At 67.6% G+C, this 163,463-nt stretch carries 183 protein-coding genes, 4 tRNA genes and 5 pseudogenes; 114 read left to right on the top strand and 78 right to left on the bottom strand.

Annotated elements, in window-relative coordinates:
• Positions 1 to 87: 87 nt before the first annotated feature.
• A complete protein-coding gene (gene pspA / locus AC5Y4T_RS14405) occupies positions 88 to 915 on the top strand; it encodes a phage shock protein PspA (RefSeq protein WP_499919332.1) in 828 nt (275 codons plus the stop codon).
• A complete protein-coding gene (gene pspM / locus AC5Y4T_RS14410) occupies positions 905 to 1,735 on the top strand; it encodes a phage shock envelope stress response protein PspM (RefSeq protein WP_499919333.1) in 831 nt (276 codons plus the stop codon). Before pspA ends, pspM begins: the two co-directional genes overlap by 11 nt.
• A gap of 21 nt (positions 1,736 to 1,756) precedes the next feature.
• Here the strand turns inward: pspM and AC5Y4T_RS14415 are convergent, their stop codons facing one another.
• Positions 1,757 to 2,188, bottom strand: a complete 432-nt coding sequence (locus AC5Y4T_RS14415) for a limonene-1,2-epoxide hydrolase family protein (RefSeq protein ID WP_499919334.1) — start codon at positions 2,186 to 2,188, stop codon at positions 1,757 to 1,759.
• A gap of 50 nt (positions 2,189 to 2,238) precedes the next feature.
• Between AC5Y4T_RS14415 and AC5Y4T_RS14420 the strand changes: the two genes are divergently transcribed.
• Genes AC5Y4T_RS14420 through AC5Y4T_RS14430 form a run of 3 tightly spaced genes read left to right on the top strand, consistent with a single transcriptional unit; the run spans position 2,239 to position 3,969 of the window.
• On the top strand, positions 2,239 to 3,405 hold the full coding sequence (locus AC5Y4T_RS14420) for a glycosyltransferase (RefSeq protein WP_499919335.1): 1,167 nt from the start codon (positions 2,239 to 2,241) through the stop codon (positions 3,403 to 3,405).
• Between the two features lie 49 nt (positions 3,406 to 3,454).
• Positions 3,455 to 3,727 (top strand): hypothetical protein, encoded by a 273-nt coding sequence (locus tag AC5Y4T_RS14425; protein WP_499919336.1) that lies wholly within the window; start codon positions 3,455 to 3,457, stop codon positions 3,725 to 3,727.
• A gap of 47 nt (positions 3,728 to 3,774) precedes the next feature.
• The gene (locus tag AC5Y4T_RS14430; RefSeq protein WP_431602678.1) at positions 3,775 to 3,969 is read left to right on the top strand and encodes a DUF3046 domain-containing protein; all 195 of its coding nucleotides are present in this window, start codon (positions 3,775 to 3,777) and stop codon (positions 3,967 to 3,969) included.
• 1 nt (position 3,970) lies between these two features.
• Here the strand turns inward: AC5Y4T_RS14430 and AC5Y4T_RS14435 are convergent, their stop codons facing one another.
• Positions 3,971 to 4,597 carry a flavodoxin family protein gene (locus tag AC5Y4T_RS14435; RefSeq protein ID WP_499919337.1) on the bottom strand — a complete coding sequence of 209 codons (627 nt, stop codon included), beginning with the start codon at positions 4,595 to 4,597 and terminating at the stop codon, positions 3,971 to 3,973.
• Positions 4,598 to 4,655: 58 nt separating this feature from the next.
• Positions 4,656 to 5,315: a (2Fe-2S)-binding protein gene (locus AC5Y4T_RS14440; RefSeq protein ID WP_499919339.1), complete on the bottom strand. Its 660-nt coding sequence runs from the start codon at positions 5,313 to 5,315 to the stop codon at positions 4,656 to 4,658.
• Between the two features lie 176 nt (positions 5,316 to 5,491).
• Between AC5Y4T_RS14440 and recA the strand changes: the two genes are divergently transcribed.
• The 4 genes from recA to AC5Y4T_RS14460 all read left to right on the top strand — a co-directional run bounded on the left by recA (position 5,492) and on the right by AC5Y4T_RS14460 (position 9,245).
• On the top strand, positions 5,492 to 6,532 hold the full coding sequence (recA, locus tag AC5Y4T_RS14445) for a recombinase RecA (protein ID WP_007774959.1): 1,041 nt from the start codon (positions 5,492 to 5,494) through the stop codon (positions 6,530 to 6,532).
• Entirely contained in the window at positions 6,498 to 7,019 is a 522-nt protein-coding gene (recX, locus tag AC5Y4T_RS14450; protein ID WP_499919341.1) for a recombination regulator RecX, read from the top strand. Before recA ends, recX begins: the two co-directional genes overlap by 35 nt.
• A gap of 61 nt (positions 7,020 to 7,080) precedes the next feature.
• On the top strand, positions 7,081 to 8,634 hold the full coding sequence (miaB, locus tag AC5Y4T_RS14455; RefSeq protein WP_499954117.1) for a tRNA (N6-isopentenyl adenosine(37)-C2)-methylthiotransferase MiaB: 1,554 nt from the start codon (positions 7,081 to 7,083) through the stop codon (positions 8,632 to 8,634).
• Entirely contained in the window at positions 8,631 to 9,245 is a 615-nt protein-coding gene (locus AC5Y4T_RS14460; protein ID WP_499919342.1) for an Rv2732c family membrane protein, read from the top strand. Before miaB ends, AC5Y4T_RS14460 begins: the two co-directional genes overlap by 4 nt.
• Positions 9,246 to 9,251: 6 nt before the next feature.
• Here AC5Y4T_RS14460 and AC5Y4T_RS14465 read toward each other — a convergent pair whose 3' ends face one another.
• The gene (locus tag AC5Y4T_RS14465) at positions 9,252 to 10,580 is read right to left on the bottom strand and encodes a DUF349 domain-containing protein (RefSeq protein ID WP_499919343.1); all 1,329 of its coding nucleotides are present in this window, start codon (positions 10,578 to 10,580) and stop codon (positions 9,252 to 9,254) included.
• 434 nt (positions 10,581 to 11,014) lie between these two features.
• Between AC5Y4T_RS14465 and AC5Y4T_RS14470 the strand changes: the two genes are divergently transcribed.
• The 7 genes from AC5Y4T_RS14470 to AC5Y4T_RS14500 all read left to right on the top strand — a co-directional run bounded on the left by AC5Y4T_RS14470 (position 11,015) and on the right by AC5Y4T_RS14500 (position 20,237).
• Positions 11,015 to 11,992 (top strand): DMT family transporter, encoded by a 978-nt coding sequence (locus AC5Y4T_RS14470; RefSeq protein WP_499919344.1) that lies wholly within the window; start codon positions 11,015 to 11,017, stop codon positions 11,990 to 11,992.
• 65 nt (positions 11,993 to 12,057) lie between these two features.
• Positions 12,058 to 12,750 (top strand): class III extradiol ring-cleavage dioxygenase family protein, encoded by a 693-nt coding sequence (locus AC5Y4T_RS14475; RefSeq protein WP_499919346.1) that lies wholly within the window; start codon positions 12,058 to 12,060, stop codon positions 12,748 to 12,750.
• Positions 12,751 to 12,758: 8 nt separating this feature from the next.
• Positions 12,759 to 13,691, top strand: coding sequence for a tRNA (adenosine(37)-N6)-dimethylallyltransferase MiaA (gene miaA / locus AC5Y4T_RS14480; protein ID WP_499919820.1), 933 nt, complete (start codon positions 12,759 to 12,761; stop codon positions 13,689 to 13,691).
• Between the two features lie 4 nt (positions 13,692 to 13,695).
• Positions 13,696 to 14,568 (top strand): diaminopimelate epimerase, encoded by an 873-nt coding sequence (gene dapF / locus AC5Y4T_RS14485; RefSeq protein ID WP_499919352.1) that lies wholly within the window; start codon positions 13,696 to 13,698, stop codon positions 14,566 to 14,568.
• Positions 14,569 to 14,614: 46 nt separating this feature from the next.
• On the top strand, positions 14,615 to 16,054 hold the full coding sequence (gene hflX, locus AC5Y4T_RS14490) for a GTPase HflX (RefSeq protein WP_499919357.1): 1,440 nt from the start codon (positions 14,615 to 14,617) through the stop codon (positions 16,052 to 16,054).
• 182 nt (positions 16,055 to 16,236) lie between these two features.
• The gene (locus tag AC5Y4T_RS14495) at positions 16,237 to 17,397 is read left to right on the top strand and encodes an acyl-CoA dehydrogenase family protein (protein ID WP_499919361.1); all 1,161 of its coding nucleotides are present in this window, start codon (positions 16,237 to 16,239) and stop codon (positions 17,395 to 17,397) included.
• Positions 17,398 to 18,029: 632 nt separating this feature from the next.
• Positions 18,030 to 20,237, top strand: coding sequence for an LGFP repeat-containing protein (locus tag AC5Y4T_RS14500; RefSeq protein WP_499919366.1), 2,208 nt, complete (start codon positions 18,030 to 18,032; stop codon positions 20,235 to 20,237).
• A gap of 17 nt (positions 20,238 to 20,254) precedes the next feature.
• On the opposite strand, the gene lexA is transcribed toward AC5Y4T_RS14500, so the two are convergent.
• Positions 20,255 to 20,953, bottom strand: a complete 699-nt coding sequence (gene lexA / locus AC5Y4T_RS14505; protein ID WP_499919370.1) for a transcriptional repressor LexA — start codon at positions 20,951 to 20,953, stop codon at positions 20,255 to 20,257.
• 293 nt (positions 20,954 to 21,246) lie between these two features.
• Here lexA and AC5Y4T_RS14510 point away from each other — a divergent pair, with 293 nt between their 5' ends.
• The 3 genes from AC5Y4T_RS14510 (at position 21,247) to AC5Y4T_RS14520 (ending at position 22,843) form a co-directional block, all read left to right on the top strand.
• Entirely contained in the window at positions 21,247 to 21,741 is a 495-nt protein-coding gene (locus AC5Y4T_RS14510; protein WP_499919373.1) for a LysM peptidoglycan-binding domain-containing protein, read from the top strand.
• A 98-nt stretch (positions 21,742 to 21,839) separates the two neighbouring features.
• Positions 21,840 to 22,304, top strand: coding sequence for a transcriptional regulator NrdR (nrdR, locus tag AC5Y4T_RS14515; RefSeq protein ID WP_499919375.1), 465 nt, complete (start codon positions 21,840 to 21,842; stop codon positions 22,302 to 22,304).
• A gap of 53 nt (positions 22,305 to 22,357) precedes the next feature.
• Complete coding sequence (locus AC5Y4T_RS14520; protein WP_499919377.1) at positions 22,358 to 22,843, top strand: peroxynitrite isomerase; 486 nt, start codon at positions 22,358 to 22,360, stop codon at positions 22,841 to 22,843.
• 19 nt (positions 22,844 to 22,862) lie between these two features.
• Here AC5Y4T_RS14520 and AC5Y4T_RS14525 read toward each other — a convergent pair whose 3' ends face one another.
• The 3 genes from AC5Y4T_RS14525 to AC5Y4T_RS14535 form a co-directional block, all read right to left on the bottom strand.
• Positions 22,863 to 23,549 (bottom strand): PhzF family phenazine biosynthesis protein, encoded by a 687-nt coding sequence (locus AC5Y4T_RS14525; RefSeq protein ID WP_499919378.1) that lies wholly within the window; start codon positions 23,547 to 23,549, stop codon positions 22,863 to 22,865.
• Positions 23,550 to 23,594: 45 nt separating this feature from the next.
• Positions 23,595 to 24,626: an alpha/beta fold hydrolase gene (locus tag AC5Y4T_RS14530; protein ID WP_499919379.1), complete on the bottom strand. Its 1,032-nt coding sequence runs from the start codon at positions 24,624 to 24,626 to the stop codon at positions 23,595 to 23,597.
• Positions 24,627 to 24,688: 62 nt separating this feature from the next.
• Positions 24,689 to 25,660 (bottom strand): proteasome assembly chaperone family protein, encoded by a 972-nt coding sequence (locus AC5Y4T_RS14535; RefSeq protein WP_499919380.1) that lies wholly within the window; start codon positions 25,658 to 25,660, stop codon positions 24,689 to 24,691.
• A gap of 218 nt (positions 25,661 to 25,878) precedes the next feature.
• Between AC5Y4T_RS14535 and AC5Y4T_RS14540 the strand changes: the two genes are divergently transcribed.
• Entirely contained in the window at positions 25,879 to 26,715 is an 837-nt protein-coding gene (locus AC5Y4T_RS14540) for a trypsin-like serine peptidase (protein ID WP_499919382.1), read from the top strand.
• A gap of 22 nt (positions 26,716 to 26,737) precedes the next feature.
• Here the strand turns inward: AC5Y4T_RS14540 and sthA are convergent, their stop codons facing one another.
• Positions 26,738 to 28,153, bottom strand: coding sequence for a Si-specific NAD(P)(+) transhydrogenase (sthA, locus tag AC5Y4T_RS14545; RefSeq protein ID WP_499953965.1), 1,416 nt, complete (start codon positions 28,151 to 28,153; stop codon positions 26,738 to 26,740).
• Positions 28,154 to 28,266: 113 nt separating this feature from the next.
• Here sthA and AC5Y4T_RS14550 point away from each other — a divergent pair, with 113 nt between their 5' ends.
• Positions 28,267 to 29,325 (top strand): DUF4192 domain-containing protein, encoded by a 1,059-nt coding sequence (locus AC5Y4T_RS14550; RefSeq protein WP_499919386.1) that lies wholly within the window; start codon positions 28,267 to 28,269, stop codon positions 29,323 to 29,325.
• Positions 29,326 to 29,344: 19 nt separating this feature from the next.
• Here the strand turns inward: AC5Y4T_RS14550 and AC5Y4T_RS14555 are convergent, their stop codons facing one another.
• From AC5Y4T_RS14555 to AC5Y4T_RS14565, 3 genes are all read right to left on the bottom strand, one after another.
• Positions 29,345 to 30,034 (bottom strand): iron-dependent transcriptional repressor DtxR, encoded by a 690-nt coding sequence (locus AC5Y4T_RS14555; protein WP_499919389.1) that lies wholly within the window; start codon positions 30,032 to 30,034, stop codon positions 29,345 to 29,347.
• 131 nt (positions 30,035 to 30,165) lie between these two features.
• Positions 30,166 to 31,125 carry a sigma-70 family RNA polymerase sigma factor SigB gene (sigB, locus tag AC5Y4T_RS14560; protein ID WP_067127016.1) on the bottom strand — a complete coding sequence of 320 codons (960 nt, stop codon included), beginning with the start codon at positions 31,123 to 31,125 and terminating at the stop codon, positions 30,166 to 30,168.
• Between the two features lie 168 nt (positions 31,126 to 31,293).
• Complete coding sequence (locus AC5Y4T_RS14565; RefSeq protein ID WP_499919821.1) at positions 31,294 to 31,728, bottom strand: DUF3099 domain-containing protein; 435 nt, start codon at positions 31,726 to 31,728, stop codon at positions 31,294 to 31,296.
• A gap of 58 nt (positions 31,729 to 31,786) precedes the next feature.
• Here AC5Y4T_RS14565 and AC5Y4T_RS14570 point away from each other — a divergent pair, with 58 nt between their 5' ends.
• The gene (locus AC5Y4T_RS14570; protein WP_499919390.1) at positions 31,787 to 32,026 is read left to right on the top strand and encodes a DUF3039 domain-containing protein; all 240 of its coding nucleotides are present in this window, start codon (positions 31,787 to 31,789) and stop codon (positions 32,024 to 32,026) included.
• On the opposite strand, the gene AC5Y4T_RS14575 is transcribed toward AC5Y4T_RS14570, so the two are convergent.
• Positions 32,027 to 33,031 carry a YihY/virulence factor BrkB family protein gene (locus AC5Y4T_RS14575; protein WP_499919393.1) on the bottom strand — a complete coding sequence of 335 codons (1,005 nt, stop codon included), beginning with the start codon at positions 33,029 to 33,031 and terminating at the stop codon, positions 32,027 to 32,029.
• A 66-nt stretch (positions 33,032 to 33,097) separates the two neighbouring features.
• Positions 33,098 to 33,283 (bottom strand): DUF7455 domain-containing protein, encoded by a 186-nt coding sequence (locus AC5Y4T_RS14580; RefSeq protein ID WP_067346704.1) that lies wholly within the window; start codon positions 33,281 to 33,283, stop codon positions 33,098 to 33,100.
• 132 nt (positions 33,284 to 33,415) lie between these two features.
• Here AC5Y4T_RS14580 and AC5Y4T_RS14585 point away from each other — a divergent pair, with 132 nt between their 5' ends.
• Positions 33,416 to 33,796 carry a DUF952 domain-containing protein gene (locus tag AC5Y4T_RS14585; protein WP_499919398.1) on the top strand — a complete coding sequence of 127 codons (381 nt, stop codon included), beginning with the start codon at positions 33,416 to 33,418 and terminating at the stop codon, positions 33,794 to 33,796.
• Here the strand turns inward: AC5Y4T_RS14585 and AC5Y4T_RS14590 are convergent.
• The 4 genes from AC5Y4T_RS14590 to ppgK all read right to left on the bottom strand — a co-directional run bounded on the left by AC5Y4T_RS14590 (position 33,730) and on the right by ppgK (position 37,853).
• Entirely contained in the window at positions 33,730 to 34,158 is a 429-nt protein-coding gene (locus tag AC5Y4T_RS14590) for a RidA family protein (protein WP_499919401.1), read from the bottom strand. The two genes, AC5Y4T_RS14585 and AC5Y4T_RS14590, sit on opposite strands and share 67 nt — an antisense overlap.
• Before the next feature lie 136 nt (positions 34,159 to 34,294).
• Entirely contained in the window at positions 34,295 to 35,278 is a 984-nt protein-coding gene (locus tag AC5Y4T_RS14595) for an alcohol dehydrogenase catalytic domain-containing protein (RefSeq protein ID WP_499919404.1), read from the bottom strand.
• A 61-nt stretch (positions 35,279 to 35,339) separates the two neighbouring features.
• On the bottom strand, positions 35,340 to 36,866 hold the full coding sequence (locus AC5Y4T_RS14600; protein WP_499919407.1) for an RNA polymerase sigma factor: 1,527 nt from the start codon (positions 36,864 to 36,866) through the stop codon (positions 35,340 to 35,342).
• A gap of 177 nt (positions 36,867 to 37,043) precedes the next feature.
• On the bottom strand, positions 37,044 to 37,853 hold the full coding sequence (ppgK, locus tag AC5Y4T_RS14605) for a polyphosphate--glucose phosphotransferase (protein WP_499919409.1): 810 nt from the start codon (positions 37,851 to 37,853) through the stop codon (positions 37,044 to 37,046).
• A 101-nt stretch (positions 37,854 to 37,954) separates the two neighbouring features.
• Between ppgK and AC5Y4T_RS14610 the strand changes: the two genes are divergently transcribed.
• Positions 37,955 to 38,824, top strand: coding sequence for an inositol monophosphatase family protein (locus AC5Y4T_RS14610; protein WP_499919412.1), 870 nt, complete (start codon positions 37,955 to 37,957; stop codon positions 38,822 to 38,824).
• 9 nt (positions 38,825 to 38,833) lie between these two features.
• On the opposite strand, the gene cei is transcribed toward AC5Y4T_RS14610, so the two are convergent.
• Positions 38,834 to 39,484 (bottom strand): envelope integrity protein Cei, encoded by a 651-nt coding sequence (gene cei, locus AC5Y4T_RS14615; protein WP_499919415.1) that lies wholly within the window; start codon positions 39,482 to 39,484, stop codon positions 38,834 to 38,836.
• A gap of 181 nt (positions 39,485 to 39,665) precedes the next feature.
• Here cei and AC5Y4T_RS14620 point away from each other — a divergent pair, with 181 nt between their 5' ends.
• A complete protein-coding gene (locus tag AC5Y4T_RS14620; protein WP_008258544.1) occupies positions 39,666 to 39,968 on the top strand; it encodes a DUF4193 domain-containing protein in 303 nt (100 codons plus the stop codon).
• A gap of 9 nt (positions 39,969 to 39,977) precedes the next feature.
• On the opposite strand, the gene AC5Y4T_RS14625 is transcribed toward AC5Y4T_RS14620, so the two are convergent.
• Positions 39,978 to 40,463, bottom strand: a complete 486-nt coding sequence (locus AC5Y4T_RS14625) for a DUF3093 domain-containing protein (RefSeq protein WP_499919416.1) — start codon at positions 40,461 to 40,463, stop codon at positions 39,978 to 39,980.
• Between the two features lie 25 nt (positions 40,464 to 40,488).
• Between AC5Y4T_RS14625 and dut the strand changes: the two genes are divergently transcribed.
• Together dut and AC5Y4T_RS14635 are read left to right on the top strand one after the other, a co-directional pair.
• Positions 40,489 to 40,953: a dUTP diphosphatase gene (gene dut / locus AC5Y4T_RS14630; protein WP_499919417.1), complete on the top strand. Its 465-nt coding sequence runs from the start codon at positions 40,489 to 40,491 to the stop codon at positions 40,951 to 40,953.
• Entirely contained in the window at positions 40,953 to 41,726 is a 774-nt protein-coding gene (locus AC5Y4T_RS14635; RefSeq protein WP_499919419.1) for a DUF3710 domain-containing protein, read from the top strand. Before dut ends, AC5Y4T_RS14635 begins: the two co-directional genes overlap by 1 nt.
• Positions 41,727 to 41,787: 61 nt before the next feature.
• Here the strand turns inward: AC5Y4T_RS14635 and AC5Y4T_RS14640 are convergent, their stop codons facing one another.
• Positions 41,788 to 42,486 carry an alpha/beta hydrolase gene (locus AC5Y4T_RS14640; RefSeq protein ID WP_499919420.1) on the bottom strand — a complete coding sequence of 233 codons (699 nt, stop codon included), beginning with the start codon at positions 42,484 to 42,486 and terminating at the stop codon, positions 41,788 to 41,790.
• 138 nt (positions 42,487 to 42,624) lie between these two features.
• Here AC5Y4T_RS14640 and AC5Y4T_RS14645 point away from each other — a divergent pair, with 138 nt between their 5' ends.
• On the top strand, positions 42,625 to 42,993 hold the full coding sequence (locus AC5Y4T_RS14645; protein WP_112710439.1) for an OB-fold nucleic acid binding domain-containing protein: 369 nt from the start codon (positions 42,625 to 42,627) through the stop codon (positions 42,991 to 42,993).
• A gap of 53 nt (positions 42,994 to 43,046) precedes the next feature.
• A complete protein-coding gene (locus AC5Y4T_RS14650) occupies positions 43,047 to 43,703 on the top strand; it encodes a DUF3159 domain-containing protein (protein WP_499919822.1) in 657 nt (218 codons plus the stop codon).
• Here the strand turns inward: AC5Y4T_RS14650 and AC5Y4T_RS14655 are convergent, their stop codons facing one another.
• Positions 43,704 to 44,381 (bottom strand): potassium channel family protein, encoded by a 678-nt coding sequence (locus AC5Y4T_RS14655; RefSeq protein WP_499919421.1) that lies wholly within the window; start codon positions 44,379 to 44,381, stop codon positions 43,704 to 43,706. It abuts the gene before it with no gap.
• A 34-nt stretch (positions 44,382 to 44,415) separates the two neighbouring features.
• Positions 44,416 to 45,081 (bottom strand): potassium channel family protein, encoded by a 666-nt coding sequence (locus AC5Y4T_RS14660; RefSeq protein WP_156656060.1) that lies wholly within the window; start codon positions 45,079 to 45,081, stop codon positions 44,416 to 44,418.
• 126 nt (positions 45,082 to 45,207) lie between these two features.
• On the opposite strand from AC5Y4T_RS14660, the gene AC5Y4T_RS14665 reads away from it, so the two are divergent.
• The 4 genes from AC5Y4T_RS14665 (at position 45,208) to dxs (ending at position 52,007) form a co-directional block, all read left to right on the top strand.
• Positions 45,208 to 47,202: an APC family permease gene (locus AC5Y4T_RS14665; RefSeq protein WP_499919423.1), complete on the top strand. Its 1,995-nt coding sequence runs from the start codon at positions 45,208 to 45,210 to the stop codon at positions 47,200 to 47,202.
• A gap of 41 nt (positions 47,203 to 47,243) precedes the next feature.
• Positions 47,244 to 48,419: a class I SAM-dependent RNA methyltransferase gene (locus AC5Y4T_RS14670; protein ID WP_499954119.1), complete on the top strand. Its 1,176-nt coding sequence runs from the start codon at positions 47,244 to 47,246 to the stop codon at positions 48,417 to 48,419.
• Between the two features lie 138 nt (positions 48,420 to 48,557).
• Positions 48,558 to 50,030 (top strand): cation:proton antiporter domain-containing protein, encoded by a 1,473-nt coding sequence (locus AC5Y4T_RS14675; protein WP_499919424.1) that lies wholly within the window; start codon positions 48,558 to 48,560, stop codon positions 50,028 to 50,030.
• Positions 50,031 to 50,081: 51 nt separating this feature from the next.
• On the top strand, positions 50,082 to 52,007 hold the full coding sequence (gene dxs, locus AC5Y4T_RS14680) for a 1-deoxy-D-xylulose-5-phosphate synthase (RefSeq protein WP_499949060.1): 1,926 nt from the start codon (positions 50,082 to 50,084) through the stop codon (positions 52,005 to 52,007).
• Here dxs and AC5Y4T_RS14685 read toward each other — a convergent pair.
• The 3 genes and pseudogenes from AC5Y4T_RS14685 to AC5Y4T_RS14695 form a co-directional block, all read right to left on the bottom strand.
• Positions 52,004 to 53,293, bottom strand: coding sequence for an HRDC domain-containing protein (locus AC5Y4T_RS14685; protein ID WP_499949058.1), 1,290 nt, complete (start codon positions 53,291 to 53,293; stop codon positions 52,004 to 52,006). The two genes, dxs and AC5Y4T_RS14685, sit on opposite strands and share 4 nt — an antisense overlap.
• Before the next feature lies 1 nt (position 53,294).
• Positions 53,295 to 53,961: pseudogene (locus tag AC5Y4T_RS14690) on the bottom strand (DUF3000 domain-containing protein).
• An 88-nt stretch (positions 53,962 to 54,049) separates the two neighbouring features.
• Positions 54,050 to 54,859: an enoyl-CoA hydratase/isomerase family protein gene (locus tag AC5Y4T_RS14695; protein ID WP_499949056.1), complete on the bottom strand. Its 810-nt coding sequence runs from the start codon at positions 54,857 to 54,859 to the stop codon at positions 54,050 to 54,052.
• An 87-nt stretch (positions 54,860 to 54,946) separates the two neighbouring features.
• On the opposite strand from AC5Y4T_RS14695, the gene hemE reads away from it, so the two are divergent.
• From hemE to AC5Y4T_RS14720, 5 genes are all read left to right on the top strand, one after another.
• A complete protein-coding gene (gene hemE, locus AC5Y4T_RS14700) occupies positions 54,947 to 55,996 on the top strand; it encodes a uroporphyrinogen decarboxylase (RefSeq protein WP_499949055.1) in 1,050 nt (349 codons plus the stop codon).
• Positions 55,993 to 57,369 carry a protoporphyrinogen oxidase gene (locus AC5Y4T_RS14705; RefSeq protein ID WP_499949053.1) on the top strand — a complete coding sequence of 459 codons (1,377 nt, stop codon included), beginning with the start codon at positions 55,993 to 55,995 and terminating at the stop codon, positions 57,367 to 57,369. The genes hemE and AC5Y4T_RS14705 overlap by 4 nt, the downstream gene beginning before the upstream one ends.
• Before the next feature lie 5 nt (positions 57,370 to 57,374).
• The gene (hemQ, locus tag AC5Y4T_RS14710) at positions 57,375 to 58,070 is read left to right on the top strand and encodes a hydrogen peroxide-dependent heme synthase (protein WP_499949051.1); all 696 of its coding nucleotides are present in this window, start codon (positions 57,375 to 57,377) and stop codon (positions 58,068 to 58,070) included.
• On the top strand, positions 58,067 to 58,819 hold the full coding sequence (locus AC5Y4T_RS14715; protein ID WP_499953968.1) for a class I SAM-dependent methyltransferase: 753 nt from the start codon (positions 58,067 to 58,069) through the stop codon (positions 58,817 to 58,819). The genes hemQ and AC5Y4T_RS14715 overlap by 4 nt, the downstream gene beginning before the upstream one ends.
• A 120-nt stretch (positions 58,820 to 58,939) precedes the next feature.
• Positions 58,940 to 59,788, top strand: a complete 849-nt coding sequence (locus AC5Y4T_RS14720) for an endonuclease domain-containing protein (protein ID WP_499953970.1) — start codon at positions 58,940 to 58,942, stop codon at positions 59,786 to 59,788.
• Between the two features lie 68 nt (positions 59,789 to 59,856).
• Here the strand turns inward: AC5Y4T_RS14720 and msrB are convergent, their stop codons facing one another.
• From msrB to AC5Y4T_RS14740, 4 genes are read right to left on the bottom strand one after another with little or no spacing between them, the layout of a single operon-like run.
• Positions 59,857 to 60,282, bottom strand: coding sequence for a peptide-methionine (R)-S-oxide reductase MsrB (gene msrB / locus AC5Y4T_RS14725; RefSeq protein ID WP_499953972.1), 426 nt, complete (start codon positions 60,280 to 60,282; stop codon positions 59,857 to 59,859).
• Positions 60,279 to 61,589 (bottom strand): arabinofuranan 3-O-arabinosyltransferase, encoded by a 1,311-nt coding sequence (gene aftC / locus AC5Y4T_RS14730; protein ID WP_499953974.1) that lies wholly within the window; start codon positions 61,587 to 61,589, stop codon positions 60,279 to 60,281. Before aftC ends, msrB begins: the two co-directional genes overlap by 4 nt.
• Positions 61,590 to 61,617: 28 nt before the next feature.
• Positions 61,618 to 63,183, bottom strand: coding sequence for an alpha/beta fold hydrolase (locus tag AC5Y4T_RS14735; protein WP_499953976.1), 1,566 nt, complete (start codon positions 63,181 to 63,183; stop codon positions 61,618 to 61,620).
• Positions 63,184 to 63,197: 14 nt separating this feature from the next.
• The gene (locus AC5Y4T_RS14740; protein ID WP_499953978.1) at positions 63,198 to 63,959 is read right to left on the bottom strand and encodes a pyrimidine reductase family protein; all 762 of its coding nucleotides are present in this window, start codon (positions 63,957 to 63,959) and stop codon (positions 63,198 to 63,200) included.
• Between AC5Y4T_RS14740 and zapE the strand changes: the two genes are divergently transcribed.
• Positions 63,958 to 65,079, top strand: coding sequence for a cell division protein ZapE (gene zapE, locus AC5Y4T_RS14745; protein WP_499953980.1), 1,122 nt, complete (start codon positions 63,958 to 63,960; stop codon positions 65,077 to 65,079). The two genes, AC5Y4T_RS14740 and zapE, sit on opposite strands and share 2 nt — an antisense overlap.
• Here the strand turns inward: zapE and AC5Y4T_RS14750 are convergent.
• From AC5Y4T_RS14750 to AC5Y4T_RS14760, 3 genes are all read right to left on the bottom strand, one after another.
• On the bottom strand, positions 65,045 to 65,572 hold the full coding sequence (locus AC5Y4T_RS14750) for a GNAT family N-acetyltransferase (RefSeq protein ID WP_499953982.1): 528 nt from the start codon (positions 65,570 to 65,572) through the stop codon (positions 65,045 to 65,047). The genes zapE and AC5Y4T_RS14750 overlap by 35 nt on opposite strands.
• Positions 65,560 to 66,090, bottom strand: a complete 531-nt coding sequence (locus AC5Y4T_RS14755) for a hypothetical protein (RefSeq protein ID WP_499954121.1) — start codon at positions 66,088 to 66,090, stop codon at positions 65,560 to 65,562. Before AC5Y4T_RS14755 ends, AC5Y4T_RS14750 begins: the two co-directional genes overlap by 13 nt.
• Before the next feature lie 93 nt (positions 66,091 to 66,183).
• On the bottom strand, positions 66,184 to 66,933 hold the full coding sequence (locus AC5Y4T_RS14760; RefSeq protein WP_499949042.1) for a Clp protease N-terminal domain-containing protein: 750 nt from the start codon (positions 66,931 to 66,933) through the stop codon (positions 66,184 to 66,186).
• Between the two features lie 117 nt (positions 66,934 to 67,050).
• On the opposite strand from AC5Y4T_RS14760, the gene AC5Y4T_RS14765 reads away from it, so the two are divergent.
• The 3 genes from AC5Y4T_RS14765 to AC5Y4T_RS14775 are packed head-to-tail and all read left to right on the top strand — an operon-like array spanning position 67,051 to position 68,752.
• Positions 67,051 to 67,371, top strand: coding sequence for a DUF732 domain-containing protein (locus tag AC5Y4T_RS14765; protein WP_499953984.1), 321 nt, complete (start codon positions 67,051 to 67,053; stop codon positions 67,369 to 67,371).
• A gap of 46 nt (positions 67,372 to 67,417) precedes the next feature.
• Positions 67,418 to 67,762: a DUF732 domain-containing protein gene (locus tag AC5Y4T_RS14770; RefSeq protein ID WP_499953986.1), complete on the top strand. Its 345-nt coding sequence runs from the start codon at positions 67,418 to 67,420 to the stop codon at positions 67,760 to 67,762.
• 30 nt (positions 67,763 to 67,792) lie between these two features.
• The gene (locus tag AC5Y4T_RS14775) at positions 67,793 to 68,752 is read left to right on the top strand and encodes a cytochrome c oxidase assembly protein (protein ID WP_499953989.1); all 960 of its coding nucleotides are present in this window, start codon (positions 67,793 to 67,795) and stop codon (positions 68,750 to 68,752) included.
• An 11-nt stretch (positions 68,753 to 68,763) separates the two neighbouring features.
• Here the strand turns inward: AC5Y4T_RS14775 and AC5Y4T_RS14780 are convergent, their stop codons facing one another.
• Genes AC5Y4T_RS14780 through AC5Y4T_RS14795 form a run of 4 tightly spaced genes read right to left on the bottom strand, consistent with a single transcriptional unit; the run spans position 68,764 to position 72,171 of the window.
• Complete coding sequence (locus AC5Y4T_RS14780; protein WP_499953991.1) at positions 68,764 to 69,684, bottom strand: cation diffusion facilitator family transporter; 921 nt, start codon at positions 69,682 to 69,684, stop codon at positions 68,764 to 68,766.
• Between the two features lie 25 nt (positions 69,685 to 69,709).
• Positions 69,710 to 70,528, bottom strand: a complete 819-nt coding sequence (locus tag AC5Y4T_RS14785) for a carboxymuconolactone decarboxylase family protein (protein ID WP_499953993.1) — start codon at positions 70,526 to 70,528, stop codon at positions 69,710 to 69,712.
• On the bottom strand, positions 70,512 to 71,333 hold the full coding sequence (locus AC5Y4T_RS14790) for a mycofactocin-coupled SDR family oxidoreductase (protein WP_499953995.1): 822 nt from the start codon (positions 71,331 to 71,333) through the stop codon (positions 70,512 to 70,514). Before AC5Y4T_RS14790 ends, AC5Y4T_RS14785 begins: the two co-directional genes overlap by 17 nt.
• Before the next feature lie 7 nt (positions 71,334 to 71,340).
• On the bottom strand, positions 71,341 to 72,171 hold the full coding sequence (locus AC5Y4T_RS14795) for a mycofactocin-coupled SDR family oxidoreductase (protein WP_499949033.1): 831 nt from the start codon (positions 72,169 to 72,171) through the stop codon (positions 71,341 to 71,343).
• A gap of 116 nt (positions 72,172 to 72,287) precedes the next feature.
• Here AC5Y4T_RS14795 and AC5Y4T_RS14800 point away from each other — a divergent pair, with 116 nt between their 5' ends.
• The gene (locus AC5Y4T_RS14800) at positions 72,288 to 72,881 is read left to right on the top strand and encodes a TetR/AcrR family transcriptional regulator (RefSeq protein ID WP_499954123.1); all 594 of its coding nucleotides are present in this window, start codon (positions 72,288 to 72,290) and stop codon (positions 72,879 to 72,881) included.
• 36 nt (positions 72,882 to 72,917) lie between these two features.
• Here the strand turns inward: AC5Y4T_RS14800 and AC5Y4T_RS14805 are convergent, their stop codons facing one another.
• Both AC5Y4T_RS14805 and AC5Y4T_RS14810 read right to left on the bottom strand, forming a co-directional pair.
• On the bottom strand, positions 72,918 to 73,283 hold the full coding sequence (locus AC5Y4T_RS14805; RefSeq protein ID WP_499953997.1) for a DUF732 domain-containing protein: 366 nt from the start codon (positions 73,281 to 73,283) through the stop codon (positions 72,918 to 72,920).
• Positions 73,284 to 73,449: 166 nt separating this feature from the next.
• A complete protein-coding gene (locus AC5Y4T_RS14810; RefSeq protein WP_499919481.1) occupies positions 73,450 to 73,656 on the bottom strand; it encodes a hypothetical protein in 207 nt (68 codons plus the stop codon).
• A gap of 388 nt (positions 73,657 to 74,044) precedes the next feature.
• Between AC5Y4T_RS14810 and AC5Y4T_RS14815 the strand changes: the two genes are divergently transcribed.
• Both AC5Y4T_RS14815 and AC5Y4T_RS14820 read left to right on the top strand, forming a co-directional pair.
• The gene (locus AC5Y4T_RS14815) at positions 74,045 to 74,236 is read left to right on the top strand and encodes a hypothetical protein (protein WP_499954000.1); all 192 of its coding nucleotides are present in this window, start codon (positions 74,045 to 74,047) and stop codon (positions 74,234 to 74,236) included.
• A gap of 92 nt (positions 74,237 to 74,328) precedes the next feature.
• Positions 74,329 to 74,829, top strand: coding sequence for an Rv2253 family sensor-like surface protein (locus AC5Y4T_RS14820; RefSeq protein ID WP_499954002.1), 501 nt, complete (start codon positions 74,329 to 74,331; stop codon positions 74,827 to 74,829).
• Positions 74,830 to 74,940: 111 nt separating this feature from the next.
• Here AC5Y4T_RS14820 and AC5Y4T_RS14825 read toward each other — a convergent pair whose 3' ends face one another.
• Positions 74,941 to 75,462 (bottom strand): hypothetical protein, encoded by a 522-nt coding sequence (locus AC5Y4T_RS14825; protein WP_499954125.1) that lies wholly within the window; start codon positions 75,460 to 75,462, stop codon positions 74,941 to 74,943.
• Positions 75,463 to 75,606: 144 nt separating this feature from the next.
• On the opposite strand from AC5Y4T_RS14825, the gene AC5Y4T_RS14830 reads away from it, so the two are divergent.
• The 3 genes from AC5Y4T_RS14830 to AC5Y4T_RS14840 all read left to right on the top strand — a co-directional run bounded on the left by AC5Y4T_RS14830 (position 75,607) and on the right by AC5Y4T_RS14840 (position 77,415).
• Positions 75,607 to 76,065 (top strand): universal stress protein, encoded by a 459-nt coding sequence (locus tag AC5Y4T_RS14830; protein ID WP_499954004.1) that lies wholly within the window; start codon positions 75,607 to 75,609, stop codon positions 76,063 to 76,065.
• 142 nt (positions 76,066 to 76,207) lie between these two features.
• Complete coding sequence (locus AC5Y4T_RS14835) at positions 76,208 to 77,014, top strand: hypothetical protein (protein WP_499954006.1); 807 nt, start codon at positions 76,208 to 76,210, stop codon at positions 77,012 to 77,014.
• 188 nt (positions 77,015 to 77,202) lie between these two features.
• Entirely contained in the window at positions 77,203 to 77,415 is a 213-nt protein-coding gene (locus AC5Y4T_RS14840) for a CsbD family protein (protein WP_499954008.1), read from the top strand.
• Positions 77,416 to 77,454: 39 nt separating this feature from the next.
• On the opposite strand, the gene AC5Y4T_RS14845 is transcribed toward AC5Y4T_RS14840, so the two are convergent.
• Positions 77,455 to 77,583 carry a hypothetical protein gene (locus AC5Y4T_RS14845; protein WP_499919499.1) on the bottom strand — a complete coding sequence of 43 codons (129 nt, stop codon included), beginning with the start codon at positions 77,581 to 77,583 and terminating at the stop codon, positions 77,455 to 77,457.
• A gap of 813 nt (positions 77,584 to 78,396) precedes the next feature.
• Here AC5Y4T_RS14845 and AC5Y4T_RS14850 point away from each other — a divergent pair.
• Together AC5Y4T_RS14850 and AC5Y4T_RS14855 are read left to right on the top strand one after the other, a co-directional pair.
• Positions 78,397 to 79,182 (top strand): oxidoreductase, encoded by a 786-nt coding sequence (locus AC5Y4T_RS14850; protein ID WP_499954010.1) that lies wholly within the window; start codon positions 78,397 to 78,399, stop codon positions 79,180 to 79,182.
• A gap of 506 nt (positions 79,183 to 79,688) precedes the next feature.
• A complete protein-coding gene (locus AC5Y4T_RS14855) occupies positions 79,689 to 80,360 on the top strand; it encodes a hypothetical protein (RefSeq protein ID WP_499954012.1) in 672 nt (223 codons plus the stop codon).
• Between the two features lie 259 nt (positions 80,361 to 80,619).
• Here the strand turns inward: AC5Y4T_RS14855 and AC5Y4T_RS14860 are convergent, their stop codons facing one another.
• Both AC5Y4T_RS14860 and AC5Y4T_RS14865 read right to left on the bottom strand, forming a co-directional pair.
• Positions 80,620 to 80,913, bottom strand: coding sequence for a DUF732 domain-containing protein (locus tag AC5Y4T_RS14860; protein WP_499954014.1), 294 nt, complete (start codon positions 80,911 to 80,913; stop codon positions 80,620 to 80,622).
• 261 nt (positions 80,914 to 81,174) lie between these two features.
• Complete coding sequence (locus AC5Y4T_RS14865) at positions 81,175 to 81,369, bottom strand: hypothetical protein (protein ID WP_499954016.1); 195 nt, start codon at positions 81,367 to 81,369, stop codon at positions 81,175 to 81,177.
• Positions 81,370 to 81,739: 370 nt separating this feature from the next.
• On the opposite strand from AC5Y4T_RS14865, the pseudogene AC5Y4T_RS14870 reads away from it, so the two are divergent.
• The 4 genes and pseudogenes from AC5Y4T_RS14870 to AC5Y4T_RS14885 form a co-directional block, all read left to right on the top strand.
• Positions 81,740 to 82,267: pseudogene (locus AC5Y4T_RS14870) on the top strand (phage major capsid protein); the annotation flags it as partial.
• 94 nt (positions 82,268 to 82,361) lie between these two features.
• Entirely contained in the window at positions 82,362 to 82,574 is a 213-nt protein-coding gene (locus AC5Y4T_RS14875) for a hypothetical protein (protein ID WP_499954135.1), read from the top strand.
• 300 nt (positions 82,575 to 82,874) lie between these two features.
• Positions 82,875 to 84,183 (top strand): annotated as a pseudogene (locus AC5Y4T_RS14880) (adenylate/guanylate cyclase domain-containing protein).
• A gap of 291 nt (positions 84,184 to 84,474) precedes the next feature.
• Positions 84,475 to 85,203 (top strand): hypothetical protein, encoded by a 729-nt coding sequence (locus tag AC5Y4T_RS14885; RefSeq protein ID WP_499954018.1) that lies wholly within the window; start codon positions 84,475 to 84,477, stop codon positions 85,201 to 85,203.
• Positions 85,204 to 85,469: 266 nt separating this feature from the next.
• On the opposite strand, the gene AC5Y4T_RS14890 is transcribed toward AC5Y4T_RS14885, so the two are convergent.
• Positions 85,470 to 85,985: a zinc ribbon domain-containing protein gene (locus tag AC5Y4T_RS14890; protein ID WP_499954020.1), complete on the bottom strand. Its 516-nt coding sequence runs from the start codon at positions 85,983 to 85,985 to the stop codon at positions 85,470 to 85,472.
• Positions 85,986 to 86,215: 230 nt separating this feature from the next.
• Here AC5Y4T_RS14890 and AC5Y4T_RS14895 point away from each other — a divergent pair, with 230 nt between their 5' ends.
• The 14 genes and pseudogenes from AC5Y4T_RS14895 to AC5Y4T_RS14960 all read left to right on the top strand — a co-directional run bounded on the left by AC5Y4T_RS14895 (position 86,216) and on the right by AC5Y4T_RS14960 (position 96,554).
• Entirely contained in the window at positions 86,216 to 87,157 is a 942-nt protein-coding gene (locus AC5Y4T_RS14895; RefSeq protein WP_499954023.1) for a hypothetical protein, read from the top strand.
• A 429-nt stretch (positions 87,158 to 87,586) separates the two neighbouring features.
• A complete protein-coding gene (locus AC5Y4T_RS14900) occupies positions 87,587 to 88,780 on the top strand; it encodes a tyrosine-type recombinase/integrase (protein ID WP_499954025.1) in 1,194 nt (397 codons plus the stop codon).
• Between the two features lie 279 nt (positions 88,781 to 89,059).
• Complete coding sequence (locus tag AC5Y4T_RS14905) at positions 89,060 to 89,272, top strand: excisionase family DNA-binding protein (protein WP_499954027.1); 213 nt, start codon at positions 89,060 to 89,062, stop codon at positions 89,270 to 89,272.
• A 400-nt stretch (positions 89,273 to 89,672) separates the two neighbouring features.
• Complete coding sequence (locus AC5Y4T_RS14910; RefSeq protein WP_499954029.1) at positions 89,673 to 91,091, top strand: DUF3631 domain-containing protein; 1,419 nt, start codon at positions 89,673 to 89,675, stop codon at positions 91,089 to 91,091.
• A 202-nt stretch (positions 91,092 to 91,293) separates the two neighbouring features.
• Complete coding sequence (locus AC5Y4T_RS14915; RefSeq protein ID WP_499954031.1) at positions 91,294 to 91,590, top strand: hypothetical protein; 297 nt, start codon at positions 91,294 to 91,296, stop codon at positions 91,588 to 91,590.
• 2 nt (positions 91,591 to 91,592) lie between these two features.
• The gene (locus tag AC5Y4T_RS14920) at positions 91,593 to 91,925 is read left to right on the top strand and encodes a hypothetical protein (protein ID WP_499954033.1); all 333 of its coding nucleotides are present in this window, start codon (positions 91,593 to 91,595) and stop codon (positions 91,923 to 91,925) included.
• The gene (locus tag AC5Y4T_RS14925; RefSeq protein ID WP_499954035.1) at positions 91,922 to 92,404 is read left to right on the top strand and encodes a hypothetical protein; all 483 of its coding nucleotides are present in this window, start codon (positions 91,922 to 91,924) and stop codon (positions 92,402 to 92,404) included. Before AC5Y4T_RS14920 ends, AC5Y4T_RS14925 begins: the two co-directional genes overlap by 4 nt.
• Before the next feature lie 39 nt (positions 92,405 to 92,443).
• Positions 92,444 to 93,394, top strand: a pseudogene (locus AC5Y4T_RS14930) (phage major capsid protein); the annotation flags it as partial.
• A 12-nt stretch (positions 93,395 to 93,406) separates the two neighbouring features.
• Positions 93,407 to 93,622 (top strand): hypothetical protein, encoded by a 216-nt coding sequence (locus tag AC5Y4T_RS14935; protein WP_499954037.1) that lies wholly within the window; start codon positions 93,407 to 93,409, stop codon positions 93,620 to 93,622.
• A gap of 138 nt (positions 93,623 to 93,760) precedes the next feature.
• On the top strand, positions 93,761 to 94,486 hold the full coding sequence (locus tag AC5Y4T_RS14940) for a hypothetical protein (RefSeq protein ID WP_499954039.1): 726 nt from the start codon (positions 93,761 to 93,763) through the stop codon (positions 94,484 to 94,486).
• 1 nt (position 94,487) lies between these two features.
• Entirely contained in the window at positions 94,488 to 94,844 is a 357-nt protein-coding gene (locus AC5Y4T_RS14945) for an HNH endonuclease (protein ID WP_499954041.1), read from the top strand.
• Between the two features lie 527 nt (positions 94,845 to 95,371).
• Entirely contained in the window at positions 95,372 to 95,731 is a 360-nt protein-coding gene (locus tag AC5Y4T_RS14950; RefSeq protein ID WP_499954044.1) for a hypothetical protein, read from the top strand.
• Complete coding sequence (locus tag AC5Y4T_RS14955; protein ID WP_499954047.1) at positions 95,728 to 96,060, top strand: hypothetical protein; 333 nt, start codon at positions 95,728 to 95,730, stop codon at positions 96,058 to 96,060. Before AC5Y4T_RS14950 ends, AC5Y4T_RS14955 begins: the two co-directional genes overlap by 4 nt.
• Complete coding sequence (locus AC5Y4T_RS14960) at positions 96,057 to 96,554, top strand: hypothetical protein (protein WP_499954049.1); 498 nt, start codon at positions 96,057 to 96,059, stop codon at positions 96,552 to 96,554. Before AC5Y4T_RS14955 ends, AC5Y4T_RS14960 begins: the two co-directional genes overlap by 4 nt.
• An 85-nt stretch (positions 96,555 to 96,639) precedes the next feature.
• On the opposite strand, the gene AC5Y4T_RS14965 is transcribed toward AC5Y4T_RS14960, so the two are convergent.
• The 4 genes from AC5Y4T_RS14965 to AC5Y4T_RS14980 all read right to left on the bottom strand — a co-directional run bounded on the left by AC5Y4T_RS14965 (position 96,640) and on the right by AC5Y4T_RS14980 (position 97,491).
• Positions 96,640 to 97,122, bottom strand: coding sequence for a hypothetical protein (locus tag AC5Y4T_RS14965; RefSeq protein ID WP_499954051.1), 483 nt, complete (start codon positions 97,120 to 97,122; stop codon positions 96,640 to 96,642).
• Between the two features lie 107 nt (positions 97,123 to 97,229).
• Positions 97,230 to 97,304: transfer RNA gene (locus AC5Y4T_RS14970), tRNA-Val, on the bottom strand.
• A 12-nt stretch (positions 97,305 to 97,316) separates the two neighbouring features.
• Positions 97,317 to 97,390 (bottom strand) — tRNA-Cys (locus AC5Y4T_RS14975).
• Positions 97,391 to 97,418: 28 nt separating this feature from the next.
• Positions 97,419 to 97,491: transfer RNA gene (locus AC5Y4T_RS14980), tRNA-Gly, on the bottom strand.
• A gap of 181 nt (positions 97,492 to 97,672) precedes the next feature.
• Between AC5Y4T_RS14980 and AC5Y4T_RS14985 the strand changes: the two genes are divergently transcribed.
• The 3 genes from AC5Y4T_RS14985 to AC5Y4T_RS14995 all read left to right on the top strand — a co-directional run bounded on the left by AC5Y4T_RS14985 (position 97,673) and on the right by AC5Y4T_RS14995 (position 99,354).
• Positions 97,673 to 97,744, top strand: a tRNA-Val gene (locus AC5Y4T_RS14985).
• Positions 97,745 to 97,858: 114 nt separating this feature from the next.
• Positions 97,859 to 98,305: an Rv1443c family protein gene (locus AC5Y4T_RS14990; RefSeq protein WP_499954053.1), complete on the top strand. Its 447-nt coding sequence runs from the start codon at positions 97,859 to 97,861 to the stop codon at positions 98,303 to 98,305.
• Positions 98,306 to 98,523: 218 nt separating this feature from the next.
• Complete coding sequence (locus tag AC5Y4T_RS14995; protein ID WP_499954055.1) at positions 98,524 to 99,354, top strand: enoyl-CoA hydratase/isomerase family protein; 831 nt, start codon at positions 98,524 to 98,526, stop codon at positions 99,352 to 99,354.
• Here AC5Y4T_RS14995 and AC5Y4T_RS15000 read toward each other — a convergent pair.
• From AC5Y4T_RS15000 to AC5Y4T_RS15010, 3 genes are all read right to left on the bottom strand, one after another.
• Positions 99,349 to 100,128: an MBL fold metallo-hydrolase gene (locus AC5Y4T_RS15000; protein WP_499954127.1), complete on the bottom strand. Its 780-nt coding sequence runs from the start codon at positions 100,126 to 100,128 to the stop codon at positions 99,349 to 99,351. The genes AC5Y4T_RS14995 and AC5Y4T_RS15000 overlap by 6 nt on opposite strands.
• A gap of 8 nt (positions 100,129 to 100,136) precedes the next feature.
• Entirely contained in the window at positions 100,137 to 101,696 is a 1,560-nt protein-coding gene (locus tag AC5Y4T_RS15005) for a long-chain-fatty-acid--CoA ligase (protein ID WP_499954057.1), read from the bottom strand.
• 93 nt (positions 101,697 to 101,789) lie between these two features.
• Entirely contained in the window at positions 101,790 to 102,263 is a 474-nt protein-coding gene (locus AC5Y4T_RS15010) for a hypothetical protein (protein ID WP_499954129.1), read from the bottom strand.
• Between the two features lie 299 nt (positions 102,264 to 102,562).
• Here AC5Y4T_RS15010 and AC5Y4T_RS15015 point away from each other — a divergent pair, with 299 nt between their 5' ends.
• From AC5Y4T_RS15015 to AC5Y4T_RS15025, 3 genes are read left to right on the top strand one after another with little or no spacing between them, the layout of a single operon-like run.
• Positions 102,563 to 103,354 carry an SDR family NAD(P)-dependent oxidoreductase gene (locus AC5Y4T_RS15015; protein WP_499919534.1) on the top strand — a complete coding sequence of 264 codons (792 nt, stop codon included), beginning with the start codon at positions 102,563 to 102,565 and terminating at the stop codon, positions 103,352 to 103,354.
• Positions 103,355 to 103,372: 18 nt separating this feature from the next.
• Positions 103,373 to 104,314 carry a catalase family peroxidase gene (locus AC5Y4T_RS15020; RefSeq protein WP_499954059.1) on the top strand — a complete coding sequence of 314 codons (942 nt, stop codon included), beginning with the start codon at positions 103,373 to 103,375 and terminating at the stop codon, positions 104,312 to 104,314.
• A 55-nt stretch (positions 104,315 to 104,369) separates the two neighbouring features.
• Positions 104,370 to 105,203, top strand: a complete 834-nt coding sequence (locus tag AC5Y4T_RS15025; RefSeq protein ID WP_499954061.1) for a sulfite exporter TauE/SafE family protein — start codon at positions 104,370 to 104,372, stop codon at positions 105,201 to 105,203.
• A gap of 46 nt (positions 105,204 to 105,249) precedes the next feature.
• On the opposite strand, the gene AC5Y4T_RS15030 is transcribed toward AC5Y4T_RS15025, so the two are convergent.
• A complete protein-coding gene (locus AC5Y4T_RS15030; protein ID WP_499954063.1) occupies positions 105,250 to 106,335 on the bottom strand; it encodes a glutamate--cysteine ligase 2 in 1,086 nt (361 codons plus the stop codon).
• A gap of 22 nt (positions 106,336 to 106,357) precedes the next feature.
• Complete coding sequence (locus tag AC5Y4T_RS15035) at positions 106,358 to 106,792, bottom strand: anti-sigma factor antagonist (protein ID WP_499954065.1); 435 nt, start codon at positions 106,790 to 106,792, stop codon at positions 106,358 to 106,360.
• A 155-nt stretch (positions 106,793 to 106,947) separates the two neighbouring features.
• Between AC5Y4T_RS15035 and AC5Y4T_RS15040 the strand changes: the two genes are divergently transcribed.
• Entirely contained in the window at positions 106,948 to 107,553 is a 606-nt protein-coding gene (locus AC5Y4T_RS15040) for a TetR/AcrR family transcriptional regulator (protein ID WP_499919538.1), read from the top strand.
• On the opposite strand, the gene AC5Y4T_RS15045 is transcribed toward AC5Y4T_RS15040, so the two are convergent.
• Together AC5Y4T_RS15045 and AC5Y4T_RS15050 are read right to left on the bottom strand one after the other, a co-directional pair.
• A complete protein-coding gene (locus tag AC5Y4T_RS15045) occupies positions 107,554 to 108,219 on the bottom strand; it encodes a DedA family protein (RefSeq protein ID WP_499919539.1) in 666 nt (221 codons plus the stop codon).
• Between the two features lie 36 nt (positions 108,220 to 108,255).
• Positions 108,256 to 109,065 carry an SGNH/GDSL hydrolase family protein gene (locus AC5Y4T_RS15050; protein ID WP_499954067.1) on the bottom strand — a complete coding sequence of 270 codons (810 nt, stop codon included), beginning with the start codon at positions 109,063 to 109,065 and terminating at the stop codon, positions 108,256 to 108,258.
• A gap of 49 nt (positions 109,066 to 109,114) precedes the next feature.
• On the opposite strand from AC5Y4T_RS15050, the gene AC5Y4T_RS15055 reads away from it, so the two are divergent.
• Positions 109,115 to 109,930, top strand: coding sequence for an IclR family transcriptional regulator (locus tag AC5Y4T_RS15055; protein WP_499954069.1), 816 nt, complete (start codon positions 109,115 to 109,117; stop codon positions 109,928 to 109,930).
• Here the strand turns inward: AC5Y4T_RS15055 and phtC are convergent.
• The 5 genes from phtC to AC5Y4T_RS15080 are packed head-to-tail and all read right to left on the bottom strand — an operon-like array spanning position 109,927 to position 113,573.
• The gene (phtC, locus tag AC5Y4T_RS15060; protein ID WP_499954071.1) at positions 109,927 to 110,649 is read right to left on the bottom strand and encodes a 3,4-dihydroxyphthalate decarboxylase; all 723 of its coding nucleotides are present in this window, start codon (positions 110,647 to 110,649) and stop codon (positions 109,927 to 109,929) included. The two genes, AC5Y4T_RS15055 and phtC, sit on opposite strands and share 4 nt — an antisense overlap.
• On the bottom strand, positions 110,646 to 111,440 hold the full coding sequence (gene hcaB / locus AC5Y4T_RS15065) for a 3-(cis-5,6-dihydroxycyclohexa-1,3-dien-1-yl)propanoate dehydrogenase (RefSeq protein WP_499954073.1): 795 nt from the start codon (positions 111,438 to 111,440) through the stop codon (positions 110,646 to 110,648). The genes phtC and hcaB overlap by 4 nt, the downstream gene beginning before the upstream one ends.
• Entirely contained in the window at positions 111,437 to 111,703 is a 267-nt protein-coding gene (locus AC5Y4T_RS15070; protein ID WP_499954075.1) for a dihydrodiol dehydrogenase, read from the bottom strand. Before AC5Y4T_RS15070 ends, hcaB begins: the two co-directional genes overlap by 4 nt.
• The gene (locus AC5Y4T_RS15075) at positions 111,700 to 112,227 is read right to left on the bottom strand and encodes a 3-phenylpropionate/cinnamic acid dioxygenase subunit beta (protein ID WP_499954077.1); all 528 of its coding nucleotides are present in this window, start codon (positions 112,225 to 112,227) and stop codon (positions 111,700 to 111,702) included. Before AC5Y4T_RS15075 ends, AC5Y4T_RS15070 begins: the two co-directional genes overlap by 4 nt.
• Positions 112,224 to 113,573 carry an aromatic ring-hydroxylating dioxygenase subunit alpha gene (locus AC5Y4T_RS15080; protein WP_499954079.1) on the bottom strand — a complete coding sequence of 450 codons (1,350 nt, stop codon included), beginning with the start codon at positions 113,571 to 113,573 and terminating at the stop codon, positions 112,224 to 112,226. Before AC5Y4T_RS15080 ends, AC5Y4T_RS15075 begins: the two co-directional genes overlap by 4 nt.
• Before the next feature lie 281 nt (positions 113,574 to 113,854).
• Between AC5Y4T_RS15080 and AC5Y4T_RS15085 the strand changes: the two genes are divergently transcribed.
• The 5 genes from AC5Y4T_RS15085 to AC5Y4T_RS15105 are packed head-to-tail and all read left to right on the top strand — an operon-like array spanning position 113,855 to position 117,914.
• Positions 113,855 to 114,826: a Rieske (2Fe-2S) protein gene (locus AC5Y4T_RS15085; protein WP_499954081.1), complete on the top strand. Its 972-nt coding sequence runs from the start codon at positions 113,855 to 113,857 to the stop codon at positions 114,824 to 114,826.
• Positions 114,823 to 115,308, top strand: a complete 486-nt coding sequence (locus AC5Y4T_RS15090; RefSeq protein ID WP_499949006.1) for a hemerythrin domain-containing protein — start codon at positions 114,823 to 114,825, stop codon at positions 115,306 to 115,308. The genes AC5Y4T_RS15085 and AC5Y4T_RS15090 overlap by 4 nt, the downstream gene beginning before the upstream one ends.
• A gap of 59 nt (positions 115,309 to 115,367) precedes the next feature.
• Positions 115,368 to 116,135: a protocatechuate 3,4-dioxygenase subunit beta gene (gene pcaH, locus AC5Y4T_RS15095; RefSeq protein WP_499954083.1), complete on the top strand. Its 768-nt coding sequence runs from the start codon at positions 115,368 to 115,370 to the stop codon at positions 116,133 to 116,135.
• A complete protein-coding gene (pcaG, locus tag AC5Y4T_RS15100; RefSeq protein WP_499954085.1) occupies positions 116,128 to 116,691 on the top strand; it encodes a protocatechuate 3,4-dioxygenase subunit alpha in 564 nt (187 codons plus the stop codon). The genes pcaH and pcaG overlap by 8 nt, the downstream gene beginning before the upstream one ends.
• Positions 116,688 to 117,914, top strand: coding sequence for a lyase family protein (locus tag AC5Y4T_RS15105; RefSeq protein WP_499954087.1), 1,227 nt, complete (start codon positions 116,688 to 116,690; stop codon positions 117,912 to 117,914). Before pcaG ends, AC5Y4T_RS15105 begins: the two co-directional genes overlap by 4 nt.
• Here AC5Y4T_RS15105 and AC5Y4T_RS15110 read toward each other — a convergent pair.
• The 4 genes from AC5Y4T_RS15110 to AC5Y4T_RS15125 all read right to left on the bottom strand — a co-directional run bounded on the left by AC5Y4T_RS15110 (position 117,905) and on the right by AC5Y4T_RS15125 (position 120,298).
• Positions 117,905 to 118,552 (bottom strand): TetR/AcrR family transcriptional regulator, encoded by a 648-nt coding sequence (locus tag AC5Y4T_RS15110; RefSeq protein WP_499954089.1) that lies wholly within the window; start codon positions 118,550 to 118,552, stop codon positions 117,905 to 117,907. The genes AC5Y4T_RS15105 and AC5Y4T_RS15110 overlap by 10 nt on opposite strands.
• A gap of 101 nt (positions 118,553 to 118,653) precedes the next feature.
• On the bottom strand, positions 118,654 to 118,920 hold the full coding sequence (locus AC5Y4T_RS15115) for an Rv2628 protein family (RefSeq protein ID WP_499919552.1): 267 nt from the start codon (positions 118,918 to 118,920) through the stop codon (positions 118,654 to 118,656).
• 158 nt (positions 118,921 to 119,078) lie between these two features.
• On the bottom strand, positions 119,079 to 119,303 hold the full coding sequence (locus AC5Y4T_RS15120; protein ID WP_499919831.1) for a hypothetical protein: 225 nt from the start codon (positions 119,301 to 119,303) through the stop codon (positions 119,079 to 119,081).
• 155 nt (positions 119,304 to 119,458) lie between these two features.
• The gene (locus AC5Y4T_RS15125; protein WP_499954091.1) at positions 119,459 to 120,298 is read right to left on the bottom strand and encodes a class I SAM-dependent methyltransferase; all 840 of its coding nucleotides are present in this window, start codon (positions 120,296 to 120,298) and stop codon (positions 119,459 to 119,461) included.
• A 136-nt stretch (positions 120,299 to 120,434) separates the two neighbouring features.
• Here AC5Y4T_RS15125 and fdxA point away from each other — a divergent pair, with 136 nt between their 5' ends.
• The 5 genes from fdxA to AC5Y4T_RS15150 all read left to right on the top strand — a co-directional run bounded on the left by fdxA (position 120,435) and on the right by AC5Y4T_RS15150 (position 123,270).
• Positions 120,435 to 120,791, top strand: coding sequence for a ferredoxin (fdxA, locus tag AC5Y4T_RS15130; protein ID WP_499948996.1), 357 nt, complete (start codon positions 120,435 to 120,437; stop codon positions 120,789 to 120,791).
• Positions 120,792 to 120,887: 96 nt separating this feature from the next.
• A complete protein-coding gene (locus AC5Y4T_RS15135) occupies positions 120,888 to 121,508 on the top strand; it encodes a helix-turn-helix transcriptional regulator (protein WP_499954131.1) in 621 nt (206 codons plus the stop codon).
• Positions 121,505 to 121,930, top strand: a complete 426-nt coding sequence (locus AC5Y4T_RS15140) for a hypothetical protein (RefSeq protein WP_499954093.1) — start codon at positions 121,505 to 121,507, stop codon at positions 121,928 to 121,930. Before AC5Y4T_RS15135 ends, AC5Y4T_RS15140 begins: the two co-directional genes overlap by 4 nt.
• 41 nt (positions 121,931 to 121,971) lie before the next feature.
• Positions 121,972 to 122,316, top strand: coding sequence for a cupin domain-containing protein (locus AC5Y4T_RS15145; protein WP_499919556.1), 345 nt, complete (start codon positions 121,972 to 121,974; stop codon positions 122,314 to 122,316).
• 6 nt (positions 122,317 to 122,322) lie between these two features.
• Positions 122,323 to 123,270: an NAD(P)H-dependent flavin oxidoreductase gene (locus tag AC5Y4T_RS15150; protein WP_499954095.1), complete on the top strand. Its 948-nt coding sequence runs from the start codon at positions 122,323 to 122,325 to the stop codon at positions 123,268 to 123,270.
• Positions 123,271 to 123,273: 3 nt separating this feature from the next.
• On the opposite strand, the gene AC5Y4T_RS15155 is transcribed toward AC5Y4T_RS15150, so the two are convergent.
• A complete protein-coding gene (locus AC5Y4T_RS15155; protein WP_499919559.1) occupies positions 123,274 to 123,774 on the bottom strand; it encodes a DUF1990 domain-containing protein in 501 nt (166 codons plus the stop codon).
• A 22-nt stretch (positions 123,775 to 123,796) separates the two neighbouring features.
• Between AC5Y4T_RS15155 and AC5Y4T_RS15160 the strand changes: the two genes are divergently transcribed.
• From AC5Y4T_RS15160 to AC5Y4T_RS15215, 12 genes are all read left to right on the top strand, one after another.
• On the top strand, positions 123,797 to 124,717 hold the full coding sequence (locus AC5Y4T_RS15160; RefSeq protein WP_499954097.1) for an aldo/keto reductase: 921 nt from the start codon (positions 123,797 to 123,799) through the stop codon (positions 124,715 to 124,717).
• Between the two features lie 36 nt (positions 124,718 to 124,753).
• Positions 124,754 to 125,380, top strand: a complete 627-nt coding sequence (locus tag AC5Y4T_RS15165; protein ID WP_499954099.1) for a PaaI family thioesterase — start codon at positions 124,754 to 124,756, stop codon at positions 125,378 to 125,380.
• A gap of 184 nt (positions 125,381 to 125,564) precedes the next feature.
• Entirely contained in the window at positions 125,565 to 127,628 is a 2,064-nt protein-coding gene (gene thrS, locus AC5Y4T_RS15170; protein ID WP_499954101.1) for a threonine--tRNA ligase, read from the top strand.
• Positions 127,621 to 128,196, top strand: a complete 576-nt coding sequence (locus AC5Y4T_RS15175) for an ATP adenylyltransferase (protein WP_499919563.1) — start codon at positions 127,621 to 127,623, stop codon at positions 128,194 to 128,196. Before thrS ends, AC5Y4T_RS15175 begins: the two co-directional genes overlap by 8 nt.
• On the top strand, positions 128,193 to 128,834 hold the full coding sequence (gene pgsA / locus AC5Y4T_RS15180) for a phosphatidylinositol phosphate synthase (protein ID WP_499919564.1): 642 nt from the start codon (positions 128,193 to 128,195) through the stop codon (positions 128,832 to 128,834). The genes AC5Y4T_RS15175 and pgsA overlap by 4 nt, the downstream gene beginning before the upstream one ends.
• Positions 128,831 to 129,805, top strand: coding sequence for a phosphatidylinositol mannoside acyltransferase (locus tag AC5Y4T_RS15185; RefSeq protein ID WP_499919565.1), 975 nt, complete (start codon positions 128,831 to 128,833; stop codon positions 129,803 to 129,805). The genes pgsA and AC5Y4T_RS15185 overlap by 4 nt, the downstream gene beginning before the upstream one ends.
• The gene (locus tag AC5Y4T_RS15190) at positions 129,805 to 130,929 is read left to right on the top strand and encodes a glycosyltransferase family 4 protein (protein ID WP_499919566.1); all 1,125 of its coding nucleotides are present in this window, start codon (positions 129,805 to 129,807) and stop codon (positions 130,927 to 130,929) included. The genes AC5Y4T_RS15185 and AC5Y4T_RS15190 overlap by 1 nt, the downstream gene beginning before the upstream one ends.
• The gene (locus tag AC5Y4T_RS15195) at positions 130,929 to 131,954 is read left to right on the top strand and encodes an NUDIX hydrolase (RefSeq protein WP_499919567.1); all 1,026 of its coding nucleotides are present in this window, start codon (positions 130,929 to 130,931) and stop codon (positions 131,952 to 131,954) included. The genes AC5Y4T_RS15190 and AC5Y4T_RS15195 overlap by 1 nt, the downstream gene beginning before the upstream one ends.
• Positions 131,955 to 132,025: 71 nt before the next feature.
• Positions 132,026 to 132,931 carry a pyridoxal 5'-phosphate synthase lyase subunit PdxS gene (pdxS, locus tag AC5Y4T_RS15200; RefSeq protein WP_499919568.1) on the top strand — a complete coding sequence of 302 codons (906 nt, stop codon included), beginning with the start codon at positions 132,026 to 132,028 and terminating at the stop codon, positions 132,929 to 132,931.
• Between the two features lie 10 nt (positions 132,932 to 132,941).
• Positions 132,942 to 133,787, top strand: coding sequence for an acyl-CoA thioesterase II (gene tesB / locus AC5Y4T_RS15205; RefSeq protein ID WP_499919569.1), 846 nt, complete (start codon positions 132,942 to 132,944; stop codon positions 133,785 to 133,787).
• On the top strand, positions 133,784 to 134,401 hold the full coding sequence (gene pdxT / locus AC5Y4T_RS15210) for a pyridoxal 5'-phosphate synthase glutaminase subunit PdxT (RefSeq protein ID WP_499919570.1): 618 nt from the start codon (positions 133,784 to 133,786) through the stop codon (positions 134,399 to 134,401). The genes tesB and pdxT overlap by 4 nt, the downstream gene beginning before the upstream one ends.
• A 103-nt stretch (positions 134,402 to 134,504) precedes the next feature.
• The gene (locus tag AC5Y4T_RS15215) at positions 134,505 to 135,260 is read left to right on the top strand and encodes a YebC/PmpR family DNA-binding transcriptional regulator (protein WP_463833598.1); all 756 of its coding nucleotides are present in this window, start codon (positions 134,505 to 134,507) and stop codon (positions 135,258 to 135,260) included.
• A 93-nt stretch (positions 135,261 to 135,353) separates the two neighbouring features.
• Here AC5Y4T_RS15215 and AC5Y4T_RS15220 read toward each other — a convergent pair whose 3' ends face one another.
• From AC5Y4T_RS15220 to AC5Y4T_RS15240, 5 genes are read right to left on the bottom strand one after another with little or no spacing between them, the layout of a single operon-like run.
• Positions 135,354 to 136,931 carry a polyamine aminopropyltransferase gene (locus AC5Y4T_RS15220; RefSeq protein ID WP_499954103.1) on the bottom strand — a complete coding sequence of 526 codons (1,578 nt, stop codon included), beginning with the start codon at positions 136,929 to 136,931 and terminating at the stop codon, positions 135,354 to 135,356.
• Positions 136,928 to 137,383: a DUF350 domain-containing protein gene (locus AC5Y4T_RS15225; RefSeq protein ID WP_499919572.1), complete on the bottom strand. Its 456-nt coding sequence runs from the start codon at positions 137,381 to 137,383 to the stop codon at positions 136,928 to 136,930. The genes AC5Y4T_RS15220 and AC5Y4T_RS15225 overlap by 4 nt, the downstream gene beginning before the upstream one ends.
• A gap of 17 nt (positions 137,384 to 137,400) precedes the next feature.
• Positions 137,401 to 137,832, bottom strand: coding sequence for a DUF4247 domain-containing protein (locus AC5Y4T_RS15230; protein WP_499954105.1), 432 nt, complete (start codon positions 137,830 to 137,832; stop codon positions 137,401 to 137,403).
• Positions 137,829 to 138,335, bottom strand: coding sequence for a DUF2617 family protein (locus tag AC5Y4T_RS15235; protein ID WP_499954107.1), 507 nt, complete (start codon positions 138,333 to 138,335; stop codon positions 137,829 to 137,831). The genes AC5Y4T_RS15230 and AC5Y4T_RS15235 overlap by 4 nt, the downstream gene beginning before the upstream one ends.
• 17 nt (positions 138,336 to 138,352) lie before the next feature.
• Positions 138,353 to 138,964, bottom strand: a complete 612-nt coding sequence (locus AC5Y4T_RS15240) for a DUF4178 domain-containing protein (protein WP_499919575.1) — start codon at positions 138,962 to 138,964, stop codon at positions 138,353 to 138,355.
• Positions 138,965 to 139,132: 168 nt separating this feature from the next.
• On the opposite strand from AC5Y4T_RS15240, the gene ruvC reads away from it, so the two are divergent.
• The 6 genes from ruvC (at position 139,133) to AC5Y4T_RS15270 (ending at position 143,666) form a co-directional block, all read left to right on the top strand.
• Complete coding sequence (gene ruvC, locus AC5Y4T_RS15245) at positions 139,133 to 139,699, top strand: crossover junction endodeoxyribonuclease RuvC (protein ID WP_499954109.1); 567 nt, start codon at positions 139,133 to 139,135, stop codon at positions 139,697 to 139,699.
• Complete coding sequence (gene ruvA / locus AC5Y4T_RS15250; RefSeq protein ID WP_499954111.1) at positions 139,696 to 140,298, top strand: Holliday junction branch migration protein RuvA; 603 nt, start codon at positions 139,696 to 139,698, stop codon at positions 140,296 to 140,298. Before ruvC ends, ruvA begins: the two co-directional genes overlap by 4 nt.
• A complete protein-coding gene (gene ruvB, locus AC5Y4T_RS15255) occupies positions 140,295 to 141,341 on the top strand; it encodes a Holliday junction branch migration DNA helicase RuvB (protein WP_499919578.1) in 1,047 nt (348 codons plus the stop codon). The genes ruvA and ruvB overlap by 4 nt, the downstream gene beginning before the upstream one ends.
• Positions 141,342 to 141,582: 241 nt before the next feature.
• A complete protein-coding gene (locus AC5Y4T_RS15260) occupies positions 141,583 to 142,305 on the top strand; it encodes a hypothetical protein (RefSeq protein WP_499919579.1) in 723 nt (240 codons plus the stop codon).
• Between the two features lie 153 nt (positions 142,306 to 142,458).
• Entirely contained in the window at positions 142,459 to 142,842 is a 384-nt protein-coding gene (locus tag AC5Y4T_RS15265) for a DUF1304 domain-containing protein (protein ID WP_499919580.1), read from the top strand.
• A 131-nt stretch (positions 142,843 to 142,973) separates the two neighbouring features.
• Positions 142,974 to 143,666 carry a hypothetical protein gene (locus tag AC5Y4T_RS15270; protein ID WP_499919582.1) on the top strand — a complete coding sequence of 231 codons (693 nt, stop codon included), beginning with the start codon at positions 142,974 to 142,976 and terminating at the stop codon, positions 143,664 to 143,666.
• Positions 143,667 to 143,729: 63 nt separating this feature from the next.
• On the opposite strand, the gene car is transcribed toward AC5Y4T_RS15270, so the two are convergent.
• Together car and gabT are read right to left on the bottom strand one after the other, a co-directional pair.
• Positions 143,730 to 147,242 (bottom strand): carboxylic acid reductase, encoded by a 3,513-nt coding sequence (car, locus tag AC5Y4T_RS15275; RefSeq protein WP_499954113.1) that lies wholly within the window; start codon positions 147,240 to 147,242, stop codon positions 143,730 to 143,732.
• Positions 147,243 to 147,387: 145 nt separating this feature from the next.
• A complete protein-coding gene (gene gabT / locus AC5Y4T_RS15280) occupies positions 147,388 to 148,728 on the bottom strand; it encodes a 4-aminobutyrate--2-oxoglutarate transaminase (protein ID WP_499954133.1) in 1,341 nt (446 codons plus the stop codon).
• Positions 148,729 to 148,929: 201 nt separating this feature from the next.
• Between gabT and yajC the strand changes: the two genes are divergently transcribed.
• The 6 genes from yajC (at position 148,930) to AC5Y4T_RS15310 (ending at position 157,112) form a co-directional block, all read left to right on the top strand.
• A complete protein-coding gene (yajC, locus tag AC5Y4T_RS15285; protein WP_499919585.1) occupies positions 148,930 to 149,256 on the top strand; it encodes a preprotein translocase subunit YajC in 327 nt (108 codons plus the stop codon).
• A gap of 116 nt (positions 149,257 to 149,372) precedes the next feature.
• On the top strand, positions 149,373 to 151,169 hold the full coding sequence (gene secD, locus AC5Y4T_RS15290) for a protein translocase subunit SecD (protein WP_499954115.1): 1,797 nt from the start codon (positions 149,373 to 149,375) through the stop codon (positions 151,167 to 151,169).
• A gap of 3 nt (positions 151,170 to 151,172) precedes the next feature.
• Positions 151,173 to 152,450, top strand: a complete 1,278-nt coding sequence (secF, locus tag AC5Y4T_RS15295; protein ID WP_499919589.1) for a protein translocase subunit SecF — start codon at positions 151,173 to 151,175, stop codon at positions 152,448 to 152,450.
• Between the two features lie 4 nt (positions 152,451 to 152,454).
• Positions 152,455 to 154,149, top strand: a complete 1,695-nt coding sequence (locus AC5Y4T_RS15300) for an ABC transporter substrate-binding protein (RefSeq protein WP_499919590.1) — start codon at positions 152,455 to 152,457, stop codon at positions 154,147 to 154,149.
• A gap of 7 nt (positions 154,150 to 154,156) precedes the next feature.
• Entirely contained in the window at positions 154,157 to 154,690 is a 534-nt protein-coding gene (locus tag AC5Y4T_RS15305) for an adenine phosphoribosyltransferase (protein ID WP_499919591.1), read from the top strand.
• Positions 154,691 to 154,733: 43 nt separating this feature from the next.
• The gene (locus AC5Y4T_RS15310) at positions 154,734 to 157,112 is read left to right on the top strand and encodes a RelA/SpoT family protein (protein ID WP_499919592.1); all 2,379 of its coding nucleotides are present in this window, start codon (positions 154,734 to 154,736) and stop codon (positions 157,110 to 157,112) included.
• A 13-nt stretch (positions 157,113 to 157,125) separates the two neighbouring features.
• On the opposite strand, the gene AC5Y4T_RS15315 is transcribed toward AC5Y4T_RS15310, so the two are convergent.
• Positions 157,126 to 157,578: a peptidylprolyl isomerase gene (locus AC5Y4T_RS15315; RefSeq protein WP_499919835.1), complete on the bottom strand. Its 453-nt coding sequence runs from the start codon at positions 157,576 to 157,578 to the stop codon at positions 157,126 to 157,128.
• A gap of 17 nt (positions 157,579 to 157,595) precedes the next feature.
• Between AC5Y4T_RS15315 and AC5Y4T_RS15320 the strand changes: the two genes are divergently transcribed.
• Together AC5Y4T_RS15320 and AC5Y4T_RS15325 are read left to right on the top strand one after the other, a co-directional pair.
• Positions 157,596 to 157,826, top strand: a complete 231-nt coding sequence (locus AC5Y4T_RS15320) for a hypothetical protein (RefSeq protein WP_499919853.1) — start codon at positions 157,596 to 157,598, stop codon at positions 157,824 to 157,826.
• Between the two features lie 48 nt (positions 157,827 to 157,874).
• Complete coding sequence (locus AC5Y4T_RS15325; protein ID WP_499954137.1) at positions 157,875 to 158,126, top strand: hypothetical protein; 252 nt, start codon at positions 157,875 to 157,877, stop codon at positions 158,124 to 158,126.
• Positions 158,127 to 158,185: 59 nt separating this feature from the next.
• Here AC5Y4T_RS15325 and AC5Y4T_RS15330 read toward each other — a convergent pair.
• Together AC5Y4T_RS15330 and AC5Y4T_RS15335 are read right to left on the bottom strand one after the other, a co-directional pair.
• A pseudogene (locus AC5Y4T_RS15330) lies at positions 158,186 to 158,833 on the bottom strand (serine/threonine-protein kinase); the annotation flags it as partial.
• Between the two features lie 133 nt (positions 158,834 to 158,966).
• Positions 158,967 to 159,863, bottom strand: coding sequence for a peptidylprolyl isomerase (locus AC5Y4T_RS15335; RefSeq protein ID WP_499919594.1), 897 nt, complete (start codon positions 159,861 to 159,863; stop codon positions 158,967 to 158,969).
• A 117-nt stretch (positions 159,864 to 159,980) separates the two neighbouring features.
• On the opposite strand from AC5Y4T_RS15335, the gene AC5Y4T_RS15340 reads away from it, so the two are divergent.
• On the top strand, positions 159,981 to 160,649 hold the full coding sequence (locus AC5Y4T_RS15340; RefSeq protein WP_499919595.1) for an MBL fold metallo-hydrolase: 669 nt from the start codon (positions 159,981 to 159,983) through the stop codon (positions 160,647 to 160,649).
• Between the two features lie 4 nt (positions 160,650 to 160,653).
• Positions 160,654 to 161,925 carry a histidine--tRNA ligase gene (hisS, locus tag AC5Y4T_RS15345; protein WP_499919596.1) on the top strand — a complete coding sequence of 424 codons (1,272 nt, stop codon included), beginning with the start codon at positions 160,654 to 160,656 and terminating at the stop codon, positions 161,923 to 161,925.
• Between the two features lie 9 nt (positions 161,926 to 161,934).
• On the opposite strand, the gene AC5Y4T_RS15350 is transcribed toward hisS, so the two are convergent.
• The 3 genes from AC5Y4T_RS15350 to AC5Y4T_RS15360 form a co-directional block, all read right to left on the bottom strand.
• The gene (locus AC5Y4T_RS15350; protein WP_499919597.1) at positions 161,935 to 162,234 is read right to left on the bottom strand and encodes a hypothetical protein; all 300 of its coding nucleotides are present in this window, start codon (positions 162,232 to 162,234) and stop codon (positions 161,935 to 161,937) included.
• A 93-nt stretch (positions 162,235 to 162,327) separates the two neighbouring features.
• Positions 162,328 to 162,555: a deoxyribodipyrimidine photolyase gene (locus AC5Y4T_RS15355; RefSeq protein WP_499919598.1), complete on the bottom strand. Its 228-nt coding sequence runs from the start codon at positions 162,553 to 162,555 to the stop codon at positions 162,328 to 162,330.
• Between the two features lie 128 nt (positions 162,556 to 162,683).
• On the bottom strand, positions 162,684 to 163,169 hold the full coding sequence (locus AC5Y4T_RS15360) for an SRPBCC family protein (protein ID WP_499919599.1): 486 nt from the start codon (positions 163,167 to 163,169) through the stop codon (positions 162,684 to 162,686).
• Positions 163,170 to 163,463 lie beyond the last annotated feature (294 nt).

The following is a 163,463-nucleotide window of genomic DNA, read 5'->3' on the forward strand; positions in this document are numbered from 1 at the left end:
CCGTTAAATTGAGCGACAGGCGCAGAGCCCGTTCAGGCCCATCCGGGGACCCTCCGGATCCTCAAGAAGCGAAGGTGGAGCTCACTCATGGCCAATCCGTTCGTCAAGGCGTGGAAGTACCTCGCGGCGCTGTTCAACGCCAAGATCGACGAGCACGCAGACCCCAAAGTCCAGATCCAGCAGGCCATCGAGGAAGCGCAACGCACGCATCAGGCGCTGACCCAGCAGGCCGCGCAGGTCATCGGCAACCAGCGGCAACTGGAGATGCGGCTGAACCGTCAGCTGGCGGATGTGGAGAAGCTGCAGGTCAACGTCCGTCAGGCGTTGACGCTGGCCGATCAGGCGACCGCGTCCGGTGACACCGCGAAGGCCACCGAGTACAACAACGCCGCCGAGGCGTTCGCCGCCCAGCTGGTGACCGCCGAGCAGAGCGTCGAAGACCTAAAAACGCTGCACGACCAGGCGCTGGGCGCGGCCGCGCAGGCCAAGAAGGCCGTCGAGCAGAACGCCATGGTGCTTCAGCAGAAGATCGCCGAGCGCACCAAGCTGCTCAGCCAGCTCGAGCAGGCCAAGATGCAGGAGCAGGTGAGCGCGTCGCTGCAGTCGATGAGCGACCTCGCCGCCCCCGGCAACGTTCCCAGCCTCGACGAGGTGCGCGATAAGATCGAGCGGCGGTATGCCAACGCGATCGGGGCGGCCGAGCTCGCGCAGGGTTCGGTGCAGGGCCGGATGCTCGAGGTCGAGCAGGCCGGCGTCCAAATGGCCGGCCATTCGCGGCTGGAGCAGATTCGCGCCTCGATGCGTGGCGAGGCCCTGCCGACCGGTGGCGCGCCGGCCGCTCCCACCACCCCCGCCACCCCAGCGCCCGCGGAAAGCGCGGGCGGCTCGGTCGCCGAGAAGCCGCTTGGCCAGTAGTCGAAGCGTCGTTGCGGTGAAAGCAGCACAGCCCGGGCCGTGGCGTGCGCTGCTGCACCGCGGGCTGGCCACCGCGGCCGACCTCTCCGACTTGGTGGCCCGCCGGATCAGCGCGGTCGCGGACCCGCGCGCACGCCAGCTGCGTCGCCGTCGCCGCGCGCTTCGCTGGGGACTGATCTTCAGTGCCGGGTGTGTGTTCTGGGCGGCGGTGACGATGCTGCTGGCGGCCTGGGGTTGGTTCGCACTGCTGCTGGAAATCACCGGGGGCGTCGCGGTTTTCATGGCCATCCCCGCGACGCTGTTGCTGCTTCGCTATCGCTGGCTGCGGTCCGAGTCGTTGCCGATACCCCGGGCCGCGGGCGCGCGCCGGCTGCCGCCGCCGGGTTCGGCGGCGCGCCCCGCGATGTACGCGTTGGGGGCCTCGGAGCGAGGGTTTACGTCATTGGTGGCCGTGATCGAGCGGGGCGCGATGTTGCCCGCGGCCGAGATCCGCGACCTGACCGCGGCCGCCACCAGGACCTCGGCGGCCATGGCGTCCACCGCGGCACAGGTGGTGTCGATGGAGCGGGCGGCGCAGGCCAGCGAGGAATCGCGGTCGTATCTGGTGCCCACCATCAACGCGTTCACCGCGCAGCTGTCCGCCGGCGTCCGCCAGTACAACGAAATGGTCACCGCGGCAGCGCAATTGGTGTCCTCGGCGAACGGCGATGGATCCGCGGCATCGCAGCAGTATCGCGTCGAGCTGGCCGGCGCGACCGATCGCCTGGTCGGCTGGGCGCAGGCGTTCGACGAACTCGGCGGATTGCGCGGGACGGGCTAGCGTGCCGCGCGGATCATATTGCTAGAACGACGCTTTGAGCGACGGCAGCAGCAGCGCCGCCAGACCGCGGGCGGTGGCCTTGAGCATGTCGAAGAAGTCGAAGTAGTCCCGCCACAACGTGATCCGCCCGTTGTGGACCTCGAACACGCCGCACACCCAGAACTGCAGCCGCAGCGGGCCGAAGATCAGCGCGTCGGTGCGTTCGGTGAGCACCGCGCCGCCGTCGGCCGCGATGCGATGGATCTTCACCTCGAAGGCGGCGCGGCCCTCCATCTGGCGAAACAACTTCATGGCCCTGGCCCGGCCACGGATGGTGGGCAGGCCGACGTTTTCGTAGACGAGGTCGTCGGCCAGCGCGGCGTCGGCGGCGTCGTAATCCGCGTCCTGCAGGGCGTACAGGAATCCTTCGACCGTACGGGTGTTCGCAACGGTTGTGCCAGTCAGCTCGGTCATCTTGCCAGCGTAGGCGCGGGGCGATCGGGCGCTGTGGCAGGGTGAGCACGATGCGCCTCGCCGTGGTCGCCGGGCCGGATCCCGGGCATTCGTTCCCGGCCATTGCGCTGTGCCGGCGCTTCGCCGCAGCCGGAGACGAGCCCACGCTGTTCACCGGCCCCGAATGGCTCGACACCGCGCGTGCCGCCGGCGTGAAGGCCGTCGAGCTGGACGGGTTGGTGGCCACCGACGAAGACGTCGACGCCGGGGCCCGCATCCACCGGCGCGCCGCGCGGATGGCCGTGCTCAACGTGCCCGCGCTGCGCGACCTGGCGCCCGACCTGGTGGTGTCGGACGTCATCACCGCCGGCGGCGGCATGGCCGCCGAACTGCTGGGCATCCCGTGGATCGAGCTCAACCCGCATCCGCTGTACCTGCCGTCGAAGGGCCTGCCGCCGATTGGCAGCGGGCTGGCGCCGGGCACCGGCATCCGGGGCCGGCTGCGCGACGCCACGATGCGCGCGCTGACGGCGCGATCCGTGCGCACCGGCCTGCAGCAGCGCGCGGACGCGCGCGTCGAGATCGGGCTGCCGGCGCGCGACCCGGGGCCGCTGCGGCGGCTGATTGCGACGCTGCCCGCGCTGGAAGTATCCCGCCCCGACTGGCCAGCCGAGGCCGTCGTGGTCGGGCCGCTGCATTTCGAGCCGACCGACCGGATCCTCGAGGTCCCGGCCGGCTCCGGGCCGGTCGTGGTCGTCGCGCCCTCGACCGCCGTGATCGGGACCGAGGGCCTCGCCGAGGTCGCGCTGGGGTGCTTGACGCCGGGGGAGACCCTGCCGGCGGGATCGCGCCTGCTGGTGTCGCGGTTGGACGGACCGGAGCTGACGGTGCCGCCGTGGGCGACGGTAGGGCTGGGACGTCAGGACGAGTTGTTGGCGCATGCCGACCTGGTGATCTGCGGTGGCGGCCACGGCATGGTGGCCAAGACGCTGCTGGCCGGCGTGCCGCTGGTGGTGGTGCCCGGCGGCGGCGACCAGTGGGAGATCGCCAACCGGGTGCTGCGCCAGGGCGGCGCGCGGCTGATCCGGCCGCTGACCGCCGACGCGCTGGTGGCCGCCGTGAACGAGGTGCTGTCATCGCCCCGCTACCGGGCGGCGGCGCGGACGGCGGCCGCCGGCATCGCCGACGTCGCCGATCCGGTCCGGGTGTGCCGCGACGCGCTCGCGGTGACCGGATGATCCGCCGCTCGCGGTCCCGGCCGACCTATGCTTCGGCGGGAGGCAGCCGATGAAGATCATCACGACAATCGCCGCCGGCGCCCTGCTGGCGGGGACGCTGGGCGGTGCAACCGTGGCGCACGCCGACAGCCCCGAGGAACAGCAGGCGTGCCAGTTGATGGACGATCCGGCCGCCGCCCAGCAGGGACTAGCGCCTGCCGAGTACGCCTTCATGCAATTGCGCGCCACCATGTCTGCTCAACGCGCGCGCGACGTGATGTCGATTGCGGTGCATGAGGACTGCCCGAATCACATCATCGACCTGCCGGCCAGCTGGAGGTAGCGGCCGCTCAGGTGTCCCATGTACGCGGGCTGGGTATGTTGACTGGCGTGCGGCTGACGGAGTTTCACGAGCGGGTAGTACTGCGCTTCGGCACCACCTATGGGTCCTCGGTGCTGGTGGATCACGTGCTGACCGGCTTCGACGGACGCACGGCCGCTCAGGCCATCGAGGCGGGCATCGAGCCCCGCGACGTCTGGCGGGCGTTGTGCGTGGACTTCGACGTGCCCCGGGATCAGTGGTGAGCTATTCGTATGCCGGGTAAGTGTTCTGCCGCAACACGGTGGCGAGGTGCACGGCGTTACGGACCGCATTGCCGGTAGCGGATGCGACGGCTTCCGGCACGTCGTCCAGGTCGGTGTAGTCCTTGCCCTGCATGGCCTCGCCGTTCCAATAGGTGCATCCCTGCGCGGCGATCGAGAATCCGATGTCATTGAGCGCCTGAAAGAGGTCGGCGACGATCTTGTGCGCGCCGTCCTCGTTGCCCACGACCGCGGCCAGGGCCACCTTGCCCACCATCCGTGGTCTTCCCTCGTCGTCCGTGTCGGACAGCTCGGCGTCGAGGCGCTCCAGCACCCGCTGCGCCACGCTGGACATATGACCCACCCAGGTCGGCGTCGACACGATCACGATGTCGGCCGCCTTGACCTTGTCCAACAGCGCCGGCCACTCATCGCCCGGCCCCATGTCGGCTTCGACGCCCGGCAGCAGGTTCAGGTCGACGCACCGCACCTTTTGGCCCTCGACGCCCGCGCTTCGCAGCTGATCGAGCAGCTGATCGGCGAGCAGCTCGCTGCTGGACGGCGCCGGGCTTTTCTTCAATGAGCAGACCAAGGCGATGGCGCGCAAGGATTGCGTTGCGGCTGAGGACATGCCGGTCAGATACCCGGACACGTCGACGCCAAACGGCGCCCGCGTCGTCCGACCGGCCCTATCGCCGCGTCCGGTGCAGCCCGCAGTCGCCGCATAACGAGCCCCCGGGCAGACGATAAAAAAGGCAGCAGCTGCGGCGCCTGAAGTCCAGGCCGGTGAGGACCCCGGATCCGGCCATCATGCCGGTGTCCAGTAGCGACCGGGTCGTCTGCACGATCGCCGGCCGCAGGTCGGGCCGCGCCACAAGCAGGGCCTGGGCGGCACCGACCAGCGCGGAGGCGACGTTGCCGGCCAGCAGGGCGGGCGCCAGCTTGACCGGAAGGCCGGCGGCGAGCGGCCGCATGTGTTCGGTCACGACGATGCGATACAGCTCCTCGGGCGCCGGCGAGGTGATGGATTCCCCGGCGGGATGGGGCAGCCGTAGCTGCGCGCCGCTATCGGCGCGTTGCAGATCGTCGAGGTCGGGCAGCACGCCGTGACCTACCGCGCACGCGAGCACCGGTGACCACAGCCGGGCGGCGTGGCCGAGGTGCACCAGCGAGGCGCCGATCCGCAGGTCGTTCGTGCGGTAGCGCCGGACGGTGGCGTCGATGAGGTCGGCGCAGCCGTCGGCGTAGGACCGCCTGACCGGATGCCATCCCGCCGCGTCACCACCCACGGTTAGCGCGAAGAATCCGCCATAAGACGAGATTTCGGACAACTCTGCCGAAATGTCCATCTGTTCTGGGGCCGGCCTTTCGCAATGTGGTGCGCGCGGCGTGTCGAACTTGAATCGAACACCTGTTCGGCTACTGTGGTGAACGTTCGGCCAGTCAACTTGTCGGTGGCTTTCTCTAATGTCACCGCCAACCGACCGATACCGGTCAGACGAACACCGACTATAGGAGAGACACCATGGCGCAAGCCCCCGACCGCGAGAAGGCTCTCGAACTGGCGATGGCCCAGATCGAAAAGAGCTACGGCAAAGGCTCAGTGATGCGTCTCGGCGACGAGACGCGTCAGCCGATCTCGATCATTCCGACCGGATCCATCGCACTGGACGTGGCCTTGGGCATCGGCGGGCTGCCCCGCGGCCGGGTCGTGGAGATCTACGGCCCGGAATCCTCGGGTAAGACCACCGTCGCCCTGCACGCGGTGGCCAACGCCCAGGCCGCCGGCGGCGTCGCCGCCTTCATCGACGCCGAGCACGCCCTGGACCCGGAGTACGCCAAGAAGCTCGGCGTGGACACCGATTCCCTGCTGGTCAGTCAGCCTGACACGGGGGAGCAGGCCCTCGAGATCGCCGACATGCTGATCCGCTCCGGCGCCCTGGACATCCTGGTCATCGACTCGGTGGCCGCGCTGGTGCCGCGCGCCGAGCTCGAAGGCGAGATGGGCGACAGTCACGTCGGACTGCAGGCCCGGCTGATGAGCCAGGCCCTGCGGAAAATGACTGGCGCGCTGAACAATTCGGGCACCACCGCGATCTTCATCAACCAGCTGCGCGAGAAGATCGGGGTGATGTTCGGCAGCCCCGAAACCACCACGGGTGGAAAGGCTTTGAAGTTCTACGCGTCGGTGCGCATGGACGTGCGCCGGATCGAGACGCTCAAGGACGGCACCAACGCGGTCGGTAACCGCACCCGGGTCAAGATCGTCAAGAACAAGGTGGCGCCACCCTTCAAGCAGGCCGAGTTCGACATCCTCTACGGCCAGGGGATCAGCCGGGAGGGCTCGCTGATCGACATGGGTGTGGAGCAGGGCTTCATCCGCAAGTCCGGTTCCTGGTTCACCTACGAGGGCGAGCAGCTCGGCCAGGGCAAGGAGAACGCCCGCACCTTCCTGAAGGAAAACGACGAAGTCGCCAACGAGATCGAGAAGATGATCAAGGAAAAGCTCGGCATTGGCGCGGTCGTGACCGATGACGACGTCTTGCCCGCCCCCGTCGACTTCTGAGCCCTCCCGCGAGGAGCAGGCGCGGGCGCTGTGCCTGCGCCTGCTCACCGCGAGAGCGCGCACCCGGGCCGAGCTGCACGGCCAGCTGACCAAACGTGGCTATCCCGACGACGTCAGCGGGCGCGTGCTCGACCGGTTGGCCTCCGTCGGCTTGATCGACGACGCCGACTTCGCCGAGCAGTGGGTGCATTCCCGCCGGGCGCACGCCGGCAAGAGCAAGCGCGCCTTGGCCGCCGAGTTGCACACCAAGGGCGTCGGCGACGACGTGATCACCTCGGTGCTGGCCGGGATCGATGCCGGTGCCGAACGGGACCGGGCGGAGCAGCTGGTGCGGTCCAAGCTGCGCCGGGAGACGCTGGACGGCGACGACGCGCGGGTGACTCGCAGGCTGGTGGGGATGCTGGCGCGCCGTGGTTACAGCCAGAACTTGGCATGCGAGGTCGTTTTCGCCGAGTTGGCCGCCGAGCGGGAGCGCCGCCGGGTCTAGGCCCTTGACGTGCGGTTTCTCCCGCGCCAACCCGTCGCCGTACCATGGCCGGGTGACTTCGATGGTGGCGCGGGACGCCGGGACCGCACACACGCCGGCCGATGCCGTGTCCGCGCGCACCTACCAAGTCCGCACCTATGGCTGCCAGATGAACGTCCACGACTCGGAGCGGTTGGCCGGCCTGCTGGAAGCGGCCGGCTATCGGCGCGCCGCCGAGGGCTCGGATTTTGGAGACGCCGACGTGGTGGTGTTCAACACCTGCGCGGTGCGGGAGAACGCCGACAACAAGCTGTACGGCAACCTCAGCCATCTGGCTCCGCGCAAGCGCGGCAATCCCGAGATGCAGATCGCCGTCGGCGGCTGCCTGGCCCAAAAAGACCGGGACGCGTTGCTGCGCAAGGCGCCCTGGGTCGACGTCATCTTCGGAACCCACAACATCGGGTCGCTGCCCACGCTGCTGGAACGCGCCCGACACAACAAGGTCGCCCAGGTCGAAATCGCCGAGGCGCTGCAGCAATTTCCGTCTTCCCTGCCCAGCGCGCGCGAATCCGCCTACGCCGCTTGGGTTTCCATCTCGGTTGGGTGCAACAACAGCTGCACGTTCTGCATCGTCCCGTCGTTGCGGGGCAAGGAGGTCGACCGCAGTCCGGACGACGTCCTGGCCGAGGTCGCCTCGCTGGTCGACGACGGCGTGCTCGAGGTCACGCTGCTGGGCCAGAACGTCAACGCCTACGGGGTGTCCTTCGCCGACCCGGCCCTGCCCCGCGACCGCGGCGCCTTCGCCCGCCTGCTGCGGGCCTGCGGCGACATCGACGGGCTGGAGCGGGTGCGGTTCACCTCGCCGCACCCGGCCGAATTCACCGACGACGTCATCGAGGCCATGGCGCAGACGCCGAATGTCTGCCCCGCCCTGCACATGCCGCTGCAGTCCGGATCCGATCGGGTGCTGCGCGCGATGCGACGGTCCTACCGTGCCGAGCGCTACCTGGGCATCATCGACCGGGTCCGGGCCGCCATGCCGCACGCCGCCATCACCACCGACCTGATCGTCGGCTTTCCCGGAGAGACCGAAGAGGACTTCGCCGCCACGCTCGACGTGGTGCGCCGGGCCCGGTTCTCGGCCGCGTTCACCTTCCAGTACTCCAAGCGGCCCGGCACCCCGGCCGCCGACCTGGACGGGCAGATCCCGAAAGCCGTTGTGCAGGAACGCTATGACCGGCTGATCGCGTTGCAGGAGGCGATCTCGCTGGAGGGTAACCAGGCCCTCATCGGGCAGACCGTCGAACTGCTGGTCGCCACGGGCGAAGGGCGCAAGGACAGCCGCACCGCGCGGATGACCGGGCGGGCCCGCGACGGCCGGTTGGTGCACTTTGCGGTCGGGGAAGCCGTCGGCGCGCCCGCCGACACCCCGGTGCGGCCCGGCGACATCATCACCACGGTGATCACCGACGCCGCACCGCACCACCTCATCGCCGACGCGGGCATCGTCACGCATCGCCGCACCCGGGCGAGTGATGCGCAGGCGGCCGGGCAGCGCCCGGGCGGCATCGGCCTCGGCATGCCCGCCGTCGGGCCGCCCGCCGGCCCGCCCGAACCCCTTGGATGTGCACTATGAGAAAAGAAATCAACAACGACGCACAGCTCGACGCCCTGCGGACCGAGATCGAGGCCGCCGAGCGCCGGGTGGCGCGCGGATTCGACCCGGGCCCTCGCGCCTTCTTCGTGTCGATCCTGGTGTTCGTGCTGTTGGCGTCCTTCATCCTGCCGCACACCGGTGACGTGCGCGGTTGGGATGTGCTGTTCGGTAGCCACCACGCCGGCGTGGCCGCCGTCGCCCTGCCGTCGCGCGTGTTCGCCTGGCTGGCCCTGGTGTTCGGCGTGGGCTTCTCGATGCTTGCCCTGGTGACGCGGCGTTGGGCGCTGGCCTGGGTTGCGTTGGCGGGCACCGCGATCGCGGGCGCCGCGGGCATGCTGGCGATCTGGTCGCGGCAGACCGTCTCCGCGGGGCACCCGGGGCCGGGCTGGGGCCTGATCGTCGCCTGGCTGACCGTGCTCGTGCTCATCTACCACTGGGCCCGCGTGGTCTGGTCGCGCACCATCGTGCAGCTGGCCGCCGAGGAGCAGCGGCGCCGCGTCGCGGCGGCGCAACAGTCGATCACCCTGCTGGACGGGCTGGACAACCCGGCGCCGCAGACCCGCGACGAGCCCGGCGACAAAGGGGACTGATCGCCACTAGGGCTTGCGGGTCAGCGCCTCGACGGCCGCCTGCGCCCACTGCCGCCACTGCTCGGCGTTGGCTTTGGCCTCTTCGGCCTCCTTGGTCCGCCCCGCCGCCGCGGCCTTCTGCGCCTGCTGTTCGTATTGCTCGGCGCGGGCCTGGAATTGCTCGGCGCGAGCCTGAGCTTGCGGGTCAGACCAGCCGACGTCGCCCGCGTCGCGCACCTTCTTCTCGACCGCGCGCAGCCGCCGCTCGAGCTCGGCGGACCGCTCGCGCGGCACTTTGCCGATCGCGTCCCACTTCTCGGTGATCGTGCGCAGCGCCGCGCGGGCGGCGTCGTGATTGCTGGTGTCCAGCTTCTCCGCCTCGGCCAGCAACGCCTCCTTGGCGGTCGCATTGGCGCGGAACTCGGCGTCCTTTTCCGCCGTCACCGCGTTGCGCGCGGTGAAGAACACGTCCTGGGCGGCCTTGAAACGCCGCCACAGGGCATCGTCGACCTCCCGGGTCGCCCGCCCGGCCGCCTTCCACTCGGTGAGCAGCTTGCGGAATTCGGCGCTGGTCGCGGTCCAGTCTGTCGAGTCGGACAGCGCTTCGGCCCGCTCACACAGCCGTTCCTTGGCCTGGCGGATTCCCGAGCGTTCCCGGTCCAGTTCGGCGAAGTGCGATCCCCGCCTCCGGTTGAAGGCCTCCCGGGCCGCGGAATAGCGCTTCCACAGCGCGTCGTCGACCTTGCGGTCCACCCCGCTGATCGTCTTCCATTCGTCGAGGATCGCGCGGAACCGATCGCCCGCGGCCTTCCACTGCGTCGCGTTGGCGGCCAACTCCTCGGCCTCTGCGGCCAGCGCCTCCTTGCGAGCGGTCTGGGTGGCCCGATGCTCCTCGCGCCGGGAGCGGTCCGCGGCGACGGCCGCCTCGGCGTGTTCGACGATGGCGCTCAGCCGGCCCGCCAGCGCGTCGACATCGCCCAGCACGGCCGCCGTCGGCAACGCCTCCGTCAGCTGGGCCGCGTGCGCCTTGATCTTGCGCGCGTCACCGCTCCCGGAGGCCAGGCGCTCCTCCATCAGGGTGACCTCGGTGGCCAGGTCATCGAAGCGCCGGCCGAAGTGGGCGAACGCCGCCTCCCGGTCGCCGGCCTGCCAGGAGCCGACGATGCGCTCGCCGGCAGAGCTGATCAGCCACACCGTGCCGTCGTCGTCCACGCGTCCGAACTGGTGCGGATTGCTGGGCGGCGGCATCACCAGCGGGTGAGCGGTGCTGGGTCGCGGAGTCGGCCGGGGACCGGGGCGCGGTCCCGGGCGGGGCACCGGCCTAGCTGAATCGTCGCGAGGCTCGTCAGCCGTCATGCGCTCGTCACTACCCTTTCGCAACCCTTCCGCGCGGTCCGCGTCCCGCGCGCCTGCCGCGCGTAGCGGCACCGTTTTCCTGCGTCTGCCGGATGCCCGTGGCCGGGGCCCCCAACAGGTTCTTAACAGTATTCAAGCAGCTTGCTCTGGCACGTGCCGCCACCTTGCCGTTCCCGACCGGCCCGACGAGGCAGGCCGACGGCGCGCTGCGAGGGGGCTCAGCCAGCGCTCACAGCTAGCTGTGTAGCTCTCTTAGAGTTATCCCACGGGTTACATAGATTGCTGAAGTATTAGTTGAACGGTTACCCGCGGCGTTATTAGCAACGTGTGCAACGTCATAGATTCGTAGTTGAACTGAACGCCAATTGTGCGTGTATTTGCTTGGGCCACGGGGAAAGCTGGGTCGGACGGCCGTCGGGCGGAGGGATCGATCAATGTCAAAAGTTGATGTCGCGGCGTTACTTGCCTTATGCGCGGCGCTGGCATCTGCGGTCGGCGACGTGATCCGTCAGCGCTCCGCGCACGAGATCACCGACAAGCCGGTCGGGCACCTCGAACTGTTCCGCATGTCGCTGCGCGACACCCGGTGGTGGCTGGGTGGCCTGGCCGCGATCACCAACTACAGCCTGCAGGCCGCGGCCCTGGCATGGGGGTCGGTCGTCTTGGTGACCGCCCTGCAGGTGACGGCCCTTCTGTTCGCACTGCCCATCTACGCGCGGCTCGCCCACCACCGGGTGCAGCCGCGGGAATGGATGTGGGCGCTGATCCTGGCCGCCGCATTGGCGGTCGTCATCATCGTCGGCGACCCGGCTGCCGGTGACCAGCGCGCGCCGCTGCGGATCTGGCTCATCGTCGCCCTGGTCATGGTGCCGCTGCTGGTGACCTGCGTGGTGGCCGCGCGGCTGCGGGCCGGCAGCCCGTTTGCGGCCATGCTGCTCGCGGTGGTGGCGGGTTCGTCGCTGGCGTTGTTCGCGGTCCTGACCAAGGGCATCGTCGAGATGTCCGAGCACGGCCTGCTGCGCGTGGTCACGTCGCCGGAGTTCGTGCCCTGGCTGTTGGTGGCGCTGGCCGGGATGATCTTCCAGCAGTCGGCGTTCCGCGCCGGCGCGCTGACCGCGTCGTTGCCGACGATGACGGTGGCCAAGCCGGTGGTCGCCGGCCTGCTCGGCGTGCTGGTGCTGAACGAGACGCTGCATGCCACCGGTCCCAAGGCCTTCGTGCTGGTCGGCGCAGTGGCGGTGGTCCTCATCGCCACGATCGCCCTGGCCCGCGGCGAAGCCGCCACCATCGACCGCGCCGAGCAAGGGTCAGGTGGTGCCCCGCGAGAAGTACCGGCCCGGGGGGTGACCGAAGACGACGACTTCGGCCCTCGCAGCGACCGTCTGGTAGTGGCGGACAGCTTTCGCCTCTGACGTCGGGAGCCCGGGCAAACCGAACTGATGCCGGACCGCGGCCGCGGTCACGTTAGTTTGGTGGCGTGCTGAGCGCGATCGCGATCGTCCCTTCGGCGCCTGTCCTCGTCCCCGAACTCGCCGGGGCGGCCGCCGCCGAAGTGGCCGACCTGGAGGCGGCGACGCTGGCTGCGGCCGCGCTGCTGCCCGACCGCTGGGTGGCGATAGGGGTGGGGCCCCAGGACGCCGTGCTGGGTCCCGACGCGGTGGGCACCTTCGCGGGTTTCGGCGCCGACGTACGCGTCCGGCTTTCCCCGCAGGCCGACGACACCGCCCCACCGGTCGCGTTTCCGGTCTGCGCGCTGCTGGCCGGCTGGGTGCGCGAACGGGCCCAGCCGCACGCCAGCGCGCAGGTCCGGATCTATCGCGCGGATCGCGAAGCCGACGCCGCACTGCGCCTCGGCGCGGCTCTGCGGGCCGAAATAGACCGGCTGGCCGAGCCGGTCGGGGCGCTGGTCGTCGCCGACGGCGCGAACACGCTGACTCCGGCGGCCCCCGGCGGATACGACCCGGACAACGCCGACGCGCAAGAGGCGCTGGACGATGCGCTGGCCGTCGGCGATATCGCCGCGCTGCGCCGGCTGCCGCGCCAGATCCTGGGGCGGGTCGCGTTTCAGGTGCTGGCCGGGCTGGCCGATCCCGGACCCCGATCGGCCAAGGAGCTGTACCGCGGAGCGCCCTATGGGGTGGGCTACTTCGCGGGCGCCTGGCAGCTGTGACGGCCGCCGTGCGCCCCGTCGCGATCATCGGCCCGACCGGCACCGGCAAGTCGCAGTTGGCCCTCGACTTCGCGGAACGGGTCGAGCGGCTCGGCGTCCGCGCCGAGATCGTCAACGCCGACGCGATGCAGCTCTACCGCGGCATGGACATCGGCACCGCCAAGCTGCCCGTCGCCGCCCGTCGCGGCATCCCGCATCACCAGCTCGACGTCCTCGACGTCGCCGAGACCGCGACGGTCGCCCGCTATCAGGGCGCCGCCGCCGACGACGTCGAAGCGATCGCGGCCCGGGGTGCGGTGCCGATCATCGTGGGCGGCTCCATGCTCTACGTCCAGTCGCTGCTCGACGATTGGTCGTTTCCCGCCACCGATCCCGCGGTGCGCGCGCGCTGGGAGCAGCGGCTCGCCGAGATCGGGGTAGGCGAGCTGCACGCCGAGCTGGCCCGCCGCGATCCCGCCGCGGCCGCGGCCATCCTGCCGACCGACGCTCGCCGCACGGTGCGGGCCCTGGAAGTGGTCGAACTGACCGGTGAGCCGTTCGCCGCGTCCGCGCCGCAGATCGGCGCGCCCAGGTGGGACACCGCCATCGTCGGGCTGGACTGCGACACATCACTTCTCGACGAGCGGCTGGCCCGGCGCACCGACGCGATGTTCGACCAGGGCCTGGTCGGCGAGGTGGTCGCGCTGCTGGACCGGGGATTGCGCGACGGGGTCACCGCCTCGCGCGCGCTGGGCTACGCGCAGGTGCTCGCGGCCCTCGACGCCGGAGGCGGTCCGGAGCGACTCGGCGAGGCCCGCGAGCAGACCTTCGTGGGCACCCGACGCTACGTGCGACGGCAGCGGTCGTGGTTTCGCCGGGACCATCGCGTGCAGTGGCTGGATGCCGCCGATCCCGCCCGGCTCGTCGACGCCGTCATGCGGGTGTGGCGCCACGTATCCTGAGCAGGTGAATTTCGCGAAGGGCCACGGCACCCAGAACGACTTCGTGGTGCTGCCGGACCCGCAGGCCGAGCTGAGCCTGACCGAGTCGCGGGTGGCCGCGCTCTGCGACCGGCGCCGCGGGCTCGGGGCCGACGGGGTGCTGCGGGTCACCACCGCGGGCGCGGCGCTGTCGGCCGGCGTGCTCGACCGGATGCCCGACGGGGTGGCCGCCGGTGACTGGTACATGGACTACCGCAACGCCGACGGGTCGGTCGCCCAGATGTGCGGCAACGGCGTGCGGGTCTTCGCGCACTACCTGCGCGCCAGCGGCATGGAGTCCCGCGACGAATTCGTGGTCGGGTCGCTGGCCGGCCCGCGGCCGGTCGCGGTGCATCGCGTCGATGCGACCACCGCCGATGTCAGCGTCGACATGGGCAAGGCCAATACGCTCGGCCCGGGCGAGGCGGTCGTCGGCGGCCGGCGGTTCTCGGGCCTGGCGGTCGATGTGGGCAACCCGCACCTGGCCTGCGTGGACCCGGAACTGACTCCCGAGGTGCTGGCGGTGCTGGACGTCGCCGCGCCGGTGAGTTTCGATCCCGCCCAATTCCCGGACGGGGTGAACGTCGAGATCCTGACCGCACCGGCCGATGGGGCCGTGCACATGCGGGTGCACGAGCGGGGCGTGGGCGAAACGCGCTCGTGCGGCACCGGAACGGTCGCGGCCGCTGTCGCCGCGCTGGCCGGTGCCGGCGCGGCCACCGGCGCCCTGACCGTTCGCGTGCCCGGCGGCGAGGTCGTCGTCACCGTCACCGACGCCACCAGCTTCCTGCGCGGACCGTCCGTACTGGTAGCCCAAGGAGAGCTCAGCGAGGAATGGTGGCGCGAACAGCAGCGTTAAATCAGGTGCGTGACACCGGTTTCGCGTGCATCATCGTGTATTGCCTATGACAGAACCTGAATTTCGCGATCACGCTTCGGTCGTCCCGGAGCCCAGCACGGGCGAACTCGCCCTCGAAGATCGGTCGGCGCTGCGCCGCGTCGCCGGCCTGTCGACCGAACTCACCGACGTCTCCGAAGTCGAATACCGCCAGCTTCGGCTCGAGCGGGTCGTCCTGGTGGGCGTGTGGACCGACGGCACCGCCGCGGACAGCGAGGCCAGCATGGCCGAGCTCGCCGCCCTGGCCGAAACCGCCGGCTCCGAGGTGCTCGAGGGGTTGATCCAGCGCCGGGACAAACCCGACCCGTCGACGTACATCGGTTCGGGCAAGGCCGCCGAACTGCGCGACGTGGTGCTGGCGACCGGCGCCGACACCGTCATCTGCGACGGTGAACTGTCCCCGGCGCAGCTGACCGCACTGGAAAAGGCCGTCAAGGTCAAGGTCATCGACCGCACCGCGTTGATCCTCGACATCTTCGCCCAGCACGCCACCAGCCGGGAAGGCAAGGCGCAGGTCTCGCTGGCCCAGATGGAATACATGCTGCCGCGGCTGCGCGGCTGGGGTGAATCGATGTCGCGGCAGGCCGGTGGCCGTGCCGGCGGCAGCGGGGGAGGCGTGGGCCTGCGCGGGCCCGGTGAAACCAAGATCGAGACCGACCGGCGGCGCATCCGCGAGCGCATGGCCAAGCTGCGCCGCGAGATCAAGGACATGAAGCAGGTCCGCGACACCCAGCGCAGCCGGCGGGTGCACAGCGACCTGCCCGCGATCGCCATCGTCGGCTACACCAACGCCGGCAAGTCGAGCCTGCTCAACGCGCTGACCGGTGCCGGAGTGCTGGTCCAGGACGCGTTGTTCGCCACCCTGGAGCCCACCACCCGGCGCGCCGAGTTCGATGACGGCCGGCCGTTCGTGCTCACCGACACCGTCGGATTCGTCCGGCATCTGCCCACCCAGCTGGTCGAAGCCTTTCGCTCCACGCTGGAAGAGGTCGTCGACGCCGATCTGTTGGTACACGTCGTCGACGGCTCCGACGTCAACCCGCTGGCACAGATCAACGCGGTCCGCCAGGTGGTCTCCGAAGTCGTCGCCGATTACGGGACCGACCACGACGGTGCCGTGCCGCAGGAGCTGGTGGTGGTGAACAAGGTTGACGCCGCAAGCGATTTGACGTTGGCCAAGCTCCGCCATGCGCTGCCCGGTGCCATGTTCGTGTCCGCACGCACCGGCGATGGTATCGACGCCCTGCGCCGCCGGATCGCCGAGCTCGCCGTTCCCGCCGACACCCCCGTCGACGTCGTGATCCCGTACCACCGCGGCGACCTGGTGGCTCGCCTGCACGCCGATGGGCGCGTCCAGCAGGAGGAGCACAACGCCGAGGGCACCCGCATCCGGGCCCGGGTTCCGCTGGCCCTGGCCGGCCGGCTGCGCGAGTTCGCCGCGCGCTGAACGCGTGCTAGTGCGTCGAGACTGCAACCACGCACCCTCGCATCGGCGTGTCTTGTGCCTAGTTGCAGTGTCGCGGCAGCTCGGGCCGCCGGCCAACGGCCGCTAGCGCCCCGCCGGCTGCCGACCAACCGTCCGGTTGGTATATCTTGGGCTGCAGTATTCCCAGTCGCCGGAGGTCTTCCATGAGCAGCGCCATCAAATATCAGCGCACTCTTTTCGAGTCAGAGCATGACCTGTTCCGTGAGTCCTACCGGGGCTTCCTCGAGCGCCACGTCGCGCCCTACCACGACGAGTGGGAGAAAGAGAAGATCGTCGACCGCGGGGTGTGGCTCGAGGCCGGCAAGCAGGGCTTCCTCGGCATGGCGGTGCCCGAAGAGTACGGCGGCGGCGGCAACCCCGACTTCCGGTACAACGCGATCATCACCGAGGAGACCACCGCCGGCCGCTACAGCGGCATCGGATTCGGCCTGCACAACGACATCGTCGCGCCATACCTGTTGGCGTTGGCCACCGAAGAGCAGAAGCAGCGCTGGCTGCCGAAATTCTGCACCGGAGAGCTGATTACGGCGATCGCGATGACCGAGCCGGGAACGGGTAGCGACCTGCAGGGCATCAAGACCCGTGCCGTCAAGCAGGGCGACCACTACGTGCTCAACGGCTCAAAGACGTTCATCACCAACGGAATCAACTCCGACCTGGTGCTCGTGGTCGCGCAGACCGACCCGGAAAAGGGCTCTCAGGGTTTCTCGCTGCTCGCCGTCGAGCGTGGCATGGAGGGCTTCGAGCGCGGGCGCCACTTGGACAAGATCGGGCTCGACGCCCAGGACACCGCCGAGCTGTCGTTCACCGACGTGCACGTGCCGGCCGAAAACCTGCTGGGCAAGGAGGGCATGGGATTCATCTACCTCATGCAGAATCTGCCGCAGGAACGCATCTCGATCGCCATCATGGCCGCCGCGGCCATGGAGCAGGTGCTCGAGCAGACCCTGCAATACACCAAGGAGCGCAAGGCATTTGGCAAGCCGATCGGCAGCTTCCAGAACAGCCGCTTCGTGCTGGCCGAGCTGGCGACGGAGGCGACCGTGGTCCGCATGATGGTCGACGAGTTCGTCCGCCTGCACCTGGATCACAAGCTGACGGCGGAGCAGGCCGCAATGGCCAAGTGGTACTGCACCGAAAAGCAGGTGCAGCTGATCGACCGCTGCCTGCAACTGCACGGCGGTTACGGCTACATGCGTGAATATCCGGTTGCCCGTGCCTTTTTGGACGCCCGGGTGCAAACGATCTACGGCGGCACGACCGAGATCATGAAGGAAATCATCGGACGCAGCCTCGGCGTCTAGCGTTTCGTTTTCTGGATAGCGGCCTCCCACCCGCGGGCGATATCGGGGCAGCAATATCCGCGAATCGCTGGACGCGACCGACATTCGGGAGTTGTCTCGCACGGTCCTATTGCCGTGAGCGACAAACCGACCGATGCGCGTGGTGCGGGTGTGGGGGGCGGACCGTGAATGCACCACCGGCTCACGTACCGTCGGCGCATGTGTTTCCGGTGCGCCGACCGCGGCATCGCGCATAGTCAGCCCCGCGATCGCGCCGTCGGCTCAGGCGCGCCGCGCAATTCTGGTGTGCGAGTCGGCAGTCCGGCGTCGTCGCTCGATCGTGCGTTCCCGCCGCCCTCCCGTGCGATATCCGCTACACCGCGCGAACGGTGGCACGGCGGATCGCGATTGGGCCATGGGCAGGCATCATTTCGACATCGGTGTGGTATCCGTTTTTGTAAAATTCGTGATTTGACTTCGCATTTCTTGTTGCTTGGAGCAAAGTTATGCGAGCCCGACGATAAGGCTGATCGTGCGCGGGTCCATTTCCGGCGCGAGTACCGCCCGCTCGCCGGTTATGCAGATAAGGGCATCGCCGCTAAAAGAGCCATGTCCGCCGGCTGGGAGGCTTGGTGAAGGTGCAGAGAGGTCACATGCGCAGGCTGATCGGAAGCGCGCTGGTCAGCTTGACGACCACGGCGCTGGCCGCGGTCTTGTTGGCCCCCACCGCGGTAGCGAGTCCGATAGGCGACGCCGAGGCGGCGATCATGGCCGCGTGGGACAAGGCCGGCGGCGACACCTCGCCATTGGGCGCCCGCAAGGGCGACGTGTACCCCGTCGGGGACGGTTTCGCCCTGGACTTCGACGGCGGCAAGATGTTCTTCACCCCGGCCACCGGGGCCAGATTCGCCTACGGGCCTGTCCTGGACAAGTACGAGTCGCTGGGCGGGCCGGCCGGCAGCGATCTGGGCTTCCCGGCGATCGACGAAGTTCCGGGTCTCGCCGGTCCGGACAGCCGGGTGATCACCTTCTCCGCCAGCGACAAGCCGGTGATCTTCTGGACGCCCGAGCACGGCGCACACGTGGTGCGCGGCGCCCTGAACGCCGCCTGGGACAAGCTGGGCAGCTCGGGCGGGGTGCTCGGTGTGCCGGTCGGCGACGAGACCTACAGCAGCGAGGTGTCCTCACAGAAATTCAGCGGCGGCCAGGTCTCGTGGAACAGGCAGACCAAGCAGTTCACCACCGAACCGCCGGCGCTGGCCGACCAACTCAAGGGCCTGCAGGTGGCGATCGATCCCACCGCGGCGATCAACACCGCCTGGCGCGCGGCGGGCGGTCCCACCGGACCCCTGGGCGCCAAGCAGGGCGGGCAGTATCCGATCGGCGGCGACGGAATCGCCCAGAACTTTGCCGGCGGCAAGGTGTTCTTCACCCCGGCCACCGGCGCGAATGCGGTCGAGAGCGACATCCTGGCCAAATACGAGTCGCTGGGGGGACCGGTCGGCAGCGACCTGGGATTCCCGACCGCCAACGAAACCGACGGCAACATCGGGCGTGCCAGCCGCGTCGCCACCTTCTCCGCTGCCGACAAGCCGGTCATCTTCTGGACGCCCGACCACGGCGCCTTCGTCGTGCGTGGGGCGATGAAGGTGGCGTGGGACAAACTGCGCGCTCCGGCGGGCAAGCTCGGCGCCCCGGTCGGCGACCAGGCCGTCAACGGCGACGTGATCTCCCAGCAGTTCACCGGCGGCAAGATTTCGTGGAACCGGGCGAAGAACACGTTCAGCACCGATCCGTCCAACCTGGCGCCGCTGCTGTCCGGGCTGCAGGTGTCGGGTCAGGACCAGCCGAGCAATTCGGCCCTGCCGGCGCACCCGAAGAAGTCCTCCTGGCACTGGTGGTGGCTGGTGGTCGCCATTCCGGTGCTGGCGCTGCTCGTGCTGATGGCGTGGGTGCTGTTCGGTGGGCGGCGCCGGCCTGCGCACGAGGAGGCGGCGGCCTACGCGCCCGGTCGCGGGGGGAACCTCGGCTACGACGCCGACGAGCGCTGGGGCCACGACGATGCCGACGTCGGCGCCGACCCGTTCGGGCTCGGCGCGACGCATCAACCGGAGCCGGAACCGGACGCCGGGCGGGTCAGCTGGCAACGTCAGGCTCCTGCCGATAGCGACTATCGGTTCCACGAGGAGGAAGACCCCGACGCCGTCGATACCGACTCGATCCCGGTCGTCTCCGCGGAGATGCTGTCGGAGGACGAGTATGCCGAGGCGGGGGCCGACTACGCCGACTACACCGACGGCGTCCCCGAGGTCGCCGAGCCCGAGGCGGCGGACGACGCCGCCTACGTCGACGCCGACGGCCCCGATGCGGGTTATCCGCAGGAGGCGTATCCGGAAGACGAGTACCCCGACGTCGCCGTTTCCGGCATCCCGCCGGAGGGCGACGCGGCGGAAGGCCTCCTGGAAACCGCTGAGCCAGAAGACGAATACCTCGACCTCGCGGCGCCGGAACCGGACGTCGAACCCGAAGCGGACACCGCGACGGAGGCCGACATGACGGACACGGCGGTGGGAGCCGCCGCGGTCGCCGATGCGGTCGCGGCCGGGCCTCCGGCGCGAAGCGGTCGGCACGCCGCCGATGACGCCTCGGAAAACGGCCTGGCGGCCCCGGACGGGCGACCCACGATCCACCTGCCGCTCGATGATCCGTACCAGGCGCCCGACGGATACCCCGTCAAGGCCAGCGCTCGCTACGGCTTGTACTACATGCCGGGTAGCGACCTGTATCAGGACACGCTCGCCGAGCTCTGGTTGTCGAGCGAAGAAGTCGCTCAGGCCAACGGCTTCACCCGGGCTGACTGACCGAGGCCGGGCGCGCGTCAGACCTTGCGGATGACGGTGACGACCTTGCCCAGCACGCTGGCGTCGTTGCCCGGGATGGGATCGAACGCCGGGTTGTGCGGCATCAGCCACACCTGACCGCCGGCGCGTTTGAACGTCTTGACCGTGGCCTCGCCGTCGAGCATCGCCGCGACGATGTCACCGTTGTCGGCGACGTTCTGCTGACGGACCACCACCCAGTCGCCGTCGCAGATCGCGGCATCGACCATCGAATCACCGACGACCTTGAGCAGGAAAAGCGTGCCCTCACCGACCAATTCGCGCGGCAGGGGAAAGACGTCTTCGACGGCCTCTTCGGCCAGGATGGGTCCGCCGGCCGCGATGCGCCCGAGCACCGGGACGAACGTGGGTTCCGGTAGGGCGTCCGAACCGGCCACTTCGGTGGTGGGGGCCGCCACGTCGTCGTCGGCCCCGCGGACGTCGACGGCCCGCGGGCGGTTGGGGTCGCGGCGCAGGTAACCCTTGCGCTCCAGGGTGCGAAGCTGGTGCGCCACCGATGACGTCGACGTCAGACCGACGGCATCGCCGATCTCCCGGATGCTCGGCGGGTAGCCGCGGCTGGTGACCGAGGCGCGGATGACATTCAGAATGGTGCGCTGCCGTTCGGTCAGCGAGGAATCCACGGAGTGCAGCCGACCCTCGGGACCGGCCGATGAAACGTCGTTGCTGTCGCCCATGGCACCGAATGTAGCCGCACCGAGGACAAGAATCAAACATGTGTTCGAGTGGCGTGTCGCGGCGGTTCGCGTCGGCGCAAAACAAGCGCGAAGCCGGACGAATTACAGATGTGTAACTCTTCGGGATATCGGGTATTTGAGTGCTCGTGACAGTGGTAGAGGCCGACGAACTTGTCGGTGGTGTGATCTAGCGTTTGCTCGTGCGACACGCTTCGCTCAAATGTTCGGTTTCGAACATACAAGCGATTAGTGTCGAACACACGAGCGAGAGCTAGTTGACCGGAGGAACGAAGATGACAGTCATCCACACGCCCGCGCCGCGTACCAGCAGTCTTCGGCGCCCGATCAATGGACCCGTCCTGGGGCCTCGCTACGGACGGGACGGGCTGGCCCGGTCCCGCCGGCCCGCGCCGTCGCGGCCCGCGGGCGCCGCCACGCGCTACTACGGCACCGGGGTGGCAATGTCCGTCGCTCCGCACCGCAGGCGCGCCACCACCTGGGCGTCGACCATCGGGCTGGCACTGGCCGCCGGCGCGGTCACGCTGTGGCTGGGTCTCGTCGCGAACGTCGGCCAGGTGCTCAACGGCGACTCCACGAACTCGGCGACCCAGGTTCCCGACCGGCTCGCCGTCGTCCGCGTGGACGCGGGGGAGTCGCTCCAGGATTTCGCGCACCGCGTGGCGCCCGGCGCGCCGGCACCCCAGGTCGCCGATCGCATCCGCGAGCTCAACGATCTACACTCGCCCAACCTGCTGGCGGGCCAGACCCTCATCGCTCCGGTCGGCTGAGTGGCGTTGCGCCGAAACGGATGTGTTAGCCGTGCAGGTCAGCGCGCGGGTACGCTCAAGGTCCTGCGGTATCTTGTCGGCGCGACGAAGGAGCGGTCATGCACTGTCCGTTCTGCCGCCATCCCGACTCGCGGGTGATCGACTCCCGCGAAACCGATGAAGGCCAGGCCATTCGGCGTCGCCGATCCTGTCCCGAGTGCGGACGGCGTTTCACCACGGTGGAGACCGCGGTCCTGGCGGTGGTCAAGCGCAGCGGCGTCACGGAGCCGTTCAGCAGGGAGAAGGTCGTCAGCGGCGTCCGTCGGGCCTGCCAGGGGCGACAGGTCGATGACGATGCGCTCAACCTGCTGGCCCAGCAGGTCGAAGACACCGTGCGCGCGGCGGGCTCACCGGAGATCCCCAGTCACGAGGTCGGGTTGGCCATTCTGGGGCCGCTACGCGACCTGGACGAGGTGGCCTACTTGCGGTTCGCCTCCGTCTATCGGTCGTTCGAGTCCGCGGACGATTTCGAACGCGAGATCCAGGCAATGCGGGATCACCGCAGAGTGGCAGCTCGGGGCTGACACCGGGGCCGGGCTCCGATTGCCCGCAACCTCGCCGGGCTAGGCTCGCTTTCATGCCCACGGACTTGCACCCCGACCTCGCGGCGCTTGCCCCGCTCCTTGGGACCTGGTCCGGCCAGGGTGCGGGTAAATACCCGACGATCCCGCCCTTCGACTATCTCGAAGAAGTCGTGTTCGCCCACGTCGGTAAGCCGTTTCTCGTCTACGGACAGAAAACCAGGGCGGTTGCCGACGGGAAGCCGTTGCACGCCGAAACCGGCTATATTCGGGTGCCGCAACCAGGTCACATCGAATTGGTGCTGGCGCATCCCAGCGGCATCACCGAAATCGAGGTCGGCACCTACTCGGTCACCGGTGACCTCATCGAAATGCAGATGTCGACCACGTCGGTGGGGCTGACACCCAGCGCCAAGGAGGTGACCGCGCTCGGCCGTTCATTCCGCATCGACGGCGACGAACTCTCCTACACGGTGCAGATGGGCGCGGTCGGGCAACCGCTGCAGGACCACCTCGGGGCGGTGTTACACCGGCAGCGCTGAGGTCCGAGTTAGGCCGTCGTCAATCGATCTGTCGCACACCGTCATTGACGACCCGCCCGGTCACCCGCACCCAGCCCTCGGCGCTCCACCTGGTGTCGATCACGGAGCCCTTGCCCTGGGTGATCCGCAGGCTCTGGCTCAGGTAGTCGGTGATCCGCATCGCCGCCGACCCGGTCGCCTCGTCCTCGGCCACACCGAGGTTGGCGGCGAACATGCGCGCCCGCAGCCATCCGGCCGCCCGGTCGGTCCAGGCCCACAGGTAGTGCGCGGTGTCGTCGGGATAGTCCGCCTCATCGGCCGCGAGAACCTGGTCGGCTGAGGGGAATTCGTGCAGGGCGAAGTCGGGCGCCCATTCCGCGCGGGCGTTGATGCTGGCGCGGTCGCCGTCGTAACCCACCTGCAAGATCCCGGCCCGCACCCGCAGGGTGTTGATCGGCGAACCGTTCTCGCGCAGCCACCATGTCGCGCCGACGGTCGGGTGGCCGGCGAACGGCAGTTCGGTTCGCGGCGTGTAGATGGTGGCGTGCGCGCTGGCGGAGCCGGGGGCCGGGATGTCCACGAAAACCGTCTCGCTGTAGCCCAATTGGGCTGCCAGCCGCTGTCGGTGCTCGGGCTCGACCTGGGCGGCGTCCACCACGCCCAGCGGATTACCGAAGTGGCCGTCCGCATCGGTGAACACCCGCAGCACCGTCACGCCGATCCCCATGAGCCGACTTTACGGCGCCGCGTCGGGCCGCACCGATCGAGGCGATCAGGTGGCGCTGCGTTCGTCGGAGCCCATGGCGTTCAGCACGGCGACACGCGTGGGAGCGGAACCGGAGACGGCCTGCTCGCCGCCGCCGGTGCGGAGCAGTTCGCGAAGACTGGCCTGGTCGTACTCGGCGGGATCGGTGGAATCGATGAAGCGCTCGACGACGTCGATGAAGCGGGCCGGGTCGTCGTGGAAGGGAAAATGCCCGGAGCCTTCGAAGATTTCGAGGCGGGAGCCCGGCATCGCGGCATGCGCCATCCAAGCGTGCCGAACGGGAACCACCACATCCCTTGTGCCCCAGATGATCTGCACCGGGATGGCTTCGGTCAAATAACATCGGTCCAGCATGGTGACGATCTGCCCGCGCCAATCCACCACCGCGCGCAGCGTCCGGCTGAAAGCCGCCGACGCCGTCGGCTCGGGCAGGTCGTCGAGGATGCGCAGCACGTTGGGCAGATCGCGGCCCAGCCCGGTGCTGCCCAGCGCCACACCCAGGACACGTCCCATCATCTGGACCGCCGGCAGCACCAGCGGCAAGCGCAGCAGGGCGATCGCCTCGCTGCCCATCGGCAGCGAGGCCCAGCGCAGCACGAAGTTGACGTCCTTGGTCACGCCTCCGGCGCCGACCAGGATCAGCCGTTCCACCAGATGCGGGAATTGGTAGGCGAATTGCATAGCCACACCGCCACCCAGCGAGTGACCGACGATGGTGACCCGCTCGATGTCGAGCACGCTGAGCAGGTCACGCATCCCGTTCGCATACGCCGCGATCGAGTAGTCGGCGCGCGGCTTGTCGGATTGCCCGTGGCCGAGCAGATCGGGCGCGATCACCGTGAAACGCTGGGCGAGCTTGGCCTGCACGGTATTCCAGGTGGTGGAATTGTCGCCGATGCCGTGGATCAGCAGTATCGCCGGCCCGGAACCGGCGATGCGGTAGGCCCGCTTGTAACCGTGGATGGTGCGGAACTCGAGTTTGGGTGCGGTCACTTCACGCACCGGGCGGAGCGTAGGTTTGCGCTTCCGCTCGGTCATATCGCCAACCTTGGTGTCGGGCCGGGCTGAGGGCGGTCCGGCTAGGGCGTCACGTGAGTGGGTCAGGGCTTGTCGTCGTCGTCGTACTTCTTCTCCGCCTGCTGGGCCAGAAATCGCTCGAACTCTGCGCCTAGCTCATCGCCGCTAGGCAGATCCTCGTCGCGAGCTAGTAACGATCTGTTCTCCTGAGCGTCGATGAAGGCATCGTACTGGCGCTCCAGCGCGGCCACCACTTGGGCGACCTCCGCGCTAGCTTCCACCTGCTCGTCGATCTTCGCCCGAATCACCTCGGCCGCTTCGGTTAACGCGGTCAGAGGCAGCTCCAGCGACGCGGTCTTGGCGACCTGCTCGAGCAAAGCCTGCGCGGCGGCCGGGTAGTCGGTCTGCGTGAGGTAGTGGGGGACATGCACGGTATAGCCGACGACCTCATGACCGTGCTGGCCCATCCGGTATTCCAGCAGGTTGGACGCGCTGCCCGGGACCTGGATCTCGGAGATCCACGGCTGGAAATTGGCGATCAACTCCGGGTTGTTCGAGTGTGCGGTCATCGTGGTGGGCCGGGTGTGCGGCACCGCCATCGGGACCGTGCCCAGGCCGATGGTCTGGCGCACGCCGAGGCGCTCGGCCAGCAGCCGCACCGCGGTGATGAACCGCTCCCACTTGAGATCCGGTTCCATGCCGGCCAGCAGCAGGAACGGCGTGCCGACCGTGTCGCGCATCGCGTACAGGCTCAGCTCGGGGTCCTCGTAGTGGGTGAAGTGATCGGTCTTGAAGGTCATCAATGGCCGCCGCGAGCGGTAGTCCAGCAGTTCATCGATCGCAAAGGATGCGACCAGCTCGGTGTCCAGCACCGCTTTCAGATGCGCGGCGGCGAGCTTGATGGCATGACCGGCGTCGGAAAAGCCCTCCAGGGCGTGCACCAGCACGGGGCCGCGGCCGTCGGACGTCGACAACTGCGGCGCCGGGAACTCGAGTTCGTACATTCCGGCCTGGCCTGGCTGGTACTGATCATCCGGCTCCTGATGGTGAGCCATCTCCGATCGCCTCCTCTCGAAGTTCTCTCCAGGGTGCCCTACCGAGTGTCCCCCGAATCGGGCGGCACCAACATCTATCAGCGAACTTCGCGTTCACGCTCTTAGCTGGAACGCGACAATTCTCACTCGTAATCCGCAAACCACATCCTGGGGGTCGCCCGCACGCCCGTTGGCGCACCGTCATGTGTGGGAGTCGGCCTGCCGCCGACCGGTCAGGCATGATGAAGGCGATGCGCATTCGGATCCTGATGCTCTGCTCGGTGGTGGGGGTGGCGACGTCGTTGACGTCGTGTCACCGTCCCGTCGAGCATGTTTCGGGTGCTCCGGTGTCCGCCCCGCGCGTCGGCGGGCCGGTGCAGCGGCTCAGCCAGCCCGAGCAGAAGGCCATCGCGGGTCCGGTCGAGCCGGATCGGCGCATCGGGGCGATTTTCATCGACGGTGGCCCGCTGCACGTGTGCACCGGTTCGGTGGTGCATTCGACGGGCGGCAACCTGATGATGACCGCCGCGCATTGCCTGGCCGGAGCCTCGCTGATCACCTTCGTTCCCGGTTTCGCCGGCGACGCCGCACCCGGTCCGGCCGATGTGTGGAAGGCCGACGCGGTCTACCTCGATCCACGCTGGACGGCGAGCAAGGACCCGCACGCCGACTACGCGATCGCGCGGGTCAGCAACGAGGCCGGCGCTCCCGTCGAGTCCCGGGCCGGCCTGGCGCTGACACTGGGAGTGACTCCTCCGCCGGGCAGCCGCGTCACCGTGCTGGGATACCCGGCAGGCGTGGGCGGCTCGCCCATCGGATGCCAGGCCAGCACGTCGGTCACCGACACCGGGTTCCCCTCCTTGGCGTGTGAGGGGCTGGTGGACGGCACCAGCGGTGCGCCCTGGGTCAGCGGCACCACACTCATCGGGGTGATCGGCGGTCTCGAGCGGGGCGGCTGCGCCGCGAACATGTCGTACTCGGCGCCGTTCGACGCACAAACCGCGGAACTCTTGGCCCGCGCCGAGGCCGGGGGGCCCGGCGATCCCGTCCCGAACGACCTTTCCGACGCCTGTTAGTGCCGATCGCCAGCCCGGCGGTTCAGTGCCGGAACTGGTTGAGCGCCCGAACCTTGTTCATCACGTCGAGCGCCGCCACCTTGTAGGCCTCGGAGAACGTCGGGTAGTTGAACACCGCGTCCACCAGGTATTCCACGGTGCCGCCGCAGCCCATCACGGCCTGCCCGATGTGCACCATCTCTGTGGCGCTGGTGCCGAAGATGTGCACGCCGAGCAGCTTGAGGTCCTCGGTGGACACCAGCAGTTTGAGCATCCCGTAGGAATCGCCGGCGATCTGCCCGCGGGCCAGCTCCCGGTACCGGGCCACGCCCACCTCGTAGGGGACGGAGTCCTTCGTCAGCTCCACCTCGGTGGCGCCGACGTAGGAGACCTCCGGAATCGAGTAGATGCCGATGGGTTGCAGCTCGGTGATGCCGTCGGACGCTTCGCCGAACGCGTGATAGGCGGCCAGGCGTCCCTGTTCCATCGACGTCGCGGCCAACGCGGGGAAGCCGATCACGTCGCCGACCGCATAGATATGCGGCACCTTGGTCTGGAAGTTGTCGTCGACGAAGATCCGCCCGCGGTTGTCGGACTCCAGCTCGGCGTTGTGCAGGTCGAGATGGTCGGTCTGGCCTTGCCGCCCGGCCGAATACATCACCGTCTCCGCCGGAATCTGTTTGCCGCTGGCCAGGGTGGTCACGGTGCCCGCCGATCCGACGTCGACCGCGGTCACCTCCTCGCCGAACCGGAACGTCACCGCCAGGTCGCGCAGGTGGAACTTCAGCGCCTCGACCACCTCAGGGTCGCAGAAGTCGAGCATGTCGGCGCGCTTCTCCACCACGGTGACCTTGGTGCCCAGTGCGGCGAACATCGAGGCGTACTCGATGCCGATGACGCCGGCGCCGACCACCACCATCGACGCGGGCAACGACTTGAGGTCGAGGATCCCGTCCGAGTCGAGCACCCGGTGTTCATCGAACTCGACGCCGGACGGCCGCGCCGGCCGGGTACCGGTGGCGATGACGACGTAATTGCCGGTGATCGTTATCTTTTCGCGCCGCGACGGGTCCTCGACCTCGATGGTGTGCGGGTCGACGAAACGCCCGTGGCCGATCAGCAGGTCGATGCGGTTGCGCATCAGCTGGTTGCGCACCACGTCGACTTCCTTGCCGATCACGTGCTGGGTGCGGGCCAGCAGGTCGGCCGGGGTGATCTTCTCCTTGACGCGATAGCTCGCGCCGTAGAGTTCGCGCTGGCTCATCCCGGTGAGGTACAGGACCGCCTCACGCAACGTCTTTGACGGGATGGTGCCGGTCTGGACGCACACACCGCCGAGCATTTGGCCGCGTTCGACGACGGCGACCGACTTACCGAGCTTGGCCGACGCGATGGCGGCCTTCTGTCCGCCGGGCCCGGACCCGATGACGACCATGTCGTACTCCTGCGCCGAACTCATGGCTTAAACAGTAAGGCAGCGCAACGCACAGTGCTGGGTTCATCCACAGGTCCGCTACCGGGCCCGTGGACGTGCGCACCGGTTGACGGTGGCGGCCGTCAGCGTGGGTGCTCATGACGACGCATCGAGAAGACTTCGAACTTTTACGCCCCGGCGCACTCATCGCCGCGCTGCCGGCCGTTCTCGGCTTCGTACCCGAAAACTCATTGATATTAGTGTCTTTGGGCGACGGGAAACTCGGCTCGGTGATGCGTGTGGACCTCTCCGAGGAACTTGCCGACCGGGTGGAGCACCTGGCGGAGGTCGCCGCCGCGGCGGCCCCCGAGGCCGTGATCGCGGTCATCGTCGACGCGGACGGGGCCTACTGCCCAAGCTGCAACGAGGAATACCGGCAGCTGTCGGTGGCGCTCGCAAAAGCCCTGTCGCAGCACAACGTCGAGCTGTGGGCCACGCATCTGGTCGACCAGGTGGCCCTCGGCGGCCACTGGCATTGCGCCGAGGGCTGCGGGTCGAGCGGCCTGGTCGACGATCCCGCGTCCTCGCCGCTGGCGGCCGCGGCGGTGCTCGAAGGCAGGCGGCTCTATCCGCGGCGTGCCGACCTGCAGGCGGTCGTCACGCCCGACGATCAGGCGCGCAGCGACGCGCTGGCCGGTGTAATCAGGCGCCAGGCCACCCGGCGCAGGGCGGCGCATCGTGCGCATCCGATTCGCTGCACCCGTGCCGACGTTGAGACGGCGATGTCCGTCGCCAGCCGGGTTGCGGCCGGGGAATCGCCGTCCGACACCGAATTGGCGACGCTGGGCTGCGCGCTCAGCGACGCGCAGGTGCGCGACATCCTGTATGCCCTCGCCGTCGGCGAGAGCGCCGGCGAAGTCGAGTCGTTGTGGGCGCTGCTGGCGCGCAGGTTGCCCTCGCCGTGGCGGGTCGAGGCGCTGGTCTTGATGGCGTTCAGCGCCTATGCGCGCGGCGACGGCCCGCTCGCCGGGGTGTCGCTGCAGGAGGCGCTGCGCTGCGAGCCCGACCATCGGATGGCCGGCATGCTGGACACCGCCTTGCAATCGGGCCTGCGGCCCGAGGACATCAGGGACCTGGCGCTCACCGGCTACCGCTTGGCCAAGCAGTTCGGCGTGCAGCTACCGCCGCGCCGGCCGTTCGGCCGCAGGGCCGGGTAGGGGGCACGGACAGCCCGGGTCAGACCTTCTCGACCTTGACCGCGTGCGCCATCTCGTGCGGCAGGGTGACGTTCTCGTGGCCGGGAATGACGATGGTCACCCCGGCGGTGCCGGTCTCGACGGTGACGCGGGCGTTGGGGACGACGCCGGCGTCCTTCAGGCGTGAGATCAGGTCGATGTCGCCCTGCACATGTTCGGTGAGCTGGCGCACCACCACGGCCACCGGCGCGCCGGGTGGCAACTCGGTCAGCCGGACCAGGGGACCGTCTTCGGACCAGGACTCGGGACCCACGCCGAGGTCCAGCAGCCCGGGGATCGGGTTGCCGAAGGGCGAGGTGGTCGGGTTGTTGAGGACCTTCACCAGGCGCCGCTCGACGTCCTCGCTCATCACGTGTTCCCAGCGGCACGCCTCGGCGTGGACCTCTTCCCACGGCAGGCCGATCACGTCGACCAGCAAGCGTTCGGCGAGGCGGTGCTTGCGCATCACGGAAATGGCCAGCGCGCGGCCCTTGTCGGTGAGCTCGAGGTGGCGGTCACCGGCCACGTGGAGTAAACCGTCCCGCTCCATGCGCGACACGGTTTGGCTGACAGTCGGCCCGCTCTGATCGAGGCGTTCGGCGATTCGGGCACGCAGCGGCGTCACGCCCTCTTCTTCGAGGTCGTAGATGGTCCGCAGGTACATCTCGGTGGTGTCAACCAGGTCGTTCATTCAGCACCCTCCGTCGACGCTGAGTCTACTTGCCCAGCTGCGCGAATGGTTGTAACGCGTCGGCGACAAGCAGTATGCCCGCCGCTGGCGCGGCGGGCATACTGTCTGCTACCTAGCTTGGGGGTGAGGCCTTAACTCGCGTACGACCGTAGCCTGTCGGCGCGCTCCCCGTTGCGCAGTTTCGACATTACGTCCCGCTCGATTTGGCGGACCCGCTCGCGGGACAGGCCGAACAGCTTGCCGATCTGGTCCAGCGTGCGCGGCTGGCCGTCGTCCAGGCCGAAGCGCAACCGGATCACCTGGTGCTCACGCTCGTCCAGGGTGGCCAGCACGCTGCGGATGTCGGTGTGCAGCAGCTCGGCGATCACCGCGTTCTCGGCCGACATCGCTTCGGCGTCCTCGATGAAATCGCCCAGCGGGGCTTCTTCCTCGGAGCCGACCGGCATGTCCAGGCTTACCGGGTCGCGGCTGTGCTCGAGCAGGTCGTTGATCTTTTCGACCGGAATGCCGGACTCGGCGGCCAGCTCCTCGTCGGTGGCCTCGCGTCCCAGGTTCTGGTGCATCTCGCGCTTGATCCGCGCCAGCTTGTTGACCTGCTCCACCAGATGGACCGGCAGCCGGATTGTGCGGCTCTGGTCGGCCATGCCGCGGGTGATGGCCTGACGGATCCACCACGTCGCGTAGGTCGAGAACTTGAATCCCTTTGTGTAATCGAACTTCTCCATCGCGCGGATCAATCCGAGGTTGCCCTCCTGGATGAGGTCCAGCAGCGGCATACCGCGACCGGTGTATCGCTTGGCCAGCGACACCACCAGGCGCAGGTTCGCCTCCAGCAGGTGACGGCGCGCCGCCTGACCATCGCGCACCACGGCCTGCAGATCGCGTTTACGGTTCTCCCCGAGGCGCTTACGCGTTGCGAGCAGGTGTTCGGCATAAAGCCCGGCTTCGATGCGCTTGGCGAGTTCGACCTCGCCGGCCGCATTGAGAAGTGCCGTCTTCCCGATTCCGTTCAGATATACGCGCACTAGGTCCGCTGCGGGGCTTTGAGCATCCAGATCGCCGTCAAATCTGCTCGTGCTGGCGTTCGCCATAGCGACCTCCCGTTCGGCTTTGTTCTGTCATCGAGTTCAACGACAGATCAGCTTTGAGAGTTCCCAACGACCCCGCATCTCACACGTCTTGACGTGCAGAAATGTGCCACAGACCTGAGAATGTCCTGAGAAGTCCGTCGGCCGCGGCACCTTCAGGAGAAACGGCGACTAGCCGTGATCGATTCCATCGCGAAACCCCGTCGGCCACTCCGGCTGCGGGTCTCGGGGGGCCTCCAGCGCCGGACGTTCCGCCCTGGGGAACAGGCGGTTGTGCTGGCGGGCAGCGTCGAAACGGCGGGGCTCGTCGGCGCTGCGCGGCGGCCGATCGTTGGCGATCAACACCGCCATCCAGGGCAGCGGGATTGACAGCGCCACGATCGCCAGGGAGATCAGCCCGTTGTGCCACGCGCCGTAGGCGACCGCGGCCAGGATCAGCGCGGGAATCCGGAAAGCCATCAGCGTCAGGTACTTACGGACCCGCGCACGGTGCTGCTCGTCGTACGAGGTCGCGGCGGCGGTGATGAGCACAGGGCGGCTTTTGCTGCCGTCAAAGTCATCGAACCCCGGATCGGAGCCGTGCTTCATTTCTCCACTGTCCCACAACTCGCCGTTTCCGGCTCGGCCGGTTTTCGGGGCCTGCCGGCGGTGCACAATGTCAGGTATGCAGACCCAAACGATCGAACGCACCGACACCGACGAACGCGTCGACGACGGGACCGGCAGCGACACCCCCAAGTACTTCCACTACGTCAAGAAGGACAAGATCGCCGAGAGCGCGGTGCTGGGCAACCACGTTGTGGCGCTGTGCGGCGAGGTGTTTCCCGTCACCAAGGCGGCCAAGCCGGGCTCACCGGTCTGCCCGGACTGCAAGCGGATCTACGACCGGATGAAGAAAGACTGATCAGCCCGGCGGCTCGGCCGGCGCGACGTCGCGTTGCGCGGTGATGGGATTCGTCGTCACCGGATTCGACAGCGTGTCAGCCGCCTTCGCCAGCCCGGGCGAGCGCGACAGCAGCCACCTGCGCAGCCGGTGCGCATGCGTTCGCGGCGCGGGGAACTCTTCCTGAATGGCGGCATTGAGTTCGGCGCCGATCATGATCGCGAAGCCGCCGAAGAACGAGAAGAGCAAGAACGCGATGGGCGTGGAGAGCGCGCCGTAGGTGTAACCGGTGCTGGTGATCCATTGCAGGTAGATGCGCAGGCCCAACGTGGCGATGACGAACACCGCGGTGGCCAGCGCCGCGCCGAAGATCAGGCGATGCGTCGGGAGCGGTTCCGGTAGCGATACCCGATACAAGATCACCACCCCGAACATCAGCACCAGGATCAATGCCGGGTAATAGCCGTAGCGCAGCACGTTCGCCAGGCTGACCGGAATGTGTTCACCGATCTTGCGCGGTCCCAAGACAATCAGTGGTGCGGTCATGACAACGCCGATCAACCCCACCACGTAGAGGAACAGCGCGAACAGGCGCTGGCGCACCGGATGGCGCAACGGCGTCTGGTCATGCGCCTCGACAACCGAGTCGACGAACGCCGAGATGGCCGACGACCCCGCCCACAACGAGATGATGAACCCCAGCGACACCACCTCGCCGCGCGCGTTGTTGGCGATATCGCGGACGGTCGGCTCGATGATCTCGTTCACCACGCTGGGGGAGAACACGCTGTGTGCCGTCGAAATCAGCTGACGCAGGATGCTGGGCAGCATGTCCGGGCCGAACAGCGGCGCCACGTAGGCCAAGGTGCCCAGCATCCCAAGCAGCAGCGGCGGCAATGACAACGCCGACCAAAAACCAGCCTGAGCCGACTCGGAGAAAATCGAGTCGTCCCAACTCTTGGAAAGAGTCCTCAGGGTGATCCGCCAAATATGGTGGCGCGACGGTTTTGCGACCTGCTCGCTCATACCCGTCCAGCATTACCGAAGATCGCTCGCACCGCCCACATTGGCGATGGGCGAGTTCGGTGCGGGCTAGCTTTCGCTGATCTCCAGCACGGCGTCCAGCTCGGTCAGCTTCGCCTCGTGCTCGTTGGCGTGGTGCTGGCAGAAGAGAAGCTCCAGTCCAGAAGGCAGCTTGGCGCGCACACGAGCCGCAGCACCGCAGCGGTCGCAGCGGTCGGCTCTGGTCAGTTCCGGACTCGTCAGAGTTGCATTCATGGCTTCTCCGTTCTCGTACATTCACTTTCTCAGACGTATGGCGTTTTCGCCTTGTTCCCCGATCGTTATCGGGTGTGTCGTTTCTCACGGCCTGGTCAGGTTTGGTTTGGGCGGTGTCTAGGGTGTCGGGTTGTGACGATCGCTGGTGACGTCCTGGTGCACCTGTGCGGAGACGAGCAGTGGGCGCGGGCCCGGCAGGTGGGACGGCTGAACCCGGACACCGCCGGTGGCGGCGAGTTCATCCATCTGTCGACGCCCGAGCAGGTGCACCTGCCGGCCAACCGTCTCTATCGCGGTCGCGGCGACCTGGTTCTGTTGCACATCGACCCCGCCCGGCTCGACGCGCCCGTGCGGTGGGAACAAGGAGTACCAACCGACCCGGACTCCATGTTGTTCCCGCACCTGTACGGCCCGTTGCCGGTGGCCGCCGTGGTCCGGGTCACCGCCTACCCGCCGGCCGACGACGGCACCTTCGCGCCGATCGACGGCGGCTCCGCCGGGCGGTCGACGTAGGCGTCGGCTTCGATCTCCACCAACAGGTCGGGCGCGATCAGCGCCGAGACTTCGACCATGGTGGCCGCGGGCCGTATCGCACCGAAGACCTGCTCGTGCACGGCCCCCACCTCGCGCCAGCGCGAGATGTCGGTGACATAGATGCGGGTGCGCACCACGTCGGCGAGTGCGGCGCCCGCTTGGTGCAAAGCGATCTCAATGCGGCGCAACGCATCTCGTGCCTGGGCGGCGATGTCCCCGGCGGGCCCGACACCGGTCGTTCCGGCCACCGCCACATGCGGGCCGACCCGCACCGCGCGCGAATAACCCACCACCGACTCGAAGGCGGATTCCCCGGAAACGACTTTGCGATTGGTCGACATGGGAGTCACCGTACGGCGGCGGCGCCATCGGCGCAGCCGAATTTCCCGGTGGCAGCGGCCCTTTGGCCAAAGCGCTCGCTGGGTGCCGAAACAGCCTGCGGGACAACGATTCTCGTCGTAAGGCTTGACCGAGACCTCAGTGCTCCAGGACGAGCTTGCCGACTTGCTCGCACTTGGCGAGCTTGGTCAGCGCATCGGGATAGGCGTCGAAGGGAAATACCTCGTCCACGACCACCGGCAGACCCCTGGCGATGTGATCGGTCACCTGGACGAACTCGAGGTGGGATCCCGTCGTCACACCGATCAGCTCCTGCTGCTTGAAGAACAGCCGGGGCAGCAACAGCGGCACCTCGACCCCGCCGGTCGCGCCGCAGGTCACGAAGCGACCGCCGTTGTCGAGTGCCCGCAGCGCCGGTTCCCAGGTCGCGGCGCCGACGCTGTCGACGACGACCTCGACCTTGACCGGATATGGCCCGGCGGAATCGAACGCCTCGACTGCGCCGAGCTCCTTGGCGCGTTTGCGCTTGGCCTCGTCCCGCGACGTCGCGTACACCTCGGCGCCCAGGTAGTTGGCGATCAGCAGCGATGCGACGGCCACGCCCCCGCCGCCGCCGACGACGAGCACCTTCGTGCCGGCCTGCACGCGGGCCTTGCGCAACATTCGCCACGCCGTCACGTGACATACCGGATACGCCGCGCACTCGACCCACGACAGGTGCTTGGGTTTGCGGACCGGATGCCACGCCGGGACGACGACATAGTCGGCATGACCACCCCACTGATGCTCACCGAGCAGGTGCGTCCCCGGGTCGACGATGCTGTCGATGCCGCGGGTGAGGATCGCCTGGTGGGAGGTGATGCCCGCTTCCATCACGACCTCATCGCCCGGCTGCCAATCGCCCACACCCGGACCGACCTTGTCGATCACACCGGCGACGTCGGAGCCCGACACGTGCGGAAACGATCGCGGCTTGGGCATGCCCCGCGTCAGCCAGAGATCAATGTGGTTGAGGGCGGATGCTCGGACCTCGATGCGGACCTCGCCCGGTCCCGGCTCTGGAGTCGGGACCTCGCCCCAGCGGTACTCGCCCGGTGATTCCTCGAGGATCCATCCACGCATGGATCAGTACGGTACCGACGTTTGTTGCGCCGGGGAGCGGGTTGGGCCGCTGGTGTGTCGCTCAGTCCAGGTAGTCGCGCAACACCTGGGAGCGGCTGGGGTGCCGCAGTTTCGACATCGTCTTGGACTCGATCTGGCGAATGCGCTCGCGGGTCACGCCGTAAACCTGCCCGATCTCGTCCAGGGTGCGGGGCTGGCCGTCGGTGAGACCGAAGCGCAGCCGTACTACGCCCGCCTCGCGCTCCGACAGCGTCTCCAGCACCGACTGCAGCTGGTCTTGGAGCAGCGTGAACGAGACCGCGTCGACGGCCACCACGGCCTCGCTGTCCTCGATGAAATCGCCCAGCTGACTGTCGCCCTCGTCGCCGATCGTCTGGTCAAGCGAGATCGGTTCGCGGGCGTATTGCTGAATCTCCAGCACTTTTTCGGGCGTGATGTCCATTTCTTTGGCGAGCTCTTCGGGAGTGGGCTCGCGGCCCAGGTCCTGCAGCAGCTCGCGCTGGATGCGGCCTAGCTTGTTGATCACCTCGACCATGTGCACCGGGATGCGGATGGTGCGGGCCTGGTCGGCCATGGCACGGGTGATGGCCTGACGGATCCACCAGGTCGCGTAGGTGGAGAACTTGTAACCCTTGGTGTAGTCGAACTTCTCGACCGCGCGGATCAGACCCAGGTTGCCCTCCTGGATGAGGTCCAAAAACGCCATGCCTCGGCCCGTGTAGCGCTTGGCCAGCGAGACCACCAATCGCAGGTTGGCTTCCAGCAGGTGGTTCTTCGCGCGGTCGCCGTCGCGGCAGATCCACACCATGTCGCGACGCTGCGCGGCGGGCAGTTTGTCGCCGCGCTCGGTCATCTCGGTCATCAGCTGGGTCGCGTAGAGCCCGGCCTCGATCCGCTTGGCGAGCTCGACCTCTTCCTCGGCGTTGAGCAGCGCGACCTTACCGATCTGCTTGAGGTAGGCGCGAACCGAGTCGGCCGACGCCGTCAGCTCGGCGTCCTTGCGTGCCTGCCGCAACGCCTCGGACTCGTCCTCGTCCCACACGAAATCGCCGGAGGCCTTGTCCTTTTCGCTGGGTTCGGCGATCTCCTCGTCGTCCTCTGCCGCGGCCTCGCCACCCGTGGCCGGCTTCGCGACGACCTCTTCCTCGCCCTCGGCGGCTTCGGTTTCGCTCTCGTCGGCGTCCTGGCCGTCGGCCGCCACGTCGTCCTCGAGGTCGTCGAGGTTCAGGTCGGTGTCGATGTCGAGGTCTTCACCGGGCTCGCCCTCGAGATCGGGTTCGTTGTCGAGATCCTCGACGGCGCCGTCGGAATCGAGGGCGTCGGGATCCGCCGGCGCGGCCTTGGCGGCTTTGGTTCCGCGCGCCGACGGCGCCTTGGCGTCGCCCTTGGCCGCGGCGCGGGTCTTGGAGTCGGCGGCCGCTTCGGCCTTGGATTTGGTGGACGGCGACGCTGATTTGGCGGCCCGCTTGGCGGGCGCCGAGCCGTTGGCAGCCTTGGCCGCCGGTCGCTTGGCGGGGGACGACGGAGACTTCGTGGCGGTGCGTTTCACCGGCCCGTCCGTCGCCGGGCTTGCTTTCGTCGCTGCCACTTACACCCCTTCGTTTGGGCTCACCTTCGGTGGGTATTGGGCATGGTTAACCGAAAGTGTCTGCTATGTCGATGTCGGCGTTGGTATCAGCGTGAGTAGTCGCACGCTATTCGGTTGGGCGTTCGCCGAGCACCATTGTAACGACAGTGCGCGGTACTGCGGCTCTGCCGGGCGAAATCAGTGGGTGACGTCCGAGGTGGCGGCCATCGCCGCGCCGACGATCCCGGCGGTGTTGAGCAGGGCCGCGGCCACCACCGGGGTGCGGTTGGTCAGCAGCGGCACCCATTTGTCGGCCTTGCGGCTGATTCCGCCGCCCGCGATGAACAGATCCGGCCACACCGCGTTCTCGATGCTCACCAGCACTTTGGTGACCTGCTTGGCCCACTTTTTGTAGGACCAGTCGTTCTTCTCCTTCACCGAAGACGCCGCCCGCTGTTCGGCCTCCTTGCCGCCGACCTCGAGATGGCCGAACTCGGTGTTGGGGATCAGCGTCCCGTTATGAATCACCGCGGAGCCGATCCCGGTGCCGAAGGTGAGCAGTACCACGAGGCCCGACTGCCCTTTGCCCGCACCGTAATGCTCCTCGGCCAGCCCGGCCGCGTCGGCGTCGTTGAGGACGACGACGTCCTGACCGTTCAGCTCCGCGCTGATGATGTCGCGCGCGTTGCTGCCGATCCATGCCTTGTCCACGTTGGCCGCCGTCTGCACGATGCCGTGTGTGACGACTCCGGGATAGGTCACGCCCAGGGGGCCGGTCCACCCGAAAGCGTTGACCACCTCGGCGATCGTCTTGGCCACCGCCGAGGGTGTGGCGGGCTGCGGGGTCAGCAGCTTGACCCGCTCGCCGATCAACTGCCCGGTGTCCATGTCGACGACGCCGCCCTTGATGCCGCTGCCGCCGACGTCGATACCGAATCCGCGACGCTGTGGCCTGCCGTCGCCGGCGGCGGCGCCGGGCGTATCCGTGATCGAGTCGGTGCTGGTCATCGAATCTCCTCGGCGTCACTGGGCTGTCCGCTCACCTTAACGCCGCGACGGCGCGGCCCGTGGCGTCTGCGCGAGTGGGGCGACTGTGATCCGATAGACCGGTGACCCCTTCCGATGACGAGCTCGCGAGGCTGCGGTCGGTCGCCGAAACGTTGGCCGCGGAGGCCGCCGCGTTCGTGAGGCGTCGGCGGGCAGAGGTTTTCGGCGCCGATGCGGGCAGTGACGGCAGCGGCGCCGTGCGGTCGAAGAGCACCCCGACCGATCCGGTGACCGTCGTCGACACGGAAACCGAACGGCTGTTGCGCGAGCGGCTGGCCGAATTGCGGCCCGGAGACCCCATTCTCGGCGAGGAGGGCGGCGGTCCTGCTGATCCGGCGGGCGCGCCGGCCGGTTCGGTCACCTGGGTCCTCGATCCCATCGATGGCACAGTGAATTTCGTCTACGGCATCCCCGCCTACGCCGTGTCGGTCGGCGCACAGGTCGACGGCGAGTCGGTGGCCGGGGCGGTCGCCGACGTCGTCGGGCACCGGGTGTACTCGGCGGCGGTGGGCCTGGGTGCGCACGTCACCGACGGCGAGGGGACGCAGGCGCTGCGGTGCTCGGCCGTCGACGATTTGTCAATGGCGTTGCTGGGCACCGGTTTCGGCTATTCGCGGCAGCGCCGCGCGGCGCAGGCCGCGCTGTTGGCGCGCATGCTGCCGGTGGTCCGCGATGTTCGCCGGATCGGCTCGGCGGCACTGGATCTGTGCATGGTCGCGTCGGGCCGGCTCGACGCTTTCTACGAGCACGGTCTGCAGGTGTGGGATCGCGCGGCGGGTGCGCTGATCGCGGCGGAGGCGGGGGCCCGGGTGGTGCTGCCCGCGCCCGGCGTAGCCGGGGCCGGCCTGGCGCTGGCCGCCGCGCCCGGAATCGCCGAGGAACTGCTGTCCGTGCTCCGGCGCTTCGACGGCCTGGATCCGATCTTGGATTGACCGCCCGCGTCAGCAGCTGTTGGCGTGAATCTTGGCCAGCAGCGCGGGATCTGAGGGCTCGGTGGCGCCGGGACGCAGGGTGGCGAGCACCGCGTCGATGTCGTCGTTGTGGGCCAACGCGGAGAAGTCGGTGCCCAGGGACAGGTCGACCGAGTCGTCGGCGCGGTTGTCGTTGAACAGTTCGGTGCACGGCGCCACCAGCCACACGGCGGCCGCGGTGGCCTGTCCGGCGGTGCCGAAACGGATTTGGCCCTGACAGGTGAGTCTGGTGCCCGCATAGAGGGGGTCGTTGGCGGCGGTCGGTTGCGCGAAGCCGAGGTCCTTCATGGCGCCCGCGACGTCGCCGGCCTGGCCGCCGCGGCCGCTGGCGTTGAGGACGCGAACCTTGGTGTCCGCGAGCTTGGCGGGAGTGACGTCCATCATCGCGCTGCGCGACACCTGCTCACCGAGCTGCGCCGGCGCCGACCCGGCCGACTGGGGTGGCGGGTTGCACACCGCGGCCTCGTGCACCTTGGCGGGTCGCGTCAGCGCGATCGTCCAGATCACGGCGGTGGCCACTGCGAGAACTATGGTCGCGACGATGGCCGGCCGGGGGTTGCGGCGCCGGAAGGGCCGACCGTGCTTGTCAAACGCTGTACCCTCGGTGATTTGCGTGACCACAGCTGCACTCTAACCGCACGCTAAACCCACTGTTCAGAGACGAGCGCAAGGGTAAAAATGGCTGTGTGACGTAAATCACACCTTAATGGGTCGCGATACGGGCACGAATCATTTGGTGGATGCGTTCGACGCTGGTACAAAGCGATGCTTGGACAACGAGGGCATGTGAGGGGACAGGGCAATGCCTACCGACTATGACGCTCCACGGCGCACCGAGACCGACGACGTTTCGGAGGATTCGCTGGAGGAGCTCAAAGCGCGACGGAACGAGGCGGCTTCGGCCGTCGTCGATGTCGACGAATCTGAATCAGCTGAGAACTTCGAACTGCCGGGTGCCGACCTTTCCGGGGAAGAACTGTCGGTGCGCGTCGTTCCCAAGCAGGCGGACGAGTTCACCTGCTCGAGTTGCTTCCTGGTGCAACACCGCAGTCGGCTGGCCAGCGAGAAGAACGGCGTGATGATCTGTACCGACTGCGCGGCCTGATCGCTGCGCTCACCGTGTCAGGGCCGACAGCACCCGTTCCGGGTGACGGCAACTCACCAGCCAGTACGGCGTCGGATCGTCCGGATCGTCGAGTACCGCCAGGATCATCGGCCCCACCCATGCCCTGTGTAGGACGTACGCCGCCGGGTCGAGCTGGCGGCCCAACGCGGCGGACTTGGCCGACGGCGCTATCTCGGCGGATCGGGAGATCACGGTGACCGGCAGATGCGCCGGGCCGGCCCACAGCTGCACTTCGCCAGGCGCCGCCGGGTCTTCGGTCACCCGGATCTCGATGCGGCCCAGCCACAGCAGTGCCGCGGCCGCCACCGCGAACAACGCCGCGTACGGCCACCAGACCGACTGGCGGGTGACGCCCATGTTGAACTCGAAAGCGACGATGCCCGCCAGCGCGAAGGCCGGCGGCCACCACCACCAGGGAACCCACAATCGTTCGCGATACCGCACGTTGTGCGGCGCGACGCGCGTCTCGGACACGCAGTCAAGGGTAGTCTTTGGCCCCGTGTCGACCAGTCTGGCCATCGTCCGTCTTGACCGAGAGCTTCCGCTGCCCGTCCGCGCCCACGAGGGCGACGCCGGCATCGATCTCTACAGCGCCGAAGACGTCAAACTGGAGCCCGGGCGGCGCGCCCTGGTGCGCACGGGGGTCGCGGTGGCCATCCCGTTCGGCATGGTCGGCTTGGTGCACCCACGGTCGGGACTGGCTGCGCGAGTTGGACTTTCGATCGTCAACAGCCCCGGCACCATCGACGCGGGCTATCGCGGCGAGGTCAAGGTTGCGCTGATCAACTTGGACCCGAGCGAGCCGATCGTGGTGCACCGCGGCGACCGCATCGCCCAGTTGTTGGTGCAGCGGGTCGAATTAGTGGAGCTGGTCGAGGTCTCGTCGTTCGACGAGGCCGGGCTGGCCGAAACATCCCGTGGCGACGGTGGTCACGGTTCCTCCGGCGGACATGCGAGTTTGTGATGGCATTCGGTAAACGCACACCCAAAGACGAGGACGCCTCCGGCGCCGACACACCGGTGGCGGACCACGTCGCTGCCGGCGACGCCGACGAACCGTCCCCCGAAGAGCTCGAGGGCCCGTTCGACATCGAGGACTTCGACGATCCCGCGGTCGCCGAGCTGGCCCGGCTCGACCTGGGCTCGGTGCTGATCCCCATGCCGGAGGCCGGCCAGCTGCAGGTCGAGCTGACCGAAACCGGTGTGCCGAGCGCGGTCTGGGTCGTCACGGCGAACGGGCGTTTCACCATCGCCGCCTACGCCGCGCCCAAGACCGCTGGCCTGTGGCGTGAAGTGGCCGGCGAGCTCGCCGAATCGCTGCGCAACGACTCGGCCCAAGTCAGCATCAAGGACGGGCCGTGGGGACGCGAAGTCGTGGGCACCGCAGCCGGCGTGGTGCGCTTCATCGGCGTCGACGGCTACCGCTGGATGATCCGCTGCGTCATCAACGGCTCCCAGGAGACGATGGAAGCCCTGGAGCAGGAGGCGCGAGCGGCCTTGGCGGACACCGTGGTTCGGCGCGGTGATACGCCGCTGCCGGTGCGGACACCGCTGGCCGTGCAGCTGCCCGAGCCGATGGCCCAGCAGCTGCGCGAAGCGGCCGCTGCGCAACAGGCTGCACAGCAGGTCGACGCCCAACAGGCGCAAGGGCAGCAGGCACCGCCCACCGACCCGGCCGCACGCCGCAGCGTCGACGGGTCCGCTATGCAACAGCTGCGCACCACCACCGGGGGCTGAGCCGGCTACGTGGCGATCGCGAGCGCGGCTTAGCCGGGCGCTGCGGGTCGCCACCATCGGGCTAGAGCTCGGCCAGCGCGGCCAGACACGCCGCGCCCAGGGCGGCGGGATCGACCCCGATCTGATCCAGCGTCACCGTCCGCAGCGCGGCGCGCGGGGCCGCCGCGACCCAGTCGAGTCCGGCCTGCAGCGGGTGGATCGGATCGTCGACCGCGGCGGCCACACCCAGCGGCACGGCCAGCGCGGCCAGCTCGTCACAGCTCGGCGCGACGTACGCCGCCGCCTCTTCCATGGCGTCGGGCAAATGCGGCCACTGCGCGCCCCACGACCGGGTCAGCTCGTCGGCCAGCCACGGGGGGCTGGACGCCCGCATCTGGGTCGTGGTCGCCGCCAGCCCGTCGGCGCGCAACCGCGACGCCGAATACCGCGCCGCAAGGGCCGCCGGCGCGGACCCGGGCGCGCCGGCCCAGGCCGGCAGCGCGGCCAGCACCGCGACCGACCGATCGGCATGCGCCAGCGCCCAGGCGGCCGCCACCGCGGCGCCGATGGAGACCCCACCCACAGCGATCGGCCCTGTGCGAGCGGCGTCGTCCAGCGCCATCAGGTAGCCCTCGATCAACCGGTCCGGCCGCGGCGCCGGGGTTACCAACAGCGCGCCGACCTGGGACAAGGGGCGGAAAAAAGCCCGGTGAACGTAGTCGTCGTCGGAGCCGGTGCCGGGCAACAACACCGTCGTGACACCGCGCAGATCGACCACCACCTTTAGATAGTGCCCCGCCGTTCAACCGCCCTCCAACACGACGTTTGAGTCAGTTGGCGCTGGGGAACCAAGAGGTCTACGGTGTCCGTTGGCATAAATGGAAGCGTCGAGGCTTATCAGCATTTGTCAGGAGTGGCCATGGGGGCCCAAGGGTATCTGCGCCGGCTCACCCGTCGGTTGACGGAGGATCCGGAACAACTCGACTCGGAGGAACTCTCCGACGAGGTCGCAAGCACCGGCGCGCAACGCGCGATCGACTGTCAGCGTGGCCAGGAGGTCACGATGGTGGGCACCCTGCGTAGCGTCGAGTGCAACGGCAGGGCCTGCTCCGGCGGGGTACGCGCCGAACTGTTCGACGGCAGCGACACCGTCACGCTGGTATGGCTGGGACAGCGTCGCATACCGGGCATCGACTCGGGCCGCACGCTGCGAGTGCGTGGTCGCCTCGGCAAGCTGGAGAACGGAACGAAGGCGATCTACAACCCGCACTACGAAATTCAGCGGTGACCGACCCCGAAGATCTGGGGACGACCCCGCCGGAGCCGGCCGCGTCGGAAAGCATGACCAGTAACCGCATCGACCCGGAACGCCTGCTGGCTCAGGCAGGCGGGATCAGCGGCGTCATCTATTCGTCGCTGCCGGTGGTGGTGTTCGTCATCGTCTCGAGCGTTTCCGGTTTGGTTCCCGCGATCGTGGCCGCGCTGGGGGTGGCCGCATTGATTCTGATGTGGCGGCTCATTCGCCGCGAATCCGCACAGCCGGCCTTGTCCGGTTTCTTCGGCGTCGCGCTGTGCGCGCTGATCGCCTACGTGCTGGGGGAGTCCAAGGGCTACTTCCTGCTGGGCATCTGGATGTCGTTGGTGTGGGCGGTGGTCGTCGCGGCGTCGGTGCTGATCCGCCGGCCCGCGGTCGGCTACGCGTGGAGTTGGGCCACCGGGCGGGGCGACGGCTGGCGCGACGTGCCCCGGGCCGTCTATGCGTTCGACATCGCCTCGGTGGGCTGGGTGCTGGTGTTCGCCGCCCGGTTCGTCGTTCAGGGTCTGCTCTACGACGCCGATCGGACCGGCTGGCTGGCGGTGGCGCGGATCGCGATGGGCTGGCCGCTGACCGTGCTGGCCGCGTTGGCCACCTATGCCGCGATCAAGTCGGCGCAGCGGGCGATCGCCGCTGCCGGTGTTCCCGCGGTCGACATCGAACCCGGCGCCGTCACCGACTGACTACTCGCCGGCCGGGCTGTGGCTGCCCAGTAGCAGCTTCTGCAGGTCTTCTTCGGCCTCGGCGACGGCCACGAACAGCAGCTCGTCACCGCCCTCCAGCGGCTCGTCCTCCTCGGGAACGATCACCCGGGGGCCGCGCAGGATGGTCACCAGCGAGGTGTCCCGCGGCAGCTGCAGTTTGCGCACGGGCTTGCCGCCCCACGGCGTGTCGTCGGGCAGCGTGATCTCGACGAGGTTGGCCTGGCCCCTGCGGAATTCCATCAGCCGCACCAGATCACCGACGGCGACGGCCTCTTCGATCAGCGAGGCCAGCATGCGCGGCGTCGACACGGCCACGTCGACCCCCCAGGCGTCGGTGAACAACCATTCGTTGCGGGGATCGTTGACCCGGGCCACCACCCGCGGTACCGCGAACTCGGTTTTAGCCAACAGGCTCAGCACCACGTTGGCCTTGTCGTCGCCGGTCGCGGCGACCACCACGTCGAACTCGTGCAGGCGCACCGACTCGAGCAGGCTCAGTTCGCAGGCGTCACCCAGGCGCCAGTGCGCGGCCGGGATGGCGTCGACGTCGACGTGATCGGGATTACGTTCGATCAGCGTCACATCGTGGCCGTTGCCGATGAGTTCGCGGGTGACCGAGCGGCCGACCGCGCCGGCGCCGGCGACAGCTACCTTCATGTGCGCCGCTCCTCAAGCCGCTCGTTGGAATCCATCACAAGTCTTCGCTGGGTGGTAGCGCGGCGATGGCGACCGCCTCGGCGGCGCGACCGGAGATCGCGGCGACGTACACCTGGTCGCCGGATTGGATAACCGATTTGGGCTCCGGCAACACCCCGGCCCCGAAGCGGATCAGGAACGCGACCCGGGCGCCGGTGGCCTGCTCGAGATCGGTGACGCGATGCCCGATCCAGTCCTCGTGCAGGACGACCTCGGACACGGCGACCGTGCCGGTGGGGTCGCGCCACTTGGCCGTCTCGGACTCACGCAGCAACGCGTTGAGCAGGCGGTCGGTGGTCCAGGGCACGGTCGCGATGGTGGGAATTCCCAGCCGCTCGTAGACCTCGGCGCGCTTGGCGTCGTAGATGCGCGCGACGACCCGCTTGACGCCGAACGTCTCGCGGGCCAGCCGCGCCGAGATGATGTTGGAGTTGTCGCCGGACGACACCGCGGCGAACGCGTCCGCTTCCTCGATACGTGCCCTCAGCAGGACATCGCGGTCGAATCCCTGTCCCAGCACCCGCTCGCCGGCGTATTCGGGGCTGAGCCGGTTGAAGGCGGTGCTGTCACGGTCGATGACGGCGACGTCGTGACCGATCCGCGAGAGCCCGTCGGCGACCGAGGAGCCGACCCGCCCGCAGCCCATCACCACTACTCGCAACTTGAAGTCCTCTCGACCGCGTCCTGCGCCCCTCATCGGCAACCCACGTCGGCCAGCCGTTTCGGTCGGCAAACATTCTCCTACGAACGCTACCGCCAAACCCGCCGGGGCTTACCCTTGGCTCTCGTGTCCAAATTTTCAACCGCCACCCGTCGGTTGCTTATCGGTCGGCCGTTTCGCAGCGACCGGCTGAGTCACACGCTGCTGCCCAAGCGGATCGCCTTGCCGGTGTTCGCCTCCGACGCGCTGTCCTCGGTCGCGTATGCGCCCGAGGAGGTCTTCCTGATGCTGTCGGTGGCCGGAGTGACGGCGTACGCGCTGACGCCGTGGATCGGGCTCGCGGTGGCCGCGGTGATGCTGGTGGTGGTGGCCAGCTACCGGCAGAACGTCCATGCCTACCCGTCCGGCGGCGGCGACTACGAGGTGGTCACCACCAACCTCGGCGACACCGCCGGCCTCGTGGTCGCCAGCGCGCTGATGGTGGATTACGTTCTGACCGTTGCGGTCTCGACGGCGTCCGCGATGGCGAACATCGGGTCGGCCATCCCGATCGTGGCTCAGCACAAGGTGTTCTTCTGCGTGGTCTCCATCCTGTTGGTGATGGCGCTGAACCTGCGTGGCGTGCGCGAGTCCGGGCTCGCGTTCGCCATCCCGACGTACGCGTTCATCGTCGGAGTCCTCGTCATGATCGGCTGGGGCCTGTTCCGGATCTTCGTGCTGGGCAATCCGCTACGCGCCGAGTCGGCCGGTTTCGAAATGCATGCCGAGCACGGCCAGGTCGTCGGCTTCGCGTTGGCGTTCCTGGTGGCGCGGTCGTTCTCGTCGGGCTGCGCGGCGCTGACCGGTGTCGAGGCGATCAGCAACGGGGTGCCGGCGTTTCAGAAACCCAAGTCGCGCAACGCCGCGACGACGCTGCTGATGCTTGGGGGCATCGCGGTGACCCTGCTGATGGGCATCATCGTGCTGGCCGAGAAGATCGGGGTCAAGCTCGTCGAGGATCCCGCGAGACAGCTCACCGGCGCGCCTGCGGACTATTATCAGAAGACCCTGGTCACTCAGCTGGCGCAAGCGGTGTTCGGTAGCTTCCACATCGGCTTCCTGCTGATCGCGACGGTGACCGCCCTCATCCTGGTGTTGGCGGCCAACACGGCGTTCAACGGCTTTCCCGTGCTTGGCTCGATCCTGGCGCAGCACAGCTACCTGCCACGCCAATTGCACACCCGCGGAGACCGATTGGCGTTCTCCAACGGAATCCTGTTCCTGTCCGGTGCGGCGCTGCTGGCGATCATCGCGTTCCGCGGTGAGGTCACCGCGTTGATCCAGCTGTACATCGTCGGCGTGTTCATTTCGTTCACGCTGAGCCAGATCGGCATGGTACGGCACTGGACCCGGCTGCTGCGCACCGAAACCGATCCGCGGGCGCGGCGCAAGATGATGCGCTCGCGGGTGGTCAACACGGTCGGCTTGCTGTCCACCGGCACGGTGCTGCTGGTGGTTCTGGTGACCAAGTTCGCGGCCGGGGCGTGGATCGCCCTGTTCGCGATGAGCTTGCTGTTCGGGATCATGAAAATGATTCACCGGCACTACAACACGGTGAACCGCGAATTGGCGGAGCAGGCCGCCGCCCAGGAGGACGTGGTGCTGCCCAGTCGTAACCACGCCGTGGTGCTGGTGTCAAAGCTGCATCTGCCGACGTTGCGGGCGCTGGCCTACGCGAGGGCCACCCGGCCCGATGTGCTGGAGGCAGTGACGGTCAGCGTCGACGACGCGGAAACCCGCGATCTTGTCTACAAGTGGGAGGAAAGCGATATCAGCGTCCCGCTCAAGGTCATCGCCTCGCCGTATCGCGAAGTCACCCGTCCCGTCCTGGAGTACGTCAAGCGGGCCAGGGAAGAGTCGCCGCGCACGGTGGTGACGGTATTCATTCCCGAGTACGTGGTGGGCCATTGGTGGGAGCAGGTTCTGCACAACCAGAGCGCCCTTCGACTCAAGGGCCGCCTGCTGTTCATGCCGGGCGTCATGGTGACTTCGGTTCCGTGGCAGTTGAGTTCGTCCGAGCGGCGGAAAACCTTGCAGCCGCACGTGGCGCCGGGTGACGCTCGTCGGGGAATCTTCGATTGACCCGCGAATCGACTCGCGCGCCGCGCGCGGGGCCGCCCCCGATCGGGGAGCTGACCCTGACCACCGATGCCCCGGCCAACGGCGGCAGTTGCGTCGCGCACCATGAGGGCCGGGTGGTGTTCGTCCGCTATGCCTTGCCCGGTGAGCGGGTTCGCGTCCGGGTCACCGCGGATCGCGGATCTTATTGGCACGCAGAGGTTGTCGAGGTCGTCGACCCGGCGGCCGGCCGCGTCACCTCGCTGTGCCCCATCGCCGGCGTTGGCGGCGCCGGCTGTTGCGACCTGGCGTTCGCCGCTCCCGAGGTGGCCCGCCGACTCAAGGGCGAAGTCGTGGCCAATCAGCTCGAGCGCCTCGGCGGGCATGTGTGGAATGGGGAGGCCGAGCCGCTGGATTCCGCGCCGACCGGGTGGCGCACCCGCGTCCGGCTCGGCGTGGGCCCCGACCGTCGCGCGGGTTTCCACCGGTACCACAGCGAGGAATTGGTGACCGACTTGCGTTGCGCCCAGCTGCCCGCGGGCATGCTCGACGGGATCGCCGACACCAGGTGGCCGCCGGGAGCCCAGCTGCACGTTGCCGTCGACGACGACGGCGTGCGCCACGTGGTGCGCACCATCAGGCAGGGCAGGCAGACCGCGACCAAAGTGGTCGAGGGTCGCTACGAGGCGGTGCAACGCGTGGCCGGGCGAAGCTGGCAGGTGCCGGTGACCGCCTTTTGGCAGGCGCACCGCGCCGCGGCGGACGTCTACAGCCGGCTGGTCGCCGACTGGGCGCAGCTGAGCAGCGGGATGCGCGCGTGGGATCTGTACGGCGGCGCAGGCGTTTTCGCCGCGGTGCTCGGCGACGCCGTCGGGCACTCCGGACGCGTGCTCAGCGTCGACACCTCGCGCGCGTCGACACGGGCCGCCCGCGTCACCCTGGCCGGTCTGACCCAGGTGCACATCGTCACCGACTCGGTGCGCCGCGCGCTGCTGGCGCAGCGGGGGCGCGCCCACGTGGCGGTGCTGGATCCGCCACGGGCGGGCGCCGGGCGCGAGGTCATCGATCTGCTGGCCGCCGCGGACGTCCCTCGGGTGGTGCACATCGGTTGTGAGGAAGCATCTTTCGCGCGCGACATCGGAATCTACCGCGGCCACGGCTACTCCGTCGAGAAGATCAGAGTGTTCGACGCGTTCCCGCTGACCCATCACACCGAATGCGTCGCGCTGCTGACGCGCTAGGGATGTTCGACGGCCGCTCGGGCCGTCACCGCAATACGGCGCGGGCGGATCTGATCACCGGCTAGACTGCGTCGCGGTGTGCCGGGAAGTCTGGTCGGCGGTGTCTTAAACATTGTCGACCGACCGAAAGGTGCGCGTGTGAACGAGACCGTTCGTTACGCGCTGTTGGTTTTGTTCTCCAGCGCAGTCGGTTTGGCCGCGGTGCTGGCGAATCGACTGACCGAGCGGGTCAAGATCCCCGTCGCGCTGCTCGTGCTCGTCGGAGCTGCCGTCGCGGTGCACGCTGTGCCCGCGGTGCAGCCCCCCTCCGAGCGAATCGTGGAACGGGTGATCACCATCGCGTTGGTGTTGGTGTTGTTCGACGGCGGCATGCACATCGGGCCTTCGCGCTTCCGCGCAGCGGCCGTCCCCATCCTGTCGGTCGGCGTCGTGGGCACCGCCCTCACCGCGGCGGGCGCGGCACTGGTGCTGCACTACGTATGTGGAATCGGCTGGTTTCCCGCGGTTCTCGTGGCCACAGCCGTGGCTCCGACCGATCCGGCCGTGGTCTTCTCTGTGCTGGGCAAACGCGAGATCAGGGGCCGCAGCGGCACCATCCTGGAGGGCGAGTCGGGCGCCAACGATCCGGTCGGCATCTCCCTGATGTCCAGCCTGATCGCCGCCGGCGGTCTCAGCGCTGCCGGATTCGCCGGCGTGGGAACGCAATTCGTTCTGCAAATGGCGGTCGGCCTGGCCGTCGGGGTGCTCGGCGGTCGTGTCCTACTCGTCTTCATGCGCCGCGTCGCGTTGCCGAGTGAAGGTCTCTACTCGCTGCGAACGCTGGCATCGTGTCTGATGTTGTACGGCATTGCCACGCTCGCGCACGGCTCCGGATTTCTGGCCGTGTTCGTCGCCGGCATCGTGATCGGCGACGCCCGCGCCCCCTACAAGCCGGAGATCCAGCGATTCCACGCCGCCCTGGCCGGTCTGGCGGAAATCGTCGCGTTCGCCGTCCTGGGGTTGACCGTCGACCTCGATGTCCTCGGCCATCCCGAGGTATGGGTGCCGGGGCTCGTCCTCGCTGTGGCCCTGACCGTGCTGATTCGGCCGTTGGCGGTGGGCGCCTGCCTGGTTGGAGTCCGATTGCGCCGAAACGAGCGCAGCTTCGTTCTTTTCGCCGGGCTCAAGGGGGCGGTGCCCATCCTGCTGGGCGAGTTCCTGCGGGCCGCTCACCTCGCCGACGCCGAACGCCTGTACGGCATCGTGATCATCGTCGTCGTCTTCTCGGTGCTGGTGCAGGGCAGCTCCGTGCCTGGCGTCGCCAGACTGTTGCACCTGCCCATGCGCACCGTGGAGACCCGGCCCTGGCAGATAGGTGTGCGACTCGCCGACGAACCGCGGGGTGTCCATCGCTTCAGCGTCGCGACCGGTTCTGTCGCCGAGCGTTCCACCGTCGAGGGTCTCGGTGACCAGGTCGGTGACATCTGGGTGAGCATCGTGGTGCGCACCACCGGCCTCGTGCCGGTGCGGGGCGACACCGAACTCGAGGCCGGGGACGAGGTCGTCATCCTGGCCGATCCCGAACTTCATGACGCCCTGGCCGAACTGTTCGGACCCGCGCAGAAGTGGTGAGCGCCCGCCACGTCGCCTGTTGTTGTCGCGGGCGCTGCGTAGACTGACTGGATGCTGGAACAGATCCGCGGGCCCGCTGATCTGCAGCACCTTTCCCAACACGAACTTCGCGAACTGGCCGCCGAGATTCGCGAGTTCCTGATTCACAAGGTTGCTGCGACAGGGGGGCATCTGGGCCCCAATCTGGGCGTGGTCGAGCTGACGCTCGCCCTGCACCGGGTGTTCGATTCGCCCCACGATCCGATCATCTTCGACACCGGCCACCAGGCCTATGTCCACAAGATGCTGACGGGCCGCTCGCTCGAGTTCGAGAGCCTGCGCAAGAAGGGCGGGCTGTCGGGATATCCGTCGCGCGCCGAAAGCGAGCACGACTGGGTCGAGTCCAGCCACGCCAGCGCGTCGTTGTCCTACGCCGACGGCCTGGCCAAGGCGTTCGAACTCAGCGGGCACCGCAATCGCCATGTGGTCGCGGTGGTCGGCGACGGCGCGCTCACCGGCGGCATGTGCTGGGAGGCGCTGAACAACATCGCCGCCTCCGGTCGCCCGGTCATCATCGTGGTCAACGACAACGGCCGCAGCTATGCCCCGACGATCGGCGGGGTCGCCGACCATCTCGCCTCGCTGCGGCTGCAGCCGGCCTACGAGCAGGCCATGGAGAAGGGCCGCGACGCCCTGCGCGCGCTGCCGCTGGTCGGCAAGATCGCCTACCGCGTCATGCACAGCGTCAAGGCCGGCATCAAGGACTCGTTGTCACCGCAGCTGATGTTCACCGATCTCGGTCTGAAGTACGTGGGGCCGGTCGACGGGCACGACGAACGCGCGGTGGAGGCCGCGCTGCGACACGCCCGCGGCTTCGGCCGCCCGGTGATCGTGCACGTGGTGACCCGCAAGGGGATGGGTTTCGCCCCGGCCGAGGACGACGAAGCCGAACAGATGCATTCCTGCGGCGTCATCGACCCGGTCACCGGGCGGGCGACCAAGGTCGCCGGGCCCGGCTGGACGGCGGCGTTCTCCGACGCCCTCATCGGCTACGCCAGGAGGCGCCGCGACATCGTGGCCATCACTGCCGCCATGCCCGGCCCGACCGGGCTGACCCCGTTCGGGCAGCAGTTCCCGGACCGCTTGTTCGACGTCGGCATCGCCGAACAACACGCGATGACGTCGGCCGCCGGCCTGGCCATGGGGGGCATGCACCCGGTGGTGGCCATCTATTCGACGTTCCTCAACCGGGCCTTCGACCAGATCATGATGGACGTGGCGCTGCACAAGCTGCCGGTCACCATGGTGCTCGACCGGGCCGGCATCACCGGTGCGGACGGCGCCAGCCACAACGGCATGTGGGACATGTCGATGCTGGGCATCGTGCCCGGTATGCGGGTGGCCGCACCCCGGGACGCCACCCGGCTGCGCGAGGAACTCGGTGAGGCACTCGACGTCGACGACGGCCCCACCGCGCTGCGCTTCCCCAAAGGCGATGTGGGCGAGGACATCCCGGCGGTCGAGCGCCGCGGATCGGGCATTTCGGGTGTCGACGTGCTCGCGGTCCCGGCCGGCGGGTGCAACCACGACGTGCTGCTGATCGGTGTCGGCGCCTTCGCGCCGATGGCGCTGGCGGTGGCCGGGCGACTGCAGGACCAGGGGATCGGCGTCACGGTCATCGACCCGCGTTGGGTGCTGCCGGTCTCGGACAGCGTGCTGGAGCTGGCGGCCCAACACAAGCTCGTCGTCACCTGCGAGGACAACGGGGTCAACGGCGGGGTGGGTTCGGCGGTGTCGGCCGCCCTGCGCCGCGCCGAGATCGACGTTCCGTGCCGCGACGTCGGACTGCCGCAGCGGTTCTACGAGCACGCCTCCCGCGGGGAGTTGCTCTCGGAGCTGGCGCTGACCGATCAGGACGTGGCCCGTCGCATCACCGGCTGGGTAGCGGCGCTGGGCAGCGGCGTCACCGAGGCCGAGATCCGCGAGCACCTCGACTAGTTGTCGGTGCCTTCCGACGCCTGCAGTGCCCGGGCCAGCACCGGGTCCACCAATTCCCGTTGCCAGGGCCGGGCCTGGCCGGCGCGCAGGAACGTCTCGACGGCGTCGAACGGGTCGGGCGCGGGCGTCCAGTCCCAGCACAGCCGTCGCACCAGGTCCGGCGACACCAGATTCTCGGTGGGGACGTGGACCCGCTCGGAGACCTCCGACAGCGCCGAGCGGGCGGCCTCCAACCGGGCGGCGGCCTCCGGCTTGCGCCTGCTCCACCGCGCCGGCGGCGGCGGCCCATTGGGCGGTTCGCTTTCGGCCGGGGGGTTCTTGGTTCGCCGGGCCTCGTCCAGCGCCGCCAGCCACGTCGCGGCGCTGCGCCGCTGGTTGCGCCCACCGAACACGGGCAAGGCGACGAGCTCCTCGATGGTCGTCGGGTTGGCCAGGGCGGCATCGATGATGGCCGAGTCGGGCAGGATGCGGCGCGGCGCGATGTCGCGGCGCTGCGCGATCCGGTCGCGGGTCAACCACAATTCTCGGACGGCGGCCAGGCCACGCTGATCGCGCACCCGATGGATGCCCGACGTTCGCCGCCACCGATCCGGTCGCACCGTAGCACCCGGATCCTTCAGACCCGCGTCGCGCAGGTAGTCGAATTCCTGTGCGGCCCAATCGGTTTTGCCCTGCTCGGCCAGGACGCCGGCCATCGCCGCGCGCAGCTCGATCAGCAGTTCCACGTCCAGGGCGGCGTAGTTGAGCCATTCGGCGGGCAGGGGACGCTTGGACCAGTCGGCCGCGCCGTGGCCCTTGGCCAGCCCGACGCCCAGCAGCCGCTCGACCATGGTCGCCAGGTTCACCCGTTCGAACCCGGCCAGCCGGCCGGCCAGTTCGGTGTCGTACAGCGCCGGCGGCCGCATGCCCACCTCCGCCAGACACGGCAGGTCCTGATCGGCGGAGTGCAGGATCCACTCGTCGGTGCCCAGCACCTCGGCCACCGGCCGCAAGGCCTGCAGTGGGTCGGCGCCGTGGCTCACCGGATCGATCAGCACCGTTCCGGAACCGGCCCGCCGGATCTGGATCAGGTAGGCGCGGTTGGAGTAGCGAAAGCCCGAGGCCCGCTCGGCGTCCACCGCGAAGGGGCCGTGCCCGCGATCCAGTCGCTGCGCGGCGGCCTCGATCTCGCGGACGCTCACCGAGACGGGCGGGACGCCTTCGGCCGGATGTGGCAGCGGGGCGGGGTCGGCGCCCACGTCGCCGGGCGCGCTGCTGCCCGGCCCGTCGGCCGACGGTTCGGCCATGCTAGGCGCGTGACCGCGAGCTCAGGTCGGTGACTCCCGCGGGTGGCAGGCCCGCCGCGTGTTCCAATACCTCGCAGAACGCCTCGACATGCCCTCCGACCGCGGGCGACGTCGCGGTCCAGGACGCGCGCAGCTCGAGCTGGTGGGCGCGCGGCGGCCCGGAGATGTCTCCGTAGCGCACCGATGTGGTGGCGGTGACGGTGCCGCCCAGGGCGACGACTTGTTCCATGCGTGACTCCAGTGCCTCGACTAGCCAGCTCCACGCTACTTCGGGCAGCAGCGGGTCGACCGCCTCACTGGGGTCAAGGTCGGCCTGGATGTAGGCGACCATGCGAATGGTGCCGTCCCACGCATCGGCCCCTTCGGGGTCGTACAGCAGGATCAGCCGTCCGAAGGCATCGCCGTCGGACCGCTCCGGAATGATGTCGCGATCGGGATGTTTGACCTCGGCGCCCAGGGCGTAGCTGTGGGGCGCCAAGCGTTGCGGCGGCCGGATGGGACCCAACTCGATCTCCGGCCGCACGACCACGGCGTTCATCGCCGCTACCGCTTCGCGGAATGGGGCCGGTTCGGATGAGGTCACTTGGCGCCGCTCCTGTTCATCCCGACCGTTCTGCGTCGTCACGGCACGGGTCACAGGGATCGACGGTAGACCTACTGGCCGACACGCCGCGACAGGCGCGCCGGGTTTCAAACCCGCCGCGACCAAGCCGTTACCAGGTCTCCACCAAAGCTATATGTGCAGCTCAGGCGCGGTCAGCGGGTGAAACGCGCCTGGCGTTTCTCGCGGTGGGCGGCCAGGCCTTCCTGCACGTCCGGACCGCTGAAACTGAGGAATTCCAGGCCCACCGAGGTCTCGAAGGTGGGGCCCATCATGCGGTACCAGTGGTTGAGGCTGCGCTTGGTCCACCGGATCGCGTTCTGCGCGCCCTGCGCCAGGTTTTCGGCGATGCGGGTGGCGGTGGTCAGCACGTCGTCATCGTCGACGCAGACCGACACCAGCCCGATCCGCTCGGCTTCCTCGCCCAGCAGCGTCTCGCAGGTCAGCAGGTAGTACTTGGCCTTGGCCATGCCGACCAGCAGCGGCCAGCAGATCGCCGCGTGGTCGCCGGCCGCCACGCCGAGCTTGGTGTGCCCGTCGATCAGCTTCGCGGTCCGGCCCGCCACCGAGATGTCGGCGAGCAGGGCCACCACCAGACCCGCGCCCACCGCCGGTCCGCGGATCGCCGACACGACGGGGGTGTCGCAGTTGATCAGGTTGTGCACCAGGTCGCGGGCTTCGCGCATGATGCGGAGCCGGCCCTCGTAGTCGTTGATGGTCTCGTCGATCAGGTCGAAACTGCCGCCGGAGGAGAAGGCCTTGCCTTCACCGCGCACCAGGACGGCGCGCACGGCGGGATCGCGGTCGATCACCGGCCAGATGTCGGCGAGGTCGCGGTGCATCTGCGGCCCCACCGAATTCAGCCCTGGGGAGTCGAGAACCAGCGTCAGCACGCCGTTCTCGCCGAGCTCGCAGCGCAGGCTGGGGAACTCGGCGTAACTCGCTGGGGGCTGACTCACTGGCATCCGATGCTCCTGACGTTCAAACGGTTGCGGTCGTTGATAGTACGCAGCGGCGTCCGGTGTCCTTCGGCCATGGCAGCATTGAGGCTGATGAGTACTCGCCGCGACCTTCCCGAGTCGCCGTATCTCGCGGCCGTGACCGGCCGCAAACCCAACCGGGTGCCGGTGTGGTTCATGCGCCAGGCCGGCCGTTCGCTGCCCGAATACCGGGCGCTGCGGGCCCAGACCGACATGCTGTCGGCCTGCTTCGACGCCGAGTTGGTCTGCGAGATCACCCTGCAGCCGGTGCGCCGCCACGACGTCGATGCGGCGATCTTGTTCTCCGACATCGTGGTGCCGCTGCTCGGTGCGGGCATCGACCTGGACATCGTCGCCGGGGTCGGGCCGGTCATCGAGTCGCCGGTGCGCACCGCCGCCGCCGTGACTGCAATCAAACCCCTTGAGCGGCAACGTGTTCAGCCGATTTCCGACGCGGTGTCGCTGCTGGTGTCCGCGCTTGGCGACGTGCCGCTGATCGGCTTCGCGGGTGCGCCGTTCACCTTGGCGTCCTATCTGATCGAGGGCGGCCCCAGTCGCCACCACGCACGCACCAAGGCGATGATGCTTTCCGAGCCCGACACCTGGCATGCGCTGATGGAGAAGCTGACCGCCATCACCGTGGGCTTCCTGCGAGTGCAGCTGGAGGCCGGGGTGGACGCCATCCAGGTCTTCGACTCGTGGGCCGGGGCGCTGTCCCTGGCGAATTACCGCACCTACGTTCAGCCGCACAGCGCCCGGGTTTTCGCCGCGCTCGCCGACTACGGCGTGCCGATGACCCACTTCGGGGTCGGCACCGCCGAACTGCTGGGCGCCATGTCGTCGGTCGGTGCGAACGTGGTGGGCGTGGATTGGCGAACGTCGCTGGCCGACGCGGCCGCCCGCGTGCAACCTGGTACGGCGTTGCAGGGCAACCTCGATCCGGTGGTGGTGTTGGCGGGCTGGCCGGTGGTGGAACGTGCCGCACGCGCCGTCGTGGACGACGGCCGCCGCGCGATCGACGCGGGAGCTGCCGGTCATGTTTTCAACCTCGGCCACGGCGTGTTGCCCGAAACGGATCCCGGCGTGCTGACCGATCTGGTGTCGCTGGTCCACTCCCTATGAGTCCCCTCTCGTATTGTGTTGTGGGGGGCGGAGTTTCGGGCCTGACAGCGGCCTATCGGCTCCGCATGGCCGCCGGCGACGGCGCGACGATCACGCTGGTCGATCCGGGAGACAGGCTCGGCGGGGTCCTGCGCACCGAGCTGGTCGGCGGGGTGCCGATGGATCTGGGCGCCGAGGCTTTTGTGCTGCGTCGCCCCGAGCTGCCGGCCCTGCTGGCCGAGCTGAATCTGTCCGAGCGCCAGCGGGTTTCGACCGGCGCGCGCCCGCTGGTCTACAGCGGGCAAGGGTTGCGCCCGCTGCCGGCGGGCACCGTGGTCGGGATCCCGTCGTCGGCGGCGTCGGTGGCGGGACTGGTCGACGCGGCCACGGTGGCCCGCATCGAGGCCGAACCCGCCCGTCCGATGGTGTGGGAACCGGGCAGCGACCCCGCGGTCGCCGACCTGGTGGGTGAGCGATTCGGCGACCAGGTGGTGTCCCGTTCGGTGGATCCCCTGCTGAGCGGGGTGTATGCGGGCTCGGCGGCCACCATCGGCCTGCGTGCGGCCGCCCCGACGGTGGCGGCCGCACTGGACCGCGGCGCCACCAGCCTGACCGACGCCGTCCGGCAGGCGCTGCCGCCGGCCTCCGGCGCGCCCGTGTTCGGGTCGCTGGAGGGCGGCTACCGGCTGCTGATCGACGAGCTGGCCGCGCGCGCTCGGCCGCGCTGGGTGCGTGCCGCGGTGTCGCGGCTCGAGCGCGCCGGCGCCGGCTGGTCGGTGGTCGACGACACCGGCGCTCGCTGGGCCGCCGATGCGGTGATCCTGGCCGCGCCGGCGGGGGAGTGTGCCCGCCTGCTGGCCGGGATCGCCCCGCGCAGCGCCGCCGCGGCCAGGCGCATCACCAGCGCCTCGTCGGTGGTGATGGCGCTGGCCGTGCCGGGCGATACCGCGTTCCCGGAGTGTTCGGGCGTGCTGGTGGCCACCGGTGAGCGGTTGCGGGCCAAGGCCATCACGCTGTCGTCGCGCAAGTGGGGCGTCCGAGGCGATGCGCAGCTGCTGCGGCTGTCGTTCGGCCGGTTCGGCGACCGCGTAGCGGCCGACACGTCCGACGACGAGCTGCTGACGTGGGCATTGGGCGACCTGACCACGGTGTTCGGGCTGACCATCGACCCCGTCGACGTCCGCATCCAGCGCTGGATCGACGCGATGCCGCAATATGGGCCCGGCCACGGCGACCTGGTCGCCGAGGTGCGCGCCGGCCTGCCGCCGACGCTCGAGGTGGCCGGCAGTTACCTCGACGGCATCGGCGTCCCGGCCTGCGTCGGCGCGGCCGGGCGAGCGGTCGATCGTGTGATCAGGGCCATCGGAGACTTGGACGCGCAGGTGGCACGATAGGTTCCATGGCCAAGCTCGACTACGACTCGCTCAACTCCACGATCCGCTACCTGATGTTCTCGGTGTTCTCCGTTGAGCCGGGTGAGCTCGGTGACCAGCGCGACGACGTCATCGATGAGGCGTCGACGTTCTTCAAGCAGCAGGAGGAGCGCGGCGTCGTGGTGCGCGGCCTCTACGACGTCGCGGGCCTGCGCGCCGACGCCGACTTCATGATCTGGACCCACGCCGAACGCGTCGAGGCGCTGCAGGCCACCTACGCCGATTTCCGGCGCACCACCGCGCTGGGGCGGGTTAGTTCGCCGGTGTGGAGCAGCGTGGCGTTGCATCGGCCGGCCGAGTTCAACAAGAGCCACATCCCGGCGTTCCTGGCCGGCGAGGAACCCGGCGCCTACATCTGCGTGTATCCCTTTGTGCGGTCCTACGAGTGGTATCTGCTGCCCGACGAGGAACGCCGCCGCATGCTCGCCGAACACGGCATGGCCGCGCGTGAGTACAAGGACGTCCGCGCCAACACTGTCCCGGCGTTCGCGCTCGGCGACTACGAATGGCTGCTGGCCTTCGAGGCTCCCGAACTGCACCGCATCGTCGACCTGATGCGCGAACTGCGTGCCACCGACGCCCGCCGGCACACCCGCGAGGAGACGCCGTTCTTCACCGGCCCCCGGGTTGCGGTCGAGCAGCTGGTGAATGCCCTGCCATGACAACGCCTTTCGATCCGACCGATCCCACCCGCTTCGAGGAGATGTACCGCGACCAGCGGACGCGGCACGGCCTGCCGGCCGCCACACCGTGGGACATCGGCGGCCCGCAGCCGGTGGTTCAGCAGCTCGTCGCGCTGGGCGCGATCAAGGGCGAGGTGCTCGACCCGGGCACCGGTCCGGGCCACCACGCGATCTACTACGCGTCCAAGGGATATTCGTCGACCGGCATCGACGGGTCGGCGGGAGCCATCGAGCGGGCCCGGCAGAACGCCGAAAAAGCCGGTGTGTCGGTCAATTTCGAGCTGGCCGACGCGACGAAGCTGGACGGTTTCGACGGCCGGTTCGATACGGTGGTCGATTGCGCGTTTTACCACACCTTCAGCACCGAAGCCGAGCTGCGCAGGTCCTATGTGCAGGCACTGCACCGCGCCACCAAGCCGGGCGCCCGCTTGTACATGTTCGAGTTCGGCGAACACAACGTCAACGGCTTCAAGATGCTGAGGTCGTTGTCGGAGAACGACTTTCGCGACGTGCTTCCGGACGGCGGCTGGGAGATCACCTATCTGGGCACGACCACCTACCGGGTCAACGTCAGCGTCGAGTCCATCGAGGCGATGGCCCAGCGCAACCCGGACCTGGCCGATCAGGCGGAGAAATTGCTGGAGCGTTTCCGGGTGATCGAGCCGTGGCTCGAGGGCGGCCGGGCGCACGCCCCGTTCTGGGAAGTGCACGCCATCCGGGTGGACTGACGGGCGCCCGGCGCCCCACTGCTTGTCACGACACCTACACCGCTGCGCCGACACGCCGACGGGTGTCGCGCTGGCTTAAGTCTGGTGGATCCCCGCAGCGGGCAAGCGCGTCTTCATTGCGTGGAAGACGTGTTCAGAGGCAGCGAGGCTGTGCGCCGGGGAAGCCTGAGCCCGTATCAGCTGCGAACCCAGCACCGTGCGATCTATCCCGACGTCTATCTGTCGGGCGACGCCGCACCGCCATTGCGAACGCGATGTGTTGCGGCATGGCTGTGGTCGGGCCGGCGCGCCGTGATCGCCGGACTGGCCGCGGCGAAGTTGCACGGCTCGAGTTGGATCGACGACGACGAACCCATCGAGTTGATCTGGCGTAACCCGCATGCTCCGGCCGGCGTGATCACCCGCAATCAGCGAGTTGAGCCGGACGAGATCACCCGCATCGCGGGATTGCCGGTGACCACTTTGGCGAGAACGGCCTACGACCTGGCCAGGCGGCTGCCCAGGGGCGAGGCGGTGGCACGGCTCGACGCGCTGATGCGCGCGACGCCGTTTGACGTCGAGCAGGTGTCGCTGCTGGCCAAGCGGCACCCGCGCGCGCGGGGCCTGCGACGCCTACGCGCGGCGCTCCCGCTCATCGATCCCGGCGCCGCGTCACCCAAGGAGACCTGGCTGCGCCTGCTGCTGGTCGATGCCGGGCTGCCCGCACCCGAGACGCAGATACCCGTGAACGAGAACTGGCGAACGGTTGGTGTGCTCGATATGGCTTGGGAGAGATACAAAGTGGCCGCCGAGTATGACGGTGATCATCACCGCGCCGACCGTCGCCAGTACGCCCGAGACCAGTGGCGGGTCCGCAAGCTTGAAGAGCTCGGCTGGATCGTCGTCCGGGTGATCGCCGAGGACAAACCCGAAGACGTCGTGCGACGCGTGCGCGACGCACTCATCCGTCGAGGTTGCCGCGAGATGTAAAGCGTTGCGATCGACTTCGGCGTGTCGTCGCAACTGGTTAAGTGTCGCGGACGAAAAACCAGCCGGCCTCAGCCGCCCGCCGGCACCAGCCGCAGCGACACCGAGTTGATGCAGTAACGCTGATCCGTCGGCGTCGGATAGCCCTCACCGGCGAATACGTGCCCCAGGTGGCTGTGGCAGTTTGCGCACAGCACCTCGGTGCGCGTCGTGCCCATTGAATGGTCGGGCCGCAGAATCACGGCGTCGGATCTGGCCGGGTCGAAGAACGACGGCCAACCGCAATGCGATTCGAATTTCTCGGTGCTGCGGAACAATTCGGCGCCGCAGGCCCGGCACTGGTACACGCCTTCGGTCTTGGTGTCGGTGTATTCACCGACGAAGGGCCGCTCGGTGCCGGCTCGGCGCAGCACGTGAAATTCTTCGGGGCTGAGCTTCTTGCGCCACTCGTCTTCGCTCAGTTGCACCTTGGGCTGCGACACGTCGGGAGAGGTCATGCCTCCACGCTAGCTCGCTCGCGCTCGGGCGTCAGCCACGCGGGATCGAGGCCGTCGTCCAGCCGGTTCTCGGCCCTGGCGTCCAGGTAGCGGAAGAGCAGCACGGTGAACACGACGATCAGCAGCAGCGACCAGCCGTAGGTGATCTTCAGGTAATGCAAGGCGCGGCCGTATCTCATGTACTTGTAGATCAGCCAGTCGTCCAGCGCCATGAAGCCATAGATCCCGAGCCACGCCGGCCAGTTGCGGATAAGCGAATTCCGCAGCACCACCGTCATCAGGAACGGGAATAGCATCATCGAGTAGTAGCCCTGGGCCAGCGACGACACCAGGAACGACCACAGCAGCAACACACCCGAGGAGCTGGTGAACCAGAACAACGGGTCTCGGGTGCGGTAGTAGCGGTACAACAGCCACATCGCACCGATCATCAGCAGCGTGAACAGGATTCGCATGAACACGATCAGCCAGGTGGGCAGGCCGAAGTACACGCCGTTGCCCTCGACGGAGCTGTTGAAATAGTCCCGGGTGCCCAGGAAGTAGGGCACCGTTTTCGTGACGAAGTCCATGGGATCGCTCACCAACGGCCATGCGGCCACATTGACGACGACGGGGACCGCGATGGCCGGCACCAGCGTCCGCCACTGCCGATTCAGCAGCGGCAGCAACAGCAGCGGGCCCAGCACGGGTTTGAGCGTGAGCGTCAGCCCGATCACCAAGCCGGCCCACCACTGGCGCCCAACCCTCCCGTCCAGCAGCCAGCGAAAGAACAGGACCTCCGCCAGGAGCACACAGCCGTTGATGTTCGTGAACACCAGGGTGCTGGTCACGCTTTCGGTGCAGAACATGGCCAGCAGCAGGGCGGGCGCGGCCACCGAAGCCAGCGTGAATTTGAACATCCGCAGCAGCAGGTACCAGGCGATCAAGATGGCCACGGTGTTGATCAGGATGAACAGGTAGCGCGACGGAGTGAAGGGCAGGTATCCGAACGGCGCCATCAGCAGCGTGCCGCCGGGCGGATACAGGTAGTGCGGGTCGACGTAGTCGAAGTGCTCGTTGTAGATGTCCCAGCCGTGCCGGAAGTTGAGGACCGCGCGGTACACCGGTTTGAAGTCGTCGGTGATATTGCCGTTGAGGGTGAGGATGATGCTGCGGTGCAACACCGACATGATGGCCACCGGCCAGAGCGCCATCCGCAGGACGGTCGGTGTGCTCAGCGGGCCGGTGCGGGGACCAAAGGCGGCCAGGGTCCGCTCACGCAAGCCGGTTCGGGTCGATTCAGCTGCCGTCACCAGCGCACCGTACACCGGCGCACACGGACGCCGGAAAGCAGCGTCAGGCCGGGCAGTACGTGTCGGTGTTGGGCAATTTGCCGCTGTTGAGGTAGCCGATCAGCGGCGGAACGGCGCAGCCGGAGAAGATGCTGGCGCCGTGGCCGATGCCCTGCCACATGACCCGCTTGCTGGCGGCGCTGGCGTTGATGATGCTGGCCGCGGTCGCCGCGACGCCGTCGGTCCCGACGATCGGATCGCTCTGCACACCGAGCAGCAGCACGTCGACCTTGAGTGTCTTCGGTGTGGGCGGCGGCGAGCCGGTGGGCCAGTGCACGCACTTGACCATGCTGAGCGCGGCGACGGTGCCGAAGTCGGGGTAGAGCTTGCCCCAGGCGACGACGAGTTCGCGCACCCGGTCCGGCGTCGGGCGATTAACCGCGTCGCTGCACACGTTGACGAACTGGCCGTCGGAGTCCTGGATGGCGTTGGCATGGTTGATCAAACTGTTCAGCGCGTTGGCGTCGCCGGAGCGGGCGGCCGCGAGCGCGTTGGCCAGGTTGGTGGTGGCGTTGACGCGGCCGCCGGCGGGATAGCCGAGCGCGACGGTGATGGCGTTGGCCACCTGGGCAACCGACGCGCCGCCGGGCCCCTTGCCCGCGCGGGCGTCGGCCAGCAGTGCGCTGACGGCGCCCTTCGGGTCCGCACCGAGCGCGCAGTTCACCGCGATGCACTGCGCGGCGAAGGCGTCGAGGGCGGCCTGCTGGCCCTTGACGCGTTGCTCGGCGGCGGCCTCGGCGTTGGTGCCCAACGCAACCGGTGAGTCGAGGATCAAGCGGGCCACCTTGTCCGGCCGCGAGCCCGCGTACGCCAGCGCCACCTGCGCGCCGTTGCCGATGCCGATCAGCGCTAGGGCCGGCACGTCCCACACGGTGCGCAACCGCTCGATGTCGGACGCGGCGTGCGCGTCGTCGTAGGAGGACGCGTTCGGCCCGATCCCGACGGCGTCGCCACAGTTGGTGGTGGCGGTGTTGGAGACCTCGGAGAGGTTGGCCACCGGGTCGTCGCCGCTCTGGAACTGCGACTGGTCGCGCATCTGCTGCCGGTCGAATTTGTCGCGGCAGTCGATGGGGCTCGACATCCCGATGCCCCGGCGGTCGACGGACACGATGGGGTGGGTGGCGAGCACGTCGGCGCCCGCCCGTGACAGCCAGACGGGCAATTGCGTCGAGGACGGCAGATCGGAGCCGGTGGTGAACACCAGCGGCCCGGCGTCCTGGGGTGTCTGGTTGGAGCGGGCGCGCACCACGCCGATGCTGAGGCTGCCGCCCCCTCCGTTGACCGGATCCAGGTCGGCGTCGTAGGTCGCGCAATCCAGCTGGACGCCCGCGGCGGCGGGGACCGCCGCGTCGGCGAACACCCGTGAGGTGCAGTCGTGCCACGCCAGGTCGTTCTTCGGTGCGGCGATCGCGGGCGGGCCGCTGGGCGCCGGCTTCGAGGTCGCCGCCCCCTGCGGCCGCGCACCGGAATTGGTGGCGAACCGCGGATCGGCGGCCAGGCCCGGGACGCAGCCGGCCAGCAACGCGGTCACCGCAACCAGGATCGTGGCGCACGTGGACGGCCGACTCATGCCGACCACAGTAGCTAGGCCCTGACGTAGCGGGTGTAAAGGTAGCCGGCGTCGTCGGTCAGGACGTGGGCGCACCGCATCCGGGTGAGCAGCTGGCCCGGGCCGGTCGCGATGCGCGGCGCCTGGCCCCCGACCAGGCAGGGCGCGATCGTCAGGCACAGCTCGTCGAGCATGTCGCGCTGCATCAGCGAGTCCAGCAGCGTCGGTCCGCCCTCGGTGAGGATGCGCCGCATGCCCCGCGCGCCGAGGGCCGCCAGCAGGGCGGCCTGGTCGATCTTCTCGGGATCGCGGCCGGAGCAGTCGAGCACCTCGCACAGGCCGCTGAGCGCGCGGCGCGTCTGCTCCGCGGCCGCCGCGCAGGTGAGCACCAGCGGCTGCACCTCGGTGCGGGTGAACACCGCCATGTCGCGGTTGAGGTGGCCCGATCCGGTCACGATCGCCAGCTGCGGGACCTCGCTTTGACCGCGGGCCTGCCGCCGCTGGCGCCGGGCGACGCCGACCTGCGCGCCGGAGTAACCCTCGATCCGCACGGTGCCCGCCCCCACCACGATGACGTCGGCAAGCTCACGCAGGAGGTTGAAGACGAACCGGTCGCCCGCGCCGCCCATCGCGCCGCTGCTGCCGCCCGAGGTGGCCCCACCGTCGACGCTGGTGATGAAGTTCGCCCGCACCCACGTCCCGTCGTGCTCGGGGTAGCCGTAGAGCGCGGCGAGGTCGTCGTCGCCGAGTCCGCGTACCGAAGCGAGCAGCGACAGTGCGGCGCCGGAGTCGGGCATGGGTCTGATTGCAGCACGCCGTTACAGTTCCTGCATGCACGGGTCCACCTCTGCGGGCGCTTCGGCCACGCCTGCTCACCTGGTGGATCGGCATCCGACGGTGTCGCCGGAACGGCTGATCGCCCAATTGCGGCCGCCGCCGACCTTCGCCGAAGTGAGCTTCGCGACCTATCGGCCCGATCCGGCGGAGCCGACGCAGGCCGCCGCGGTGCTGGCGTGTGAGGACTTCTGCCGGCAAGCCGTCGAGCGGCGCGCCGGACGGCGAAAGCTGTTGGGCCGGCGGGAGATTCTGCCCGGCGTCGGGTTGTACCTGGACGGCGGGTTCGGCGTGGGCAAGACGCACCTGCTGGCGTCGGCCTACTACCAGCTGCCGGGCCAGGGGCCGGGTGGGCCACCGGATGGCCCGGCTCCCAAGGCGTTTGCGACCTTCGGCGAGCTGACTCAGCTGGCCGGCGTGTTCGGCTTCGTCGAGTGCGTCGACCTGCTGGCCAACTACACGGCGGTCTGCATCGACGAATTCGAACTCGACGACCCGGGCAACACCACGCTGATCTCGCGGCTGCTCTCGTCGCTGGTCGAGCGCGGCGTGTCGGTGGCCGCCACTTCCAACACGCTGCCCGAGCAGCTCGGCGAGGGACGCTTCGCCGCGCAGGATTTTCTGCGTGAAATCAGCACGCTGGCAAGCATTTTCACGACCGTGCGGATCGAGGGGCCCGACTATCGGCACCGCGGCCTGCCACCGGCGCCGCGGCCGCTGTCCGACGACGAGGTGGTTGCGCGCGCCGCGCGTGTCGACGGCGCGACGCTCGACGATTTCGACGCACTGTGTGCGCACCTGGCCACCATGCACCCGTCGCGGTATCTGACGCTGATCGAGGGGGTCAGCGCGGTGTTTTTGACCGGAGTGCACGGCATCGACGATCAGAACGTCGCCCTGCGGCTGGTGTCGCTGACCGATCGGCTTTATGACGCGGGGATCCCGGTGGTGGCCTCGGGCACCAAGCTGGACACCATCTTCAGCGAGGAGATGCTGGCCGGGGGATACCGAAAGAAGTACCTGCGGGCCACTTCCCGGCTCCTGGCGCTCACCGCCGCGGCGGACCCAGTTCGCGGATCATGACGTAGTCGCTCTCGACGTCGGTGCCCAGCTGAAACGTCCTGTTGCCCGCGATGGTGAAGCCGCTCTTGAGGTAAAAGCGTTGTGCGCGTTGGTTTTCTTGGTTGACGCCCAACCACACGCGCCGCGCGCCCCAGTCGCCGGCGGTGGCCAGCGCGAGGCCCATCAGCGCGGTCGACGCCCCGCCGCCGTGATACTCGGGCAGCACGTAGATCTTGGACAGCTCGGCGGCATCGGCGCCAGCGCCACGAACCAGCATGGCGTAACCGATGATTCGGCCGTCGTGGCGGGCGGTGAGCAGGGCGCGATCCGGATCCTTGAGATACTCGTCGAATCGGTCGGCCGACAGGTTGGCCTCGATGAACGACGCGATGTTGTCCGGGCTCGCGGCGGGCGGACATGCCAGCGGAAAGGTCTGTGCCGCAACGGCGGCCAGCTCTACGGCGTCACCGGAATCGGCCGACGCAACCTCAAACGCCCCTGTCAGAGGTTCCACTGCGCGAGGTGGTAACCCGTCTTCTTGTCCAGCAGGACGACGGCGGAGACGGGATCGCGGTAGGCGTCCCAGTACACGCCGCCGCGCACGATCGCCCCGTTCGGGGCGTTGACGAGCACGTTGTCCAGCGCGTCGGGTGCGTCGGAGGCTCGCGGCTTATAGGCGTCGGCGGTCGGGGTCACTCCGTTGAAACTCAGGACGGTCGCCATGATGTACGGATTGGGCACGCGGATCGCGCGGACCGTCACGTCCGCGCGGTCGACGGTGCTGCCCGGGAAGCCTCTGAAGGTGCCTTCGCGGGTGTAGCCGAATCCCGGCGGCGGGTCGCAGGGCGCCACGCCACTCACGGTGACGTCGGCGATGAACGTGCCGTTGTCCACCCGAAGCGTGTCACCGATGTGGCCGATCGGCGCGTCACCGGCCCATGCGCGCGGCATCGGAATCGCGGCGATGCCGGCAGCGGTGACGCCGGCGACGGCAACCAGGAAGGCGCACACCACCAGCAGCCCGCGGTGCATCTTCGCCATGTCGTGCCTCCTTGACGCCGTTGTGGGGGACCTTCGCATGATCGCACACGCGCGGACGCGGAAGGGAGCGGTCGGTCACACTGATCAGCCCTCGCGGGCGGCGCTTTCGCCGCCGGCGAGGGATTGCAGCGCCGTGAGCAGATCCGCCTCGACCCGGTCTTTGTCGACTCCGCCAAGGTGCAGCGGGCCGTCCCCGCCCTCGAGCTCCAGCAGCGCCAGCAGTTGGTGCTCGGTGCCGACGTAGTTGTGGCCCAGCCGAAGTGCCTCGCGCACGGCCAGTTCTAGCGCCTTGCGCGCCGGCCCGCTGAATGGAATGAGCTGTGGCGGTTCGGCATTCACGCGTAGCGCGGCGATCGACTCGGTCGCGGCGGCGCGCAGCGCCTCGGTGTCGACGTTCTGCAGACGCAGTAGCACCGTCGCAAGGGCGGCCGCGTCGCTGAGCACGCCGAGCAGCAGATGGTCGGGGGTGATCTCGCTGTTGCCCGCTTCGTGCGCGGCGTTCTGGGCGGCCACGACCGCGCCGCGGGCCCGCGGGGTGAAGCGCGCGAAGCCCTGTTCGAGATCAAGGGCGGCGGGCTCGGCGCGGGGCACGAATCGCTTCTGGGCGGCCTGCTTGGTGACGCCCATGCTCTTCCCGATGTCGGTCCAGGACGCTCCGGAGCGGCGGGCCTGGTCCACGAAGTGGCCGATCAAATGGTCGGCGATCTCGCCGAGATGCTCGGCGGCCAGGACGGCGTCGGCGAGTTGATCCAGTACGTCCGGGCGGGTCGCCTTGATGGCGTTGATCAACTCGTCGAGGCGGATCGGATAGGCGATGCGGACAGGCTCGGACATGTCGTCAACCCTAAGTTGACGCACCCGTTGGAGTCAACCATGGGTTGACGTCGTTGCCCATATCCGCCGCTCAAAACGGTGCGGGCAAGTGGACCGCTCTGGGAGAATTCGTCAGTCATGAAGCCACTGCTGACGCTGTGTGGTCTGGCCGTCGCGATCGGCGTGGCCGCACCGGCGCATGCCGACAGCACCGACGACTCGTTCATCGCTTCGCTGAAGGCGGCAGGCATCACGTTCGCCGACCCGGGCAAGGCCGTGGGTGCGGGCAGATGGGTGTGCGACACCGTCGGGCAGGGCACGCCGATGCCCGACGTGGTCAAGACGCTGTTGTCCAAGAACACTGCGCTGAGCCAGGACAAGGCCAACCAGTTCGCGGCGATTGCCGCCACCACGTACTGCCCGAGCGTCATCACGCCGAGCGCGCCGAACGGCTCGTAGCGCCCGAGATGCCGATTCCGGGCGGCTTTGCGACAATCACTGCGTTATGCGATTTCTCCTCGGGCTGACCGGCCTCGCAACCATGATCGTCGTGGCCGTGCCCGCGCACGCGGACGTCGACAACGATCAGGACTTCCTCAAAGACCTCCGCGACGCCGGTATCACGTATCAGGACGGCGGCAACGCGATCACCGTCGGCAAGTCGGTGTGCGAAATGCTCGACGACGGCCAGTCCGACGCGAAGATCGTGACGGATCTGCGCAACCAGAATCCGGCCTTCCAGGGCGCCGCCGCGGCCAAGTTCACCTACCTCTCGGCCGCCCATTACTGCCCGAAGTACGTCACCGGCGAGGACCGCGGTCCGAAGCCGGACGGCGCCGCAGGCAACTGAATCAATCCGGGCCGCAATAGGCTGGTGGCCGTGCGCGTCGATCCCGGACCGCTGACATGGGACGCGGCCGTTCAGACCTGGCATTTCGACCTCGTCTCCGCGGCTTTTGTCGCGGTGCTCACCGCGGGATACGCCTGGTGCTACCGGCGCGGTCGCGACACCCAAAGTGCGGTGCGTGCCGCGAACCCCGCGTGCTTCGGTGTCGGCATGCTGGTGTGGCTGCTGGCCACGATCAGCGCCCTCGGTGCCTATGCCTACGTCCTGTTCTGGGTGCGCGCGCTGCAGGTGTTGTTACTGCTCTACGTCGTGCCGTTCTTCATCGCACAGGCCAAGCCGGTCACCGTTTTTCGCGACGCCCTTGGGCCGGCGGGCCGCGACCGCATCGATCGGCTGTTGGCCACCCGGTTCGCGCGCGTGCTCGCGCATCCGGCCACCACCTCGATGGCGATGCTCGCCACGCCCTGGTTGCTGTACCTGACGCCGTGGTACACCGCGGCCCTGCGGGACGAATGGGTCGGTGCGCCCACGCGAATCGTGTTGGTGGCTATAGGCTTTGGCTACTTCTATGCCCGGCTGCAGGAAGACCCCGTGCCGCGCAGGTATCCCCAGTCGATCTCGCTGCTGATCACCGTGGCCGAGGCGCTCGGTGACGGCGTTCTGGGACTGGTCGTCTGGCAGGGCTCGTTGATCGGTGCGGCGTATTATGCAGGGCTACAACGGTCTTGGGGTCCCGACCCGCGACTCGACCAGACGATCGGCGCCGGCGTCCTGTGGATCCTCGGGGATCTGGTGGGGTGGCCGTTTGTGCTGCTGCTGATGCGCGCGATGTCCCGCGACGAGAGGGCACACGCGGTCGCCGTCGACGCCGAGTTGGACGAGGCCGAGGCGAAGGCGCACAGCGCCGAGGACGCCGAGACTGAAGGCGCTGCGCCCTCGGCGCTCTGGTGGGAGAACGACCCGCAGCTGCGGGAGCGGTTCCGTCGCGGCTGACGTCCGGCCACCTAGGCGGCCCGCGCCGTCCAGGTGAAGCTCTGCATTTCCGGAATCCGAGGCGCCAGCGCCGCGGCGACGCTGCGGCCGATCTGGTCGGCGGCCGCCAGCGGAGTGTCGGCGTTCAAGAAGCCTTCGACCTCGACGCGCAGGGTCCGCCCGGTCCACCTGGCCCGCGCGTGCGCGTGCGTCACGCCGGGGACTGAGGCGGCGACGGCCTCGGCGGTGGTGATGACGTCGGGGTCCACGCCGTCGAGCAGGCGATGCGCGATATCGGCGGTCACCTCCCAGCCGACATGGCAGATGAACCCGGTGACGACGATCCCGGCGACCGCGTCGGCCCAGCCCCAGCCCAGCGCCACGCCCACCAGTCCGAGCACCGCGCCTGCCGACGACAACGCGTCCAGCCAGGAATGCTTGGCGTCGGCCACCATGGTCGCCGAGCGAATTCGCCTGCCCACCACCAGTTTGTAGCGGGCCACCAGCTGGTTGCCGACCACGCCCACGACCGCCGCGCCGATGCCCCAGCCCACGTAACCGGTGCCGCCGTGTCGAAGCAGCTTGGTGACGCTCTCGAAGCCGGCGACAACGGCGCTGCCCCAGATCACCAGGGCCACACCGATTCCGGCGAGGTCTTCGGCGCGTTCGTAGCCGTAGGGGTACCGCTCGGTGGGCAGCTTGCGCGAGGTGCGGAAGCCGATGAACACCAGGGCGCTGGTGGAGACGTCCGACAGGTTGTGCAGCGCATCGCCCAGCAGCGCCACCGAGCCGGACAGCAGCGCGATGACCAACTCGACCAGTCCGGTCAGCGCCAGCCCGACGGCGCTGACGGCGACGGCGCGGTTGGCCTGCCGGCGCTCGCCGGCGTCGTCGGCTGCGGTGTCCAGGGGAAAGCTTGCAGCCGGGTCACGAACTCCATTGATGACATGCATACCGCCAGCATGCCGCACTCGCGGTTCAGGCGCCCTTGATCAGCTCGGCCGTTACCCGTTGTTTCTGTTCGGCGATCATCTGGTTGAGGTAGTCGGCCTTGGCGCAGCCGTAGTACGCGGCGAACTGCAGGGCGAGTTCGTCCATCTCCTCGAACGAGACGTCGCCACTCTTGAGTGCCGCGTAAACATGGGACGCGATCGGGATTTCGGCATCCTGGAAGGCGACGCAGGCGACGGTGATGAGACGGCGTTCCTTCATTCCCAAGCCGGGTCGCAGCCACATCTCGCCGAAGACGAAGTTCAAAATGCCCGCTCCCGAATACGGGTTGTCGCGCGTCGGCGCGAACGGTAGGCAGTTGATCTCCTTGAATGACTCCTCGCCGCCTTTGAGCCGTTGCTCGGGATCGCTGGCGGTGGGCAGCGGTAGCAACGGCTCCGGGGGAGGGGGCGGCTCGCCGCGCGCCTCGGCGATCTTGGCCCATTCCACATCCACCGCGATATTGAACCGCGACGCCTTCGGCCAGCCCGCGTAGACGGCGAAATGCAAGACGGTTTCCCGCATTTCGGTGATGGTGAGGTCACCGCTGTTGAGTGCGGCGTAGACGTGCTGCTCGAGGGGCGCCTGCGCGTCGGCGGCCGCGACGCAGGCCAGGGTCACGAACCGTCGGTCGCGGCGGCTGAGCCCCGGGCGCGGCCACACCTCACCGAAGACGAAATCGATCAGCCCGCCCGCGCACGGAGTGTCGCCATCCGGCGGGTCGATCGTCATCACCTCGGCGAAGGTGCGCAGCCCGCGTTCACGTCGCGCGCTGTCGCGCGTTGGAGCCTTATCTGATGGTGACACCGGCGTCGACCTTCAGTTCGAGTCCTGTGACGTAACGAGATTCATCGGAGATCAGGTACAGCACCGCGTTGCTGACGTCGGACGCTTCGATCAACGGTGCGGGCAGGGCGTTGAGGAAGATGGGCACCAGGTCGGGTCGCTGCTCGGCGATCAGCGTGTGCATGTTCGGCGGAGCCATTCCGGTGGCCACCCCGGTGGGGTGCACGGTGTTGACGCGAATGTTCTGCGCGGCAAGCTCATTGGCCAGGGCCAGCGTCATGCCGACGATACCGTGCTTGGATGCCGTATAGGGCACATGCAGCGGTGTGCCCTTGATGCCGGCCGAGGAGCTGATGTTGACCAGGCTCCCGCCGCCCTGCGCGACCAGGTGGGGCAGCGCGGCCGCGCAGGTGTTCCAGGCGCCGATGAGGTTGACGTCGAGGACCAGCCGCCACTGCTCGGCGGTGGTGGTGTCCCACGTGCCGACGGTGAGCACGCCGGCGTTGGCGACCGCTCCGTCGAGCCCGCCGAGTTCGGCGGCGGCCGCGTCGACCGCCGCCTTCATGGCGGCCTCGTCACGCACGTCGACGATGCGGGTGATCGCGCGGCGGCCGTGTTTCTCGACCAGTTGCGCGGTCTCGTGCAGGTCGTCTTCGGTGGCCAGTGGATACTCCAAACCCTCTGGCGTGGAGCAGATATCGATCAGGACGCAGTCGGCGCCTTCCTCGGCGAGGCGCACCGCGTGCGACCGTCCCATGCCGCGTGCGGCCCCGGTGATCAAGACCCGCTTGCCCGCGACGCGGCCCGCTGCGTTGTTGGTCGTCATCGCTGTGTCAGACCTTGTTGCAGAAGCCGGCGTCGACGGGGAAGGTCACGCCGGTGACGTACTTCGCCTCGTCGGAGACGAGGTAGGCGATGGCGGCGCTGACGTCTTCGGGTTCCAGCATGCCGACGGGCATCGGGTTTTGCAGGTGGGGACCCGCACCAGGGTTGTGTTCCAGGAATTCAGTCATGTCGTCGTTGGTCGCCATCATCGTGTTGACGGCGGTCGGATGCACCGTATTCACCCGAATGCTCAGCGGTGCAAGGGCATTGGCCAGGGTGCGCATCAACCCGACGATCCCGTGTTTCGATGCCGCGTAGCCCAGGCCGCCGCCCTGCAGACCTCCGAAGCCCTTGATGCCGGCGGTCGAGCTGGTGAAGATGATGACCCCGCCGCGGTTACCGGACAGCAGATGCGGGACCGCCGCCCACGCCGTGTGATACGCCCCGTCGAGATTGACGCCGGTGACCGCCCGCCACTGGGCGAGTTCCTCCTCGATGCTCAACTGCCGAAACGCCAGCGGTGCGATTCCCGCGTTGGCCAGCACGATGTCGAGGCGCCCGAAGTGCTCCACGCCGGCATCCACTGCGGCTTTGACTTGCTCGAAGTCGCGGACGTCGGCCACCGTGCCCAGCATCTTGCCGCCCGCCTCTTCGACCAGCGCAACGGTCTCGTCCAACTCCTGATGCGAGGCCATCGGATAGCCGTTGGCGGGGATGTCCGCGCAGATGTCGATGCCGATGATGTTGGCGCCTTCCCGCGCGAGTCGCACCGCATGGCTGCGGCCCTGGCCGCGCGCCACTCCGGTGATGAAGGCGACTTTGCCGTCTAGTGAACCCACGGAGCGGTCCTCGTTCCTTCGTTTCGTCCGCGCAGATCGCGCCCGAGTAACGCCGTTACTCGCCACCGCACAGTAACATGGTTACCGTGACGGCAAAAGGGGCACGCGTGGTTGCGCTGGGCGACGCTTCCGGGCGGCGAGCCGATCCGATCCTGGAGATCGTGGTCGAGATGCTCGACAGCGAGGGCTATGAGGCGGTGCAGCTGCGCGAGGTTGCCCGACGGGCCCGGGTCTCTCTGGCGACCATCTACAAGCGATACCCCACTCGTGACGAGCTCATTGTCGCCGCCCTGGACGGGTGGATGGATGCCAAACGCTATGCGCGCCTGCCGGCGCTGATCGACGATTTGCCCGGCGAGTCGATCTACGTGGACCTGATGCACGTGATGCGGACCATCTTCGAGCCGTGGGAGCAACATCCGTTGATGCTGCGCTCCTATTTCCAGGCACGATCCGGCCCCGGCGGAAGGCGCCTCATTCAGCGTGGCGTCGACGCGGTCGTTCCCGTCGTCAAAGCCGTACTGGCACAAGCGGAGCCGGGCTTCGCCAAGGATCTCGAGCTCATCCTCACCGGCGTGGTCTACGGGTTCCTTACCCGATTCACGCAGGGGGAGATCGACGTCACCGAGATCGTGCCGGGTATCGAACGCGCGGTGTTCTGGTTGACCAGCGCGTATGAGAACGGTCCCGCACGGGCGGTGCAGCGCTGAGCACCGCGAAACCCATTGTGCTGCAACGGCCCCCGATCACATGAGCGGCGGCAACGGCAGCAGCCAGGTCACGGAGGGATCGATATCGTCCTTGTATTCCGGGCAATAGGTCGCTATCGACAGGCCGACGAAGTAGGCGGACTGCTTGACGGAAAGGTCCGTTTGCCTGGCCAGCTGAATCGCCGGCACCGATGCGTTCGGGTTGTTGGCGATGCTGGTGCACACCGTGTGGGCTATCGCAATAGCATCATCGTTGTCGGGCATGATGATTCCGCCCCTCGACAGGCCCGCGATGAACGCGTCGTCGGTATCATCCGCTGCCGCCGGCGCCGCGGAGGCCAGCGCGGCGGTGGACAGGACGATCGCGCAGACGGTCGGCCACTTCCCGGAACCAACCTTCATCGGACTCGGGGCCTCCGTTCTCTGCGCGGCCGATCGGCGTTCGGTCAAGGACGACGTGAATCGACAATAGTCGAATCGCCTGTCCTCTTGTCGGACGCTGAGTGCCGGCCTGAGGGGTCAGCCCGACGACAACGCCAATGGTTGACCGCACCGCTGCTCCTGCGGGCTACCCTTCCGGGTCTTCGGCCAGGTAGGTGACTTCATACCAGCGTCGGCGCGCGTCGAAAGCTTCGGTCGCGGTGGCCCGCTCGAGCCGAACATCCGTCAGATGCGGATTGCCCACGCGGATGCCGTCTTCGAGCTCGGCATGCAGCGCGTCGCCGTCCAGGGTGTCATCTGCGAGCGCTCTGCCCGTATACCTCGTCCAACTCACGTCTCACATCTTGCTCCGGCCGCCGCGCCACGCGACACGGCCGGTCCACGTGCCTGGGCGCGGCGGCCCAGCGCGCCCGTCGGGACCCATTGGTAACCTTCCCCGGGCGCACTACATCTGACGGCGCCTCGGCGTTCTTACCCCCGAGAGGGTCGCGGTGAAAGATAATGACCTGGCGATGAAGAGAGTCATCTGCGATCATTCCGGCACTGGCGGCCACCTCAGCCCGATGCCGCTATGCCGCTGACTGCTCGACCGTGAGCTCCCCGACTTTGATCGGCGAACCGCCGAAAACCACCAACGACACCGCGCAAGGTGCCGTGAGAGTCACTGCCCTCCAACGTTTTTGCGGGGGACCGCGGCGCCGCAACGCACTGATGGATTGAGCGTGGCCCTCAAACGTGTTGACGAGTTGAAGCCGGGAGACCGGATCCGCATGAAGGTCGGGCACGCTACCGTCATCGCGACCGAACCCCTTGACGACGACCGCACCCTGCTCACCTTCACCTACGGGACGAAGGGGCCCGCCGACAACGCTTTGACCGTGGATGTCCTCGAAGACGACGAGTGGGGCTGGTAAGACGGCCTTTCGATCTCTCGGTCGCAATCGGCAAAGACCTTGTCGGCGACGGTCCCGCATACGACAATCGGATCGGCCCCGGAGGAGGAATCATGACCCCACACCGCCTGAAGGGCTTCGCAGGTTTATCCGCCGCGGCGCTCGCGATTGCCCTGTCGCTTCCCCCGGCTGCCTTCGCCGACAATCCGTCCTGGAACGGGCAGTACGCAATCACGTTCATGGTCGGCCCCAAGGCCGGGACGAGCATGGCGGTCGGCGACCCGGAAACCCAGCACACCGAGACCTACGGTTTCCGCTCGAGCTGCAGCGACGGGAAGTGCGTCGCCACCATCGTCAGTGGCCCTCCGCCCACTAACCCGACGGTTCCGCAGCCCGTTCAGTTCACCTGGGACGGAAAGTCTTGGTCGCAGGTCAACGATTTTCAATGGGACTGCATGATGCCCGATACCACGATCCAATGGAATCCCGCCCGGGCCGCGGTGCGCTACACGCCCCAACCCGACGGGTCGCTCGCCGGCATCATGCACACCGACATCCTCAGCGGCGCGTGCCAAGGGACGATCGACATGGAGATGAGGGCCGAGCGCGTGTGAGTCGGCCCCTTCGGGAACGCGGCTCACGGGGTTGGCAACCAGTCTCGACGTGTTCCCTTGCAGCGCAACGTGTCTGATGTCAGGGAATCGCGCTCGCGATCGTGGCTGCGCTCAGGTGTGGACTTTCCAGCCCGCTAATGGGGTGGGTGCCGCCGGTGCATCGGGATCGTTGAACTCGATGTAAACGTCGCCCTGGTTGATGCTGCCTGCGTAGGCGATGAACCCGTGGGCGGTTTGGCCGTTGGTGACGCTGCCGGTGCGCAGCGGTGGCATCTTGTTGATCTGCTGGTAATCGATCAGGGACGAGCCGCCCTCGGTATCCCGGTTCGGGTCCTGCCGCCACGGAGAGGAGGCAGCGGTCACGGTGGTCTGGGCGTACCGGAACGGGGTGTCGGACTTGCCGGCGATGGTGAGTTCGATGACGTTGCAACCCCCGCCGCCGTAACAGCCGGACGAGACCCACGTCGCGTTGTTGAGCGTGACGTCGGCGGTCGCGGTGCTGTACTCCGTGACGTGGATGGTGGTACCGGCTTTTCCGGTGGGGAAAGGCGCCTGTTGAGGCGTGGGGTCGGCGGTTCCGTGGGGCGCGGTCAAACACGCTGTCACCGCCAGCGTTGCTGCGAGGGCGCCCATGTGCGCAGGCCTGGTCACTGCGCGAAGATAGCGCATCTGGGAAGGCGGGCGGATCGGGCACGGGCTGTTTCGGTTCATGCGACGGCCGCGAACAATTCGGTTTTGCCTCTCAGGTGCGGCTGTGGCCTTTACACTGGGCGGGAAATGAGCGCCTATCAGACCGTGGTGGTCGGCACCGATGGCTCGGACTCGTCGCTGCGCGCGGTGGACCGCGCAGGCGCTATCGCGGCGGATCACGGCGCGAAATTGGTCGTTGTCACCGCGCATCTACCCGTCCCCGAGGAGAAGGGCCGCTACGCCATCCCGCCGGGAAGCGACCACGGCCAGGACTACCGGACGGTGGGGGAGGCGCCCTTCTACACGATCCTGCAGAACGCCAGGGAGCGGGCGCACCAAGCCGGGGCCAAGGACGTGGAGGAGAAGTCGGTCGTCGGTGCCCCCGTCCACGCGCTGGTGCAGCTGGTCAACGAGGTCGATGCCGACCTGCTGGTCATCGGCAATGTCGGACTCAGTAGCGTCGCCGGGCGACTGCTTGGCTCGGTTCCTTCCGAAGTCTCCCGCAAGGTCAAGACCGACGTGTTGATCGTCCACACCACCGACTGAAACCTTGGCCCGGATTTCTCAGTGAATCCGCGTTTCGCGGCTAGGGACAAACACGGCTGAAGTAGTCCGTCCGCCGGGTTAAAGCGATAATATCTGGGCCATAGCTATAAGTGCCGACACCTGCAAGTGAAGGGCATGGCCGATGAACGCGACTGGCGCCAAGCGGCGCGCATTAGGCGCGGGGGACTACATAAAAGCCGACGTGAACTTGTCCTGGCATTTAGTTTGGCTATTCGCAATTCTCGAAGGCATCACGGTTCCGCTGTTATCTGTGTTCTCACAGGGCGGGCCCAGGGTGGGCCGAGCTTCTCGCACTGCGACGGTTGCCGAGCAGTTCGTGGCCTTCGCCAACAAAATGCTTATCATCGGTATCTACGGGTTGGTCATAGGGTTCGTCGGAGCCTCGGTAGTTTGTTTGTTATTGAACTGGATCGTCTTTCCCCGAGTGAGGATCCGGCTCGATGACGCGGTTGTAGTGCGCGTGCTCCACCCGTTCATTGTTGGGATCTGGGGTGGCGTTCTACTAGCGATCATCTTCTGGATACAGCTGTGCATCGCTGGGTTTCTGACCTTCCCGATGGTCGTGAATCTGATACTTTTTGGGTTCGTTTCGGCGGCGGGCAGCATCCTGCTGACGGGTGCTGCTTATTCATCGTCGATAAAAGCTTTGCCGAAGCTAGGCATCCAACTGATCACCGCGCAGCAACGGTTGCTGTTGTTCAAAATGCCGGTCGTATCGTTCGCAATATTGGTCGGGATCTACGAAGGATTGGCAGCACCAATTCTCCAACGATGGGAACTCGCCCCCCATCATAAAGTGTTGATGGCACTGCTCATGGGGGTTTTGGGTGGTGCATCGAGTAGTTTGGTCGTCGTTGCGTTAGCTCACATACGCGCGGTGAAGAAGCACCTGTGGCTGAAATTTGCCGTCATAGACCAATCAGGCTGATTGGCTTAGACGCCTTCTGCGATCAAGCCAGTGCATGCAGCGCGCCCGCTTTATGTGGGACGGCGGCGGCCAGCTCGACGCTGGGCTTCCGGTCTCGTCCACAGTTGCCTGGCGGAGTGGATCGCGACGAAAAGGGGTAGCCGCTTTCTTGGCGCAAAATTCGGAAACCGGAAGAGAAGGTAACGCTGGTGAGCGGTGCGAATAAGGCCCGGAACAAGGTAAACCAGGTCACGGGAAAGCTGAAGGCGGCGTTCGGCCGGGCGATCAACGACCCGAGGTTGGAGGCCGAGGGGAGAGCCGATCAGCGGGCTGCTCACCTCAGAGACGCGGGTGAAAAGGTCAAGGACGCGTTCCGCCCGCGACCGCGCCGACAAATGCCTCGACGGCGTCGTCGGATATAGCTCGTTAACTCGCGAGCCGCAGCCGCTTGGTCGGCCGGGTTATTTCTCCATGGCCGAGGTTGGTGCTCCGAGGTCGATCGTTATGCAACCTGACGCCCCCAGCATCACACCCGTCAGCACCGCGACGGCTGCGGCAGCTTTCAGCATCTTCTTCTTGCTTGCGCTCATCGGTTCGCCTTTCTGCGGGTAGGAACAACCGTGGCAATAAATACCGTCGGCCAGCTGATGCTATCGCGGTCTTTGGACACGTGTGCAATATTGACCAAACCGCCGAAAGGGGCTTTTGCCGGCGGCTCGAGAGCCGAGATTCGCGCGCCGTTATGACGTGGGGTTGCATCGCCTATTCGTCAGTGGCACAAAGGCTTTGACTCGCCTCCGCGCGGTCGGGTGTCATCGAAACTGTCACCGTCCCCGAGGAGTCTCGCTGCGGGGGTGCAGATCTGCCGGCCCGGTGGCACCATGAGCGGGTGAACGGGCAAATCTGCACGGGTTGCGGCCTAAAGACCCATCGCTCGTACGGTAGGTGGTCGGACCAGCATCCATGGGCCGCTGCGACCTTCGCGGCCCTCGTGCGGATCGCGCGGAGCGTCGATCGGCGCGATCAGGGTCCGACGACCGTGATGTTGTCGGTGGTGCCGGCCACGCTCGTCGGCTTAGCCGTGGTCTCCGCGTACCCACTGGTGTTCGTGCCCCTGCTGGTGCTCTTCGGGGTGGCCTTAGTGGTGTTGGTCCGCAACGAGGAAATCAGACGCAACCCAGCCTGTTGGCGCGGCGACTGCCCCGCCGTTCGCACCGGACGATAAGGCGGCCGCCGTCGAAGGGCTCACGGCGGAAGATCTGAATTCGGCCGGCCTGTGTCGAACAAAGCCGTTTCTGGACTCGGCTCGTCGAACCGCCGCCAGCGTGCGCGCGGCAAAGTGCCGCCACCAGCGGTAACTGCGGAGTAGCGTCTTGCGCGGCACGGCGGATGAAGGAGCGCACATGGAGCTGCATCTGTCGGGCAAGATCGCCGTCGTCACCGGGGCCAGCAAGGGGATCGGACTCGCGGTCACCAAAGCCCTCGTCGACGCTGGCGCGCATGTGGTAGCCGGGTCACGCACGCCTGGCAAGCAGCTGCCCCTGCTCGAGGAGAGCGGGCAGGTGTCGTATGTGTCGGTGGACCTTACTCAGCCCGGTGCCGCCGAAGAATTGATCGCCGCCGCTGCCTGCCGCGGCGGGATCGACGTGTTGATCAACAACGTCGGCGGCGCCACGGTTCGCCCCGGCGGACTCGCCGGCATTTCCGACGACGAATGGCGGAAGTCCTGGGAGCTGAACCTGATGGGCGTGGTGCGCCCGACGCGCGCGGCGCTGCCTGAGATCGAGCGGCGTGGCGGAGGTTCCATCGTCATCGTCAGCTCGATCAGCGCCTATGCCCCCGGCCCCAACACCTACGACTACTGCGCCGCCAAGGCGGCCGTCGCCAATTTCGCCAAGGCATTGTCAAAAGACTTGGCACCAAAGAACATTCGCGTCAATTCGGTCAGTCCGGGTGCAGTGTCGACCGGCAAGTGGACGCAGCGGGGCGGGATGGCCGATGAGTTCGCCGCGATGAAAGGTCAGACGGCCGACGAGATCAGGTCGGAACTCGCCAGCAGCGCACCGACGGGACGGTTCACCTCTCCCGAAGAAGTCGCAGACCTCGTGTTGTTCCTGGCGAGCGGCCGCGCCGGGAATATCACCGGATCCGACTACCGGATCGACGGCGGGTACGTCGCCACCATCTGATTACGGCGACACATGACGGAGCCGTCATGCGCTGGCCGATCATTTCGACAAAACGCGACATACCTTGTGGCCTGCCGAATAGCCTCGATCTAGGTTTGGGCCCACCCCACTGCCACACGGAATTCCGGCTCCGCCCTGTGCGATGCGCGGAAAGCGTTGCCGGAGAACTGTCCGATCGGCGGGACGGTCCTACCTGCCGGGCGGCCCACCGGGGGCTGCCTCCACAAAAAGGAACATCATGAGCCCGACCGATCACCTCGACCGCAACACCGAGTCCAAACTGATGAAATTGGCCGCCAGAACCGTTCTCGCATCTGGGTTGGGAATGGCGGTCATGATGCTCGCCGCGGTCACCGCCAACGCAGACCCCGCCCCGCCAAATCCCACGGGACCAAACCCCACCGCGGCCCAACATCCACACTCGGAGTCAGGGCTGTGTAATCAGGACAGCGCACCGCGTGGCGCCCCGGCGCCGCCTCCTGGGTACTGCGGGTAAGGGCCGACAGATGAACTGGACGACGTTAGTGGCCAATGCGCTCGTACCTCTCGCCTCGGTGATCTCGAGCGCCGCCGTCGCGATCTGGACCAAGCGCATCGACGCCAGGAACAAGGCGGAGGACCGCCGCCACGAACGTGTCCTCGACTTCGAGAAGCGGGCGGCCGATGACAAGAAGGCCGTGTTGAAGTCGCTGATCTCGGCGACCATTTACGTCAAGCGCGCAGCCCAGTACGAGGGTGCCGGCACCGCCGAGGAGATCGCCAGCCAGCGGCGCGCCGAGGCCATCCGGGAACTCTATGACTTCCGCATGCGGCTGGGCCTCGACGACGGCGTAGCCGAGCTGATGGTCTATGCCGCGCCGCCGGTGCGCGACATGGTGAGTCTCCTGCTCGACGAGTGGGACCGTCAGTTCCGCGAACACGGCTATTCGCTGACCCAATTGGATTCGTGCAAGCGACAATTGGCGCAGACCACCGCGTGCCCCGCCCCACAGGAAGACGTCACCGTGTACTACGAGGGCGAACTGAAGTGGTCCGAGCTGAGGAAAGTGGAGACGGTGTGGCTGGACAGGTTGGGCAGGGAATCGGATCTGGACCTCGACGCACTCGTGGGCCTATGCGACCGCACCCTAGAGGCCGCGCACAAGGACTTGCGCGGCGGCTACGGCCTCGAGTACTGACGCACGGAAAGCATCTCGTTGCTCGCAGGACTGCCGCCTGACCGGCGCTGAAGGTGGAGCGCCCTCGGCGGCCGCTTTATTGACCACCGAGAGCTAGCATCGCCACAGTGCTAGCCCCGCCGCGTTGCCTGAACACTGCCTACCCGCCGCGCAGCTTTGCGGAAACATCCCCACAGAGATTTCTCGTCTCCGGACGCTCGCGCCGCGAGATTCATTCACCCTCAGCGGATTTGAGCGTGAATGATCATCGCGCCGCCGGTCATGACGGGTACTGCGGGCAGTAGTACTCGATTGCCAGGTCCACGAACGCGGCGGCATTAGTAAATTGCGCGACGCGGTCTGTCCGGGCAATCGCGTCGGTTGGCTGCCCATTCTTCCGGTCCGTGCAGACGGTCTGCGCAGTCTGAATCGGGTCTACGGACAGCGGAACCACGACGTTGTTGTCACGCAGGGCGACGAGGAAGCTGTCATCGTTCGGTGACGCGCTTGCGTGGCCAGGTATGCCGACGGCGACCGCACAGCAGGCGATGGGGGCGATTACGTACTTCCTCATGGGCGGTTCCCTTCGTCTCGGCACTAATGGTCACCAGCGGTGGCCGTGTCGTGCAACCGGCTCTGCTTTTCGGTTTCGCTGCCAGCCGCCCGCGTGCATGTCTACGTCCGCACGCGTCCGAGGAAGATGCGCTGAAGCGCAGCCTCGATGTTTCCGCGTCTGGAGTGCCTCGCAATTGCAAACGAGATAACTGGTGCCGCCGCAATCTGATTCGGCCGCTGACACCGGTGGCCGCGAGCAGATTGTTCCGCGACATGACAGTCAGCCCTGTTCGGGGCAGATATGGCGGCCGATGTCGAGTAGCCCGCATTTAGGACATCGCTGGGGGCTGGTCTGCTGCTCGTGATAGAGGGTGTGGAGGCCTTCGTTCTTGACAATGGCGCCGCACGTCAGGCATTCACGAAAGTACATGCCCCCGATGGAACAGGACTTGTAGTAGATCAGCGGGCCGGTCATAAACCGCACAGTACGCAACTGAGCGCCCGCGCCGGAGGGTTCTCACAGCTTCTTTGCGTCTGGGTTGTGCACTGGTGCCCAAGATGTTCGACCGGTCGGCCCCTGAGGATGCCTTTGACGCCGCCTGTGAGCGGCAAAGGACATCCCCAGTGCCGAGGCGAGCCGACTAAAGTGTTCTGACCGGGGCTGGTGCGAGGTCGATCGTTATGCAACCCGACGATCCCAACATCACACCGGTCAGCACTGCAGCCGCTGCAACAGCTTTCAGTATTTTCTTGGTGTTCATGGATCACGCCTTTCCGACTGGTAGTGATTACCCTCCCGAAATTGCCGCCCGATTATCGGATGTTATCGCCGTCACTGGACGCGTGTGCAATATTTCCTAAACTGCTTCGCGAAGGAAGCTGGCGGAGGACAAGTCGAAAGGCATTGGAGTCACAGGACTGATCTGCTGGAGATCAGCCGGGTGGTCACCACCTACACCGACGCCTGGCATGGGGTCTCGTCCGCTGGCGTCCAAGCTTCGTGGGCCGCGGAGGCCAGCGAAGTATCGGACGACAGTCCGGCGTTGGGCGAGCCGGAGGTTCCTTGCTTTAAATTGCAGGTATTCGCGCCATTTTCGGTTGAGCTGCAGGGCAATGCGGTCGCACTTGTCAGTGAGATCGGCAAGCTTCTGGCTGATGGCGCGCTTCAGCTCCTGAACACGTCGTTGACCACAGGTAGCGGTACGGGCGAGCCCACCGGCATCGTCACCGCGCTGGCCGGCGGCAGTTCAGTGGTCTCGACGGGAGCGGCGGGAACCCTTACGGCGTCCGACGTGTACGCGCTGCAAAATGCGCTCGGCCCTCGCGGGCAGGCCAACGCACGCTGGATCGGCAACCTGGCGACTTGGAATACGTTGCGCCAGATGGAACTGGTAACGGTAGCTTGCTCTTTCCGGAGCTGCGCGCTGCGCACCCCAGCCTGTGGGGCCGGTCCACGAAGCCTCCGTCATGGACAACACCGTGGCGGCCGGCAAAAACCTGCTGGTCTACGGCGACTTCAGCAACTACCTGATTTCCAAGCGTGTGGGAAGCAGCGTCGAGCTGGTGCCGCATCTGTTCGGCAGCAACCGGCGACCCACGGGCCAGCGCGGGATGCTGCTCTGGGCGCGCTGGGGAGCCGACAGCATCAACGACTCCGGCTTTCGGATGCTCCAGGCCTAGAAGAACTCCCGCGCGGGGCTTAACGGAAAAAAGTCGGGTGTAGCTCTCGGTGCCCCGCGCGGGCCAAACTTCCGTTGGACGGGGGACAGTGTTGCGGCGCGTAAAACCGAATGCTGGGGCGTGCCAATACATTCAGGGCTGTTTCCCGTCCAACGGGACCACCCAACAGACTCCCGTGGCCGGGGTATTGGTCGTGGCCACCATTGGCCTCCCCCGGTCACGGGCGATCAGACGGGAAGACGACCGCGCGGTTTGCCCGTGACGGGTCTACCGACCCGCTCCTCGGCTTACACTTTCGCAATGTTCTCGGAGACGCGCTACGCGATGAACGGGGACTTGCGCGTCGCTTACCGCGCCTCGCCCCCTGGCGCTCGCGACATCGTGTTCGTCCCGCACTGGTTCACGTGCTGCGAACTCTTCCCTGAGCTGCCGTCGCTTCAAGGGTGGGTTGAGGCGATGACCTCGCTTGGACGGCTGATCTTCTTCGACCAGCCGGGCTCGGGAGCGTCAGATCCCGTCGAACCGGGCGCGCTACCGACGTTGGAGCAATGGGCCGACAGCATCACCGCGGCGCTTGACGATCTCGGAAGTCACGAAGCCATCCTCCTCGCGATTCCTGGCGCGCTCTCGGCAGCGGCACTGTTCGCCGCGACGCATCCGTGCCGCACAGCCGCGCTGGTCGTGCTTGAAGGCAGTGCAAATCCGTCGGGGATTGCCGATCTCGAAGACGTGCTCGCTACCTGGGTCGCCTTGTGGGGGGACGGGTGAGATGCAGCATGTCTTGAATCCGGACATGCCGTGGAACGAGGAGATCCGGGCGACCTTGGCGCGACACGAACGCCTGGCGGCGAGCCCACGGACCCTCGCTGTGACGTTGCCTCTCGCAGCTCGACAGGACGTGCGGCCGGTCCTGCCGACAGTCCGAGTGCCGACCCTGGTCGTCCACCACGCCGACGACCCGTTCGTCGTGCCCGCGAGCGGCAAGTACGTCGCAGACCACATTCCGGACGCGAAGTACGTTGAGCTGTCGGGTCGCAACACCTGGCACTTCGTGGAGCCGTGGCGCGATTCGTTCCAGGTGATCGCCGAGTTCCTCACCGGCGAGCAACCCGACGTGGCCGATGATCGGGTCCTCGCCACGGTGCTGTTCACCGACATCGTGGACTCAACACGGCGGGCGGCGGAGATCGGTGACCGCGACTGGCACGCCTTGCTCGACGCACACGACGCCATCGTCCGCTCGCAGCTGGCCCGTTTTCGGGGCCGCGAGGTCAACACTTCAGGCGACGGCTTCCTGGCGATGTTCGACGGCCCGCAGCGGGCAATTCGCTGCGCGATGGCGATCCGAGACGCGGTGCAAGCGTTGAGCATCCAGGTGCGGGCGGGTTTGCACACCGGCGAGTGCGAGGTCCGCGGCGACGACATCGGCGGCATCGGCGTACACATCGGAGCGCGGGTGAGCGCCCTGGCAGGGCCGAACGACGTGCTGGTGTCCAGCACGCTGCACGACCTGGTGATCGGCTCAGGACTGGAGTTCGAGGAGCGCGGCGCACACCAACTTAAAGGCGTACCAGGCGAGTGGCACCTCTTCGCCGTCGCTTCTCCATAGCGCTGAGTTCGGCGAACCCGGGGGGTGGGGTGGCCGCGCGAAACGGACGCCAGGCCACACTTCCCACCAGCTGGGTACGCACCCCCCTAAAGTTTTCCGAAAAATTTTTGCCCTGAATTGTCGCTGGCAGCAATGGATCTCACGTGTTCACGCTGGTCAGCGTCGTGCTGCAGCAGCTCTCGGGGTTAGCGGCAAAACCGAAGACGTTCGGTTTTGCGGTCTACGGCATAGCGACGAACTGAGGATGAGCTTGCTCGGCTCCGCGCCAAGCGTTCGGCGTAGTGTGCGGCCATGCCGCTCAAGTTCATAATGCAACTCCCCAACGGGGATATGGAGGAACACGAAGTAACCCCAGGCGGTGACCTCCGGCTTGCGGTAGGTGAGCGTGACGGGCCACATGGGGCAGTATGGAGAGTATTCGCCGGCAAGAACGAGCCCAGCTTCTACATCGCGCTGAGGGCTATCGCCAGCCTGCAAAAGTGGAGCATCCACGGGACGGGAGACTGGCGCTACCAGTGGCTTGATACTCCGCAAGCTGAGCACCGCGCAAGAGAGCTTGGACACGAGGGCGGTCGGGTGCTTGACCGTTGGCCGCAACCTCCGGAGATTGGCGAGACCGGATGGACTTCAGCATTTTCGATTTGCATACGGCATCAAGATCTGGAATGCCAGGACGACTCTGCCTTGCCGCAGGACATTTACTGGATTCCCGCGCCGCCCGAAGGCGCTGCTCTACAGCTCCATTTCGCAATCTTGCGGCCGACGGAAACAGTAATTGACATCAAAGGCATGGTGCCACTTTGCGGATTCGGTCTCGCCGACAATCGGCATGTCCTCGTCCTCGGCAGTACATTTAAGGTCAGCGACGAGTTGAACGCCAAGATCGCCGAATGGACCGACACGGGCCATCAACACCTGGCGAGTCGCCACATTGATCCGGGTGAGTCGATAAGGATGGCTATCCACTCAAGCCGCGAAGACGGCCACAGAGTGGCGTGGGATCTAGCCTTGAGGGGTTAGCTGACGCCTGCCCAGAGGGCGAGTCCATCCGGCACGCTATTGAACCGCGTCCCCGGCCGCTCGGTCAGCGCGCAGACACCACCGCGCTATGCATCGACTCAGCGGTATCCCCGAAATGCGTGCGTGAAATCGACGGCGAACCATATCTTTTGCAGTCAGGGAACCTGACAGCCTGCCGCAGCGTCTATTCATTGTCGGCCCGGTTTCCGACTGGTCTCTCCTGCCCGGTCGAGACCGGGCTGACGCATTTGGCCGAGCTCGGGCCGCTAATTTTCTGCTGGAGATGCGGTGTGGCGCTTCAGACGATGACCGCATTGCTCGCATGCAAACGCCGTTTGGGTTGTCAGCACCGCCTGGACATGCTGGCACTTAAAGCATCTGACGTTCTTGGTGGTAAAGCGGTACCCGCAGTACCTGCATAGCTTCGCATCTGCGAGGACGGTTTCCGCGCAGTCCGGGCACTTCTTGGTTTGGGTTTGCAGCGCGGCCGGCCCGCCGATCGCTTGAGGGCCGTCGCCCTCCCCAGGGCGCGGCGGCAGGTCACTCCACTCCCTGCCATTCCAATATCTTTGGCTCCCAGTCCCAGCTGGGTTCGGGTACCAGCCAGCTGCCGGCATGCCAGGGGCTTGACTGCGCATGAAAAGCTCAATGATGACGCCGAGCACGCCCAGCAACCCGCCAAGTAGTAAGCCTTCGGTCCAGTTGCGATTTTTCGACTTCGCGATTGCCGCACCGATGGCGGCGCAAAACAGCCAGAGCAGTATCGCGGTCTCAAAGTTCACAAACGTTGAGGCTAGGTGGCGACGCTCGCGCAATGAGGCGTTTTCAGCGAAATGGAGGTCGGGCGGGGGCAACTATGAGAACGCTTTGGTATTTCCCCAGCCCAGTCATAGGTGTTTCGAGGACGCTGGCGGCGGTGTTGAGTGCCCTCACTGTGCTATGACAGTCCTGCGCTGCGGTCGCCTGACCCAACTGGACCATGTGAGCCGTCGCGTCGTGTCAAGATTGCCTCATGCCTGACGATGCCAGCCGGTATTCGATCCCTGCAAAGGCCGTAGCAGTGATGTCGTCGCTTGTAGCGCTTGGAAGCCTTGCAACCTTGGTGGTCGTGGCCAGCGTCAAAAACGCGGACATCTTGAGTGTGGTCGCGCTCGCCCTGGCCATCCTTGCATTCGTGGTGCAGCTAATCGTTTACATTGTCCAGTCCTCCTCCGCGGCAGAGCAATTGGCGGACGCCAGGACACTGCAAGGAGAAATGATGTCTGTGCTGGCGAAAATCGAGACAAGGAGCGTTGGCACGCAAAAATCGATTGACTTCCTTCAAGAGCAGACGATCGCCGAACTTCGGATCAAGGCGGGTTACAGGTCGCGCGATGGGGAGATCGAGGCTGCCTCAGTAGGACAAATAGCTACTGACCGGGAACAGATCAACCTTGACAGAACTATCGGGTACTCCGGGTCTGGCGACGCTCCACCAACACAGGTTGCAGCACGGGTAGCGCGAGACAAGTATCCACCGGCATTGCCTCAATCCGTGCGTGAAGCAATTCACGCAGAGCTATTGACTTGGCCTGTTGCCGAGGACGCCGATGAATTGCGATCTCTGTTCCAGGAGCGACCGAGAGGATTTTTGCTCAGTCTGGCGCTATTAGTAAGCGATTCCCTGAAATTCACTCGGCCGGATACGATCTACGGACCCGGCGTGACGATTGACGATCAGGACGACGAAGATCTAATAGAAGAAGGGTTTGCCGAGAAGATACCGGGCTGGAGATTGATGGTTCCAACGCCAAAAGGACGGCGGATTGGCAGAGTATTTACGGCGCAGGGTGACCCCCCAGAGTGGGTGCCGAGCGAAGCCATAGGGTTTCGGAGGAGCGTCGAGGAAGCACGCCTTAGGTGGCTTGAAGAACGAGATGAAGAGCGAATGAGGTCAAATCGCGACGTCGACTAACACTCAGGTCTGAGCAGGACACCTCCTAACTTCCTTAGGTACGTTCATTAGGTCCGCGAAATTAATGTTCACGCGGTCCCGAGCGTGCGGTCATAGCTGGCCGACATCCGTCGCGGCGATTGAGTGCCCGCGCCCTGGAATCACGGCGGTTATTGGCACGTAGCTGGCACGCGGGTCGTATAGCTCCGCTAGATACCGCCATTGAGCTGCTAAAACTCTGGTGCGCGATACTGGGATTGAACCAGTTAAATTGGTTTGCTAGCGTGGGTGTGGTGACCAGCGCAAATACCCGATCTATCTGCTCTGATGCTGGTCAGTGTAACAGATGACTTCTACTAAGTTGTCAAGAGTTGGTATGGTTTGTTAGCCCAAAGCTGGCCCACGTTGGCCCACGCCAGTACTCAACGGTCTATCGCAGGGGAGTCACCCATGGCACGCAAGAAACGGCAGCCCGGCACCTTCGGGGCAGTCGAGACGCTCCCAAGCGGCCGCCACCGCGCGCGTTACCGCGGACCTGACGGCCGCCGCTACACCGCGCCAACCCTGTTCCTCACACACAAGGACGCTCGGAGCTGGCTGGCGCTTCGCCAGGTGGACATCATCAAGGGCAAATGGATGCCGCCCGACGCCGACGAGATGCCAGTGCCGCGTCTGACGTTCAAGTCCTACGCCGACACCTGGATGGAACAGCGCGACCTCAAGGACCGCACTCGTGAGCACTACTCGAAGCTGCTCGAGCATCACATCGTCCCCACCTTCGGGGCGTTGCCGATAGCGTCAATCACCGCCGACGATGTACGGGCATGGCACGCCAATATGGGAGCGAAAGCCCCGACGTTGCGCGCCCACGCCTACGGGCTGTTGCGCACCATCATGGGCACCGCACTGTCGGACGGCAAGATCAAGGTCAATCCGTGCGTGATCCGCGGCGCCGGCAGTGCCCGCCGCGTCCACAAGATCCGCCCGGCGTCACTTGACGAAATAGGGGTGATAGCCCAAGAGATGCCCGAGCAGTATCAGGCGATGGTTCTGCTCGGCGCGTGGTGCGCACTGCGGTTCGGGGAGCTGACCGAGCTGCGCCGCAAGGACATCGTCATCGTCGAGCCGACCGAAGACGAATTGGCGAACGCGGCGGCCAGTGGAGCCGAGGCACCCGAGCCTTACGGCATCGTCCGCGTCGAGCGCGCGGTGGTGCGCACCGATGAAGGCTTTCAGATCACGACCCCGAAATCCGACGCCGGCCGCCGCGACGTCGAGATCCCGCCGCATCTGCTGACCGCGATCAAGGACCACCTTGAGCGCCTGGTTGAGCCGGGCAAGGATGAGTTGTTGTTCCCGGCGCAACAGGGTGGTCACCTCGCGCCGGCCAGCCTGTACAGGCACTTCTACCGAGCGCGGTCAGCCGCGAAACGGGATGACTTGCGCTGGCACGATCTCCGCCACTCCGGTGCTGTCCTCGCGGCAGCGACCGGCGCCACGTTGGCCGAATTGATGGCGCGCCTTGGACATTCGACACCGCAGGCCGCGATGCGCTACCAACACGCCGCACAGGGCCGCGACCGCCAGATCGCCAAGCTGCTGTCCAAACTCGCTGCGCCCGAACCGTTGCCATCGTCGCACTGACACGCCGACGAATGCGAAGTTCTTGCGCGTTGCAATGACTTGTGGTGTATTTGACGCGCTAGAGGTGAAAGCAGCCCGGCAAGTCCCGGCATGGGACTTGAGCCTGAAATAGGCGTTTCGGGTGAGGATTAGCCCCGTAACGGACCACCTGACATAGGGAATGGTCGAGCAACGCAAGAAGCCGAACGGCTTCGACCGGAGCTTGACCCGCAGTGGTTCCGAACTCTCCGGTAGAAGCGCCTTCGGCTTAAAGCCGAGCTACTTGGAGAGTCAATTCCCATGGCAGTCAAGCCAACTCAAAGAACAGCTTTACCCGCTCGCCGCTGGGCCTCGCTGAAACAGGGCGCCCAGCACATCGGTGTGACCGTCCAAACTATCCGACAGATGATCGCCGATGGAAAGATCACCGGCTACCGCGTCAACAAGCGGCTCTACCGCATCGACCTCAATGAACTCGACGCCGCTTTGCAGCCCTTCGGCGGTGCGGCGTGAACGGACCCCCGGAACGAGAAAGGCTGGCCCCGCCACAGAGCCAGCCGATTCCTCACCACACGGATAACGACAGCGTACCGTCCGGTCGGCGGGTCTGCTGGGTGCCATGCACGTGGAGCCACCCACAAGACTTGCCTTCCCAGCTCGGCCGGCGCCGAGACCATGTGAGGCGAAGCGTCCCGCTCGATTGCGGCTGCCGCGACCCTTGGCCGTGCCGCTGCACCGAACCGCCGCTGTCCGACAACGCTATTGACGGCTGGCGTGACGCTGCCGAGCATGTTCTGGCGATTGGCCGCACACCGTTGTTGCCGTTGGAAGTCAGACGTGCGCTGTGGCGTCGCGGCGGCCGTGACCGTGAGCTTGCCGAGCTGTTGCACAAAGCGTGCGGCGAGGTGATCGCATGACGGTATCCGACGGTGCCCAGCTACTCGATGAGCTGCTCTGCACCATCAAGCGGTACGTGGTGTTCCCCGACGATTACGCAGCAGTCTCCTTCGCGCTCTGGATCGCGACGACGCACGCTTTACCGGCTTTCGAGTGCGCTCCTCGCCTGGTGATCACAAGCCCCGACAAGCGTTGTGGCAAAAGCAGATCACTCGACATCATCAGCGGTACCTGTCACAAGCCGTTGGCGACCGTAAATGCCACCGTGGCCGCCATATTCCGGTCGATTGGCGACCAGCACCCGCCGACTCTGATCATCGATGAAGCTGACACGCTGTTCGGCTCGAGGCGAGTCGCTGAGCAGAACGAAGACTTGCGGGCATTGCTCAACGCTGGCCACCAGCGCGGCCGCCCTGCGCTGCGCTGCGTCGGGCCGAGCCAGATCCCCACGGAGTTCCCTACGTTCGCGATGGCCGTCCTGGCAGGCATCGGCACGATGCCCGACACGATCAGCGACCGCGGCGTCAACATCACCATGCGTCGGCGCACCAAGGACGAGACGGTGTCGCAGTTCCGGGCACGTCGCGACGGCCCCATCCTTGAGCACCTCCGCCAACGTCTCGGCGCGTGGGCCAACGAACAGTTGGGCAGCTTGGGGAAGGCAGAGCCGGACATGCCTGTCGAGGACCGCGCGGCTGACACCTGGGAGCCGCTGGTGGCTGTGGCAGACGCTGCCGGCGGTCACTGGCCAGTAACCGCACGCGCTGCGTGCCGTGCGCTGGTGTGCCGGGCCGGGGAAGCGGATGAAGATCAGTCGCTCGGTGTTCGATTGCTTCTGGACATTCGCACCGTGTTCGCCGATCGTGGCGCTTCGTTCTTGCCATCCGGCGATCTGGTCACCGAGCTACGGCGCATCGAAGAAGCGCCTTGGAGCGATTTCGAGTTCAGCCCCCGCAAACTCGCGTTCCGGCTGAAAGACTTCGGCATCAAGCCGCAAAGAAACACCCTCGGCAGCGTTCGCGGCTACAGCCTCGAAGCCATGGAAGACGCGTTTCAGCGGTACCTCCGTCAAGACCCGTCAGACCCGTCAGAAACCACCGATATGCAGCGAGAACCTGTCGACGGATCAATTCCGCCTGACACATCGATCCGTCAGACAGAATTACCCGTCAGCAGCGAAAGCCCAGCTCAGGCACCAAATCTGACACTTCTGACGGATTCTGACGCCCCTAGCGCCGAAAACGGCTTCACGACACAAGAAGGTCGGTCACCAATGCCGCACACCCGCGAACACACCCACACTCGACCGGCAGCCAAACGGAAGCACCCCAGCAAATTTCAGGGACCGGCAGGGCAGGGCCGCTGCCCCATCTGCCGGTGGCACATTGAATCGATGGGCCACGCCGACGATTGCGCCGCACAGGACGCCGGATGACCGCCCAAGCAGAGGCGCGCCGACACCGGCCGACCACTGGCGTCTGCTTGAAAAATGCGCAGAAGACTGAGTGCATCAGAGGCCACGCCTTCGACGCCAAAAACACGCACCGATGGACAGACGGGCGCGGATACACCCACCGCCAATGCAAGAAATGCAACCGAGACCGCGACCGACAACGACACAGATAGGAACAAAGCGCATGACCGAAACCAAGATCGAGCCCTACGACGAGCAATCCGACTTCAATCGCGAAACCGCCTCTGTGGCACTGGAACTGATCGAGATGGCCCGGCGAGCCCACAACGAAGGCGGCCTGGACATGGCCGAAGCTTGGGAGATGCTTTCCAGCGACAACCCGCTCGTCGTACTCGGGGCTTGCGGACGCGTCATCGAAGTCGCGATCTCGCTCAGCGCCAACGGGACCAGCCCCGAAGCCTTCAACGGCCGCCTGGGCGTCATCCGCAGTGTGTTCGTCGATCTGCTCGGAAGGGGCTAGGAATGTCTGATCTGCCGCCCCAAGTGCCGCAGCCCGACCCACGCGGCTGGCTGGCGTTCGCCGCACCACTACCCGACGAGCTGCAGCGCGCCGAAGATTCCACCCAACATGCGGACTTCTGCGCCCAAGGCGTCCAGTGGCGATACGAGTGGGACCCGGAAACCGGCTACAGCTGCGACTATTTCGAGCGACCGGCCACCGACACCGAAAAGACACTGCTGGCCCAACTCGGCTATACCGTGCCCGGCGACCTCACCACCAAAGTGAGCTTCCCCTCTGATCTGGTGCGCCGCCGCCGGTGGCCCGCCCTCGAACCCCAGGAGCGACTGCCATGACTCAGCCGAATGACCCCTCGACGACCCCGACCGCGGAAACCACCCCAATCGACAGCGATGTCGATCCGCAGAACGATCCCGCCGCCGAAACGGACTCGCCCGAGGATGACTCGCCCGACGCCTCACCGAACTCCGAGGCCGCGCGGTGGCGCCGCCAGCTCCGCGACGTCGAGGCCGAACGCGACGCCCTGGCCAAACGCGTCCAGGGATACATGCGGCGCGAGTGCGAGTCTATGGTCGCCGATCTGCTCGACGTCCCCGCCGACCTCTTCGAGATCGGGCAAGTCGACGTGAACGCGTTCTACGACGAAGACGGCACCCTCAACGAGGGCGAGCTGCGTGCGGCCGCCGGCGCGCTCCTCGACATGCGACCCCGACTCGGCAAGCCGCGCCCAGAAGGCCCGCGGTGGCAGAACTTCGGGCAACACTCACCGCCCCCGCCGCGTGGTTCCTCCTGGGGTGACGTACTGAAGGGCTAGAATCGCAGGTGACGTTCGGAGCGTCGGCAGGACCGGGCCGAACGTCACCGCGAGGGCCAGGAGCCCAACCGGAACTCCAGGCGAGTGACCGGATCATCCCGTCAATTCTGTTGCGCAACAGCGCATACCGCCTCGGAGGTCCTCATGGCTTCAACCACAGCATCGTTTTCCCCTATCCTGACGCCCGCCCAGGTAGGCGACCTGGTCATCCAACCGCTCATCCAGCAATCGGTGGCTGGCCAGGTGTCGACCGTCATACCCATCTCCACCCACAGCTACCGCGTGCCACTCGTGACCGCCGACCCCACGGCGAGCTGGACACCGGAAGGCGCCGAAATCGCGGCGTCCGACGCCACTCTCGACGAACTCGACATCACGCCCAGTAAGCTCGCGGCGCTGAGCGTCATCTCGTCCGAGCTGGCGAACGACAGCACCCCAGCCGCAGCCGAAGCCGTCGGACAGGGCATCGTCCGCGACCTGTCGCGCAAGGTTGACGCGGCATTCTTCGCAGCGACCACCACCAACGGTCCCGGCGGACTCGCTGGCCTGTCCGGCGTCACCGCCGTCTCGGCAGGCGCGTCGTACGCCAACGTCGATGCGTTCAGCGACGCGTTGTACGCCGCTGCCCTGCACAACGCCGAAATCGGCGCATGGGTGACCAATCCAGCCACCGCGCAGGCACTAGCCAAGGTGAAGCAATACGGCACGGCTGGCAGCAACGTCCCGCTGCTCGGTGTGGATCCCACCATGCCCGGACAGCGCCAGATCCTCGGCGTTCCGCTGATCGTGTCTCCGTATGTCTCCACCACCAACAACGTCGTGTGGGGAATCCCGAAGGCGTACAGCTACTTTGTGCTGCGCCAAGACGGACAAGTCGAATCCGACCGCTCGGTTTTCTTCACCAGCGACCGGGTCGCCGTGCGCGCCACCATGCGCGTCGGCTTCGGCTGGCCGAACCCCGCCGCCATCGTCAAGATCACCACCAGCTAAACGGAGGACACAATGACCATGACCACCAAGCGCGCACGACGCGCACCCGCGCATGACGGCACCACTGTCACCGTGACCGTCGTCGAACCGCACCTCGTGTTCCACGACGGGGAACAACGCGGCGGCACCCTGACCGGCGTCCCCGCCGACGTCGCCGAGCACTGGCAACGCCACGGCTGGGCCACCATCGTCGAGGACAAACCGAAGACACCGGCCAAGACCGACTAGAGAAGACCGGCGGCGGCACGGGCGTCCAAACCCGCACTGCCAACCGGGCAAAGGGCCGGCCAAGACGGTTGAGTTTCAGCTCCTTTCGGTGCCCGAGCCGACACCTGCGCCCTGCCGCCGCCACACCGGAGAGCCATCATGCACATACCACCGTCACCGCCCTGGCTGACCGACATGCCCGGCATCGACCACCCCGCCAAGGCATTCAGCGGGCTACCGTCACACGCCGCGAGCGAATGGAAATCAGGGCAACCCCACTTCACCGTCGACCAGCGAAGAGCACGAATACTCGCCGTCCGCGACCGCTGCTGGCAATGCGGATACCCCGTCAACGGGGAGGGTTATGTGATTGTCACCGAAGACGACGCAGAGTATTACCGGGACTCGCTCATGCCGGCCATCCTTGGTCCGCTGCACCGCTCCTGCAGCTTGTACGCCTGCGCCGGTGCCTGCCCGTACCTGCGGTATCCGACATCACGCCGTCGCCTCCGCGGCCCCGGCCTGCGAAAGACGGCATCCATCCACGGATTTCGCCGCTGCGCGATCCTCTGGCTGCCCGGCCCAACGCCAGGCATCGACGACATGGGCTTTGGCCACTTCTCGCCAACCGAAATAATCGCACTCGCAGGCCCAACACGGATCGCCGAACTGTACGAGCAAGCCGTAACCACTGACGCCGCAACCAACTTCACCTCGACACCACGCCTTACCTGGACGGACACACCCGACGACGTGCGACGCCTCGAGGCCGACTGGGCGGAAGCCAAAGAGGCCATCCTCGCGGCGAAGACGTCGACCGTCACCATCGACGGCCGCACCTACACCGGACAGGCAATCGACGAGTCCTTCTTGAGCGCTGCCTGAGATGCCACGCGCAGCACGCCACTGCCCCGGCGACAACGGAACCTGCCCCAACCTCATCGCCAGCACACAGCGGTACTGTCCCGAACACGCACCGGAGCCATGGCAAGGGCCGCGCACCGCCTCCTCGAAGATCAGCGGAACACGCGCCTGGAAGAAGTTGCGGATCAACATCTTGCGCCGCGACCGCTACCAGTGCCAGATCCGCTACGCCGGAATCTGCATCGGCCACGCCTCGGTGGTCGACAAGAAGCAGCCAGCCGCCCGCCGGCCAGACCTGGCCATGGACCCGGCCAACTGCCGAGCAGCCTGCAAACCCTGCAACGACCACAAAGCACGCACCACAGACCGACAGCCCTGAGATTGGGTGGCGGCCCAACACCGCCTTACCTCGATTCGCGAATGAGCCTCACACCAGCGCAAATGAGGGGGGCGGGGGACCCCGGTGCCGGGCACATCCCGCGCCGATATGGCACTGCAGAAAATGGTTTGTACGCTTCCTGAAACTTTCGCCGGGCGGGGTAGCTGGTGTCCAGAGTGCCGAAATCCGTTGCGGCGCAATGCCTTCAGTGCCACGTAGTGCCGCACTATCATTCCCCAACGCAATGGGCGCGTGAAAGTTCAACCCTGAAAACCCCAGACCCGTAGCCAGCCCGAGAGTCAGTGCCGTATCGGTGTCCGCCTGGCCCCGGGGGAGGGTTCCCTGCCTCGTCATTTGCGCTGCTGTGAGGCTCATTCGCGGCGGCCGTTGCGGTCACCGCCACCCAATCCGCGAAATTAATCGACGCGAATCGCAGTATCACGCCTTCGTCTCATTCCGGCTGACTAATGTGGCGGAACGTGCCAAACGCCCCAGATCCCGGAGCTGTGGTATTACGTTTTACCCCTATGAGCCCGGAAGGTGTGCTGCATCGCTCCGAGCTGGACGCCCGTCGCAGCGACGGCAAGGGGCACCACACCGCCTCAGTGTGGGCGGCCGCCGCCCTACCTGGCGAAACACGGGAACAAGTCATTGCGCGGCTCCTCGCCGTCACACAGCTTCACGGCCTCGATCCGATGCGCAACACACACTTTTGGTGGTGCTCTTCAGCCCAACTGTTGCTGGACGAGGGATTTGACTTCGAGAAAGACGAGGAAGACGGCGAGCCGGAAGAGCACTATTCTGTCGTTCTTGGGTACCCGCCTACGCTAGAGGACACCAAACGGTTCGTGGCAGCGTTTACCAAGGAGAGGAGGCCAGAGGAATGACGGAAATCATGATCGACCCGAACGTGCGGGTTTCGGGCGGCCTAACGTTCTCCGGGTTTGAAGACGTGCGTGGTCCTATGCCGATTGCGGGGCAAGAGGTCCTTGTGCGGGAGCCAGAGGCCAATCTCGTGACGGTAGGAGTTGTCGAACGCGTAGATGAGAACGACCGACTCGTCTACGTCGCGGTGAAGTGGGCGCAGCTCGCTCCCGACAACCTACCCAGACCGGAAGAATTTGTCGGTACTCTCAGGCGCATTCAGGCGCCGTCAGCCTCTCACCCAATTGGTCGCGCAGCCAGTAATGGCGCTGTTGCGGTGCGGATTGCATGAGCGACGTTGCCGACGCCGCTATCGTCGCCGTAATGCTCGCTGATTTTGCGAACATTGATGCGGGTAACAAAGCAAACATTATTGGCGCCGGCATCACGATGATGAGCTTCGACCCGAACACCAAGGCTACGATGCCCCACGCTGTAATCGCTCGAATCTCGTTTCCGCCCAAGTATGTTGGCGAATCGCCAGCAGTTGAATTGGCTTTAGAGCGTGAAGACGGCACCTTGGTTTCAGTGCCAGGGCCAATGGGTCCTCAGATTCTGCGCGTCGGAACCGCTGACGCCTTGAAGCCAGCGGTGGCGCCAGGTGCAAATGTGCCGCCAAATACATTGCGTCCCTCCTGCCAATTCGTGATGCATTTCGCTAACGGGCTCCCGCTGGAACCAAATAACAGCTACACCTGGCGCATTAAGGTCGATCACGACACTCGCGACGAGTGGACCGAGACCTTTTATGTCTTTACTGCCGATCCGGGCGCGGTTTTCGGCTAGTCGCCGCGCACGTCGCGCTCCGGCCGCGCTGTCCAGCCGTGTCCAGGCGGCACACGCCCTTCGGCATGGGGATTGGCGTGTCTGGTCATTGGTTCCTCCCGTGCAGTTCGTTGGCTGCGGCGCTGAGAGCGCCGGCGACGTCGCGCGCTTGCTGTCCGGACATCGTTCCTTCGCTGTATGGGCGATCCCACCTCAGCACGATGTCGCGCTGGACTGTGCCGTTTAGGTGCTGCACGCCCGTGATGGCTACAGTGAAGGCGTCGAAGTCGCGGTCGCGCGCGATGTACCACTGCTTGCCTTCAAAGGGACGCTCGGCGTGCGCGGTGCCGGCGTCCTGCCAGTCGCCAACTGTGACGGCGTCGGCGGGCGTTGGCACGTCGGACAGCAGGATGTGTCCCACGTTGGCGCTTGCATAGGAGCGGGCCATTGATAGCTGAGTGCGGTCGAGTTCGGCTGGGCTGTTGTCCCATTCGTGAGCGAGACGTTCAACGCTGGCGATCTGTTCGGCGGTCAGTTGGTCTGCCAGGTCGCGCCAACTCTGGGCGTCCTCGGGTGTCGTGTTGTTCATGCGCAGCTACCTCTCGGATGGGTTGCTAGCTCCGCACTGGTTAGCCCATATCTGGCCCATGTGGCCGAATTTCGATCTATCACGCGGGGGTTGAACTGCAATAATGCTGGTGCGCGATACTGGGATTGAACCAGTGACCTCTTCCGTGTCAGGGAAGCGCTCTCCCGCTGAGCTAATCGCGCCGGGAAATCAACTGGAGGTGGAGACGGGAATCGAACCCGTGTGCACGGCTTTGCAGGCCGTTGCCTCACCACTCGGCCACTCCACCGTTGGGGTCCACGCCACTTGCACCTTCGAGCGGATGACGGGATTCGAACCCGCGACCCTCACCTTGGCAAGGTGATGCGCTACCAACTGCGCTACATCCGCGCGCCTCGGACGAGATCGTCGCCCGGTGCGAAGCACGACGATAGTCCACGTGAGCGGGCACATACAAATTTCTTGCTACGAGCCGTGTCCAGGCTATCGCGCCGACCTGCCACGCGATGCGGCCGGTATTGTCGGGGGCTGGCGCGTGCTAGTCTTCGACGTCGTTCGCCGTCTCGGCGCCGGTCCCGTGGCTCAGTGGGAGAGCGTCCGCTTCACACGCGGAAGGTCGCTGGTTCGATCCCAGCCGGGACCACAATCGTTGGCCGGCCCACATAGGCCACTTCACCGTCCTTGCCGGCCCAGGCCGCCCGCGCCAACCCACCCACTGACCACGGTGCCCTTGCCTAATCGCGCGCCTTAAGCCACCATGAGCTGCGTGAGTAAGGTAACCCTAACTACGGAGTTGCCGATTCCGGTCGAGACTGCCTCCGCTCTGGCGCGCAAGCCCGAGCTGATGCGGCATGTCCTCAGCCCGGTGTTGCGGGCTTACCGCCTCGACGTCCCCGAGCGCATCGAGGTCGGCACCCACGGATCGGCGCGATTCTGGTGGTTCGGCGTGATCCCGGGCTGGACCCACCACCTCACCATTAAGCGGCTCGAGCCGACCGAGATCTACACCAACGAGCACGGTGGCCCGGTCCGGACGTGGAACCACCGCCTGACGTTCGAACCCATCGACGAGCGCAGTTGCCGCTACACCGACGAGATCGAGACGGACGACGGCGTCCACGGCCTCCTGACCCGGGCCTTCGTGCGAGTCATGTTTCGCCACCGACACCGGCGATGGCGCAAGCTCGCGCAGATCCTCCACTGACACGCACCCGAGAGACGGTGAAGGATGTCCGGCAACCGCGAGGGCGTCGGCATGCTGAAACCCGAATGCCCGCAGACGCACCCCGACTTCTACTGCGACCGCGAAGACGACCACGCTGCCATCCGTGTAGTCGCTCAGCCCCGCCGATACCGTAAGAGCTACAGTAGCCGCGTCGCGGCGTGGCGCATTCGCGGCGACGCCGACCTGAAGGGAGTCCCGTGGCGCAGACACCGCAGAGCAGCCCGCGTCCACCCGAAGGCGATTGGCTGGGTACGCCGTACCTGCGCTTCGAACGCCAGGGCCCGATTGCGGTCTGCACCATCGACCGACCAGACGCACGCAACGCGTTGAGCCCGGCGATGTATTTCGGAATCCGTTATGCGGTAGGACGTCTCAACGAAGACCCGGACTTGGCTGGGCTGGTGCTCACCGGAACCGGCGACGTCTTCGCGCCCGGCGGTGACATGGGCGGCGGGGGAGGCGAGGACAACTGGATCACCTTCGGTTCCGCGCTGGGCATGGACGTGACTCCGTTCGACGCGGTCCGCACCTCGGGCAAGCCCATCGTCTCGGCGGTCAACGGGTTATGCCAGGGCGGCGGCTTCCAGATCGCGCTGTGCAGCGACCTGTCGGTGGTGAGCGATCGGGCGACCTTCCGGGTGCCCGAACTGTTCCGCGGCTACGCCGACACCTACTACAGCCAGATGCTCGCCCGGGTGATCGGACCGGTGCGCACCCGCGACCTCATGTTCACCGGCCGGGTGCTCACCGCGGTCGAAGCCCTCGACTGGGGCCTGGTCACCAGGGTGGTTCCGCATGAGGGTCTGTTGGATGCGGCGAAAGACCTACTCGCGCAATGCTGTCGGACCGCCCCGCGCGCCCGCGGCGTGATCAAGTCCAGCATCGACAGCTATCTCGGCCTGTATGACCGGATCGGCATGACGGCCAGCCTGTCCGACGCCGAGGCCATCGAGGGGTTCCGCTCGTTCAAGGAACGTCGCTCACCCGACTGGGTGCACCCCGAATTGCGCGTCGAGGGGCGCCTATAAGTCGATCCACTCGCCGTGGGACGCAACCTTCAGCACGTTGCTGATGCCGGCCTGATCGAACGCCGCGATGAATTCGTCGACGCCCTCGGTGAAATGGGCCCAGCCGTCGACGTGGGCGGGAATCACCGTGTCGGCGCCCAGCAGTTCGGCCGCGGCGGCCGCGCGCGCCGCGGTCAGCGTCAGCGGCCGCCCGCGTTCCTTGCTCGGCACGCTCGCGGCGCCGGCGAACAGCACGGCGACGTCGACCCTTCCGACGCGATCGGCGACGTCTTGGACCGCGGCCATCGAGGCGTTGTCCCCACTGAGGTACACCGTCGGCAGCCCGGGCCCGGACAGCACGAAACCCGTCACCTCGCAGTTGACGTGGCCGCCGGCGTCGCGCTGCCCGTCGGCCGGACCGTGCACTGCCGGAACCGCTTGCACGGCAAGCGATCCGCCGTCGAATTCGTAAGACCGCCACGGCGCCAATCCGATTGCCGGCGGTCCGAGACGCCCCGCGGCACCGGGATGGGTGAGCAGCAGCGGCGCGGCCAGCGCCATCCGGCGGCCGTCGTCATCGAAATTGTCGGGATGCTGGTCGTGGCTGACCAGCACCGCGTCCACCGGCCCCAGCGCCGCGGCGATCACCGCGGGACCGGTGACCTTGGTCAGGTAGTCGTGCACCCCAGGCGGATCGAACGTCGGGTCCATGACGATCCTGCGACCCGCGATGTCGATCACCGTGGTCGGTCCGCCCAGCACGCTGACCGCACAGTCGCGGCGTGCCGCACCCACGCGAGTGCTCATATGCCGCGCGCCCGGTCGCGCCAGAACGGCTCCCGCAGCTGAGTTTTCAAGATCTTTCCGCTCGCGTTGCGGGGCAGCTCCGGCACGAAGTCCACGGTGCGCGGGCACTTGAAGCCGGCCAGATGCTGTCGGCAGAATTCGATGATCTGCTTCGCGTCGGTTCCGCCGTCGCTTACCACGATCGCCTTGACGGATTCGCCCCAGAAGTCGTCGGGCACCCCGATCACCGCGGCGTCCAAGACGGCGGGATGCTCGATGAGCACGCTTTCCACCTCGGGGCCGTACACGTTCTCGCCGCCAGTGATGATCATGTCCTTGATGCGGTCTTCGATGTAGACGTAGCCGTCGCTGTCCAGGCGCCCGATGTCGCCCGTGCGAACCCAGTCGTCGGCGGTGATCGTTTCGGCCGTCGCCTCCGGCCGGTTGAGGTAACCGGTCATGTTCTGGTTGCTGCGCACCCACACCTCGCCGGATTCTCCGGTCGGCAACGGTTCTCCGGATTCGGGATCGACGACGCGAATCTCGCAGCCCAACACCGCCTTTCCGGCCGCCAGCTGCAGCTCGGGCCTCGCGGCATCGCGGTGATCGTCGTCGGACAGCGCGGTGACCGCGCCGCACAGTTCCGTCTGCCCATACACCTGCACGAACTTCGTCTCGGGCCAGGTGGACAACGCTCGATGCAGCAACGGCAGCGGCATCGGCGCGGCGCCGTACACGATGTAACGCAGGCCGGCGATGGCCGCGGTCGCCGCCTCACCGGCGTCCAGGAACCGGGCGATCACCGGCGGGACGAAGAACGCGTGGGTGGCTCCGGCCCGCACCGCGCCGATCAGCGTGGCGGCATCGGGTTCGCGAGTCATGAATGTCGGTGCACCGGAACGGATTCCAAACAGCGCATAGCCGATTCCGCCGACGTGGAACAACGGCATGGCCACCAGGTTCGCGTCGCCCTCGGCGAATGGAAACGCCGGGGCCAGGTTCGACGCATGATTGACCAGCGCACGCTGACTGAGCAGCACGCCCTTGGGGCGTCCGGTGGTGCCGGAGCTGTAGATCACCAACGCCGTCTCGTTCTCGTCGACGGTCGGGTCGGGGCGCGTCGGTGCCGCCGCGGCGAGCAGCGATTCGTACTCGTCGCCGATCTCGATGATGCGGTTGACGCCCGGTACCCGCCCGGCGGCCGCCTCGGCCGCGCCGCGCAACTCGGCGCCGACCAGCAGCACGCGGGCGCCGCTGTCGGCCAGCACGTGGACGAGTTCGTCGCCGATCACCCGCCAGTTGACGACGGTGGTGACGACGCCGATGGAGGCGCCGGCAATGAGCACTTCGAGGCAGGCGGGGTGGTTCTTGTCCAGGAAGGCCACGCAGTGGCCCCGCTCGAGACCCGCGGCGCGCAGCGCCCCGGCCGTGCGGCGAATCCGCGAACTCCACTCGGCCCAGGACCACTGGCGTTCGCCGAAGCGAATGGCGATCGCGTCGGGACTGTGCTGTGCGTGGCTTTCGACGACGCCGGCGAGCGTCTCCGCCGTGTCCGTCCCCGTGTCGCCTGGTGGCATGAACCCCTCCGCGTTCGATGTGTTTCCGTCTGTAATACGTGGTCGGTCCCGCGGCCGCGACGCCGACCCTCGCAAGCGCGGATGGTCAGCGCCTCACTCCATGGAGCCGATCATCATTCCACCGTCGCCGGCGGCCTGGGTGGTGGCGCTGCTGTCCTGCCGGAAGTCGATGAACGCCGATCGGCCGTTCGAGGTGTTCAACAGCTCGGTGAACGTGCCGATCACCGGAATCGTGCCCTGCGGGTTCACCACCGTCGCGGTGTAGTTGACGGAGACTTCCTGCTGAAAGTTGGGGCCGGGCAGCGCCTTGACGTCGGGCGGCGCCAGGCGGTTCACATCGGTCAGGATGGCCGAGGCGCTGCCGGTGAATTGGTCGATGTCGGCCTGCAGGAGCCCCGCGGCATCGGTGCCGCCGGCGGGCTTGACGGTGATCCGCAGTTGCGCGCTGGTGTCGGCGTTGTTCAGCGCCACCCAGTTCGGGCCGCGATGCCCCAGCGTCCAGCCGGGCGCGGGGGTGACGGAGACGCCCTGCGCGATGGCGATCGCGTCGTCGGACGTCAGCGTTATCGCGACGGTGCGTTCGGCCCGGTTGGGGGTGAAGGTAAGGGCCGCGATCACCGCGACCGCGCTCGCCGTTCTCAGTCGCCATCGGGACCGGCGGGCGAGCGCCCGAGGCTGAGTGATTGACATCGTTGTTCCTAACGCCGTCGTCGCTGCGAAATTCGCCGGTGGAAACATCGTCCTCCAGCGGCCCCGGCAATGTCCAAGGCGGGCATGCCGATCGAGCCAATTTGTAAAGCCAACGGCGCGAACGTGTGTCACCATGACGGGGCCGACCGGCCCGACGACCCAGACAAGGATTCGACATGGTGAACCCCGAGCGCGCCCGTTCCCGCACCTTCGTCGTGACCGGCGCCGCGTCGGGAATCGGGCTGGCCACCGCGCGGCGACTCTTGGCCGAGGGCGGCACCGTGGTCGGGGCCGACCTGGCCGCCCCACCCGACGACCTGGGCCCGCGGTTCACCTTCGTGTCCGCCGACGTGACCGACGAAGCCGCCATCGCCGCGGTGCTGGCCGCGGTGCCGGGCCGCCTCGACGGCCTCTTCCACGCCGCCGGTGTCGCCGGGGGAGGCCCGGTGCACCTGCTGGACCGCGCCGAATGGGACCGCGTGATCGGCATCAACCTCACCGGCACCTTCCTGGTGGCCAAGGCCGCCCTGGCCAGGATGATCGACCAACCCCGGGCCGACGGCGAACGCGGCTCGATCGTGACCGTCGCCAGCGTCGAAGGTCTGGAGGGCACCGCCGGTGGCAGTTCGTACAACGCGGCCAAGGGCGGCGTCGTGCTGCTCACCAAGAACATCGCGCTCGACTACGGGCCCAGCGGCATCCGGGCCAACACCATCTGTCCCGGTTTCATCGAAACGCCCATGGCGCACAGCGTTTTCAGCATCCCCGGGATGGAGGGCCCGCTGGCCTCCATCACCAAGGAGCACGCCCTGCAGCGGCTGGGGCGGCCGGAGGAGATCGCCGCCATGGCCGCCTTCCTGCTTTCTCCCGATGCCTCGTTCGTCAGCGGCCAGGCCCTTGCCGTCGACGGCGGCTACACCGCCGGTCGCGATCACGGTGTCGTCGAACTCTTCGGCTTTCCCGACTGATCCAACTAAGATTCGTCCATGAGCGGTGGACTTACTCCTGACAAGGCGATCGAGGCGATCCGGGGCGCCGGGGGAGCCCAGCCCGGCTGTCGCGCATTGCACGCCAAAGGGACCCTGTATCGCGGCACGTTCACCGCCACCCCCGACGCGCTGATGCTCTCGCGCGCACAACATCTCGATGGTTCGACCGTCCCGGCGCTGATTCGCTTCTCCAATGGGTCGGGCAATCCCGAGCAGCGCGACGGCGCGTCCGGCGTGCGCGGGATGGCGGTGAAGTTCACCCTGCCCGACGGCTCCACCACCGATGTCTCGACCCAGACCGCCCGGCTGTTCGTCTCCAGCACTCCCGACGGCTTCATCGATCTGCTCAAGGCGATGCGGCCCGGCCTCACGACGCCGCTGCGCATGGCCAAACACCTGCTTTACCATCCGAAACTGCTCGGCGCGCTGCCCATCCTGCGCGAGGCGAGCCGGGTCCCGGCCAGCTACGCCACCACCGAATACCACGGGTTGCACGCCTTCCGCTGGATCGCCGCCGACGGAAGCGCCAGATTCGTTCGCTACCACCTGGTTCCGAATGCATCCGAGGAATACCTGTCCGGATCCGACGCCCATGACAAGGATCGAGACTTCCTGACCGACGAGCTGAAGGAGCGGCTGGACGGCGGGCCCGTGCGGTTCGACTTCCGGGTGCAGATCGCCGGGCCCACCGACTCGACGGTGGACCCGTCGGCGGCCTGGCAGAGCACGCAGATCGTCACCGTCGGCACGCTGACGATCACCGGGCTGGACACCGAGCGTGAGCACGGCGGCGACATCGTGGTGTTCGACCCGATGCGCGTGACCGATGGCATCGAACCCTCCGACGATCCGGTGCTGCACTTTCGGACTCTCGCGTATTCGGCCTCGGTCAAGCTGCGCACCGGTGTCGAACGCGGCGCAGAAGCTCCGCCGGCCTGACCGGGGCGATGGTCGCCTCGCGCCGAAATCGGTGGCGAGTTAAGGTTTTTCTTCGGTGTCGCCATTTCAGATGTTCCTCATATGCCTGGCCGGGCTGGGTGCTGGTGCGATCAACGCCCTGGTCGGGTCCGGCACCCTGATCACCTTCCCCACCCTGGTCGCGCTCGGCTTTCCGCCGGTTACGGCCACGATGTCGAACGCGACGGGTCTGGTCGCCGGCAGCGCGTCGGGCACCTGGGGATATCGCGCCGAGCTGCGTGGCCAGTGGGATCGGCTGCGATGGCAGCTTCCGGCGTCGCTGGCGGGCGCGGTAGTGGGCGCCTACCTGTTGCTGCATCTGCCCGAGAAGGTGTTCGCCCAGATTGTGCCGGTGTTGCTGGTACTGGCGCTGGTGCTGGTGGTGATCGGGCCGCGGATCCAGGCGTGGACGGCCCGCCGCGCCGTGGGGGCACGCCCCCACGCGTGGGAGGGACCCCCAGCCGCTTGCGGGGGAGAGTCGGAACGCTCGCCCGAGCACGTCAGCGCCCGCCGGATGGCGACACTGGTGTTCGGCACCTTCGCCGTCGGCGTCTACGGCGGCTACTTCACCGCCGCGCAAGGGATCCTGCTGGTCGGCCTGATGGGCGCCCTGCTGCCGGAGTCGGTGCAGCGCCTGAACGCGGCCAAGAACCTGTTGGCCCTGGTGGTGAATGTGGTTGCCGCCGTTGCGTATACGTTGGTGGCATTCGACCGGATCAGCTGGCCGGCCGCCGGCCTGATCGCGGCGGGCTCACTGGTCGGCGGCCTGCTCGGGGCGCGTTATGGACGCCGGTTGTCGGGCAACGCGCTGCGCGCCGTCATCGTGGTCGTGGGCCTGATCGGCCTGTATCGCTTGCTCGCCGTGGCCTGACGAGAGGCCCGGTGCGGCAACGGAATTGATCCGCCGAAGATGCGCCTCAACTGAGCGTGGCCGTGGCGGCCTCGGCGATGACGTCGCGAACCTCGCCGCGTTTGCGCCACGCCCGCAGCTGACGCATCGCCCCGTTACCGCCGGAGATCACGCGATCGAGTTCCTTGATGACGCGGTCATATTCGCCCAGCGCCTCCAGCGCGGGCCGCACTCGCCGCACCAGCACACGCAATTGCTCACTCGCCGGCACCGCACCGCGGCCGTCAATCAAATCCAAGGTGCGGCCGGACAATCCGTCGTGTGCTGCCTTCCAGTACGCCGCGCGTAGCGCACCGGGCGGGAGTCGCCGGGCGTCATCGGGTGAGTCGAGCGCGGTCATCACCGCCGCCCTGATCAGGGTGGCAAGCAGCACGGTCTCGGCGACGGTGGCCGGCACGTCGGCCACCCGGACCTCCACCGTCGGGAAATCCGCCGAAGGGCGTACGTCCCAATAGATCATGTCCTTGTCCAGGATCACCCCAGTGTCGACCAACATGCGCACCGTTTCGTCGTACTCGTCGGGCGAGGCGAAGAACGGCGGCGCTCCCGCCGCGGGCCAGCGCCGCCACAACACGCTGCGCCAGCTGGCGTAGCCGCTGTCCGCGCTGCGGTACACCCGCGAATTCGCCGACAGCGCAAGCAAAGACGGCAGCCACGGCCGCAGCCAATTGCTGACGTGAATTGCTGCGGCACGGTCGGGCACCTGCACGTGCACGTGGCATCCGCAGATGCCCTGCTCGTGCGCGACCATTCCGAACTCTTCACCCATCTTGCGGTAGCGCGGGGTGTCGGTGACGGGGAACTCGTGCGGCGTGGTCGGCGGGAGCCCGCACGCCAGCAGCCGGACGCCGGCGTCTGCGGCGGCCTGCGCCGCGGTGCGCCGCAACCGGGTCAGCTCCGCACCGAGTTCGGCGCTGGTCGACGCCACCTGCGAGGTGGTCTCCACCTGGCAACTGCTCAGTTCGAGCTGAAGCTTGATGCCCCGCCGCTCGGCTTCCACGGCGACCGCGGCGTTGCGCGCGGCGGGCTCGCCGGTTTGTGGGTCGACGAGGAGGAATTCTTCCTCGGCACCAAAAGTGGGATGCTCGCCCATGAGCCGATTACGGCTCGGGGCGCTACCAGCGGGCGGCCGCCGACAGGGCGGAGTCGACGGTCGGGTAGATCGGCAGCACGCCGCTGAGACCGCAGGCGTCGACGATGCGCGCGACGGTCGGCGCGCAGCTCACCACGCGCAGGTCGATGCCGCGTTTCTGGCAGCTCTTCGCCGCTTCGGCCAGCACCTCGAACGCGCAGCAGCCCATGAAGTCGAGTCCGGTGACGTCGACGACGAAGGGACCGGGCGCGGTGACGCCGCTGGCCGCCTCGGACACCAGGTGGCGCCAGGTCTCCTCGTTGCAGGCATCGATCTCGCCGCCGGCATAGATCACGACCGACGGGCCCCTGCGATCCGCGGTCGCCCGCAGCGTGGAGTTGGGGTCGCCCAGCTCGTAGACGAGTTTTGTGCTCAGCGTCAAATGACTGGTGGGCATCGCTTCAATGACAGAATTCATGGTGGTGGACCCCCTGATCGACAGGCGCAGAGACGCCTCGATGGATGCCCGTCCTAATGTCTGAAGACAGACTGTTGCCTACGTGAATCTCTTTTCTATAACGAGACAGGACGGTCTGTCTACCGGCGGGGGCCTAAGAGTACGTTAAGTCCGGTATGACAACACCCGATGTCGAAACTCCCACCGCGTCGCCTCGCGAACGCGTTCTGACTGCCGCATATGAGCTGTTCAGCCGGCGTGGCATCCGCGCGGTGGGCACCGATGAGGTGATCGCACGGGCCGGTGTCGCCAGGGCGACGCTGTATCGCCATTTCGCGACCAAGAATGCCCTGGTGCTGGCCGTGCTGGAGCGCCGAGAGGAGGTCTGGACCCGCGGTTTGATCGAGGAACAGTCGCGACGGCGCGGCGACACCCCCGAGCAGCAGTTGCTGGCGATCTTCGACGTCATGCACGACTGGTTTCAGCTCCGCGACGGCTACGAGGGCTGCTCGTTCATCAACGTGCTGCTCGAGCTCGGACCCGATCACCCGGCCGGTCAGGCCTGCATCGTCCACATCGACCACGTCCGCGACATCGTGCGGCGCCGCGCCGTGGCGGCCGGTTTGACCCACGTCGAGGACTTCGCCTCGTCCTGGCACATCCTGATGAAGGGCGCGATCATTCTGGCCGCCGTCGGAGATTTGGACGCCGCGCTGCGCGCCCGCAAGATGGCTCTCGCTTTGATCGACGAACACCGGCCGCCCTCGGGGGCGGCCGTCTAGTCAGACGGGGTCGGACGCGGTTGTGCCGGCCTTGCGGTGATGTTCGGCCTCCAATTCCGCGATCATCCGGGATGTGCGTTCCCGCAACAGGATCGCGGCAGTCAGCCCCGCCACGACGGCGATCACCAGGCCGATCCAGGAGAATCGTTCCAGCCAGCGTTCGGCCGCGATTCCGGCGTAGTACACCAGCGCGGTCGTGCCACCCGCCCAGCAGATCGCGCCCGACACGTTGGCCGCCAGGAACCGGGGATAGTGCATCTTCAGCGCCCCCGCCAGCGGGCCGGCCAAAATCCGTAGCAGCGCGATGAACCGGCCGAGGAAGACGGCGCGAACACCCCAGCGGTTGAACAGCTTTTCGGCAAGCGCGACGTGCCCGGGACCGAAATGTTTCGGAAACCGTCGGCCGAGCCGGTCGAAAAGCGGCATGCCGAATCGGCGTCCGATCGCGTAGCCGATCGAATCGCCGATCACCGCGCCGATCACCGCGGCGACGCCGACCCCGAGTGGGTTGACGGCCAGGTCATGGTGCGACGACATCAGCGCGGCGGTGACCAGCACGATCTCGCCCGGCAGGGGGATGCCCAGGCTCTCGATCCCGACCACACCGCCGACCACCAGGTAGACCGTGATCGGCGGAATCGAGTGCAGCAGGGGCTCCAGATTCATGCGTCAAGGATGCCTGACCGGTCGCGGATCCGTGGCTTAAGGTGTGCGCTTGAGTTCGCTCGGGGTGCGCAACCCCTCCAGCCGCGGGCGTTTGGGTTCGAGCCCGTCGTACGACGACATGCCGCGCAGGCGCCGCCAGATCCACGGGACGAAGCTTTCCCGCGTCCAGCGCAACTGCTCGTACGTGCCGGCCGCGAAGGATCGCTGAGTGGGATTGAGGCCGCCGAGTGCCCAATCATGGTTGGTGTCAGGCAAATTCAGCGCCTCGGCGGCCGCGGCGGCAAAAAGCATGTGCCCCTTGGTCGATGCGTGCACCCGGTCGATGGCCCAGGTGTCCAGCTCGCGCATCGAGGGCGCGTTGTACAGGTCGACGAGCCGGAAGCCGTAGCGCTGGGCGGCGGCGGTGATGGCCCCGTTGATGCGGGTCAGCCGCCCCGCCACCAGCCGTCCGAGCGGGAGGAACTGGGCGACGTTCGGAAAGGTCGTCGTCACCACCGTCGCGCCCGATTCGGCCAGTGCGGCGTAGATGTGCTCCAGGTCGGCCAGCGCGGGAGCGAAGGAGCGTCCGGGCTGGATGACGTCGTTCATCCCTGCGCAGACGGTGATCAGATCGGGCTGCATCGCCAGAGCCTGCGGAACCTGCTCGGTGAGCACGTGGCTGATCCGCTTTCCGCGGATCGCGAGGTTGGCGTATTGCAGGCCGGGATAGAGCGAATCGATCATCACCGCGAGCCGGTCGGCGAAGCCCAGCAGGCCGACGGTGTCGTCGCCGTCCCACAGGCCTTCGGTCTGGCTGTCACCGATGGCGACGAAACGGTGGTATCCATCGTGAGTAGCCCCGCTCACGATGCCGAGAATAACCGAAACCGCACCCAGAACTGGTTACCGTGGACCCATGCCGCACAAGCGTGAGCCGGACGACGAGGGCGCCGCCGCGGTGCCCGGCGCCGATTCGCTTGCGCCGCAGTATCCGATCGAGTCGGTCGACAACGCGCTCAAGCTGTTGCTGCTGCTGGGTGAGCAGCCACAGATCCGGTTGAGCGAGGCGACCCGCTTTCTGGGTGTGGCGTCGTCGACCGCGCATCGGTTGCTGGCGATGCTGGCCTATCGCGGGTTCGTCCGGCAGGACCCGGTGTCCAAGGCGTACCTACCCGGCCCCTCGTTGACCGGGGTGGCGTTCGCGATCTTCGGCCGCATCGACATCGCACGGGTCGCCGCGCCCGTCATGCGGGATCTCAGCGAGCAACTGCGCGAAACGGTGCACGTCGGCATGCTGGACGGGCCCAGCGTCCGCTTCGTCGCCGCCGTCGAGGGGCCGGCGGCCGTGCGGGTGGCGTCGCGGCTGGGCCGCGCCATGCCGGCCCATTGCACCTCGACGGGCAAGGTCATGCTGGCCCAGTTGCCGCAATTGGAACTGCGTGCGCTGCTGCCGCGCGAGCAGCTCAAGCGCATCACCTCGCAGTCGATCGGCACTCGCACCGAGTTGGAAGCCGAGCTCGCCGGCATCCGCGAGCGCGGCTACGCCACCAACGCTGAAGAGAGTGAGGAAGGCGTCGCCTCGGTCGCCGTGCCGATCCCGACGCGCGCGCCCGGGCTGCGGCTCGCGCTCAACGCCGCCGCGCCGCAAAGCCGGCTGGAACCATCCCGGTATCCCGCGGTGGCCGCCGCACTTGTGGCGGCCGCCAAGGAGATTGGCGATCAGCTCGGCTAGCCACCGCCAAGCCGTGCCACCTCGTGGCGCCAGGCCGCCTCGGCGGTGAACGCAGATCCCAAGTCCGGCAGGTCATCCCAGTCGGCGTCGTCGATGTCACGCGGCGTGCCACCGGCCGCGGCCACCCGCAACGACATTCGCGCCAGCGCGTCGAGGCTGATCACCTGCAGCACCGCCTGCGGCACGGTGGTGGCGGCGCTGGTGATGCCGTGGCCGCGGCAGATCACCACCGGCCGCCCGCGCATCGCCGCCACCATTTCCTTGCCCAGGCGCGAATTCCGGATCAGCACAGCACGTTCGTAGACGGGCACACCGCCGCGCGCCAGCCAGGCGCCGGGAATGTCGTGGGCGCCGTAGATCGGCCGGATCGTGATGCCGGCCAGGTCGGCGGCGACCACGTCCGGGGGATGCAGGTGCGCGACGGCGACATGGCCGGGATCGGCCCGCATCGTCTCGACATGGATCGGCAGCTCGTTGGGCACCCGATACCCGTCGAGTTCCCCTGGGGCACCGGCGGATCCGTCGAAGGCGATCAGCCGGATGTCGCTGGGCCGGGTGAACGCCACCCCGGTGTCGTCGTCGCTTCGGCAGCGGACCAGCAGGCGCTCGTCGTCGACGCGCAGGCTCAGGTGGCCGAGGATGCCGTCGACCAGGCCGCGGGCCGCCGCGACGCGGCATCCCTGCGCCACCAGAGCGCGCTGCTGATCCAGGTTCGTCATCGCGGTGCGCCCAACCCGAATCCGCCGTCGGGCCGGACGGTTTCGCCGGTGATCCCGTGCGACCGCTGGGAGGCCAGGAACACATAACTCCAGGCGTGGTCCGCACCCGTGAGCGCGACGTGCAGGGGAGTGCGCGCGGCAACGTCGCGCGCCCGGTCGGGGCTGTCGTCCAGGCGGGTCCCGTCGAGCCCCAGGCTGGACAGGCCGCGCAGGTCGGTGTTGAGCGTGCCGCCGGGCGCCACGGCGTTGACCCGGATGTCCGGCGCCAGTTCGTGCGCCAGCGCCGACACCAGCCCGCGCACCGCGAATTTCGACGACACGTAGAGCACGCCACCGCGTCCGGGATAGAACGACGACGCGGACCCGGTCAGCACGATCGAGGAACCGTTCGCGCTTCGCAACGCCGGCAGCGCGGCCTTCACCGACTGCAGGTGGCTGAGCACGTTGGTGCGAAACATCTCGTCGAACGCGCGCGGCAGCGCGTCGGCGTCGATGTCGCCGACACCCCGGTAGAAGTCGAAGACCCCGACGCAGTTGACCAGGGTGTCCAATCCGCCGAAGGCATCCACCGCCGCGGCGACGGCGCGGTCGTTGGCCTCGCGGGTGGTGGCGTCGCCCTCGACCACCGGCACGTCAGGAAGCTGTTGTCGCAGCGCAGCGCATTTGGATGGAACACGTTCCAGCACAGCAACATTCGCACCCTCTGCGCCGAAGGCCGCCACCACGGCCCGGCCGATCCCGGAACCGGCGCCGAGCACCAGCGCGCGCTTACCCTCCAGCCAGCCGGTCATGGTTGAGGGTCGTTCTCGTCGGGCAGCAGAGGCGCGTGGGAGTTGCCGACCATGGCGGCCAGCGTACGGGGGTTCTGCCAGGTCAACGCCTCGACCTCGAGCGCGTCCAGGGTGATCCACTGCCCGGATCTGGGCGCGCTGATCAGCAGGCGCGATCCGTTGCGTGTGTCGACCCGGCGCACCACGACCTCGGTGAATTCGTTTGCGACGCTGATCGGTTCGCCGACCGCACCGTCGAGCAGCAGCCGCAGTTCGTCGTTCACAGGAACACCGCCAGGTTCTGCATCCGTAGCACCGATTCGTCGGCAATGATGGTGCGGCGGGCCAGCTTCCAGCGATCGTCGCACCAGCGCAACACGTCCTCGCGTCCGCACGACATCAGGGCGCTGTCGTTGACGTCGCCGCGGCTGCGGAACAGCAGCTCGGCCGATTCGACCCGCAGGTGGGCCGGGTCCTCGGGGTCGTCGCCGGGAAACGTGCGCACATTGGTGATGAAATGGCGCAGCCGCGACGGCGGGTCTTCGGCCCACGCGTGCTCGGTGCCCATTCGCGCGACCCGCTGGGACAGCGAGTATTTGTCCTCGTCGAAATGGTCCATGCCCGGCGAGGTGTCGAATCCGGCGCCGCGCGCGGTCGTGACGCGCACCGGCATGGCGTAGCGGACGTCGTCGGTCAGCGTGTCCAGCCACGCCTCGTACTGCTGGGCGTCCAGCAGGTACGCCTCGTCCACCAGGAACTGATGTGCCTCGAGGTGTCGGGTGTCGCTGAACGGCAAAGGCTTTCTCATGCGGGCACCCGCTGCAGGTAGTCGGCCCACATGGTCAGCAGCGCGCGCTGGTTGTGCTCGTTGTAGCCGACCTGGGCGCGCCCCGGCCCGTGGAAAGCGCTGGGCGGCAACGCATCGATGACGGGACGGTCGTCGGAAAGCAGGCCCATCCGGCTGTTCAGCAGCAGCCTTCGCGCCATCGAACCGCCCGCGGTGGTGGTCAGCGACACCCAATTCTCCACGTCGTCTTGTTCGAACATGCCGGTCGAACCAAAGCACATCAGATACGCCTTGTACGAATCTTGTTTGTACTGCGCGGGAGCGGCGGAGTCCACCGCGAACCACGAGCACACCTCGGTTTCGTTCTCGCTGATCGGCTGCCACAGCCGAATGGAGATGAACGGCAGCACTTCGTCGTCGCGACCGTCGCGCACCTTGGGCCAGTTGTGCACGAAACTCAGGTTCGGAAAACACGTCGCGGCCGAGATCATGAATCCGTCCTCGCCGACCACCCGCTGCTGTTGCGGCGTCCAGGAGTCTTTGATCCGGCCGATCATCTCGTCGGGGTAGCCGACGTAGCGCATCCGCTCCTCGAAATCGCCCGGCGGAAGTTTGTAGGTCGTTCCACCGCCGCGGTGCGCCCAATAGGTGGCGCCATCCTTGCGCTTCTGGGCCTTCGGCTCGCGGAACAGCCCGATGTCGACGATCGACGCATGGGTGTGCGGCGTGTGATACATGTCCCCGGCGAAATTCTCCGCGCCGATCTTCCAGTTCGCCTTGATCCGCCAGCGCTGCGGCCCCCGCACCTCGACACCGCCGGCGCTCTGCTTGGTGTAGTAGTCCAGGTAGAACGTGAAGTCACCGAGGAAGTCTTCCAGCGGTTCGGCATCTCGATCCAAACTGATGAACAGCAGGCCGTTGTAGCTCGCGAAATTCGGTGCCGGCAAAAGGGTTTGGTCCTTCGCGAACCCCTCGTCGCCGCCGTAGGCCTCGCGGTGAAAGGGCAACCCGGTGAGCCGGCCGTCGTTGCGGTAGGTCCAGCCGTGGTAGGGGCAGCGGAAATTCGAGGCGTTTCCCATCTCCGCGCGACACACCTGCATGCCGCGATGCAGGCACATATTGAACAGGGCCCGCACGGCGCCCTGCGAGTCGCGGGTGATGATGAACGAGTCGTCGAGCACGCGACGCACCACATAGTCGCCGTCCTGCGGAATCTCGGACTCGTGCCCCACGAAGGTCCAGGCCCGGCTGAACAGGCGCTGCTTCTCCAATGCGAACAGCTCTCGGTCGTTGTAGATGTGCGCGGGGATCATCCCCCGGCGCACATTCTCGAAGACCTCGACCAATTCGCCGCGATGGTCTGCCATGGCCTATGCGATCTCTCTGTTCTACAGAAAAACTCTCCGCTCAGTAGAATCTCGCACTCTGGGGCGCCGGTCAATCACCTGGCAGGCGCGTCCGCAGGTGCCTCAAAGGATGCTTGGTGCTGATTCACAGGTTCCACGCGATCGAATGGCGCAGGCCCGCGGTTACGGTGGGTCGGGGCGGCCGCCCTGGTACCGTGAGAGCGGAGTAAACAAGGGGTAAACATCCGGTTTTACGGTAATTAATCGTGGTTTTCCACTGATCTGAGGAAGGAACTGGTGCCATGGTGGGTCGGCCACGAGGGGGTCGATTGCAGCAGGTCGGATCGAAGGTTCTGGCCGTCATCGGGCGCCAGGAATGGCTTGATCGGCCGAGCTATCGGTTCGAACACCTGCTCAGCTTCGCCTACAACGGGCTCGGCGGCGCGCGGAACACCGTCGCGAACGCGCTCAACGGTGTCTGGCTGGGTCACCCGGTGCACCCGCCCCTGGCGTCCCTGACCAGTGGCGCGCTGGGGACGACGGTGGCGCTCGACGCGCTCAGCCTGCTGCCCGGTCAGCCCGCATCCGAGGTCGTCGACGCCTCACGATTCGCTTCCCGCTCCCTCGGGGTGGGCATCCTGGCGAGCCTCGGCTCGGCGGTCACCGGTGTCACCGACTGGCAGCACACCCACGAGGAGGACCGCCGGATCGGCGCGGTGCACGGCCTGGTGAACGTGGCCGCCACCGGGCTGTACCTGCAGTCCTGGTGGGACCGGCGCAAGGGGCGCCACGGGCGGGGCATCCTGCTGACCGCTCTCGGCTACGGGATCACGGTCGCCGGCAGCTACCTCGGTGGTGCGCTCGTCTTCGAGTCGGGCATCGGCATCGACCAATCGGGCCCGCGCCTGCGCACCTCCAGCTGGACGCCGGTGCTGCCCGCGAGTTCGTTGAACGGCAAGCCGGTACGCGTCGAGGTCGACGGAGTGGGCCTGGTGGTCTGCCAGACCAAGCCCGGTGAGGTCGCGGCGTACGGGGAATTCTGCCCGCACCTGGCCGCGCCGATGGCCGACGGCTGGCTGGACCGGGGCCGGCTGGTGTGCCCATGGCACGGTTCCTGGTTCGCCGCCGACTCCGGCGAAGTCGTGCGCGGCCCGGCAGCAGCGCCGCTGCCGTGCTACGAGGCCCGGTTGGTCGACGGAGTGGTCGAAGTCCGTGGCGAGCGGCAGCACGCCCCCGGCGGCGCGGCAGGAATCGCAAAAGGAGGAGCCAAGTGAACGCCTACGACGTGCTCAAGGAACACCACATCGTGATCAAGGGCCTGGGCCGCAAGATCAGTGATGCACCGGTGAATTCCGAAGAGCGGCACGAGCTTTTCGACGAGCTGCTGATCGAGCTCGACATCCACTTCCGCATCGAGGACGACCTGTACTACCCGGCGCTCAAAGATGCCAGCAAGCTGATCGCGATCGCCCATGCCGAGCATCGCCAGGTGGTCGACCAGCTTTCGGTGCTGTTGCGGACCCCGCAGAGCTCGCCCGGCTATGAGGACGAGTGGAACTCCTTCAAGACGGTGCTGGAAGCCCACGCCGATGAAGAGGAACGCGACATGATTCCGGCACCGCCGGAGGTGAAGATCACCGACGAGGAGCTCGAAGCGCTGGGCAACAAGATGGCCGCGAGGATGGAGCAATACCGCGGCTCGGCAACCTATAAGATGCGCACCAAGGGGCGCGCGGCGCTGGTGCGCTCCCTCTAGCCCGAAAACATGGTCCGCTTACGGGATGCGGTGGGCCACCGGGAGTAGCCTCACGGCACATGAACCCCGAGCGTGTCGCCACTCAGGGTGACATCACGGCGGAGATCGCCCGCATCGCAGCGCAATACCAGGCTGGGGGAGTCGCGCAACGCGAGCGGCCGCGGCTCGACTATCCGCCGTACCGCAGCTCGATCCTGCGCCATCCACAGCGGCCGCTGGTCGTCGTCGACCCCGAGGGCGTCGAACGCTGGGCGCCGTGCTTCGGCCACCGGGACGTCGACCCACTCGATGCCGACCTGACGGCCGGTCATCCGGGCGAGCCGATCGGAGAGCGCGTCGTCGTGGCAGGGCGGGTGGTCGACGAATACGGCCGCCCGGTCGCGGGCCAGCTGGTGGAGATCTGGCAAGCCAACGCCGCCGGGCGCTACCGTCACCAGCGCGACCAGCATCGCGCGCCGCTCGACCCGAACTTCACCGGCGCGGGCCGCTGCCTGACCGGGCCGGACGGCGGCTACCGCTTCCTGACCATCAAGCCCGGCCCCTACCCGTGGCGCAACCACCACAACGCGTGGCGGCCGGCGCACATCCACTTCTCCGTCTTCGGAACCGCTTTCCCGCAGCGACTGGTCACCCAGATGTACTTTCCGGGTGATCCGATGTTCGAGCTGGACCCGATCGTTCAGTCGATCCTCGATCCCGCCGCGCGCAGCCGGCTGATCGCTCGCTACGACCACGACCTGACCGAGCCGGACTACGCGACCGGCTACCGGTGGGACATCGTGCTGGCCGGCGGCGCGCGAACTCCGACCGAGTGTGAACATGACTGAATCGGCTTGCACGCCAGGGCAAACCGTCGGGCCTTTCCTCGACCTGGGGCTGCCGTTTGCCGGTGACAGCGTGATTGTCGACCCGCGGCATCCGCAGGCGATCCGGCTGCACGGCACGGTGTTCGACGGCGCCGGGGTCGGGGTCGAGGACGCGCTGGTGGAACTCTGGCAACCCGACAGCGCGGGTGACGTTGTGCGCCAAGCCGGTTCGCTGCGCCGCGACCCCACGGTGTTCACCGGTTGGGGGCGCTGCGCGACCGACGCCGCCGGACGCTACTCGTTCACCACCCTGGCGCCCGGATCGGCGGCCGCGGGGCGGCCACCGTTCTTCGCGTTGACGGTGTTCGCCCGGGGACTGCTGGACCGGCTGTTCACCCGGGCGTACCTGCCCGGCGCCGAGCCGCACTCCGATCCGCTGCTGGCGGCGGTCGTCCACGAGCGCCGGGCCGCCTTGCTGTGCTCCGCCGAAAATGCCGGCGCCGCTTACCGTTTCGACATCCGCCTGCAGGGCCCGGCCGAAACCGTGTTCCTGGCGTACTCAGAAGGCCCGCGATGAGCAACATGTTGTGGCCCGGAGATCATCGGGCCGGCGAGCACATGACCGACGAGGCGCTGCTGGGATCGATGATCGCGGTGGAGTGCGCGTGGCTGGACGCGCTGGCGGCCGCCGGTCTGGCGCCCGCCGACTGCGCCGAAACGGGGCTGTGGAATCTGGTCACGCACAACGACTGCGAGTTGATCGCGGTCGCCGCCGAGGGCGGCGGTAACCCGGTGATTCCCCTGGTGCAGCTGCTGCGGCAGCGGGCCGAGTCGCGCGTCGCGCCCTGGATCCACCGGGGGCTCACCAGCCAGGACGTCCTGGACACGAGCCTGATGCTGGCGGTGCGCGCGGTCGCCGACGACCTGACAACCGAGCTGAGGCAACAGATCTCCATCCTGTCCGCACTCGCGACCGAACACCGGGCCACGCCGATGGTGGCCCGCACCCTCACCCAGCACGCCGCGCCCAGCACCTTCGGCGTCAAGGCCGCCGGCTGGCTCAACGGCGTCGTCGACGCGTTCGAGCGGGTGGCGGCGCTGAGCATACCGGTCCAAATCGGCGGCGCCGCCGGCACATTGGCCGCTACCGCGGAGCTGGCGACGTTGCTCACCGACACGACCGACGCGGCCGGCGTCGCGCTGCGGCTCGTGCACAACGCCGCAACCGCATTGGGCCTGCATGACCGGCCCGCGTGGCATACCGCCCGCGCGCCCACCACCGCGGCCGCCGACGCCTTCGTCGGCTGCACCGACGCATGGGGCCGCATCGCCTCCGACGTCGTCACCCTGGCGCGCCCGGAGATCGCCGAGCTCGGCGAGCCGGTAACCGCCGACCGCGGCGGCTCGTCGTCGATGCCGCACAAGCGAAACCCGGTGTTGTCCATCTTGATCCGCCGGGCCGCCATCGCGGCGCCGCCATTGGCCGCGACGCTGCACACGGCGGCGGCGCTGGCCAACGACGAGCGGCCCGACGGGGCCTGGCACGCCGAATGGGACACGCTGCGCACGCTGGCCCGCCGCACCGTCGTCGCGGGATCGGAAAGTGGCGAGCTGCTGGCCGGGTTGAGAGTGCACGGGCAGCGGATGGCCGAAAACCTGGCCGCCGCAGAGGTTTCCGGAGAGCAGCGCGCGATCGCCGAGCTGGTCGGCAAACAGCCGTCGTCCGCCTACCTCGGTGCCGCCGACAAGCTGATCGACGCGAGCCTGAGCCGCGGGGCGCGGGCGCTCGCTCAGCGCTGATAGATGCTCGCCAGCCAGATGTGCAGCAGCGTATCGATCGCCCGGTCTTCCGGCATCGCGTGATCGTCGGCGGTGAACGTCGCGGTCATCATCCGCTCGCTCAGCATGTTCAGCGCCACCGATAACTCCGCGGCCGGGATCGTGTCGGGGGCGGCGCCACGACCGCGCTCGGCCTTGATCGCGATGGTGGTGTAGGAGATCCAGTTGCTCATCAGCGCGGACCACAGCTGCCGCACCTCCGGGTTGGTCGCTTTCGCCGCCGCACCCGCGACGGCGACCGCCGGGTGCGACCCGGACACCGCGAAGAACGACTCGATGCGCGCCCGCCAGATCGCCTCGGGGTCACCGGCGGACAGGACGTCGAGCGCCCCCAGCGCCGCCTGCGCCGTGCTGTTCATCTGGTCGAGCAGCGACAGCACGACCGCGTTCTTCGACCGGAAATAGAAGTAGAAGGTGGGCCGCGAGATCCCGGCGCCTTTTGCTAGGTCGTCGACCGAAAAGTCGCCCAGCGGCCTTTCCTGCAACAGCCGCTCGGCCGTGGCGAGGATGGCCTTCTCCCGGTCGTCACCGGAGTAGTGCGACGCGCGCCGGCCGCGCGAGGCCTGCAGGTATTTGGTTTGTGTCGGAAGGTCGGACACGCCCGTTACTGTTGGGCACGTCGATATACGTCAACAAAACTGTTGATGAAAACCAGCAAGAATGCCGATGAAGAACGACGCTTTGCTGGACGGCGACTTCGTCAGTCGGCCACCGCGATCTCGATGGACAAGCACTCGCCCAGCGCGTGCGCGGCGGCCCAGTCGCCGCCACAAACGGCGCGCTCGAGTTCGTCGACCAGCGGGCTGTCGGCGGCGCCCAGGTCGGCCAGCCAGGACGCTACCGTCGCCGTGATCTGGTGCGCGGGAACGCGGGCCATGTGCCCTTTGTGAAGCCGGTCGGTCAACTGATAGATCGTGGCCGTCGGTCTGCGCTGCGGCCAATGAACCGTCCATTTCGGTGAATTCATCGTCCCCTCCCCGCTAGCCTCAACGACTCATCCGGCCCCGGCGGCGCGTACAACTTCAAGGCACAATCGTACGTCCGTACCAATGCCATGGCCGGTATTTCCGCTGTGCGAAATGCCGGTTTTTCGAGATCTTTGGTCATCCGATCGCTCACCTGGTGCTATGGAACAAACGGCCCGATCAGCGCCGCGCCGGCGCGGCCGCGGGACATGATGCGTTCCAGGACGTTGTGGGACAGGTCGCCGTCGTTGGCCACCCGGACGAGACCGCGCCGCCGCAGGAACGTGTCGAGCCGTCGATCCGGTGACCAGTCGGCGTAGCGGGAACCGAGGTAGTGCGACTGCAGGAAATCCGACGCCAACGCATCGAGGTCGGACTCCGTCAACGACGGTGGCATTGCACCCATAACCGGCAAGCTCCTTTGTTCTCCCGCGACTGCCGCAGCCAAGTTTTGCCAGGGGGCATCACTAAACCGTCACACCCAGATTGCGGAACGGGCCCAAAGTCGGCGACGGGGCGAAGGCGAAGGTCAAAGCGCTGTCAGGCGGTGCCGGATGCCGCCGGTTTGTGGGCGACGATGGCGACGGCGGCCAGCCGCTTGCGATGCCTGCGGAACGTGCGGCGCATGGTCAGCACCCGCTTGCGGGCGTCGCGGTGCACGAGCACGTTGCCGGCGAAGCGCAGCGCACCGGCGAACCCTTCGTCGGACACGAGCCGGCGCGGCTGCAACAGGGCCATGGGCGCTGTCGCCACGTGATCGACCAGCAGTCCGTGCTCGGCGAGCAGTTTCGACCACTCCGCAACCGTTAATGGACGCGCGTTCACCTTGATCGCCCGGGCGAGCGCCTGCCGGATGTCGGTGCTGATCTCTTCCGGCACGTCGTCCGGCGTGAGGGCCAGTTCGTGGATCGCGTAGCGTCCGCCCGGCCGCAGCACCCGCGCCGCCTCGGCGACGATGGCCCCCTTGGCCGCGTCGCCCTGCATGCTCAGCATCGCCTCTCCGATGACGACGTCGCTGCTGGCGTCGGGCAATCCGGTGGCGGCCGCGTCGGCGACCCGGACGGCCGCGTTTTGCGCACCGAGATCGGTGAGCACGCCGCGCACCACGTTGGCCGCGTCGGGGTCGCCCTCGGCGCCGACGTACGACCGCGGCCCCTGGGCCACGATCTCGGCGGCGGTGCGGCCCAGGCCCGGGGCCAGCTCGACGACGTCGGCTCCGCTCAGCTTCGCGTGGGACAGCAGGGTGCGGGTCATCTCGACACCGCCGGGGCGCAGCACGCGCTTGCCCAGCCGGGCCAGCAGCCAATGGCCGGCGACCGCGTCGTCGGCGCGGCTGGAGGACGGTAGCGGAAGTTCGGATCCCGCTCGATGTCCCTGCATCAGATCCCCTGCTGCACAGGGGTTTTCGGGTGTTTGTCCGGCTTGCGCCGTTGGCTGACGTCAAGTCCGTTGGCGGGCATGGGTTCTCCGGCCTCCGCTCTAGTTTTCACAAGTGGTGTTGTGTAAACTCTAGCGCATGACCTATGTGATCGGGAAGCCGTGCGTCGATGTGATGGACCGCGCTTGTGTCGATGAATGCCCGGTGGATTGCATCTACGAAGGCGGCCGGGCGCTCTACATTCATCCCGACGAATGCGTCGATTGCGGCGCGTGTGAACCGGTTTGTCCGGTGGAAGCGATTTACTACGAAGATGACCTGCCCGAGGAGTTCAAACCCCACCTGGCCGACAATGAGGCATTCTTCGCTGAAACGCTCCCGGGTCGCGATGCCCCGCTGGGTTCCCCTGGTGGCGCGGGAAAGGTCGGTCCGCTCGGTGTCGACACACCTTTGGTGGCGGGCCAGCCCAGTGCCGCCAATGCAGACGGGGCGTGAAAGACAAGGAGCGGGAGGGCCCCTGTGAAATCCGAGAATTCGCAGAAGTCTCGCGACTCGTCGACCGGGGAATCTGCCGGCCGGCGGCGCGCTGTGATGCGGCTGCTGCGGGCCGCGCCGGATCCGATGAGCATCGCCGGGATCGCCGACGCACTGGGTGTGCACCCCAACACCGTCCGCTTCCACCTCGACAGCCTGGTCGCCGGCGGCCAGGTGGAGCATGTCGAGCTGGATAGGAAGGGCCCGGGGCGTCCACCGCTGATGTTCCGCGCGGTCCGGCAGATGGACCGCGGCGGAACGCGGCACTATCGGCTGCTGGCCGAGATCCTGGCCATGGGTTTCGCCGCGGAGCGCGATCCCGGCCCCAAAGCCCTGGCCGCGGGCCGCGCCTGGGGGCAGAAGATGGATGCCGACTTGCACCCGGTGTCTGAGGACCCCGACGGCGCCGAAGAGGCGATCGCCCGCCTGCTCGATGTGCTCGACGAGCTCGGCTTCGCCCCCGAGCGTCGGATCAGCAACGGAGAGCACCAGGTCGGCTTGCGGCACTGCCCCTTCCTGGAGTTGGCCGAAAACTCCTCGAGTGTCGTCTGTCCGGTGCATCTGGGCCTCATGCAGGGAGCGATGGAAACCTGGGGTGCGCCGGTCTCGGTGGACCGGCTGGACCCGTTCGTCGAGCCGGACCTATGCCTGGCTCACCTGACGCTGGCGGTCAAATGAGCACCGGCACAGCTATTGCCATTGCGCTGACCTTCGTCTGGCTCGGCATGGTGCTGGCCATCTCCTTCCTGGAAACCCCACTGAAATTCCGGGCTCCCGACGTGACGTTGCAGATCGGGCTCGGCATCGGCCGGCTGGTCTTTCGCGCGCTCAACACCGTCGAAGTGGCGTTCGCCCTCGTCATCGGCGCTATCGTGGTCGCCGGTCCGACCCGGGCCGGCATCGCGGTGGCGATCGCCGTCGCCGTGGCCGCACTGGCGATCCAGCTGGTCGCGGTGCGCCCGGCGCTGACCCGTCGCGCCGACCGGGTGCTCGCGGGGTCGGAGGGCCCGCGCTCCCGCGCCCACTACGCCTACGTCGCGCTGGAGGCGGTCAAGGTCATCGCACTCATCGCGGCGGGGATACTGCTACTGAGCGGTTAAATCCTCAAGGCCGTGCGGCCTTGCAACTTCGAAGGACCACTATGGATTCCATCTCGCTGACCGACCTCTCGTCCGAAAAGATCGCCGAGGCCAAGCAATCGCACAGCGGACGTGCCGCCCACACCATCCACGGCGGCCACACCCACGAGCTTCGCCAGACCGTGCTGGCCCTGCTGGCCGGTCACGACCTGTCCGAACACGACAGCCCCGGTGAGGCGACGCTGCAGGTGCTGCAGGGTCGCGTCCGCCTGACCACCAGCGGCGACGCCTGGGACGGCAAGGCCGGGGAGTACGTCGCGATCCCCGCCGAACGGCACGCCCTGCACGCGGTCGAGGATTCCGTGGTTTTGCTGACCGTGCTGAAGACCATCCCCTCGGCGCACTAGCCGCCGATGTTGTCGACGCCCTGGTCCAAGAGTTTCGGTCTGCGGGTCCCCGTCGTCAACGCGCCGATGGGCGGGGTCGCCGGCGGCCGGCTGGCCGCGGCCGTGACGGCGGCCGGCGGGCTCGGCATGGTCGGCATGGGCAGCGTCGCGACCAGGCAGCTGCTCGCCGAGCAGCTGCAGCACGTCGACGGGCGGTTCGGCATCGGCATGGTCGACTGGGTGATGCGCAACGAGTCCGGACTGCTCGAGGATGCGCTGGCCGCGAGGCCCGCCCTGTTGTCGGTCAGTTTCGGCACCGAGTTTTCGTGGGTCGCCAAGGCGCATGACGCCGGAATCCCCACGGTCACACAGGTTTACGACAGCGCCGGGGCCCGGCGGGCCGTCGACGCCGGCGTCGACATCCTGGTCGCGCGCGGGTCCGAGGGCGGCGGCCACGGCGAGGACAAGCTCGGGCTGCTGCCGCTGCTGGACGCCGTTTTGGACGCCGTCTCGGTGCCGGTGCTGGCCGGCGGCGGGGTCGCCTCGGCGCGCAGCCTGGCCGCGGTGCTGGCCGCAGGGGCCAGCGGGGCGTGGGTGGGCACCCGCTTGTCGGCGTGTCCGGAAGCGCTGACCGGCGACACCGGCCGTCGGGCCCTGGTCACCGCCACCGAAACCGACACCGCCGTCACCCGGGTCTTCGACGTCGCCAAGGGGCTGCCCTGGCCGGCGCGGTTCCCGTCGCGGGTGTTGGCCAACGACTTCGTCGAGCACTGGACGGGTCACGAGGAGGCACTCGACGCGGGCGCCTGCGACCAGCTGGCCGCCGCGATCGCCGCCGGGGACTGCCGAATCGCGCCCGTGGATGCCGGCCAGGGCGTCGGGATGATCCACAACGACGCATCGGTGGCCGACGTCATCGACGAGATGTGCACGGGCGCCGAGGCGTTGCTGTCCCGCTGGGGTGGATCGCGCTAGCGCTCAGACCGCGCGCAGGTAGCGCCTGGCGATGAGGCGCTGACCCACCTTCACCACCGGCCCGCCGGCCTTGCTCCACCAGGTCGCGGGCCGGGAGAAGGCGGATACCTCCGCGTAGACCGCGTCGGACACCGGGTCGCGACGCACCACGAAGCGTTCCTCGCCGGACTCCGGATGGCCCGGCAGGGTGCCGTAGCCGAAGCCACGGATGTCGGGCTCGTCGACGACGTAGACGACGCGACACGGCGCCGGCAGAAAACCCATCTTCACCACGACGACCGCGTCGACGACGGCGACCTCGGAGCTGGCCTGCACCCGCAGCCCGGATCCGCGCTGCATGCCCCAGCGCATGACGGCCGCCGCGGCTTGCTCGAAACGCTGCCGGCCCGTGCCGATTTGGCGCTCTGCGTGCTGATGGTCGTATCCGGCGGGCAGATCGCCGGAAGCCGTCGCACCCACTTCCGCGTAGGTCAGGGGGAGTTCCTCGAGCGTGCGCAGGTCCACGTCCTCAGCTTGCCACGCCGAGATGCGCCGCCGCATTCGGCGCGTACGGTCGGTAGATGTGACCGCAGAAAACTCGAAAACTGTTGCAGGGGCATCCGGGACATTCACCATCGGCGGCGACCTGACCGTCAACCGACTCGGCTTCGGCGCCATGCGCCTGACGGCGAAGGGCGTATGGGGTCCGCCCGACGACCGCGACGAATGCGTCCGGGTGCTGCGCCGGGCCGTCGAACTCGGGGTGAACTTCATCGACACCGCCGACTCCTACGGCCCCTACGTCTCCGAGGAGATCATTCGCGAGGCGCTGCACCCCTACGACGGTCTGGTGATCGCGACCAAGGCGGGCCTGCTGCGCACCGGCCCGGACGTCTGGATTCCGTTGGGCAACCCGAGCTACCTGCGCCAGGAATGCGAGATGAGCCTGCGCCGGCTGGGCGTGGACACCATCGACCTGTTCCAGCTGCACCGCATCGACAAGAACTTCCCGCTGGAAGATCAGGTGGGCGAGCTGCTTACGCTGAAAAGCGAGGGCAAGATCCGCCACATCGGCCTGTCCGAGATCGACGTCGAGCAGCTGAACGCGGCCCGGCGTATCACCGACATCGTGTCGGTGCAGAACATGTACAACCTGACGGCCCGTGGCGCCGAGCCGCTCCTGGACGCCGCGACCAAGCAGGGCATCGGGTTCATCCCGTGGTTCCCGCTGGCCGCCGGGCCGCTGGCCGCTCCCGACGGCCCGCTGCAGCGCATCGCCGCCGACCACGACGCGTCGCCCTCACAGCTGGCGCTGGCGTGGTTGCTGAAACGCTCGCCGGTGATGATGCCGATCCCGGGTACGTCCAAGGTTGCGCACCTGGAGGAGAACGTCGCTGCCGCTGCGATCGAGCTGTCCGACGACGAGTTCGAGACGTTGTCGGCCGCCGGGGCGCAGCAGCCGGCCTGACCACCGCGCGAAAGCGCGCCCGCCGGGCAATACGGTGTGGTGGTGGCCGAACACCAGCGACACCCCGGCGGCGGATTCAACCCGCCGGAGCCGACGACCAAGGGCGGGCCCGACTACGGCAGGTTCATCGACGCCGTGCGCTCGTTGCAGGACCACGCCCGGGCCGCCGACGCGCCCGACGAAGTCATCAGCGAGGCCGCTGACTTGGTGGAGAAGGTGTCGGCGCTGCTGGCTCCGTTCGACGCCGACGAATGGGCGTCGCCGTCGGGCCGGCGGATGGACCTGCCAATGCGCGGCAACATCCTGACGATCCCGATGTCGGCGCGCAAGGGTGAGGACGGCCGAATCCACGGCCAGGCCCGCTTCGCCCGGTTCCACCTGGGCCGCAACGGCGCCGTGCACGGCGGCGCGCTCGGCATGCTGTTCGACTCCATCCTCGGGTTGTCGGCCTCGGTTCTCACCGGCAACCCGCGGCAGCGCACCGCATACCTCAAGATCGACTACCGCCACATCGTTCCGGTGGAAAAGGAACTGCAGTTCGACGCGGGCATCGACCGGGTGGACGGACGCAAGATCTTCGTGTCAGGCCGGTTGACCGACGGCGATCAGTTGCTGACCGAGGCCGACGCGCTGTTCGTACGGCTCAAACCCGGGCAGCCGTAAGCGCGGTCTTTCAGGACGCGCCGAGACATAAACCATGCACACCGGCAGCGGCGTGTCGTGTTCGTGGTTTATGTGTCGCGATAGCGGCGGCGCCCCGCGGCCCTAATGCCTTGGGTTCTTTCGAGGTCCGCCCCGATAGCATGGCAACGATCATCGAGAACTCGACCCTTGGAGACCCAGCCAGATGAGCGTCGCCGCACAGCCCGCCCCGGCAGCCCCGATCAGGGTGCCTGCCGGGACCACCGCGGCCGCCGCGGTGGGCGAGGCCGGTCTGCCGCGCCGGGGCACGCCGGACGCGATCGTGGTGGTGCGCGACGCTGACGGCAAGCTGCGCGACCTGAGTTGGACGCCCGACGCCGACGCCGACGTCGTCCCCGTGGCCGCCAACACCGACGAGGGCCGAAGCGTGATCCGGCATTCGGCCGCACACGTGTTGGCCCAGGCCGTCCAGGAGCTGTTCCCACAAGCCAAACTGGGCATCGGCCCGCCGATCGCCGACGGCTTCTACTACGACTTCGACGTGAAGGAGCCGTTCACGCCCGAAGACCTGACGGCGCTGGAAAAGCGGATGCGCCAGATCGTCAAAGAGGGCCAGCTGTTCGAGCGGCGCGTGTACGAGTCCAAAGACCAGGCGCGCACCGAACTGGCCAACGAGCCCTACAAGCTCGAACTCGTCGACGACAAGTCCGGCGACCCGGACATCATGGAGGTCGGCGGCGACCAGCTCACCGCTTACGACAACCTCAATCCACGTACCAGGCAACGGGTTTGGGGTGATCTGTGCCGCGGGCCGCACATCCCGACCACCAAGCACATCCCGGCGTTCAAGCTCACCCGTAGCTCGGCGGCCTACTGGCGCGGCGACCAGAGCAACGCCAGCCTGCAACGCATCTACGGCACCGCCTGGGAGTCGCAGGAGGCGCTGGATGCCTACCTCGAGCTGATCGAGGAGGCGCAGCGCCGCGACCATCGCAGGCTGGGCAGCGAGCTCGACCTGTTCAGCTTCCCGGACGAGATCGGTTCCGGCCTGGCGGTTTTCCATCCCAAGGGCGGCATCATCCGTCGCGAGCTCGAGGAGTACTCGCGGCGCAAGCACATCGAGGCCGGCTACGAGTTCGTCAACACCCCACACATCACCAAGGAGCAGCTCTACATCACCTCCGGCCACCTCGAGTGGTACGCCGACGGCATGTACCCGCCGATGCACCTCGACGCGGAGTACAACGCGGACGGGACGGTGCGCAAGCCCGGGCAGGACTACTACCTCAAGCCGATGAACTGCCCGATGCACCACCTGATCTATCGATCACGCGGTCGCTCGTATCGAGAGCTTCCCTTGCGCCTCTTCGAGTTCGGCAGCGTGTACCGCTACGAGAAGTCGGGCGTGGTGCACGGGCTGACCCGGGTGCGCGGCATGACCCAGGACGACGCCCACATCTATTGCACGCGAGAGCAGATGCGCGACGAGCTGACCTCGCTGCTGCGCTTCGTGCTCGATCTGCTGGCCGACTACGGGCTCAACGACTTCTACCTGGAGCTGTCCACCAAAGACCCCGAGAAGTACTCGGGCTCCGACGAGATGTGGGACGAGGCCACCGATGTCCTGCGGGGGGTCGCCGAGGCTTCAGGGTTGCATTTCGTTCCCGACCCCGGTGGCGCGGCGTTCTATGGGCCGAAGATTTCGGTGCAGGTCAAGGACGCGTTGGGCCGCAGCTGGCAGATGTCGACCATCCAGCTCGACTTCAACATGCCGGACCGATTCGAGCTGGAATACACCGCGTCGGACGGGTCGCGGCAGCGGCCGGTGCTGATTCACCGGGCGCTGTTCGGCTCGATCGAGCGGTTCTTCGGTATCCTCACCGAGCACTACGCGGGGGCCTTCCCGGCGTGGCTGGCGCCGGTGCAGGCGGTGGGCATTCCGGTCGCCGACGAACACGTCGGATACCTGGAAAGCATTGCGGCACAGCTGAAGTCACACGGAGTTCGGGTCGAGGTCGACGCCAGCGATGACCGGATGGCCAAGAAGATCGTTCATCACACCGCCCAGCGGGTGCCGTTCATGCTGCTGGCCGGTGACCGCGATGTGCAGGCCGGCGCGGTCAGCTTCCGCTTCGGTGACCGCAGCCAGATCAACGGCGTTCCGGTCGACCGCGCGGTCGATGCGATCGTGAACTGGGTCGCCGACCGCGAAAACTCGGTTCCCACAGCCGAACTCGTGAAAGCGTCAGTGGTGAGTGACCGTGACTGACCGCGAACCGGCCGAGCAGGCTGCCGACGACACCATCCTGGACAGGGGGGTCGGCGAGCAAGACCACCTGCAGCGGTTGTGGACGCCGTACCGGATGACCTACCTGGCCGAAGCGCCGACGAAGCGCGACAACGGCAAAACCGAGCAGCCGTTCACCGACATTCCGCACCTCACCGACGAAGACGGCTTGGTGGTCGCCCGTGGCGAGCTCGTCTACGCCGTGCTCAACCTCTACCCCTACAACCCCGGACACCTGATGGTGGTCCCGTACCGGCGGGTCTCCGAGCTCGAGGACCTGACCGACCCGGAAAGCGCCGAGCTGATGTCCTTCGTCCAGAAGGCAATTCGTGTCATCAAGAACGTCTCGCGGCCGCACGGTTTCAACGTCGGCCTGAACCTGGGGACATCGGCCGGCGGGTCGCTGGCCGAACATCTGCACGTGCACGTGGTGCCGCGCTGGGGCGGCGATGCGAACTTCATCACCATCATCGGCGGGTCGAAGGTGATCCCGCAGTTGCTGCGCGAGACGCGCCAGCTGCTCGCCACGGAGTGGACGAAACAACCATGAGCAGAGTGCCGTTCCTGTCGCGGGCGGCGTTCGCGCGGCTGACCACTCCGACCGCGAGGGCGTGCCTGCGGCTGGGATTGACCCCCGACGTCGTCACGATCCTGGGCACCATCGTCGCGGTCGCCGGAGCGCTGACCCTGTTCCCGATGGGCAAGTTGTTCGCCGGCACGCTGGTGGTCTGGTTTTTCGTCCTCTTCGACATGCTCGATGGGGCGATGGCCCGGGAACGCGGCGGCGGCACCCGGTTCGGCGCCGTGCTGGACGCCACCTGTGACCGGGTCAGCGACGGCGCGGTGTTCTGCGGGCTGCTGTGGTGGATCGTCTTCGGCCTGCACGACAAGCTGCTGGCGGTCGCCACGCTGATCTGCCTGGTCACCTCGCAGGTGATCTCCTACATCAAGGCCCGCGCCGAGGCCAGCGGACTGCGCGGCGACGGCGGGCTGATCGAACGGCCGGAACGGCTGATCATCGTGCTCGTCGGCGCCGGCCTGTCAGACCTTCCGGTGTATCCGCTGCCGTGGGCGCTGCCCGTGGCGATGTGGCTGCTGGCGGTGGCCAGCCTCGTCACCTGCGCGCAGCGGTTGCGCGCGGTGCGCACCTCCCCGGGCGCGACCGATCGAATGGTGAGCGAGCCGTGATTCCCACTCCGCCGGGCATGAAAATGATTGGGGCGCAACGGCGGCTGGCCCGCCGGACACTGGGCCGCCTGACCGGCGGTGTGGGCACCGACTGGGCGTACGCGTCGGGCTGGATGGCGGTGCGGGCGATGCCGGAGTTCGCCGCGCGCAACGCCTTTGAGGCCGGGGCCCGGTACGCGGCCCGCGGCGGCGGCCCCGACCAGCTGCGCAAGAACCTGGCCCGCGTCCTGCGCGTGCCACCCGAGGACGTGCCCGACTCGCTGATGCGGGCCTCGCTGGCCTCCTATGCCCGCTACTGGCGCGAGGCGTTCCGCCTGCCGGGCATGGACCTGGGCGCGCTGGGCCGCGAGCTGCACGACTCGGTCCTGGGGCAAGATCACATCGAGGCGGCGCTGTCCAGCGGCCGCGGCGCGGTGATCGCCTTGCCGCACAGCGGCAACTGGGACATGGCCGGGGTATGGCTGGCGCAGACGCACGGCACGTTCACCACCGTCGCCGAGCGCCTCAAACCCGAATCGCTGTACCGGCGCTTCATCGCCTACCGCGAGCGCCTCGGCTTCGAGGTGCTGCCCCTGTCCGGGGGAGAACGGTCGCCGTTCGACGTGTTGTGCGATCGGCTGCGGGCCAACCGGGTGGTGTGCCTGATGGCCGAACGCGACCTCACCCGCACCGGCGTGCAGGTCGACTTCTTCGCCGAGCCCACCCGGCTGCCCGCCGGCCCGGCGAAGCTCGCCATCGCGACCGGGGCGGCCCTGCTGCCCGCGCACTGCTGGTTCGAGGGCCGGGGCTGGGGCGTGGACATCGGCCCGCCACTCGATTGCACCAGCGGCGACGTCGGCGCCATCACCCAGGCGATGGCCGATCAATTCGAGAAGAACATCGCCGCCCACCCCGAGGACTGGCACATGATGCAGCCGCAGTGGCTGTCCGACCTTCCCGATGCCAAGCAGGCCCGGCTGAAGGAAACCTGATGCGGATCGGGATGATCTGTCCCTACTCGTTCGACGTTCCGGGCGGGGTGCAGTCGCACGTCCTGCAGCTGGCCGAGGTGATGCGCGCCCGGGGTCATGACGTCAGCGTCCTCGCGCCGGCCTCGCCGCACGCCGAGCTGCCCGATTACGTCGTCTCGGCGGGCAAGGCCGTCCCGATTCCCTACAACGGTTCGGTGGCCCGGCTGCGGTTCGGGCCGGCCACCCACCGCAAGGTGAAAAAGTGGCTCGCCGAAGGCGATTTCGACGTGCTGCACCTGCACGAGCCCAACGCGCCGAGTCTGTCCATGTTGGCCCTCAACATCGCCGAGGGCCCGATCGTCGCCACGTTTCACACCTCCACCACCAAATCGCTGACGCTGACGGTGTTTCAGGGCATCCTGCGCCCGATGCACGAGAAGATCGTCGGCCGGATCGCGGTCTCCGATCTGGCCCGGCGCTGGCAGATGGAGGCGCTGGGCACCGACGCGGTGGAGATCCCCAACGGCGTCGACGTCGCATCGTTCGCCTCGGCCCCGCACCTGGACGGCTACCCGCGCCCCGGCAAGACGGTGCTGTTCCTGGGCCGCTACGACGAGCCGCGCAAGGGCATCTCGGTGCTGCTCGACGCGCTGCCGGCGCTGGTCGCGCGTTTTCCCGACGTGCAACTCCTGGTCGTCGGGCGCGGCGATGAAGACCAATTGCGCTCCCAGGCAGGGGAATTGGTGGATCACCTCCGTTTTCTCGGGCAGGTCGACGACGCCGGCAAGGCGTCGGCCATGCGCAGCGCCGACGTGTACTGCGCGCCCAACCTCGGCGGGGAGAGTTTCGGCATCGTCCTGGTCGAGGCGCTGGCCGCCGGCACCCCGGTGGTGGCGAGCGATCTGGACGCCTTCCGCCGCGTGCTGGGCAACGGTGACGTCGGATGCCTGGTACCCGTCGGCGACGGTGACGCGCTTGCCGATGCGCTGATCGCGGTGCTGGAGGATGATGTGCTGCGGGAACGTTATGTGACGGCGGGTTCGGCAGCCGTCCAGCGCTACGACTGGTCGGTGGTGGCCAGCCAGATCATGCGGGTGTACGAGACGGTCGCCGCGTCAGGCGCCAAGGTTGAGGTGGCCAGTTGATGACGTGGCTGATTGTCGCCATCGCGGTGTTCGTCGCGGTGCTGGCGGTCTTCGGGGTCTGGGCGTACCGGACGGCGAACAGGCTGGACCGCCTGCACGTCCGCTACGACCTGTCGTGGCAGGCGCTCGACGGGGCGCTGGCACGGCGCGCGGTGGTGTCGCGCGCCGTCGCCATCGACGCCTACGGCGGTGCGTCCGAAGGGCGGCGGCTGGCGGCGCTGGCCGACGCCGCGGAAGGGGCGCCCCGGCCCGCGCGGGAAAACGCCGAGAACGCGTTGTCGGCCGCGCTGGCCGTCGTCGATCCTGCGTCGCTGCCGGCCGGTCTGATCGCCGAGCTGGCCGACGCCGAGGCCCGGGTGGTGCTGGCCCGTCGTTTCCACAACGACGCGGTCCGCGACACCCTGGCCCTGGCCGAGCGGCCCCTGGTGCGGCTGTTCCACCTCGGCGGAAAGGCCGCTGTGCCCAGCTATTTCGAGATCGTCGAACGTCCGCACGCGCTGGCCCACGGCGATCACGGCGTCCTCAACCACCGCACCTCGGCGCGCATCGTGCTGCTCGACGACACCGGCGCGGTGCTGCTGCTGTGCGGGTCGGACCCCGCGCTCGCCGACCGGCATGCCCCGAAGTGGTGGTTCACCGTGGGTGGCGAGGTGCAGCAAGGGGAGCGGCTGGCCGAAGCCGCCGCGCGGGAACTGGCCGAGGAAACCGGTCTGCGGGTCGCGCCGGCGGAGATGGTCGGGCCGGTCTGGCGGCGTGACGAGGTCTTCGAGTTCAACGGCTCGCTGATCGACAGCGAGGAGTTCTACTTCGTCTACCGCACCCGGCGGTTCGAGCCGTCGCGCGCGGGCCGCACCGAGCTGGAACGCAGCTACATCCACGGCCACCGGTGGTGTGACGCTGCCGACATCGCCGCGCTGGTCGCAGCGGGGGAGACCGTGTACCCCATGCAACTGTCCGGACTGCTCACCGACGCGGCGGCGCTCGCCGGCGGCCGCACCCCCGGGCCGCTGTTGTCCATCCGCTGACTCCGCCGGTGTCAACGCGGGCCAAAACGCCTCATTAGACTGGGTCGACAACGTTTGAAGGAGATCATGCAGTGAGTACGGCCCACCCACCGAACGGGCGAACCGGAACGGCGCGCGTCAAACGCGGCATGGCCGAGATGCTCAAGGGCGGCGTCATCATGGACGTCGTCACCCCCGAGCAGGCCAAGATCGCCGAGGCCGCCGGCGCGGTCGCCGTCATGGCGCTGGAACGGGTGCCCGCCGACATCCGCGCGCAAGGTGGTGTGTCGCGGATGAGCGACCCCGACATGATCGAGGGCATCATCGCCGCCGTGACCATCCCGGTGATGGCCAAGGCCCGCATCGGCCACTTCGTCGAGGCTCAGATCCTGCAGAGCCTCGGCGTGGACTACGTCGACGAGTCTGAGGTGCTCACCCCGGCGGACTACACCCACCACATCGACAAGTGGAAGTTCACCGTGCCGTTCGTGTGCGGGGCGACCAACCTCGGTGAGGCGCTGCGCCGCATCAGCGAGGGCGCGGCGATGATCCGCTCCAAGGGCGAAGCCGGCACCGGTGACGTCTCCAACGCGACCACGCACATGCGGGCGATCGGCGGCGAGATCCGCCGCCTGACGTCGTTGTCGGAGGACGAATTGTACGTCGCCGCAAAGGAATTGCGGGCGCCCTACGACCTGGTTGTCGAGGTGGCCAGGGCGGGCAAGCTGCCGGTGACGCTGTTCACCGCGGGCGGCATCGCCACCCCGGCGGATGCGGCGATGATGATGCAGCTCGGCGCCGAGGGCGTATTCGTCGGTTCGGGGATCTTCAAGTCCGGCGATCCCGCCGCGCGCGCGGCCGCGATCGTCAAGGCGACCACCTTCTACGACGATCCCGACGTGCTCGCCAAGGTGTCGCGCGGGCTGGGCGACGCGATGGTCGGCATCAACGTCGAGCAGATCGCGGAGCCCCACCGGCTGGCCGAACGCGGCTGGTAAGAACTTCTCCGTGGCGATCGAAGAGATCCTCGATCTCGAGCAACTCGAGGTCAACATCTACCGTGGTCGGGTTTTCAGCCCGGAGTCGGGATATTTCCAGCGCACGTTCGGCGGTCACGTGGCGGGGCAGTCGCTCGTCTCGGCGGTTCGCACCGTGGACCCGCACTACCAGGTCCACTCGCTGCACGGTTACTTCCTGCGGCCCGGCGACGCCAACGAGCCCACGGTGTTCATCGTCGAGCGCACCCGCGACGGCGGGTCATTCGCTACCCGGCGCGTCAATGCCATCCAGCACGGCGAAATCATCTTTTCCATGGGGGCGTCGTTCCAGACCGACCAGGAGGGCATCCACCACCAGGACGTCATGCCCGCCGCCGCGCCGCCGGACGGCCTGCCCGGTCTGGACTCGATCAAGGTGTTCGACGACGCCGGGTTCAAACAGTTCGAGGAGTGGGACGTCTGCATCGTGCCCCGAGAGAAGCTGCACCTCTCGCCGGTCAAGGCCTCCCAACAGCAGGTGTGGTTCCGCCACCGTGATCCGCTGCCCGACGACCCGGTGCTGCACATCTGCGCGCTGGCCTACATGAGCGACCTGACGCTGCTGGGATCGGCGCAGGTCAACCACCTCGATGTGCGCGAGCACCTGCAGGTGGCGTCGCTGGACCACGCCATGTGGTTCATGCGGGCGTTCCGGGCCGACGAGTGGCTGCTCTACGACCAGAGCTCGCCGTCGGCCAGCGGCGGCCGCTCGCTGTGCCAGGGCAAGATCTTCACCCAGTCCGGTGAGATGGTTGCGGCGGTCATGCAGGAGGGGCTGACCCGCTTCAAGCGTGGGTACCAGCCGACCAACCAGTGAGCGCCCCGCGGATCGGGGTCCTGGCACTGCAGGGCGACACCCGCGAGCACCTGGCGGCCCTGCGGGAGGCGGGAGCCGAGTCGATGCCGGTGCGCCGGCGCAGCGAGCTGGAGGCGGTGGACGGGCTGGTCATCCCCGGCGGGGAATCGACCACCATGAGCCACCTGCTGCTCGATCTCGGGCTGCTCGAGCCGTTGCGGGGCTTGCTGGCCGACGGGCTGCCCGCCTACGGCGCGTGCGCCGGGATGATCCTGCTGGCCAGCGAGATCCTGGACGCCGGCGCGGGCGGGCGCGAGGCGCTGCCGCTGCGTGCAATCGATATGACGGTGCGGCGCAACGCCTTTGGACGACAGGTCGATTCTTTCGAGGGGGACATCCCGTTCGCGGGGCTGAGCGATCCGGTGCGCGCGGTATTCATCCGGGCCCCCTGGGTCGAGCGAGCCGGCGACGACGTCGAGGTGCTGGCCAGCGCGGCCGGCCACGTCGTCGCAGTGAAGCAGGGCTTGGTGCTGGCGACGGCGTTTCACCCCGAGATGACCGGCGACCGCCGCATCCACCACCTGTTCGTCGACCTGGTGACCGGTGCCGGCACGCCGAACGTCACGCAGGAGTGACGCTCGGCGGCGACTGCCGCGCTGGCGTGACGTTCGGTGCATCGACCGTCCACGTAGACTCGTCTGGCGAACTTTCCAGAGATAGAAGAGGTACGAGACACCGATGAGCGGCCATTCCAAGTGGGCGACCACCAAGCACCAGAAGGCCGTCAAAGACGCGCGTCGTGGCAAGGAATTCGCCCGGCTGATCAAAAACATCGAGGTCGCCGCCCGTACCGGCGGTGGTGACCCGGCCGGCAACCCGACGCTGTACGACGCCATTCAGAAGGCGAAGAAGACCTCGGTGCCCAACGACAACATCGAACGCGCCCGCAAGCGCGGCGCGGGCGAGGAAGCCGGCGGCGCCGACTACCAGACCATCATGTACGAGGGTTACGGCCCCAACGGCGTGGCGGTGCTGATCGAGTGCCTCACCGACAACCGCAACCGCGCGGCCGGCGAGGTCCGGGTGGCGGTGACCCGCAACGGCGGCAACATGGCCGACCCCGGATCGGTGTCCTATCTGTTCACCCGCAAGGGCGTCGTCACGCTCGAGAAGAACGGGCTCACCGAAGACGATGTGCTGACCGCCGTGCTGGACGCCGGTGCCGAGGACGTCAACGACCTCGGCGAGAGCTTCGAGGTCATCTCCGAGCCGACCGATCTCGTCGCGGTGCGCACGGCGCTGCAGGACGCCGGCATCGACTACGAATCGGCCGAGGCCAGCTTCCAGCCCTCGGTCAGCGTGCCGGTCGACGTCGAGGGCGCGCGCAAGGTGTTCAAGCTGGTCGACGCGCTGGAGGACAGCGACGACGTGCAGAACGTCTGGACCAATGTCGACCTGTCCGACGAGGTGCTCGCCGCCCTCGACGAGGACTAGTTCGGCTCTCGCCGAGCGTGCCTGCAGGGCGAGATTCAGGCCGATTTGTCGCCATCAGTGCACGCTCGGCGGGACCAAGGCCGCCAGCAATGGCTAGTCGTATCCGTGCCGCATGTCCTCGACGATGCGCGGGTTGTCCAGGGTCGACGGGTCCACCGGGCGCGGCCCGATGTCGCCGGAGAAGACGCCCGCGGCGTCGAGCACCTGCTGGTTGAGGTAGCGCAGCGGCGGCGCATTGGTGGGCACCTTCGGCACGGGTGCGGCGTCGGCGCGCTGCGCAAGGGCGAATCCCCAGTCACCGAACGTGGGCACGTGCACGTGATACGGCGTGACCGCGTAGCCGGCCGCCCGGATCGTCGATACCGTGCGCCAATACGCCGTCGGGGTGGAGAACGGACTGCCCGCCTGCACCACCATCAGCCCACCGGGTGCGAGCGCGCGGGCGGCCAGCGCGTAGAACTCCGTGGAGTACAGCCGGCCCAGCACGGGTGTGTCGGGGTCGGGAAGGTCGACGATCACCGCGTCGAAGCGGTCCACGTTCGGCCCGCGCAACCAGTTCATCGCGTCCTCGATCAGCACGGCCACCCGGGGGTTGTCCAGCGAGCCGCCATTGGCGGCGCGCAGCGTGGTGCGGGCGACGTCGATCACCGCGGGGTCGAGCTCGACCTGTACGATCTTGGAAACGCCTGGCTGGCGCAGTAATTCGCGCGCCGCCAGGCCGTCTCCGCCGCCCAGCACCAGCACCGAATGGGCGCCTTGGGAAACCCCGCCGAGGGCGGGGTAGACGAGGCTCTCGGTGTAGCGGTACTCGTCGCGGGTGGAGAACTGCAGCCCCCCATTGAGATACAGCCGGGTGTCGTTGCCGCGGCGGGTCACCACGATCTCCTGATAGGCCGTGTGCCGGTAGGCGATGATCGGGTCGGCGTAAAGCCTTTGCCTGCTTGTTGTTTCGATGTCGGCCGAACGCAGCAGCAGGGTGGCGAGCAGCCCAACGGCGGCGGCCAGCGCGCACATCGCCAGCATCAGCTTCCGCGTCGAAACCACTTGCCGCAACAGGAAAATCGCTACGACGGCGGCGGCCGCCAGGTTGATCATGCCGGTGGCGGCCGCACCGCGGATCATCCCCAACTGCGGCAGCAACAGGAACGGCCAGACCAGCCCGCCCAGCAGCGCGCCCAGGTAGTCGGCGGCGTTGAGGTTGGCCAGCGTCCGCCCGGCATCGGCGGCACCGGCTGTCCGGCCACCTTGCAGCAGCGTCATCAGCAGCGGCACCTCGGCGCCCACCAGAGCACCGATAAGCGCCGTGCTCAACGCGAGCACCCACGTCGACCCGTCCACGAACGCGAACACCACGTACAGCGCCGCCGCCGACAGGCCGCCGATGATGCCCAGCAGCGCCTCGACGGCGATGAAGGTGATCGCGGCGTGCGCCAGCAGGGGTTTGACCAGCAGGGCGCCCACGCCCAGCGCGGCGATGTAGCCCGCGACGATCAGGGAGGTGGCGACGATCCCGCCGCCGTCGAGGCTGGCCGACAGCGTCAGCAGCGCGAGTTCGTACACGATGCCGCAGGCCGCGCACGCCGCCACCGCGGCCAGCAGCAGCGCCCGCCATCGACCCGACGGCCCCGCGGCCGGCGCCGCCCCGGGCGGCCGCACATCGACAGCGCTCATGACACCGCCGCGGCGGTCACCCCTCCCACGGCGAGCAGTATCAGCGCCACGGCGAACGATCCCGGATGCAGCTCCGGCTCGTCGATGTGCTCGTGGAAGCTGCCCGGTATCAGCAGGTGCATCGCCAGCAGCGCTATCCCCAGCAGGATCACGCCCATCAGCCCGTACACCGCCACGCCCAGGAGTCCCTGGCCCAGCTGGCTATAGCTGTTGGCGATGGCGGTGATGATGACGACGGTCAGGGCGATGTACATCGCGCCCGCGACCACCACGGCGTTGGGGCGGCGGTCGATGAACACCAGCTGGCGCAACTTCCCCGGGGTCAGCAGGTCGACCGCGTAGAACCCGATGAGAAGCACGGCCATGCCGACGACGAAGTACAGGATCGTCGCGACCGCGCCCTTCAGCACGGGATTGATGTCGACGGTGCCGATCTCGACGGCGAGGTACATGGTGCTCTCCTTTGCGTTCACTTGATTCCGCCGGGGCCGCCGGGGGTGCCTCCGGCGCCGCCCGAGGGGGATCCAGGGGAAAATCCGGGGCCCAGGAAGATGAAGGCGCCGTGGCTGTATCCGGCGCTCAGCGGTTCGACGCGGATGCTGCACTGATAACCGCCGTCGGGGCCGACGATCACGATGTTGTTGCTGTAACGCAGGTACTCGGTCTTGCCGTTGTCGGCCCGCGCGTCGGGTTGGGCGTAGTCGGCCAGCGCGTCGGCGACCTGTTCGGGCGAACCGGTGCACTGGTAGCGGGTCCCGTTCGCGTCGCGGGCGTACTCGTGATAATGACCGGCCACGTACGAGCCAATGTTCTTCTGGAGCAAGATGATTCCGAAGATCAGGCACGCCACGGCGGCCGCGCCCAGCACTCCGGCGATCACGAAAAGGCGGTTGCGGCTCACGGGCGCCACCGGCTGGCCGTGTGAACCACCGTTCCGCCGCCGCCCGCGAGGCGAGCCGGGTAGAGGTGCCAGGTCTGCCAGCGCCAGCCGGTGCCGTCGGGCTCGGCGGCCAGCACGGTCAGCGCGGCGTCATCGCCGGGGAAGGTGCCGCCGAGCCAGCCGTCCAGCCGCGCGCAACGGTCGCGCAGGTCCTGCGCGAGCCGGCGAAAGCTCGCCTCGTCGTGGGTGTCGGTACGCGACTGCAGGCGGTAACCGGGTGCGTCGGTGCGCTCGGGCAGGTCGGCCCCGAGATTGCGTGCCGTGCAGGAGATTTCCTCGGAGAACGCGTGCCCGACCGCGACGACATGTGACGCGCCGAGCACACCCAGCAAGAGCGTGGCGCCGCCGGCCGGGTGGTCCAGGCGGCAGCTGGCCAGGGGAGCGGGCACGGGCGCGTTGAGCGCGAGTCCCAGCCTTTCCCCGGATACGTCCGCCGGAGTCACGGCGAGCTGATGAAGGGGCACCGGCGTGACCTCTAGCCCTACGCCGAGCTGGGTGGGGGTGCCGAATACACGGTGATTTCGCCGGGCGAGACGGACTTGCCCGTCGAAACCTCCCAGGGCATGTCCGGGGCCCAGCGCTCGAACGAGAGCAGCGCCGACTCGTCGGCGTTGGCGCAGTCGACGAACTCCATGTCTCCGCCGGCCGGCAGGCCGGTGGCGCCTTCGGTCGTGTAGGAGGCGCGGCCGCGTTCGGACTCATGGAACGTGACGCCGTCGACGACGTATTGGTCGCCGGGCCGCAGGGACACATCCTTGCGTTTGACCCACATCGCCAGTTCCAGGCGTCCCTCGTCCTCCTCGACGCTGAACCAGAGTGGTTGATCGCCGCCCTCCAGCAGGTGCTCCCACCACACGAAGGGCCCTTCGCGGTAGGTGACCGATCCGCGCACGATGTAGTCGATGCCGCCGTAGCTCACGATGGCGCCGGGCCCGAGTTGGCGCGGCCCGAACTGCGGCATTGCGTCGGCGGAGAGCGGGTCCTGGCGCCCGCCCCGCTGGGCCGGCTGCTTGGGCCGTCGCAAAGCCACCACCAGCACCACGATGGACGCGATGAAGAGCGCCACGGCGATCATGACCAGCAGAGATCCCACGCCAATCCCTCCGTTGCCGCATTGCTCGAGCGAACGTGGGCTAAAGCTAACAGCTTTTTCATGCGTCGGCGTCCCAACGTTGCCCCGGGAAGCGCCGCGTGTCCTACCCAGACCTGTCGCCGGTGGCCGTAAGGTATCGAACAGCTGTTCTACTAGATGGGAGCGGGAATGCGGGTGATGGGCGTCGATCCCGGCCTGACCCGATGCGGTCTGTCGGTCGTCGAAACCGGGCGGGGGCGCGCGGTGGTCGCGCTCGATGTCGACGTGGTGCGCACGCCCTCGGACGCGCCGCTCGCCGAGCGGCTCCTGACGATCAGCGATGCCGTCGAGCATTGGCTGGCGACCCACCAGCCGGACGTCGTGGCGATCGAGCGGGTGTTCTCCCAACTCAACGTGTCGACCGTGATGGGGACCGCCCAGGCCGGCGGCGTCGTCGCGCTGGCCGCGGCCAAACGCGGCGTCGACGTGCACTTCCACACCCCCAGCGAGGTCAAGGCCGCGGTCACCGGAAACGGCGCCGCCGATAAGGCCCAAGTCACCGCGATGGTCACCAGAATCCTTGCGCTGCAAGCCAAACCGACACCGGCGGACGCCGCGGACGCGCTGGCGCTGGCGATTTGCCATTGCTGGCGGGCGCCGATGATCGCCCGGATGGCCGCGGCGGAGGCGATGGCCGCCGAGCAGCGGCGAAAATACAAGGCCACGCTGGACGCCAAGCTGAAGGCGGCGCGATGATCGCCTCGGTGCGCGGCGAGGTTCTCGAGGTGGCGCTCGATCACGTGGTGATCGAGGCCGCCGGCGTCGGCTATCGGGTGAACGCGACGCCGTCGACGTTGTCCACGCTGCGGGCCGGGACCGAGGCACGGCTGATCACCGCGATGATCGTCCGCGAGGACTCGATGACGCTCTACGGTTTCGCCGACGCCGACGCCCGCGACCTGTTCCTGACGCTGCTGTCGGTGTCGGGGGTGGGGCCGCGGCTGGCGATGGCGACCCTGGCCGTACACGACGCCGGGGCGCTGCGACAGGCGCTGCACGACGGCGACGTCACCGCGCTGACCCGGGTGCCCGGGATAGGCAAGCGCAGCGCCGAACGGATGGTCCTGGAATTGCGCGACAAGGTCGGCGCCGGCTTCGCGGCCGGCGGGGCGTCCCCGGCGGCGGGCCTCAACGGCCACGCGATCCGCGGGCCGGTGGTGGAGGCCCTGGTCGGGCTCGGTTTCGCCGTCAAGCAGGCCGAGGAAGCCACCGACAAGGTGCTGGCCGCCGACCACGGCGCCACCACGACGGCCGCGCTGCGCGCCGCCCTGTCGATGCTGGGCAAGTCCCGATGACCGACGACTACGAGGAACGAGAGGTCTCCCCGGCGCTGACCGTGGGCGAGGGCGACATCGACGTCAGCCTGCGTCCGCGCTCGCTGCGCGAGTTCATCGGCCAGCCGCGGGTGCGCGAGCAGCTGCAGCTCGTCCTTGAGGGCGCCAAAAACCGCGGCGGCACGCCCGACCACATCCTGTTGTCCGGTCCGCCGGGGCTGGGCAAGACGTCACTGGCGATGATCATCGCGGCCGAGCTCGGGTCCTCGCTGCGGATGACGTCGGGCCCCGCGCTGGAACGCGCCGGTGACCTGGCGGCGATGCTGTCCAACCTGGTCGAGCACGACGTGCTGTTCATCGACGAGATCCACCGCATCGCCCGGCCCGCCGAGGAGATGCTCTACCTGGCCATGGAGGACTTCCGGGTCGATGTGGTGGTCGGCAAGGGTCCTGGGGCGACGTCGATTCCGCTGGAGCTGGCGCCGTTCACCCTGGTCGGCGCGACCACCCGGTCGGGCGCGCTGACCGGTCCGCTGCGGGATCGGTTCGGTTTCACCGCGCATATGGACTTCTACGAGCCCTCCGAGCTGGAGCGGGTGCTGGCCCGCTCCGCCGGGATCCTGGGCATCGAACTCGGCGGCGACGCGGCCGAGGAGATCGCCCGGCGCTCGCGGGGGACACCGCGGATCGCCAACCGGTTGTTGCGCCGGGTCCGCGACTTCGCCGAGGTGCGCGCCGACGGCGTGATCACCCGCGACGTCGCCAAGGCCGCGCTGGCGGTCTACGACGTCGACGAGCTGGGCCTGGACCGGCTGGACCGGGCCGTGCTTTCGGCGCTGACCCGCAGCTTCGGCGGCGGACCGGTCGGGGTGTCGACGCTGGCGGTGGCGGTGGGAGAGGAGGCCGCCACCGTGGAGGAGGTGTGCGAGCCGTTCCTGGTGCGTGCCGGCATGGTCGCGCGGACGCCGCGAGGCCGGGTGGCGACCGCCCAGGCCTGGACGCACCTCGGCATGACCCCTCCGGCCGGCGTCACCGGCTTCGGACAGGCCGGTCTGTTCGATTAGCGGGCCGCCCAATCGCGGCCAAATCGTGACCTTTGCGCCCAGCCTGTCCCGGGTGACCGTCCGATGGTGCCTCCGGCCTGCTCAGACCCGCCCGCATCGTCGATCGCGCGGCCTCGGCCACGCCGGGCGAGCCTCGCCCCAGCGGCCTCAGCAAACACATGGGCACCGCGGGAGCGGTTACACCCCAGGACCCTCGGGTAACCAGCCTCACAGCAGTCATACCTGTCTGAAGGAGGTTCCGATGAGGACCAGAAGCCACGACTACGATCGCCCTCGCGCGTTGTACATGCCACGGACCCGCGGCGCGCTAACCGGGTTACTTCTCATTCTTCTGGGTGCGTGGGGCGCATTGGTGCCCTTCTTCGGGCCCAACATCGACTGGGCGTACATGGCGGATCCGGCATGGACGTGGACCACGGCCAAAGGCTGGCTGGAGGTGCTCCCCGGGGCAGCGGCCGCGCTCGGCGGTTTGCTGGTGCTCATGTCCGGGAACCGCGCCAGCGCCGTGTTCGGCGGCTGGCTCGCGGTCGCGGGCGGCGCCTGGTTCGTCGTCGGCCGGGCGTTCGCGTCGACGCTCGGAATCGGTGACCTCGGTCAACCGATGGCCTCGACGGACCTCAAGCGGGCCCTGCTCGAGGTCACCTACTTCTCCGGCCTGGGCGCCCTGATCGTGTTCCTGGGCGGGGCCGCGGTTGCGCGGCTGGCCGTTCGCCACGCCCGAGACGTCGTCGTTGCAGAGCCGGCGCCGGTGGCAGGCCAAACCGTGCCGGCCGCTGAACCGGCGATGTACGACGAGGGTCGCGTCCCGGCGGGAGCACCTTCGGACGCCATGGCCGGTGAGCCGGCGCCCCGCGGGCGCACCGGTGGTGGCCTGTTACGTCGGCGGTCCGGCGAGGGCGGCCTGTTCCGCCGGCGCACCGAAGGTGGCGGCTTATTCCACCGGCACCACCACGCGGGCGCCTAGTCGGAGGTAGGGCGGAAGGCACCGGTAGCGCCGGCTACCGGTGCCTGTTCGCGCGTCAGCCTGGTCCCGGTGAGCGCCGGTCGGTAAAGTTCACCGGCGCCCCGCCGTGCGGAACCGGACCGCGTAGCGGGCCCGAATCGGCGAGGAGGAGCGATGATCGCCACCGCCCTGGTGTTCGCCGCACTGGCGGCGTTGCTGCACGTCTACATCTTTGTAATGGAATCGTTGACCTGGACCTCGCCGCGCACCCGCGCGACCTTCGGAACCACCGAAGCCGAAGCCGAAACCACCAAGCTGCTCGCCTTCAACCAAGGGTTCTACAACCTTTTCCTGGCCGTCGTCACCGGTGTGGGCATCATCGCAGTTGCCCTGGGCCACACAGGTATTGGAGCGTCGCTCGTCTTCGCCGGGGTCGGATCGATGGCCGCCGCCGCGCTGGTTCTGATCGCGTCCGACCGCGACAAGGCGCGCGCCGCCGCGACGCAGGGCACGCTCCCGGCGATCGCAATCGTGCTCCTGCTGCTCGGCCTGCAGTAGTAACACCAGTCTCATCAGCCTCAATGGTCACGGCGAGCGGTCGCTTTCGGCCGCCCCATGGGTTAGTAGTGGAAGGCGCTGGGTAACCACCCCAGGCCGGAAAACGACCCGGTATTCAACGAGGGGATGTCATGAAATACGCAGAAGACGGCCACACCCGCGGGCTGGGTATCCCGCGCTCGCGCGGCGCGGTCAGCGGATTGCTCCTGGTCATCTTGGGAGCGTGGGGGGCGTTAATACCGTTTGTTGGTCCGCACTTCAACTTCGCCTACACACCGGACCGGGACTGGGCATGGAGCACGGCCCGGGGCTGGCTCGAGGTCGCCCCAGGCGCGGCGGCCGTACTGGGCGGCCTGCTGCTGATCGTCGCCGGGAACCGTGTCGCCGCCATGCTGGGCGGTTGGCTGGCCGTGCTGGCCGGCGCCTGGTTTGTCGTGGGCGGCCAGGTCGCCCCTCTGTTGGGAATCGGCTCCGCCGGTGACCCGATTGCCGCGACCGATCGCAAGCGCGCGGTGCTCGAGGTCACGTACTTCTCGGGCCTGGGCGTGCTGATCGTGTTCCTGGGCGGGGTCGCGCTCGCCCGCACCGCCGCGCGCCTGGCGCGCGACGTCCATCCGGTGGCCGCCGAACGCGCCGCGACGCCGGCCGTCGAGCCCTACCGGGATTCGACTTACGACGAGCCCGCCGAGGTCTCCTCGGGAGCGCTGACCAAGCCCCGGTCCGCGGCCGACGCCGAACCCAAGCGGGGATGGCGCCGTAACCGCTCCGGTACAGGGTCCGGTACCAACGCCGCCTACCTGCGCTGGCCGCACCCGCAGCAGTAGCCTTGCACAACAAGTAAGCCGCCCAGCCCCGAAAAGGCTGGGCGGCTTACTGTTTGGCCTACCTCAGAGCAGTCCGAGCAACTGCAGGTTGGTGATGTACTTGACGATCACCGGCGCCGACACGTGCGGAATGTCTTTGTCGGGACCGATTTTCGCTTCCTGCACGGCCGCACGGAACACATCGGTGGGTGCCATCGAGCCGTTGATCGGCTTATCCGGCTCCTGGTAGTTGTGCAACAGCGGCAGCAGCGAGTACTGGCGCTGCCGATCCGGCAGGGCCCGCAGCGAGGTCTCGAACCGCCGCAGCCATTCGGAGTAATCGGCGATGCGCTCGATCGAATAGCCGGCCTCGACCAGCCAGTCGATGTACTCGTCGAGCCCGATGCCGTCGTCGTACGGGTTCATCACGTGGTACGTCTGGAAGCCGGTGTCGCTCTCGGTGATCTGCGTTCCCAGCGTCGAGATCGCCGCGGCGATGAACTCGACCGGCAGACCGTCGTAGTGTGCCCGCTGCCGGTTGCCCTCGGCGTCGAGCTCGTAGAACGAACCGGGCGCGATACCCGTGGCGACCAGGCTCAGCATCAGCCGGGTGAACATGTCCGGCAGGTTGAGCTGTCCGGCATAGGTGGTGTCGGCCAGGATCATGTCGCAGCGGAACACCGCGACCGGCAGGCCGCACAGGTCGTGTGCCTCACGCAGTAGCACCTCGCCCGCCCACTTGCTGTTGCCGTAGCCGTTGGCGTAGTTGTCGTTGATCTCGCGGGTGGCGCTGATCTGCCGGATATCGGCGTTCTCGACGAACGTGCCGGGCCGGATCTGGTCGCCGACGCCGATCGTCGACACGTACGTGTACGGCTTTTGCTTGGACGTCAACGCAATCCGGATCAGCTCCGCGGTACCCAAGGCGTTGGGCCCGAACAGCTCGCTGTACGGCAACACGTGGTTGACCAGTGCCGCCGGGTCGACGATCACGTCGACCTCCTCGGCCAGGCGCTGCCAGGTCTGCTGGTCCAGGCCGAGGTTGGCCTCGCCCTTGTCTCCCGCGATCACCTCGAGGTGGTCGGCGGCCAACTGCTGGTAGTGCGCCAACAGTTTCGGGTCGCCGCTGTCGAAGGTCTTGTCCAGCCGGGCCCGCGCCTCCTCGTCAGACTTGGCCCGCACCAAGGCGATCACCTTGCCGTCGACCATGTCCATCCGCTCGAGCCAGTCCAGTGCCAGGTAGCGGCCCAGGAATCCGGTCGCACCGGTCAGCAGCACGGTGCGCACCTCGGTCGCCGGCTTCGGCAGGCTCGGCGCACCGGCCAGGGTCGCCTCGTCGATGAACTTGTCCAGCGTGAGGTCGCTGGCGTGCACCGTGGTGGCGCCACGCCCGTGCACGGCGGCGAACGTCGGCCGCTTGGAACCCTGCCGCTCGGCCTCGATGTAGGCGGCCACGGCTGCCAGGTCGTTGGCCGGGCTGACGATGACACCCACCGGCACGTCGACGTCGAAGATCTCGCGCAACAGGTTGCCGAATGTCAACGCGGACAACGAGTCTCCACCCAGATCGGTGAAGTGCGCGTCGGGGGCGATGTCGCCGGCCGCGGCACCCAGCATGGCGGCCGCGGCCCGGCTCACCGTCTGCAGCACGGGCGCGTCGGCGCCGCTGCGGCGCAGTTCGGCCAACTCGTTGGCCTGTCCCGCGGCCAGGTCGGCGTAGATCTGCTCGAGCCGTTCGCCGTAGTGCTGCTTCAGCTTCGGCCACGCCAGCTTCCGGATCCCGGTCAGCAGACCGTTTTCCAGTGTGAACGGGGTGGTCTCGACGATGAAGTCGCGCGGCACCTCGTAGGACTGCAGGTCGGCCTCTTTGGCGACCTTCTGCAGCGAGTCCGCGATCTTCGGCTTGAGCGACTCGATGTCGCCCGACGCCAACGCCTCTTCGGTCGGCACCACGACGGCCAGCAGGTAGGGCTGAGAGCTGTTGCCGTAGACGTAGATCTGACGGATCAGCGGGCTGTTGCCGAACACCGCCTCCAGTTTGGCCAGCGTCACGAACTCGCCCTGCGCGAGCTTCAGCACGTTGTTGCGGCGGTCGACGTACACCAGCCGGTCCGGGGCGACCTCGGCGAACACGTCACCGGTCCGGTAGTAGCCGTCCTCGCTGAACACGTTGGCGGTGGTCTCGGCCCGCTTGTAGTAGCCGGGGAACATGTTCTCGGTGCTCAGCAACAGCTCACCGCGCGGATGCGGCCGGTCGGTGCTGAAGTAACCGAGATCCGGAACGTCGACCAGCTTGTAGTCGATCACCGGCGGACGCTGAATCTCCCCGTCGAACAACACCATTCCGGCCTCGGTCGAGCCGTAGCCGTCCATCAGGTGCATCTGCAGCAGCGACTCGGCCCACTTCTTCAGTTCCGGTGAGATGGGTGCGGAGCCCGTCATCGCGAAGATGAACCGCCCGCCCAGCAGGTACTGGCGCTGTTCGTCCAGGACCGCGGCCTCGACCGCCTCGCGCTCCCCGCCGTCGGCCAGGCGACGCTCGACCTGGCGCTGGAATTCGCCGAACAGCGTCTCCCAGATGCGCGGAACGAAGTTCAGCTCGGTGGGGCGCGCCAACTCGAGGTCCTCGAGCAGGGTGGACAGGTCGCTGCGGGCCGCGAAGTAGGCGGTGCCGCCATTGCCCAGGGTGCCGTAGAGGATTCCGCGTCCCATGACGTGACTCATCGGCATGAAGTTGAGGGTGATCGACGCGGCGCTTTCGCCGAACCAGTTCTTGCTGCCGCGCCGCCACATCTTGCCGACGTTGCTCTGCGGGTACATCGCGCCCTTGGGGGCGCCGGTGCTTCCGGAGGTGTAGATCAGCAGGGCCAGCGAGTCCTCGGCGGTCTCCGGCTCGGCAACAGCCGGAAGGTCCTCGCCGCGCCGCAACGCGTCGGCGAGCTGCTCGACGGCGACGCCGGCGCCGGCCAGCCGCGCCACGGCGTTTTCCACGGCCTCGCGCTGGTCGTCGACCTCGGGCTGGTAGTCGAACACGACGAGCTTGCCGGGCATGTGGTCGCCGGACAGGATCAGCTCCACGGCGTCGGTCAGCTGGTTGACGCTCGACGCGATCAGGCTGGGCTCGGTCTCGGTCACGATCGGCTGCAGCGACGTGATCGCCGCGCTGGTCTGCAGCGGCACCGACACGGCGCCGATGGTGCCCAGCGCGATGTCGATGGTGGCGTAGTCAACGCTGTTGAAGCCCAGCACGCAGACGCGGTCACCGGGGTTGACCGAGTCACTGAGCCAGGCGCGGCCGAGGGCCGAAACCCGTTGGCCGAGTTCGCCATACGTGACGGTCTCGAAGCGGGGGAGCAGCTCGGCCGACGTGCGTCCGGTCGTGGCGTCCTTGACGAACTCGACGGCACGCTGCGCCAGCGCCGGCCGGTCGGCGTAGCCGTCCAGCACGGTCCGAATGATCTGGGGCAGCCGCAGCCCGGGCTTTTCGAGGGCGGCGGTGATCGCCGGATCCGGTCGGGCGGCAGCGAACTGCGGGTCGTTGGCAATGAGTTCTTCGACGCGACGGTCGAGTTGTTCGTCATGAATTGCAGTCGACATAAACAGATCCCTTGCAAATGAAAGTTAGCGAGTCAATATGCGCTGTCCGCGCTGACGTATAGAACGTTAGCTAAAGTAAAGGTATTCCACCATGATCCGACGTTCGTGGTGTTTGTGAGATTGCCCACGCGGGGCCTCCCAGGTGTTACAGGTCGCCGAGCAGTTCGCCGAGGATGTCGATGCCCTCGGCCAGCAGCTCGTCGCTGATGGCCAGTGGGGGCAGCAGCCGGATGATGTTGCCGTACATGCCGCAGGTCAGGACGACCACCCCGGCGGCGGCCGCCGCGACGGACAGCTTCTGGGCCAGTTCCTTCTCGGGCTCGGCGGTTCCCGACTTCACCAGCTCGATGGCGATCATGGCGCCCCGGCCACGCACGTCGCCGATGCGGTCGTCGCCGGCCTGCAGGCGCAGCAGTGGCTCGGTGATCAGCCGTTCCAATTGCCGGGCCCGATCGATCAATCCGTCGTTCTCGATTGTCTCGATGGTGGCCAACGCGGCCGCGCAGGCCAGCGGGTTTCCGCCGAACGTGCCGCCCAGACCGCCGACATGCGGCGCGTCCATGATCTGTGCCCGGCCGGTGACCGCCGACAGCGGCAGACCGTCGGCGATCGCCTTCGCGGTGCAGATCAAGTCGGGCTCGATGCCCTCGTGCTCGCACGCGAACATCGCGCCGGAGCGCGCGAAACCCGTCTGCACCTCGTCGGCGATGAACACCACGTCGTTGTCGCGGCACCAGTCCAGCAGGGCGGGCAGAAAGCCCTCGGCCGGAACGATGAACCCGCCCTCGCCCTGGATGGGCTCGATGATGAGGGCGGCCAGGTTGTCGGCGCCGATCTGGCCGTCGATGACCTTGATGGCGCGCGCGGCGGCCTTCTCCCCGTCGGTGGCCAGTTCCTTGTCGACCAGGCCGTCGCGGTAGGGGTAGGACAGCGGCGCGCGGTATACCTCGGGCGCGAACGGGCCGAAGCCGCCCTTGTAGGGCATCGACTTCGCGGTCAGCGCCATGGTCAGGTTGGTGCGGCCGTGGTAGGCGTGGTTGAACGCCACGACGGCGGGCTTGCGGGTGTAGGCGCGTGCGACCTTGACGGCGTTCTCGACCGCCTCCGCGCCGGAGTTGAACAGCACCGAGCGCTTCTCACCGGAGCCCGGGGTGATGCGGTTCAGCGTCTCCGCGACCGCGATGTAGGACTCGTACGGCGTCACCATGAAGCAGGTGTGGGTGAACTCGGCCACCTGCGCGCGGACCGCTTCGACGACGCGGGGCGACGAGTTGCCGATCGTGGTCACCGCGATGCCGGATCCCAGGTCGATCAGCCGATTGCCGTCGACGTCCTCGATGATGCCGCCGCCCGCGCGTGCCACGAATACCGGCACCGACACGTTGACCGCGTGCGACACCGCCTCCGCACGGCGCTTGGTCAGTTCCAGCGATGCCGGACCGGGGATCTCGGTGACCAGCTGGCGAGTCTGCTCGAGGCTGGCCACCACATAACTCCCCTCCGCGGCGCGCGCGTCACGTCGCATCAAAAGCCTATCGAGCTTGACGCCGGCGGGCACTCGGTGCACCGTGGCGGACGGTCGCCGCAGGTGGCCTGCCAGACTGAACGGGCACACTGGACCCTTCGAGGTGCGCGATGCTCGCGGCACCGTCGGTCCCGATATTCACGACGAAAGACAGGCGCGTCCATGCAGAGCTTGATCCTGTTCCTGCCGTTCCTGCTCATCATGGGCGGGTTCATGTACTTGGCATCGCGCCGCCAGAAGCGTGCGATGCAGGCCACCATCGACCTGCACGAGTCGTTGCGTCCGGGCGACCGGGTGCACACCACGTCGGGCCTTCAGGCCACCGTCGTCGAGATCACCGATGACACCGTCGACCTCGAGATCGCACCCGGCGTGGTGACCACTTGGATGAAGCTGGCGATCCGCGACCGGATCCTGCCCGACGACGACGAAGACCTGGCCGACGGCGAGGGCTCCGCCGACGAGGGCTCGATCACCAAGGATTCCTGACGGGGATTCGCCACCCGATCGCCGCCCACCGGCGGACCGCTTGCACGACGGGCAAGTGGGGGCCACGTAGGCTCTGTCCGGGGTAAGTAACCGATTTTCAAGGAGATAGAAGGAACGTGGCATCGTCTTCGGCGCCGGTGCACCCTGCCCGCTACCTGTCGGTCTTCTTGTTATTGCTCGTCGGCGTCTACCTGCTGGTGTTTCTCACCGGGGACAAGCGGGCCGCTCCCAAGCTCGGCATCGACCTCCAGGGCGGCACCCGCGTCACATTGACCGCGCGCACCCCGGACGGCTCTAAGCCCAGCCGTGAGGCGCTGGCGCAGGCCCAGCAGATCATCGGCGCCCGGGTCAACGGGCTCGGCGTCTCCGGCTCAGAGGTCGTCGTCGACGGCGACAACCTGATCATCACGGTTCCCGGGAACGACGGCAACGAAGCCCGCAACCTGGGTCAGACCGCCCGCCTCTACATCCGGCCCGTGCTCAACTCGATGCCGGCCCAGAGCGCCGAGCCCAAGCCGCCGGCGCGCCAGCCAGCGGGCGGTCAGCCGGCGCCTGGTCAGCCCGCTCCGGGCCAGCCCGCGCCCGCCCAGCCCGCTCCGGGCCAGCCCGCTCCCGTCCAGCCGGCTCCGGGGCAGCCGGCGCCCGCTCACCCGGGTGCCCAGCCCCGGCCGTATCCCCAAGACCCGCCGCCGCCCAGCCCAGCGCCTCCGGCGTCCCCGGCTCCCGCTCCGGGAGGGCCCGCGGCGGAGGCGCCGCCCGGCGAAGCGCCCGCGCCGCCCGATCCGCGCAAGGAACTCGCCGACCGGATCGCCGACGAGAAGAAGTGGCGCCAGAGCGCACGCCAGGGCATTCAGTTCCTCGCCCTGCAGTTCCAGGCCACCCGCTGCGACAAAGACGACATCCTGGCCGGCAACGACGATCCGGCCCAGCCGCTGGTCACCTGCTCGACCGACCACAAAGTCGCCTACCTGCTGGGCCCGTCGATCATCAGCGGTGATCAGATTCAGGACGCCACCTCCAGCCAGAACCAGCGCGGGATCGGCTACGTCGTCGACCTCCAGTTCAAGTCGGCCGCGGCCAACACCTGGGCCGACTTCACCGCCGCGCATATCGGCACCCAGACCGCGTTCACCCTGGACTCGCAGGTGGTCAGCGCGCCCATGATCCAGGAAGCCATTCCCGGCGGCCGGACTCAGATCAGCGGTGGCGATCCGCCGTTCACCGCCGCGACGGCCAAGCAGCTGGCCAACGTCCTCAAATACGGCTCGCTGCCGCTGTCCTTCGAGGCTTCGGAGGCCCAAACCGTCTCGGCGACACTGGGATTGACCTCGCTGCGAGCGGGGCTCGTCGCCGGCACCATCGGCTTGATCCTGGTGTTGCTGTATTCGCTGCTCTACTACCGGGTGCTGGGATTGCTCACCGCGCTGTCGCTAGCCGCTTCCGGGGCAATGATTTTCGCGATCCTGGTGATCCTGGGCCGGCAGATCAACTACACCCTGGATCTGGCGGGCATCGCGGGTCTGATCATCGGTATCGGCACCACCGCCGACTCGTTCGTCGTCTTCTTCGAGCGCATCAAAGACGAGATCCGCGAGGGCCGTTCGTTCCGATCGGCGGTGCCACGAGGCTGGGTGCGTGCCCGCAAGACGATCGTGTCGGGTAACGCCGTCACCTTCCTGGCCGCCGCGGTGCTCTACGCCCTGGCCATCGGCCAGGTGCGGGGATTCGCCTTCACGTTGGGCCTCACCACGGTCCTCGACATCGTGGTGGTGTTCCTGGTGACCTGGCCGCTGGTGTACCTGGCGTCCAAGTCCCCGACGCTGGCAAAGCCGGCCTACAACGGCCTGGGCGCCGTTCAGCGGGTCGCCCGCGAACGGCGGGCTTCGGCGCAGGTGAAGACGGGACGGGGATAGCGCATGACTTCCTCCAAAGCCTCCAAAGACGCTACCGAGATCACCGAAGCCTCCGAGGGCGCGACCGAGTTGACCGGCAGCAGCGCCGCGGGCGTGCCGCATCACGGCTTCCTGTCGCGGCTCTACACCGGCACCGGCGCGTTCGAGGTGGTCGGGCGGCGCAGGTTGTGGTTCGGCATCAGCGGTGCCATCGTCGCCGTCGCCGTCCTGAGCATCCTGTTGCGGGGCTTCACCTTCGGCATCGACTTCAACGGCGGCACGACGGTGTCGATGCCCGCCGCCGGGGCCGCGGGCACTGTGCAGACCTCGCAGGTCTCCGAGGTGTTCCACAAGGCCATCGGCAACGATCCGGAGTCGGTGGTCGTCGTCGGCAACGGCGCGGGCGCGACCGTGCAGATCCGTTCGGAAACGCTGACCAACGACCAGACGACCAAGCTGCGCAACGCCCTGTTCGACGCCTTTCACCCCAAAGGCGCCGACGGCAAGCCCAGCAAGCAGGCCATCAGCGACGCCGCGGTCTCCGAGACCTGGGGTGACCAGATCACCGATAAGGCGCTGATCGCGCTCGCCGTCTTCCTGGTGCTGGTCGGCGTCTACATCATGGTCCGCTACGAGCGCTACATGGCCGTCTCCGCGCTGACCACCATGGTCTTCGACCTGAGCGTCACCGCCGGGGTGTACTCGCTGGTCGGTTTCGAGGTCACGCCGGCCACCGTCATCGGCCTGCTGACGATTCTGGGTTTCTCCCTGTACGACACCGTCATCGTGTTCGACAAGGTCGAGGAGAACACCCACGGCTTCCAGCACACCACCCGGCGCACGTTCGCCGAGCAGGCCAACCTGGCGATCAACCAGACGTTCATGCGCTCCATCAACACCAGCCTGATCAGCGTGCTGCCGGTGCTGGCGCTGATGGTCGTGGCGGTGTGGCTGCTGGGCGTCGGCACCCTGAAGGACCTGGCGCTGGTGCAGCTGGTCGGCATCCTGGTCGGCACCTACTCGTCGATCTTCTTCGCCACGCCGCTGCTGGTCACCCTGCGCGAGCGCACCGAGCTGGTGCGCACCCACACCCGACGCGTGATGCGGCGCCGCGGCCCCGGCTCGGGCGCGACGGCCGACACCGACGGCGGCGACACCGAAACCGCCGACGAAGCGGAAGGAACGGCGGCCGCGGCCGAGCCGCCCAAGCCCGCACCCAGCAAGCCGGCGCCGGGCGCCCGCCCGGTGCGGCCGACCGGGACGCGGCGTCCCACCGGCAAGCGGAACGTCGGCCGGCGGTAGGCCTATGGCCACCAGGTACCACGGGACTGGGGCCGATCGTGGCGGGTTCGTCGGCCGCCGCGGGGTAGCCGGGTGGATCGCCGCCGGATTGGCGCTGGTGCTGGCGGCGGGCTTCACGCTGACCGGCTGCGCGGGTAGCGCCGCGTCCCAGGTCGACTATGTGGTCGACGGCCCGCTGTCCACCTACAACACGAACACCGTCGCCGGCGCCGCGTCGGCCGGAGCGCAGGCGTTCGCCCGCACGCTCACCGGCTTCAGCTATCACGGCCCCGACGGGCAGATCGTCGCCGACCGCGACTTCGGCACCGTGTCGGTGGTCGGCGGCACGCCGCTGGTGCTCGACTACCAGATCGCCGACAACGCCGTCTACTCCGACGGCAAGCCGGTGACCTGCGACGACATCGTGCTCGCCTGGGCGGCTCAGTCCGGCAGGTTCCCCGACTTCCACGCCGCCAGCCAGGCCGGGTACCTGGACATCGCCAACGTCGAATGCATGCCGGGGCAGAAGAAGGCGCGGGTGTCCTTCATCCCGGACCGTGGCGTCGTCGACTACAACCAGCTGTTCACCGCGACCTCGCTGATGCCGTCGCACGTCATCGCCGACCAGCTCAACGTCGACGTCACCGCGGCCCTGCTCAGCAACAACGGCCCCCTGGTGGCCCAGATCGCCAAGTTGTGGAACACCATCTGGGACCTCAAGCCCGGGGTCGACCTCAAGCGCTTCCCGTCGTCGGGTCCGTACAAGATCGAATCCGTCCTGGACCGCGGCGCGGTGGTGCTCGTCGCCAACGACCGGTGGTGGGGGCCCAAGGCCATCACCAAGCGGGTGACCGTGTGGTCGCAGGGACCCGACATTCAGGACCGGGTCAACAACCGCAGCGTCGACGTGGTCGACGTCGCCTCGGGCTCCTCGGGGGCGCTGACCACGCCGGACAACTACGAGCGCTCCGACGGGCCGTCGAACGGCATCGAGCAGCTGATCTTCGCCCCGCGGGGGCCGCTGGCGGCGCCCAATGCCCGCCGCGCGGTCGCGCTGTGCACGCCGCGCGATTCGCTGGCCAAAGACGCGGGGACACCGATCGCCAACTCGCGCCTGGACCCGGCCACCGATGATGCGGTGTCGGCCGGCGACGGGGCTGCCGAGGCCGGCCCGTTCAGCAAGTCCGATCCGGCCGGCGCGCGCAAGGCGCTGGGCGGTGCGCCGCTGACGGTCCGGATCGGATACCAGGGACCCAACGCGCGGCTGGCGGTCAACGTCGGCGTCATCGCCAAGGCGTGCGGCGCGGCCGGCATCACCGTCTCCGCCGTCATTCTGGACGGCCCGGGTCCACAGGCGCTGCGGGACGGCAAGATCGACGCGTTGCTGGCCAGCACCGGTGGGGCCACCGGCAGCGGGTCGTCGGGGTCGTCGGCGCTCGACGCCTACGCCCTGCACACGGGCAACGGCAACAACCTGTCCGGGTACTCGAATCCCCAGGTCGACAACGCGATCGGCGCGCTGGCCGTTTCGGCCGACGCCGCCGAACGAGCCCGGCTGCTGACCGAAACCGCCCCGGTACTGTGGGGCGACATGCCCACCCTGCCGCTGTACCGGCAGCAGCGCACGTTGCTGAGCTCCAAGAAGATGTACGCGGTGAGCAAGAACCCGACGCGGTGGGGCGCGGGCTGGAACATGGACCGATGGGCCCTCATCCAGTGAGGCCCCGATGAGCGGCCCCGCGCCGGTGGTCGAGCTGATCGCGTCGCTGACGCGCAAGGTGGCCGACTTTCCCAAGCCGGGGGTCCAGTTCAAGGACCTCACCCCGGTGTTCGCGGACGCGACGGCGATGACGGCGATCACCGGCGCGTTGGCCGAGATCGCGTCCGGCGCGGATCTGGTGGCCGGCATCGAGGCCCGGGGTTTCCTGCTGGCCGCGGCCGTCGCCGAGCGGTTGCAGACCGGCGTGCTGGCCATTCGCAAGGCCGGGAAATTGCCCCCGCCCGTCCGCGCCGAGCGCTACGACCTGGAATATGGCAGCGCGACGCTGGAAATCCCCGCGGACGGCCTGGACCTGCGCGGACGCAACATCGCGATCATCGATGACGTGCTGGCCAGCGGCGGGACCCTGGCCGCGGCGGCCAGGCTGCTCGAGCGCGCCGGCGCGAATGTGACGGCGGCCGCGGTGGTGTTCGAACTCGGCGCGCTGGGCGGCCGGGAAGCGGTCGCGCCGTTGGCGGTGCACAGCCTGACTTGCGAGTAGCGCTTTTGCATTGGAGATATCCTCGATTTCGGAGGTAACCAACGTGGCGGAGGAAAACAGCGCGGCGCAAGCGCTTGACGTGCCCACCAACGCCCCGGAGTCGCCGGCCATCACCCAGCCGATGGAGATTCCGGAGCCGCCGGCCGAATCCCTGAAAACGTCCAGCAGCGCGTCGCGGCGGGTCCGGGCCAGGCTGGCGCGCCGGATGACCGCCCAGCGCAGCACGCTCAACCCGGTGCTGGAACCGCTGGTGGCCGTGCACCGGGAGATCTACCCGAAGGCGAACGTGTCGCTGCTGCAGCGCGCCTTCGAGGTCGCCGACCAGCGGCACGCCAGCCAGTTGCGCCATTCCGGCGACCCCTACATCACGCACCCGCTGGCCGTGGCGACCATCCTGGCCGAATTGGGCATGGACACCACCACTTTGGTGGCCGCGCTGTTGCACGACACCGTCGAGGACACCGGGTACACCCTGGACGCCTTGAGCGAGGAATTCGGCGAAGAGGTGGGCCATCTGGTCGATGGCGTCACCAAACTCGACCGGGTGGTGCTGGGCAGCGCCGCTGAGGGCGAGACCATCCGCAAGATGATCACCGCTATGGCGCGCGATCCGCGCGTGCTGGTGATCAAGGTCGCCGACCGGCTGCACAACATGCGTACCATGCGGTTCCTGCCGCCGGAGAAGCAGGCGCGCAAGGCCCGCGAGACGCTGGAAGTCATTGCGCCCCTTGCTCATCGGCTGGGCATGGCCAGCGTCAAATGGGAGTTGGAAGACCTGTCGTTCGCGATCCTGCATCCCAAGAAGTACGAGGAGATCGTCCGGCTGGTCGCTGGACGCGCGCCGTCGCGGGACACCTACCTGGCCAAGGTCCGCGCGGAGATCGTGAATACCCTTGGCGCGTCGAAGATCAAGGCGACGGTGGAGGGCCGGCCCAAGCACTATTGGTCGATCTACCAGAAGATGATCGTCAAGGGCCGCGACTTCGACGACATCCACGACCTGGTCGGCATCCGCATCCTGTGCGACGAGATCCGGGACTGCTATGCCGCTGTCGGCGTAGTGCATTCGCTGTGGCAGCCGATGGCGGGGCGGTTCAAGGATTACATCGCCCAGCCGCGCTACGGCGTGTACCAGTCGCTGCACACCACCGTCGTGGGCCCGGAAGGCAAGCCGCTGGAGGTGCAGATCCGCACCCGCGACATGCACCGCACCGCCGAATACGGCATCGCAGCGCACTGGCGCTACAAGGAAGCCAAGGGGCGCAACGGCGTTCCGCATCCGCACGCCGCGGCCGAGATCGACGACATGGCCTGGATGCGCCAGCTGCTCGACTGGCAGCGTGAGGCCGCGGACCCGGGCGAGTTCCTCGAGTCCCTGCGCTATGACCTTGCGGTGCAGGAGATCTTCGTGTTCACCCCAAAGGGTGATGTGATCACCCTGCCCAACGGTTCCACGCCGGTGGACTTCGCCTACGCGGTGCACACCGAGGTCGGCCACCGCTGCATCGGCGCACGGGTCAACGGGCGGCTGGTCGCGCTGGAGCGCAAGCTGGAAAACGGGGAAGTCGTCGAGGTTTTCACCTCCAAAGCGGCCAACGCCGGGCCGTCGCGAGACTGGCAGCAATTCGTGGTCTCGCCGCGCGCCAAGGCCAAGATCCGCCAGTGGTTCGCCAAGGAGCGTCGCGAGGAGGCGCTCGAATCCGGCAAGGACGCCATGGCCCGCGAGGTGCGTCGCGGTGGACTTCCGTTGCAGCGCTTGGTCAATGGCGAAACGCTTGCGGCGGTGGCCCGCGAGCTGCACTACACCGACGTCTCCGCGCTCTACACCGCGATCGGTGAGGGCCACGTGTCGGCCCGGCACGTCGTGCAGCGGCTGCTGGCCGAACTCGGCGGCATCGACCAGGCCGAGGAAGACCTCGCCGAACGGTCCACGCCGACAACGATGTTGCGCCGACCGCGCAGCAGCGACGACGTCGGCGTCTCGGTTCCCGGCGCCCCCGGCGTGCTTACCAAGCTGGCGAAATGCTGCACCCCGGTCCCCGGCGACCAGATCATGGGATTCGTCACCCGCGGCGGCGGAGTGAGCGTGCACCGCACCGACTGCACCAATGCGGCCTCGCTGCAGCAGCAGGCCGAGCGCATCATCGAGGTGCATTGGGCGCCGTCGCCGTCGTCGGTGTTTCTGGTGGCCATCCAGGTCGAGGCGCTCGACCGGCACCGGCTGCTCTCGGACGTCACCCGCGTGCTGGCCGACGAGAAGGTCAACATCCTGTCCGCGTCGGTCACCACCTCCGGTGACCGGGTTGCGATCAGCCGCTTCACCTTTGAGATGGGTGACCCCAAGCATCTGGGCCACCTGCTCAACGTCGTGCGCAACGTCGAAGGCGTCTACGACGTCTACCGCGTGACCTCCGCGGCGTGATCCGAGTCCGGCCCTAACTCAGTCGCACCGAGGTGATCTTCACCGGGTTGGTGGGCGCACCGCTCTGACGATTGCCGGCGATGCCGGCCCGCGCGATCTTGTCCAGGGTCTCGAGGCCGGCCCGGTCGATGGTCCCGAGCACGGTGCTCTGCGGTTCCATCTCGGAATCCTTGAAGATCAATGCGAATTGGCTGCCGTTGGTGTTGGGTCCCTCGGTGGCCATGACGATGGTGCCGCGCGGGTATACCACCGTCGCGCGCAACGCGGGGTCGTCGGACTTGTATTGGTCGGTGGGGTACTCGTCGGCGAATTCGTAACCGGGGCCACCGGATCCGTCCACCTCGGGGCCGCCGCACAACAGTGATCCGCCGTCTTGGGAGCTGATCAATCGGGCGCATTGGGTGCCGTCGAAGAACTGCTGCTTGACCAGGCTGACGAAGCAACACCGCGCACGGGGACTCCGAATTCGCCAACCGGATGGCGATGTCTCCGACGTTGGTGGAGATGACGGCGCCGATCTGCGGGGGAGTGGTGGACACCCGGCCCGGCGGCGGCGGGTTCACCGGCCGGGTGACCGGGTCCGGCACCGATCGATATTGGCAGTTGGCGCCCAGATCGGGCGGCGGCGCGAACGCGGGCAGCGGCGGCACCGCCGCCGGGTTGGTCGTGCCGGGGCCGGATGCGGTCCGGCCGGGAACCCCGGCCGGGGTCTGATTGGCGCCCGCGCTGTCGGCGGAACCGTGGCTCTGGCTCACCAGCGCGATGACCAACGCCGCCACCGCGGTCAGCGCCAGCGCCGATGCGCCGACGATGCCGACCAGCAAACGCCGCGAATGCGTTGGGCGGCCGTGCCGTAACCGCGCATCGGGTTTGCTGTCCGGCGGGCGAGGCGCGGGCCCCGGTGGCGACGAACCGGGCGGTGGCGGCGTCGACGACGCGGACCCGAAAGGCCCGGCTGCAGGACTGCCCAACGCGGCGCGGGCGGCCTCGACGAGCTCCATCGCCGACTGGTAGCGGTGTTCGAGGTCCTTGGCCATGCCGCGCGCGACCACCGCGTCCAGCCCCGGAGGCAGCCCGGGAACGCTGGCCGACGGTCGGGGCGGCGCAATGGTCAAGTGCGCGTTGAGCTGTTCTTCGAGGCTCTCACCCGGGAAGGGGCGCTTGCCGGTCAGGCATTCCTGCAGGACGCAGGCCAGCGAGTAGATATCGGCGCGGTGATCCGTTGTGCCCCTGAAACGTTCGGGTGCCATGTACGCGACGGTCCCCATCGTGTGTCCGGTTTGCGTCAGGGCCGTGTCGGCGGTGCTGCGGGCGATGCCGAAGTCGATCAGGTAGACGAAATCCCGTGCAATGGTGACCAAGATGTTCTTCGGCTTGATGTCGCGGTGGATCAATCCCGCCGCGTGCGCGCTATCCAGCGCCGCGGCAACCTGTTCGACCACCGCGACCGCGCGCTCGGGGTTCAGCCGGCCGCCGTTCTCGGTGATGTAGTCGACCAGATCGCGGCCCTCGATCAGCCGCATGTCGACGTAGAGCCGGCCGTCGATTTCGCCGTAACTGTGGATGGGCACCACGTGCGGGTCGTTCAGCCTGGCGGCAATGCGTGCCTCGCGCCGGAACCGCTGCTGAAACTCGTGGTCCTCGGCCAGGTTTGCGGGCAGGACCTTCAGCGCGACGACCCGATCGGTGGTGGCGTCAAAAGCGCGGTAGACCTGTCCCATGCCACCGCGCCCCAAGACTTCGAGCAATTGATATTGCCCGAATGACTCTCCCGCCACGCAACGACAATAAGCCGTCGGTCGCGGCCGTCGCGTGATTCTCGCGAATCCCGGTCTGCGTTGCGCCGCTGTGGATTCAGTCGAGCAGGACCGAGGTGATGGTGACCTCGGTGGCGGGCGCCCCGTCCTCACCGCCACCTGCGACGCCGGCCTTGGCGATCTTGTCCAGGGTGGCCAGTCCGTCGGGCTGGATGGTGCCGAACACGGTGTATTGCGGCGGCAGCTGGGAGTCCTTGTACACCATGAAGAATTGGCTGCCGTTGGTGCCGGGGCCGGCATTGGCCATGGCCAGGGTGCCGCGCGGATAGAGCACTGGCTCCTGCGCTTTGGGGTCGTTCGGCGGATACTGATCGGTCGGGTACTCGTTGGCGAATTGGTAGCCGGGCCCGCCGGTACCGTCGCCCTTCGGGTCGCCGCACTGCAAGACACCCAGGCTCGGCGAGGTGGTCAGCCGGTGGCACTTGGTGTTGTCGAAGTATTTTTGGCTGGCGAGACTTGCGAAACTATTGACGGTGCAAGGTGATTCGTTGTTCGCCAGCATCAGGCCGATGTGACCCTGGTTGGTCACCATGCTGGCGCTCACCTGGGCGGGGTCGGTGGGCACCTTGCCGGTTCGCGGCGGCTTGACCTGCTTGGCCGCCGGCTCCGGCGAGGCCGGGTACTGACAGTTGGCGCCCACGTCGGCCGAGGGCTTGAACGGCGGCAGCGGCGCGGCGGACGGCGGCGGTCCGGCGGGAGTGCTGGACTCTACAGATGAGCTGCTGCTGGTGGTCGTCGACGCCGCGGTGTTGCCCTTGTGGTCGTGCTTGGTGTTGACGATCGCGATCACCACCGCCACGACCACGGCCACGGCCACGATCGAGCCGGCCGCGATCAGCACGATCCGGCGCGTCTTGGCCTGCTTCGCGCGCCGCTCCAGCTGCCGTTCGAGCTTGCGCTTGGCGCTGGCACGTCGCTGTTCGTTGGTCGGCACGGCCGCTATGCCTCCATGGCTGGTGAGTCGGAATCTCGCTGAACCGGTGAGCTGCCAGCTCAGGCTAATGTGGGCGCCGCGACTCGTGTCAAGTGGGGCCGTGGGAAACTGGGCATCGTGTTGATCACCGGATTTCCCGCCGGCTTGTTGCAGTGCAACTGCTACGTGCTGGCGCAGCGGCCGGGAACGGACGCCGTCATCGTGGATCCGGGGCAGCGGGCGATGGGTCCGTTGCGAAACCTCCTGGACAAGCACAGGCTGACGCCGGCTGCGGTGCTGCTGACCCACGGGCACATCGACCACATGTGGTCGGCGCAGAAGGTCTCCGACGCCTACGGCTGCCCGACCTACATCCACCCCGAGGACAGGTTCATGCTCACGGACCCGATCTACGGCTTGGGCCCGCGCCTGGCGCAAATGGTCGCGGGCGCATTCTGGCGGGAGCCCAAGCAGGTCGTCGAGCTGGACCGCGACGGCGACAAGCTGGACCTGGGCAGCGTGACCGTGAACGTCGATCACAGCCCCGGGCACACTCGGGGGTCGGTGCTGTTCCGGGTCCTCGCGGCAAGCAAGGAGGGAACGGACGTGGTGTTCACCGGCGACACGCTGTTCGAACGCTCCATCGGCCGCACGGACCTGTTCGGTGGCAGCGGCCGCGACCTGCTGACCTCGATCGTGGACAAACTCTTGGTCCTCGACGACGCGACCGTGGTGCTGCCCGGGCACGGCAATGCCACCACCATCGGCGCCGAGCGGCGCCTCAACCCGTTCCTCGAAGGCCTGTAAGCCCGTGCCGGAATTTTCTGCTTTTTCGGCGCCCAAAGGCGTGCCGGACTACGTCCCGCCGGACTCGGCACAGTTCGTCGCGGTGCGCGACGGCCTGCTCGGGGCCGCCCGCCGGGCCGGCTACGGCGATATCGAGCTGCCGATCTTCGAAGACACCGCCCTGTTCGCCCGCGGCGTCGGCGAATCCACCGACGTGGTCTCCAAGGAGATGTACACGTTCGCCGACCGGGGCGATCGCTCGGTGACGCTGCGGCCCGAGGGGACCGCCGGCGTGGTGCGCGCGGTGATCGAACACGGCCTGGATCGCGGCGCCTTGCCGGTCAAACTCTGCTACGCGGGGCCGTTTTTCCGCTACGAGCGTCCGCAGGCCGGCCGTTATCGCCAGCTGCAGCAGGTCGGCGTGGAGGCGATCGGCGTCGACGACCCCGCGCTGGACGCCGAGGTGATCGCGATCGCCGACGCCGGCTTTCGCTCGCTCGGGCTCGACGGCTTTCGCCTGGAGATCACCTCGCTCGGTGACGACAGCTGCCGGCCGCAGTACCGGGAACTGTTGCAAGACTTCCTTTTTGCGCTCGACCTCGACGAGGAAACGCGACGGCGGGCGCAGATCAATCCGCTGCGGGTGCTCGACGACAAGCGGCCGGAGGTGCGTGCGATGACGGCCGACGCTCCGGTGCTGCTCGATCATCTGTCCGATGCGGCCAAGCAGCACTTCGATACCGTGCTGGCCCACCTGGATGCGATGGCAGTGCCCTACGTGCTGAACCCCCGCATGGTGCGCGGGCTGGATTACTACACCAAGACCACGTTCGAATTCGTGCACGACGGCCTGGGCGCGCAGTCCGGCATCGGCGGCGGCGGCCGCTACGACGGCCTGATGCGCCAGCTCGGCGGACAAGACTTGTCCGGCATCGGTTTTGGGCTCGGCGTGGACCGCACGCTGCTGGCGCTGCGCGCCGAGGGCAAGAGCGTGGGGGAGACGGCGCGCTGCGAGGTGTTCGGCGTGCCGCTGAGCGAGCAGGCCAAATTGCGGCTGGCGGTGCTGTCCGCACAGCTGCGGGCCGGCGGTGTTCGCGTCGACATGGCCTACGGCGACCGTGGTCTCAAGGGTGCGATGCGCGCGGCCGACCGTTCCGGAGCCCGGCTTGCGCTGGTCCTCGGCGACCGCGACATCGAGTCCGGCACGGTCGGTGTGAAGGATCTGATGACGGGGGAGCAGGTCCCCGTCGCGCTGGACTCGGTTGTCGCCGAAGTGCTTTCGCGCGTAGCTCGCTAGCCTGTCGCCCTAATGCGGCAGGTTGGCCAGGTAGCACCGCACTCGGGTGGCGGCGTCGCTCGGGCTGACTCCCATGGTCACTAATCTCTGAACCACCTGGTCCGCGGGTACACCAGAACCGATGTCGGTATCGATCACATGCAGGCTGGGAAACCAATTTTCCGCGCTCACCCCCGGCGGCGGTGGCTTCGCGTCGCCTCCTAGGCATTGAACGTAACCAGGGACGCCCGTTTCGGCATGAGCTGACGAGATCCCGATCAGCATGGCGACGGGCATGGCCGCCGCCGCAGCGACACAGATGAAACGCATGCGGGCATTATCCCGCGTCCACATTGTTTGACCAAGCTCGAAATTCGGCGATGCCCGGTGCGCGCGCCTACGTCATCGCCCGGGAAGCGCCTTTCAGCTTTTCTTGCTGGGGATAATGATGACGACGATCAATGTCAGGATTGAGAAAAACAGCCCTAGAATTCCCCATCCCAGCGGGTTGCGGCCCTTCATCATTGCGATCACTCCGCAGATTATTGCCGCGATAATGCTGCCGATGGCGACGAAAATTCCCTTGATGCCGCGCAGGATAAAGCCTGCGGCGACGGGGTCCGAACTCGCCAAAATCACCGAGTGCAACATGACCAGTCCTTTCGTGAGGGGCCTGGTCGTTATACCCGGACAAATGCGGCGTGAAACCGCATCCCCTATAGACCCGGTCGCCCGAAACTCAATGAACGACACCGCGTGTGGGGATGGTGGCGTTGAACTTATCCGGCGGGATAACCGCGGCGCACCGTACGGTCCAGAATTCCCAGAGTCGCCCGCAGGGCGCCCTCGGACAAAATGGGGAAAATTCCGGCTTCCCGCCACTGCGGGTCGATGTTCGACCAGTCGTAGAACGACGTGACCACGGTGGCCGAACCGTCTTCGGACGGCGCCAGCGCATAGCCGTAGACGTGGCCGAGCGGCGGCTTGATCTGGCCCAGAACCGTCCACGCGATCAGGCGATCCTGCTCGAACTCCCTGATGTCGACGGTGACGTCGTATTTGCCCAATTCTGGGAAATCGTTCAAAGATTCGCGGTCCATGTGAACGACGAACTGATCACCCACGCCCCGCACCGGATCACCGTCGGCCGCCTGCAGCATCCCCGACGAGTCGATTGCGACGTGGCCCTGGGGGTCACACAGCACGGCGAAGATGGCCGGCGCAGCGGCGGCGATGGTGCGGGAAGTCTCGATGCGGTCGGTCATATGTCCTCGTAGCCGGGTGGGGGCGATACGTTCCGCAGCTTAGCCCTCTGGCGCCGGTTCGCGGCGACCGAAACGTTGTCGCCGAAGGGCCTCACATCAAGATGCGCGTGAACGATGGTTCGTCGGCTCAGCGCCTACGGGCGCGGCTGCGATGTCAGTTTGCGCACAACTCGTTGAGAACCGGCTCTTTCCGCGCTGACGGGCCTGCTGGTAGCGGATCGCCGCTGCTTCCAGCCTTGGCGGCATTTATCCACAAGCCGCGACCCTGCCAAATAGTTTGAGTCAGTAGACGGT

The organism is Mycobacterium sp. NGS11, assembly GCF_059813315.1.

Bases quoted from the DNA above. Each gene is read 5' to 3' on its own strand.
- AC5Y4T_RS14735 (WP_499953976.1), bottom strand. From the start codon at position 63,183: ATGAGTCGGCCGTCCACGTGCGCCACGATCCTGGTTGCGGTGACCGCG.
- AC5Y4T_RS15305 (WP_499919591.1), top strand. From the start codon at position 154,157: ATGAGCGGCCCCGCGCCGGTGGTCGAGCTGATCGCGTCGCTGACGCGC.
- AC5Y4T_RS15085 (WP_499954081.1), top strand. From the start codon at position 113,855: ATGGTGGGTCGGCCACGAGGGGGTCGATTGCAGCAGGTCGGATCGAAG.
- ruvA (WP_499954111.1), top strand. From the start codon at position 139,696: ATGATCGCCTCGGTGCGCGGCGAGGTTCTCGAGGTGGCGCTCGATCAC.
- car (WP_499954113.1), bottom strand. From the start codon at position 147,242: ATGTCGACTGCAATTCATGACGAACAACTCGACCGTCGCGTCGAAGAA.
- miaB (WP_499954117.1), top strand. From the start codon at position 7,081: ATGGTGGCGCGGGACGCCGGGACCGCACACACGCCGGCCGATGCCGTG.
- AC5Y4T_RS15140 (WP_499954093.1), top strand. From the start codon at position 121,505: ATGAGCACCGGCACAGCTATTGCCATTGCGCTGACCTTCGTCTGGCTC.
- AC5Y4T_RS14790 (WP_499953995.1), bottom strand. From the start codon at position 71,333: ATGACGACCAACAACGCAGCGGGCCGCGTCGCGGGCAAGCGGGTCTTG.
- AC5Y4T_RS14830 (WP_499954004.1), top strand. From the start codon at position 75,607: ATGAGCGCCTATCAGACCGTGGTGGTCGGCACCGATGGCTCGGACTCG.
- AC5Y4T_RS14575 (WP_499919393.1), bottom strand. From the start codon at position 33,031: ATGAGCGAGCAGGTCGCAAAACCGTCGCGCCACCATATTTGGCGGATC.
- sigB (WP_067127016.1), bottom strand. From the start codon at position 31,125: ATGGCGAACGCCAGCACGAGCAGATTTGACGGCGATCTGGATGCTCAA.
- AC5Y4T_RS14530 (WP_499919379.1), bottom strand. From the start codon at position 24,626: ATGACCGAGCGGAAGCGCAAACCTACGCTCCGCCCGGTGCGTGAAGTG.
- AC5Y4T_RS15045 (WP_499919539.1), bottom strand. From the start codon at position 108,219: ATGAATCTGGAGCCCCTGCTGCACTCGATTCCGCCGATCACGGTCTAC.
- AC5Y4T_RS15195 (WP_499919567.1), top strand. From the start codon at position 130,929: ATGACGTGGCTGATTGTCGCCATCGCGGTGTTCGTCGCGGTGCTGGCG.
- AC5Y4T_RS15135 (WP_499954131.1), top strand. From the start codon at position 120,888: ATGCGGCTGCTGCGGGCCGCGCCGGATCCGATGAGCATCGCCGGGATC.
- ppgK (WP_499919409.1), bottom strand. From the start codon at position 37,853: ATGACCAGCACCGACTCGATCACGGATACGCCCGGCGCCGCCGCCGGC.
- AC5Y4T_RS14525 (WP_499919378.1), bottom strand. From the start codon at position 23,549: ATGGGGATCGGCGTGACGGTGCTGCGGGTGTTCACCGATGCGGACGGC.
- recX (WP_499919341.1), top strand. From the start codon at position 6,498: ATGACGACGTCTTGCCCGCCCCCGTCGACTTCTGAGCCCTCCCGCGAG.
- AC5Y4T_RS14755 (WP_499954121.1), bottom strand. From the start codon at position 66,090: ATGCACCGCGGGCTGCTGGTGGTGTGCGCCTTCCTGGTTGCCGTCGCC.
- AC5Y4T_RS14895 (WP_499954023.1), top strand. From the start codon at position 86,216: ATGCCTGACGATGCCAGCCGGTATTCGATCCCTGCAAAGGCCGTAGCA.
- AC5Y4T_RS14780 (WP_499953991.1), bottom strand. From the start codon at position 69,684: ATGCATGTCATCAATGGAGTTCGTGACCCGGCTGCAAGCTTTCCCCTG.
- AC5Y4T_RS14925 (WP_499954035.1), top strand. From the start codon at position 91,922: ATGACTCAGCCGAATGACCCCTCGACGACCCCGACCGCGGAAACCACC.
- AC5Y4T_RS14770 (WP_499953986.1), top strand. From the start codon at position 67,418: ATGCGATTTCTCCTCGGGCTGACCGGCCTCGCAACCATGATCGTCGTG.
- AC5Y4T_RS15225 (WP_499919572.1), bottom strand. From the start codon at position 137,383: ATGTACCTCGCCGTCGAGATCGGCACCGTCGACATCAATCCCGTGCTG.
- AC5Y4T_RS15035 (WP_499954065.1), bottom strand. From the start codon at position 106,792: ATGAATTCTGTCATTGAAGCGATGCCCACCAGTCATTTGACGCTGAGC.
- AC5Y4T_RS14535 (WP_499919380.1), bottom strand. From the start codon at position 25,660: ATGGCTCACCATCAGGAGCCGGATGATCAGTACCAGCCAGGCCAGGCC.
- yajC (WP_499919585.1), top strand. From the start codon at position 148,930: ATGCAGAGCTTGATCCTGTTCCTGCCGTTCCTGCTCATCATGGGCGGG.
- dxs (WP_499949060.1), top strand. From the start codon at position 50,082: ATGCTGGAACAGATCCGCGGGCCCGCTGATCTGCAGCACCTTTCCCAA.
- AC5Y4T_RS14580 (WP_067346704.1), bottom strand. From the start codon at position 33,283: ATGAATGCAACTCTGACGAGTCCGGAACTGACCAGAGCCGACCGCTGC.
- AC5Y4T_RS14950 (WP_499954044.1), top strand. From the start codon at position 95,372: ATGAGCCCGGAAGGTGTGCTGCATCGCTCCGAGCTGGACGCCCGTCGC.
- AC5Y4T_RS14520 (WP_499919377.1), top strand. From the start codon at position 22,358: ATGCCCACGGACTTGCACCCCGACCTCGCGGCGCTTGCCCCGCTCCTT.
- AC5Y4T_RS14425 (WP_499919336.1), top strand. From the start codon at position 3,455: ATGAAGATCATCACGACAATCGCCGCCGGCGCCCTGCTGGCGGGGACG.
- AC5Y4T_RS15300 (WP_499919590.1), top strand. From the start codon at position 152,455: ATGGCCACCAGGTACCACGGGACTGGGGCCGATCGTGGCGGGTTCGTC.
- AC5Y4T_RS15215 (WP_463833598.1), top strand. From the start codon at position 134,505: ATGAGCGGCCATTCCAAGTGGGCGACCACCAAGCACCAGAAGGCCGTC.
- AC5Y4T_RS15080 (WP_499954079.1), bottom strand. From the start codon at position 113,573: ATGGCAGACCATCGCGGCGAATTGGTCGAGGTCTTCGAGAATGTGCGC.
- secF (WP_499919589.1), top strand. From the start codon at position 151,173: ATGACTTCCTCCAAAGCCTCCAAAGACGCTACCGAGATCACCGAAGCC.
- AC5Y4T_RS14685 (WP_499949058.1), bottom strand. From the start codon at position 53,293: ATGGCCGAACCGTCGGCCGACGGGCCGGGCAGCAGCGCGCCCGGCGAC.
- AC5Y4T_RS15030 (WP_499954063.1), bottom strand. From the start codon at position 106,335: ATGGGCGAGCATCCCACTTTTGGTGCCGAGGAAGAATTCCTCCTCGTC.
- AC5Y4T_RS14620 (WP_008258544.1), top strand. From the start codon at position 39,666: ATGCCTACCGACTATGACGCTCCACGGCGCACCGAGACCGACGACGTT.
- pgsA (WP_499919564.1), top strand. From the start codon at position 128,193: ATGAGCAGAGTGCCGTTCCTGTCGCGGGCGGCGTTCGCGCGGCTGACC.
- pcaH (WP_499954083.1), top strand. From the start codon at position 115,368: ATGAACCCCGAGCGTGTCGCCACTCAGGGTGACATCACGGCGGAGATC.
- AC5Y4T_RS14695 (WP_499949056.1), bottom strand. From the start codon at position 54,859: ATGCCAGTGAGTCAGCCCCCAGCGAGTTACGCCGAGTTCCCCAGCCTG.
- AC5Y4T_RS14865 (WP_499954016.1), bottom strand. From the start codon at position 81,369: ATGACCGGCCCGCTGATCTACTACAAGTCCTGTTCCATCGGGGGCATG.
- AC5Y4T_RS14835 (WP_499954006.1), top strand. From the start codon at position 76,208: ATGAACGCGACTGGCGCCAAGCGGCGCGCATTAGGCGCGGGGGACTAC.
- thrS (WP_499954101.1), top strand. From the start codon at position 125,565: ATGAGCGTCGCCGCACAGCCCGCCCCGGCAGCCCCGATCAGGGTGCCT.
- AC5Y4T_RS14805 (WP_499953997.1), bottom strand. From the start codon at position 73,283: ATGAAGGTTGGTTCCGGGAAGTGGCCGACCGTCTGCGCGATCGTCCTG.
- AC5Y4T_RS15350 (WP_499919597.1), bottom strand. From the start codon at position 162,234: ATGCGTTTCATCTGTGTCGCTGCGGCGGCGGCCATGCCCGTCGCCATG.
- AC5Y4T_RS14435 (WP_499919337.1), bottom strand. From the start codon at position 4,597: ATGTCCTCAGCCGCAACGCAATCCTTGCGCGCCATCGCCTTGGTCTGC.
- AC5Y4T_RS14420 (WP_499919335.1), top strand. From the start codon at position 2,239: ATGCGCCTCGCCGTGGTCGCCGGGCCGGATCCCGGGCATTCGTTCCCG.
- AC5Y4T_RS14825 (WP_499954125.1), bottom strand. From the start codon at position 75,462: ATGGGCGCCCTCGCAGCAACGCTGGCGGTGACAGCGTGTTTGACCGCG.
- AC5Y4T_RS14470 (WP_499919344.1), top strand. From the start codon at position 11,015: ATGTCAAAAGTTGATGTCGCGGCGTTACTTGCCTTATGCGCGGCGCTG.
- AC5Y4T_RS14990 (WP_499954053.1), top strand. From the start codon at position 97,859: ATGAGCTGCGTGAGTAAGGTAACCCTAACTACGGAGTTGCCGATTCCG.
- AC5Y4T_RS14655 (WP_499919421.1), bottom strand. From the start codon at position 44,381: ATGAAGGTAGCTGTCGCCGGCGCCGGCGCGGTCGGCCGCTCGGTCACC.
- AC5Y4T_RS14920 (WP_499954033.1), top strand. From the start codon at position 91,593: ATGTCTGATCTGCCGCCCCAAGTGCCGCAGCCCGACCCACGCGGCTGG.
- AC5Y4T_RS15145 (WP_499919556.1), top strand. From the start codon at position 121,972: ATGGATTCCATCTCGCTGACCGACCTCTCGTCCGAAAAGATCGCCGAG.
- AC5Y4T_RS14705 (WP_499949053.1), top strand. From the start codon at position 55,993: ATGAGTCCCCTCTCGTATTGTGTTGTGGGGGGCGGAGTTTCGGGCCTG.
- AC5Y4T_RS15320 (WP_499919853.1), top strand. From the start codon at position 157,596: ATGTCTCCGACGTTGGTGGAGATGACGGCGCCGATCTGCGGGGGAGTG.
- AC5Y4T_RS14635 (WP_499919419.1), top strand. From the start codon at position 40,953: ATGGCATTCGGTAAACGCACACCCAAAGACGAGGACGCCTCCGGCGCC.
- AC5Y4T_RS14650 (WP_499919822.1), top strand. From the start codon at position 43,047: ATGACCAGTAACCGCATCGACCCGGAACGCCTGCTGGCTCAGGCAGGC.
- AC5Y4T_RS15075 (WP_499954077.1), bottom strand. From the start codon at position 112,227: ATGAGAAAGCCTTTGCCGTTCAGCGACACCCGACACCTCGAGGCACAT.
- AC5Y4T_RS14550 (WP_499919386.1), top strand. From the start codon at position 28,267: ATGACGACGCATCGAGAAGACTTCGAACTTTTACGCCCCGGCGCACTC.
- AC5Y4T_RS14460 (WP_499919342.1), top strand. From the start codon at position 8,631: ATGAGAAAAGAAATCAACAACGACGCACAGCTCGACGCCCTGCGGACC.
- pspA (WP_499919332.1), top strand. From the start codon at position 88: ATGGCCAATCCGTTCGTCAAGGCGTGGAAGTACCTCGCGGCGCTGTTC.
- AC5Y4T_RS14500 (WP_499919366.1), top strand. From the start codon at position 18,030: ATGCGCAGGCTGATCGGAAGCGCGCTGGTCAGCTTGACGACCACGGCG.
- AC5Y4T_RS15115 (WP_499919552.1), bottom strand. From the start codon at position 118,920: ATGAATTCACCGAAATGGACGGTTCATTGGCCGCAGCGCAGACCGACG.
- AC5Y4T_RS14645 (WP_112710439.1), top strand. From the start codon at position 42,625: ATGGGGGCCCAAGGGTATCTGCGCCGGCTCACCCGTCGGTTGACGGAG.
- recA (WP_007774959.1), top strand. From the start codon at position 5,492: ATGGCGCAAGCCCCCGACCGCGAGAAGGCTCTCGAACTGGCGATGGCC.
- AC5Y4T_RS15150 (WP_499954095.1), top strand. From the start codon at position 122,323: ATGTTGTCGACGCCCTGGTCCAAGAGTTTCGGTCTGCGGGTCCCCGTC.
- AC5Y4T_RS14935 (WP_499954037.1), top strand. From the start codon at position 93,407: ATGACCATGACCACCAAGCGCGCACGACGCGCACCCGCGCATGACGGC.
- AC5Y4T_RS14845 (WP_499919499.1), bottom strand. From the start codon at position 77,583: ATGAGCGCAAGCAAGAAGAAGATGCTGAAAGCTGCCGCAGCCGTCGCG.
- phtC (WP_499954071.1), bottom strand. From the start codon at position 110,649: ATGACGAACCTGGATCAGCAGCGCGCTCTGGTGGCGCAGGGATGCCGC.
- AC5Y4T_RS14940 (WP_499954039.1), top strand. From the start codon at position 93,761: ATGCACATACCACCGTCACCGCCCTGGCTGACCGACATGCCCGGCATC.
- AC5Y4T_RS14465 (WP_499919343.1), bottom strand. From the start codon at position 10,580: ATGACGGCTGACGAGCCTCGCGACGATTCAGCTAGGCCGGTGCCCCGC.
- AC5Y4T_RS15040 (WP_499919538.1), top strand. From the start codon at position 106,948: ATGACAACACCCGATGTCGAAACTCCCACCGCGTCGCCTCGCGAACGC.
- lexA (WP_499919370.1), bottom strand. From the start codon at position 20,953: ATGGGCGACAGCAACGACGTTTCATCGGCCGGTCCCGAGGGTCGGCTG.
- AC5Y4T_RS14965 (WP_499954051.1), bottom strand. From the start codon at position 97,122: ATGAACAACACGACACCCGAGGACGCCCAGAGTTGGCGCGACCTGGCA.
- ruvC (WP_499954109.1), top strand. From the start codon at position 139,133: ATGCGGGTGATGGGCGTCGATCCCGGCCTGACCCGATGCGGTCTGTCG.
- AC5Y4T_RS14860 (WP_499954014.1), bottom strand. From the start codon at position 80,913: ATGAGGAAGTACGTAATCGCCCCCATCGCCTGCTGTGCGGTCGCCGTC.
- AC5Y4T_RS15005 (WP_499954057.1), bottom strand. From the start codon at position 101,696: ATGCCACCAGGCGACACGGGGACGGACACGGCGGAGACGCTCGCCGGC.
- AC5Y4T_RS14960 (WP_499954049.1), top strand. From the start codon at position 96,057: ATGAGCGACGTTGCCGACGCCGCTATCGTCGCCGTAATGCTCGCTGAT.
- AC5Y4T_RS14495 (WP_499919361.1), top strand. From the start codon at position 16,237: ATGAGCAGCGCCATCAAATATCAGCGCACTCTTTTCGAGTCAGAGCAT.
- AC5Y4T_RS15325 (WP_499954137.1), top strand. From the start codon at position 157,875: ATGACCAACGCCGCCACCGCGGTCAGCGCCAGCGCCGATGCGCCGACG.
- AC5Y4T_RS15125 (WP_499954091.1), bottom strand. From the start codon at position 120,298: ATGCAGGGACATCGAGCGGGATCCGAACTTCCGCTACCGTCCTCCAGC.
- AC5Y4T_RS15355 (WP_499919598.1), bottom strand. From the start codon at position 162,555: ATGTTGCACTCGGTGATTTTGGCGAGTTCGGACCCCGTCGCCGCAGGC.
- AC5Y4T_RS14740 (WP_499953978.1), bottom strand. From the start codon at position 63,959: ATGCCCGACTCCGGCGCCGCACTGTCGCTGCTCGCTTCGGTACGCGGA.
- AC5Y4T_RS15360 (WP_499919599.1), bottom strand. From the start codon at position 163,169: ATGACCGACCGCATCGAGACTTCCCGCACCATCGCCGCCGCTGCGCCG.
- sthA (WP_499953965.1), bottom strand. From the start codon at position 28,153: ATGAGTTCGGCGCAGGAGTACGACATGGTCGTCATCGGGTCCGGGCCC.
- AC5Y4T_RS14850 (WP_499954010.1), top strand. From the start codon at position 78,397: ATGGAGCTGCATCTGTCGGGCAAGATCGCCGTCGTCACCGGGGCCAGC.
- AC5Y4T_RS14905 (WP_499954027.1), top strand. From the start codon at position 89,060: ATGGCAGTCAAGCCAACTCAAAGAACAGCTTTACCCGCTCGCCGCTGG.
- AC5Y4T_RS14570 (WP_499919390.1), top strand. From the start codon at position 31,787: ATGCAGACCCAAACGATCGAACGCACCGACACCGACGAACGCGTCGAC.
- AC5Y4T_RS14440 (WP_499919339.1), bottom strand. From the start codon at position 5,315: ATGGACATTTCGGCAGAGTTGTCCGAAATCTCGTCTTATGGCGGATTC.
- AC5Y4T_RS14945 (WP_499954041.1), top strand. From the start codon at position 94,488: ATGCCACGCGCAGCACGCCACTGCCCCGGCGACAACGGAACCTGCCCC.
- AC5Y4T_RS15265 (WP_499919580.1), top strand. From the start codon at position 142,459: ATGATCGCCACCGCCCTGGTGTTCGCCGCACTGGCGGCGTTGCTGCAC.
- nrdR (WP_499919375.1), top strand. From the start codon at position 21,840: ATGCACTGTCCGTTCTGCCGCCATCCCGACTCGCGGGTGATCGACTCC.
- ruvB (WP_499919578.1), top strand. From the start codon at position 140,295: ATGACCGACGACTACGAGGAACGAGAGGTCTCCCCGGCGCTGACCGTG.
- AC5Y4T_RS14855 (WP_499954012.1), top strand. From the start codon at position 79,689: ATGAACTGGACGACGTTAGTGGCCAATGCGCTCGTACCTCTCGCCTCG.
- AC5Y4T_RS14910 (WP_499954029.1), top strand. From the start codon at position 89,673: ATGACGGTATCCGACGGTGCCCAGCTACTCGATGAGCTGCTCTGCACC.
- pcaG (WP_499954085.1), top strand. From the start codon at position 116,128: ATGACTGAATCGGCTTGCACGCCAGGGCAAACCGTCGGGCCTTTCCTC.
- AC5Y4T_RS15220 (WP_499954103.1), bottom strand. From the start codon at position 136,931: ATGAGCGCTGTCGATGTGCGGCCGCCCGGGGCGGCGCCGGCCGCGGGG.
- AC5Y4T_RS15190 (WP_499919566.1), top strand. From the start codon at position 129,805: ATGCGGATCGGGATGATCTGTCCCTACTCGTTCGACGTTCCGGGCGGG.
- AC5Y4T_RS14415 (WP_499919334.1), bottom strand. From the start codon at position 2,188: ATGACCGAGCTGACTGGCACAACCGTTGCGAACACCCGTACGGTCGAA.
- AC5Y4T_RS14555 (WP_499919389.1), bottom strand. From the start codon at position 30,034: ATGAACGACCTGGTTGACACCACCGAGATGTACCTGCGGACCATCTAC.
- AC5Y4T_RS14915 (WP_499954031.1), top strand. From the start codon at position 91,294: ATGACCGAAACCAAGATCGAGCCCTACGACGAGCAATCCGACTTCAAT.
- AC5Y4T_RS15260 (WP_499919579.1), top strand. From the start codon at position 141,583: ATGAGGACCAGAAGCCACGACTACGATCGCCCTCGCGCGTTGTACATG.
- AC5Y4T_RS14540 (WP_499919382.1), top strand. From the start codon at position 25,879: ATGATGAAGGCGATGCGCATTCGGATCCTGATGCTCTGCTCGGTGGTG.
- AC5Y4T_RS14590 (WP_499919401.1), bottom strand. From the start codon at position 34,158: ATGTCGACCAATCGCAAAGTCGTTTCCGGGGAATCCGCCTTCGAGTCG.
- msrB (WP_499953972.1), bottom strand. From the start codon at position 60,282: ATGACCTCTCCCGACGTGTCGCAGCCCAAGGTGCAACTGAGCGAAGAC.
- AC5Y4T_RS15160 (WP_499954097.1), top strand. From the start codon at position 123,797: ATGCGCCGCCGCATTCGGCGCGTACGGTCGGTAGATGTGACCGCAGAA.
- AC5Y4T_RS15105 (WP_499954087.1), top strand. From the start codon at position 116,688: ATGAGCAACATGTTGTGGCCCGGAGATCATCGGGCCGGCGAGCACATG.
- hemQ (WP_499949051.1), top strand. From the start codon at position 57,375: ATGGCCAAGCTCGACTACGACTCGCTCAACTCCACGATCCGCTACCTG.
- AC5Y4T_RS14820 (WP_499954002.1), top strand. From the start codon at position 74,329: ATGACCCCACACCGCCTGAAGGGCTTCGCAGGTTTATCCGCCGCGGCG.
- AC5Y4T_RS14510 (WP_499919373.1), top strand. From the start codon at position 21,247: ATGACAGTCATCCACACGCCCGCGCCGCGTACCAGCAGTCTTCGGCGC.
- AC5Y4T_RS14900 (WP_499954025.1), top strand. From the start codon at position 87,587: ATGGCACGCAAGAAACGGCAGCCCGGCACCTTCGGGGCAGTCGAGACG.
- hcaB (WP_499954073.1), bottom strand. From the start codon at position 111,440: ATGACCGGCTGGCTGGAGGGTAAGCGCGCGCTGGTGCTCGGCGCCGGT.
- AC5Y4T_RS14765 (WP_499953984.1), top strand. From the start codon at position 67,051: ATGAAGCCACTGCTGACGCTGTGTGGTCTGGCCGTCGCGATCGGCGTG.
- AC5Y4T_RS14715 (WP_499953968.1), top strand. From the start codon at position 58,067: ATGACAACGCCTTTCGATCCGACCGATCCCACCCGCTTCGAGGAGATG.
- AC5Y4T_RS15015 (WP_499919534.1), top strand. From the start codon at position 102,563: ATGGTGAACCCCGAGCGCGCCCGTTCCCGCACCTTCGTCGTGACCGGC.
- AC5Y4T_RS14595 (WP_499919404.1), bottom strand. From the start codon at position 35,278: ATGCGTGGATGGATCCTCGAGGAATCACCGGGCGAGTACCGCTGGGGC.
- AC5Y4T_RS15020 (WP_499954059.1), top strand. From the start codon at position 103,373: ATGAGCGGTGGACTTACTCCTGACAAGGCGATCGAGGCGATCCGGGGC.
- AC5Y4T_RS14955 (WP_499954047.1), top strand. From the start codon at position 95,728: ATGACGGAAATCATGATCGACCCGAACGTGCGGGTTTCGGGCGGCCTA.
- AC5Y4T_RS14885 (WP_499954018.1), top strand. From the start codon at position 84,475: ATGCCGCTCAAGTTCATAATGCAACTCCCCAACGGGGATATGGAGGAA.
- fdxA (WP_499948996.1), top strand. From the start codon at position 120,435: ATGACCTATGTGATCGGGAAGCCGTGCGTCGATGTGATGGACCGCGCT.
- AC5Y4T_RS15270 (WP_499919582.1), top strand. From the start codon at position 142,974: ATGAAATACGCAGAAGACGGCCACACCCGCGGGCTGGGTATCCCGCGC.
- hemE (WP_499949055.1), top strand. From the start codon at position 54,947: ATGAGTACTCGCCGCGACCTTCCCGAGTCGCCGTATCTCGCGGCCGTG.
- zapE (WP_499953980.1), top strand. From the start codon at position 63,958: ATGGGTCTGATTGCAGCACGCCGTTACAGTTCCTGCATGCACGGGTCC.
- AC5Y4T_RS15055 (WP_499954069.1), top strand. From the start codon at position 109,115: ATGCCGCACAAGCGTGAGCCGGACGACGAGGGCGCCGCCGCGGTGCCC.
- hflX (WP_499919357.1), top strand. From the start codon at position 14,615: ATGACAGAACCTGAATTTCGCGATCACGCTTCGGTCGTCCCGGAGCCC.
- AC5Y4T_RS14875 (WP_499954135.1), top strand. From the start codon at position 82,362: ATGGACAACACCGTGGCGGCCGGCAAAAACCTGCTGGTCTACGGCGAC.
- AC5Y4T_RS14760 (WP_499949042.1), bottom strand. From the start codon at position 66,933: ATGTCCGAGCCTGTCCGCATCGCCTATCCGATCCGCCTCGACGAGTTG.